The organism is Methylobacterium sp. HJ2, assembly GCF_056431005.1.
Map to the genome: position 1 here is coordinate 1 of NZ_JBWJYM010000011.1, position 208,344 is coordinate 208,344.

The following is a 208,344-nucleotide window of genomic DNA, read 5'->3' on the forward strand; positions in this document are numbered from 1 at the left end:
CGTCGGCCTGACGGAGGTGGTGCCCTTCCTCGTCGAGGACGAACTCAGGCGGCAGGGCGGCGTGTTCTCCAAGGCGGCCGACTGGCAGCCCTACGTGGTCGCCGACGGCCTGCTGATCACCGGTCAGAACCCCGCCTCCTCCGGACCAACCGCCGAGCGTCTGCTCCGCCATCTCGCGGGCGCCTGACGCCGGCGCGACGGGGGCGTCAGGCCGGGATCCCGGCCCGCCGTCGTCCGGCGACCTTGCGCAGGATGCGCGAGACCTGATCGGCCGAGTAGGGCTTCTGGAGGAGCTCGAACCCGTGCGCGCCCTCCTGGGCGAGGACGTGGCTGTAACCGGAGGCCAGCACCACCGGCAGGTCCGGCAGCCGGCGCTTGAGCAGGCGCGCGAGCTCGATCCCGCCCATGCCCGGCATCACCACGTCCGAGAACACGACGTCGAAGCCGGCCCCGTCGGCGCCGAGCCTGTCGAGGGCCTCCTCGGCATTGGCCGCCCAGGTCGTCGCGTAGCCGAGATCCTCCAGGATCTGCGTGGCGAAGTGCCCGACCTCGACGTTGTCCTCGACCACCAGCACCCGCTGGCCCGCCCCGCCGGGGTCGACAGGGAGCGCCGCGCCCGCGTCGTCGCCGACGGCGAACTCCGCCTCGGCCTCCGGCAGGTAGAGGGTGAAGGTCGTGCCCCGTCCCGGCTCGCTCTCGACCGCCACGTCGCCGCCGGACTGCTTGGCGAAGCCGAAGACCTGGCTGAGCCCGAGGCCCGTGCCCTTGCCCACCTCCTTGGTGGTGAAGAACGGCTCGAAGACGCGGGCCTGGAGCTCCGGCGGGATGCCCGAGCCGGTGTCGCTGAGCGAGACCGCCGCGAAGGGCCCGGCCGCACCGGCATGGCCGCGGATGGCCGGCAGCGGCGCGCCGCAGCGCAGGGCCAGCGTCAGGGTGCCCGCCCCGTCCATGGCGTCGCGGGCGTTCACCGCCATGTTGACGAGCGCCGTCTCGAACTGGCTCGCGTCCACCCGGACGAAGCACGGGTGCTCCGGCAGTTCGGTGACCACCTTGATGCGCGCGCCCGTGACCGTGTCGAGCAGGTCGCCCACCACGCGCAGGCGGGCCCCGACATCAATGGTCTCCGGCTTCAGCGTCTGGCGCCGGGCGAAGGCGAGGAGCTGGCCGGTCAGCTTGGCGGCGCGGTCCACCGTATCCGAGACGGCGTTGAGGTAGCGGCCCTTGCGCTCCTCCGGCAGGTCGGGCCGGCGGAGGAAGTCGACGGAGGAGCGGATGATGGTGAGCAGGTTGTTGAAGTCGTGCGCCACACCTCCCGTGAGCTGGCCCACGGCCTCAAGCTTCTGCGATTGGCGCAGCGCCTCCTCGGCCTGGCGCAGCGCCTCGCCCTGAGCCTTCTCCGCGGTGACGTCGCGCCCATAGGCGTAGACCGCCTCGCCCTCGATGGAGGTGCGCCAGGAGATCCAGCGCGCGGTGCCGTCCCGGTGGGTGTAGCGGTTCTCGAAATCGGTCAGGGGCTCGAATGCGACGGCGCGCTCCAGGGCCGCCTGGGTCATCCCGGCGTCCTCCGGCCAGATGAACGCACCGAAATGGCGGCCCACCACCTCGGAGGGCGGGTGCCCCAGGATGGCTTCCCAGGCGGGGTTCACCGCCCGGAAGACGCCGTCGGCGCCGATCACCACCAACAGGTCGCGCGAGTTGCGCCAGACCCGGTCGCGCTCGGCCGTGCGCTCGGCGACGCTCTGCTCCAGGGTCTCGTTGAAGCGCACGAGCTCCGCCATCACGCGCTTCTGGTCGTCGATGTCGGTGCTGGTGCCGACCCAGCGCACCGCCGCTCCGTCGCCGGCAAGGACCGGTTGCGCCCGGGCCAGGAACCAGCGGTAGGCTCCGTCGGCCCGTCGCAGGCGATACTCGGACTGGTAGCTCGCCACCGCACGGACCGCGGCCCGCCATTCCCCGGCCACGCGCGCGCGGTCGTCGGGGTGGACGATCTCCTGCCAGCTCTCCGCGTCGAGCGCACCCGGCCCGACGCCGGTATAGGCGTAGACGCGCTCGTTGAACCACGTGGCGCCCCCGTGCACGTCGGTGGCCCAGACGAAGTTCGGCAAGACCTGCGAGAGGACGCGGAACTGCTCCTCGCTGTCGCGCAGCGCCACCTCGGCCTGCTTGCGCGCCGTGACGTCGATGGCGGTGCCGAGCACGCGCACGCAACGCCCGCCCTCGAACAGGGCGCGGCCCCTGGCGGCGACCCAGCGGACGAGGCCGTCCTCCTTGCCGACCGTGCGGTACTCGACGTCGTAGGCCGCGCGCCGGTCCGGGTCCGCCGCGGCGGCGTAGGCGTCCATGATGGCGTCCCGGTCGTCGGGATGGAGCCCGGCGTAGAAGTCGGCCATCGAGACCGGCGCGTCGGGGGAGATCCCGAACATCGCCTTCACCCGTGGCGGCCAGAACAGGGTGCCGTCGAGCGCGTCGACGTCCCAGAGCCCGACCTCGGCGGCCTCGGTGGCGAGCCGCAGCCGCCGCTCGCTCTCGCGCAACTGCTCCTCGGCCTGCCGGCGGGCGGTGTCGTCGAGGTGCAGGCCGTCCCAGACCACCTGATCGTCCACGAGGCGCGGCGCCGATATGATGCGTGTCCAGACGAGCGTGCCGTCGGGCCGGCGCATCGGCGCCTCCACGTCGAAATGCTTCAGCTCGCGGACGGCCTCGGCCTCGGCCGCGGCGATGCGCGCCCGGTGCTCGGGCAGGATCAGATCGTAGGCCGCGGCCGGGTCGGCGAGCACGGCCTCGGCCGGCAGCCCGGTCATGCGCTCGAAGCCCTGTGAGACGTACAGGAAGCGCCGGCTGCAGCCGTCCCGCGGTGTCGCGATCTGGTAGACGTAGCCGCCCGGGAGATGGTCGGTCACCGCCCTCAGGCGGGCCTCCGCCTCCCGCAGCCCCGTCTCGGCTCTCACCCGCCCGGTGGTTTCCGTGCAGGCGCAGAACATGCCGGCCACCCGGCCGTCCTCGTCGCGCACGGGCGAGTAGGAGAAGGTGAACCACGTCAGCTCGTCGTAGCCGCGCCGGTTCATGGTCAGCGGCATGTTCTCCGCCCAGGTCGCCTCGCCGGACATCGCCGTGTCGATCAGGGGCGCGATATCGGGCCAGATCTCCGACCAGATGTCGTGGAACCGGCGGCCGAGCGCGGCCGGGTGCTTGCCGCCCAGAATCTCCGCATAGGCATCGTTGTAGAGGAAGCCGAGCTCGGGCCCGAAGGCGACGAACATCGGGAAGCGCGAGCCGAGCAGCAGGCTCACGGTCGAGCACAGGCAGGCCGGCCAGGTCTCGGGATGCCCGAGCGGCGAGTCCGACCAGTCGTGGGCGCGCATCATCGCGCCCAACCGTCCGCCTCCGGTGAGGAAGGGCGGGAACTCGGTCGTGGCAACGTCAGGTACGGGCAAGGACGGGCTCGGCGGCGGGGCACCGGCTGGGACGGACATCGCCGGGCGCGTGTAAGCTTTCCTCCACCCGATGCGGCTTGTCCACGCCGTCCCGCGCGCATCCCCGTCAATCCTTCGGCAAGGCCGCACTCCCGCGGGCGCCCCGGGCGATCCCGGTTCTGCCGGCGTCGAACGGACCGCGCGCCCGAACGCGGCGGGTGATCCGCGGCCCCGGTGCCGCGGGAGGAAACACGACGGGCCGCCTGTGCTAGGAGGTTCGCACGGAACGCCGGCCCCGCCGGCGTGCGCGGCGGGAGGGTCTTGGTCATCGGGACTTTGGCGACGGATTGCAGATGGGCAGCAGGCTCGGTGCGGGACAGGCTCGGTAGACACGGCCCCGACAGCGATCCGCCCGGATCCTCGGCCGCCTGGATCGCGCGCGCCGCCGCCGACAGAGCGCAGGCCGGCGCCGGCCACCAGGTCGGCGGCCCGGCCCGGCCGCCCGGCCGTTCCGGATCGCGGGCTGGTCTGTGCCGATGAGCCAGAACGCTGCGTTCTTCGCGGGTGGCGGGACCATGGGCGCGCGCGTGGACGCTCATGATTGGTCGACGACCTCCCTCGGCGCACGGGAGCACTGGTCGCAAGCCCTGGTGACCCTGATGCGGGTCATGCTCAACTCGCGCCAGCCCATGTTCATCGCCTGGGGTGCGGACCGAACCCTGGTCTACAACGACACCTACACTCCCATGCTGGGCGCCCGGCATCCCGCAGCCCTCGGGCGCCCGTTCTTCGAAACCTGGCCCGAGATCCGGGACGAAGTGGGCGCGCTGATGGACCGCGTCTTCGCGGGCGAGCCCGTGCACATGGACGACCTGCAGCTCACCCTGCAGCGGAACGGGTATCCGGAAGAGGCGCATTTCGCGTTCTCCTACACGCCGGTGCCGGGGGATGACGGGCTGGTCCTCGGCCTGTTCTGCGCCTGTACGGAGACGACGCGGCAGGTGCTGTCCGAGCGCGCGACGGCGTCCGAACGGCAGCGGCAGCAGGCGCTGCTCCAGCAGATGCCCGGGTTCGTCGCCGTGCTGCGCGACGCGGAGCACACCTTCGAGTACGTCAACGACGCCTATATCGCCGTCGCGGGCCGGCGGGACTACATCGGTCGCACGGTCCGCGACGTGTTCCCGGAACTGGGCGATCAGGATTTCTTCGGTCTTCTCGACCGGGTCTACGCGACCGGCGAAGCCTTCGCGGCCCGCACCGTTCCGATCCGCTTTGCGGGCGAGGACGCCCGCTATCTCGACTTCCTGTACCAGCCCGTCCGCAATGCGGCCGGGTCGGTCACAGGCATCTTCGTGGGCGGCTACGAGGTCACCGATCAGGTTCGCTCGCGCGCCGCGCTCGCGGAAAGCGAGAGCCGCTACCGCACTCTGTTCGAAACCATCGATGTCGGCTTCTGCATCCTCGCGATGACGTTCGATGCCGCGGGCCGCGCCATCGACTACTGCGTCACGGAGGCGAACCCGGCGTTCGAGCGGCAGACCGGCGCCGACGTGACCGGGCGCTGGGTCAGCGAGTTCGCGCCCAACCTCGAAGCGCATTGGCTCGAGACCTACGGACGCGTCGCCCTGACCGGGGAGCCCGCGCATCTCGAGAACTGGGCCGAGGTGTTCGGGCGCTGGTTCGACGTGCGCGCGTTGCGCGTGGGCGATCCCGCCTCTCGTCGGGTCGCGGTGTTCTTCACCGACATCTCCGAGCGCAAGCGCATGGAGGAGGAACTGCGCGTCCTGAACGCCCGGCTGGAGCGGCAGGTCTCCGAGCGGACGGCGGAACGCGATCTTCTCGCCACCATCGTGGAGCGCACCGACGTCATGGTAATGGCGGCGGACCTCGACTATAACATTCTGGCGATCAACAGAGCCAACGCCGACGAGTTCGAGCGCATCTACGGTGTTCGTCCCAAGGTCGGCGACAACATGCTCGATCTGCTCGACGACCAGCCGGAGCATCGGGCTCAGGTCCGTGCCGGCTGGGGCCGGGGCTTGGCGGGCGAGGAAGGCACGATCATCGAGGATTACGGCGACCCCGGCCGCGTCCGCCCGCATTACGAGATCAGCTTTCGAACCCTGCGCAACGAACGGGGCGAGCGCGTCGGCTGCTACCAGTTCGTGACCGACGTCACCGAGAGGCTGCGCAACCAGGCTGCGCTCGCCCACGCCCAGGAAGCCCTGCGCCAATCGCAGAAACTCGAGGCCGTGGGCCAGCTCACGGGAGGGGTGGCGCACGACTTCAACAACCTGCTCACCATCATCCGCTCCTCCGTCGACTTCCTGCGTCGGCCCGACCTGCCGGAGGAGCGCAAGGGCCGCTACCTCGACGCCGTCTCGGATACGGTGGACCGCGCCGCCAAGCTGACCGGCCAGCTCCTCGCCTTCGCCCGGCGCCAAGCACTCAAGCCCGAGGTGTTCGATGTCGGCCGACGGATGCGCGGCATCGCCGACATGCTCGACACCATCACGGGCGCACGGGTGCGGGTCGTGACGCAGGTTCCGGACGAGCCCTGCTTCATCCGCGCGGACCTGAGCCAGTTCGAGACCGCGCTCGTCAACATCGCGGTCAACGCCCGTGACGCCATGAACGGCGAGGGCAGGCTGACCCTGCGCCTGACGCGCGGCGTGCCGTTGCCCGCGATCCGGGGCCATGCCGGCTCGAACCAAGCCTTCGCGGCCGTGGCGCTGACCGACACCGGTGCGGGTATTCCGACCGATCAGCTCGGGCGGATCTTCGAGCCGTTCTTCACGACGAAGGAGGTCGGCAAGGGCACCGGCCTCGGGCTCAGCCAAGTCTTCGGCTTCGCCAAGCAATCCGGCGGCGACGTCGACGTGCGCAGCACGGTCGGTGCGGGCACCACCTTCACCCTCTACCTGCCGGAAGCCGGCCCGGAGGAGCGGCCGGCGGGCGATCCGGACACGCAGGACGAGCCGGCTCCCCTCGGGGCCGGCCAGTGCATCCTGGTGGTGGAGGACAATATCGGGGTCGGCCAGTTCGCCACGCAGATCCTGGAGGACCTGGGCTACAGGACGACCTGGGCGGCCAATGCCGAGGAGGCGTTGGACCGGCTCGGTCGGAGCGGCAACGGCTTCGACCTGGTGTTCTCGGACGTGGTCATGCCGGGCATGGGTGGCCTCGCCCTCGCCAAGGAATTGGAGCGCCGGTTGCCGCGCCTGCCGATCGTGCTGGCCTCGGGCTACAGCCACGTGCTGGCGCAGGAGGGCGCGCACGGGTTCGAACTCCTGCACAAGCCGTACTCGGCCGAGCAGCTCGGCCGCATCCTGCACCAAGTCCTGGGGCTTCGGTCCGCCCGGTGACCGGTGGCCGCGGCGCGGCGGATGTCCTGGATCCGGCATCCGGTGCCGGGGTCGGGCTTTAAATCCAAAAGCGATCGACCCCGCCGGCCCCGAATACCGCATTGCCAGCGATGCCGGCTGCGGCCCATCCTCGTCCGGATGCGCCCGCCGGTCCCGCTCTCCGCCGTCCGAATCTTCGAGGCCGCCGCGCGGCGGCGCTCCTTCAAGGCCGCCGCGGGCGAGCTGAACCTGTCGCCGAGCGCCGTCAGCCATGCGCTCCGCAAGATGGAGGAGACGCTCGGGGTGGCGCTGTTCGAGCGCGTCGGACAGGGGATCGCGCCGACGCCGGCCGGCGAGGCGCTGTACGACCATGTCGGCCGGGCCTTCTCGGAGCTTGACCGGGGCTTCGATCTCGTGGGGCGCCGCGGCCCGCAGGTGCTGCGCCTTCACTGCGCGCCGAGCTTCGCCGCCCAATGGCTCTCCCCGCGGCTCGCCCGCTTCCTCAACGAGCATCCGGGCTTCGAGGTGCGCTTGGCCGCCGGCATGGACTACGCCCGCTTCATCACCGACGAGTTCGACGCCGACATCGTCTACGGGCCGCCCAGGGGCGAGGGCTTGGTCCGCATGCCGCTCGGATCTGAGACGGTGACGCCCCTGTGCAATCCCGAGCGCGCCGCCCGGATCGCTACCCCCGGGGACCTCCTCGCCCAAACCCTGATCCAGAGCGACAACAAGCAGGTACGCTGGACGCATTGGTTCGAGCGCAACCGGGTCGCAGCGCCACCGGTCGCGGGCATCCGCTTCGACCGCAGCTTTCTCGCCCTGGCCGCCGCGGTCGACGGGCTCGGCATCGCGCTGGAATCGACGCGGCTCGCCGAGCGGGAGATCGCGTCCGGCCGCCTCGTCGCGCCGCTCGCCGGGAGGGCCGTGGACATCCGCTACATCGGGCACCATTTCGTCTGCCCGGCCGATGCCCGCCGCCGCGCACCGTTGCGCGTCTTCGCCCGCTGGCTCGCCGCCGAACTCGCCATCGACCTGATCCCCGACCTCGCCTGAACCCCCGAAAAGGTGAATCCGATTCACTCCGGCGTGCAGGATTCGCGTTTGTCGCGGGCCGATCCCAGCGCCACTCTGCGGCCAACGAGACGAACGGGAGGGGACGACGCCGCAGGCCGGACGATTCCGGGAACCGCGGTCGCCGGCTCGCCACACCTCCCGCCGCGATGATGCTGTCGACCGCGCGAGCCGCGCGGTCCGCCGGGAGGATTCCATGCTTCTGAACGAACAGGTCTGCGTGATCACCGGGGCCGCCTCGGCCCGCGGCATCGGCAAGGCGACCGCCCGGCTCTTCGCGGCCCACGGCGCCCGGATCGCGGTCCTCGACCTCGAAGGCGGACAGGCCGAGTCCGCCGCGCGCGACATCGGCACCGGCCATATCGGGCTCGCCTGCGACGTGACCGACCGGGCCGCCTGCACGGCGGCGGCCGACGAGATCGTGGCGCGCCTCGGGCGCATCGACGTGCTCGTCAACAACGCCGGCATCACCCAGTCGCTCAGGATCATGGAGATCGGCCCTGAGCATTACGACGCGGTCACCGACGTCAACCTGCGCGGCACGCTCTACATGAGCCAAGCCGTGATCCCGGGCATGCGGGCCCTCGGCGCCGGCGCGATCGTGTGCATGTCGTCGGTCTCCGCCCAGCGCGGCGGCGGCATCTTCGGCGGCCCGCATTACAGCGCGGCCAAGGGCGGCGTTCTCGGCCTCTCCAAGGCGATGGCGCGCGAACTCGGACCCGACGGGATCCGTGTGAACGCCGTGACGCCCGGCCTGATCCAGACCGACATCACGGGCGGCAAGCTGACGCCCGAGTTGAAGGCCGAGATCGGCAAGGGCATCCCGCTCGCTCGCCTCGGCGTCGCCGACGACGTCGCCAAGGCCTGCCTGTTCCTCGCCAGCGACCTGTCCGCGTACATCACCGGCGCGGTGATCGACGTGAACGGCGGCATGCTGATCCACTGAGGAGCGCCGCCATGCAGACTGAGATGCCCCGCGCGGGCTCCAACGTGCCGCTCGCCGAGCGCGCCTACCGCATCCGCCGCAACGCCCTGCGTATGGGCGAGGTCCAGGGCCAGGGCTACATCGCCCAGGCGCTCGGCATCAGCGACGTGCTGGCGGTGAGCTACTTCCACGCGATGACCTACCGGCCCGAGGATCCCGAATGGGAGGGCCGCGACCGCTTCCTGCTCTCGATCGGCCATTACGCCATCGCCCTCTACGCGGCGCTGATCGAGGCGGAGATCCTCCCGGAGGACGAACTGACGAGCTACGGCGGCGACGACAGCCGCCTGCCGATGTCCGGCATGGCCGCCTACACCCCCGGGATGGAGATCACCGGCGGCTCGCTCGGGCACGGGCTCGGCATCGCCGTCGGCATGTGCCTCGGGCTGAAGCGCAAGGGTTCGCGCAGCGTCGTCTACAACCTGATCTCCGACGGCGAGCTCGACGAGGGCTCGACCTGGGAGGCGGCGATGTCGGCGGGCTCGTTCAAGCTCGACAACCTGATCGGCCTCGTCGACGTCAACGGCATGCAGGCGGACGGCGCCTCCCGCGCGGTGCTGAACTTCGAGCCGCTCGCACCGAAATTCGCGGCCTTCGGCTGGCACGTGCAGCGGGTCGACGGCAACGACATCGACGCGCTGGTCGCGGCCTTCGACGCGGCGCGCGCCCATGCCGGACCGGAACCCCGCGTGATCCTCTGCGACACGCGGATGGCCAAGGGCGTGCCGTTCCTGGAGGAGCGCGAGCGCAACCACTTCCTGCGCGTCGAACCCGCGGAATGGGCGCAGGCGCTGGCTATCCTGGACGAAGGACGGGCGAGATGAGGCGTTCCAAGTACGAGAAGCCCGCTCCGCGGATCGGCGGCGGCGCGAAGACCTCGGCGATGATCGCGTCGCTGGCCGCACCCGGCCAGCGGACCAAGCCGGCGCCCTTCGGCAACGCGCTCGTGGCGCTCGCCGAGACGCGACCCGACCTCGTCGGTCTGTCGGCCGATCTCGCCAAGTACACGGACCTGCACATCTTCGCCCAGGCCTATCCCGAGCGGTTCTACCAGATGGGCATGGCCGAGCAGCTCCTGATGAGCGCCGCGGCCGGGCTCGCCCGGGAAGGCTTCATGCCCGTCGCGACGACCTACGCGGTCTTCGCCGCGCGCCGCGCCTACGACTTCATCTGCCTCGCGATCGCCGAGGAGAATCTCGACGTGAAGATCGCCTGCGCACTGCCGGGGCTGACGACCGGGTACGGGCCGAGCCATCAGGCGACCGAGGACCTGGCGATCTTTCGCGGGATGCCGAACCTCACGATCCTCGATCCCTGCGACGCGCAAGAGATCGAGCAGGTCGTGCCCGCGATGGCGGCCCACAAGGGGCCGGTCTACCTGCGGCTGCTGCGCGGCAACGTCCCCCTGGTGCTCGACGAGTACGGCTACACATTCGCCTGGGGCAAGGCCCAGACGATCCGCGACGGGCGCGACGTCCTCGTCATCGCCTCCGGGCTGATGACCATGCGCGCCCTCGAGGCGGCGCAGGCCCTGGCCGACGACCGGGTGGACGTGGCGGTCCTGCACGTACCCACCATCAAGCCCCTCGATGAGGAGACCATCCTGAGGGAGGTCGGCCGAGGCGGTCGTCTCGTCGTGGTGGCCGAGAACCATTCGATCGTCGGCGGCCTCGGTGAAGCGGTCGCGGCGGTGCTCATGCGCAACGGCGTCCTGCCGGAGCGCGGCTTCCGCCAGATCGGCCTGCCGGACGCGTTCCTCGACGCGGGCGCCCTGCCGACGCTGCACGATCGCTACGGGATCTCGACCGGGGCGATGGAACGGAGCATCCGCGGATGGCTCTGACGCCCGCCACCACGACGATCGGCTTCGTCGGCCTCGGATCGATGGGGCTCCCCATGGCCCGCCATCTCGTGCGGGCCGGCTTCCCGACCCGCGGATACGACCTGCGACCCGAGCGGCGCGCGGGCCTGGTCGCGGCGGGCGGCCTGGAGGCCGAGACCGTCGCGGAGGCAGCGGCCAAGGCGGACGTCCTCGTGCTGATGGTCGTCAACGCGGCCCAGGCCGAGGCGGTGCTGTTCGATCACGGCGCCCTCGAACGCCTCGCGCCCGACGCGATTGTCGCGCTGATGGCGACCTGCCCGCCGCAGGCCGTCGCGGCCCTGGCGGGCCGGGTCGCGGCGGCGGGCCGACGCTTCGTCGATGCCCCCGTCTCGGGCGGCCTGGCGGGTGCCGAGGCCGCGACGCTCACGATCATGGCGGCGGCGCCCCCCGAGGTCCTCGCGGCCGTGCGTCCGGTGCTGGAGGCGTTCGGCGACCGGATCTTCGCGGTCGGGACGAAGGCCGGCCAGGGCGCGACCGTGAAGGCGGTCAACCAGCTCCTCTGCGGGGTCCACATCGCCGCCGCCGCCGAGGCTTTGACGCTCGCGGAGCGGGTCGGCATCGACCGCGCCGTTGTCCTGGAGATCGTCTCGGGCTCGGCTGCGGCGAGCTGGATGCTGCGCGATCGCGGGCCCCGGATGCTGGACGAGGCGCCGCCGGTCACGAGCGCGGTGGACATCTTCGTCAAGGATCTCGGCATCGTGCTGGAGGCGGGCCGCGGCGCCAAGGCGGCGCTGCCGCTGGCGGAGCGGGCCCATCGGCTCTTCGTCGCGACCTCGGCACGCGGCGACGGGGCGGCCGACGACAGCCAGGTGGTGCGGGCCTATCGCGCCCTCGCAGAGGGCGGCCCCCTCGCAGAGGACGATCCGTAGGGTTTGCGCTGCTCTGTCGCTCGTCCGCGCCCCGCGGGGCACGGATCGTCCGCCCGAGCGAGCCCGCGCGGCCGACCCAGGGTGCGGCGGACCGGATCAACTGGAACGAACGGGCGGTTCTGGGCCGCGGGACGGACCCGCCGCCGATGGCATGAGGGACGCCGGATCCACCGACGATCAACGTCGGGGACCGCGCGGCTCGGACGACCCAGGGAGAGAAACCAGATGCGCGACACGCGTTTGAGCCGCCGCAGCCTCCTCGCAGGCGCCGCCGCGGTGCCGGTCTTCGGCATCCTCACCCGGCGGGGACAGGCCGCCGAATTCACCTACAAGCTCGCGACCGGACAGGATCCGACACATCCGGTCAACGTCCGGGCGCAGGAGGCTCTCGATCGGATCCGCGAGGCCACCGGCGGCCGCCTGAAGATCAAGCTATTCCCGGCCAACCAGCTCGGCTCGGACACCGACTTGCTGGCGCAGGTCCGCAACGGCAGCGTCGAGTTCTTCAACCTAGCGACCTCCATCCTGGCGACCTTCGTGCCGGCCGCGAGCCTGCCGAACACAGGGTTCGCCTTCCGCGATTACGACGCCGTCTGGCAGGCCATGGACGGCGGCCTCGGCGATTACGTGCGCGCCGAGATCGCCAGGACGCCGATCCTCACGGTCTCTAAGGTGTGGGACAACGGCTTCCGGCAGATCACCTCCTCCACCCGGACGATCAGGACGCCGGAGGACCTCAAGGGATTCAAGATCCGGGTGCCCCCCGCGCCGATGCTGACGTCGCTGTTCAAGGCGCTCGAGGCCGGCGCAGCGCCGATCAATTTCAACGAGCTGTATTCCGCGCTGCAGACCAAGGTCGTCGAAGGCCAGGAGAACCCCCTCGCCATCACCGCCACGACGCGGCTCTACGAGGTGCAGAGATCCTGCAGCATGACCGGTCACGTCTGGGACGGCTACTGGATCCTCGGCAACAAGCGGGCCTGGATGCGCCTGTCGGAAGACCTGCGCCAGACGGTCTCGCGGGAACTCGATCGCTCTGGAAGCGAGCAGCGCCGGGATATCGCCGCGCTCAGCCAATCCCTACGCGAGAGCCTCAGCGCGAAGGGCATCACCTTCGTCGACGTGGATCGGGCGGAATTCCGGGCGGCGCTCGGCCGGACGAGCTTCTACAAGGACTGGAAGGCCAAGTATGGCGATGCAGCCTGGTCGCATCTCGAGGACGTCTCGGGCAAGCTGACCTGAGGAGGAGCGCCATGCAGATCGACATCGCCACCGTTGAAAGCGCGGGAGGCCTGGAGCTGGCCGGTCCGCCCCTGCGGGGACGGACCTGGCTGCGCCGATTGGATGCCGGGCTCGGCATCCTCGTGGAGATCCCGGCGGCGTTGCTGGTGCTGGCCGAGATCGGCGTGCTGCTCGGCGGGGTGGTGAGCCGCTACGTCTTCCACGAGCCCCTGGTCTGGTCGGACGAGCTCGCCTCGATCCTGTTCCTGTGGCTCGCCATGCTGGGCTCCGTCGTCGCCTTCCGGCGTGCCGAGCACATGCGGATGACCGCCCTCGTCGCGATGAGCGGCCCGCGCCTGCGTGCTTTCCTGGAAACGGTCGCGGTGGTTGCCGGACTGATCTTCGTGGCGCTGGTTCTCGAGCCGGCCTGGGAGTTCGCCGGCGAGGAGAGCTTCGTCCAGACGCCGGCGCTGGAGCTGAACAACGCGTGGCGGGCCGCCGCCCTGCCGGTCGGTTTCGGCCTGATGCTGGTCTTCGCGGTCCTCCGCCTGCTCGAGACCGCCGACTGGCGCCTGACCGTCGGCGCCCTGGCGCTCGGCGGGGCGCTCGCGGCCGGGCTCGTGGCGCTGCAACCCTGGCTCGCGGATCTCGGGAACCTCAACCTGCTGCTGTTCTTCGTCCTGGGCGTGGGGGCCCTCGTCTTCTCGGGCGTTCCGATCGCCTTCGCGTTCGGCCTGTCGACCTTCGCCTACATCACGCTCACCACCGGGGCGCCGTCGATGGTGGTCGTCGGCCGGATGGACGAGGGGATGAGCCACCTCATCCTGCTGGCGGTGCCGCTGTTCGTCTTCCTCGGCCTCCTGATCGAGATGACCGGGATGGCCCGCGCGATGGTCGGGTTCCTGGCAGCGCTCCTCGGCCATGTCCGGGGCGGCCTGCACTACGTGCTGGTCGGCGCCATGTACCTCGTGTCCGGCATCTCCGGATCGAAGGCCGCCGACATGGCCGCCGTGGCTCCGGTCCTGTTCCCCGAGATGAAGGCCCGCGGCGCCAAGGACGGGGACCTCGTGGCCCTCCTGGCGACCACCGGCGCGCAGACCGAGACGATCCCCCCGTCGATCGTGCTGATCACCATCGGCTCGGTCACGGGCGTGTCGATCACCGCGCTGTTCACCGGCGGCCTGCTGCCCGGCCTGGTGCTGGCGGCGACGCTCTGCGCCCTCGTCTGGTGGCGCTATCGCGGCGAGGATCTCAGCCACGTCGCCCGCCCCTCGCGGCGGGTCATCGGCCGGTCCCTGGTGATCGCCCTCCCCGCGCTGGCCCTGCCCTTCGTGATCCGCTTCGCGGTGGTGGAAGGCATCGCCACGGCGACCGAGGTCTCGACAATCGGCATCGTCTACGCCGCGCTGGCGGGCCTGCTCCTCTACCGGCAGTTCGACTGGCGGCGGGTCTACCCGATGCTCGTGACGACCGCGACGTTGTCGGGCGCGATCCTGCTGATCATCGGGGCGGCGACCGGCATGGCCTGGGCCCTGACGCAGTCGGGCTTCTCGCAGACCCTGGCGCTCGCGATGAAGAGCCTGCCGGGCGGTCCGGTCGGCTTCCTGTTCGTGTCCGCCGCCGCCTTCATCGTGCTGGGTTCGGTGCTGGAGGGCATCCCGGCGATCGTGCTGTTCGGGCCGCTGCTGTTTCCGATCGCGCGGCAGGTCGGCGTGCACGAGGTCCACTACGCGATGGTGGTGATCCTCGCGATGGGCATCGGCCTCTTCGCCCCGCCCTTCGGGGTGGGCTACTACGCCGCCTGCGCCATCAGCCGGATTCATCCCGATGCCGGCATGCGCCCGATCATCGGCTACATCGTCGCCCTGCTCGTGGGCCTGCTCGCCATCATCCTGGTCCCCTGGTTCTCGATCGGGTTCCTCTGAGGCCATCCGGCCGGATCCCGACGCCCCGCACCGCTTCAAATTGAGCCGACCGGACGGAGCCCCTTCGTCCGGGCAGAGCGCCCGCGCGCCCACGAACCGCCGAGACAGAGCCATGCCAGACGTCCAGGGCCCCACGCTCACCGACCGGATGGCGGACGCGATCCGCTTCCTCGCCCTCGACGCGATCGAGCGGGCCGGGGACGGGCATCCGGGCGCGCCCCTCGGCTGCGCGGAGATCGCCGTCGCGCTGTTCACCCGCCATCTCAAGTGCAATCCGGCCGATCCGGAATGGCCCGACCGCGACCGGTTCGTGCTCTCGAACGGCCACGGCTCCATGCTGCTCTACGCGGCGCTGCACTGCGCCGGCTATGCCGGGTTGTCGATGGATCAGATCCGCCGCTTCCGCGAACTCGGCTCCCACACCCACGGCCATCCCGAGATCGCGCCGGCCCACGGCATCGAGGCGACGACCGGTCCCCTCGGGCAGGGCATCGCCAATGCGGTCGGCATGGCGGTGGCCGAGGCCAAGCTCGCGGACATGTTCGGGCCGGATCTGGTCGATCACCGCACCTACGCCCTCGTGGGCGACGGCTGCCTGCAGGAGGGCATCGCCCACGAGGTGATCTCGCTGGCCGGGCACCTGCGTCTGTCCAAGCTGACCTTCCTATGGGACGACAACCGGATCACCGACGACGGCGCCACCGACCTCTCGATCTCCGAGGACGTGCGCGCGCGGTTCCGCGCCGCCGACTGGCAGGTGATCGACGTCGACGGGCACGACGTCGAGGCCGTCTCGGCCGCGCTCCTGCTCGTGCGGGCCGATCCGCGCCCGAGCCTGATCGCCTGCCGAACCGTGATCGGTCGCGGATTGCCGCGCCTGGAAGGGCAGCGGGGCGCCCATGGGGGCCGCGTCCTCGCGAGCGACCTCGCCGAAGCCCGGGAGGCGCGCAGCTGGCACCACCCGCCCTTCACGGTGCCGGACGACGTGGCTGAGGCCTGGCGGACGAGTGTCCTGGACCGCAACCGGGCGGCCTACGCCGCGTGGCAGGGTCGCCGCGACGCCCGGCCGCCGCGGACGCGCGCGGCGTTCGACCGGGTGAGCGGGGCGCATCTGCCGGAGGGCTGGCGCGAGACCCTCGGGACGCTGCGCGCTCACTTGGCGGACGCGGCCGAGCCGCGCCCGAGCATCGCGGTCTCGGCCGAGATCGTCGCCGCGCTGTCGGACGCGATCCCAGAGCTGTTCTGCGGCGCGCCGGACCTCGAGGGACCGACGCAGCACAAGGGCGCCCTCGGCGCCTTCACGGCGCGGGACCGCTCCGGGCGCTACCTGCATTACGGGATCCGCGAGCACGCGATGGGCTCGATGATGAACGGCATCGCGGCCCATCGCGGCCTGCTGCCGGTCGGCGCCACCTACCTCGTCTTCTCGGACTATATGCGACCGTCGCTCCGCATGGCGGCGCTGATGAACCTGCCGGTCGTCACGGTCTACAGCCACGATTCCATCGGGATCGGCCGCAACGGCCCAACCCATCAGCCAGTCGAGTACCTCGCCGCGCTTCGGGCGATCCCGAACATGCTCGTGCTGCGCCCCGCCGACGCGGTCGAGACGGCCGAGTGCTGGGAGATGGCGCTCGCCCATCGGCACGGCCCGACGTCGCTGATCTGCTCGCGGCAGGCCCTGCCGGCGCTAAGGCGGGGAGGCGATGGCGAGAACCACAGCGCACGCGGCGCCTACGTGCTGGCCGATTCGCAAGGGCCCCGGCGCGTGACGCTCATCGGCACGGGGTCGGAGGTCGCGCTGGCCCTGGCCGCGCGCGACGCGCTCCAGGCGGAGGGCGTGCCGACCGCGGTCGTCTCGATGCCGTCCTGGGAGGCCTTCGCGGCGCAGGACGCGGATTACCGGGACCAGGTGATCGCGCGCGGCACCGTCCGGGTCGCCATCGAGGCGGCCCTGCGCTTCGGCTGGGACCGCTGGATCGGCGAGGACGGCGGCTTCGTCGGCATGAGCGGCTTCGGCGCCTCGGGCGCGCCGGAGGACCTCTTCCGCCATTTCGGCATCACGGCCGAGGCGGTGGTGGAGGCGGTCCGCGCGCGCCTGCGGTGATCGCCGGGATCGCGGCGGCGGCGCCTCAAATCATTCCGGAGGTTCCGGTCTGGGCAATCCGCTCGCGCTGCTCGGTATAGCGGACCTCGGCGACCCGACGGACCACGGTGCCGATGCGGCCGGCGATCTGGGCGAGCAGCGGTGCGCGGCGCGGCGCGCGGAGTCCGACGAGATAGGCGAGCGTGGCCATCGTGCACGGTCCTGATGGATGACCGGGCCCGGCGCCCGGCATGTTGCAACGCAATATCCATCAGTGCCGCGCTTGCCGTTAGGCCGCAGATCCGGTCCCTGCCATGCAGTGGCGGCATGCGCCGGTAACCCGTCATCAACCGAATTGCTGCAATGCAGCGTCCGCGCCGGGCCCGGCGAGTCCGGTCTCGCGCCGCGCACCCGCACGATGCACGGCGCGGCCTCGGGCCCCGGCGCGCGGAAACCCGGGCTCCCGCCTCAGGCGAGCTTGCCGCAGGCTTTCTCGAGGAGCGACCAGCCCTCCTCGCCGTAGCGCCCCTTCCACTCGGCGTAGAAGCCGGCCTTGCGCAGCTTTTCGCGGAAGGGCTCCGGATCCGGCTTGTTGAAGACCATGCCGCTGGCCGAGAGTTCGGCCTGCAGGTTGGCGTTCAGCGTCGCGACGTCCGCGCGCTCCTTCAGGCCGGCCGCATTGATGTGGCGGGCCACCATCGTGCGCAGATCCTCGGGAATGCGCTCCCAGGCGCGGCGATTGGCCAGGAACCAGTACCCGTCCCACATGTGGTTGGTCAGGGAGCAGTATTTCTGCACTTCGTAGAACTTCGTCGTGGAGATCACGGCGAGCGGGTTCTCCTGACCCTCGACGACTTTCGTCTGCAGGGCGGAATAGGTTTCGTTGAGGTTGATCGAGGTCGGCGAGGCATCGAAGGCGCGGAACATCGAGGTCCAGAGCGGCGAGACCGGAACCCGGATCCGGAAACCCTTGAAATCCTCCGGGGTCGCGATCGGCCGCGTGGACGTGGTGGTCTGGCGGTAGCCGTTGTCCCAGATCTTCTCCAGGGCCACGAGATTCGCCTTGGCGATCTGCTGGCGGACCCAGGCGCCGAGCTCGCCATCCATCGCGTTCCAGACCGCCTCGTAGTTCGGGAAGGCGTAGCCGATGCCGTTGATCGAGGCGTTGGGCACCAGTGTCGATAGGATCAGCGGGGACATCGTGAAGAATTCGACACTGCCCGAGCGGAGCTGACTGAGCGTGTCGGTGTCCGAGCCGAGTTGGCTCGAGGGAAAGACCTTCAGGTCGAACCGGCCGCCGCTCTCAGTGCGCAATGCATCCGCCATCTCCCGGGCGCGGACGTTCATCGGGTGGGTGTCGGGCAGGTTGTTCGCGTATTTGTAGGTGAAGTCCGCCCGCTGCGCCCGCGCGACGTGCGGCGCGGCCACGGCGCCGCCGATCGTCGCCGTCAGGCTGGTGCAGAGGAAGCGGCGTCTGGAGATTGACATGGCGGCCCTCCTGGTGCGGGCACTCCGGCCCTGCCTATTCTTGGAGCCGCACGCCCGTGCGGTCTCACAGGGATGCCTGGGTAGAGATTAGCCGAGCATAGTCAACGGCCCGCCGCGAGAGCCGGTCCCGGCGTCCCCGGCTAGGTTCGGGGAGATCCGGGCGCTCACGCGGCCCCGTCGTTCAGGGCCGGCCTCCGTCTCGGTCCGAACAGGGTGTTGAGCCGCCGCCGGACAGGGGCGTCGTAGAAACGATCCAGCACCCATCCGAACACCAGCAGCACGATCAACACCGCGAACCCGATAGCCGGAGCGGCCGCCTCCACTGGGAGATGCCCGATCTTGTTGTTGACCGCGAGGAGGATCTGCAAGGTCGGAACGTGCATCACGTAGATCGCGTAGGAGGCGAGCCCCAGGACGGTGGAAGCCGGCACCAGCCCGACAGGCGGTTCGACGCGCATCGCGCAGAACACGATGAGGGGAAGCAGGACGACCACGCTCAGGAACTGAGCGCCGGGCCGCAGCGCCGGGCTCCAGGGCGCGCAGAGGAGGACGAGCGTCGCGACGAGAATCCCGATGAAGTATCCGAGATGTCGTACCGGCGCGGGCCGCACCATCCGGACCAAGATCACGCCCAGGAAGAATCCGAACACCGTCCGGATCAATCCGATCCAGATTTCCGAAAATTCCGAGCCGCGATTGATGTCCCCGTAGTGATAGATCGCGATGCCCAGGACCGGGATGCAGGCCGCGCAGACGGCGACCAGTCTCTTGAGACTGAGAAATCTCCAGGTCAGGACGAAAACGAAATTGACGATGATCTCGAAGAACAACGACCACGTCGGTGGATTGAGGGGGTACATCCCATCCTTCCCGGTCGCCGACGGGCCGGGGAGCATGAACAGGGCCAGGACCAGGACACCGAGAAACAGGGATGGGGTGTACCCGAGCGTACCGTTCCCCAGCAGGCTCAGGACGACGACGGCGCAAGCCGGAACGAGACTGAGCAGGTAGAGGGGATAGAGCCGGATGGCGCGGATGCGCATGAAGGTCGAACCCGCCATGCCCGCGGCCAGCCGGCGATCGTAGGCGTTCGCCAGGACCGCGCCGCTCATGAGGAAGAACAGGTCGACGGCCAGGCCGCCGTTGCGCGCCGTCAGAGATCCGAACAGGGCCTCGTAATGCATGCTGACGACGGCCAGGGCGGCAACGCCCCTGAGTGCGTCCAGCGTATGGAACTTGCGCGCCTCGGACGCGCGCGCTTGAGCCGTCTCGACCGCGTCCCTCGTCTCGCCGATGTGCATCCGCGTCTCCCGTGAGCCCGTCTGAGGAGCTAGGCCGCGTCCGGACATCGAAAAGGCGTGCCACCCGGAGGCAGAGGACAGCGCCGGCAAACGCGGGCCGAGGCCGGATGGGAAGACGAGGGATGGGCCGAGTGATCCGATCCCATCGCCCACGGGTGGCGATCGCTGGGAGATGCGTCCGGTCGGAGCGCGGATCGGCGCCGCCGGCTCACTGCGCCAAGTCGCCGACGCTCAGGATCGCGCCCACCAAACGAGCAGGCTGTCGATCCGCTCGCGGGTCCGGGCCTCGTGCATCTCGGCGGCCTGGAGCGGCACGGGTCCGGGGGGTTCACCTGCTCGCCACGAGGTTGAGCGTCGAGGCCGCGTAGAGCCGCAGCCCATCGCATCCCGAGGAGGCTGCGGACCTCCGTCAGGCGGCGGGAGGCGTGGGCGAGGGGCTCGCGGACGATCTGGTTGCGCAGCAGCGGATGAACGGCGACGGCCTCCGGGATTGGACCCCGGCCACGAGGAGCGTGCCCGGCAGGCGGCAGACCCGGCCAAGCTCCGCACCGATCACGATGTCCCGCCCCGCCGGCGGCGGCAGGGCGAGCCGGGAGCGCGCGGCGGAGAAGCGCCGCCCCGGCCAGAGCCGGACCCGCAGGGCGTTGCCCAGCCCGAAGCCGCCGAGGATCTGCGGCCAGCAGGCCGCCAGCCCGGCGCGGAGCCCGGCCGCTGCCCTCGAACGGCGGCGCTCGGGCCGGTGCGCCTCACGCGAGGAGGTCGCGATGGACCGGGTGGAGCGCAAGCCAGCGCCGCGCGTAGCCGCAGAGCGCGAGGATACGGCGATCCTCCGCGCGGGCGAGGCCGGCGACCGCCTCCATCAGCCGCCCGGCCGCTCCTGTCCCCCGGAGTTCCGGCGGCGCGCAGACGTAACGGATGACGAGACGGCCCGGACGGCGCTCGTAATCGGCGAAGACGGTGCGGCCGCCGGTCGTCCGCTCGAAGCGCTGCGCCGCGACGTTATCGTGAAGGCCGTCGGGCGGGGTCTCGCGCGACTCCTCCGGCATGGCGCGGCCGGTCACCACGTCGTCGGCTTGGGGTTGCGATCGTCGAAACCCGTCTGGTGCCAGTAGGGATAGATCGGGGTCTCGCGGCTCGCCGCGTCGAGCCGGGCGATCTGATCCGGGCTCAGGGACCATCCGACCGCGCCGAGGTTCTGGCGCAGCTGCTCTTCGGTGCGCGCGCCGACCACGATGTTGCAGACGGTGGGACGGCCGAGCAGCCAGTTCAGCGCCACCTGGGCCACGCTCCGGCCGGTCTCAGCCGCGACGGCATCGAGAGCATCGACCACGCCGTAGAGATACGCGTCGGCGACGGGCGGCCCGCCCTCCGCGCCGCCCGCGGCGATGCGCCCGCCCTGGGCCGGCTGGCCGCGGCGGATCTTGCCGGTGAGGCGGCCCCAGCCCAGCGGGCTCCAGACCATCAGGCCGACGCCCTGGTCGAGACCCAGCGGCATCAGCTCCCACTCGTAGTGCCGGCCGATCAGCGAGTAGTAGCCCTGGTAGGCGACGTAGCGCGCGAGGCCGTAGCGCTCCGAGGTCGCCAGCGCCTTCATCAGCTGCCAGCCCGAGAAGTTCGAGGCACCGATATAGCCGATCTTGCCCGAGCGGGTCAGGTCGTCGAGGGCGTGCAGCGTCTCCTCCACCGGGGTGAGCGCGTCGAAGCCGTGCATGAAGTAGATGTCGATATGGTTGGTGCCGAGCCGCCGCAGGCTCGCCTCGCAGGCGCGGATCAGGTGATAGCGGGAGGACCCGGTCTCGTTGGCCCCCTGCCCCGTCGGGAAGGTCGCCTTGGTGGAGATCAGCGCCCGCTCGCGCCGCCCCTTGAGAGCTTGGCCGAGGATCTCCTCTGACGCGCCGCCCGAGTAGATGTCGGCGGTGTCGAACAGGGTGACGCCGGCGTCGAGACAGAGATCGACCATGCGGGTCGCCTCGGCGACGTCGGTCCGGCCCCAGCGCTCGAAGAACGCGTCGGTGCCGCCGAAGGTGCCGGTGCCGAAGCTGAGCACCGGCACCTTGAGGCCGGAGCGGCCGAATTGCCTGTATTCCATCGGGTCCTCGCATCGGATCGGTGAGGCGGGCGCGCCCGCATGCCCAAGGATGTAACGCCGCGGCAGCCGATCGGCTTCCCCGAACGGGACGCGACGCGCCTGCGCCGCGCCGGATAGACGGAACGCCGCGGCCGGCAAACGCCCAAGCCGGTTGCCCGCGGGGCACGCGACCTCTACATCGGCCTTCCCCGTGGCCGATGCGCCTGAAGGTTTCGCGAGCCCGCTCGGGCCTGCATGGTAGCGGGGTCGGCAGTGACGGGACGGCCCGGACCAGTTCTCTGGGCCGTTCCTGTGAGACCCAGTGGGCCGGGCCGCTGCAGGAGTGTCGGAGGCGCGGGGAACAGGAACCGCGGATTCGGCGCATGGCCCACCACGTTCCCGCCGATGCGGGCCCGCCTCCGCGCGATCGCCCTGCCCCCTGCCCTCTGCCCCGTTCCGGGACGCGGGGCCCCGCGCGCGTTTCCGGTTCGTTCACGCTCATCGACAAAGATCAAGGTGGGCCGGGGATCCGGCCGCGTGCCACCGCGTTCTCTCGGGCCTGACACCATGCGACGCCTGCTCACCGGGAGCATCAAGGCCATTCTTGCGCTCGCCGTCCTCTCCACGGCCGCCCATTGGGTGCTGCGCATGCATCGCGAGCCCGCGGCGGATACCCCCGCCCAGGTCGCGAGCCAGATCGGGGGATACCCCGATCCCGTGACCACCGGCTCGATCACGCCGCGCACTCCCGAGCGGCCGGCCGCATCGGCCGAGAACCCGACGCTCGGCCTCGACCAGCAGCATCTCTCGGCCCTGATCGCGACGCACAGCGAGAAGGCCCGGACCCAGAAGGCCTCGGCGAAGCGCTGACCGGGGTCGGGCACCGCCCCGGTCCACGAGCGGCCGATCCGCCCCACGGAGACCGCGATTGGGTCTCATCAGGCGGGTCTCCGATTCTGCCCGGGAAGATCCCGTGACCCCGAAAGCCGACCTGCCGGCGCCCGCCCTTACGCCGGACGCCCCCGCCCTGCCGGACCGCCGGCGCCTCGCCGGCATCGCGCTGATGTGCGGGGCGGTGGCGTTCTTCGCGAGCCTCGACGCCTGCGGCAAGACGCTCGCCCGGCTCGGCGTCGATCCCCTCGTCGCCACCTTCATGCGCTACGCCGTCAACGTGGCGCTGATCACGCTGGTGCTGAACCCGGTGCGGAAGCCCGAGGTGGTCCGCAGCCGGCGGCTGCTGCTCCAGATCCTGCGCTCGCTCCTGCTCTTCGGCACGACGGCGCTGAATTTCCTGGCGCTCCGCTACCTGCAACTCGCCGAGACGGTCTCGATCCAGTTCGCGGCGCCGCTCACCGTGGCGCTGCTCGCCGGACCGCTGCTCGGCGAATGGTCCTCGCCCCGGCGCCTCGGGGCGATCGCGGTCGGCTTCCTCGGCGTGCTGGTGATCGTGCGGCCCGGGGTCGGCGACGTGCACCCGGCCGTGCTGCTCAGCCTCGGCAACATGGTCTGCTACGCCTTCTACGTCATCCTCACCCGCAAGCTCGCGGCCTACGACTCGACGGCAACCACGATGTTCTATTCGGGTCTGGCGGGGCTCGCCGTGATGGCGCCGCTGATGCCGGGGCTCTGGACCAGCCCGGGCTCGTGGACGGTCTGGGCGCTGCTCGTGGGGATAGGCCTGCTCGGCACCTTCGGCCACTGGCTGCTGATCCTCGCCCACGCGCGGGCGCCGGCCAACGTGCTGGCGCCGTTCATCTACACGCAGCTGATCTGGTCCGTGACGCTGGGCTTCCTGGTCTTCGGCGACGTGCCGAACGGCTGGACGCTCGCGGGCGCGATGATCGTGATCGGCTCGGGCCTCTACCTGCTGTCGCAGGAGCGACGGCGTCCCGCGCCCGCCGAATAGCGGGCGCGGGGATCGGGTCAGCCGCCGAACAGGCCGCGGAGCCGCGCGAGGAAGCCGCCGGCGCGGACCGGTGTCGCCGCATCGGCCTCAGCCTCGCTGCCCGGCGCGTCCGGAGCCTGGACGAGCCCGAGCGCGGCCGTGTCGGTGGTCTCGCGGTCGATCAGGATCAGGCCGCCGGTCTCGCGGTTCTCCGCGTAGGCGTCGAAGGCCACGGGCCGGTCGAGGGTCAGCGTCACGTCGGCGATGTCGTTGGCCACCAGCGTCTCGGCGGGGCCGGGCTGGCCGGTCTCCGGGTCGATCCGGCTGCGGATCGCTGCGACCGTGGCGTTCGTCGTCACCGTGCCGATCTTGGCGAGCAGCGCCGCGCCGGGGGCGAGCGGACTCTCCGCGGCCCAGAACAGGCGGACCTGGAGCGTGTCGGAGACCCGCATCGGCCGGTCCGCCGCCACGATGACGGTGCCGCGCGAGGCGTCGACCTGATCGGCAAGGACGAGCGTCACGGACTGGTCCTCGCCCGCCACCGCGAGGTCGCCATCGGCGGTGTAGATGCGGGCGACGGTGGAGGTCCGTCCGTTCGGCGCGATGCTGACGCGGTCGCCCGGACGGACCTGCCCGCTGGCGATACGGCCGCTGTAGCCGCGGAACTCGGAATCGGGCCGGTTCACCCACTGCACCGCCATGCGGAATGGGGCGGCGGCGGCCTCCTCGCGCACCGGCACGGTCTCAAGATAGTGCAGCAGCGTGGTGCCGGTGTACCAGGTCGCGGCGGCCCCCGGCAGCACGACGTTGTCGCCGTTCTTGGCCGAGAGCGGGATCGCCCGCACCTCCGCGAAGCCGAAGCTGCGGCTGAACTCCGTGAAGCCCGCGAGGATCTGGTCGAACTTGTCCTGCGACCAGCCCACCAGATCCATCTTGTTCACGGCGAGCGCCACCCGCCGGATGCCGAGCATCGAGACCAGGAGGGCGTGGCGCCGGGTCTGGCGGGTGAGGCCCTGCCGGGCGTCGACCAGGATCACCGCCACGTCCGCCGTCGAGGCGCCGGTCGCCATGTTGCGGGTATATTGCTCGTGGCCGGGGGTGTCGGCCACGATGAAGGAGCGCTTCTCGGTCGAGAAGAAGCGGTAGGCGACGTCGATGGTGATGCCCTGCTCGCGCTCGGCCTGAAGGCCGTCGACGAGGAGCGCGAGATCGACCTCCTGCCCCTGGGTGCCGTGCTTGCGGGAATCGCGCTGGAGGGCGCTGATCTGGTCGTCGAAGATCTGCTTGGTGTCGTGCAGCAGGCGCCCGATCAGGGTCGACTTGCCGTCGTCCACCGAGCCGCAGGCGATGAAGCGCAGCACTTCCTTGCGCTGGTGGGCGGCCAGGAAGGCCTCGTAGCCGAAGGCCTCCGGTGACTGGTGGATGGTCATCAGAAATAGCCCTCCTGCTTCTTGCGCTCCATTGCGCCCGCGCCGTCCTTGTCGATCACCCGGCCCTGACGCTCCGAGGTGCGGGCGGCGAGGGTCTCGCCGATGATCTCGGGCAGCGTCGCCGCGTCGCTCTCGACCGCGCCGGTGAGGGGGTAGTCGCCCAGCGTCCGGAAGCGAACCGAGACCTCGCGCGGGGTCTCGCCGGGCGCGAGCGGCAGGCGCGCGTCGTCGACCATGATGAGCTGGCCGTCGCGCTCCACCACGGGCCGCGGCTTGGCGAAGTAGAGCGGCACGATGGGGATCCGCTCCTGCTCGATGTAGAGCCAGATATCGAGCTCGGTCCAGTTGGAGAGCGGGAACACGCGCAGCGACTCGCCGCGCTTCTTGCGCAGGTTGTAAAGGTGCCAGGGCTCGGCGCGCTGGCGCTTCGGATCCCAGCGGTGCTGCGCCGTGCGGAGCGAGACGATGCGCTCCTTGGCACGCGAGGCCTCCTCGTCGCGGCGAGCGCCGCCGAAGGCGGCGTCGAACTTGTGCTTGTCGAGCGCCTGCCGCAGGGCCTGCGTCTTCATCACGTCGGTGTGGACCTCCGAGCCATGGCTGATCGGGCCGATGCCGCGGGCGAGCCCGTCCTGGTTGGTGTGCACCAGGAGATCGACGCCGAGTTCCTGCGCGCGCCGGTCCCGGAAGGCGATCATCTCGCGGAACTTCCAGGTGGTGTCGATGTGCAGCAGCGGGAACGGCAGCTTGCCCGGCGCGAAGGCCTTCAGCGCCAGGTGCAGCAGGACGCTGGAATCCTTGCCGATCGAGTAGAGCATCACCGGGTTCTCGGTCTCGGCGACCGCCTCCCGGAAGATGTGGATGCTCTCGGCCTCAAGGCGCTGCAAGTGCGTCAGGCGGTCGGGGGTCAGCGCGGCTGTGGCCGCGGAAGTGGCGCTCATCGGGCCATCTCCAGAGGGTTCGAGGATGTCACGGGTTCGAAGATCGCGGCCTCGCGGCCCGGCTGCACGGCGGCCTCGGGGCGGCCGACATGCAGGCCGCACTCCTTCTTCTCCTCCTGCTCCCACCACCAGCGGCCGGCCCGCTCGGGCTCGCCGACGCGCACGGCGCGGGTGCAGGGCGCGCAGCCGATCGACGGGAAGCCGCGGTCGTGCAGGACGTTGTAGGGCACGTAGTTCTCGCGCACGAAGGCGTCGATGTCGGCCCGCGTCCAGTCGGCCAGCGGGTTGAGCTTGATCAGCCCGCGGGCGGGATCGAACTCCGCGAGCGGGGTCGCGGCGCGGTTGGCCGATTGCCCGGCGCGCAGGCCGGTGAGCCATCCGCTGGCGCCCGACAGCGCACGGGCCAGCGGCTCGACCTTGCGGAAGCCGCAGCAGGCCTGGCGCGCGGCGACCGAATGGCGGAAGCCGTTGATGCCCTCCTCGCGCACGAAGCGCTCCTCGGCCTCGCGCTCCGGGGCGTAGGCCCGGATGCGGATGCCATAGGCGGCCTCGGTCTCGGCCCAGACGTCGTAGGTCTCAGGGAACAGGCGGCCGGTATCGAGGGTGACGATCTCGGTGCGTCCCTTCGCCAGGGCAAGGGCATGGGTCAGCACCTGATCCTCGATGCCGAGGCTCGTGGTGAAGACGAGGCGCCCGGGCATCTCGGCCTCGATCAGGGCGATTCGTCCGGGAAGGTCGTGCGCCTTCAGGGCTGCGGCGAACGCGTCGGCAGCCTGTGGGTCCAGAGAGATCATGGGGTACGGCGCGGGATCGAGAGGTTGTGCGAGGCCTGAAATGTTCGCTATAACGAACGAAGTCAAGGCAAGCCGGCGTTGCAGCCGGCGCATTCGGCACCGCGCCCGGGGATATCGGTACACCACTCCGTGAGGCGGGCCATCGCCCCGAAACGGGAAGATCCTTCTCGAAGGAGCCTTTCTCTCGGGACGCCCGCCCAGGATCGTGCGACACTGATGAGCCGGCGCGGGATCCCCGGAGGTCCCATGGATTCGATCGACCTGAAGATTCTGGCCCTGCTCCAGACCGACGCCACGCTCTCCATCGCGGCGATCGGCGAGCGCGTGGGACTGTCGCAGACGCCGTGCTGGAAGCGGATCCAGCGGCTCGAGGCCGACGGGGTGATCGATCGGCGCGTCGCCGTGCTCGACCCGGTCAAGCTCGGCCTCGGCCTCACCGTCTTCGTCTCGATCGAGACGGCGGATCACTCCAAGGAGTGGCTGGAGCGCTTCGCCGGCACGGTCTCGGACATGCCCGAGGTGCTGGAATTCTACCGCATGGCGGGCGACGTCGATTACATGCTGCGCGTGGTTGTGGCGGACATGCAGGCCTACGACGCCTTCTACAAGCGCCTGATCGCCACCCTCCCGCTCAAGAACGTCACCTCCCGCTTCGCCATGGAGAAGGTGAAATCCACCACCGCCCTGCCGCTCCCCGCCCCGCCGACGCAGGGGCGCCATCTCCCGGCAATTCCCACGCTCTCCGTCGTCGGGGAATAATCGTCTCTTTCGCACCGCAACAACGACGGGCTTCTTCTCCGGGGGACGGGTTCTATAAAAAGAACGTTCCCCGTTGACAGAAGCCTCTTCGACGACGACATGGTCCGATTATGTCACGCCAAGCCCTCCTCCCCCGCACAGCCCCGTTCGGCGATACCGAGCGCGCCAGTCTCGACGCCGTCCTGGGGACGGCGACGCCGGTCCAGCGCGCCTGGCTCGCGGGCTTCCTGGCGGGCCTCGACGCCGCGGGCGGCCAGCCCGCCGCGGTCCCGGCCGCGCCGCCGAAGGCCGCCGAGCCGCTCACCATCCTGTTCGCCAGCGAGTCGGGGAACTCGGAGGCGCTCGCCGGCAGCATGGCCAAGCTCGCGCGCAAGCAGGGCTTCAAGCCGAAGATCGTCGATTTCGCCGATCTCGACCTCGCGACCCTGCCGAAGGCCGGCAAGCTCGTCGCCATCGCGGCGACCTGGGGCGAGGGCGAGCCGCCGGCCCGCGCCGTGCGGGCCTACGGCGAGCTGATGGGCGACGGCGCCCCCCGGCTCGACGGCGTCCAGTTCGCGGTCTTGGCGCTCGGCGACACCAGCTACGCGGAGTTCTGCGCCATCGGCAAGGCGCTCGATGCCCGCTTCGAGGCGCTGGGGGCGACCCGGGCCGCCGAGCGGGCCGACCTCGACCTCGATTTCGAGACGCCCGCCGCCGAGTGGATCAAGGGCACCCTGAAGGCGCTGGCGCCGGCCCCCGCCGACAACGTCGTGGCGGTGGACTTCGCCCGCGCAGCGAGCGCCGAGGACGAGGATGCGGAGCCCAGCCGCGAGCCCGTGGTCGCCGAGGTGGTCGAGCACGTGAACCTGAACTCCTCGCGCTCGGACAAGGAAACCATCCATCTCGCCCTCGCCTTCGAGGACGGCGCGCCGGCCTACGAGCCGGGGGATTCGCTGGAGCTCTATCCCGAGAACGACCCGCAGCTCGTGGACGAGATCCTGCGGGCGGCGGGTCTCGCGGACGACGAGGCCCTGCGCAAGGCCCTGCTCGCCGAGCGGGACGTCACCACCCTGTCGGCGGCGACCGTCGAGCGCTTCGTCAAGGCGACCGGCCACGCCGAGGCGCGCACGCTCGTCGAGAGCGGCGAGGTCCGCGCCTGGATCGAGGGCCGCCACCTCATTGACCTGCTCGAGAGCTTCCCAGCGACGCTCACCGCCGAGCATCTCGGCAGCATCACCCGGCCCCTGCCCCCGCGGGCCTACTCGATCGCCTCCTCGCGCAAGGAAGTCGGCGACGAGGTCCATCTCGCCATCGCGGCGGTGCGCTACGAGACGCATGGCCGGGCGCGCTCGGGCGTCGCCTCGGTCCACGTGGCGGACCGGATCCGCGACGGCGCCAAGCTCCGGGTGCGGCTGAAGCCGAACCGGCATTTCCGCCTGCCGGCGGATCCCGCCACCGACATCATCATGGTCGGTCCCGGCACCGGCGTCGCGCCGTTCCGGGGGTTCGTGCAGGAGCGGCGGGCCGTGGAGGCCCCCGGGCGCTCGTGGCTGTTCTTCGGCGACAGGCACTTCACCCACGACTTTCTGTACCAACTCGAATGGCAGGACGCGCTGGAGGATGGCTCGCTCACGAAGATCGACGTGGCTTTCTCGCGCGACCAGCCCGAGAAGATCTACGTGCAGGACCGCATCGACCAGCATGCGGGCGAGCTGGTGGACTGGCTCGAGGGCGGCGCCCATCTCTACGTCTGCGGCGACGCCAAGAACATGGCCAAGGACGTGCGGGCGGCCGTGGTCCGCGCCTACGAGCGCGCCCGGAGCCTGAGCCCGGCCGAGGCCGAGGCGCAGGTCGCGGCGCTGGAGCGCAGCCACCGCTACCAGCAGGACGTGTACTGAGATCGGGCAACCCGCCCCTCTGCGCGAACCAGGCGGTTGAGAGGGGGGAGCGCCCTCCGCGATAGCGGCGCTCCCCTCGCCCGACCCGCGGCGCGGGCCACCCTTTCCCGCAGGGGCTCGCTCTCCCGCAGGGAGACGAGGGATCGGCGCCGAAGTCGAGACTTTGAATCGGATTCTTCCCATGGACGAGCACAAGCCCCGCGACGCCGCCGAGACCGAGACCCCGGCCGCGCGCGTCTACGAGACCCCGCCCGGCGACCGGCCGATCACCGAGGCCGAGGCCGCCCGCGCCGCGGGGCTGGCCGCCAACGAGCACATCAAGATCGCCAGCGGCTACCTGCGCGGCACCCTGGCCGACGGCCTGCTCAAGCACGCCACCGGCGCGATCTCCGAGGATGACGGTCAGCTCGTGAAGTTCCACGGGATGTACCTGCAGGACGACCGCGACATCCGCGCCGAGCGCACCAAGAAGAAGCTCGAGAAGGCCTACAGCTTCATGATCCGCCTGCGCATCGCGGGCGGCGTGGTGAGCCCGAAGCAATGGCTCGTCCTCGACGACATCGCTCGCACCTATGCGGGCAACGCGCTGCGGGCGACGACGCGCCAGACCTTCCAGTACCACGGCGTGATCAAGTCGAACCTCAAGCGCACCATGGCGGCGATCGACTCGGCGCTGCTCGACACCATCGCGGCCTGCGGCGACGTCAACCGCAACGTGATGGCGGCGACGAACCCGGCTCAGGTCGGCGCCCACAAGGCGGCCTACCAGCTCGGCAAGGACATCTCCGACTCGCTCCTGCCCAAGACGAGCGCGTGGCGCGAGATCTGGCTCGACGGCGAGCGCGTGGTCGGCAGCGAGGAGGCGGCCGAGGTCGAGCCGGTCTACGGCCGCACCTACCTGCCGCGGAAGTTCAAGATCGTGGTCGCGGTGCCACCCTCGAACGAGGTCGACGTGTTCGCCCACGACCTCGGCTTCATCGCGATCCTCGACGCGGCGAACACGGTCACGGGCTGGAACGTCACCGTCGGCGGCGGCATGGGCATGACCCACGGCGAGCCCGACACCTTCCCGCGCACCGCTGACGTGATGTGCTTCTGCGCACCCGAGGACGCCGTGAAGGTGGCCGAGGCGGTGATGACCGTCCAGCGCGACTGGGGCAACCGCAAGAACCGCAAGAACGCCCGGCTCAAGTACACGATCGAGCGCTACGGCCTCGCCGCCTTCCGGGCCGAGGTCGAGAAGCGGGTCGGCAAGGCCCTGCCCGACGCCAAGCCCTTCACCTTCACCGACAACGGCGACCGCTACGGCTGGGTCGAGGGCGACGACGGGCGCCACCACCTCACGCTCTACGTGCCCTCGGGCCGGATCAAGGACATCCCGGACGGCGCGCAGTTCCTCAGCGGTCTGCGCCGCATCGCCGAGGTGCACCAGGGCGATTTCCGCCTCACCGGCAACCAGAACGTGATCATCGCCAACGTGCCGGCGGAGAAGCGCGCCGAGATCGAGGCGCTCGTCGACGAATACGCCCTGACCAAGGGCGCGGGGGCGCTGCGGCGCAATTCCATCGCCTGCGTCGCGCTGCCGACCTGCGGCCTCGCGCTGGCCGAGAGCGAGCGCTACCTGCCCGACCTGATGACGGAACTCGAGGAGAGCCTCGCCCGCCACGGGCTGCAGGACGAGCCGATCACCATCCGCTCGACCGGCTGCCCGAACGGCTGCGCCCGGCCCTTCATCGCCGAGATCGGCCTCGTCGGCCGCGGCCCCGAGCGCTACCACCTCTATCTCGGCGCGGCCCATGACGGCTCGCGCCTGAGCAAGCTCTACCGCGAGGACGTCGCGGCGTCCGAGATCCGCGACACCCTCGATCCGCTCTTCGCCGATTATGCCAAGGGCCGCGAGCCGGGCGAGCATTTCGGCGACTACCTGATCCGCGCGGGCCACGTGGCGCGCACGGTCAACGGGCCGGACTTCCACGAGCGGACCGGGGCGCTGAAGCCCGCGGCCTGAGCGGCACACCGGAAACATCGCCGCCCCCTCGCGTTCCCCAGACCTCACGGAGGTTCTGGATGAACGCGAGACGGGCGACGGGCGGCAAGGTGCGCTACGCGGTGGTGGGCGGGGGCTGGATCTCCCAGGCCGCCTTCATGCCGGCGGTGGCGCAGACGGGCAATTCCGAGATCTCGGCCCTCGTCACGGGCGATCCCGAGAAGGGCCGCGCCCTCGCGGAGCGCTACGGCCTGACGGCCTTCCCCGACGCGGAATTTCGCGCGGCGCTCGACACGAACCTGTTCGAGGCCGTCTATCTCGCCCTGCCGAACGGGATGCACCGGGACTTCGCGGTGCCCGCCCTCGAGGCCGGTTGCCACCTGCTCCTCGAGAAGCCGATGGCGACGAGCGTGGCCGACTGCGAGGCCATCATCGCGGCGGCGCGGGGCAGCGGCGCCAAGCTGATGATCGCCTACCGGCTGCATTTCGAGCCCGGGACGCTCGACGCCATCGCGCGGGTGCGCCGGGGCGAGATCGGCGAGCCCCTGATGTTCACCGCGAGCTTCGGCCAGCCCGTCGCGCCGGAGAACCATCGGGCCCGGCAAGGCTACTGGGCCGGCCCCGTGCCCGATATGGGCACCTACCCGATCAACGCCGCGCGCAACCTGTTCGGCGGCGAGCCGGTGGAGGTGATGGCCCACGGCGCCCGCCGGGCCGGCGGCCCGTTCGATTTCGACGCCACGGTCGCCGTCACCCTGCGCTTCCCCGGCGACCGGCTGGCGCAGTTCACGGTGTCCTACGAGACCGCCTCGGTCGGGGCCTACCGGATCGTCGGCACCGAGGGCGACATCCTGATGGCACCGGGCTTCACCTTCGGCGCGGCGCTGGCGGGCCGCATCACCCGCGACGGCGAGACCCGGGACCTGACGTTTCCGAGCGTCGACCAGTTCGGCGCCGAGACGCGCGCCTTCTCCGCCTGCATCCTGGAGGACCGGCTGCCGGAGCCCGACGGCGAGGAGGGGCTTGCCGACGTCCGCGTCCTCGCCGCCATCGAGCGGGCGCTGGAGACGGGACAGGTCCAGCGCCTGGCCCCGATGGAGCGGCGCACCCGGCCGGATCCCGCCCAGGCGATGAGCCTGCCGGAGATCACGCCGCCCGATCTCGTGAACGCCGCGCCGCCCGGCGGTTGAACGCCAAAGCTTGACCGTATGCTGCGCCGCAGCGGTCGAATTCAGTTGAACCAAGGAACGCCGAAGCCGTTACCGCTTCAGATTCGGATCCGGTGACCATCATGGCCAAGCACGAAATCCTCGGTTACTTCGAGCATCGCAGGGACGGCGCCTGGGTCTGCGTGCGCCCGTTCACGCTCACCACCCGCGACGCCAGCGTCGATATCCGCCAGGGCATGCGCTTCGATTACGGCAAGCGCGTGGGCGGCCTCGACCTCGCCGAATATCTGGAGCAGCTCGGCTCGCAATTCGGCTCCTGACGAGCGGACGCTCCGTTCAAACCCCGAGGCGCCCGGCGCATCGGGGTTTTTCGTGCGGGGCGTGGACCTCTGCCGAGCGTCACTCGCGTCGTCGTCGCGTCGGAGAGGCCGGCGCCCCAGGGGCGCCGGCCTCTTCCGTGTCGGGCCCCTCAGGCGCCGCCCCATTGCATGGTCAGGCCGCCATCCACCACCAGCGTGTGGCCGGTGACGTAATCCGCCTCGTCGGAGGCGAGGTAGAGGATCGCGCCCGCGATGTCCTCGGGCTGACCGGCGCGGTGCCACGGGATCCGCTCCAGGGATGCCTCGAGCTTCTTCGGGTCCTCGAACCGGTCCGCCGTCATCGGCGTCTCGATCAGGCCGGGGGCGACGTTGTTGACGTTGATCCGGTCCTCCGCAAGCTCCCGCGAGAGGCTGCGGCAGAGGGAGCCGAGGCCGGCCTTCGACATGCCGTAGGGCGCGCTCTCGGGGGTGGGCAGGTGCTGGGCCACCGAGGAGACGAACACGATCTTGCCCCGCCCGCCCACGTCGCGGCGCAGGTGGATGAAGGGCCGGGCGGTGAAGAGCGGGCCCATCAGGTTCACGCGCAGGATCTGCTCCAGCCGCGCATCCTCCATGTCGGCCACCGGCATGCCGCTCATCGCCTGACCGGCATTGGCGATCAGGATGTCGAGGGTGCCGAGCCCGCGCGCCACGGTGTCGTAGGCCGCGCGCACGGAGGCCGGGTCGCCGACATCGACCTGGACGACCAGGGCCTTGCGTCCCGCGGCCTCGACCCGGCGCGCCGTCTCGGCGATGCCCTCCGCATCGGTGTGATAGGTGATCGCCACGTCGGCCCCCTCGCGGGCGAAGCGCTCGGCGGTGGCGCGGCCGATCCCCGAATCCGCCCCCGTGATCAGGGCGCGCTTGTTCTGCAGCTTCATGGCCAGTCTCGTCTCGCTCGATCGTGGTTTGGGCACGGCCCGGGCCCCGGCCATCGGCACGCGGGCGCTCGGATCGGCACGTCAGCGGGCCAATCGGGTGTGGTGGGCGGAGTTCCGGGGGGCGGCGCGATGCCTCGGCTCGGGGCGACCGCACGCGCGCGGGACGCCGACCGGAGGCGGGCGCATCGCGTCGACGGGCGGGACTGACTTTGACGGCCCGGCCCCGGCTGCCTAAGCAGAACCGAGGTCCTCGGCCCGTCCGCCGGGCATCCCGCGTCCCGGACGAGAGCCGCGACGCGCCTCGAGACGATGAAGCGTACCCCCGAATGACCGCCCCGGCCCATCCGGCACCCGCGCAAGACCCGGCCGCGCACGAGGATTCCTCGGAGGAGAGCGCCCCGACCACGCGCTGCCGCATCATCGCGGTGGCCGAGCGCTCGTTCCGCGAGATCGGCTACCAGAAGACCACGGTCGCCGACATCGCCAAGTCGCTGAAGATGAGCCCGGCCAACGTCTACCGCTTCTTCGACTCGAAGAAGGCGATCAACGAGGCCGTGGTCGAGCGGGTGACGGGGGAGATCGAGGCGCTGATCGCGGCGATCGTCGATCGGCCCGGCCTCAGCGCCGAGGCGCGCCTCGTCGCGGCCATCGTCGCGCTGCATCGCGACACCACGGAGCGCTGGACCGGCTACCCGCGCATCCACGAGATGATCCAGGCGGCCATGAGCGAGAGCTGGGAGGTCTGCCGCCACCATGTCGACCGGATCGGCGCCGTGTTCGAGCGCCTGGTGGTCGCCGGGCTGCGGAGCGGCGAGTTCGAGGCGACCGACCCGGCCGTCTCGGCCCGCTGCATCCAGATGGCGATCCTGCGCTACACCCACCCCCTGCTGGTGAGCCAGCTCCCGCAGGTGATCGAGCCGACCCTCGACGACATGATCGGCTTCGTGCTGCGCAGCCTGCGCCCGGCGCGCTGAGCGCCCCGCGCCGGGGCTTGGCGCGCTGAGGCCGCGCTCGGACTCGGTGCGCTGAGGGCGCGCCCAGACTTGGCGCGCCCGCCTCAGGCGGCTCGGACCGAGGCCAGGAAGCGGCGCACCTCGCTGTTGAGGGTGTCGGATTGGCCGGCGAGCTTCACCGCCGCGCCGAGCACCTGGGAGGCTGCAGCCCCCGTCTCCTCGGCGGCGCCGGCGACGCCCGCGATGTTGCTGGTCACCTCGGTGGTGCCGGTCGAGGCCTGGGCCACGTTGCGCACGATCTCCTGGGTCGCCGCGCCCTGCTCCTCCACCGCCGCCGCGATCGCGGTCGCAACCGCGTCGATCTCGCGGATGCGGGCGCCGATCGAGCCGATCGCCTGCACGGCCTGGCCGGTCGCACCCTGGATCTGCCCGATCTGGGCCGAGATCTCCTCGGTCGCCCGCGCGGTCTGAGTGGCGAGTTCCTTGACCTCGGAGGCCACCACCGCGAAGCCGCGACCGGCCTCTCCGGCGCGCGCCGCCTCGATGGTGGCGTTGAGCGCCAGCAGGTTGGTCTGGCCGGCGATGGAGGAGATCAGGCTCACCACGTCGCCGATCTTGGCGACCGCGCCGCTGAGCTGCTGCACCAGCTCCGCGGTCCGGCCGGACTCGCCGACGGCGGCTTGCGCGAGGCCGGCCGAATTCGAGACCTGACGGCCGATCTCGGAGACCGAGGATCCGAGCTGCTCGGCCGCCGCCGCCACGGTATTGACGTTGACGGCGGCTTCCTCGGCCGCCGCGGCGACGGTGATCGACTGGCTCGCGGTCTCGCTGGCGGTCGCGGTCATCGCCCGGGCGGTCGCCTGCAACTCGGCGGCGGAGGCGGTGACGAGGGCGAGGACGCCGCCCACCGCCTGCTCGAAGCCGTCGGCGAGCCCCGTCATCGCCGCCTGTCGCTGGGCCGCCATGCCGGCCCGGGCAAGCGCGGCCTCCTCCTCCAGGGACCGCATCCGCACCAGACCGGTCTTGAACACCTGAACCGCGTCCGCGATCGTGCCGATCTCGGTGCGCGCGCCCTGCTGCGGGATGGTCGCGGTGAGGTCGCCGGCGGCCAGCGCCTGCATCGGCCCCACCACCGACTCGATGCCGCGGGTGATGCCCCGGATGATCAGGACGGCGGAGGCCGCCGAGAGCACGAGCCCGAGCACGATGGCCACGATGCCGAGCGTGCGCGTGGTCTCGAACACGCTGCGGCTGCGGCTCTCGGCCTGGACCGCGCCCTCGTTGTTGAAGGCGATGAGCTTCTCCAGGGCCTGCGACATGACCCGGCGCGGGCCGATCGCGTTGGTCTCGTAATAGCTGAAGGCCTCGGCCTTCCGGCCCTCGCGCGACAGGCTCAGGACCTTCTGGCGCGGCACCTCGAAGTCCTGGGCGGCGCGCAGGTACGCGTCGTAGAGGGCGCGCTCCTCGGGCGAGCCGATCAGGGTCTCATAGCGGGTCTTGGCCTCGTTGACCCATTGCTCGAAGCGCACGAGATCCTTCTCGATGCCGGCCAGCATCTGCGGATCCGTCGCCTGCGTCTGGCGGAGCAGCACGCCGTTCAGGCGCGCGCTGCGGGTATCGATCTCGCCGAGCGCGCGGACACTGGGCAGCCAGTTCGTCTCGATCTCGAGCGCCTGATCGCGCATGCGCTGCGTTCCCATCAGGCCGAGCAGGCCGACGCCCACGATGACGAAGGTGAGGGCCGAGAAGGCGATGATCAGCTTGAGGCGGATCGAGACAGGGTGCAGCGACACGAGGCGCCTCGGGAGTGGATAGCAGCGGACGGAACGTCGAGGTTCCAGCCGCCGAGTCTCGCGGCTTAACGTTAAGAATCCGCTGCAACTTCCACGCGTAGACGCCCGCCCTCTGCCGATGCGGGTCCGATCGTTCGGACGGCCGACCTGCTTGCTGCTGCACGGGATGCCGCCTCGGCGCAGGACCGGCGACCCGGTCGTCGGACCGGGCTCTAGCGCGCCGGCTTCTTGGCCTTGCCCGGATCCGGGTTGTGCTCGGGCTTCGTCGTGGCGCCCGGGCTTCCCTTGCCGGGATGGCCCCGCTCGGCGTCGATATCGCCGAGCGCTCCCCCCTCGCGGGATTTGCTGGCGGCGGATCCGGGCTTCTCTGGCTTGCGCACGACGACCTCCCTCGGCGAATGAAGGTACTATAGTGCATCGCTCTGACGCTTCGAGCACGGGGCGGCCAAAAACGCGCAGTATCGTTCCGAACTTTCTCTGCCTCCGGAAATCGGACGGCGGCCTCTGCCCGGCGCTAACGGTCGGAAGCCGGAGCGCGAGACACCGAGAGCCCGAAGCTCGGATCCCGGTGGTGCGGGCCGGGCATCATGGCTTCGAGCTCGTGCGCGGTGGCGCCCAGTGCGAGGCGGAGGACCCGGGCGGCGGCCCAGCTGGTCACGGCGTTCAGGACGGTTCGGGTCATGGCAGGTCTCCGGTGCGGTCGACCTGGATTTCGGCCGCAATCGGGCGCCGTTACCCGGTGCCGGCCGCGCGCGTGCCATCGCGCACGGCGCGCCGCCTCACATGTAGTGCCGGAACACGACCTCGGCCGGGGCCTCCGGCTTGGCGCCGTCGACGGGCGTCCTGGCCACGACGGCGGCCGGCATGATCACGGCGAGGAGGGACAGGAACCAGCGGAACGGACGGGCAGCGATCATGCGGGCCTCCTGAGCGCGGTCTACGGTGCACGGACCCTGCCGATAGCGGGTCGACATTGCCAAGCTCTTGCCTCGCCCGTCGGCGGATCCGGCGCGGTGCTCCAGCGCACATGCGCCGAACGCGACGATCGGGCCGCCACGGCACCGGGATGCATTCTCCCCCGGAAAACCGACCCCATATCCCGGTGCGGTGGCGGGATCGGAGATGTCGGGATGTTCAGGGTGACAGGGGTCGATCCGTCCGGGCGCGTCATGGTCTTCGCGTGCGGCACCGACGAGCAGGCGATGGAGAAGACCTGGGAGCTGCAGCGGCGCGGCTTCCGCGACGTCGTGGTCATCGATCCGAAAGGTCAGGAGAAGCCCGCCGCTGTGTTCGAGCGCTCGCTCGGCATCGACTGGGAGTGATCCCTGCGCGACCCGCGGGCGGGTGCCGCTCCGCGCGCGTCGGCCGCCCGATCAGGCCGGCCGGATGAGCCCGCCGGTCGGGGCGCCGCCGGTCGGCGCCGGCCGCGGCGGTTTCGCGTCGCGCCGTTGGGCGATCACGGAGCCGGTTCTTGCAGCGGCTTGCCCTTGTCGATCACGTAGACCGACAGGATCTTGATCGTCCTGTCTCCGACCACCGTGTAGCCCGCATGCGGAACGCCGCGTCGGTTGATGCCCTGCTCGCCGGCCAAGCGCTCCCGCGGCTCCTTCCCGGGCGTCTGCACAAGGCCGCCTTCGAGGACGTAGAAGCTCTCCTCGCCGTTGTGGAAGTGCCGGGGCGAGGTTGCGCCGGGCGGAAACTCAACGAGCTGCATGATGATCTCGCGGGCGTCGTCGCCCGAGACCGGTGAGCGGCTGAGTTCCGTCCGCCGGATCTCCTGAGCCATGGTTCTGGTCCCGATCAGAGCCGCACAAGCTAGGAAGAGCCCAAGCGTCACGAGCCGTCGCATCATTGCACCCGTCCTCCCGGTCGCCCGAGGATGGCATGGTTGGGACCGCGCCGGAAACAGCCCATTCCGACATCCCCTCCCCCGTCGGAGGTTCGAGTCGCGGACGAGGCGAGCCATCGCGCCCCTGCGCGTGGCCGGGCGCTCGTGCCGATCCGGACGCGTGGCGGAGCGACGCCCGGATCCGCTTGATGTCGGTTGCGAACTCAATGACTATGCCTCAGTGGCGTCGCATATCGGGAGCGGACATTCTCTTCGCGCGGCCCCGAGGCCGCGGATCTTATCGAAGCCAACCCGGGAACGCGGAACGACCTTGTCGAGATCGTGATGTGGGCAGGGCGCACGATGGACGATGCAAAGTATTACTCTATCCTCAGACAGATCGCGGAGCATGGAGCCGCGGGCTATCGCCGCTCGGTCGCCGCGATGGGCTACGATCCAACCCGGCTGTCGGATCACGACATCGCCCGGATCTTGAGCCAGGATAGCGCGACCCAATACGTGGAAGCACGCGACGATCTCAGCCCATTCGTGGTCGAGCAGTTCGCGCGCCTGACCGGCAATACGGTCGCCGGTGCGGAGAACATGATCCGGACCGACAAGACGTTTCGCACGCATACCTTCGTCAGAGCCAAGGCCTTCTTCGGCCCCCTGCCGGACGAGGCGCCCGGAGCCGTGATCCAGCGCGCCCGCAACGCCGGGCATACGCCCAAGCCGAAATGGGCGGCCTCGATCAAATCGGATCCCGCCACCGGATTGCTGCGCGTGCGATCGCAATTGACGGCGGCGACGGATATCGAGATCCTGTCGCGGATCGAGGCCGGCAAATGCGCGATCCAGGACGATCTCCTCATCGATCTGGAGGAGTTTCACAGTCCGGGGCGAAAGAATCCGGGCTTCGGCAAGGCCTTCGTCTCCGACGTGGATCTGTGCGCCGTCATCGACGCGAAGACGAATTACCTCGTCAACGAGACCGTGCTCGAAACGATCGTCAAGGCGAATGCCTGGGACCGCGATCCGCAATTCTCGGTCATGCACGGGGCGATCGAGCACTGGAAACCCATCACGGCGCAGGAGATGGACTTGCGCGATCGGACCCGCGCCAAGCACTTCGCGGATGCGACCCTGTTCGAGGCCGGCGGGACGACACCCCGCCTCGGCGACATCATCTGGACGAATTCTCTCCTGCGCGACAAACTGCGCCGCCTGAAGGCGTTCAAGTTCGACCCTTCGGAACTGACGTTCAAGGCCGTCGAGGCGGATCCCGTGATCGCCGTCGTCGATGGCAAGATCTGTCGGACGTACCTCGACTTTCTGCAGGTCGATGTCCTGAAGGCCAAGAACATCCTCCAATAGCGCCGCGACACCTGCCGGATCGGCATCCGCTTCGCCAGCCCGTGCGCTGTTCCCTCGCAGGCGACCCGGATCGGCGGTGGGCAGTCTCACCACGAGGGTCGAGCGCCGGGCCCTGGCGCGAAGCGATCGGGGACGCCTCTAGAAGAACGTCAGCGTCGCACCCACCATGGCCTGCCCGCTGAATTGCGGCGATTCGATATGGCCCCGGTTCAAGTCCATGTTCATCACCGCCTGACCGTTGAAGAAGAGGCTCAGCGTGTCCTGATCGTCCGTCGAGCCGTTCAGCTTCCTCTGGATGAGCTTGTAGGAGATCTGATTGCCGGCAGCGGCGCCGGCCTGGGTGCCGAGATTGCTGCCCAGATTCGCGCTGAGATTGGTCGAGATCATCGCCTGGATGAACGGGTTGAGCAGATCGAGATCGTGGCCCAGCACCTTCGGCGCGACGTTGAGGCCGAGCCCGAGCTGCAGGAAGCCTTGCCCGGACCAGCGCGTGAGCGACGGGTTCCGGTCGTCGTTGAGCGCGACCTGCACGCCGCCGGTGACCAGCACGTCCGGGAGGCCCGCGTTCTTGGCCAGGAGGACCCCCTGCAGCGTCAGGGAGAACGGCGAGAACGACCAGGGTGCCACGCTGACCGCCGTTCCGGTCTGAACCTGGACCAGACCGAAATTGCGCTGCGAGGCTCCCGGTTTGGGCGATGGCTGCGGATCGGCCTGGGGATCGGGCGGGTCTCCGACGCGCTGGCCGGGGCCGATCCCGAATCTGCGCGCGGACGCCGCGTTGGGGCCGATGGCCGGCGCAGCCTCCGGGGTGAAGGACGACGGATCGCCGGTCTGGAAGGACCGGAAATCGAGCAACACGTGCAGGGTGTGCTGGCCGACGATTCCGTCGTCGGCCAGCGGCTTCCTGAACTCGGCCGGGTAGTCGGCCGGATACGGCAGCTTGGTCGGAAGCGTCCGGTTCAGGCGCTGGAATTCCAGTACCCGGGCGAGCGTCATGCTGCCGAAGAAGCCCGTCGGCGGTATCGGGGTGCGCGGCAAGCCGAGGTGATAATTCAGGAGCCGCTGCAGGGCCACGACGTCTTGGCCCTGCATTCCCATTCTGAGAATCCGGCTCATGGCGCGCGCTGCCGAATCTGATGATCAGGACAACCGTGTTAATCGAACTCTGTTCTCGAATCCATCTGTCGACGCGCGTCTCGCGGCGACGGCGCGCGTCCGCTCAAGCCTCGCGGGCCGGAGAGCGGCGGCTCACCCGCCCTCTGGATCCGCCCGCGCCCAAGCGGGCCGGTCTCGTCCACGGCGCCGGGCTCGGCTTATTCGGCTTCCCCCGCCGCCTCGTCGGCGTCCGCGTCCTCGTTCGCGGGCGCGGTATCGGCCGCGCCGGGTGCGGCCGTGTAGAAATCGCCCTGGCGCTCCGCCTCTCCGCTCGACACCAGCAGGCTGAGATAGGAGTTGAGCGTGCCGGCCGCGACGTCGGGCAGGCGGCGGGAGATCTCTGCCTGCGACAGGCCCTTCGGCCCCGTCTCGCGCAGGAGGGCCTTCAGGCGCCCCTTGGCCGAGTTCGCGCGCGGACCGCGCGGACCGCGGCTGCCCGCCCGCTGAGCCGGCCTCGTGCCGTCACCGCTCCCGACGAGATCGGAGCCCGACGTCAAGGCGCTGGCATCGAGCGAGGCACCCTCGACGATCGCCGCGAGGGAGGCCTCGGCGAGGCGCAGCTTGCCCAATTCGGCTGAGATGCGGTCGAAGTCCGCCTGAAGATCAGCGCGCCGCTGGCGAACATCGGCCAACGCCTTCGAGAGGGTATCACTGTCCATAGATCTGAATCCGCATGCTGCGCGCCACCCCGGCGTTCAGTCACAGCCGCTCGGACACGTCAATTGCCATCCTGACGATCCTTACCGCGGCCCGCGGCGAAATGGGCAAGCGGATGGCGCCGCGGCAGCGTCGATCCCGGCTCGGGACCCACGCATGAGGCGACGGAGCCTGGGATCACGCCGGACGCGCCGAGGCCGGGCGGACGGAGACCCCAGGCGGGCGTGACTTCGAGACCGGCAGCAGGAGATGCCCGGGCAGACGCGGCGGGCGCGAGCCTCGCCTCAGAAGCCCGGCTTCTGGTCTCGCTCGACGGCTTTCTGAGCGTTGGCGAACGCTTCCGCTTCGGTCCTGAAGGCCCGGTCGGATCGCTCGACCAGCTTGCCGGACTTGCGGAGCGCCCAGCCGAATTGGCCCTCAGGCTTCTTCAGCGGCTCGACCGTGATGGAGTAGGGATGCGGCACGTCGGTGGTCATGTGCGCCATATGCCATGCCGACCCCCCTGTCGCCAATGCCGCTCAAGCTTTCCGGACAACCTGTCGCCGATCCTCACGGCTGCCGCTTGTCTCAGAGCGGCTGCGCCACCGCATTGCGTCGCTCGGGCGGGACGTTCGGAACCCGCGGGCCTTTCGGCTGTGCGGCCTGCCCGCGGAGCATGACACTCCGCAGTTCCTCATGGCTGAACTCGGCCACGTTGGCCGAGAGGTCGGCTCGGACGCGTTCGATCAGGGTATCGTCGTCGGCGCCGCCGATCATGGCTTCGATCAGGACATCCGCGTAGGCATCGCCAGACTGACCGTCGAAGCCGATCTTGCGCACGGCGAAATCCGCCAATGCGCGGAGGCCATCGCGTCGGGCGAGGAAGCGGCGCTCCTCGGACAACGCGAAGAACAGCTCCTCGGCACGCACCCGTTCCTCGAAAGACCTCAGCATCTGGTGCTCCTCCTCGGGCTGGAGAATGCCGGCGCTCAGGATGCTGGGGCCGGTCGCGAACCGCACCGCGACGGGGAGTGGCTCCAGACCCTCGGCGTGACGGACCGTCCCTGATTGAACCGTTCTGCACGGCGGCCGACTTTAACACAGGCTTGGTCGAACAGGACAAAAATCGAAAGCTTCACCGCACGGAGAACCGTTATTCGACACGTTCCGTCACTCTCCGTTGGCGTGATCGGCTGAGCTTCGGCCGGGCCGAAGCTTTGCCCAACGCCGTCCTTCGGCGCCGAAGCGGCCTTTTTATTGTCAAGCCGCTCGGATCGCGTCGGCGCAATGCTCGTCTCGATCGTGCCGGGCCGATCGGGCAGTCGCCCCGGCGCGGCGTGGCGGGCTCCGGCGGTCCGTACAGCCCCGGCGACCTCGACCCGTCGGCCCGAGCCCTCAGGCCGCCGGTTCCGCCGCGACAGCCGGCAGCGGGCGGTCGGGGATCCGGGTCCGGTCGTGCCCGCGTCCTGCCCGCAATAGCGGCCGTGACGCGATCTTGTGGCTCTTCAGTCACGGCCGAGTCTGAACCGCCCTACTCTTACCTAAATCAGTTTTCTTTTCGTTGTCGCCGAGTAAACAGGACTCGGTCTTCGAAGGGCCGAGACTGACTTTGGTGCGCCGTTCCGCCCGGTCCGGCGCACCGCCTTGCTCCCTGCCCGACGCGGGATCGACCTTGCCGCTGCTTCTGAGCCTCGCAACGGGATTGCTGACGACGATCACCGCGGTCGGTTGGGCCTCCTGGGTCGCCGGAAGCGTCGAACGGCAACCCGACAGGGGCACCATCCAAGGCCACGACGATATCCGGACTTGGTGAACTCGGTTCCGCCGGATCGGTCCCGGCCGAAGCGCTCCAATCCCGTCGCCTGCCGCGTCGTAGGTGACGACGCTTCCGGCGAATCCTACGCCGTCGGCGCACATCCTCGACGGACATAATCCACGACGCAGCGGACCGAGGCGTCCTTGCTCCTCCTCGGGCCCTCGCCCCGAAGGGGCGGCGGGACGACCGCGCCGCGCTGCCCTGGACCGTGATCACGGGGCAGGCTCGCGTCGATGGCCCCGGTTCGCCCGCAGAGCGGTTTGGGCAGCGCTCCCGCGCGACAGGTCCCGGACGCGCAGTGTCCCGAGAGGGGGCCATCACAGTCGAGGAACCGGGACCTCCCTCGCCCCGCTCCGTCGAGAGTGGCGACCCAGCCTTCTGATCTGCTCGCGTCCTGTGCTAGTGTCGGTCTCGGCCCCGCGAATATTGCCGCGCTGATGGAGGAGGACTCCATGCGACTGACCCTCGGGCATCTGGGCGATTGGATCGTCGATCCGCACGAATTGGCTGATCGGCTCGGCGTCAGCGCGGCCTACCTCAAGCGGGTCGAGCGACTGGGCCAGGTCGACGCCCGGATCAAAGACGCCGACGATGAGAATACGGGTCAGACACGAGTGACGGTCCGCCTGCAGGACCGGGGATGGCGGGGCCTGTTCAACCGGGATGGCGACCTCATCAGCGAGGAGGCGTGGTGACGTCGTCGCCCTGTCCCCAGGCTCGGTCGGTGACGAATCCCTTCCCCCGGTGAGATCCGCCCCGTTCTCGGGGCCGAGCACGCGTGGCCCGCCTCGCAGCCGGCCCATCCTCCGGTCTCGGCCGGTCGCGCCCGGGCTCACGGCCACGGATGCCGCACCCGACGAGGGCGCCCTTTACGGAGCTCCGCCCGCGCGGCCCAGACCGCTCGTCGATCACGCTGCCCATCAAGCCGGGGCATGCTGCCCGAACCAGTTTCCGGTCCGCGACTGATCTTGCAGAACGTTCGATCCCGCATTGATGGCGCAATACCACCAGCGAGGAGCCCAGTAGACCGCCGGCCAAGGCAAGATCTTGTCGTCTCCGTTTGCATAGGCCTTGATGACGTTGAACACGGCATCGGCGCAATTGTTGCCATGCAGACCGTAGCCGTTCTGGCGAATGCTGGCGACGCGATCGAGCGCTTTCTTGAGATTGACCTGATTGACCGTGATCATCTTGTACTCATGATAAGGATACCCGCCGCCGCTACAGCCCGGCCGGTTGGTGCCTTTCATGTTCTTGATCATCTCGTCGAAGGTGCCGAGACAGTTGTTGGTGTTGTTCGGCCTGCCTTTGCCGATGATGATACCTGCCGTTTCCAGGCCGCCATAGTACCAGAGATCGCGACTGTGCTTGAACCCCCAGCCAACATGACCCATGCCGACCGGTATCATCCAATTGATGAAGATCGCGGCATTCTCGTTCATAGGTCAGGCTCCGATTCGGTCGGCGATCCTAGCGCGTATTCTGAATACGTGTCGAAGAAAAAATCTACGCAGGAGGCGAAAATTGATAGTTTAAGATCGTCCGATCCATGAAGGCAAAACATCAAGCATTCAATTTTTAAGATCGGTCGATCTAACCGTAATTATTCTCAAGCCCGACGCCTGAGACAGCTCATCGGTTTAAAGCTTGGCTTTTCCGCGGCCGCGCAGGCACGTGTGGAGAAGCTTGTCGCGACGCTCGACGATGGGAGCTCCGCTCTCGTCTCCAAGCTGCTCGGCGACTGCGACACGTGGTGGCCGCGGGAAGCGCTCGGCAGCCCTGACGCGCGTCTGCTGCCGAGCGTCAGATCTGAAACCCGGTCGGGATCAGGTTACAGCGCCGGATCATCGACCACGGCGACGGTAAAGAACGTGAACGGATTCTCGACCGGCCCGCTCTGCTCGTCCATGGCGTCCGCGCAGTGCTGGCTCTCCACCGGTGTCGACACCCGATGCGTGAAGGTCGCCCCCGGCTCCTGCGCCCTGGCCGCCGCGATCCGGTTCTCGACTTCGCCCGCGTGGGTGGAGTGGCAGAGCATCCAAGGCTCGCCGTTCTTCTCGATCGTCACGTAGGCCATGGGCATCTCCTCGTCGCTGCTCGAGACAACGCGGCAGAGCCCGCATCGGCTATCATAGCGGCGGGCATTTGAGAGCGTCCCAGCCCAGAGACCCTCTCAGAATGCCACTGAAGCGGCCTTTGCTTCTCTCGCTCGGCCGGTTTTGGGCGCAAAGGCATCCTGCTTCCAGCGCTTCTCTTTCACAAGTACGCCGTCCGAACCAAAGATGGCCTCCCAATATATCTGACCCGCAATAATGACCACACGCGAGCGGCCTTGCTCTCTGCCGTAGCCTTTATGCAACTCAGCCGAAAGAAGCCCTCGCTTACCCAGCATACATAATTCAGCCGCGCTGATTTTGAGGTGGGATGCAAGTTCCGTCGCCGTCACAAGCCAGCTCCCATCATCGTCCAGCTCTAGATGCACGCGTCCTCCGGACATATCCAAATCGATTGCCTATGATTAACTGCAGAAAGGGGCAGAAGTTTCAGGTGGCGCGCTCAGCCCGAACCCAGATGCCCGACGGCAGCGGGGAACTCATGCGGGTGGGCTCGGACGGCGAGAGGACGTAACGGACGGTTAACCATAGCCCCATAGCTCGAGCCCACAGGCTGCCGGTTCCGTCTCAACACCGGGGCAGCGTGCACTTGGCGATCCGAGCCTTCTCGCTCGGGTCGCCTTTCTTGTTTCAGGCCTCGAAATGGTCACGACAGGACAAATCAACCTCTTCATGACAAAACATATCACCCTCAAATCAGCCACGTCTGTATAGACCGGAAAACATTCCGAACCGTGCCGTTTCTCCCGATAGGGCTTTCATTTCGCCGTCGGCACGCCACCTGGGTGCGCACTAAGCAGGGCCGAGCGCATGCTCGAGATATTTGGCGTCGAGGACTTGATCGTCGACTCGCAGCAGCCGGGCTCGGACAGCCTGTTCGGCCATAAGCGATCGAAGATCCAGGCCATGTACGGAGTGTCGGCCGGCCTCCCGAGCGTTCGGCACGCGATGCGGGCGGAGATAGCGCGGGACCGGAAGGGCGCAGCGTTCCGCACCGACAGGGAGGCGCAGGCGATCGACTCGGTCCTGCTACGGGTCGCATGGACCTACAAGGGCTGACGCAAGCCGGACGGCAGGGTGAAGGAGTTGACGGACCGGATGACGGTGACGTCGCCGGCCGGGCTCCCGACCAAGGGCGGCGAGATGCGGCTCTGGCTCCAGGGCTACACCGACAGTCAGAGCGAGATCGGCGCAGTGACGGCGATCGACATCGTCAAGAAAGCCGCGTTCGAGATCGCGTTCTCGAATGCCACAGCAAACAACGGCTGCTTCAGCGGTAGGGCAACACCAGCAAAGCCAGTGGCGAGGAGGTGAAGCGCCGACTATGCCTCAGGTGGCAGCAGCCATGTCTCGTGCTCCGCAGATCCCGCGAGACCGAATCTCTACCTCGATACGCCCGGCTCGGCCGCGGTGGGCTCCTTTTCTATTCTGAAGGCCGGCCGGCGCCGATCCAACTTCAGCTCTGGAACACCCAACAACGTATAACTGCAGGTTGTGACATAAGCGCTACAGACATCGCGGGACGGAAAAAACATTGTGTTACAAGCGCTGCTCATGACCTTAGATCATGCGGTGACCGCGCACTTAAATATTGTGCTCGTTTAATTCGGGAGAAAACTTGATGTCGTCCGGTCCGTCCTTATCTACATCAAGATTTTACGTCGTCCAACAAACGCCGGGGACGCCGAATTACACTGTCGTTGATGGATTTAGTTTCGCATATAACATAACAGATATTTCCGATGGGCCGACTGATAATACTTCAATTCTCACCGCGAGCGGCAGAGACACGATACAGCTGACCGGCCCAACCCCAGCAAGCAGTGGCCAAGCCACCTATCTGGGTCGGACGGCGTCCGAAGGTGACATATTCACTTTTTCAGGCGGCCAGATCTCACTGTTATCGAATAACACTTACGCTAACGGCACGCAGCTCACCCTGCTCACGGGCGACACAGTCCTCTGCTTTTGTGCCGGTACGATGATCCGCACGACCCGAGGCGAGGTCCGCGTAGAAGATCTGGAACTCAGTGACCTCGCAGTGACGGCCGCCGGCGAGCTCCGTCCGATCCGCTGGATTGGTCATCGCACCATTGATTGCCGCCGCCACCTCGACCCGGCCGCCGTCCTGCCCGTGCGCATCCGCGCCCACGCCCTCGGCGAAAACAGGCCTGTCCGCGACCTGATGGTCTCGCCCGGCCACGCCATCGCCCTCGACGTGGTGGGCGAGGTGCTGATCCCGGCCATCGCGCTCGTGAACGGGGCCACCATCGTGCAGGAGGACGTGGACAGCGTCACCTACTGGCACGTCGAACTCGACGGCCACGACATCCTCCTCGCCGAGGGCCAGCCCGCCGAGAGCTACCTCGACATGGGCCACCGCGACTTCTTCGCGGAGGGCGCGGTGGTCGATCTTGCTGCCACGCCCGATGCCGATGCGAGCCTGCGCACGCATGCCGATTTCTGCCGCCCGTACCATGCGGACGGGGTTGTGGTGGAGGCCGTGCGCGCCCAGCTGCGCCGCCGCGCCGAGACGCTGGGCTGGCGGATCGTCACGCCCGAGACCTGGGCCGCGGTGCACCTGGAGGTCGACGGGCAGATCGTGCGGCCCAAGGCGCGGGGCCTCTCCGCCTGCTTCCTGCTGCCGGCCGAGGCGCAGGACATCCATCTGGTGTCGCCGGCCAGCGTGCCGTGGGAGGTCGGGGAGAGCGCGGATCGGCGCGCGCTCGGCCTCTGCGTATCACGACTGACGCTCAACGACGGTCTCGGCGAAGAGAAGGTCGTGGCGATGGACGATCCGATGTTCGGCTCCGACTTCCACAGCCTCTCGGGAGGCAACCGTTGGACAGCTGCGCGAACCCGTCTGCCGGTCGAGTTGCTGACAGGGCTGGAGGGCACCGTGTTCCTGCGGCTCGATCTTGCGTGCCCGGCTCTGCCACGCTGGGTCGAGCCGGAAACCGCTACCGCGGACGGTGAGACCGAGACCGGCCCCCACCTGCGATTGGTTGATGCCGCCTGACCTCTCGGACCTTCGCAGATCCAGATGATCGGAAGCCCGCCCGGCAGCCGCCGCGGCGGGCGTTTTATCGCCCCGCACCATCACCATCGAGGCGGTCAAGGAGCTTGCCTTCGGCGACCGGGCCGAGAATGCCAAGACCGATGTCGGGTTCTAGAATCCAGGCTTCTGACCGGCTCAGCCGGCGCCGGCGACTTGAGCGATACGCGATAGGATCCCTCGGCAAGTCGCCGAGGAGGCCAGCCGAGCGATCGATCAGGCCAACGCCATGGACCTGAGGAACGAGCAGACCGCGATCCAGCAAGCGGCAGGCAATCGACGGTTCCGCCTCCTCAGCCAGATTTGAAAAGATCTCAAGCAACTTAGGGTAATTACCAGCTACAGACGGGCGGGAGCTTCGTAAGGAACTCGACAGTTGCAGAATTGTCACATTATACTCAATATTGTTGCCTCGTCGCTTATCTGGTATAGCCTTACTCTAGTTTTTAGGTACCTCTTAAACTTTAGAAGCGGTCCAGGCTTTTGGTAGATACAGAGCCCTACTCCGCTCCACGCAAACTACGATGCCGAGGGAGGCACGAGTGGAGCCTGCAAAAACATCTTCGCTATTCTACAACCTCGCCAAAAGCCTGGACAATGTAACCCCCATTGCCTCGCATCCTGCGTCCAATACCGGCGCCGATGCGGTACGCCCCTTCCCCTCCTACGTCGGCTCTGGCGAAGGCGGCGCAAAATCACCGACCTCGCCTCAGCAGTGGTCAGAACTGATCGATCGTGTGCGCGCAGCGGCACAGCATGTGCGCCAGACCGAAGCCGATGCTCACGAGCAGGAGGGGCGCGTTCAGGAGCTTCTGAACAGGGTTCGTCAGGACATCGCGCAAGCGGGTGAGCGGGTCAAAGCTGCCGAGGCGCGCGCGCAAGAGGCACAAACGCGCGCGGAGGCGGCGATCAAGGCGGCCGAGGCGCGGGCGGAAGCGGCCGAGAGGCGCGCTGCATCCGCAGAGGAGTGGCTGGTGCGCGTCCAAGACGCCATCACGCGCGAATTCACTCTGCCGTCTGATCCGCAGCTTTAGGTTCTGTCATGCCTCCGGTCATCAAGGCATCTCTCCGCCCGTTGGCACCCAACGCCCTCTCCTCCCTCCCGGATCGCGGCTTGCGTCTCGATGAATTGCTGCAGGCTGCGATGCGAGCCGACGCGGCGGAGGCCGCCGATGAGGCCAACGTCATTCCTCTGATCGCTCCTGCCGCTCCGGTGAGCGGCCAGGAAGAGCCAGACCCCGGCGCGGGCGAGTGGCCTCAGTTGGTTGAGCGCGTGCACGATTTCGGTGCCAGAGTCCGGCGCGCGAGCGAACTGGCGCGGGATCTGTCACATCGGGCGCAGGAGATGATCCAGCGCAGTGTCGCGGAAACGGAAGCCGCCGAAGAACGAGCGCGTCGCGCCGAGACATCGGCCCGGGAAGCCGGCCAGCTCGTTGAGCGGGCGCAAGCGCAGGTGCGCGCTGCGGAAGAACGGGCTCGCGTGGCGGAAGGCAAGGTCGAAGCCGCGCAAGCGAGCGAGGCCGACGCGCGCCTCTGGCTGAAACGGGTCTATCACGCCCTCCGGACCGAGTGCGCGAGCTTAGAGTTCGATAGCCTCGTCGATAGCGCGTCAAGCAATCCAGCTTGAGCCTCCGTGTTCGCAGGCATCTGCGGCCACAAGCTGCGGCCCGTCGCGTTCGCCGGGCCATCGCAGAGACCAACCCAGCGAGCTTGCGCAACGCTCGGAGCGCGATCCGATCAAGCTCAGCGTCCGCCGTGGCGATCGGTGTCGATCACCACAACTTGGCCGGTGACTGGATTGAGGATGGTGAGGAGAGCCATGATACGCTCCGAAGCGTTCGGCCCCTTGTGCAAACTTACCATCGTATCGGCTGAACCGGTTGGCGGTGCTACGGCGCACTCGGTCAACGGGTCTCCCAAAGCGGCCCAACCTGCTCAGGCGACAGCTTCGATAACCCGGGCTTCCTGCGGGCTCGGCCGGAGGCGGTGACGTGAGGACAATTCGGCGCTGTTCGCGTGCATGAGCCCACGAGCGGCAATTTATAACGCCTCCCTCGCTGCATTTTGATTTCGACAGCGGCAATTCGTTTGACATGCGTTGGGTCAACCGAAAGCGCAGGTTGCAATCGGTCAGTCCCGACGCTCCAGATATCTGCTCTGACGCCGTCCTCCAGCAAGCAATATGGTCGCCTCGGGTTGATCGTTGTTACGGGTGAACCACCAAATTCTTTCTTACGAGGGACAGACAATCGCGTCCGCCAATCAGGATAAATTATATGTCTTCTGTCCTACGAAATCTCTGTGTAGGGCCCTGCGCTAACAGCTCCTATTGTTGTTGATCGCAGCTCATGCTCCGTGCGTGCCGCTGGTGATCCGGTAGCGGATCGGCCTGCCAGCGATGGCACCTCCCAGGCCATCGCTGATCGGCAGAGGAAAGCAGCGCGCGATCGCCCCAAGGGCTGCCGCAACGAACGCTCTCTGGCTGCCCTCGTCACCGACCAGACGGGAATGGGTGATGCGCGGCTGGCCCTGCAGGCTGCCGTCGCGCTTCATCGTGAACAGCACCGTGACCTCGGACCCTGCGGCCTCGGACGGCAGCTTCGCCTTGCCGGTACAGGCTCCGATGGCGGCCCACATGCCCTGCAGCGTCTCGGCCGGCTCGGCGTGACCGGCGGAGCACGAAGCCAGCAGGAGCAGTGCCGTCAACCCGCGCATCAGCCCTCCGCGAAGCCGGGTTGTTAGAGGCCGGCATGACATCTGTCCGGTCATCACGACCGACCCGCACGCTCGATCTAGGGCGGTCATGCGCGGTCCGCCCCCCCGCTCGGTCCTCCCAGGCATCCGGACCAGCGTCGGCGGCGTCGATGATATCGCGGGGCGAGCCGACGGGGATTTCTACCCGGATCGGCTCGACCAGCCGCGCCAGAACGGCCAGCGCCACCTCGAACTGGATCGGAGCCGCGGCTGGCCGGATCGGCGACCCCGAAGAGCGAAGCCTTCGGGGTCGCGCAGTGGCTCTCCACCGACCGGCTCAAGGCTCGCGGGCACGCGCTGCGCCTGTCCTGTGTGCTAAAGCATCTGTGGTGTTGCGGCGGCTCGCAGTCGCCTGAGCCGACAGCGATCTCGCCCGACGCGGTGACGGCGCCGGCGGATCTCCTCCGCGCCTACTTCGTGCCGATGGCCGAGCGCGTGTTCGGCGACGCCTCGATCCCAGGTGCTGGGCACCAAAGGCGACACGGTGTCGTATTTGCCGCCCGCGACCCTCTATAAGCTCGCCGCCCCAGCCTCCCCCAAGTCGGTTCGGGATGAGATCGTCGGCCGACTGAAAGCCGCGCGCAGATCACCTCGCTCGACATCCGGTACCGGCTCAGGAAGCTAAGCGCGCGGTGGCCCAGGCCAAGATCTCGCCAGAGGAACGGAAGCGGCAGGCCAAAGCCAAGCGAGCGACCGACACCCGGCGCAGACGTGAACACGAGTCTTGAAAGTAGGAGCAGGATGCTCTCCGATCAATCGTTGAGGACGTAAGAGAATTTCAGCACAGAATGCGGGCTGCGCTCCGAATAACCGACAACATCACATCCTCGACGAATGGGTCCTGGCCCACTCAGCGTCAGCGTATACATGTGATTGGAATAGTGTCCTTTAACTCGATATGGCGCAGGAGGACAGCCATCCTTGAAGGCATATGCAATGCCTTGAACTTTACCAGAAAGCAGATTTCCTTTGAAAAGCACAGCGCCCGGCTTCACAGCGGATCGGATGGACGCTTTCGGCCTATTATAGATCAGTGCATCTTCGACTTGAACGACCTCACTGCCGTTGTGCATCCACGGGCGGCCACTCACTTCTCCAGCTCTGATAACCTGCTGATTGTCTGTGGCAGTGACAGCAACTGTGCGGACATTTGCATTTAGCGCTCTGGCTGCAGTCGGGGTGACACCAGGGCAGAGAGCTCTCCAGTTCTGATCTAGCGGATAGCCTTCGCTTGCCATTGCAAGCTCAACGATCCGCCGGTCGTCGGCTCGCCATTTGGAAATTTTATTCCCGTCGGAGGTTTCAGACCACTCTCCGATATATTCATATCGACCACCGCCCGCAAAGAAGAGAACGCCTGCTTTGCAGTCGGCGCTAGCGGTCACGACCTTCGGCAGGGTCTTGCTCCAATCCGCTACGCAGGATTCAACTTCTTTGATCTCAGTATGATACCCTTCGCACTGTTCACGCTTGGAGCTTGGAGTGAACTCTCCAATTGCTCTGGCGTCGTTCGTGCCGAGGCCCGACGATGTTGTCACCATTGCAAATGGTGTTCGAGTGGCTATTGCAAGTTCCAGCGCAGCGGCCTGAGCGCCGCCTGAGAGAGCAGAGATTGTGATCAGGATTACGGTGGCTTGCTTCATGAGGCGAAGATAACAAACGGCTATCGCGGCTATATGACCTCGATAGCTAAAATTGCGCAGATCTGCGTTCAAGCCAGCAGGGCGCGATCGCTTGGCCTTTACAAATGCTTTCTCGACCGAGGTGCCTCCTCCCGCCGCGAGTTGATCAATCAACCAAGCTGGCGGTGGCGCGACAGGACAGTGTACGAATAGTGCAACAAAACATAGCAAAGCACAGCAGTGAACGTCTGTGTGTGCCCATGGGAAAGACCGCCCCAACGCGCACCAAGAATTGCTCTATTTCTTTGAAATCGACGTAGGCACACCGTTTTGTTCATACAATGGGCGGGACAAGACAATGTCTGACGGACTTCGCCGAGATGCACTGCTGCGGGTGAAGGTTGAGACAGACCTCGCCTGCGCTGCAGAGACTGCAGCTCGCCGCCGCGGTCAGACCGTCTCCGAGTTCGTCCGCCATCCCCGCCGACACAGGGCGCTGAGCTTGACCATCGACCGACAGAGCACCTTCAAGAAAGTCGCCTTCTGGCGTCGGGTGCTCAACAAGCCAGAGCCGGATGCGGCAGAGAGCAAACTGACTTCGGCCGAGCGAGCCGCTGCTTGATCTGCTCGTGACCGCGAGGCTGAGGCCACCGGCACACCGACACGCTCGGCCGTCGAGCAGACCCGGCGCGATCTCGCCACGTCCGGCTCAGCCTTCACGGTGGGGGCCGAGCGCTATACCGCCGACGGCAGCCGCTGGCAGCGTGTGGCCTGACGACATGTGGAATGCGCGTTTCTCGCGGGGCGCGTGTTGAGAGCGATCCGGTCAGCCCGATAGCGAAAGGCCGCTGCGGGATGACGCCAGGGACCGTGGTACGGGTCACGTGCTGCGGTCCCCCTCAACCACGAGGGAGCCAGTATGTCTAATACGACGACCACCCTGACCGATGAGCCCGCGGCACCCGTCGTCGTCATCGTACCGGCCGATCCAGCCGATGCTCGTGGGATCGATGCGTCCATCTTTAGCAAGATCGATCCGCGCGAACTGCACGAGACAGCCGCCGAGGCAGAGGCCATCGGATCAGCGTGGCGGCCTAACCCGCAGGCAGCGCCGCCCCGTGACATCGCGATTAGAGCTCAATCGTCGTCGTCATCGTCCTCTTCATCGGGTCGCCGTATCTCACGACGTTCACGGCGGATCTCCCGACGCTCGATGCCAGGACGCACGTCGTCCCGTTCGATTACCTCTCGACCTCGTGGGCGCACTTCGACAGCGGGACCATCAGGACCGACGTCAATGCGCTGTGCAGATGCAGGCATTGCGGCAAGCAAGCCGAGCCCGAGCAGGGATGATGCCAGGATGGCTTTCATGGTCGTCTCCTCTGGCGGTTGCGAGGTCAACCGAGCCCAGAGAGCGACGTTCCTGCCTGCCAGCCGCTGCGAGACGGGCAGCCCCAGGGAGACGGGCAGCCGCGCGCCAAGCAGCCTGCAATGTTCAGCCGGGGTCCTGTCTAGGAATGCCGGCAGCCTCGGGTCCGTGCGAGTCCGAGACCTGTCCAGGTGCAGCCTTTCACAACCGCTTAATCGCACCTTTATGTATGCGACCCATGGCCATAACAACCAAAGCTGCATCGGCACACGAGCTAGGAATTACTCGGGCACGCGTATCGCAATACGTGAAAATGGAGCTACCAATATGTGCGGACGGTAAACTCAACCGGGATGCTGCGCTTAGCTGGATCTCGCGGACTCAGAGCAGCCAGACTTTCGAGGACGAGGGCGCTCACCGCGCGCAGGCTGTCCCAGCGCGAGAGGCTGAAGCCCAAGGCCGTCACCCGTCCCGCGCGGAAGCCGGAGACTGAGGCCGGCAGCGACACCCCTTTCGGCGAGAGCCCGTTCGCCCCGATCTCGCGGCTGTGTAGTCAGCGCGGTCTCTGGCTGCGGGCAGATGAGGACGGCACGTTGGTAGGCGGCACGCGACCGGGTGGCAATGCCATCATCTTCACGGAAGGCGACAACATCCTTGCGGCCAACAGCCTGCTTGAGATGCCGGGCGTCGAGGCGCTGATCATCAATTCGCAGCAGCCCGGCTCGGGCAGCCCGTTCGGGCGCAGGGCATCCGAGGCCCAGGCCAAGAGCACGCTGTCGGCCGGCATCCCGGGCGTCCAGCGCAAGGTGCTGGACGCCCGGGATGCCGCTGGATCAGAAGGGCACAGAGCTGAGCACGAACATGGAGGCGCAGGCGATCGAGTCAGCGCTGCTATGGCTCACACTGACCGACAAAGGCTGGCTCAAGCCGGACGGCAAGCTATGGGAGCTGACGGACCGGGTGACGGTGAAGAGCCCAGCTCTGTTCCCGACGAAAAGCGGCCAGATGAAGGTCCGGCTCTGGGGCTACACCGACAGCCAGAGTGAGGCTGGCACGGTGACGACGCTCGAGAGGGTCAACGAAGCCGCATTCGAGATCAAGTTTCCGGATGCCAAGGCCAACGACGGCTTCTTCAGCGGTGGGGCGACGCCCCCAAAGCTAGAGGCGGCGACGTGAAGGCTGCGCGATAGGACCTCGTGGCACATCGCTAAAAAAATCCAGCGCGTAGACGCTCAAGCCAATGGCATGAGCCCAGGAACGCCAATGTGTGGCCCGGCGAGGGTATGCGTGGGACGGCCACCCTTGTGGCGAGAGCCCGAGCCGCGCTCTGATCAGAGACATAAGCGCGGCTTCCCGATGGAGGCGATGCTGTCGCCTGTGCTCAGCCGACGATTCTGTAGTTGCCGGCATCGCCGATGAAGGCGCCAGCGGTGACCTGGGCGTTCCGGACCGTCCAGTCCACCAGCGTGGAGCCGCTCTGCAGCGCCAGATCCGCCGTGCCGTCCCCGTTGTAATCGCCTACCGCCGCCACCTTGTAGCCGCCCGCATCGCCCAGGATGGCTCCGTACGCGACCGCACCCGCGCCCGCACCCGCGCCGAGGATCCAGTCCACGACCATGGACCCGCTCTGCAGCACGACGTCCGACCTCCCGTCCCCGTTGAGATCGCCCACGCCCGCCACGGTGTAGCTGCCGGCATCGCCCAGGATGCGGCCCGCTGAAATCTGGCCTCCAGCCATCAGCCACTCGACGACGGTCGAGCCGCTCTGCAGCAGGATGTCGGCAGTGCCGTCGCCGTTGAAGTCACCGGTGCCCACCACCTTGTAGCTGCCGCTGTTGCCGATCAGCGCGCCGGTTTGGAGCTGGCTGTTCTGCATCGTCCAGTCGACGAGGTTGCCCGACGCATCCTGCAGCAGGACGTCAGATGTGCCATCGCCATTGAAGTCGCCGGCGCCGACGATGCCGTAGCCGCTAGCTGCGCCGATGAGCGCGCCGGCGGCGACCTGACCGTTCTGCATCCGCCAAGTGGCGACGTAGCCGTTGCTCGGGTCCTGGAACAGGATGTCGGCGGTGCCGTCGCCGTCGAAGTCGCCCGATGCCAAGGCCGTATAGCTGCTGCTGTTGCCGATTAGTGCACCGGCCGAGAGATGCCCGTTCTGCATCGTCCAGTCGACAACGCCACTACCAGACTGAAGCAGGATGTCGGAAGTTCTATCGTCGTTAAAATCGTTATAATCGTATGACTGCTTAGTAACGAGTGCAGTAAAAGAGTTAGTAATATTAGAGCCGTTATAGTAGGAGCCGCCAATAACTTCGCTATTAGTGATCCCAGATATCCAAGTAACTCCGGAGTTAGGAAAATCAACGGTTGTAAATTTTCCATTTTTAACTACAAATCCATGACGCCTTCCTTTTGTGTCGTCGTATTCGCCTACAATATCTCCCTGATCATTGACGCCCTTCAAGTAAGTATTAGTTGCATTGGGAAAATCGATTGATGCGTATATTCCTGACTGAAATGTGAAACCATGCGTAGTGGTTCCATTGGAATAATACCCAACCACTTCATTTGAAATGTTTACCCCAGTAGCAACGGTGGTCTTAGTTCCTGAGGCAGGATAGGCAAAAGTCGAGTAAGTACCATCCTGCTGATATAAAAATCCATAACTCGAACCGGCAGAGCTTGTTGTTCCGACGATGCTCCCATTGTCGTTTATGTCAACAACATCAAGTCCAATACCTTTTTCGAAGGTCTTAAGAACTGAGAAAACACCAGAACTTGTCTTGGTAACCAGTTTTAGCAACCCATCTTCACCATAGGATACACTTGCGGTAGTCAATGTGTCATTTATAGTGGTAAAATTTATTGGATAAGATTCGGTGACATCTGAAAATATTCCGCCGCTATATAACAATGATCTGTAAATTGAACGTTGTGACGATTTTATAACAACAATGCCTTGAGCTGTCACGTCGGTAGCAACTGCAGACTGCTCTCCTCCAAGAGTTATATTCGTAAATATCAAGGCCATCGATATTTCTCCCCACCTGTGAAAATAGGTCCGCTTGGCAGAAATTGCATGGAACTTAGGTCGCTTCAAAGCTTCGACTGTGGTTGCCCTGCGCCGTTTATATAACCATCTGAAGTGACATTTTGTGTGCTCATGGACACACTATGAGAACATTAGCGATTCCTGATACCATGGAGATTCCGTCATAGGGTCTGGCAACGTGTCACCACTGCTGCTCTGTCAGGATAATAGTCAATCGTCCCACTGTTGCGTTGCGAACGCCGGCGCACCTTCTACCAGCCCAGGCTTCTCACCGGCTCGGCCGGTGCCGTAAGCTTATCAAGGCAAAAGCAGATCAAAATTCGATCCGCTCAGCTGCCTTCCTGAACGCGGGCGATGGATGACCAATCCATGTCGTGGTGCCATTTTCATATAGACGATCCCACACTTGTTCGCCATTCGGTGGGAATATGGCTTACAACTTGTAGTCTAGACAGTCGTTGGTCTTGCGAATATCAGCCGAGTGGTAATTTTCGTCGTCCGCCTTGATATTCCTAGAAAGTTGAGAGGGCCCATCAAGTGTGCAGCTATACGCGATGACCCATTTTGGTATTGCCGGACTGTTTATGAGCATCGCATTGTAGACGCGCTTATGATCCGGTCGACGCAGCAAATCGAATCGGTAGAGATCCGTGGCGGACGCCTGTCCGGCAGTAGCGACAAAAACGAGGGCGGCCAGGGCTTTGCGCATCCTGCCAGGATAGCCTCTGGGAAAGCGAGGTCGAGGCACGGCTTGTTCCCGCCTGCAACGCACCGACGTTCCTGTATCGATCTGTGACGGGCGGCCATATCCGCGCAGAGATCGGCAGACCCCGGTTTCGACCGAAGATAGCTCCGGGTACTCCTGTTTGCGGTAAGGGCCTCCCCGTTTTTCGGCGAGGCATCTCGGCAGCCCACGATCAATGTGAATCTGTTGTTGGAGACCTTACCATGTCGAAGTAGCCGATTCTGATCTCGTCGTTCTACGAGTCCGCAATAGGCGGCCACGCTCTAGGAGATCTCCGCGACGCGCTCCTGGCGGCTATGGAGGACTTGAGATTCCGGCGGCCTGGGGTGCCTAAGCCACCTGCCGAGGTGCGGGATCGCGTCCAGCAGGAGGCGGCGGCGCGGGCACCTGTCGTGCTCAGCACGGTTGGCTGCGAATGGCGGGAGACGCGCCGATGAGCGCGCCCGCCAGTCGTCGAGGGCTCCTCCTCGGCCTCGCCGCGCTCCCGGTCACGCTCGGCGCTGCAGCCCCGTCAGCGCCGTCGCCCAAGCTGCTCCGGCTGATTGCCAAGCACGACGCTATGAACGCTCGTCTGAACGCGGACGATGGTGTCGGAGGCTACGACGCCGACTTGATGCGTGCCTGCGCTGCGCCGTGGGCGCGCGTAGCGGCATCCCCGTCGGCCGGGCTGCCCGACATCCTGGCCAAGGCGGCCTGCCTCTCACGGCTCTTCCCCTCGGAGGATCTTGAGACGGAGGTGCAGGGGAAGATTGCGACCGGCTACGTCTATCTGGACGACATGCTGGCAGCGATGGCCGTCGAGCTGATGCGGTATGGGGAGGGCTCGCCATGCGCCTGCTTCGTGCCCTGCATCAGCTCTGGCTGATCCGAGCCGCCCGGCTGGATCTGCGCCGCGCCAACCGCCTGATGCGGCGTGCCGCGGATCGGGTGGCGAGGATACCCTTATCGGTAAACCGTGCAGCCGTTGGCGTCGCCGAGTGGCAGGAACTCACAGCTGGTGATTGGCCCAACAGCGCCGGCTTCCATGACCGCAGCCTTACTGACCGGCGGTGACGTCAGCATGGTCATACCGAACGCCACGGCAGCGACGGTGAAGGCCATCGCGAACCGGGTGAGACTGCGCCGGAGGGCGGGGACCAAGACTGCGGACATTCTGTCCTCCCTTATGGCGCAGGTGATGCGCCGGGGCTGACGCTACGTCCGGCCGATGCGCCCCCGCATCTTCTGAATGGAGGACCACCACGCACCTTGTGGAGCGGCAAATCTGCACTTCGGGCGTGCTGGCCGCCAAGAGAGGCCAAGGACGCAGAAATTCTCCGTGCTGAAATATTGAGCAAAGCCGTCTTTGCTGACTGGAGGACGAGCCGCAAACCCAAGCGCAACCTCTGGTGCTGTTACCCCGAGCGTTACCCCGGCGGTTACGCTCGTTCCCCTGAAAACCTGCTCAGTGCTGGTGCGGACGGCGGGACTCGAACCCGCACGGCCTTGCGGCCGCAAGATTTTAAGTCTGGCGGAAACAGGTGCTCAGACATGCACGGGGTTGCCCGCCGTTGCACAAGACCCTGAGCTAACACCGAATTTCGATCCGCGGCTTGCATCGGCTGTCGCCAAGTTGCAGCTTCGGTGCCGACACGGTGCCGACATGGATGCTGTGTCGGCACGAGGCGGGGCTGACGCGATGGCGAGGATCACGAAGCGTTTCGTGGATGCTCTCGGCGAAGAGGACGCCGGGCGGATCCAACGTGACGACGATCTCCACGGCTTCGCGGTACGGAGGAACGCGGACGGCTCTCGGACCTATCTGGTGGAGTACCGCGCAGGCCGGGGGCGGTCCTACCCAACTCGCAGGATCTCACTCGGACGGCATGGAGCGCTCACTGCAGACGACGCTCGTCGGAACGCGAAGCAGATCCTAGCTCGGGTTGCGAGCGGCGAAGACCCGGCGGCGGCCCGCTCCCTTCACCGGAAGGAGCCGACCGTCCGGGATGCCCTGATCACTGCTCTCGATCAGCACTGGCGCCCCAAGCGGCGCGCGAGCACCGCCAAGGTGTTCGAAGAGATGATCAACCGGACTTTGATCCCGCAGTTTGGCGCGACCCGACTGAGCGACCTCACCCGAACAGAGATCCGCAGTTGGCACGCCCAGCAGCGGCATCGTCCGCGAGCGGCGAACCACGAGCTGGCCGTGTTGCGCAAGGCGCTCTCACTGGCGGTGTCGGACGAGCTGATCTCCGACAATCCTGCGCGCGGTATCCCGCTCCATCATGAAGAGGAACGTGACCGCGTGCCGACCGACGCGGAGTTGAGGGCAATCTGGAATGAGTTGTCTGCGCCTAAGATCCGCTTAGAGGCGGCGACGCTAATCAAGATGTTGATCCTCACCGGCTGTCGCGTCGGCGAGTGGCAGAACGCGCGCTGGTCTGACGTTGATCTTTCCGCTGGCCTATTGAGCCTGCGGGCGTTGTCCACGAAGGCTGGAGCAAGGCACGTCCACCTCTCGGGTCCAGCGGTCCAATTGCTGGCGGTCCTCCCTCGCCGATCCGACTTCATCCTGTGTAATGACCTCGGGAACGGCCCGATCACGAAGGACGTCATCCGCCGGACCTGGGAAGGCGTTCGCGAGCGCGCCGGCGCGCCTGACCTACGCCTTCATGACCTGCGGCATGGCTTTGCTACGCGCGGCGCGGCGCTTGGGGCCAATGCTCTAGTTCTCCGGGACGCGCTCGGTCACAAGACGCTCGCGATGACGGGCCGGTATGTATCGCGGCAGAATGCGCCGGTACGACTTCTGTCGGAGCAGATCAGCCAAGAACTCTTCGCGATGCTCGCGTTAAGTGGGACAAAGTCGTGACTTCGGATGAAGAAGCTTCCCGTTGTGTGGAGTCTATTTCAGACGATGCGCCTGCTGCGATAGTGATTTTGCAGCTAGGCATTCCGAAACTGCCGGACGACAAGCTAATATTTGAGGCTGCGTCACAACATCGAGATATTAGGCATAGGCAGGTAACAAGCCTTCTGCAGAGTATAAATCGCGCGGGATTGGATGAAGACCACTTAATTCGACTTAGCTCACTCGTTCATCTGTCTTGTGAATGGGCGTGGCACTATCGTCAAAGCCGAAAGACCAGCATTGTAAAGACAAAATCAGGCAGGCTCATCCGTTCGCGTTATCGTAGCTCATCATCTGGTCGCGACCTCAGACGCCTTGCTGAAGTAAGTCGCAGACATGACAAATTAGCCCTCGCAAGGGCAATAGTGGATCTTAGTCCGCATACATTTAGCGAACTTCGGCTTGCAGCTAAAAAACTGGGAATTTCGTTCGTAGGTCCTGCTTCCCTATTGTGCCGCGAGTGCATCTTAAGAGCTTCGACTCTCGCTCTCGCAGAGCTTAATACTGGACGGCCTCAACTGAGAGAGATGAATAGGGCTGCCCGTGCGGTGAAGCTCGCGTATCAGACCGTCACGGGCAGGACCGGATCAGGACGAGGCACGACGTCAACCGCTACCGCTGCGTCGGGCAGACCGACCGGAGAACTTCATAGCCTCTTACTGCGCGTCAGTTCGCTCTACGACATTAGGCTTGTGACGCTGGCATCTGACGACCGGCTGCGAAAGCCGCGAAAAGGGTGAAATCGGCAGTAAATCCCATGTTTAGATAAACTGCGACAAGGCTGAACATGCTGGAGCACCTCAACGGGAGCCCGAGCAAATGTCAGCAAAAAGCGTGGAAGAGGCGGCGCTGTACCTACGCGTCAGCCAGTCTTTCCTGAACCATTCGCGCGTTCGCGGTGACGGACCAACTTTTTATAAGATTGGCCGACGCGTTCTATACGAGACTTCCGACCTTGACCTCTGGAAGACGGCTCGACGCTGCCGCTCCACCTCCGAATACAATCGGGAGGCTGCATAAGCCATGAACCAAGAAACCCGCGCACAGCGCGGGCTGCGGCGGGTTCCGAATGATGTCGTCTTGGCGGTCGACACATACGGAAATACGCCAGCCCATGCGCTTCGACAAGACCTGATTGCTCGCCGGTTCGGCCTCTCACCGCTTCACGCGGCGCTGGTTGCCGAGTTGGCCTACCCAGTCACGGATAGCTGGCGGGGGCGCCTATGAGTGCCTCCCACAACGTCGCGCCAACTTATCCAGCATGCCAAATAAAACGGTTTCGCCGGACCAAGGCCGCCATCGGCGACCTCAAGGCGGCCGTCTACCGGATCGTCGAGGCCGAGCGGCCGATGACGGTTCGGCAGGTCTTCTACCAACTCGTCAACCGTGACCTCATCGAGAAGAGCGAGGTCGAGTATCAGCAGACGGTAGTTCGCCTGCTGACCTCCATGCGCATGGCCGGCGAACTGCCGTTCGGCTGGATCGTGGATCACAGCCGCGCGCGCCGGGTGACGCGGACCTACACCACGATGGCCGAGGCGGTGCAGGACACCGCCACGTTCTACCGCAAGAGCGCGTTGCGCGAGTCAGCCGCCTACATTGAGATCTGGGTCGAGAAGGACGCGCTGTCGGGCATCATGTGGGATGTCACGTCAGAGTACGACGTGCCGCTGCTGTCCTCGAAGGGCATGCCCTCTCTCACCTTCCTACACTCGACGGCCGAGCAGATGCGGTTCGAGTGGAGGATCCGGGATCGCCCGAGCTACATCTACCAGTTCGGCGACCACGACCCGACCGGCGCTCTGATCCCGCGCACCATTGAGGCGCGGCTGAGGGAGTTCTGCCCCGAGATCCCGTTCACGGTCGAGCGGGTTTCCCTCACCGAAGATCAGATCGCGCAGTACCGCTTGCCGACGCGGCCGACCAAGCGCGAGGGCAACCGGCACGCCCAGGGTTTCGCAGGCGAGAGCGTCGAGTTGGACGCCCTCGCGCCTCGAACCCTCAAGGCGATGGTTCGGGAAGCCATTGAGCGGCACATCACGCCGGAAACACTTACGGCGCTCAGGGCCGCAGAGGAGTCGGAGCGCGACCTGCTGCGGGCCTGGGGCGAACAGTTCAATGGGGGAGATGCCGAATGAGCACTCCCGACAAGGATCTGCCGGCCTACGGCACGCCGCAGGTCTACCGCGACGAGATCGGCGACATCCTGGCCCGAGCCGAAGTCTATGCCCGCCTGAGTCAGGGCTACGTCGACGTATCCGACGACGCCGGCCTTGATCACGCCTGCCGCTGCCTTGCTGCCTGCGTGCGCTCGGCCCTGTCGCTCCTTGGCGACCTCAAACAGATGAAACGCGATCAGGCTGCCCGCCAAGCAGCCTCGTCACCCCGCCCTGCATCAGAATTCGCGGAGGTGCGCCGATGAGAGCCGACCCATTTGCAGTCGAGCTAGACCGCCTCGGTCCACCTGATGCCGACGACGATCGCTGGGGTGGCGATCATCACCGTGACGACCAGGAGGCGCAGCATCAGACCGGGCCGGAGCGCTTGCCGCTCTTCCCGCCGCTGCCGCCAGCCGCGCCGTATCCGATCAGTGCCCTTGGCCCGATCCTCGGCGAGGCCGCGTGTGCCATCGCCCGAAAGGTTCAGGCGCCGCCCGCGATGGCCGCGCAGTCGGTCCTGGCCGCCGCAAGCCTCGCGGCCCAGGCCCACGCTGATGTCAGAATGCCCTACGGCCAGCGCCGGCCGCTAAGCCTGTACTTCGTCAGCAGCGCGTCCTCCGGCGACCGGAAGAGCACGACGGACAACGAGGCGTTGTGGCCGGTCTCGCGTCGCGAGGACGCGCTTCAGGAGATGCATGGTCACGATCACCACGAATGGCTGATCACCTACGCGGCGTGGTCGGCGGAGAAGAAGAAGATCGAGGGCGACCGCAAGCTCGGGTTCGAGGATCGCAAGGTGCAACTCACCACGCTCGGGCCGGAGCCGCAGGCGCCAATCAGACCGGTGCTCACCTCCGCCGAGCCGACGTTCGAGGGGCTGGTGAAAAGCTGGCCCAGCATGCCGCCCGCGCTCGGCGTATTCACGGCCGAGGGCGGCCAATTCACGGGCGGACACGGTATGGCGCAGGAGAACCGCCTGCGCACCGCCGCCGGGTTCTCCGTTCTTTGGGACGGCAAGCCGGTAACACGGGTGCGGGCGCTCGACGGCGTGTCGATCCTGAAAGGACGCCGCCTCGCCATGCACCTGATGGTGCAGCCCGAGGCGGCGGCAGCGTTTCTGTCCGATCCGGTGTTGCGGGATCAGGGATTGCTCTCGCGGATCCTTGTGGCCGCGCCGGACAGCATCGCTGGCACGCGCTTATTCCGGGTCGCGACCGCTGCCGACGCCGAGCAGATCCGCCGCTACCACGCTCGGATGCTGACTCTTCTGGAGGGCTGGCCGCAGATCGCTGACCGTATGCAGGGCCTGCAACCTCGTGAGATGCCTATCGGCGCAGCCGCCGAGCAGCGCTGGCGAGATTTCTACAATTGGATCGAGGAGCGCTGCAGCCCGGATGGCGATCTGCGGCCGATCCGGGATTTCGCGGCCAAGGCCGCCGAACATGCGGCCCGGATCGCGGGTGTCCTAGCCATCGTCGAGGACGAGCACGCTGCGGAGATTTCGGCGGCGGTGATGACCTCGGCCATCCTGTTGACGACGTGGTACGTCGACGAGGCCCTCCGTCTACACGGTGCAAGCCGTACCGATCCGAAGCTGCTCCAGGCTCAAGCGCTGCTGACTTGGATGCGCAGTCAGCCCGACGGCACCTGTCAGCTTCGCGACGTTCTGCGCCTCGGACCGAGCGCGACCCGGACCAAGAAGGACGCGGAGGCCGTTCTCGAGATTTTGAAGGCTCACGGCTGGGTTGAGGAGATCAGTGCGCGTCCGCGGACCTTCCGAGCCCATCCTGAGGAGATGGGGCATGGCTGAACCCAAAAGCGTAGATTTCACGGTGCCCGTTGCGACAGTTGCGACATCCGCGACAATTCCCGGTCTGATCGGCCGAACCGTCGCAAATGTCGCGAGTGTCGCAAGGGAGGACTGGATTTTCGGATTTTCGGAGGAGCAGGTCGCCCTCAGGACAAACTAGCCGGGCGCTGAGCGTATCGCATTGAGGAAGTCGAGACCTTTGTCTGTCAATCCTCCAATAGTGTAGACAGCCGATCCAGGCTCGGACTCTACTTTGATCAGCTCGTTTCTGTTGAAAAGATCAAGATAGTAGTACGATATCCGTGCTCGCTCAAGTTTGATCTCAGTTTCTTGGTCCATACGCTGCCCGGTGTCGGGCCAATCTGGCAACTTCCCGGCCTCAATCATCAGCAACAGCTCACGGATGAAGTCCATGTCCATGCGCCGTGTCCCCCGCGAACGACCGTGCTTACCATAGACAGACGTTGGCGTGACCTGCTGCATAGTTCGGCACTTCCTCGGCGATGTTCGAGACACGCAATAGCGGCCTCGAATGGCGGGACGGACATCCGGATAGGCGACGGATGGGATCACTGCGGGCCGCAGGCATCGTCGGTCGCTTTCACCGGCAATGTTGTGGGGATCCTCTAGCTGACCCTTCTGCGCAGTTGATGCAGCTGCCGTGATATGACCTAAGCAGTTTGTACCGAGGTGGGGGTGCCGCAGTCCTGTTGATTGAGGGACGACGATGAGAGCTGCCGCGATAGCATTCGTAATTTTGGGTGCCAGCCCTCTGCATGCTCAATCGCGCCGCCCCATGCTGTGCGTCGAGGATATCTCCTTCGGCTTGGAGGTTGCACCGGATGCGAACGGTGCAAAACCAAAGACTTACCGAGGGCAGTCGTTCACGATCACCGCTAGCGGCGGTTTCCTGACGATGATATCCGCCGGACGATCAGATTATTACGAGTGCTCAGCCGCTAATCCTCGGTTGAATGAAGGACGGCCGCGAAATTCAATCAAGTGTCAAAATGGGATTTATTTTTTTACGCTGGACCTAAATCAGCATCATTTCGTCCGGGCACAATTGAACCCTGAAGATCAGGCCGAGGTTCGCGTGAGCGCCGGAGCGTGCAAGCCCATTTAATCTGCTGACTGATCTTCTGAAGCGATCAATCTAGAACAACGAGCCAAGTGGCATAACCGGCAATGGTTATCAGCGTCGCCACCAGTAGCAGGCGGTAGCATCCGGCGCTTTGACCTTGTGGGTCTATTTCAGAGTTGTTGCTCATGTCGGACTCCTCTGCGAAAATATCACGCCAGAGACATTGATCATCCCCCAAATTAACTCCTGGCAGATCCAGGGCCGATTTATTGTGCTTGGGCTATAATAGGCCCTCCTCCGATTAACGATGTGTTAATTCTCACGGCGTGCACAAAGTATCATTTGCAATGAAATCCAAGCCGGCAGACGAGCCAGACGATCATCACGCAATGACCGCGGCTATTCCTGAACAAGCTTCACAACTGCGGCAGAACAACGCAGCCTAGACGTAACAGAGCATAACAATGAACAACAGAGCACTCCTGTGCATGCCCATAGACAATCGGTCGTCATCCGCGCCTTGTATCCCGCTATTGCTTTAGATCTGATGTAGGCACATCGTCTTGTTTATCCACTGAGCGGGACAAGACGATGCCTGATCTACTCCGCCGAGACGCACTGCTGCAGGTGAAGGTCGAGACCAACCTCGCCCGCGCTGCCGAGACTGCCGCGCGCCGGCGCGGTCAGACCGTCTCCGAGTTCGTCCGCCAGAGTGTGCGAGCGCAGATCGCCGCCGAGGGCGTGACGCTCGGCAACGACGACGGTCGTGGTCCGCATCCTTCCGCGCCCGCGCTTCGGCCGGCGGCTTGAGGGAGAACTGCGATGAGCCTCCCCACCATCAACCTCGGCGACATGCGCACCGTTGCCCCGCATGTCAGCCTCGGCAGGACACGGCAGGAACCGGTTGCGCCTCGCTTGGCCCCGCGCACCTCGACCGAGATTGCGGCCGACCGCGAGGCGGCTGTTGCCGAGCGCCAAGCGCTGGAAGCCTCGCGCGCCGACATGCTGCTGCGGGGCACGGCCGAGGACGTGGCCAACCTCGACCACCGCATCGCCGTCGCCAAGATCCGCGCCGATCAGGGTGAAGTTCAGCACGCCGCCGCCTTGAAGGCCGAGGCTGTCCAGCGCGCCGCGCACGAGGCCGAGCAGGCCCGTCGCAAGGATCTCTACCGCAAGGCCGTGAAGGCCAGCGCCGAGGTCGCCAAGCTCGCTGAAGAGTACGACACGGAGGCACGGCGCCTAGTGCCGCTGCTCAGCAAGATCCGCGAGCGGGCCGCGCTGATCGCCACGGCCAACGCTGCGCTCCCGGACGGCGCCGAGCCTGTCTCACCCGGAGAGCCCCGCTGCAGCTGGAATGGCAGGCCCGACCAGCCGCACAGCTCGATTGCCGCCCGCGTCAGACTGCCCGCGCTGGGCACCGACGCCGGCTTCATCTGGGGCGAGACCGTCCCGCTATCCGGGAGGATCGTCCATGACCCGCACTGAGATCGAGGAAGGCCGCGCCTGGGCGCGTCATGTCCTTCGCAAGCCCGAGCCTGCCGCAGCCGAGGCCAAGCCCACGCAGGCCGAGCGCTTCGCGGCTTGGTCGGCTCGGGCTCGCCAGGACGAGGCCAAGGGCACCCCGACACGCTCGGCTGTCGAGCAGACCCGGCGCGATCTCGCCAAGCCCGGCTCAGCCTTCACGGTGGGTGCCGAACGCTACGCCGCGGATGGGTCGCTCTGGCGACGCACAGCTTGAGGGAATGCGCGCTTCTCGCGGGGCGCGTGTTGAGGGCGAACCGGTCAGCCCGATAGCCAAAGCCAGCCTGTCTCAGCGCCTGCCCTTGTCGGCCCGGGCGCATCACGGATCTCAAGGCTGGCACGACCGCTCCCGAGCCTCTGCGGGATGACGCCAGGGACCGCGGTACGGGTCACGTGCTGCGGTCCCACTCAGCAGCGGCAAGCGCCGCAACAGGAGTTCGAGCGATGGCCCTCACCGGCATCCACGTGACCTGCACCTTCGTCAGCATCACCAACGGCGCCTCCCTTGCGGAAGGCAGTCCGGCTTGGTCGCAGACGATGAGCGCCCCTGGCACGACCACGAACGCGGCTCCCGAGAGGCCCGCCTACCGCACCGATCTCACCAGCTCGATGATGGAGGTTGCCGCAGCCGTGGACGCCTTCGTTGCGATCGGCTCGTCGCCCGACGCGACCAACGGCCCCCGCTACTTCGTCCGCGCTGGCGAGACCCGCAACCTTGTCACGCATCCCGGCGACCGCCTCGCCTGGATCGCAGCTTGAGCGAGACCGCCATGACGAAGCCGGGCACTGCCGCCACGCCTGCAGAGGTAGAGACCATCCCGCCTGTGGTGGTCATCGTGCCGGCCGATCCAGCGGACGCGCATGGGGCCGGTGCAACTGTCTTCCGCAAGATCGATCCGCGCGAACTGCACGAGACAGCTGAGGAAGCAGAGGCCAACGGATCAGCGTGGCGGCCTAAGCTCGCAGGCAGGGCCGCCCCGTGACATCGCGATTAGGACTCAATCGTCGTCGTCATCGTACTCTACATCGGGACGCCGCATCTCACGGCGTTCACGGCGGATCTCCCGACGCTCGATGCCAGGACGCACGTCGTCCCGTTCGATTACCTCCCGACCTCGCGGGCGCACATCGACAGCCGGACCATCAGGACCGACTTCAATGCGCTGCGCAGATGCAGGCGCGGCAGCAAGCAAGCCGAGCCCGACCAGGGATGATGCCAGGATGGCCTTCATGGTCGCCTCCTCTCATGGTTGCGAGATCAACCGAACCCAGAGAGCGACGTTCCGGCCGGGCAGCCCCGGCGAGACGGGCAGCCTCTCAGCGTGAGGCTCGGCAACGAGTTCCCGGGTCCTTCCAAGGGCTGCCGGCATACGCGGGTCCGCGCGAGTCCGACAGTTCCGCAGGTGCAGAGTTTCCATAGGGGCTTCAGCAGCAGAATGGCGACCATTGCCGAGACAGCCGCTCACCTCGATCTGAGCGAGCGCCGGATCTATGAGCTTCAGGACAAGGGTGTGCTTGCGAGAGCGTCGCGCGGCGCTCTCAACCTCGATGAGGCGCGCGTCGCCTACATCCGGCACCTGCGCGAGAATGCATCGGGGCGCCTGCCGGCTGGCGATCTCGACCCAGCTCAGGAGCGCGCCCGCAAGGACCGTGCTCTCGCCATCGCGGCCGAGCTGAAGAATGACGTTACCCGCGGCAGCGTCGTGCCGGTCGACGTAGCGGTCACGGCCCGCGTCATCCAACTGCGCAAGCTCCAGAACAAGCTTCTGGCCCTGCCGACCCGCATCGCTGGCCGGATGCCGAGCACGGTGCGCTCGCAGGTGCTCGCCCTGGCTGAGAGCGAGATCCGCGCCGCACTGGTCGAGATGTCGGGCGGGTCGGAGATGCACGTCGCCCTGGATGAGGTGCAGGCTGAGATCGGCGCCTCTCCGAACTTGATGGAGGCCACCCATGGCTGATCCCGAACTCACCTGCGAGGTACGCACCGAGGGCGGCACCTACCGCGACTGGCTCGCCGTGAAGATCGGGCAGTCCTACGATCAAGGCTGGTCGCGCTCGTTCCAGCTCGTCTGCGCCGAGCCGAACACCGCCACGGCCTTTCGCCTGCGGCCGGGCGCGCGGGTCGACATTGCGCTCGCCGGTCAGGTTGTGATCCGTGAGGGCTACATTCGGAACCGGCAGGCCGCCTACGACGCCAACCGGCACGCCGTGCAAGTGACAGGCTTCTCCAAGGCGGGCCTGACGGAGATCGGCTCGGTCAACGGCGGAACGGGTCAGTATCGTGGCTACACGGTCGACGCCATCGCCAACTCCGTCCTGAAGCCGCTCGGGCTGAAGTTCCGGGTCGAGTCGGCGCCGCAAGGCTGGGACACACCTTTCCCGCAGGTGATGGTTCGCTTCGGCGAGAGCCACTTCGCCCTGATCTCGCGCCTCTGCAACCAGCGTGGGCTGTGGCTGCGGGCGGACGCGGACGGCACACTGGTGGCGGGAACGCGTCCGGGCGGCAATGCCATCACCTTCACGGAGGGCGACAACATCCTCGCGGCCAACTGCACGCTAGAGATGCCGGGCGTCGAGGAACTGATCGTCAACGCGCAGCAGCCCGGCTCCGACAGCCTGTTCGGTCGCAGGGCATCCGAGGTCCAGGCCAAGAGCACGCTTTCGGCCGGCATCCCGGGCGTTCAGCGCAAGGTGCTGGCGGAGATGCCGCTGGATCAGAAGGGCGCGGAGCTGCGCACGAACATGGAGGCCCAGGCGATCGAGTCGGCGCTGCTCCGGGTCACGCTCACCTACAAGGGTTGGCTCAAGCCCGACGGCAAGCTGTGGGAGCTGACGGACCGGGTGACGGTGAAGTCGCCAGCCTTGTTCCCGACGAAGAGCGGGCAGATGCAGCTCCGGCTCTGGGGCTACGCCTACAGCCAGCGCGAGGCGGGCACGACGACGACCATCGAGATGGTCAACGAGGCCGCGTTCGAGATCAAGTTTCCGGATGCCAAGGCCAACGACGGCTTCTTCAGCGGTGGGGCGACGCCCGCGAAGCCGGACGCGGCGACGTGAAGCGTGGCATTGTCCGGTAGCCCTGGCGCTTTAGCACTCTCTGCGGATCCCTGCGGTCCCCACAGCCCTACCTCAACCCGCCCGGCTATATCGCGGCAGGATTTGTCATGTCCGGGCCCGCTTGGCCTTCCATTGCTGCCACGTCGCGATCAGGGCCTCAATCACCTCTTCGATTAGACCGCCGGTCGACTCTGCCCACTCACAAACGTCCTGATAGGTCTCGCGCACGTCTCCGGCATTCATGTTGAGCCCGAAGGCGAAGCGCAGCAACTCACGCAGCTCGTGGTTGGTTTGGAGCAGCCCCTCGGCCAAGGCTTGGCCAGTCATTTGGTATAGCCATGGCACCCACAAAGGAGCGGATCAGGCGAATGGCAGTCGCCTCATATTTTGCAACGACTTGCCCTGCCATCAAGCGAGTTGCGCCAGCCGGGCATGGGCTTCGGCTAGAGCCTGTTCGACTGTGGCATAAGTGGTCTCGGACGCCTCATAGAACAGGGTCTCCGTGCCGGTTATCGCCCAGGTGTACAGGGAGCGTCGACCAAAAACTGGGCTGATTTTGATAAGATATGCGGATCTGGGTGGCAACATTATTGAACTCCAGCCGATCAATTATCGCCCGGCCACGTCCTTATCACTTAGCTAATTGATAGAAATCTGAAACAACATATGATTTGCACAATATTTCGCACGCACGTGGCTCACACCTTCTCGGGCCTCGCCAGAAAAATCACGGCCCGCGCCATCGTGCACTCGAATTTTTCGGTCCGGTCAGGATCTGCCAGAGCGACCGCAGAGGGCCCATGCGCCTTCACGGGTGCCGCCAAGTCGAGCAGGTAGCCGCCGCCGATAGAATAGGGGTCGGTGTCGGGCTTGGCGATCAGCGCGTCGATCGCGGCCTCAACCTCGTCGGAGGTGATCGCCGTGGCCTGCACAAAGGCGCCAACCGTCGAGCCTTGGCTCACTTCAGATAGCCCTTCTCATTCGGATGCTCGAAAGCGCGGATCGAGGCGATCACTGTGTCGTGCGAGACCGAAGCTCGTACCTAGCCTGCTCAAGGTACTCTTGCCGCTCTGCCTCGGTCAGACACATCACCTGGTGGCCCTGACGACATTCGCGTTGCGCAAAGGCGGCATCCCACGCTCGATCATCGTGATTTTTCTTGATGAAGGTCCGTTTGGCGTGAGATAGCACGTCGGCTTCGGTCGGTTCGCTCATCAGTGCGGCTCCCGTCAGGGTCTGCCACCCTAGACCAGAAAAGGCCGGTGGCCGCCTTCATTCCGAAGCGAGCCGGTGGACTCTCGCTTCAGATAGCCTGCTACCTTAGATCCGGCTACAGCATCTGCCCTAGTCCTAGAATAGATCCAAGATTTCTCGCCTATCTGCCCTACTTACTCCGTAAGTGAAGTGGAGGATGGCAGATGGTTGATCAGCCGAAATTTATCAGCGAACAAGCGCTTATCAGAGCCACACGAGAAGCCACGCGACTAGCTGATCTCGAACGTGCACCTCGGGCTGCACGTCGTGAAGCCGAAGAAAGTCGATGTGCGCAAGACGAAAAACTGATCCGCTTGAAGGCATTGCGACTTGCTAAGGAGGCTGAGGTTAGACGCTCAGCCACCGTTGCTAAATCCTCTTGACCTCCGGAGTAGCTTCTTTGTGGCATCCCTTTGGTCAAGTTGTAATGTGCTTGGAAAGCCGATCAATTTCGTCCAGCGCAACACGAATATGCTCAGCTTGGGCAAGGATCGCTTCGGCATCAAACTTCGCGACGCCTCCTGAACCCCACCATATTCCTCCGTCGATGCCGCGTAGGATGTCGTTAAAGCGCCGGTTCTGCATAACCAGGGCGTCGATCGCTGTCTGGGATGTCATGGATCTACACTCCTAGCCAGTCTCGAACTTACACCCTCGAAGGCGACCACGCGAGCGAATAGGCCGAGCGTGCCAGCAGGCTCGGCCGATATGCAACTTGAGACCGCTTCGTCAGATCTGCCAGGGGGCCACCTACGTCGGTCCAAGTGCTATGGACCACAGACAATCCGACTATGGGCTCAACAGCCTCGGCACACGCCATCCATCGTCTTTTTCGTTCTCGCATCCCAGGCTTTGTTTCGAGCCTCAGATGCCTCCTGCGCCTTCCGTATCGTCTTCTGCTGCGTCGCAGACAGCCCTCCGATCGATGGAACTGCCTTACCCGAGGCGTCACCGTTTGGCTGAACGGAGCTAGAGATAGGATCTGGTCGGCGAGCGGGTGCGGCGGCTGCTAAGAAAAGCAGAGCGGATAGGACGATAAGGACGCGTAGCATACGAGCGCTCCAGAGCGGGCCCAGGTGCACGCTTCCGAGATCAACTCTCCGAACGTCTCAATCGCTACAGCCCAACCCAGAATGCGCCGCCGATGATGAGCACCGCGACCACGATGAAGCCAGTGAATGCCGGCATGATCCAATCGCGCTGCCCGTGCGGATCGGCCATCTTCTTGGCAGATCGCGTCGCCGCCTCCGTCTTGCGGGCGAGCGCGATACGTTCAGGCGTTGGAGGTGTGCCGCCGGCCTCATCGCAGGTACCCAACTGCGCCATGCCGGGATCGTAGTGGGCAACCTTGTCACCCGTGGACCCACTGTCGATATCCGCCTTCAGCATAGCGGAGGTCGGGTTATCTGAGGCCGGCGGTGCCGCGACGCGCAGGTTGCCGGGCGGCGGCGGATCTTCGGATCGGAAAACCATTGCAACTCTCCTTGGTCAAAAGGAGAGCAATGGTTGGCAGCCGAGACAGTTCAGACTGCCGCCCGCGGCAGCTTCGCCCCTGTCGAGAGGTCTGCGACGTGGCACCTTCTCACTTCAGATAGGCCATCCCTATCAGGTGCTCGGCCCCTGCCTCATCCCGCCCGGCTCATCCGCGGCGGGCTTTTTCTAGCGCCGCACGATCACCATCGAGGCGGTCAACGAGTTGGCCTTCAATGACCGGGCCGAGAATGCCAAGAGCGATGACGGGTTCTACAACCCGGGCTTCTCGCCGGCTCAGCCGGAGCCGGTGACGTGAGCCAACAAGGTGGCTACTAACCCACGTTGGCGCGGTTTTGCCGGCTGGTGAGGCAAATTTAGTAAGCGGAGCATTTGATGGTCGGTATGCCTGAGTCGGGCGCCTCTGATTGAACCCGCTCAGCAATCCCAGTTGCCGACTCGGGTCGTCTAGAATTTTTCCAGCCAGTCAAACTTCAGGTCGCGGATCACGGAGGAGGAGAAAAAATGGGCGGCACGTTCGAACCGGTCCATGCAGCGCATGCCATCGAACGAGTCAGCGCGGCAATTGTTTTTCAAGAGCCTATAAAAGGTAATGCTTGGCTAAAAGTAGTCCAAGCACTGAAAGAAAGTGCAAATAAAATTAAATTAACGGAATACGAAGATGTGACGGCCTTTTTGCCCCAGGCGTCTCCCGAGATGAGTGCGCTCCCAGCATTCAGCATGAATATCTTGAATGGTGCCCGCTTTGTCCGAAAAGATGAAAACGGGCAAGATGTCGTGAGCGTTGGAGCAAACAGATCTGGAATTGAAATTGAAAGTCGGCAGTATATACGCTGGTCAGGCTTTGAAGAGATTCTTTCAGAAGTCGTACATAATGTCTGTGGGGCATTTCCAGATAATAGCGTTATTTCTCAAATAAGACTAGATTACCTTGATAGATTTGTCGAGCAATCAAGTGATACCCCGCGGGCTAGCTGGCGAGAGGTTTTGCGCGAAGGAGATCATATCTCACCCAGCCACTTGGCGCGCGATGCTGCTTGGCATACTCACGTTGGATGGTTTGAAGATCACGATGATATTGGCCGACTGCTACTGAACTTGAACGTGAATGCGATCGCTGAGACTGCTGACCCAATGCCCGTGCTCCGGTCGATTTTAATCTACTGCATGGTTGGTTGCATCGTTCCTGCTGCGACAGCAAGAGAGACGGAAGCGATCATGAACCGGTTCGATCGGCTCCACACCCGATCGAAGGTTGCGGTGCGATCCATCTTGACGCCAGCCATGCAGAGTCGCATTTCCATCGACGTGGATGAGAGATCAGAATGAGCCCGCCCGCCCTCCCTCTGTCGTCCGATATGAGCGAGTTGGTTCGCGAAGCGGCTTCTCAAAATCGTTCCGCCATAAGTTTGTCGTTGCCTGCGCTTGGACGGAGCGGGACGGAAGCGCTGAGCTTCCCAAAATTCCGTGAGTACAGCCGTCAAACGCGCCCCGTAGAGAAAACGATCGCTGCTGTCCGAAAGCTTCGCCGGTATGGCCCGGGTTGGAACGGCTACGACGCAGACGCCCCCCGCGAGGCGTCAATCCGCGATTGTGTAGACTTTCTGAGTCGAACGGCTTCTAGTGCCATTTTCCATACGGATCTCGACAGCGACGGCACCGTTAGCTTGGCGATTGATAGAGATAGTGTGCGTATTTTGTTGACGTTTGAGGGCAACGGCCAGGTCTCAGTTTCAGAAAAACGCGGAAGAACGTGGGCTGAAATTGGCGAATTCCCCATAAGAGAAGCATTGGGACGTACTTCACCGGCGGTTGAACAGATTGTCGCAATGACTTAACGCGCGATTTTCCAATGAAGGAAGATCTGCCGCCTTGCGAGTCTCTTAGCCAATTCTTCGATGCAGAGCGCCGTCCAAACGATTTTGCCGAGACTGTAGATCAACCCCCTGGCTCATTCCGCTGTGAACTGCAGCGGGTTAGCGCGCGCTCAAAAGACAATCCCGTCAAGGACGAAGAAGTATTGATACGAATTATTATAGGCCCGCGAGACTTAAAGTCCAGCGGTCCATTAGGTCTGGCCGATACTGCAGTAAGTGAGATGTGCAGACTCGGTCTTTCAACACTGCGTGCAAGCGACGAAAACATTTCTGACAAAATTGAGCAGCTAGCCAAGTCGCTTATTGAGAAAGCGGCCGATGCCACACCAGTTGACGAGGAAGTCTTCTGTCCAGGCGTTTTAGAATTTACATGTGGAGCTGCTCGCGATTTTCGCGAACCCAATGTTGATGGAAGAATAATCGGCGCTTACGAGTCGCCGGAGAATGATTACCCCAATCACTGCGATGTACTTCAGGCTGTTAATATGTTTAGCAGCAAAACTAAATCACGCAATGCTGCTCGGAATTTTTTGTCAAGCGGTAGAGTAAATTTTATAGTCGCAGACGACTATACCCGTGCTAATATCAAAGGACTACGCATAGCGGGCCGCAAAGTTGTGCCTTGAGAATTAGATCAGTTTAATGCTTAAGCCGCAGCGCCGATCATGACTCCGACAAGTGAGACACAGAGTGTGGCTGGCTAGGACACTGCGTCCGGATGCGGCGACGCCTCGCCGGTGAACCCCTTCGGCAGGAGCGGGCATCCACTGTGCGCCTTGCGATGTGCGAGCGCCAGTTTCACAGGCTTAGTGTAGGTGCCCAGCACATACACGGCGCCATGACAGGCGGGACACCGCTTAGGCGCCTTCCTAAAGGTGCTATGGGCTTCAGCAAGAGAGGCGGCCTGCCAGCCCTCAGAAGCTTTCACCTCGCACGTCTGCGGTGATCGTGCCTTCATCCGGGCCGACCGGTCATTGAGCTGCTGCTCACTTCAGATAGCCCTTCGCGTTCATGATCGCTTCGCAGCGTCCCTAGCTTGCGTCAGGAACCGCACGATATTGTCGCCCTCGGAGCCGCCATCAGGCACTGATGGAGGCGGCTTCTGCTGCTCAAGCCGTTTGGCAACCTCCATCACGAGATGCTCCACCGAGGGCGGCCATGGCACGTCATTGTCTAGGAGAACTCGAGCAGCTCGGACGAACGTGGTGAATTGCTCCGGCGAGATCGACACACCCGCAGCGTGCTGGTCAAGGATGTGATCGGCAATTGCCGTCGCGAGCTTGGCGACCTCAGCCATCCTGTCGGACTGATCGCCGGAACCCGTCACTTCAGATAGCCCTTCGCCTTCAGGTGCTCGGTGAGGATCTGACGGATGGCCTCAGCACGCGAAGGCTTAGGGTCGGACTGATCCTCCCGCCATTCTTCGACGGCTGCCAAGAGGTCCGCGGACATGCGGACGCCCTGCTGTGGCGTGACGCCGGTTGCCGGCCTGCCACGCCTTTTCTGCTCATCAGGAATTGACATCCACATGATTTCCTGAGTATCAGAAAAGCGAGCCGAGAGGAAGGTGGACTCTTCGTTCTCGGCTCTGACCACCCTACGGCTGGAGTACCCGCTTCATGGCTATCCACGATCCTACACCGCCCCGTCGCGGCGGTGAACGCTCCCGCTTGCCCAAAGCACAGCAAGGGCCTGTCACACAGGCCATCAAGGCTATGCGAGCAGCCGAACCGCAGGAGCTTCGCGCCCTACCGCTCTACGACGCCCTGCCGCCCGGCTGCATCGCCTTCCCGGTCCGCAGCAACAGCACCGATCCGCACCTGCGCCTCGGCGAGTTCGCGGTCATCGACACTACCGACTGCGAGCCCGTCCACGGCGAGCTGTTCGTGATCCGCTACAACAGCGTCGTCTGCCCGTCCGGCTACTCGGACAGCATCGTTGAGACCCGCAGTATAGCCTACACCGGCCTAGACGGACCGGATGGCCATCGCTGGTGGGCTGCCCCCTACGTCCGGCCGCGCTCGCGTGGCGAGTTCGAGGACTGGATCGAGCGCGGCCGCCCGTTGGTCATGATGGACGGGCCCTACGCACTTGGCGCCATCGAACGCAAGCTTGTTGGGCGTGTCGTCGGCGTGCTCGCCTCGACCTACGAGGAGCCAAAGCGCCTGCCCTCCCAGAACGGAGGTGCAGCATGAACGCGCCCGCCTCCCGCCGTGGCTTCCTGCGCGGCCTGACCACGCTCCCGCTGATCGGCGGCGGCGTCACCCTGATCGGCAACCCGACCCGGGCAGCTGAGCCGCCCTCAGAGGCGTGCCTGCACACCTACCTGGCGTGGCTGCACTACGAATTCGGCGCGGTCCACGACTACACGTTCCCCGGCCATCGGGAGCGAGCGAACGGTGATATCGTTCCGCTGACCAATCCGGGCGCCCGCTTCCACTTCCATGACCGCTTTGGCCATGCGGGATGGTGGGATCGTGTTCAGCAGGAGGCGGCTGCACGAGCGCCTGTCGTGCTCAGCACGGTTGGCTGCGATTGGCGGGAGACGCGTCGATGAGCACGCCTGCCAGCCGCCGAGGGCTCATCCTCGGCCTCGCCGCGCTCCCTGTCACGCTCGGCGCTGCGGCGCCAGCAGCGCCGTCGCCCAAGTTGCTCCGGCTGATCGCTCAGCACGACGCCATGAACGCGCGTCTGAACGCACACGATGGCGTTGGGGGGTATGATGCCCGGCTGATGCGCGCCTGCGGTGCGCTGCGGGCGCGCGTAGCAGCCTACCCATCCGCTGGCCTGCCCGACATCCTGGCCAAGGCGGCCTGTGTCTCACGGATGTACCCAGCAGAGGATCTTGAGCAGGAGGTTCGGCACACGATAGCGACCGGCTACGTCTATCTGGACGACATGCTGGCAGCGATGGCCGTCGAGCTGATGCGCTATGGGGAGGGCTCGCTATGCGCCTGATCCGTGCCTTGCATCAACTCTGGCTGATCCGAGCCGCCCGGCTGGATTTGCTCCGCGCCAACCGCCTGATGCGGCGAGCGGCGGATCGGATGGAGGCGTCGGGGCTGCACAAGCTGGCAACACCCTCAGGATTGCCAGCCTGCGTTCGGGCGCAGTGGAACGCATCGTCACACCTGCACAAAAAATCAGCATGAGGATCGGCGGCAGGCTCGGCGGTAGCCTGCCGCAACAGCACAATCTTGCGCGCCGTGCCGACACGGTGCCGACACCGCTTACAGGATCCGGGCTGCTATGCGCTTCAGAAACCGAAAAACGGCAATAAAATCAATGGTGCGGACGGCGGGACTCGAACCCGCACGGCCTTGCGGCCGCAAGATTTTAAGTCTCGTGCGTCTACCGGTTCCGCCACGTCCGCCTGCCCGGGAGCAGGCTGCGAGCGGTAGCGGCGCGGCGGGCGCAGATCAAGCGGCGTCCGGGGTCCAGCCGTAGAGCCAGGCGTAGCGCTCGCGCATCCCGTCCGGGCCGAGGCGGCGCATGACGAGGTCGCGGGCGAAGGCCGTCAGCGCGCCCGCGTGGTAGGTCCGGCCATTGGCGCGCGCGGCGCGCTGGACGCGGCGGACGCGGGCGCGCCGGGCCGCCGCGTAGGCCGCCAGCGCCTCCGGCACCGGCGCGCCGGCGAGGGCGCGGGCGAGCACCGCCGCGTCCTCGATCGCCAGCGCCGCGCCCTGCGCCAGGAAGGGCAGGACCGGGTGCGCCGCGTCGCCGAGGAGCGCCACCCGGCCCCGGGCCATCGGCCGCGCCACCGGGCGCTCGGCCAGCGACCAGACCAGCCAGGAATCGGGCAGCGCCAGGAGATCGCGCAACGCCGGGGCGCAGCCGCGGAAATGGGCACGCAGCACCGCGGGCTCGCCCAGGCGGCCCCAATCCTCGTCGCCCTGCCGCTCCGGCACGACCGCCACGATGTTGAGGGCCCGGCCGTCCCGGATCGGATAGTGCACGAGGTGCCGGCCGCGGCCGAGCCAGAGCCCGGTCTCCGCGCCCGCGAGGCCCTCGGGCACCGCCTCGATCGGCAGCACGGCCCGCCAAGCGGCAGCGCGCCCGGCGCGCATCGGGGCCGGGTCGAGATGGAGGCGGATGCGCGAGCGCAGGCCGTCCGCTCCGATCACGAGGTCGGCCGCGAGCGTCTCGGTGCGCGCGTCGCCCGCGCAGGTGAGGGTCACGCCCGCCTGCGTCTCGGCGAGGCCCGCGATGTCGCGCCCGACGAGGAGGCGGATGCCCGGCCGCGAGCGCAGCGCATCGAGAAGCAGCGTCTGAAGATCGGCCCGGTGGATGACGTAGTAGGGCGCGCCGAATCGGGCGCGCGCCGCCGCGCCGAGGGCCACCGCGCCGATCTCGCGGCCCGATTCGAGGGCGCGCACCCGCACCCCAGGCGGCTCGGAGGCGGCCCGGCGCAGGGCCGCGGCGAGGCCCAGATCGGCGAGCACCCGGCTCGCGTTCGGCGAGAGCTGGAGCCCGGCCCCGACCTCGCTGAAGCCGGTGCGGCGCTCGATCACGCTGACCCGGTGCCCGGCATCGTGCAGGGCGAGGGCCGCCGTCAGGCCGCCGATCCCGGCGCCGACGATGGCGATGTCGAGCCCGGCCACGGCGGCGCGGGGCCTACTCCGCCGCCACGCGCGCCCGATCGTCCCAGAGGCAGGAGGCCGGGTCCGATTCGGTGGCCCTCAGGCCGGCCCGGTGCCGGTAGAGCGTCGAGCAGTACTGGCAGATGATCTCGTTGTCGGCGCCCATGTCGAGGAAGACGTGCGGGTGGTCGAAGGGCGGCAGCGCCCCGATGCACATGAATTCCCGCGCGCCCACATGGATGACCGCCACGCCGAGATCGTTGTGGAAATGCGGAACCGCCCTGTCAGCCATCTCGCGTCCTGCTCCTACGCCGGGGCCCGAACCTCATGGGCCAGACGGCTCATGGACCCCGAGCCTCCACGGGCTCCGGGCCCGCCGCGGCGGCGGCCGAGCCCGGCGCTGCTTATGCCGCCAGCCCCTCGCCGGGCGCAAGCCTCGTGCGCGACCGCCGGCCGCGCGGCCCGGCGCACGCTTGCCCGCGCTTGGCGGAACCGGCCCGCACGCCGTACATAGCGCTGAAGACAGGGCGCGACCGCAGAACCTCCCGATGACCCAGCAAGACCAAGCCAGCGCGCAGGGTGCGCGCCGCGCCCCCGAGGCGCCGATCCACGGACCCGAGGCCTTCGCGGGCATGCGCCGGGCCGGGCGCCTCACCGCCGAGGCCCTCGACCTGCTGATGGAGGCGACGCAGCCCGGCGTCACCACGGAGGAGCTCGACCGGCTCGCCTACGAGTTCGCCATGGACAACGGCGCCTACCCGGCCTCGCTGCTCTATCGCGGCTACCCGAAATCGATCTGCACCTCGATCAACCACGTGGTCTGCCACGGCATCCCCAACGACAAGCCGCTGCGCGAGGGCGACATCGTCAATCTCGACATCTGCCTGATCCTCGACGGCTGGCACGGCGATTCGAGCCGGATGGCCTTCGTGGGCGAGGTGCCGCGCAAGGCCGCGCGCCTGTGCGAGATCACCTACGAGGCGCTGATGCGCGGGGTCGCCGCGGTGCGGCCGGGCGGCTCGACCAACGACATCGGCCGGGCGATCCAGACCTTCGCGGAGGGCGAGCGCTGCTCGGTGGTGCGCGACTTCTGCGGCCACGGACTCGGGCGCACCTACCACGACGCGCCGACGATCCTGCACTACGTCGAGGCGAGCTACGACGTGCCGCTGCGTCCGGGCCAGTTCTTCACGGTCGAGCCGATGATCAATCTCGGGCGCCCCGCCGTGAAGGTGCTCTCCGACGGCTGGACCGCGGTCACGCGCGATCGCTCGCTCTCGGCCCAGTTCGAGCACACGGTGGGCGTCACCGAGACCGGCGTCGAGATCTTCACGGTCTCGCCCAAGGGTCTGCACCAGCCCGTCAATCCCGGCGCCTGAGCCGCCGCGATGGCCCCGCGCCGCGGCGACCCGCCGCCGGGCTCCCCGCCGCAAGGGCCGCCGACGGCGATCCCGCCCGGCGGCGAGGCCGGCGCGCCCGTGCCGGAGCCGCATTATCTCGGCCACCGCGACCGCCTGCGCGCCCGCTTCGCGCAAGGGGGCGCCGACGCGCTGCCCGATTACGAGCTGCTCGAGCTCGTCCTGTTCCGGGCGATCCCCCGCCGCGACGTGAAGCCCCTGGCCAAGGCGCTGATCCGGCGCTTCGGCAGCTTCGCCGAGGTGCTGAGCGCCGAGCCCGCGCGCCTCGCCGAGATCGAGGGCGTCAGCGCGGGCGTCGTCACCGACCTCAAGCTGATCGAGGCGGCAGGCCGGCGCCTCGCCCGCGGGGCGGTCGTCGATCGGCCGCTGCTCGCCTCGTGGAGCGCGGTGCTGGATTACTGCCGGGCCACCATGGCCTTCGCCCCGCGCGAGGAGTTCCGCGTGCTCTTCCTCGACAAGCGCAACCACCTGATCGCCGACGAGGTTCAGGGACGCGGCACGGTCGACCACACGCCGGTCTATCCCCGCGAGGTGGCGCGTCGGGCGCTCGAGCTCTCGGCCACCGCGATCATCCTCGCCCACAACCACCCCTCGGGCGATCCCGCGCCCTCCGGAGCCGACCTGCGCATGACGCGCGAGGTGATCTCCGTCCTCGACCCCCTTGGAATCGTCGTCCACGACCACATCATCCTCGGACGCGCTGGCCACGCCAGTCTCAAGGGGCTTAAGTTGATCTGAGGCTGTATCGCGTTGCCTGCCGGGAGGGGTTCGGGCGCCTTTGCGTGGCGCGCCTCTTGCCTCTAGCGTGAAGGTTTGAGGAGGCACCGAATGGCGGGCGTGGCGTTCGACGAGATGACCGGACACGGAGGGCCGGCCGCGAGCGCCGCCGACATCCGCGATGCCTACGGTCAGTTGAAGGCCTGGCTCGACACCACTCCCTCGGAGCATTTCAACACCCGCCGCAGCCAGGCCGAGCTGCTGTTCCGACGCATCGGCATCACCTTCGCGGTCTACGGCGACAACGAATCGACCGAGCGGCTGATCCCCTTCGACATCATCCCGCGCGTCATCACCAAGCCCGAGTGGAACTTCCTCGAGCGCGGGCTCAAGCAGCGCGTCACCGCCATCAACGCCTTCCTGGCCGACGTCTACGGGCCGCAGGAATGCATCAAGGCCGGGATCATCCCGCCCGACCTCGTCTACCGCAACGCCCATTACCGCATGGAGATGCGGGGCTTCAAGGTTCCGCACAACCTATACGTGCATATTGCCGGGATCGACATCGTCCGCACCGGCGAGAACGACTTCTTCGTGCTGGAGGACAACGCCCGCATCCCCTCGGGCGTGTCCTACATGCTGGAGAACCGGGAGGTGATGCTGCGCCTGTTCCCGGACCTGTTCTCGCGCCACCGCGTGGCCCCGGTCGAGAACTACCCGGACGCGCTGCTCGCCACCCTGCGCAGCCTCGCGCCCGCCACCGCGACGCGCGACCCCACCGTGGTCCTGCTGACGCCGGGACGCTACAACTCAGCCTTCTACGAGCACTCGTTCCTGGCCGACAAGCTCGGCGTCGAGCTGGTCGAGGCCTCCGACCTCTTCACCCGCGACGACGTCGTCTACATGCGCACCACCGAGGGGCCGCGCCGGGTCGACGTGATCTACCGCCGCCTCGACGACGACTTCCTCGATCCGCTGGTGTTCAAGCCGGATTCGGTGCTGGGCGTGCCCGGCATCATGAACGCCTACGAGCGCGGGTCCGTGACGCTCGCCAACGCGGTGGGCACGGGCGTCGCCGACGACAAGGCGGTCTACAGCTACATGCCGGAGATCGTGCGCTTCTTCACCGGCGAGGAGCCGATCCTGCACAACGTGCCGACCTATCGCTGCCGCGAGAAGGACGCCTTCGCCTACGTGATGGACAATCTGAAGGACCTCGTGGTGAAGGAGGTCAACGGCTCGGGCGGCTACGGCATGCTGGTCGGCCCCCACGCCACGAAGCGCGAGATCGAGGAGTTCGCCCGGCGCCTGCGCCACGCGCCGGACGGCTTCATCGCGCAGCCGACGCTCTCGCTCTCCACCTGCCCGACCTTCGTGGCCTCCGGCGTCGCACCCCGCCACGTCGATCTGCGGCCCTTCGTGCTCTGCGGCGCCGACGAGATCCGGATCGTGCCGGGCGGCCTCACCCGGGTCGCCCTGAAGGAAGGCTCGCTCGTGGTGAATTCGAGCCAGGGCGGGGGTACGAAGGACACCTGGGTGCTGGACGCCTGAGGGCCCCGCACACCTCACGATTCCACGCGGGCCAGAAGCCCTCGGGCCCTCGGCCCGTGGCGAACTCAGCGAAGATCCCATGCTGTCCAGGACTGCCGACAACCTTTACTGGCTCTCCCGCTACGTGGAGCGCGCCGAGTTCGTGGCCCGCATCCTCGATGCGGCGCACCGGCTCGCCTCGCTGCCTACCAGCTACGGTGGCGGCGAGACCAACGAATGGGCCTCCGCCCTCGCCTCGGCGGGCGACCCGGAGACGTTCAAGCTCCATTACGACGGGGTGAACAGCCACACGGTCTGCGACTTCCTGGCCTTCAGCCCGAAGAACGTCTCGTCGATCCGCTCCTGCATCGAGACGGCGCGCGAGAACGCCCGCTCGGTCCGGACCGCCCTCACCACCGAGATGTGGGACGCGATCAACGGCGCGTGGCTGGAGCTGCGCTCCTACGAGGGCCGCGACCTTACCCGCGACGAGTTCTCGCGCTTCCTCGACTGGGTGAAGGGCATCTCGCTGACCTTCGACGGCTCGGCCTACCGGACGATGCTGCGCAACGACGCCTACTGGTTCACCCGGCTCGGCACCGCGACCGAGCGGGCCGACAACACCGCCCGCATCCTCGACGTGAAGTACCAGATCCTGCTTCCGGCGAGCGAGAAGGTCGGCGGCAGCCTCGACTACTTCCAGTGGACCACGATCCTGCGCGAGGTCTCGGCCTTCAACGCCTATCACTGGGTCTACCGCGAGAGCATCAAGCCCCTGCTGGTGGCCGACCTGCTGATCCTCAACCGGCAGATGCCGCGCTCCTTCGCCCATTGCTACGCCATGCTGGTCGAGCATCTCGACCTCATCGCCGACGCCTACGGGCGGCGCGGCCCGAGCCAGCGGCTCGCCAGCAACATGCTGGCCAAGCTCGAGGGCGACGACATCGATCGCATCTTCGCCTCCGGCCTCCACGAGTTCGTCACCGCCTTCATCGGGGAGAACAACCGGGTCGGCGCCGCGATCGCCGAGCAGTATCTGGTCTGACGCGGCCGAACGGATAGAACACGTCCCATGCGAATCTGCGTCGTCCACGAGACCCACTACACCTACGAGCAGCCCGCGCGCGGGCTGATCCAGGTCCTGCGCATGACCCCGCGCGACCATGACGGGCAATATGTCCGGCGCTGGCGCATCGACACCTCGATCGACGGGCGGCTGACCGAGCGCGAGGACGGCTTCGGCAACGTCGTGCACTGGTTCACCCCGGACGAGCCGGCCGAGGCCCTCACCATCCGGGTCACCGGCGAGGTCGACACCCTGGAGACGCACGGCATCGTGCGCGGCGCCGTCGAGCGCCTGCCGGACGTGTTCTACCTGCGCGAGACCGATCTCTGCGTGCCGAGCCCGGAGATCCGGGCCTTCGCCGACGCGGTCGCGGGCGCGGGCGACCGGGCCGCCCTCCCGACGCTGCACCGGCTGCTCGCGGGCGTTCATCAGCGCCTCCGCTTCGCGCGGGGGCCGGCGAGCGCGGCGGTCACCGCCGCCAAGGCCTTCGAGGCGGAGGCCGGCGTCTGCCAGGACCTCGCCCACGTCTTCATCGCGGCCGCACGCCATCTCGAGATCCCGGCCCGCTACGTCTCGGGCTACCGGCAGCGCGAGGACGAGGCCGAGGACGGGGAGACGCCGCATGGCTGGGCCGAGGCCCTGGTGCCCGATCTCGGCTGGGTCGCCTTCGATCCGGCCCACGGCGCCGGGACGTCGGAGGCCTATATCCGCGTCGCCTGCGGGCTCGATTACCTGGGCGCCGCGCCGATCCGCGGCAGCCGGACCGGCGGCGGCACGGAAACGCTGGACGTGACGCTCAAGGTGGCGCAAGCCCAATCCGCCAAGCAATCCTGATCCCGGACCGGCCTGACATCAGGTCATCCGGGCCCATCCCGTCCCAGACACCCGCCAACGGCAGGCGGGCGAGAGCCGAGTTCCCATGACCTACTGCGTCGGCGTCCTCGTCGAGGACGGGCTCGTGATGGTGGCCGATACCCGCACCAATGCGGGCCTCGACGACATCTCGACCTACCGCAAGCTGCACCATTTCAGCGTGCCGGGCGAGCGCGTGATGATGCTTGCCTCGGCGGGCAACCTCTCGGTGACCCAATCGGTGCTGAGCCTGCTCTCGGAGGGCGTACCGGGCGAGGACGGCGAGCCGGCGATGCGCCTCGTCGAGACCGGGACGATGTTCCAGGCGGCGCAGCTCGTCGGCCGGGCGATCCGCCGGGTGCGCGCCATCGAGAAGGCGGGCTTCGAGGCGGCCAACCTCCGCTTCTCGATCTCGCTGCTGTTCGGCGGCCAGATCGGCACCGAGCCGATGCGGCTGTACCTGATCTACTCGGCCGGCAATTTCATCGAGTGCAGCACCGACGCGCCCTTCCTGCAGATCGGCGAGCACAAATACGGCAAGCCGATCCTCGACCGCGCGGTGAAGTTCGAGACCGACCTCTACGACGCCCTGAAGGTCAGCCTCGTCTCGATGGATTCGACCATGCGCTCGAATCTCGGCGTCGGCCTGCCGATCGACATCGCGCTCGCCCGCCGCGGCGCCCTCGACCTCGAGGTGAACCACCGGATCGAGGCGGGCGAGGGCTATTTCCACGACCTGCGCGAGCGCTGGTCGGCGGCGCTCCGGGCCGCGCACCGGGCGATCCCCCGGCCGCCCTACGGACCGGCGGCGCCGTAGCTCAGGCGCCCCACGCTGCGAGGCAGAGGCGGATCGCAGCGGCCGGATCCTGCGCCCGCATCGGCAGCCCCATGATCGCGGCGCCCGCGGCCCCCATGGCGCGGCAGGCGGCGAGTTCGGCGGGGCCGATCCCGCCGAGGGCGAGGACGGGCAGACCGTGGCGGGCCGCGCGCGCCAGCGCCTCCGGCCCGAGGGCGGGGCCGTAGCCCGGCTTGCTCGCGCTCGGACAGATCGGGCTCAAGGTCGCGTAATCGGCCCCGGCCCGGGCCGCCGCCGCGACCTCCGCCTCCGTATGGGCCGAGACCCCGACCAATCCGTCGCGCGTACGCGCCGCCGCGATCGCCTCGGGCCCGCTGCCGCCCCCGAGATGCACCCCGTCCGCACCGAGCGCGGCGGCGAGATCCGGGTTCCCGCCGACCACCATCCGGCCGCCCGCGTCGCGGATCAGCCGCAGCAGCGCGCTGCCGAGGCACAGGCGCTCGTCCGGTGCGAGGTCCCGGTCGCGGAACCAGAACCAGCGGGCGCCGCCGTCGAGACAGGCCGCGACGGTCTCGGCGAGGGGGCGGGTCGAGCCGTGCCGGTCGGTGACGACGAGGAGCGGCGCCGGCAGGTCACAAGCCGGCACGCCCGTCAGGAGCCCACGAGGCCGAGTTGCGGACTCGACGGCTCGGCCCGGCCGCGCCGGGGGATGCGCCCGGCCCGGTAGGCGTCGCGGCCCGCCTCGACGGCGCGGCGCATGGCGCGGGCCATCCGCACCGGATCGTCGGCCTTGGCCACAGCGGTGTTGATGAGGCAGGCGTCGGCGCCGAGCTCCATCGCGATCACCGCGTCGGAGGCCGTGCCGATGCCCGCATCGACGATCACCGGGACGCCGGCCCGGCGGCAGATCAGTTCGAGGTTGGCCGGGTTGGCCACCCCCATTCCGGAGCCGATCAGCGAGCCCATCGGCATCACCGCGGCGCAGCCGAGATCCTCCAGGCGGCGGCAGACGATGGGGTCGTCGTTGCAATAGGGCAGCACCGTGAAGCCGTCGTCCACGAGGTGGCGGCAGGCCTCGATCAGCTCGGCGACGTCCGGGTAGAGCGTCTCGCGGTCGCCGATCACCTCGACCTTGATCCAGTCGGTGCCGAGCGCCTCGCGGGCGAGCTCGGCCGTCATGATCGCGTCGCGCGCGGTCTCGCAGCCCGCGGTGTTGGGCAGGAAGCGGTGCCCTTTCAGGATCCGCACCGTGTCCGAGCCGTGGCCCTGGAGCGAGACGCGACGGATCGAGGCGGTGACCACCTCGGCCCCGCTCGCCTCCACCGCGTCGCGCATGACGGTCTGGCTCGGATAGCCCGCGGTGCCGATGAACAGGCGCGAGGCCAGCGGCACGCCCGCGATGACCAGCGCGTCCTCGCTGTCCCCGCGCGGCGGGGTGACGGTCTCGTTCATGCTCAGCCTCCCTGCATGGCGCGGACGATCTCGACGCGGTCGCCCTCGCGCACCGGCGTCTCCGCCCAGTCCCTGCGGCGCACCACGCGCCCGTTCAGCGCGATGGCGATGCCCTCCGGGCTCTCGATCCCGGTCTCCTCGGCCTCCGCCCGGAACAGGGCCTCGACGGTGTCGGCCTCGAGGCTGCGGGGCGTGCCGTTGATCAGACAATTCATGCGGAGGCCCTCGCGGCGTCCGGCCGGCGGAACCGCCCCAGGGTGAAGGGGCGGGCGATCTCGGGCAGCGCGCCGGTCGTGAGCAGCGCCGCGACCGCGTCGGCGGTCACGGGCGCGAGCAGGTAGCCGTTGCGGTGGTGCCCGGTCGCCGCCACGAGGCCGGGGGCCAGGGTGTCGATGATCGGAGCGTCGTCGTCCGAGGTCGGGCGGTAGCCGCTCCAGACGGCCTCGACCTCCATCTCCTCGATGCCGGGCAGCACCCGGCGCGCGCCCTCGAGGAGGGCGTAGAGCCCGCCCGCGGTGACGCCGGGCCGGAAGCCGCAATCCTCCACGGTGGCGCCGACGATGAGGTGCCCGTCGCCCTTGGGCGCCATGTGGACCTGCTCGGTCCAGACCATGTGGCCGAGCGTCCCGGTCCGGCGCGTGGTGCGCAGGGCGAGGGATTGCCCCTTCAGCGGCCGCACCGGCAGGGCGAGGTGTTCGGGCAGCAGGCCGCTCTCGCCGCTCCACGCCCCGCTCGCCAGCACCACCGTGCCGGCCGCGAGCGTGCCGCGCGCGGTGTGCAGGCCGGCGACGCGGCCGGCGGTCCAGTCGAGTCCGGTCGCGGCGCAATCCTCCACCACGACGACGCCGGCCGCGCGGCAGGCGAGCGTCAGCGCCGCCATCACCCGGCGCGGGTCGACCTGATGGTCGAGGGGGCAGAGCACGCCCGCGGTGACGGAGGGGCGCAGGGTCGGCTCCCGCCGCCGCACCTCGGTGCCGGCCAGCCACTCGGCGGCGACGCCCGAGCGGCGCTGCAGATCGTAACGGAAGCGCAGGCGCTCGACCTCGTCGCGCCCGATGGCGAGCACCAGGGTGCCCTCGGTGCGGTAGTCGATGGCGATCCCGGAGGCGGCCTGCAGCGCGTCGCGGAACCCGGGCCAGCGGGCGAGGGAGTCGAGGGCGAGGGGCAGGAGCAGGTCCGAGCCCGGCTCGTGCTCGGCGGCGGGCGCCAGCATGCCGGTCGCCGCGAGGCTCGCCCCGGCGCCGATGCGCGCGCGCTCGACCACGACGACGCTGCGGCCAGCCTGCGCGAGGCGCCACGCGCTCGCGAGGCCGATCAGCCCGCCGCCGACGATCGCCACGTCGGCGCGGATCGGGAGATCCGTGCGGATCGGCAGATCCGTGCGGATCGGGAAATCCGTGCGGATCGAGGGATCCAGACGGATCCCCGGATCCGTGCCGGCGGCGTGTTCGTTCGGCGCCGGATCGCGCCGCTGTCCGATGGGTGAGGCGGGCCAGTCTGCCACGCACGATCTCCGCGTCTGCCCGCAGGGATCGGTGGCCTTCGCCTCGCTGCCGAAGCGTGTGGGTTCGTCGAGGAACCCGCGGTCCAATCCCTACGCCGGTATGAGCCGGATCAGGTTCGAAGGATTTCCGCGCCGCAGGCCCTCGTCGGGCGTGCCAGCGGTGTCTCAGCCCCTTGCCGGGGATCTCCCTGGAACAGGGGGAGATTTGGACCCGGATCGGCGTCGGGTCAATCCCCGGTGGATGAGGGAGGTCGCGGTCACCGGGCGTACACCGTGTCGGGCGAAAGCCCGGGCGCGGGGCGCGGGCGAAGCGGCCGGCGCAAGCCTTCGTTCACGCCGGCACGCGCCTGATTGCCGGCGTGGGGGCCGGCCGGAGGGCGCCGTGCGGACGATTGTGACGGTCGGCGTGATAGCGGTCGCCGCGGTGGGGGCGGTCCATCGCCTGCGCGACAGGGTCGCGGCGCCGCGCGCGCTCGCCGCCCCGGCGGTTCCCGCGCCCGCCGTCCCGGCGCCCGTCGGCCCGGTGGCGATCGCGCTCCAGGCGGACCGCGGCGGCCATTTCACGGCGCAGGCGGTGGTCGACGGCCGCTCCGTGCAGATGATGGTGGATACCGGCGCGACGCTCTGCGCCTTCGCCGAGGAGGATGCCGCGCGGATCGGGCTCCGGGTCGGCCCCGGCGATTTCACTCAGCGGATCATGACGGCGAACGGGCCGGCGCGCGTCGCGCCCGTGCGGATCGGCCTGCTCCGGATCGGCCCCGTCGCGGTGCGCGACGTCGAGGCGGTGGTGGTGCCCCGCGGGCTCCTCGGGGTGAACCTGCTCGGCATGTCCTTCCTGAAGCGGGTGCGCGACTTCAGCATCGCGGGCGGCAGCCTGACGCTCCGGGGCTGAGCCTATCCCTCTCGGCGGCGCGCCAGGGCGCGCAGGGTGCCCCGCAGGGTGCGGACGTCCTGCTCGGTCATCGCCATGCGGTGGAGCATGTCGCGCATGTTGCGCGCGATGATCTCGCGTTTCTCGGGCGGGTAGAACCCGGCCGCGCCGAGGGCCTCCTCCAGGCCGCCGAACAGGGAGAGCAGGGCCTCGCGGGTGGCGGGCGGCGACAGCATCTCGCCCGAGAAGGGCAGCCGGGCCCGGCCGCTCGCCCGGCGCCATTCGTAGGCCATCAGCAGCACGCCCTGTGCGAGGTTGAGCGACGGAAAGTCCGGCGAGACCGGGAAGGTGACGATGGCGTCGGCGTAGGAGACCTCGTCGTTGGTGAGCCCGACACGCTCGCGCCCGAACAGGATGCCGACGCGCTGCCCCGCGCGGGCCGCGACGTCCGCCATGGCCGCGTCCGGCCCCAGCACGCGCTTCATCTGGCCGCGCTCGCGCGCGGTGGTGGCCAGGACGTGGTTCAGGTCGGCGATCGCCGCGGGCACGCTGTCGTAGATCCGGGCGGCGTCGAGGACGTGGGTGGCGCCCGAGGCCGCCTCGCGCACGCCCTTCTTGGGCCAGCCGTTCTTCGGGTTGACGAGGCGCAGCTCCGACAGGCCGAAATTCGCCATGGCGCGGGCCGTCATGCCGATGTTCTCGGCCAGTTGCGGCTCGACGAGGATGATGGCCGGGGCGATTCCCGGCGGGATCTCAAGGGTGGTCATGGGGGCTTCGCGTCGGAACTCGCGCCTCCCTAGCTCCCAAAGCCGCCCGGGCGAAAGCCTTCCGCGGTGCACGGCCCGCCGGAAGGGGCTGCGCGGGTGCCGCCGCACGCTTACAGAGGCGCGTGCAGAGACGCGGACCGGGCGCAGGGCCGGGTGCGGGAAGGCGATCATGGCGCATTGGCTGTTCAAGTCCGAGCCCTCGACCTGGTCCTGGGACCAGCAGGTCGCCGCGGGCGAAGAGGGCACGCACTGGAACGGCGTGCGCAACCACCTCGCCAAGAAGCACCTGATGGCGATGCAGGTCGGTGAGGAGGGGCTGTTCTACCACTCGAACGAGGGCAAGGCGGTGGTCGGGATCGTGGCGGTGATCCGGCCCTATTATCCCGACCCCACCGACGAGACCGGCCGCTTCGGCATGGTCGACGTCCGGGCCGTCGCGGCGCTGCCCAAGCCCGTGACCCTGGACGCGATCAAGGCCGAGCCTGCGCTCGCCGGGATGGTGCTCGTCACCAATTCCCGCCTCTCGGTGCAGCCGGTGAGCGCGGCCGAATGGGCGCGGATCCGGGCGATGGGCGGCCTCGCCTGAGAGCGGGGTCGCGCCGCGACCCGGACGGACGCGGCCGGCTCAGCCCGCCAGCGTCAGCAGCGGCCGGCCCGCGACGGGGCTGCCCGCCGGGCCGCCGCGGGCGGCGAGCTGCTCGGCGATGGCCTGGGCGATATGGTCGGCATCCCGCCCGACCGCGCCGAACCGGCCCGAGCCCCAGCTGTGCAGCCAGGGCAGTCCGACGAAGTAGACGCCGCGCTCCAGGGTGATCCCGCGGCGATGCCGCGGCCGGCCCGCGCCGTCGAAGACGGAGGCGTCGAGCCAGCGGAAATCCGGCGTGAAGCCGATGCACCAGAGGATCGTGGCGATGCCCGATCCCGCGAGGTCGAGGCGCGTCACGGGCTCGCCCGGCTCCCAGACGGGGCGGTAGGGCTCCTGGGCCGGGGCGTCGATTCCGGCCTCGGCGATGTGGCGGTCGATCGCGGCGTTGATGCCGTTGTAGGTCCGGTCGGCCTGATCCAGGGAGCGCGCGAGGGAATCGCGGAAGCGGAGCTGCCCGGCGGTGTAATCCTCCAGCACGCCGTAGAGGTGCATGCCCTCCCGGGCGAAGCGGCGCAGGTCGATGTCGCGCCCGCCGTCGCGGCCCGTCACGTAGTGGTTGGTGTTGTCGCGGACGCCGTCGCGCAGGGGATGCTCGTCGACGCTCATGGCGTAGTAGCCCATGTCGGCGAGCCAGGCGACGACGTCGCGGCCGCGGTAGAACCGGGCGCAGCGCGGCGCGTCGCCCACCGCCAGATGGACCTCGCGGCCGGCGAGGTGGAGATCCTCGGCGATCTGCGCGCCCGACTGGCCCGAGCCCACCACCAGCACCGCGCCCGGCGGCAGCTGGTCCGGGTTGCGGTACCGGCTCGCCTCGATCTGGTGGATCTCCGGCGGCAGGCGCTCGGCCATGCGCGGGATGATCGGGGTGTGATAGCCGCCCGCCGCGGCGACCACCGCGTCCGCGGTCACGCTGCCCGCCGAGGTCTCGACCGTGAATCCCCCCTCCCCGCGCCGCGCCACCCGCGTGACCGCCACACCCTCGCGGATCGGCGGGTCGACCTTGGCGATGAAGGCTCTCAGATAGGCGACGATCTCATCCTTCCGCATGAACCCGTCGGGGTCCGGCCCGTCATAGGGGTGGCCGGGCAGGTCGCATTGCCAGTTCGGGGTGACGAGGCAGAAGCTGTCCCAGCGCTGCGTGCTCCAGACATGGGCCGCGGTGCGGGCCTCGAAGACGAGGTGGTCGATCCCGCGCCGCTTGAGATGGTAGCTCACGGACAGGCCGGCCTGCCCGCCGCCGACGACGACGACCGGGACGTGCGGGGCTGGCGGCGTGGTGGCGCTCATCGCGGGGCTCCTTGCTGGGCGGATCGGAGATTCAGGGCTCGAAGGCTTCGACCGTGACCCGGCCGCCCGGCTCCTGGCGGCCGGCGGCGCCCTCGATCCGCGCGAGCTGATCCAGCGCGGCCGAGCAGGCGAAGCCGTACTTCTCGCGCACCCGCTCGCTCGCGATGGTGAGCGCGGTGCGGGTGCGCCCGAGGAAATCGTCGAGGGCGTAGCTCTCCCCCGCCGCGAGGAAGTCCTTCACCACGAGCGAGGGCGAGTAGCAGGCCTCGCGGCGCCCATCGGGCCAGCGGACATGGAAGCGCATCTCGGGCATCGGGCTCGCTCCGGCTCGGCGCGGCCGCGACCCTCTCGGGCCGGGCCGCCACCGGTTCGGAATGGCAAGCGCTGTGCCAGGGCGCCTGCCGCGCGAATGTCGGCAATCGAGCGCCCTTGTATGCATACAATGTTGCGATCAAGCCGGTTCCTCGGAACCGGGGCCGAACCTGCCGCCGCATCGAAACGAGGCAGCTTTGACGGTATCGAATAAGCAGTTCCTGCGCTTTCACGCGCCAGAGATTGATCGTCTTGTATGGATCGTCCTGCGCCGTGCCGCGCAGAGCCATCCGGTACGACGATTGCAAGGCATACAATCGCGTATTGATCGGATCTTGCGGCGGGGCAGATGGCTGGCGTACGGATCGATGGCGGGCGGGCGTGGGAGGCGGGGGACCGGCCGGCCGCGCCGAGGGGCTGGGCGCCCGACCTCGAGCGTTGGGGCAAGCCCTATTACCTCGCGATCGCGGACGCGCTCGCCGAGGACATCCGGGCGGGGCGCCTGCTGCCCGGAACGCGGCTGCCGACGCAGCGGGCGCTGGCCGAGCGGCTCGACCTGAACTTCACCACCGTCTCCCGCGGCTACGTGGAGGCCCACAAGCGCGGCCTGATCGAGGGCCGGGTCGGCCAGGGCACCTTCGTGGTCGATCCGGCCCGGGCGGACCGGGCCGCCGAGCCGGCGCGGCGCGGGCCGGTGGACTTCACCATGAACCTGCCGCCCGAGCCCGACGACCCGGCGCTCCTCGCCAGGATGCAGGCCGGCTTCTCGGCGCTCGCCGGCAACCTGCCCAACCTGCTGCGCTACCAGGGCTTCGGCGGCACCGAGGCGGACAAGGAGGCGGCGACCCGCTGGCTCGCCGGGCGCGGCATCGCGGTGTCGGGCGAGCGCCTGCTGATCTGCCCCGGCGCCCACAGCGCGCTCGTGGGCGTGCTGAGCCAGGTGGCGCGGCCCGGCGACGCGATCTGCACCGAGCGGATCACCTATCCGGGCATCCGGGCGCTCGCAGCCCATCTCGGCCTGCGCCTCGTGGACCTGCCGATGGACCGGCACGGGGTCGATCCGGACGCCTTCGCGGCGGCCTGCACGCGGGTCGCCCCGAAGGCGATCTACCTCAACCCGCTGCTGCAGAACCCCACCACCGCGACGGTGCCCCGCGCCCGGCGCGAGGCGATCGTGGCGGTGGCCCACCGCTACGCCGTGGCGATCATCGAGGACGACGCCTACGCGCGGATCTGCCCGAACCCGCCGCCGAGCTTCGCCGCACTCGCGCCGGAGCTGACCTATTACGTGGCGGGCCTCGCCAAGTGCCTCGGCGCGGGGCTGCGCCTCGCCTTCCTGGTCGCCCCGAGCGCGCGGGCCGCGCTGCCCCTGGGGGCGGCTCTGCGCACCGCCACCGTGATGGCCTCGCCGATCGCGACGGCGCTCGCCACGCGCTGGATCTGCGACGGCACGGCGGAGGCGCTGCTGGACTTCGTCCGCGCGGAATCGGCCGCACGCCAACGGATCGCCGCGGCGCTGCTGCCCCCCGGCACCTACACGGCCGATCCGCACGGCTTCCATGCCTGGATCACGCTGCCCGACGGCTGGACCCGCTCCGCCTTCGCCAGCCAGGGCCGCTCGGCCGGGCTCGGCGTCGTCGCCAGCGACGCCTTCTGCGTGGCGGGCACGCCGCCCGAGGCGGCGCGTCTCTGCCTCGGCGGCCCCTCGACCCGGGCGCAGATCACGCAGGGGCTGGAGATCCTGGCCCACGCGCTGGACGGCTCCCCCGCCCTCGCGTCCACCTACATCTGAGGAAGCGTCGCACCCGCTCCGCGCGGGGCGCAATTCTCCGCCCGCCGTGGCAGGATGGGGCATGGACGCAAGGTCCCGATCCTCCGCGCGCGGCCTCCTGGCCGCCCCGTTCCCGGCCGCGCTCCTCCTGGCCGCGCTCCTGCTCGGCACGGGGGCGCCCGCCACGCCCCGCGAGGCCGCTGGAGCCCGCGAGGCCGCTGGAGCGCGCTTCCCGGCCGCCTACCGGATCTCGTTCCTGGGCCTGCCGGTGGGCGAGGCGACGCTCGCCGTCGAGCAGGCGGGCGGGCGCTACGCCCTCGATCTCGGCGCGGGTCTGCGCGGGGTGGCGGGGTTCTTCGTCGACGGGACCGGCACGGCGACGGTCACGGGCACGCGCGGCCGGACCGGAGCGGTGAGCGCGACCTTCCGGATCGACAGCCGATACGCCGGCAAGCCGATCCGGGTATTCCTGCCGATCGACGCGGGCCGCGCCGGCGCGGCGACGCTGGAGCCGGAGCCGACCCCGCGGCCCGATCGCGTCCCGGTGACGGCGCAGGACCGGGTCGGTGTGGTCGATCCGCTGAGCATGCTGGTGGTCCCGCTCGCCCCCGCGGCGCTGGAGCCCGGCCTGTGCGAGCGCCGGATCCCGGTCTTCGACGGGGCGTCGCGCGCCGATCTCGTGCTGTCGCAGGGCCGGGTGGAGGCCGTGGAGGACGGGCCCTATCGCGGCCCGGCGCTGGTGTGCCGGGTGCGCTGGGTGCCGATCGCGGGCCACCGCGCCAACGGGCCGAACGTCCGGCGCATGGCCCGCAACGAGGAGATGGAGGTGCGCCTCGCGCCCGCCCTCGACGGCGCCATCCTGCTCCCGCTCGCGATCTCGGTGGCGACCGGGTGGGGCACGGTCCGGATCGAGGCGACGCGCTGGGGAACGCAGGACCCATCCGGGACGCAAAACCCGTCCGAGACGCAGGACCCGTCCGGATCGGAGGCCGCCGCGGGCCGCGCCTCCGTGCGGGTCAGCCTTCCGCGCGCGCGCTGAGCCGCGGCGCCGGGCTCACGGCCCCGCGATGCTCGCGAGGGCGGGGGACGGATCACCCCGGAGGAAGAGCGCGCGCACCTGGGCGGCCGCCTCGCGGACCGGGCGCTGAAGCGCGCGCCGCGCAGCCTCGATCCCCGCGCCGCAGGATCGGCGCGGAGCCGGCGCGGCCTCGCGGGTCGGAGCCGGCTCGGAATTGCCCACGCCCGCCGCGCGGCGCACCCGTCCGGCGAGCGCGGCCAGATCCTCGGACGGCGCCCCGGACGCGCGCAGGACCGCGTCGGCGGCGACGAGATCGCCCCCGGCGATGGCCGCGCAGGGGCCGCCCGCGTCGCGGGCCGCCCGCAGCGCGCCGAGCAGGGCCGCGCCGAGATCGCGCAGGGTGGCGTCGTCGGCGGCCCGGAAGCCGCGCCGCAGCAGGGCGTTGCCCCTCAGCCGCAGCCCCTCGACCGCCTCCGCCTCGGAGCGGCCGGCGGCGTAGCCGTCGCGGTACCACGCCGCGAGCCGGTCGATCGCGGGATCGTCGAGCCCGGCCAGGATCGGCAGGTTGCGCAGGATCTGGCGGCGGGCCGCGGCGGGGCTCGGATCGTCGTCGAGGGTGGAATCGGGGAAGCGGTCGGTGCCGACGATCTCGGTGATCACGCCCGCCGCTTTCAGGCGCGCCGCGTCCGGGATCCAGATCTCCGCGGAGGCGACCGCCAGGGCCTCGGCGGTGAAATCGGCCGCGATCCCGGCCTGCAGGTAGGCGGCGCGCTCGAACGCCGCATCGACGGCGATCAGGCGTCCCTCGGCGTCGGTCTCGTAGGGTGCGTGGAAGCCGAGCCGCCCGCCCGCGGCGAGGTAGCGCGCCCGGCCGCGCACGAAGATCAGGGTGCAGGCCGAGGCGCAGGCATCCGGCACGTAGGTGGCGAGGCCGCGCCGGGCCACGAGGGCCCCGATCGCCACGCCCTCCTCGACGAGGCCGCCGTCGCTGGTGAGATGGAGGCGCTCGACCTCCGGGTGATCGGCGAGCAAAGCCGCAACCCGGGCCGCCACGCCCTCGGTCAGGTCGCCGGAGAGCCGCAGGTCGTGCCCGCCCGGCCCGAGCGCGATCCGCGCCGCGACCTCGCTGTCCGGACCGGTCGCGGGCAGTGGCGCGGCACCGGATCGGGCACCGGCCTGAGGCGGCGCGCGAACCGGCGTGTCGGTCGAAGGGAGGATGGTCCGGATCGCCGCGAGGCCTGCATCGGGGCGCCCGATGCGCACCGCGGAGAGGCCGGCGCTGCTCGCGCCGGCCAAGACCAGCAATCCGAGCGCCACCCGCTTCGGCCAGCCGCGTCCGATCGTTGAGAGACGCATGTCGGATCACTCCCGCCCGCGCCGATCCGCCCTCGGTGACCCGCGCACGCCCGCACCCGGTTGCGGGCCGAGCAATTCTCGGACCCCGGCACCGGCCGGGGTCCGGCTCATCGGAGGTAGGCCACCATCATCTCGGCCACCGCGCGCGCCGCGTAATGCGGCGGGCTCTCGCCGCGCCGGACCGGAAAGGCCTCGACGATCCGGCGGCCCGCCAGGATCCCCGCGACCTCGTCGGCCATCAGGCCGTCCTCGAGGGCCGTGGCGAAGGCGGCCCGGCCGTGGCGGCAGAGCGGGCCGCGGGGACGAACGGCGTCGGTCTCTCGGTCGAGCGCCTCGGCCGGGATAGCCCCCGCAGGGGCGAGGATTCCTTCGTTACTCCGTTCGTGACGCACCGCTCATCTCCCGTATCCGAGCCTCCGCAATCCAGTCCTGCCGCGTCGAGCGACAGAACAGGCGCGATCCGGCGGTCGGGGCGAGCATTCGGTTCCGGGCGATCATGAGTATCTCGGTGCGGATCTGCGGATGCCGATCGTTGAGCGGCGAATCGTATCCTAGGGGCGACCGCGAGAAATGTGCTCCCAAACTCCGCAGGATCGGGAGCGCGACCGCGCCGTCAGGGCCGCGCCGGGCAGAGCAATCGTTCGGGGCCGCCCGATGCGGCCCCGGCGCCGTCCCGGCGGCGCGACCTCGGCGGCCGGCACGGCCCCCGCGAGGGGCCGTGGTCCGTCAGACCGGGTAGGCCACGCCGGTCAGCGCCTCCGAGACGGCCCAGAGCCGCTCGGCCGCGGCGGGGTCCCGCGCCTGCGGGGCGATGCCGGCGACGGTCGGATGGCCGCGCGCCTCCCAGAACCCGTCCGGTCCGTAATAGATCCCGCCACACGCCTCGGGCGAGGTCGCGGCGAAGAGGAGCGGCAGCGCGCCCCGTGCGGCCGGCTGGCCGATCAGCCCGAAGAGGAGCCGGCCGGCGAGCCGCGCCGCCGGGCCGGCCCGGTCGCCGCGCCGGGTCACGGCGGTGCGGGCGATGCCCGGATGGACCGGGATCGACCGGACCGGCGAGCCGATGGTGCGCAGGCGCCGGTCGAGGTCGAGGCCGAACATCAGCATCGCGAGCTTCGATTGCCGGTAGGCGCCCTGAGCCGTGTAGGCGTGGGCGAGCTGGAGATCGTCGAACCGGATCCGGCCGGACCTGTGGGCGAGGCTCGCGACCGGCACGATGCGCGAGGCCGGTCGCGGCCGGATCCAGTCGAGGAGCAGGCCGGTCAGGGCGAAATGGCCGAGATAGTTCGTGGCGAACTGGCGCTCGAGGCCGTCGACGCTCTCCTCGCGCCGCGGCACCGAGGCGATGCCGGCATTGAGGACGAGGCTGTCGATCGGCCGGTCGTCGGCGCGCCACGCCGTCGCGAAGGCGCGAACCGAGGCGAGGCTCGCGGTGTCGAGGATCCGGGATTCCACGGCGGCTCGCGGATGGATCCGCCGGATCGCCGCCATCGCGCGCTCGGCCTTCGCTGGGTCGCGCGCGGCCAGCACCACCTCGGCGCCGGCTCCGGCGAGCGCGAGCGCGGCCGCGTAGCCGATTCCGCTCGTCGCCCCGGTCACGATGGCGAGCCGGCCCACCTGCGCCGGCATGTCGCCGACGCCCCACCTGTTCCGGACCATCGCTGCTCCTGCCCTCATCCCGGCAATCGGCCGCGGCGCCCCGGAGTTCGCTCGCGACCGAAGGTTCCGGGGATCGGCAGGTTCCGCGAAGCGGTCAAGCGGCGTCGCGCAATCCCCGGCTGCGCACGGGCTCGGACGTTGCCGCCGCCTCGGGCCTGCGCGTCGCCAGCGCGCGGATCGCGGCGGCGTGGCCCGGATGCAGGCGGGCGAGATGGGCGAGGTAGCGCGCGAGCACGGCTTCGTCGTCGTGGATCACGTCGTGGTGCAGCCCGGGCTCGCCCCGCAGGCGCGTGCCGGCGGGATCGCGCATCAGCTCGCGCGGGAACAGCGCGATGGGCCCGGCGCCTTCGGCGAGACCGTCCGGGACGGCGACCGGCCGGCCCGCGAGGTCGTCGAGATAGGCCCGGCAGAGATCGTGGCCGTAGCGGGCTCCGAGATGGGTCGAGCCGATCGGGCGCGGATTGAGCTCGATCAGGAAGGCGCGCCCCTGCGCGTCGAGCAGGAAGTCGAAGCTGACGAAGCCCGACAGGCGCAGCAGGCCGACCATGATGCGCGCGGCGCTCTCCATCTCGTCCTGCGCGATCGCGGACACGATGGTGCTCGCCCCGACCGGCACCGGGTGCTGCGCCTCGGCCACGAGGCTGATCCCGTCGAGCACGCGGCCCTCCCGGCAGGCGACCGTCCGCATGGCGAGGCGCCCCGGCACGAAGGCCTGGAGGCCGATCATCTCGGCGGGTCCGCGCGCGGCCGCGCGGTCCTCGCCGCCGAACAGGCTCGCGACCCGGCCGAGCGACCATTTCAGCTGGGCCCGCCGCCGCGCCGCCGCGAAGGCGTCGGCGAGTTCGGAGGGGCCGTGCACCAGCGTGACGCCGCTGCCGCCGCAGGTCTCCTCGCGCTTCAGCATGAGCGGGAAGCCGAGGGTCTCCGCGACGCTCCTGGCGGCGGACAGATCCGGGGCGGGCCGCGTCTCCGGCACGCGCAGACCGTGGGCCGCGGCCGCGGTCAGCAGGCCCTCCCGGCTGAGGGAGAGCGCGTAGGCGGCGGGATCGCCCACCGAGGCGACGATCAGCGCGCGCAGGGCCGGGCTCGTGCGCGCGCCGGTGGCGAGGCGGCGCAGCACGCGGGCGGCGAGGTCGTCGAGCGGGATGACCCGGTCGGGCGCCCACTCGGCCGTGAGCCGCTCGAGGCGTCCGCGCACCAGGAGCCGGGCGAGTGCCGGACCGCCGAGGCGCGGCAGAGCCAGCCGGCGCTGGACGAAGCGCGAGGCGAAGGCGTAGCCGTCCGGCGCGCCGATCACCGCGCAGGCCGCGCCCTCGCGGCCCATCTGCGCCACGATGCGGTCGGAGCCGATGTCGTTGGTGAGGCTCAGAAAGGCGAGGCGCGGGGTGCCGACCGTCGGCGCGGGCTGCGGCGCCCGCAGGCGGCGGAACGCGCCGGTGAGGCGGCGGGCCGCGAACTCGGCGCCGCAGACGAAGCGCAGCAGCGGGCCGAAGGTCGGGGCCGAGGCGGTGCCGACGATGTGGAGGCCCGGAGCGCTCGACTCGAACCGGTCGGAGAGGAGGGGCGCGCCCTCGAAGCAGTCGATCTCCGCGCGCAGGCCCGGATCGAGATAGGCGAGGCGGGCGAGGTCGATGCGGTAGCCGGTGGCGGCCACGACGTGCTGGGCCTCGACGACATGGCGCGCGCCGTTCGCGCTCACGGTCAGGCGCACGCCCGCGCCGCCGGCCGCGACGGACTCGATCGCCGCACCGGTCATCAGGCGGACATGGGCCTCGATCGTCTCCTTCACCGAATAGGCCGGCGCCGGCCCGAGGTGGTTGCGCACGAGGTCGGTGCGCAGCCGAACCGGCAATTGCCGGAACAGAAGCGGCGCCTTGGTGCACAGGAGCTTCTTCCAGCCCGGGCCGAGGGGGCTGCGCGGCGCGCGCAGGCTCTCGAAGCGCCGCGGCGCGGCGGGCGGGAAGAAGCGGAGCTCCGCCCGCCGCGCGATCACCGTGGCCCGCGCCCCGGCGCGGTGCAGGCTCGCGGCGACGTCGAGGGCCGAGGCGCCGCCGCCGATCACCGCGACGTCCTGTCCGGCGAGATGGCGGAGATCGGCCGCGTCCCGGCTGTGGCTGACGAGCCCCGCGGGCAGGTCGGCGAATTCCGGCGGCAGGCTGGCGAAGGGATGCAGGCCCGTGGCGATCACCACCCGGCCGGCGGAGAGGTGGCTGCCGTCGGCCAAGCGCAGTTCGAATCCGCCCGCCGCGCGCCGCAGGCTCGTGACCATGCGGGTGTCGAGATGGGGCACGAACCGGCGCTGGAATGCCTCGCCGTAGGCGGCGAAGACCTCGACCGGCACGCCCCATTCGGTGTCGGCGTAGGGGATGCCTTGCTCGGCGCAATAGGCGGAGAGCGGGTAGAGGCCGCCGGGATCCGAGAGGCTGGAGGCGAAGCCATCGGACTTGAGCAGCATCCCGGCCGGCATGCCCTTGCGCCAGGTGCGCATCGGGGCCCCGAAGATCCGGTGCGGGATGCCGGCGGCGGACAGGTGCGCGGCGATCGACAGCCCATAAGGGCCGGCCCCGACGATCACGACCGGGGCGGAAACGGCTTCGTACATGGACCCTCACCGTCGGAAGCCGGCATCCCCCACCCGGCGCGTCGCGGTGTTTGTGGCGGGAAATCTGTTATGGTCTCCTCAAATAAGAGGGTTAACAGTCCGCAGACATCATCTTTACATTCGCTCGACCATAGGGTCTTCATCCGAACCATCCGCGATCTCGCCGGATGTGCCGCTCACGGCTGTCTCAGCATGAAGAGCTTGCCCATCAGCGCCGCGAGTTCGCTCTGGCGCGAGACGCCCATCTTATCGAACACGCGCTTGAGCACCGTGCGGGCCGTCGCCTCGGCGATGCCCAGAGCCGCGGCGGCCTCCGAGGGCGGCGCGCCGGCCCCGATCAGCGCGGCGAGCCGCGCCTCCCCCACGGTGAGCTTGAACGCATCGCGCACCACCGCCGGATCGAAGGGCCGGTCCCGGGCCGGATCTTGGACCAGGACGATCGCGCTCGCGGCCTGCAGCGCCGAGATGCCCATCGATGCGGTGAGCGGCAGGACCTGGACGATGAGGCCGCGCGCGTCGTTCGGCACGATCAGCGCCTCGCCGGCGCCGATCTGCGCCGGCCCCGCCGCCGAGACGGCCTCGAGCCGGGCCCGCAGGGCCTGCTGGGCCGTGCGGTCGGCGGCGCACAGGCGCCCGGACGAGATCAGCAGCCCGGACCCGAGGAGATCCGCGGCCGTCCGGTTGGTGAACAGCACCACCCCGTCCGCGTCCACGATCAGGGCTCCGCACCGGATCCGGTCGAGCGCCTCCGACAACCCGACGCGCTCGGCCTCGGCGTCCATCAGGCGGATCGACAGGCTGAGGGCCCGCTCCACGTGGCGGCTGAGCGCCAGCAGGCGCTCCCGGGCCGCCTCGTCGTAGCCGGGCTCGTCCCGCGCGCGCAGGATGCTCAGCGCCACCGTGACGTCCGGGATGGGCGAGACGGAGACGCCCATGCCCCAGCCCAACCCGTGCGGCCAGAGGAAGTCGCGGTAGATCGGCAGGCTGGCGGCCTCGTCGCTGAAGACCTCGTGGTCGGTCGCCACGTCGCGCTGCCCGCTCGCGATCACCTTGAAGACGTGATCGGCGCGCACGTCGAGGTGCTGCCAGCGCGCATCGTATTCGGCCACCATGCCGGCCAGCGTCGGCGAGACGACGACGCCGATCCGGCCGGTCCCGTGGCGGAAGAGCAGCGTGGCGCCGCGGCCCCCGAGCAGATCGGCGATCGCCTGTATTGTCTCCGGCCAGCGGTTCGGCTCGGCGGCAGAGGCGTAGATCGTCTCCACGACCGCGTCCCAGGCTGAAAGATCCATCACAGTGTTCCGCATCGATACCAACCGAACGCGATAAGATGATGACCGCCGTTGGGCGATGACATCAGAGACACAGATCGTTCAAACCTCGGCGAAGTCGGAATCGCGATCGACCGCCTTGAACTCGTTCGATCGCGATTCAGACATCGCGTTTTCGGTTGTCTCCTCTCTTCTGAATCGGGACCGTGCCGAACCGCACGCCGTCGCCGCCGGAGGCGGGCCGATCCGCCGGCCGGAGGCGGACGCGGCGCCGGCGCGCGTCGAGGCCGGACGACGGCCGTCGGGCCGGACGCGCTGAACCGTCCGGCCCGACCCGGCGTTTCCTGCCCCCGTAACGGGCCAACCGGAGACACGCTGATGCGTATGCGCAACCTGCTGCCGCTCGTCGGACTGCTCGCGCTCGCCGCCTGCAAGGACGAGAAGAAGGCGGACGCTCCCCCGCCGCCGCCGCCGAGCAGCACGGCCACCCCTGCCCCGCCGGCCGCCCCGCCGCCCGCCGCTCCGGCGAACCCGGCGCCGGCCAACAAGCCGAACCCGTAGCCGAGGCCGGCCCTGCGGGACGGCATCCCGCAGGGCCGTCCACCGCACCGGCTTCCGGTGCGGCGAGAGGCAGACCTGTCGCGCCGCGCGCGTGGTAACCGGCAGCGGGCGCGCGACGAAGCGTCGGTCGTGCGGGCGGATACGGCGCGCGACCGAATGCGGCCCGTCTTCTCCGTCGGCGCGGGCCGCGCAGGGGATCGACAGGGCGATGGCCGTGCACACCCAGCCTCCGCGGACGAACCGGCTCCGTCCGGGGCGCGCCAAACGAGCACGGCGGCCGGGACCGATCGGCCGGGTCGCCGCGCCGGTGGCTGGCGCGGCGAGGCCTGAGGCGTGAGCGCTCCCCTCGGCGCCCGCCCCGCCCCGACCTGCGCCGTCGGCATCATGGCCAAGGCCCCGCAGGCCGGCCGCTCGAAGACCCGGCTCTGCCCGCCGCTGACCCCCGACGAGGCCGCCGCGCTGAGCGGCGCCTTCCTGCGCGACACCGCCGAGAATGTCGGGGCGGCGGCGCGGCGCGCACCGATCGCCGCCTACGCGGCCTACGCGCCGGCCGGGACCGAGGCCCTGGTCGCCGCCCATGTCGGGCCCGCGACCGGGCTCGTCCTCGCCGATGGATCGCCGCCGATGCCGGCCGGGGTCGAGGGGTTCGGACAATGCCTGCTGCACGCGGTCCAGGGCCTGCTCGCGCGCGGCCACGCGGCGGCCTGCGTGATCAGCTCCGATGTCCCCACGCTGCCGACGCGCCTCCTCGTCGAGGCCGCGGGCCATCTCCTGGCGCCGGGGGACCGGGCCGTGCTCGGTGCCTCGGACGACGGCGGCTACTACCTTCTCGGCCTCAAGGCGGCGCACGCCCGGATGTTCGCCGACATCGCCTGGAGCACGGATGCGGTCGCCGCGCAGACGCGGGCCCGCGCCGCGGAGATCGGCCTCGACCTCGTCGAGCTCGACCCCTGGTCCGACGTGGACGACGCCGCGGCCCTCGCGGCGCTGCTGCGCGAGAGCGCGGGCTACCCGGCCCCGGCGACGCGGGCGGTGATCGAGGGCCTGGGCCTCTGCGCGCGCCTCTCGGCCGCGCCGGGCCCGGCATGAGGACGATGCGGCCGGGAACGGCCCTCGGACGGCTCGTCGCGCTCGGCATCCTGCTCGCCCTGATCATGCTGGCCGCGCTGGCGCTGCACGTGCCGGGCGCCGATACGGTCGGCTCGCCCCAGCGCGCCACCGTCTTCGTCGGGGTGCTGGCGCTCGGCGTCGCGGTCTATCTCGGCGCCGTCGCGCAGGTGCTGCGCGAACCCCTGCCCCCGCGGGCGATCTGGATCGTCCTCGCCGTCGCCGTCGCGATGCGGGCGCTGCTGCTGCCGTCGCTGCCCTTCCTGTCGAGCGACATCTACCGCTACGTCTGGGACGGGCGCGTGCAGGCCGCCGGCATCAATCCCTACCGCTACCTGCCCGTCGATCCGGCGCTGGCGGACCTGCGCGATCCTGCGGTGTTCCCGTGGATCAACCGGGCGACCTACGCGCGCACGATCTACCCGCCCGCCGCGCAGGTGGTCTTCGCCCTCGTGGGATTCCTCTCCCCGACGGTGCTCGCGATGAAGCTCGCCATGATGGCCTTCGAGGCCGTGGCGGTGCTCTGCCTCCTGGGCCTCCTCGCCCTGGCGCGGCTGCCGCGGGAGCGCATCCTGCTCTATGCCTGGAACCCCCTCGTCCTGTGGTCCTTCGCCTGCGACGGGCATGTGGACGCGATCGCGATCGGCCTCCTCGCCCTGGCGCTGCTGCTGCGGGCGCGGGCGCGCGAGGGCCTCGCCGGCGCCGCGCTGGCCGCCGCCGTCCTCGTCAAGTTCCTGCCGATCGCCGCAGCCCCCGCCTTCCTGCGCGGCGGCGGCTTCTGGAAGCCGGCGCTGGCGGGGCTCGCGGTGATCGCGCTGCTCTACGCCCCCTACCTCTCGGTCGGATCCGAGGTCCTGGGCTTCCTGCCGGCCTACGGCGACGAGGAGGGCTACCGCTCGGGCCAGGGCTTCTGGCTGCTCGCCGGCCTCGCCCACGGGCTCGTCCTGCCGGAGGGCGCGGGCCGGCTCTACCTCGCGGGCGCCGCGCTCCTGCTCGGGCTCCTGGCCGTCCGCATCGCCCGGGGCGCGCGGCTGCGCGGCCCCGCCGCCACGGTGGCCCTGTGCCGGGACACCGCCATCCTCGCGGCCTGCACCACGGCCGCGGCGAACCCGCATTACGCGTGGTACTACGCCTGGCTCGCCCTGCCGACGGCGGTCGCGCCCGTCCCGGCGGTGATCTGGCTCTCGGCCGCGCCGGTCCTGTTCTACGTCGATCCGTTCAACGAGCGCTTCTTCTGGCCCGGCCTCGTCTTCGGGCCGGCAGTCGCGCTCGCGCTCGCCGATCGGGTCCGGGGCCGCCGGCGCGCCGCCGGTCCCGGGCCGCAGGCCGCCGGGGCCGACGGCGCGGACGGGGCCTGACGCGCCGCAACGCCAGTGACCGGGGCCGATCGCATGCAGGGCTTCGATCGCCGCGCGGCCTCAGCAGCCCGTGCAGATCGCCGTCCGGATCGACCGGCCGAGGCGGGCGCCGGCCGCGTCGAGGGCCGCCGAGGTCCCGAGCCGGCCGTCGAGGGCGGCGCCCTCCGGCTTGGTCGTCCCGGTGGCGGCCACGTGCCGGAACGGCGTCGGTGCGGATCGCGGAAGGGCCGCTCGCGTCTCGGGCGCGGCCGGGCTCGCGGCGGAGCTTATGGCCGGGCTCATGGCCGGGCTCATGGCCGAGCTCATGGCCAAGCCCCGGGACGCCGGGGCCGCCAGGACCAGGGCGGCGGCGAGGACGAGGAATCTGGGGGTCATGGCGGGTCTCCTGGCATCGATGCCCGGATTTCGCGGTCCGCGGCGGCGCGTTACGGAGCGGGCGCCCTGCCGGTGCCGTGGCGCACGGCGGCCTCGGCCGCAGGGGCCGGCGCGATCGGCAAGCCCGGCACGATCGTCGAGCCCGGCACGATCGGCGAGGCCGGCGCGGCCGCGGGGTCCGCCCAGGCGGCGAGCCGGCCCGACGCGAGGGCCTCGCGGGCGCAGGCATAGCCGAGGGCGGCGGTGCTCTCGAAGCTCGACCAGGCCCGCAGATCGACGCCGGCGAGCGCGGGCTTCAGCACCGCGGTCGCCCGGCGGACGGCCATCAGGGTCTGGGCGTCGCTCGACACCGTGGCGGCCCGGAGCAGCAGGGGAGCGATGGCCGGCATCGCGTCCGGGGCCCCGAGCCAGCGCCGGAGGGCGCGACCCCGCCAGGACCGGATCGGCATGGACTGGAAGGCGAGGTCGCTGCCCACGTCGACCGCGAGCACCGGGCCGCGCTCCGCGCCCGCCATCACGTCGGCCGGCAGATTGTTCATCATGCCGCCGTCGACCAGGACGCCGTCCGCCGTGCAGACCGGCGGGAGCAGGCCCGGGATGGCGATACTCGCCCGCAGCGCCCCCGCGAGTCCGCCGCGTCGATGGATCATCGCGCGGCCCGTGGTGAGGTTCGAGGAGACGCAGAAGAACGGCAGCCAGAGGTTCTCGATCGTGGCGTCGCCGAAGCGGTCGGCCAGCCCCGCATCGACCTTGGCGCCCCGCGTGAGCGCGAGATACGGCAGGGTGTAGTCGTTGAGCGGGTTGCGGCCGACGAAGGACTCGATCGTGTAGGCGCGGATCGTCTCGATGTCCCAGTCCATGGCGAGGCTCGCCGCGATGATCGCCCCCATGCTGGTCCCGCCCACCATGTCGATCGGTGGCCCGTCCTCGGCGAGCGCCCGCAGCACGCCGAGATGGGCGAGGCCGCGCGCGCCCCCGCCGCCCAGGACCACGCCGCGGGCGCAGCCGCTGACGAGCCGCGCCAGCCGGGCGAAATCGGCCGCGCGGCCGCGGCGGGCATGGATCGCCAGGGCGACCGGCAGGGCGGCGACCTCGGGATGGAGCGGGCGCGGCCGGACGGCGTCCGCCTCCTGCGCGACGACCGTGTCCATCCGCACCCAGTCGGAGGCGACCCGTGCGAGGTAGGCGGCCGCCCCCGGACGCGGCGGCCGTCCGGGCTCGGCGAGCAGCAGGACGTGGTCGGCGTAACGCAGGCAGAGCTGGCACCACGGGCAGTCGATCTGGTGCGCGACGAAGATCGTGCGGGCGTGGCCCGCCTCGAAGGCGTGGAACCACGCCTCGTCCGCCTCCGCCGGCCATTCGGTGAGGCAGCCGGTGGCACCCGGCAGGATCGCGTCGAGGGCCTCGGCGAGGCGGTGGCCGAACTCGGCGGTGCCCAGGCCTTCCGTCACCGCGAGCACGGCGAAGCTGCGCGGCCGGTCGTCGAGGGGCTTGCCCTCGTAGACGGTGCGGAGGCGCTCGGCGAGCAGCCGGCCGAAATACAGGAGCGTCGCGGGATGCCGCTCGATCGTCGCCTCGAAGGCGGCGCGCGTCAGGCGCAGGACGCAGCTGTCGCGCAGCGCGGTCGCCGTCGCCGAGCGCGGGGCGTCCGAGAGCAGCGCCATCTCGCCGATGGTCTCGGGCGGGCGCAGCCGCGCGATCCGGTGCGCCGCGCCGGTACGGGGATCGCGCGTCGCGATGCCGACGCTGCCCGAGACCAGCGTGTAGAGCGCGTCGGCCGCCTCGCCCTGCTCGAACAGCGGCCGCCCGCCGGGGATCGCGAGCGGGACCATGCCGGCCGCGATCATCTCCGCCGCCGCGGCGTCGAGCCCGGCGAGGAACGGGATGTCGCGCGGGTTCACGCCGGCACGGCCTTCAATTGCAGGGCGGCCCGCGCGTAGCCCCCGTCCGCCCCGTCGACGAAATGGACGTGGTCGCCGCGCGTCACCGAGGGGCTGATGCAGGTCACCACCGCGGAATCCTGGCGGGTCAGCCCGAAGCGCAGGAGGCCCGCGGCCCGCGCCGCGGAGAGGCGCGCCTCGATCGCGTCCGCGGTGGCTATGGGGCATGCGACGGTGACGCGAAGGCCATCGTCGTACTTGCGGAAATCGGCGTCGGCCGCGACGTGGCGCCGGTAGGTCCGGGGCGAGAACCGCCCGAGCGGCAGGCCGAGCCGGAACAGGGCGTAGACGGCGCAGAAGCGCGCCAGCACGACCAGGCGCCGGAGCGCGCGCGATCCCGCGAGGGGGCCGGCGACGGCGACCTCCGCCTCGATCCCGGACCAGGGCGGGCGCAGCGAGGGACCCTGCGGCGGCAGTGGCCGGCCCATGGCCGGGCTCGCGTCGATCTCCGCGAGCACCGCCGCGAGCGCGGCGCGCAGGGCGGCGCGGTCGGCACTCGGGCTCGGCACGACGATGAGCGACAGCACCACGCCGTCGCGCACCGCCACCGGCTCGAAGCGGCAGGTCAGGCCGGTGAGATCCGGTTGCGCCCCGTCCGGAGCCGAAGGCAGGGCGAAGGCGCCGCGCTTCGTCATCGCGTCGGCGAGGGCGAGGCCGCCGCCGGTGAACATCGCGTAGTCGGCGTGCTCCGAGGCGGCGAAGCGGGCGACCCGCAGGTCGGCCCCGCCTGCGCGCAGGGCTGACACGGGGATCATCGCCGCGCGCAGTTCGAGCCGCAGCTCCGTGCGGACCCAGGCCACCGTCGCGGCGAGCGCGGCGCCCACGGCCGCACGGTCGGCGGGCGCCACCAGCAGGCTCGCGCCGTCGCCCCCGAACGCGAAGCCGAAGGGCGCGCCCCTGAGCGCGTTGCGGGCCGCCGCGATGACGGCCGCGCCGGCGAAATTCACCGCCCGGTAGCGCCCCTGGGCGATGGCCTTCGTCGAGTCGACCACGTCGCACAGGCCGATCGCCCAATCGTCCGGCACGGGTGCGTAGCGGGCGTCGTCCAGGACGTCTCCGAAGCGCCGGAGGCGCGGCAACGTCCCGTAGGCGAACGGCTCCCCGGCCGGCGCGACGGCCTCGAGGCCCTCCTCTGAGCGCATGACCGTCATCTCCCCGCAGCGCCGGGCGCCTCCCGGGCGCGCCACCATACACCCGAACGGGCGCGGCGGGCGGCCCCGCGCCTCAGGTCTCGGCCAGCGCGCGGGCCCGCGGCGCAGGCCGCTCGGCGCGCCCGTCGATCAGGGCGAGGATCTCCCGCGCGGTGTCGTGGCGGGCGAAGGCGCTGGCCAGGGCGGCGGCCCGGGCGGCGAAGCGGGGCTCCGCCAGCACGGTGTCGACGGCCGCCCGCACGGCCGCGCTGTCGGGCGCGTTGCTGGCGAGGTTCAGCCCGACGCCGGACCAGCCGATCCGCGCGCCGATCTCGCCCTTGTCCTCGGTGAGGCCCGCGGAGACGATCGGCACCCCCGCCCGCAGGGCCATCGAGACGCTGCCGTAGCCGCCGTTGGTGACGAAGAGATCGACGCCGCCGAGCATCTCGGCGAAGGGCAGGAACGTCGCGACCCGGGCGTTGGCCGGCACGGCGATGCCGAGCGCGTCGACGGGGCGCCCGCCCGTCGTGGCGACGACGAGGAGGTCGTCGCGGTCGGCGAGGCCGAGGAGGGTCGGGACGACGAGCTCGCCGAAATCGTGGTTCGCCAGGGTGCCCTGGGTGACGAGGACGACGCGGCGGCGGGGGTCGCGCGCCAGCCACCATTCCGGAAGGGTCGGGTCCGCCGCCGGGGACGGGAGCGTCCCGACGAAGTGCAAACTCTCCGGGATGACCCCGTAATCGTACTCGAACTCCGGCACCGTGGCCTGGACGAACGCGTCGGGCAGCGTCACGATCGACTGAGTGAGGGAGGCCGGAAGGCCGGGCAGGCCCTCGCGCGCCAGGAGCGCGTCGGTGTAGCGCCGGACCGGATCGGTGAAGGCCGCGTCGACCTGCGCGCCCAGCGCGGCGTAGCGGGCGGCCTCGGCGGCATCGCGCGCTGGCGGCAGGCCGAAGCCGAGCGGGGCGCCGTCCGGCCGGTCGTGGAACAGGAAGCTGACGTTGAGCGTCACGATGCGCGGTCGCGGCGCGGGCGAGAGGAGCAGGGGCAGGATGCCGAGCACCATGCTGCCGGCGACGATGGCGTCGGGCGCCTCCTCGGCGATCAGGGCGCGCAGGCGCGCCGCCTGGCCCGGCATCGCGTCGATGAAGCGGCGCTCGAACTCGCGGCGCGAGCGCTCGGCCCCCGCAGGCAGCTCGGTCGCCCGGTACTCCGGCTCGCCCTCGGCGACGAGCGGCGCGAAGCGGAAGCCCGCGGCCGCCACCTTGGCGGCGAAGGCGGCACCCGTCACGATGACGGCCTCGTCGCCGCGGGCGGCCGCGAGGCGGGCGAGGGCGAGGAGCGGGTTCACGTGCCCGGTCAGCGGGCTGGCAACGAACAGGATCTTCATCGCGATCTCCTGCGACGGGGGCCGGACGGCGTCCGGCGGGGCCGATCGTGTCGGTCGGTCGCCCTCCAGATCGTCCTGCTTCGGCCCTACGTTACGCCCAGCCCCGCGGCGGCGTGAGAAACCGCACCCGCCGCCGTAACCCGGCGGCGGCAGCATCGAATGGAGGGGGCCCGCACCGCCGCGGTGGGGGCCGACCTTGGGCAAACCGTTGGGCCCGGAGGAGGTATCCCGTGCGCGTCGTCGTCGATCTCAACCGCTGCCAGGGCTACGCGCAGTGCTGCTACGCGGCGCCCGGGCGCTTCACCCTGCGCGGGCACGAGATCCTGTTCTACGACCCGGCCCCGCCCGACCGGGAGCGCGGCGAGATCGAGCGCGCGGTCCAGGCCTGCCCGGTCCGCGCCATCAGCGTCGCCTTCGCCGACATCGACCCGGCGGCCGAGCCGGCGCAACGATGAGCGCGACGCCCGAAGCGGCCGGGATCCTCGTCGTCGGCGCCTCGCTGGCGGGGCTGCGCGCGGCCGAGGCCCTGCGCGAGGCCGGCTACGACGGCCCCCTCACCCTCGTGGGCGACGAGCCGCATCTCCCCTACGACCGGCCGCCGCTGTCGAAGCACGTGCTCGCGGGCGAGATCGGGGCCGGCGACACCGTGCTGCCGAACCTAGTGCCGCTCGACGCGCGCTGGCGTCTCGGCGCGGCGGCGGTCGGGCTCGACCGGCACGCCCGCACGGTCGCGCTCGCGGACGGCACGCGGCTCGGCTTCAATCGCCTGCTCGTCGCCACCGGGGCGACGGCGCGGCCCTGGCCCGATCCGGAGGGCGCGCGGCTCGCCGGCGTCTACACCCTGCGCGGGCGCGACGATGCGGCCCGCCTCCGCGCGGCCCTGGTCCGCGGGCCGGAGCGCGTGGTGATCATCGGCGCGGGCCTGATCGGCTGCGAGGCCGCCTCCTGCTGCCGCGATCTCGGCCTGCCGGTCACGTTGCTCGACCCCAACCCGGCACCGCTCGCGCGCGCCCTCGGCACGGCGGTCGGCGGCGTGATCGCCGAGTGCGTGCGCGACGCGGGCGTCGATCTGCGGCTCGGCGCCCGGGTCAAGGCGCTGGAGGGCGACGGGGCCGTGCGACGGGTCGTCCTTGCCGATGGCGGCACGATCCCGGCCGACATCGTCATCGTCGCGCTCGGCGCCGTGCGCGCGACCGGGTGGCTCGCCGCCGCCGGCCTGATGGCCGATGCGGCCGGCCTCACCTGCGACGGCGCCTGCCGGGCGCTGGCCGCCGACGGCACGCCGGTGCCGGAGATCTACGCGGCCGGCGACGTCGCGCGCTGGCCGAATCCGACCTACGACGGGCGTCTCATCAGCGTCGAGCACTGGGGCAACGCGGTCGAGCAGGGCCGGCACGCGGCCCGCAACATGGTGGCCGGGCCCGGGGATCAGCGCATCTACGCGCATCTCCCCGCCTTCTGGTCGAGCCAGTTCGGGATCAACATCAAGGCGGCGGGCCTCACCGAGGGGGCCGACAGCCTCGCCGTGGTGCAGGGCTCACTCAAGGCGCGCCGGTTCCTGGCCGTGTACGGCCGGGCCGGCCGCACCATCGCCGCCGTCTCCTTCGACGAGGCGCGCTGGCTGCCGGCCTATGCCGAGCGCATCGCCGCAAGGCGGCCGTTCCCGCCGATCACCGACGCGGGCGATCAGCCGCGGATCACGCCGCTGCCGCCCGGCTTCCCGGCGCCGCGCGGGCCCGCGCCCGGGAGTGCGCAGAGGGCACAGGCGGGGAGCGCGGCATGACGGCTTCGGGGCAGGCAGGAGGCCGGCATGGCTGACGACACGCTGTTTTCACAGGTCATGGATCCGGGCAACCGCGCGAATCCCTACCCGCTCTACGCCCGCCTGCGCGAGAATCCGGTCGCGCGCCAGCACGACGGAAGCTGGGTGGTGAGCAGCCACGCGGCGATCCGCAGCCTGCTGTTCGACCCCCGCCTCAGCTCGGAGGATCTGCCGCCGTCGCGGCGTCCGCGCACCGGCAACCCGCTCAAGGACTGGATCCTGAACCGGCTGAAGGACCGGGTCACCAACGCCCATAGACCCCTGATCTTCCGCGATCCCCCGGACCACGACACCCTCCGGAGCTTCGTGATGGCGGAGTTCGGCGTGCCCCGGGTGCGGGCGATGCACGGGCGCGTCGCCGCCCTGGTGGATGCGCTGATCGAGGGCTGCCAGGGGCGCGACGAGGTCTGCCTCGTCGAGGATCTGTCCTATCCGCTGCCGGTGGCGGTGATCTGCGACCTCCTCGGCGTGCCCGAGGAAGACGAGCCGCGCTTCCAGGCCTGGGCGACGCAGCTCGCCACCGCGCTCGAGCCCGACGCCCGCGGCGACGAGGCGACGCGCCGAGCCAACGCCGCCACCTTCGACGCGATCGCGGCCTACATGCGCGGCCTGATCAAGGAGAAGCGGAAGAACCCCACCGACGACATGCTGAGCGGGCTCGCCGCCAAGGGCGCGCCCGGCGAGCCCCGGATGGGCGAGATCGACCTGATCGCGACGGCGATCCTGCTCCTCGTCGCCGGCCACGAGACCACGGTGAACCTGATCACCAACGGCATGCTCACGCTGCTGCGCCATCCCGACGAGCTGGAGCGCCTGAAGGCCGATCCGACCCGGGCGCCGCGGGTCATCGAGGAGCTGCTGCGCTACGAGCCGCCGGTGCATTTCCGGACCCGCAAGGCCCTCGGCGACATCGACATCGGCGGCACCGTGATCCCGAAGGGCACGGCGATCATCCTGCTCTTCGCCGCGGGCAACCGCGACCCGGCCCGGTTCGCCGATCCGGACCGGTTCGACCCGGACAGGCCCGACATCCAGCATTTCGGCTTCGGCGGCGGGCTGCATTACTGCGTGGGAGCGCCGCTCGCGCGGATCGAGGCCGAGATCGCCCTGGTCGCCCTGACACGCCGCCTGATCGCGCCCCGCCTGCTGCAGGACCCGCCGCCCTACCGGCCGGGCGCGTCGCTGCGCGGCCCGGAGCGCCTTGGCATCGGCATCGCGGGGCTCGCCCCCGCCGCGTGACCGGCCCGCCGAGGGGCGAGGCCGGCCGCGATTTCGATTAGAACTTTTCTTCCTCCTGCTCTACGCTCCGCCCGCAACGGGCGGGAAGGCCTGAACAATCGTTCGCGCGAGGCGCGGCCGGGGAGGAACCATGAACGAGATCGTCAAGCCGGACTCCCTGATCGTCGCCGAGGCCGAGAGCCTGACGGAAACCTTCTTCGGCGGCTGCCCGCACGATTGCCCCGACACCTGTTCGATGCTGTTCGACGTCAAGGACGGCCAGCTCCAGGGCGTGCGCGGCAACCCGGACCACCCGATGACCCGCGGCGGCCTCTGCGTGAAGCTGAAGGACTACGAGAAGCGCCATTATCATCCGGACCGGCTGCTCTACCCGATGAAGCGGGTCGGCCCGAAGGGCTCCAAGCAGTTCGAGCGCATCACCTGGGACGAGGCGCTCGACACCATCGTCGCCCGCTGGAAGGCGATCATCGACAGTCACGGCCCGCAGGCCATCGCGCCCTACAGCTACCTCGGCAATCAGGGCCTCGTGCACGGGCTGAACGGCGGCGACGCCTTCTTCAACCGCATGGGCGCCACCGTGACCGAGCGGACCTTCTGCGGCGAGGGTTCCTGCACGGCGTGGCTCCTGACCGTCGGGCCGACCGCGGGCCTCGACCCCGACAGCTACATCCACTCCAAATACATCGTGATCTGGGCCTGCAACTCGGTCAGCACGAACCTCCACCACTGGGCCATCGTGAAGGACGCCCAGAAGAAGGGCGCCAAGGTCGTCGTCATCGACACCTACGCCTCGCGCACCGCCAAGGCCGCCGACTGGCACATCGCGCCGAAGCCCGGCACGGACGGCGCGCTCGCCATGGCGCTGATCAACTCCATCATCGCGCAGGGCCTCGTGGATCAGGACTACGTCGACAATTACACGGTCGGCTACGAGGAGCTGAAGGAGCGCGCCGCCGAGCGCACGCCCGAATGGGCTGCCGAGATCACTGGCGTCTCCGCCGACGACATCCGCAAGTTGGCCCGGGAGATGGCGACCGAGCAGCCCGTGGGCATCCGCATCGGCGTGGCGCTGGAGCGGCACTACGGCGGCGGCCAGACCATCCGGGCGGTCGCCTGCATCCCGGCGCTCACCGGCGCGTGGCGCCATGTCGGCGGCGGCATCACGCAGTTCGGCGTGTGGGAGCACCCGTACAAGTTCGACGTCATCTGCCGCCCGGACCTGATCCCGGAGGGCACCCGGGTCGTCTCGAACCTGCAGATCGGCCGGGCGCTGACCGGCGAGATGAAGCTCGACCCGCCGATCCTGTCGATGATGTGCTGGAACTCGAATCCGGTGACGCAGGCGCCCGAGACCGACAAGATCGTCGAGGGCCTGATGCGCGAGGACCTGTTCATGGTCTCGGCCGAGCACTTCATCTCGGACACGGCCTCCTACGCCGACATCCTGCTGCCGGCCACGATGGGCGCCGAGATGGAGGACATGATCCTGTCCTGGGGCCATCTCTACCTGACCTACAACACCAAATGCGCCGAGGCGCCGGGCGAGGCGATCCCCAACAACGAGATCTTCCGGCGGCTGGCCGCCCGGCTCGGCTTCGAGGAGGAGAACTTCAAGTGGACCGACAGCGAGTGCCTTGAGCACTACGTCGACTGGAACGCGCCGGCCTGCGAGGGCATCGATCTCGCCTACATGCGCGAGCACGGCTTCGCCCGCCTCAAGGTCGGCACGCCGGACGACCGGGCTCCCCACCGGGAGGGCAACTTCCCGACGCCGACCGGCAAGTGCATGCTGAAGGTGGAGGGTGCCACGAACTTCGTCGCCCCCCCGTTCCGGCAGATGTACGAGGGCTTCCAGCCCGGCGAGGCGCTCGATCCGCTGCCGGATTACCTCGGCCCGCGCGAGTCCCACACGAACGACCCCGAGCTGGCCAAGCGCTACCCGCTCAACATCGTCTCGCCCAAGAGCCACTACTTCCTGAACTCCTGCTACGCGAACATGGAGGACAAGCAGAAGGGCCAGGGCGAGCAGTTCGTGATGATCAGCCAGCACGATGCCGATGCGCGCGGCATCCGGGACGGCGACCGGGTGAAGGTCGGCAACGACCGCGGGGCCTTCAAGGGCGTGGCCCGCATCACCGACGACGTGAAGGCCGGCATCGTGGTGGCGACGCTGGGCTACTGGCGCCAGCTCAACGAGGGCACGGTCAACAGCATCTCGTCCGGCGCCTTCACCGACATGGGCCACGCCCCGTCCTTCTCGGACAATCTCGTGGAGGTCTCGCGGGCGAACTGACGGCCGCTCGGGCGACGCGATCCCGCCCTGTCGGCGAGCGGGCCGAGAGGGCCCCGCGATCGCCCCGGTCAGGGACCGGGATCGCCGGAAGCGGGCCGCCTCCGGGCGGCCCGCTCGATCTTGGCGAGCAGCCGGTCGAAATCCACCGGCTTGGTGTCGAAGTCGTCGCAGCCGGCGGCGAGCGCCTGCTCGCGGTCGCCCGTCATCGCGTGCGCCGTCAGGGCGATGACCGGGATGGGGGCGGTGACGGGATCCGCCTTCAGGCGGCGCGTCGCCTCCCAGCCGTCGATACCCGGCAGGTTCATGTCCATCAGGATCACGTCCGGCCGCTCGGCGCCGGCCATCGCGATGCCGGTCAGGCCGTCCTCGGCGACCAGCAGCGCGTAGCCGTCCAGCATGTCGAGCCACATCCGCAGGAGGAAGACGTTGTCGTCGTTGTCCTCGACGTACAGGATCCTGGTCACGGGGCGGGCTCCAGTTCCCGTTCGGCGGCGGGGGCGTGCGGGACGAGGGCGCGGATCTGGGCGGCGAGCTCGCCCGGGCTGACGCTCGCCTTGCTGAAGATGCGCTCCGCGCCGAGGTTCAGCCGCTGGCGGTCGTTCTCGGTGAGATCGAGCGCGCTCACCACGACGACCGGAATGTCCCGCCAATCCGGGTTCGCCTGCAGGGCGGCCATGAACTCGAACCCGTCCATCTCCGGCATGGTGATGTCGAGGATGATCAGGTCGGCGCCCGCGCGCGTGAGCTTGTCCAGCCCGTCTCGGCCGTTGACCGCCTCGGCCACCTGCCAGCCATGGGCGGGCAGCGCCGCCGCCAGCACGGCGCGCTGGTCGGGATCGTCCTCCACCACGAGGACCCGCGAGGGCCCGTCGGTGCGCCAGCGCCCGAGGAGATCGAGGAGCTGGAGGCGGTTGATCGGCTTGGTGAGATGGCCGGCCGCGCCCCGCACCATGCCGTGCGGCGTGGCGTCGAGGATCGTCACCAGGATCACCGGGATGTCGCAGAGGTCCGGATTGCCCTTGAGCGCGGCGAGCACGGTCCAGCCGTCGAGGTCGGGCATCAGCACATCGAGGGTGATGGCGACCGGCTTCAGCTCCATGGCGCGGCGCAGGCCCTCGAGCCCGTTCGCGGCGGTCGCCACCTGGAAGCCGTCCTTCTCCAGATAGTCGGTGAGCAGCTCGCGCGAGGTGGCGTCGTCGTCGATCAGCAGGACGGTGTTCGAGCGGGGCTTGGCCGCCTGGGCCGCAAGGGCGGGCGGGGGCGGCCGGGAGGGCGGCTCGCGTCGGGCCGGCACCGTCTCCGCCGGAAGCCGGACGGTGAAGACGGAGCCCTGGCCGGGCTCGCTCGTCACCGTGATGTCGCCGCCCATCAGGCGGCACAGGCGCTGGCTGATCGCGAGGCCGAGGCCGGTGCCGCCGAATTGCCGCGAGGTGCCGGAATCGGCCTGGCTGAACTCCTGGAACAGGCGTCCGATCTGGTCGGGCGTCATGCCGATGCCCGTATCCGCCACCGCGATCGCGATCCAGCGGCGGCCCTCGGCCTCGGTCTCGGCACAGCGGACGCGGACCTCGCCGTCCTTCGTGAACTTGCAGGCATTCCCGATCAGGTTGAGCAGGCACTGGCGCAGACGCATCGCGTCGGCGCGGACCGGGCCGAGTCCCTCTGCGTAGGCGACGTCGAGCCGGTTGTTGTTCTGCTCGGCCAGCGGGCGCGCCGTGGCCAGCACGTCGTCGACGAGGGCCGGGAGCGCAACCTGCTCGATCGTCAGCTCGAGCTTGCCGGCCTCGATCTTCGAGAGGTCGAGGATCTCGTTGATCAGGCCGAGGAGATGGCGGCCGGCGCGGAGCACCCGGCGCAGGGGCTCGACGGCCTTCTCGGTCCCGAAGCGCGGCGCGTTCTCGGCCAGCATCTCGGTGATGCCGATGATCGCGTTCAGCGGCGTCCGCAGCTCGTGGCTCATGCTGGCGAGGAAGCGCGACTTCGTCTGGCTCGCCTCCTCGGCGGCCTCCTTGGCCTTCTGCAGCTCGGCCTCCGCCTGCTTCCGGTCGCTGATGTCGGCGAGGCCCGCGATATGGCCGAGCTCGCCGTCGTAGGCGATCACCTCGCTCGACACGAGGCCCCAGAACACCGACCCGTCGCGGCGGCGATAGACCACCTCGCGGTTGGACGAGCGCCCGTGCCGCGTCAGGTCGGAGAGCAGCACCGCGCGCTGCTGCGGGTCGACGTAGAGCTCGAAGGCGCTGCGGCCCACGACCGCCTCGTCCTCGGCGAAACGGAACAGCGCGTGGAAGCTGCGGTTCGCGTGCCGGATCCGGCCGTCCTCGCCCACGATCACGAGGGCGATCGGCGCCGCCTCCACGATGGCGCGCAGGCGGCGCTCGCTGTCCTGGATCACCCGCTCCGCGGTCCGGCGCGCCGTCACGTCGGTGTACATCGTCACCACGCCGCCGCTCGGCATCGGGTTGCGGTGGGCCTCGATCACGCGGCCGTCCGCAAGGGTGCGTTCGCCGCTGCCCGGCTCGGCCAGCCCGGACGGATCGGCCGCCGCGGTGCCGCCCGGGATCGACGGGCCGTAATCGCCGCGCGCGGCGCAGAAGGCGACGAACTCCGCGAAGCGGGTGCCCTCCACGAGCAGGTGCGGCGGGAGCTGCAGCAGCGTCTCGAAATGGCGGTTCCAGGTGGCGAGGCGGCCGTCCCGGTCGAACATGCAGACGCCCTGCGCCATGGTGTCGAACACCGCCTGGGAGATCGCGCCGCGCCGGGCGAGCTCGGCTGTGCGCTCCTCGACGATGCGCTCGAGATTGGCGGCGGCCTCCCGGCGCTCGGCCAGCAGGCGATCGAGCTCGATCGCGTTGCGCTGGAACACCCGCAGGGCTTGTCCCATCTCGGTGATCTCGTCGCGGCCCCGGATCGGGATCGCGACGTCGCGCTGGCCCGAGGCGATCGCCCGCATGCCGCTCGACAGGGTGGCCAGCCGGGCGATCACGTCGCGCTGGATGTAGAGCCAGACGATCGCGACCGAGGTGAGCAGGCTCAGGATCACCAGCCCGACCAGGGCATCGCGGCCCCGGTCCCGGGTGGTGGCCGCCGCCGCGAGAGCCGCGCGGCTGTTGTCCTCGGCCCGCCGCACGAGGCGGGCGACCACGGTGCCGAGCTGCCCGGTCAGATCGGCGTTGGCGTGGATCAGGCGGTTCGCCTCGGCCGTGGCCGCGATCTCGGCCGCCCGGGTCGCCGGGATGCTGAGCCGGCCGACGGCCTTCACGCGCAGGCGGCTGGTGAGGCTCGAGAGGGCGGTCGCGATATCGGGATCGAGCTGCGCGCCGTAGCGCTCGAGATCCTGGATCGCCCGGCGCGCGCCCTCGCCGAGCCCCGTCAGGGTAGAGCCCTCCGCGTTGAGCGAGAGGGCGATGGCGTTGAAGGCCGCGCTCGCCTGCTGCTGAACCAGCTCGACCGGCGCCAGATCGGCGACCGCCTGGTCGAGATCGCCGACGAGGCGCCGCTGCCGCTCGCCATCGGCCTCGGAGAGGGCGCGTTTCAACTCGGAGATGCGCGTGCGCAAGGCATCGAAGGCCGGCTGCGCGAGCGACCAGAACCGGCCGTAGGCCTCGAACGCGTCCCGGAAATCGCTCGCCTTGCGGTCGGTCGCGGCCACGCGCCGCCGGGCGACGACGGCCAGCGCGTCGAGGTTGGAGACCAGCGCGTCGAGCACGGCGCCGATCTCGCGCAGGGCCTCGTCCGCCATCGCGGTGCCGGAGAGCTGCCGATGCAGGGCGCGCAGCCGGACGAGATCGGTGCGGAGCGAGCCCGCGAGGGCGTCGATGTCGGTGGCTGTCGTGACGTTGAGCAGGATCGGCCCCGCCGAGGCGATGCGCTCGGCCTGCCGCGAGAATTCCAGGCTCGCGATCGCGGGCGCGGTGCCGGCCGTCACGTCGTCGAGCGCCCGGCCCATGCGCCCGAAGGCGATGATCCCCACGAGCGCGGCGGCCACCGCGAAGCTGCAGACCGCCACGTAGGACAGCAGCAGCTTGCCCGGCAGCCCCTGCCCCAGACCGAGCCGCGTCAGTACCCCTGGCATCCGATGGCACTCCAGCGCTTGCAAGATCCGCTGCACGTCCCGCCGCGGATCCGGTCTACCCCGTCCGCGACGCCCGGTCCCGTCCCGCCCCTCACGCCCGGGTCACGAAGAAGGCCTCGATGGACCGCTGATCCTTGGTCGCCACCCGGTGCGGCCCCTCGAGCGCGAAGGCGCCGCCGAGCCCCTCGGCCGTGGCCGCGGAGATCAGCACCCCGTTCGGCCGTCCCTGCGATTCGAGCCGCGCGGCGAGGTTCACGGTGTCGCCCCAGACGTCGTAGGCAAATTTTCGCGTCCCGATGACGCCGGCCATCACCGGCCCGGAATGGACGCCGACGCGCATGGAGAACGGGAAGGGCAGCCGCACCCGCTCGGCCACCGCGACGATGTCGAGGGCGAGGTCCACGGCGACGCGCCTGTGGTCGCGGCGGCGCGTGGGCACGCCGGCCACGGCCATGTAGCAATCCCCGACGGTCTTGATCTTCTCGACCACCGCCGCCTCGGCCAGGGTGTCGAACTCGCTGAACAGCCGGTTGAGGCAGGCGACGATCTCGTAGGGCCGCATCCGGGCCGTGATCTGGGAGAACCCCACGAGGTCCGCGAACAGGACGGTCGCCTCCTCGAAATGGTCGGCGATGTTGCTCTCGCCGGCGAGCAGCCGGCTCGCGATCTCGGGCGGCAGAATGTTGTGCAGGAGCGTGCGCGAGCGGCGCTGCTCGGCCTCGAGCTTGACGGTATAGTCGGTCTCGAGGGCCCGGAAGGCGCGCTTCTGCAGAATCGAGCCGATGCGCGCGCGCAGGATCACCGGATCGAAGGGTTTCGGCAAGTAATCGTCGGCGCCGAGGCCGATGCAGCGCGAGATGTTGGCCGCGTCGGTGTCGGCGCTGATCATCACCACACCGATCTCCCGCGTGTCGGGATCGCTCTTGATGCGGCGCAGGACCTCGTCTCCGTTGATATCCGGCATCATCATGTCAAGAAGAATGACATCAAATTTCTGTACAGACAGCCGCTCCAAAGCTTCTTTCCCGCCGGATGCGACGGATATATACTCAAAACCATCCAGCTCCAACATCAACGTCAGGGTATAGCGATTGTCATCATTGTCATCTACAACGAGGATGCTGGCACCGCGCAGGTCTGCAAGTGCGCCGTGATTGAGATCCACCATAGGTTTGTGACACCTGGGGTTGCGACGATGACGAGGAAACGCTTTTCGCCGGTCGTTGTCGAGCATGGAATGCAGTCCTGCCGCGCACGGCGACTCCGGAAGTCGACGTTCCGCGCAGCCGCGGTTTTCGCCCGCGCACCGGCGTCGTGGCTCCGCGTGATCGTGCTGGCGCTGCTGATCCTCGGGGGGGCCGGCCCGGCCTCGGCGCAGACCGAGATCCGCTGGTGGCACGCGATGACGGGCGGCAACAACGACACGATCCTGAAGATCGCCGAGCAGTTCAACGGCGCGCAGAGCGAGTATCGGATCGTCCCGACCTACAAGGGCTCCTACGCCGACACGATGAACGCCGGGCTCGCGGCCTACCGGGCCGGCAACGCGCCCCACATCCTGCAGGTCTTCGAGGTCGGGACCGCGACGATGATGGCGGCGGGCGACGCCGTGAAGCCGGTCTACCGGGTGATGCGCGAGGCGGGCGAGGCCTTCGATCCGGGCGCCTACCTGCCGGCCATCGCGAGCTACTACTCGACGCCGGAGAGCGAGATGCTGTCCTTCCCCTTCAACAGCTCGTCGATGGTGATGTGGATCAACCGGGACGCCTTCCGGCGGGCGGGCCTCGACCCGGACCGGCCGCCCCGGACCTGGCCCGAGGTGTTCGCCGCGGCCGCGACCCTGCGGGCGGCCGGCTCCGTCACCTGCGGCTTCTCCACCGCGTGGCCGACCTGGGCGCATATCGAGCAGTTCTCGGCCTGGCACAACCTGCCGCTCGCGACCCGTGCGAACGGGCTCGACGGGCCGGACGCGGTGCTGACCTTCAACGGCGACGCCCAGGTCCGGCACCTCGAGAACCTCGTGGCCCTGCAGAAGGACCGGACCTTCGACTATTCGGGCCGCACGAACACGGACGAGGACCGCTTTCCCTCGGGCGAGTGTCCGATCTATCTCGATTCGTCGAGCCTCTACGGCACGCTGCGCCGGCGGGCGCGCTTCGCCTGGGCGGCGGCGGCCATGCCGTACTACCCCGATCTGCCGGGCGCGCCGCAGAACTCGATCATCGGTGGCGCCTCCCTCTGGGCGATGGGGGGCAAGACGGCGGACGAGTACCGCGGCGTGGCGAAATTCTTCGCCTTCCTGTCGCGCACGGAACTGCAATCGCGGCTGCACCGGGAATCCGGTTACATGCCGATCACGCGCGCGGCCTACGCGGAGATCCAGGCGTCCGGCTTCTACGACCGAAATCCCGACCTGAAGGTGCCCGTCGTCGAGCTGACCGGCAAGGCGCCGACCGAGAACTCCCGCGGCTTGCGCCTCGGCAACATGGTCGAGCTGCGCGACATCTGGGCCGAGGAGATCGAGGCGGCGCTCGCGGGTGAGAAGAGCGCGCGCGCCGCCCTCGACAGCGCGGTGGCGCGCGGCAACCTGCTGCTGCGCCGGTTCGAGCGGCGCCTTGCGGGCTCCTCCCGCTGAGGCGGGAGCCCGCGAGGCGCCCCGGGGCCCGTCAGGCGAGGGCGGCGAGGCGCGTCATCAGGATCATGAGCTCGGCCTGGCGCCGCGTATGCGTCTTGGCGAAGATCGCGCTTAGCTGCGTGCGGACGGTGCCGACGCTGACCCCGTGCGCCTCGGCCGCCTCGGTGAGAGTCGCGCCGCGGGCCAGGCAGATCGCCAGGCGGGACTCGGCCGCGGTTAGGCCGAAGATGCGCTTGAGGGCCGCGTGGTTGGGCAGCGGCGCGGCCTGGAGATCGATCAGCATCAGGATGGCCCGCATCCCGCTCTCGCCGAGCACCGGGACCGGCATCACGCTGATGACGAGGGGTCGCCGATCCGCCCGCTCGATCAGGATCCAGTCCTCGGCATCCAGCCGCGCGCGCGCACGGCCACGCCCGAGAAGCTGGTTGAGGATGGCGCGGCCGTCCGCGCCCGCCGTGCGGGGCTCCGGTGCGTCGGGGCAGCCCAGTTCCGAGAGGATTCGCGCCGCCTCGGCGTTGCGGGCCAGGATCTGCCCGGCGGCGGACAGGATCACGCCGCCGCTGCCCATCCGATCGAGCATCCGCAGCAGCGGCGCGCCCATGAGCGCCAGCGCCGGATCGTGGCCCTCCGCCTGCGCCGGGCCCGCCCCCGTGCCTGGACCTGCACCTGGACCCGTACCGGGATAGGTGCGGGGCCAGGGGAACGGGGCCGCCCGGGCTTCGCCGCGGAATGAGTCGAGACTGGTCGCACGCACGCTGGCCTCCTGTCGTTCGGGTTGCGGCGAGACGATGCGGGAGCCTGGGACACGGCTGGCGGCGCGGGCCGGCGAAGGCCCGGGCGATGCCCCGGCATCGCGCCGTTCCGCAGCCTCCGTCTCCCCGGCGGGCGGCTGCATCGGCTGTGATGTCCAGACGGTGCGGATGATCGTTGCGCACATTGTGGCGACCTCCTGCCGTTCGGTAGACAAGATGCTAGCCATCGCAGACCCGAAATCTGTGCCGCACAGCACAAGCGCAAAAGATACGATCCGATCGCCCGCGCGCAATTGATCTGCGCCGGGGCCGGTCGGGAGGAAGTTCTGGGGAGGTCTTGGAGTCGGGAGCTGACTCGCGGTGCGGTGAGAGGACTCCGCGCGGCCCGAGGGCTCAGCCGCCGACGGCGCCTGTGCGGGCCCCGCTCACCGGGGGTCGCGCCGCGCCGCGGTCAGGGCCCGCGTCCACAGGCGGGCCTGCAGGAGCAGCGCCTTCAGGCACGGGCGCAGGGATCGGATGTAGACCGCGACGATGCGGCCCCGCAGACGGGTCGGGACGACGACGTCCTGCACAGTCACGGCCATGTTCGCCCATTCGGCCTTGTGCCGGGTCGCGGGCGCCAGGAAGTCGAAGAGCGTGATCCCGAGGCTCGGCGCCTGCTCGATCAGATGCCAGAACAGCAGCCGGCCCGGCCCGTGCGCGGCGTAGCGCTCGTCGTAGGACTGCACCAGGGACCAGTAGCGGCCGTCCCGCAGCAGGCCCGCCTCCAGGGCGGCCGTCTCCGGCCCGACCATCAGCCGATAGGCGACGAAATCCGGCTCGCGGGCGAGGCGGGGCAGGAAATGGCCGTTGGCGGGATGGGCGTAGCCGGCGCTGACCTGCGCGGTGCGCACGAGCCAGGCGTGCTTGAGGTCGAGAAGCCGGCGCATCGCCGCCGCCCGCTCCTCGGGATCGGTCAGCACCGTCAGCGAGACCGGCCCGTGCTCGGCGAGGTTGCGCTGGTGCCGCTGCAGGGCGTTGCGCGTCCGCCCCGAGCGGCGCCGGACCGGGACAACCGCCCCGGGGCTGAAATCGGCGCAGGGCGCGGCACCGCTCCCGATCGCGATCGCCTCCCCACGGGTCGCGAGGAAGGCGGCGAGCGCGGAATCCTGCCGGACGCCCTTGAGCAGGACCGCGTCGACCCCCCGGCAGCGGCGCAGCTGGTCCCAGGCCGCCTCGATCCAGCGGAGCCTGGCGCCGTCCCGCTCGACCAGGACGTCGGCGGTCTGGGTCGCCGGAGCGCCGAAGCTCTGCAGCACGCGCAGCGGACCGAGGCGGTGCAGGACGAGCGGCCAAACAAGGACGAGGCGACCGCTGCGCCAGACCGTGACGATGTGGGGCACCTCGCGCAGGCCCGCCGCCCGCGTCGCCTCGGCCCAGGCGCGGCACCATGCGAAGCTCTGGAAGGCGGTGGCCTCGGCGCGCATCTCGAGATCGGTCCAGGCCTCGGCGAGCGCCGCGATGTCGTGGCTGACGACGACGTGGTCGGATTGCGAGAGCCGAGAGGCCGGGATCTCGCCGAAGTCGAGTCCCGCGAGAACCTCTTGCATGGCGGCTCCCCTCTCGCTCGCTCGGCGGACCCGCCCCGGGTTGCCGGGGCCGCCGAGCCGGGCTCGATCTTGGAAGTACAGACTCGCTCGGACACTAATCTAAGATCTGTATGAGACGGTACGCGATTTCGTATTACCTCGCGGCGCCCGCCCGGATCCGGCCGGGACGGCGCCGGGATCAGCCGCGGGTCGATCGGAGCATCGGGGCCGGGCTCACGGACGGGCGCCCCTATCCCCCCAAAATTCCATTCCGGGATCAGCGGGATAGCGGCGGCGGAAGGCTGCGGCAAAGTGTCCGGGCCAGCGCTAACCCCGGCCGATACGTCCGTTGCCGGCTTCCTCAGCGCATCGCGGCCGGAGGCTACGGAGAGGCTCGCTTGACGCCACCTGTACGCAGGCCGGCCAAAGGACTTCGCGCCTAAATCAGCCCGATCACGGCGCGCGGTTGCGCCGAAGCTTGAATTCGAGCGGACCCGTGAGCCGCCGCGACGGCACTATGCCGGCGCCAATACATACTTGACAAGATTTCTTATCGCTCTTTACTTCTCATCGTCCGGCCCGACGAAGCGTTCCGTGCCGGACGCACAGAGTGCCGGTAGTGATCGGGCGGCCGTCGAGTCCGGACGGATCGATCCCGCCGCGCGCCCATAGGTCGAGAGCCGAGAGACAAGCCCGTCGCCGATACGATCCCGGAGGATCCCGTCATGGATCACGATACGATGCGTCGCACCGTGGCCGAGTTCTTCGGCACCTTCTGGCTCACCTTCGGCGGCTGCGGCGCGGCCGTCCTGTCGGCGGCCTATCCGGGCCTGGGCATCGGCTTCCTCGGCGTGGCCTTCGCGTTCGGCCTCACCGTGCTCACCATGGCCTACGCGGTCGGCCACGTCTCGGGCGGACATTTCAACCCGGCCGTGACCCTGGGGCTGTGGTCGGCCGGCCGCTGCGCGACCCGGCACGTCGCCCCCTACGTGGCCGCCCAGGTCGTCGGCGCCGTGGTGGGCGCGGGCCTCCTCTACGCCATCGCATCCGGCAAGGCCGGCTGGGTGCCGAACGGCTTCGCCTCGAACGGCTACGGCGACCTCAGCCCGGGCCAGTACGGCGTCGTGGCCTGCCTCGTGACCGAGGTGCTGACGACGTTCTTCTTCCTCATGATCATCATCGGCACGACCTCGAAGGGGGCGGCCGTGGGGTTTGCCGGCATCCCGATCGGCCTCGCCCTCGTGCTCATCCACCTGATCTCGATCCCGGTGACGAACACCTCGGTCAATCCGGCCCGGTCCACGGGGCCGGCCCTCATGGTCGGCGGCGATTACGTGGGCCAGCTCTGGCTGTTCTGGCTCGCCCCCGTCGCGGGCGCGATGATGGCCGGCGCCTTCTGCCGCTGGATGTACGAGCCGGCGGACGCGGTCGACACCAAGATCATGGAGAAGCGGGCCGCGATCTGACCGGGGTCCTGACGCGGCTTCACGCCCGGAACCATTGCCGGCACGCCGGACGCGCCAATGTATGAGGCATGTCGCGCACGCAGCAGACCTCCTCCGGCCGCGCTTCCATCGACGAGGACGGCCCCCGTCTCGACGATCTGACCCGCGAGCGCCTCGGCCGCCATCTCCAGGCGCTCTACGAGCCCGTGATCGACGAGCCGCTCGACCCGCGCCTCGCCGAGCTCCTGAAACAGCTCGACGCCGACCGCGGCTCCGGGCACCGCTGATCGCGACCGAGCCGGTGCCGGTCCGCCTGCGCCCAGGGCGGGCAGGCCGCAGATCCTGCCCGCGTCGACGTGCGCGCGCCGGACTCCCGGCCCGGCCTTTACGCCGGCGCCGATCTGTCGCCGGGCGACCGCTTTACACGCGCCCGCGCGCCCTATTCATTCACTGAATAACGCATGCAAAGCGCCCCGGACGATCGATCCGGCCGCATCGGGAGAGACATCCATGACGCCAGCCCTGTCCCGCGGTCTCGCCACGGCGGTCGCCTGTCTCGGCCTCGCGGCACCCGGCCTGTCGCCGGCCCGGGCGCAGGAGACCCAGGCCACCGCAGCGCCCCCGGCCAACGTCCAGATCGATCGCGGCTCGGCCCTCTACGGGCGCCCGGAGGGCGGCGCGGCGGCCAAGCTCGCCCCCGTGGCCGGCCCGCCGCTGCCGACGCCCGTGGCGAAGCTGCCCCTCGACAAGCTCACCGTGCCGGACGGCTTCAAGGTCGAGGTCTACGCGAGCGGCCTCGCCAATGCCCGCTCGATGACGCAGGCGCCGGACGGCACCCTCTTCGTCGGCACCCGCACCGTCGGCCGGGTCTACGCGGTGCTGCCCGAGGCCGACGCACAGGGCAAGCGCGTGGTGAAGACCCTCGCCTCGGGGCTGCACCGCCCGAACGGCGTCGCGTTCCACGACGGTGCGCTCTACGTGGCCGAGCTGTCGAAGATCTGGCGCTACGACGACATCCTCCGGCACCTCGACGATCCGGGCAAGGCCGCCCTCGTCTACGACGACCTGCCGAAGGACGAGGCGCATGGCTGGAAGTTCATCGCCATCGGGCCCGACGACAAGCTCTACGTGCCGATCGGAGCCCCCGGCAACATCGTGATGCCGCCCGAGACCCACGCGCAGATCCGCCGGATGGACCTCGACGGCAAGAACGTCGAGGTGATCGCCCGCGGCGTGCGCAACACGGTGGGGTTCGACTGGAACCCCGCCACCAAGCAGCTCTGGTTCACCGATAACGGCCGCGACTGGGTGTCCGAGGACATTCCGAACGACGAGCTGAACGTGATCTCCGAGCCGGGCAAGCAGCATTTCGGCTACCCGTTCTGCCACCAGGGCACCTTCACCGACCCGGAATACGGCTGGGGCCATTCCTGCGCGGAATTCACCGCGCCGGTCGCGCTGCTCGGCGCGCACACCGCCTCGCTCGGGATGCGCTTCTACACCGGCGCGCAGTTCCCGGCGGCCTACAAGGACGCGGTCTTCATCGCCCAGCACGGCTCGTGGAACCGCACGACCAAGCTCGGCGGCGCCGTGATGGTGGCGCGGCCCGGCCCCGACGGCAAGGTCGGCGCGCTCGAGCCGTTCCTGACGGGCTTCATCCAGAACAACGCCTATCTGGGCCGTCCGGTGGACGTGCTGGTGGCCAAGGACGGCGCGCTCCTCGTGTCGGACGACTACAACGGCGCGATCTACCGGGTGAGTTACGCCAAGTGAGCGCGCTCTACCGAGGGATGGCGCGGCTTCGCCTGCGAGCGGGGGCTTTCCGCCGGGGGGCCCGAAGGGGCGGGGCCGCCCTCGCGGCGGGCGCGCTCGTCTGGGCCGCCGCGGCCGCGGCCGCTCCGATGCAGGACAAGATCGCGCCCTGCCTCGGCTGCCACGGGGAGAGCGGGCGTTCCGAGACGGAGGGCGTGCCCTCCCTCGGCGGCCAGAAGGCGGATTACATCGTCACGCAGCTCTTCCAGTTCCGCGAGAACCAGCGGCAGGCTCCGCCGATGAACGCGATGGCCGCCGGCCTGTCCGACGACGACCTGCGCAGCTACGCCGACGCCCTCGCGGCTCTGCCCGCGCCCGCCGCCGCGCAGCCGCCCGACCCGGCGCTGGCGGCCCGCGCGCAAGGCCTCGTCGCCAAGCACCAATGCGCCTCCTGCCACGGCCCGGACCTGGCGGGCCAGGACGCCATCCCGCGCATCCGCGGCCAGCGCGAGGATTATCTCGCGGCGGCGCTGACCGGCTACAAGTCGAACACGCGTCCGGGCTACGACCCGGCCATGAACGAGGTCGCCCAGGATCTCAAGGACGACGAGATCCGCGACCTCGCCGCCTACGTCTCGCGGCTCTGAGGAGCCGCGGCGACGGAGGAGCGGCCCGTGCGGCGCCGCTTCCCGCCTCCTGAACCGGTCGCCGCCACCCCGGACCGACATCCTGCGTCGGGGTTTCTCGCTGCCGCCACGCCGATCGAGATCGTGCGTCGAGAAGCCGGGGGCTGCCTCATGGGCAGGCCGCCTGTGCGGGCGCAACTCCGTACGCCATCCCACGCAGACGCCGCCGACCGTGGGCAAGCGGCGCGGATGCATTAGATCCCGCCCCATCGAGGCACACAATCGTAGGTAGAGAGGCATGCAGGACGACGCTCAGCTCGAGAGGGCCGGTGCCACATCGCGGCCGGAGCCCGGATCCAATCCGCTGATCCGCAAGCTGGAGAGCCTGGCGCCCCTGTCGGATGCGGACAGGACCATCTTGGAGCAGGTCTGTGCGAGCAGCCGGTCCGTTGCGGCCGGCACGGACCTGATCCGCGAGGGCGATGCCCCCGCGGGGGTCTTCCTCATCCTGGACGGCATGGCCTGCCGCTACAAGTTCACGGCGGAGGGCGCGCGCCAGATCATGGCCTTCCTGATCGCAGGCGATTTCTGCGACCTCGACGTCGCCCTGCTGAAGGCCATGGATCATTCGATCCGCACGATGTCCGAGTGCCGGGTCGTGCAGATCCCGCTGGACACCGTCGTAGACCTGCTGCGTCACCATCCGGCGATCGCCCACGCCCTGCGGCTGGCCACGCTCGTGGACGAGGCGACGCTGCGGGAGTGGCTGCTGAATATCGGGCGCCGCTCCGCCGAGGAACGCGTCGCGCATCTCCTGTGCGAGCTCCTCCTGCGGCTCCAGGCCGTCGGGCACGCCGATGCCGACAGCTACGCCTTCCCGCTGAGCCCGGAGGAGCTGGCCGACACGACCGGCATCTCGAGCGTCCACGTGAACCGGTCCCTGCGCGGCCTTCGGGACCGGGGCCTGATCACGCTCGTCGGCACCCGGCTCAGGATCCTCGATCTCGCGCAGTTGCAGGCGCTCGCGGGGTTCAAGCCGAACTATCTGCACCTCGTCGGGAGGGCGGCATGAGCCTGCGCTTCCAGCCGGTGCAGGTTGCGACCGGCAGCGACGATCAGGAGAGCCAGCTGGTCTTCGCGGACGGCTACCTCGTGGCCGTGCTCGTGCGCCTGTCGAAGATCCACGATGGGGATGTCGGCAAATGGTTCCTGGAGGCGGGTTTCGGTCCGGTCGACGATCCCCAGGCCCCCGTCTTCGACGATCTCGCGGCAGCCCAGGCCTGGATCGCGCGGCGCCTGTCCGCGGTGCCGTAGGCGGGACCGGCGGCCGGAGGATCCGCCCGTCCCTGTCCCATCCGGCGCTCGGCTGGCGGCATCGGGGGATCGGCTCGAGAGGGCGACCGGCCTCGCCCTCGACGAGATCGGCGGGTCCCAAATGACTAGGCATTAAAACCTGTCATATAAAAGACAGAGAAACCTTTACGCCGCCTGGGGCCCTTGATAAGCTCGGCCCGGGCGGCGACGGGCCCTTCCCCGATCCGGCTCGCGATGGCGCGCACGCCAAGCGTCGTCGCGGATGGCCGGTCCGGGGATCCTTCCCGAACGGCCGATGGCGGCTTCCGGCGCCGCCGAAGCGCCGGTAAGAATTCGGGGACGGGACATCCCGCCGCGACGCGGACCGAACGCCACGGTCCGCGCGGGCTCCAGAGACCGGAATGCACGGCCGGAGCCCGGAACGAGACAAGATCGCGGCCCGAGCCGCGACGCGTGGGAGGAGCCGATGGAACGAGAGAGGCCGCTGCTGGAGGTCGATGGTGTCACGCTCCAGTACAAGACGCCGCACCATCTGATCACGGCGACCTACCGGGTCAGCTTCGACGTGCTGCTGGGCGACCGGTTCGTCCTGCTCGGGCCCTCCGGCTGCGGGAAGTCGACCCTGCTGAAAGCCGTCGGCGGCTACATGCCGCCGACCGAGGGCGAGATCCGCCTCAAGGGCCGCGTCGTCAAGGATCCGGGCCCGGACCGGATGATGGTGTTCCAGGAATTCGATCAGCTCCTGCCCTGGAAGACCGTCCGGCAGAACGTCGTCTTCGCCCTCGAGGCCTCGAAGCGGCTCACCGGCCGCGCCGCCGAGGAGCGGGCGATGCACTACATCGACAAGGTCAATCTCACGGCCTTCGCCGACAGCTTCCCGCACATGCTGTCGGGCGGCATGAAGCAACGCGTGGCCATCGCGCGCGGCATGGCGATGGAGCCGGACATCCTGCTGATGGACGAGCCCTTCGCGGCCCTCGACGCGCTGACGCGGCGCCGCATGCAGGACGAACTGCTCGCTCTCTGGGACGAGACCCGCTTCACCGTGCTCTTCGTCACCCACTCGATCCCGGAGGCGATCAAGATCGGCTCGCGGATCCTGCTGCTCTCGCCCCATCCCGGCGAGGTCAAGGCCGAGCTGAACAGCTCCGGCACGGGCCCGGAGCAGCACCAGCTCGAGCAGCGCATCCAGCAGATGCTGTTCTCGGAAGAGATCAAGGAGGCGGAGAATGTCTAGGGCTCTCCTTGCCGAAGCGGATGGAGGCCCGACCCAGCGCGGCGCAATTCAGCAGGGTACGGCAGCCGTGCCGGGCGACGGGACGGCAGGGCATCCCGCGGCGGGCGCGCCCGCGTTCGCGGCGAACAGGCCGGAGATCGTCCGGGACCGGGACAAGGCCCGCGGCGGCACCGTCGTGGAGAAGCCGCTCTCGACGGTCGAGCTGCTCTACAACCAGTCCTGGCTGCGCAAGATCCTGATCCTGGCCGTGCTGGCCGCGATCTGGGAGATCTACGGCCGCTACCTCGACAACGACCTCCTGTTCCCGACCTTCACCGCCACGATCGCCGCCTTCGGGCGCGGGGTCGCCGACGGAACCCTGCCCCTGCGGGCCTGGGGCTCGGTGAAGGTGCTGCTCGTCGGCTACGGGCTCGGCATCGCCCTGGCGACGCTGCTCACGGGCATCGCCATCGCCTCGCGGATCGGCACCGACTTCCTCGAGACCATGACCTCGATGCTGAACCCGCTGCCGGCCATCGCCCTCTTGCCCCTCGCCCTGATCTGGTTCGGCCTCGGCAACGGCAGCCTGATCTTCGTGCTGGTGCATTCGGTGACCTGGGCCATCGCGCTCAACACCCATTCGGGCTTCCTCTCGGTGAGCCGCACCCTGAAGATGGTCGGGCGCAACTACGGGCTGGGCGGCGCGCGCCTGATCCGCCAGATCCTGATCCCGGCGGCCTTCCCGAGCATTCTCACCGGCCTCAAGGTCGGCTGGGCCTTCGCGTGGCGCACCCTGATCGCGGCCGAGCTCGTCTTCGGCGTGAGTTCGGGCTCCGGCGGCCTCGGATGGTTCATCTTCGAGAACAAGAACATGCTCGACATCCCGAACGTGTTCGCGGGCCTCCTCACGGTGATCCTGATCGGCCTCGTGGTCGAGAACCTGATCTTCCAGACCATCGAGCGCCGCACCGTCCGACGCTGGGGCATGCAGACCTGACCGGACCGGCGCCGGCCCTCGAGCCGGCGCCGGTCCGCCGCCGAGTCATGTATATGACATAGAACCGTTGACAGGGGCGGCACCGGGTCTATCCTCGGCGCCCAAGTCGAACGCCACAATCGACGCTACGGGTGAGGAACGCATGTCGGCACGGAGCATCATCCGGGGGCTCGGCGCGGCCGCGATGCTGTGGTCGGCCGCGACCGCCGCCCAGGCCGAGGTCGCGACCGTCCGCCTCGCCAAGCAGTTCGGCATCTCCTACCTGCCGCTCACGCTGATGGAGGAGGAGAAATTCCTCGAGACGCGCGCCAAGGAGCAGGGCCTCGACGTCGCCACGGAATGGCTGCGCTTCACCGGCGGCTCGGGCATGAACGACGCCCTGCTCTCGGGGAACCTCGACTTCGCGGCCGGCGGCGTCGGCCCGATGCTGACGATCTGGAGTCGGACCACCGGCAACCTCAAGATCAAGGGCGTGGCCGCCCTCAACGCGATGCCGCTCTGGCTGGTGACGGTCAATCCGGCGGTCACCTCGATCAAGGATTTCGGGCCGAGCGACAAGATCGCCCTGCCGACGGTGAAGACCTCGATCCAGGCGCTCACTCTCCAGATGGCGGCCGAGCGCGTCTTCGGCCCCGGCCAGCAGGGCAAGCTCGACTCGCAGACCGTCTCGATGGGCCACCCCGACGCGCAGACCGCGCTGCTCGGCGGGCGCTCCGAGATCACCGCCCATTTCGGCTCCTCGCCGTTCCAGGAGATGGAGCTGAAGGATCCCCGTGCCCGCAAGGTGCTGGACAGCTACGACGTCATGGGCGGGCCCCACACCTTCAACCTGGTCTGGGCCTCGACCCGCTTCGTCACCCAGAACCCGAAGGTCACCGCGGCCTTCCTGGCGGCCCTCGAGGACAGCCTGAAGCTGATCCGCGACGACCCGGCCCGCGCCGCCGCGCTCTGGATCAAGGCCGAGAACGCCAAGCTCAGCCAGGCCGAGGCCGAGGCGATCATCCGCTCGCCCCAGAACGAGTGGACGACGCGGCCCAAGCGCATGATCGCCTATCTCGAATACATGAACCGCGTCGGGCTGGTCTCGACCAAGGCGAGTTCCGAGAGCGAGCTGTTCTTCCCCTCGGCCGCCGTCACGGCGGAGCGCTGAGATGGCGGCCGTGCCTCAGCGGGCGCCGTCCGGGGCGGGTCCGATGCTGTCGGTCCGCGTCCGGCGCGACGCGGGCTTCCAGAGCTACGCCGTGCCGCGCCGGGCCAGCCAGACGGTGCTCGACGTGGTGAGCGAGATCCAGCGGGAGCAGGATCCGACGCTGGCCTACCGCTTCGCCTGTCGCGTCGGCATGTGCGGCTCCTGCGGGATGACGGTGAACGGGCGCCCGCGCTGGACCTGCCGGACCCGCGTCGCCGCGGTCGAGGAGAACGGCACGCTCACCCTCGAGCCCCTGCGCAACCTGCCGGTGGTCAAGGACCTGGCGGTCGACATGGAGCCGTTCTTCGAGAAATGGCGCCGGGCTCACGGGTATTTCGAGCCCGGCGAGAACCCGCCCGACGACTTCGTGCCCGTGCTGCCGGATTCCGCCGAGCGCCGCGAGGTCGATGCCGGGATCGAGTGCATCAATTGCGGGATCTGCTACGCCGCCTGCGACGTGGTCTCGTGGAATCCCGACTATCTCGGGCCCGCCGCCCTCAACCGGGCCTGGACGCTCGTCAACGACGCGCGCGACCGCGGGCAGGAGGCCCGCCTCGCGGCGGTCGCCGGGGATGCCGGCTGCCATTCCTGCCACAGCCACATGAGCTGCACCGAGCATTGCCCGAAGGCGCTGGCGCCGACCTTCGCCATCGCCGGCCTCAAGCGCGAGACCGGCCGGGCCGCGCTGCGCCGCTTCCGGAGGCCGCGATGAGCCCGTTGCTCTATCTGGCCCAGCGCGGGACCGCGGCGATCCTGGCGCTCACCGTCGCGGTCCATCTCGCCACCATCGTGTACGCCGTGCGCGGCGGCCTCAGCGCCGGGGAGATCCTGGCGCGGACCCAGGGCAACGCCGCCTTCCTCGCCTTCTACGGCGTCTTCGTGCTCGCCGCCGCGATCCACGCGCCGATCGGGCTGCGCAGCGTCCTGCGCGAATGGATGGGCTGGCGCGGGCGCTCCCTCGACGGGGCGATGATCGCCCTCTCGGCGCTGATCGCCGTGCTCGGCCTCAGGGCGGCCCTCGCCGTGTACCTCGCATGATCGCCGCCCGGATCGCCCGGACCCGGCGCCGGCCGGGCTTCGCCGCGGCGCTGATCCACCGCCTGTCGGGCGTCGCCCTCGCGCTGTTCCTGCCGATGCACTTCATCGCGCTGGGCACCGCGCTCCAGGGCGCCGACCGGCTCGAAAGCTTCCTCGGGCTGACCCACAACCTCGCGGTACGCGTGGCCGAGTGGGGCCTCGTCTGCGCCCTCTCCGTCCATATGGCGCTGGGCCTGCGCATCCTGGCGATCGAGTGGCTCTCCTACCGGGAGCGCACTGCCCTCGTCGTCTCGGGCTGCGTCGCGACCTCCTTCGCGGTGGGCCTGCTGTTCCTTCTGAGCGCGGCCTGATCCGCCGCGCGGCACCCCGGGGAGAGTCCCGCATGGACCTCGATCTGACCGAATTCGAAGAGGTCTGCCGCGACCTCTACGTCCGCGCCCTCAAGATCCTGCCGCCCGACATCAAGGCCGGGTTCGAGGACCTGCGCCGGGGCGAGACCAGCGCCACCGGGCGGGCGATCCTCGACACCATGGTGGAGAACGTCGCGGTCGCCGAGCGCACGCGGAACATCCTCTGCCAGGATACCGGCATCCCGATCTACAACGTCACGATCGGGCGCGGCGTGCGCTTCGACGGCGCCGAGCTCAAGGCCGCGATCCGGCGGGGCTGCGAGCGGGCGACGCGGGAATACTCCCTGCGCTCCTCGGTGGTCCACCCGATCACCCGGCAGAACGAGCAGACCTCCTGCGGCATCCGCGTGCCGATCATCCACGTCGACTTCGACGCGCGGGAGGAAACCGTCGCGGTCGAGATGATCCCGAAGGGCTCGGGTTCGGAGAACGGCTCCTTCCTGCAGATGCTGCTGCCCTCCGACGGGATCGGCGCGGTCAAGCGCTTCGTCATCGACCGGGTGATCGAGCTCGGCGGCCGGGTCTGCCCGCCCACCATCGTGGGCGTCGGGATCGGCGGCACCTCCGATCTCTGCATGCATCTGGCCAAGATCGCGGCGACGCGCCCGCTGCGCACCCCCTGCCCGGACGCCGAGGGCGCGCGGATCGAGGCGGAGCTGTCCCGCGCGGTCAACGAGCTCGGCATCGGCCCGCAGGGGCTCGGCGGGCGCTCCACGAGCTTCGCCGTCCATGTCGAGGTGGCGGCGACCCACATCACCCAGAACCCCGTCGCCGTGAACATCCAGTGCCACTCGGCCCGCCGCGCCCGCGCGACGATCACGCCGGGCGGGATCGCCTTCGCCTGAGGGGCCGCCGATGACCCACCACGTCCTCGACATGCCGGTGGACGCCGAGCGCGTGCGCACCCTGCGCATCGGCGACACCGTGACCCTGCGCCGGACCCTGTTCGGCATCCGCGACGCGACGCTGATCCACATGTTCGACCGCGACCGGCGCACCCGCCTCGACCTCGCGGGCCACGCGGTGATCCACACCGCGCCCAACGTCCACCGGGTCGCCCCCTCCCCCGAGGCGCCGGTCGGCTACGCGCCGTTCTGCATCGGCACCACCACCTCGATGCGGATGGAGCGCTTCACCGACGTCCTGATGCGGCGCGAGGGCGTCCGTCTCATCGTCGGCAAGGGCGGCATGGGTCCGCAGACCCTCGCGGCCTTCGCCGAGCAGGGTGGCGCCTACCTCGCCATCGTGGGGGGCGCGGCGGCCCTGGAGACCACCTGGATCGAGCGGATCGAGGACGTCGATCTCGACGACCTCCACCCCGAGAGCCTGTGGAAATTCGCGATCCGGGATTTCGGACCGCTCCTCGTCGGCATGGACGCGCATGGCGGCTCGCTCTTCGCCGACGTGCAGCGCGACGTCGCGAGCCGGCGCGACGCGGTGATCGCGAGCCTGGAGGCCGCCCGATGATCCCGCGCCCGAGCGAGGCCGAGACCGACATCCTGATCCTCGGCTCCGGGGGCGCCGGCCTGTTCGCGGCGCTGCACGCCAAGAAGGCGGCGCCCGACCTCACGGTCACGGTCGCCGTGAAGGGCCTGCTCGGCAAGTGCGGCTGCACCCGCATGGTCCAGGGCGGCTACAACGTCGCGCTGGCGCCGGGCGATTCCGTCGAGCGCCACTTCATGGACACGATCGAGGGCGGCAAGTGGCTGAACGACCAAGCGCTCGCCTGGGCGCTCGTCACCGGGGCGCAGGTGCGGATCCGCGAGCTTGAGACGGAGCTCGGCTGCTTCTTCGACCGCAACCCGGACGGGAGCGTCCACCAGAAGGCCTTCGCCGGGCAGAGCTTCGACCGCACCGTGCACAAGGGCGATCTCACCGGCATCGAGATCATCAACCGCCTGTCCGAGCAGGTCTGGCGCCGGGACGTGCGCCGGCTCGAGGACCACCGCGCCCTGGAGCTGATCCCCGCCGCCGACGGCTCGGGGCTCGCGGGCGTGCTGATGCTCGACATGCGCACCGGCCTGCCGGTCCTCGTCCGCGCCAAGGCGGTGCTGCTCGCCACCGGCGGCGGCCCGACCATGTACAAGTACCACACCCCCTCGGGCGACAAATCCTGCGACGGGCTCGCCATGGCGCTGCGCGCCGGGCTGCCGCTGCGCGACATGGAAATGGTGCAGTTCCACCCCACCGGCCTGCTGGCGGGCGCCGGCACGCGGATGACCGGCACGGTGCTGGAGGAGGGCCTGCGCGGCGCGGGCGGCTGGCTCCTCGACGCCACGGGCGAGCGCTTCATGCAGGCCTACGATCCGCGCGGCGAGCGGGCGACCCGCGACGTGGTCAGCCGCTCGATCATGCGGCGCATCCGCGAAGGCCACGCCACTCCGAACGGGGGCGTCCACATCCAGATGAGCCATCTCGGGCCCGAGACGGTGCGCACATCCTTCAAGGGCATGGTCGAGCGCTGCGCCGATTGCGGCTTCGACCTCGCGGGCGGTCGCGTCGAGGTGATCCCGACCGCCCATTACATGATGGGCGGCATCAGTTTCGGCCTCGATTGCGGCACCGAGCTGCCCCGCCTCTACGCCGCGGGCGAGGATACCGGCGGCGTCCACGGCGCCAACCGCCTCGGCGGCAACGGCGTGGCGAATTCCACGGTGTTCGGTGGGCTCGCCGGCACCGCGATGGCCCGCGCCGTCCTGCGGGAGGGACGCCTCAGCGATCCGGATCCGCGCGCGGTCGAGGCCGGGCTCGCCCGCGCCTTCGCGCCGCTCGGTCGGCCCGCCGGGGACCTCCCGGCGATCCGCGAGGCGCTCTACGAGACGATGTGGGACGATGCCGGCATCCTGCGCGACGCCGCCGGCCTGGAGCGCGCGATGGCGGCCCTCGACGGGCTCGCCGGCGCCGTGGCGCGGGCCGGCGCCCCGGCGGGCGACCATCGCTACGACCTGACCTGGATGGACCGTCTCAACCTCGAGAACCTCGTTCTGGTCTCGCGGGCGATCTGCCGGTCGGCGCTGGCGCGCACCGACAGCCGCGGCGCCCATTTCCGCGAGGACCATCCCGAGACCTCCGACCTCGCCACCTCGCACTACACGGTGGTGCGCCAGGTGGAGGCCGCGGGCGCGGGGAACCAGGCGGGCGAGGATCTCGGCGTCGCCCTGCAGCCCGTCCGCTTCACCCATGTGCGGCCGGGCCTCTCCCTCCTCGACGCGGCGGCCTGAGCCGCCCACACGCAACCGGGAGCACCCATGGACAGCCTGGCGACGGAGACCCTGCGGGGCGCCGACATCGTCGCGCGGACGCTGGAGGCGCTGGGCGTCACCCGGATCTTCACGCTGTCCGGCAACCACATCATGCCGGTCTTCGATGCCCTGCTGGAGACCGGGATCGCGGTGGTGCATGTCCGCCAGGAGGCGGCCTGCGTGCACATGGCCGATGCCTGGGGCCGCCTCACCGGGGAGCCCGGCGTCGCCCTGGTGACGGGGGGCCAGGGCCAGAGCAACGGCGCGGCGGCTCTGTTCACGGCGCTCGCCGCCGAGTCGCCCGTCCTGCTCCTGTCCGGCCATGCCGGCCTGTCCGAGCTCGGGCGCGGCGCCTTCCAGGAACTGGCGCAGGCGGAGATCGCCCGCCCCATGACCAAGGCGTCCTGGACCGCGGCCTCGGTCGCGACCCTCGGCTGCGACATCGCCGAGGCCCTGCGCCTCACCCGCGCGGGCCGGCCCGGCCCGGTCCATCTCGGCCTGCCGGTCGATCTCCTGGAGCAGCGGGTTCCGGCCGCCGCGATCCGCCTGCCGGGCCCGGACGCCGCGCAGATCCGCCCCCGCGCGCCGGAGCCTGCCCTCGTCGCGGACACGCTGCGGGCGCTGGGCGAGGCCGAGCGCCCGCTTGTCCTGTGCGGGCCGGCGCTCTGCGACGCGACCGGCCGCGCCGCGATGGCGAATCTCGCGGAATGCCTCGGCATCCCGGTGATCGGCATGGAGAGCCCGCGCGGGATCAACGATCCGAGCCTCGGCGCCTTCGCGCAGGTGCTGGCCCGGGCCGACCTCATCGTGCTGGCCGGCAAGCCCCTCGATTTCACCCTGAAGTTCGGGGACGCGCCGGCGGTCGCGGCCGGGTGCCGTTTCGTGGCGATCGATCCCGACCCGGCCCTGGTCGCCCGGGTGCCGGCGGAGCGCCTGCGCGCCTCGGGCCTCGCCGACCCGCGCCCCGTCCTGGCGGCGCTGGAAGCGTCCTGCCCGGGCCGCCACCCGGGCGCCGCCTGGCAGGCCCAAGTGCGGGACGCGCTGGCCTACCGCCCGCCGGCCTGGGCCGGGTTGCGGGGCGCGGCCGGCCGCCTCCATCCGGTGGAGCTCTGCCGCGCGGTCGACGGATTCCTCGAACGCCACCCGGAGGCGACCCTGGTCTGCGACGGCGGCGAGATCGGGCAGTGGCCGCAGGCGCTGGTCCGCGCCGGCCGGCGCCTGGTGAACGGCGTCTCGGGCACGATCGGCGCGTCGATCCCCTTCGCCATCGCGGGCCGGGCCCGGAACCCGGACGCGCCCGTCGTCGCCGTGCTGGGGGACGGCACCTTCGGCTTCCACATGGCGGAGTTCGACACGGCCGTCCGCTATCGCCTGCCCTTCATCGCGGTGGTCGGAAACGACGCCCGCTGGAACGCCGAGCACCAGATCCAGCTGCGCAGCTACGGCCCCGAGCGGACGCGCCACTGCGACCTGCTGCCGAGCCGCTACGACCGGGTCGCCGAGGCGCTGGGCGGCTTCGGGGCGCTCGTCACCGAGGCGGCCGACCTGCCGGGGGCGATCGAGGCCGCCCATGCCAGCGGGAAGCCGGCCTGCCTCAACGTGATGATCGAGAGCGTGCCCGCGCCGATGATCCGGATGCCGGGGTAGCGCCGGGCGAGAGACGCCGAACGACAGACGCCGAGCAAACGACGCACGGGCCCGTCCGGGGCCGCTTCCAGGGAGGTGGGCATGCTGAGACGGGACGTTCTGGCCGGGGCCGCCTGCACGCTGCTGCCGGGGATCGGCGCCGCGCGGGCGGAGACCGGCACGGTGAGCGTCGCCCGCCAGCCGAGCCTCGGCCACCTGCCGCTGATGATCATGGAGGAGCGCGGCCTCTTGCAGAAGGCCGCCGCCGCGCGCGGTCTCCCCGGCCTGGAGGCCCGCTACCTGACTCTCGCGGGCGGGGCGGCCATGAACGATGCGCTCCTCTCCGGGCAGATCCAGTTCGCCGCGGGCGGCGTGCCGCCCCTGGTGCTGCTCTGGTCGAAGACGGACGGGACGAGCCTCGCCGTCCGGGGCGTGGCGGCCATGAACGCGATGCCGCTCCTGATGAACACCAGCAACCCGCGCATCCGCACGCTCGCGGACTTCACCGACCGGGACAAGATCGCCCTGCCGGCCGTGAAGGTCTCGGTGCAGGCGATGTTCCTGCAGATGGCGGCGGAGAAGGAACTCGGGGAGGACCGTCGCAACGCCCTCGACCGCCTCACGGTGACGCTCTCCCACCCGGACGGGATGGCGGCCCTGCTGGGCGGCAGCGAGATCACGGCGCATTTCACGGCCGCGCCGATCCAGGAGCTGGAATTGCGCCGGCCCGGGATCCGCACGGTGCTCAACACCTACGACGTCCTGGGCGAGCCCTCGACCTTCAACGTGGTCTGGGCTTCGGCCGCCTTCGTCGACGGCAATCCGGGCGTCTACGGCGCCTTCACGGCGGCCCTCGACGAGGCGGTGGGCCTCATCAACGGCGACCCGAAGGCGGCGGCGGAATCCTATACCCGGCTTGCCCGCGACGCGAGCGACGTCGGCCTGATCCGCGAGATCCTGAGCAGCCCGCAGGTCGCCTTCTCCACGACGCCGCGGGCGATCGGCCGGTACGCGCAGTTCATGGCCCGCACGAAGACGATCCGCCGCGAGCCCGGGAGCTGGAAGGACCTGTTCTTCGCCAATGTCCACGACAAGGCGGGCAGCTAAAGGACCGCCGTCCGCCACGGGGGATGCGGGTTCGGCGCGAACGGGCGCGGGACGCCTCAGCGCAGAAGGCCGGGCAGCGCCAGCGCGGTGGTGGTGAGCCCGATGATGGCGAGCAGCGCCAGGACGAGGCTGCGGAAGCGGCGCTGATCGATCCGGGTGAACAGCGAGATCCCGATGAGCACGCTCACCAGCACCACCGGCAGGGCGAGCGCGAGGTCCTGCAACAGGTCGGCCGGGAACGGGTCGACGACCATCAGGATCGCCAGCGCCCAGACCTGCATCACCAGGGTGAAGGACTGGTAGACGGCCCGCTGCGTCCGCGGCTCCCAGCCCCGGACGAGGCTCCAGGCGGTGGGGAGCGCTCCCGACAGGCCGGCGATCCCGCCGAGCACCCCGCCCAGGAAGCCGATCGCCCCGTCGCTCCAGACATTGCCGAAGCCGATCCGGAAATCCGGCCGCAGGCAGGCGACGACGAGGCTGTAGAGGATCAGGAAGGCCCCGATGGCGACCTTGACCACCTGCGGGTCGAGATCGTGCAGGAGGTAGATCCCGATCGGCGCCCCGAACAGGCCCGGCAGGATCATCGCGAAGGCGGTCCCGCGCGGCGGCCAGGCCCGGAGCCGCAGGATCGAGATCACCTGCGAGAGCGTGCTGCAGACGAGGACCAGGGCCGTCGCCTCCACCGGGGAGCGGATCGACAGCAGCGTCCCGGAGGCGACGAGGGCGAAGGCGAAACCGGTGAGGCCGGAGACCAGACCCGCGCAGGCGATGCACAGGACGAGGAGCAGCGTCTCGTTCACCCGCCGGCACTCCCCGGCGCGACCCCTGCGGCTCCTGTCCTCACGACGCTCTCCCCCGGTTTCCCGGGCTCTCGCGACCCGGCGTGACAAGCCATTCCGATAGTCTTATATAAGAGCTCGGCGACGATGCAATCGCCGTCGCGCCGCGTCAGAGCCCGGCGCTGCGCGAGCGTAGGAGCCCGTCCGAATTTTCCGGCCCGGGCGCGTTGACAAGGCTTATATTTTACATCTTATATAAGACTAGTCGCCACAGAACGACGACCGACAGCAGGAGGACCGTTCATGAGCAGCCACGCCGCGCCCGGCGAGGGGCGCCGCAACCCGCACCTTCTCGCCCACAGCCCGCAGGACAACGTCGCGGTCGCGGTGATCGAGGGCCTCTCCGCCGACACCGCCGCCTTCGGCGTGGTCACCGAGGACAACTCGACCTTCGAGGTGCATGTGCGCCACGACATCCCGATCGGCCACAAGGTGGCCCTCACCGACCTGAAGGCCGGCGACACGGCCATCAAGTACGGCCAGGACATCGGCAAGGTGATCAAGGACGTCGCCAAGGGCGAGCACGTCCACGTCCACAACGTCAAGACGAAGCGCTGGTGAGGTGACGATGTTCAAGGATTCCGCTCCGCTCAAGCACGAGATCGCCACGCCCTTCGTCGGCGGCGCTCCCGACCAGCTCGCCACCAAGGCGCTGCCCACCGCGCGCGCCTCCCAGAATTACGCGTTGGCGACCTTCATGGGCTGGCGCCGCGAGAACGGCCGCGTCGGCGTGCGCAACCACGTCGTGCTGCTGCCCCTCGACGACCTCTCGAACGCCGCCTGCGAGGCGGTGGCCAACAACGTGAAGGGCACGATGGCGCTGCCCCACGCCTACGGCCGCCTCCAGTTCGGCGAGGATCTCGAGCTGCATTTCCGCACCCTCATCGGCATCGGCTCGAACCCGAACGTCGCCGCCGTGGTGGTGATCGGCATCGAGGACCAGTGGACGAACCGGGTGGTCGAAGGCATCGCCCGGACCGGCAAGCCGGTGATCGGCTTCGGCATCGAGGGCCACGGCGACATCGCCACGGTCGCCAAGGCCAGCTACCAGGCCAAGCGCTTCGTGCAATGGGCGACCGAGCTTCAGCGCGAGGAATGCCCGATCACCGACCTCTGGGTCTCGACGAAGTGCGGCGAGTCCGACACCACCACGGGCCTCGCCTCCTGCCCGACGGTCGGCAACATGTACGACAAGCTGATCCCGCACGGGATCTACGGCGTGTTCGGCGAGACCTCCGAGATCACCGGTGCCGAGCACCTCTGCCGCGAGCGGGCCGCCACGCCCGAAATCGCCGACAAGTGGTTCACCATGTGGAAGGCCTACCAGGACGACGTGATCGAGGCCCACAAGACCGACGATCTCTCGGATTCGCAGCCGACCAAGGGGAACATCGCGGGCGGCCTCACCACGATCGAGGAGAAGGCGCTGGGCAACCTCGAGAAGATCGGCCACGAGTGCCGGTTCATCGACGCGCTGCAGCCGGCGGAGGCCCCGGCCAAGGGCCCCGGCCTCTACTTCATGGACACCTCCTCGGCCGCGGCCGAGTGCGTGACCCTGATGGCGGCGGCGGGCTACGTGGTGCACACCTTCCCCACCGGCCAGGGCAACGTGATCGGCAACCCCGTGGTCCCGGTGATCAAGATCACCGGCAACCCGCGCACGGTGCGCACCATGGGCGAGCACATCGACGTGGACGTCTCGGGCGTGCTCTCGCGCGAGATGACGATCCCGCAGGCGGGCGACGCGCTGATCGACATGGTGGTGCGCACCGCCAACGGCCGGCTCACGGCGGCCGAGTCCCTCGGGCACCGCGAGTTCGTGATGACGAAGCTCTACCGCAGCGCCTGAGCGGAAGCGCTCGCGCGACCGCGGATCCCGAGACGGGTCCGCGGTCGCCGCCCCGACGCCACGGGGCGGGACGAGGCGGAGCGCGACCGGGCATCAAGCGCGGCGCCTCCCGCCAGGACACCGGTTCGGAGGAACGCCATGAGGCTGCTGCGGTCGATCTACGGCCAGGTTCTGCTCGGCATCGCGCTCGGCATCGTCGTCGGGGTGCTCGCCCCGAACTTCGCCGTCGGGTGCAAGGTGCTCGGCGACATGTTCATCAACCTGATCAAGATGATCGTCGCCCCGGTGATCTTCTGCACCGTGGTCGTCGGCATCGCCCATGTCGGCGACATGAAGAGCGTCGGCCGGATGGGCCTGAAGACCATCGTGTATTTCGAGCTCGCCACCACGGTCGCGCTCGGGGCCGGGCTGCTGTTCGTCAACCTGCTGCGGCCGGGCGACGGCATCAACGCCAGCGTCGAGAGCCTCGACGCCAAGCTCGTCGCGGGTATCGCCGGCAAGGCACACGCCCAGTCGCCGATGGAGATCATCGCCAACATCATCCCGCACAGCGCCGTCGACGCCTTCGCCAAGGGCGACCTGATCCAGGTGATGTTCTTCTCGGTGCTCGTCGGGATGGGCCTCGCCACGCTCGGCAAGAAGGGCGAGTTCCCGCTCCGGGTCGTCCACGCCTTCGGCGACGTGCTGATGAAGGTCGTCGGCCTGATCATGCATTTCGCGCCGGTCGGCGCCTTCGGGGCGATGGCCTTCACCATCGGCAAGTTCGGGCTCGGCATCCTCGCCCAGTACGGGCTGCTGATCCTCTCGCTCTACCTGACCTTCTTCCTGTTCATCGCGGTCTTCCTCGGCGGCGTGATGCGCTTCTACGTCGGCCTCAGCCTGTGGAAGCTGTTCCGCTACACGCGCGAGGAGATGTTCATCCTGCTCGGCACCACCAGCACGGAATCGGTGCTGCCGCGGCTGATGGCCAAGCTCGGCGGGCTCGGCATCGACCGCGCCGTCACGGGCCTCGTGATGCCCGCGGGCCTGTCCTTCAACATGGACGGGTCGTGCATCTACCTGACCATGGCGATCGGCTTCATCGCGCAGGCGCTCAACATCCCGCTCACCTGGGAACAGGAACTCGGCATCCTGGCGATCGCGCTCGTCACCTCGAAGGGCGTGGCGGGGGTGGCGGGGGCCATCCTGTTCGTGCTGGCGGCGACGCTCCAGGCCTCGCAGCTCCTGCCGGTGGCCGGCATCGCCCTGATCATCGGGGTCGACCGGATCCTGAACGAGCTGCGCTGCATCACCAACGCCATCGGCAACATGGTGGCCACCCTGGTGATCGCCCGCTGGGAGGGCAAGATCGACCTCGCCCAGGCCCGCGCCGTCCTCGACGGTCGGATGGAGCCCGACCTCGACAGCCTCGACGAGCCGGACGAGGCGGCAGACGGCATCCCCGCCGCCCCAGCGCGGGGGCCGGCCACGCTCCTGCGCCGCCAAGCGCCGGGCGCCGTGCCGGCAACCTGAGGCGGTCCTACCCGGAACGACCCCTTCGCCGAACCGACACACGAGAGATCAGCCCAGAGATGCCAAAGGTCGTCATCAGCGAGTTCATGGACGAGGCCGCGATCGCGGCGGAACTCGGCGGCTTCGAGACCCTCTACGATCCGGGCCTCGTCGACCGGCCCGAGGCGCTCCTGGCCGCGCTCCGCGACGCGGACGCCCTGATCGTGCGCAACCGGACGCAGGTACGGGGCGGCCTGCTCGCCGCAGCCCCCGGCCTGAAGGTCGTCGGCCGCCTCGGCGTTGGCCTCGACAATATCGACGTGGCGGCCTGTCGCGACCGCGGGATCGCGGTCTACCCGGCCACCGGCGCCAATGACGGGGCGGTGGCCGAGTACGTGATCGGCACCGCGATGCTGCTGCTGCGGGGCGCCTACGGGGCGAGCGCGGCGGTCGCGGCCGGGACCTGGCCGCGCAACGCCCTGATGGGCCGCGAGATCGCCGGCAAGCGCCTCGGCCTCGTGGGCTTCGGCGCCATCGCCCGCGAGACCGCCCGGCGCGCGGGCGCGCTCGGGATGGAGCTTGCCGCCTACGACCCCTTCCTCGACGACAGCGATCCGGCCTGGAGCGCCGATTACGGTCCGATCGCGCGCTGCGACCTCGACGCGCTGATCGCCCGGAGCGACGTGCTCTCCCTGCACGTGCCCCTGACCGACGCGACGCGAGGGATGATCGGCGCGGACGCGCTGGCCCGGATGCCCAGGGGCGCGATCCTGATCAACGCGGCCCGGGGCGGGATCGTGGACGAGGCGGCAGTGGCGGCGGCGCTCCGCGACGGCCGTCTCGGCGGCGCGGCCCTCGACGTGTTCGAGACGGAACCCGTCGCTGCCGGGGCCGGTGCGGTCTTCGCCGACGTGCCAAATCTCATTCTGACCCCGCACATCGCGGGCGTGACCCAGGAATCCAACGTGCGCGTCTCGGGCGTCACCGCCCAGGCCGTGCGCCGCCACCTGACGGAGGCCTGATCCCCGATGGCGACACGCTCGCTCCCCGACGCTATCCGCCTCGCGTCCGACGCCCTCGTCCGCGCCGGCACCGCGCCCGGCGCCGCCGACAGCGTGGCCCGCGCCCTCGTCGGCGCCGAGGCCGACGGACTGAAGGGTCACGGCCTCTCCCGCGTCGCCCCCTACGCGGCCCAGGTGCGGGCCGGCAAGGTCGTGGGCGACGCCGTTCCGGTTCTAACCCGGCCGCGGCCGGGCCTGCTGGCGGTCGATGCCGCCCACGGCTTCGCCTACCCAGCGATCGACGCCGCGCTCGGCGAATTGCCCGGGATCGTCCGGGCGCAGGGCGTTGCCGCCGCGGGCATCCGGCGCTCGCACCATTGCGGCGCAGCCGGCCGGCCCGTGGAGGCTCTGGCCGAGCAGGGCCTCGTGGCGTTGCTCTTCGCCAACACGCCCGCCGCGATGGCGCCCTGGGGCGGCAGCCGGGCGGTGTTCGGCACCAACCCGCTGGCCTTCGCCTGCCCGCTGCCGGGCCGGGCGCCAATCGTGATCGACCTCGCCCTGTCGAAGGTCGCCCGCGCCAACATCGTCGGGGCCAAGCAGCGGGGCGAAGCGATCCCGGAGGGCTGGGCGCTCGACGCCTCCGGCGCGCCCACGACCGACGCGGCGGCGGCGCTCGCCGGCACGATGGTGCCGCTGGGCGACGCCAAGGGCACGGCCCTCGCCCTGATGGTGGAGCTGCTCGCCGCCGGGCTGACCGGGGCGCGCTTCGCCGCCGAGGCGAGTTCCTTCCTCGACGCGGCGGGCGATCCGCCGGGCACCGGCCAGATGATCCTCGCCCTCGACGCCGCCGCCTTCGACGCGGCGGCGCTCGAGCGCTGCGCCCTGCTCGCCAGGGCGATCGAGGCACAGGACGGCGCGCGGCTTCCCGGTGCGCGGCGGCTGGCGCTGCGGGAGCGGGCGGCCCGCGACGGGCTCGCCCTGCCCGACGCCCTCGTCGCCGAGATCGAGGCGCTCTGAGATGCACCCTGCCTCGCGAATCCGCTGTGCGCCGGCAAAACCCATGATTGCCCGCAGCCATGCGGCGCCGTAATCCGATGGAGGGAGCGTTGCTGGACACGGGCTTCGACGCGGCTCCCGCGGCCGGGAGGCAGCGTCTTCACGACATGGAACGCGCGAGCGCAGGGCACCGGGCCGGGGAGCGTGGCGACGGGGTCGGCTTCCGGCCGCTCTACCGGCAGGTCTACGACACGCTGCTGAAGCGTCTCGCCGACGCGGTCTGGCATCCCGGGCAGATCCTGCCCAGCGAGGGGCAGCTCGCGGCCGAGCTCGGCGTCAGCCAGGGCACCGTGCGCAAGGCCCTCGACGCGCTCACCGCCGACAGCCTGCTGGTGCGCCGCCAGGGCCGCGGCACCTTCGTGGCCGACCACGACGACAAGCAGAGCGTGTTCCGCTTCTTCAAGCTGCGGCCGGACGCCGAGGGCGCCGGCACGCCGCTGAGCCGCGTGCTCGCGATCAGCGAGGCGCCGGCCAGCGTCGACGAGCGCGACCGGCTCGACCTCGTGCGCGGCGCCCGGGTCGTGCGGATCGAGCGGATCCGCTCGGTCGACGCGCGGCCCGCCCTGATCGAGACGATCAGCGTGCCGGCCGGGCTGTTCCCGGGCATCGCCGAGATGGAATTGCCCAATACCCTCTACAGCCTCTACGCCGCCCGCTTCGGCATCACCATCGCCACCGCGCAGGAGCGCCTGAAGGCGGTGCTGCTGACCGCCCGCTCGGCCGGCCTGCTCGAAGTCGCGGCGGGGCTGCCGGCCCTGGAGATCGACCGGGTGGCGATCGACCTCGAGGAGCGCCCGGTGGAGTGGCGCCTCTCGACCTGCCTGACGCAGGACCTGCATTACCTCTCGGTCCTGCGCTGACCGATCGAGAGCGCGGCTCCTCGCTGCGCGCCAACCGGATGGGAGGACCACGATGACCGCGCACCTGCGACGGGACGTTCTCAAGCTCGTCGGCCTCGGCGCCCTCGCGGCCGGGTCCGGGGCCCTGCGCCTGCCCGCGGCGCGCGCCGCCGAGGCCGCGTCCCTGCCCTTCGGCAACGGCGAGCGGCCCCTGGTCGCCTATCCGGGCAAGCGCCCGCTCCTGCAGATGACGGCGCGCCCGCCGCAGCTCGAGACCCCGTTCGGGGTCTTCGACGAGGGCGTGATTACCCCCAACGACGCCTTCTTCGTGCGCTACCACCTCGCCGACATCCCGACGAGCATCGACCCGGACGGCTACCGGGTCGCGGTGGGGGGCCATGTCGAGCGGCCGGTCTCGCTCGCCCTCGCCGACCTCAAGGCGATGGCCGGCAGCGAGGTCGTCGCCGTCAACCAGTGCTCGGGCAATTCGCGCGGCTTCTTCGAGCCGCGGGTCGCGGGCGGCCAGCTCGCCAACGGCGCGATGGGCAACGCCCGCTGGGCCGGCGTGCCGCTGAAGGCCGTGCTCGACCGGGCCGGGGTGAAGGCCGGGGCGGTGCAGGTGGCCTTCGAGGGCCTCGACGGGCCGGTGCTGCCGGAGACGCCCGACTTCGCCAAGTCGCTGCCGATCGACCACGCCCGCGACGGCACGGTGATGCTGGCCTTCGCCATGAACGGCGCGGAGCTGCCCTGGCTCAACGGCTATCCGCTCCGCCTCGTGGTGCCGGGCTATTACGGCACCTACTGGGTCAAGCATCTCAGCGCGATCACGGTGCTCGACAAGCCCTTCGACGGGTTCTGGATGGAGAAGGCCTACCGCATCCCGGACAATGCCTGCGCCTGCACCGAGCCGGGCCAAGCGCCGAAATCCACGGTGCCGATCGGCCGCTTCACGGTGCGCTCGTTCCTCACGAACCTCCAGGACGGCGCCTCCCTGCGGGCGGGGCGGACGGAGCTGCGCGGCATCGCCTTCGACGGCGGCTCGGGCATCCGGGCGGTCGCGGTCTCGACCGACGACGGCCGGACCTGGAGCGAGGCGACGCTCGGGCAGGATCTCGGGCGCTTCTCCTTCCGGCCCTGGACGCTCTCCGTCGACCTGCCGGCCGGCGCCCACGCGATCCGGGTGCGGGCCACGGGCAACGACGGCGCGACCCAGCCGATGGAGCCGCTCTGGAACCCGGCCGGCTACCTGCGCAACGTCGTCGAGACCACCCGCGTCCGCGCGGCCTGAACGGAGAACGCAAGCGATGCGATACCTGATTCTCGCCGCGGCCCTCCTCGCTGGCGCCGCCGCCCACGCCGCGCCGCGGAGCTACGCGCCGCCCGAACCGACCGCCGAGCTCCGCCCGGCCCCGGCGGACCATGCCGCCGGGTTCGAGGCCGCGCAGGCCAATTGCCTCACCTGCCACTCGGTGGACTACATCGCGATGCAGCCGCCCCGGAAGGGCAAGGCCTTCTGGGAGAGCGAGGTGACCAAGATGATCAAGGTCTACCGCGCACCGATCGGCGAGGCCGACGGCCGGGCGATCGCGGCCTACCTCGCCGAGGCCTATTGAGCGCGGCGCGTTCCCTGCACACGATCGGGGCCCATTCCCGTTCGGTCCGAGAGGCTATCGGATCTACACATCGTCCTCGGGCCCATATCCGTGGCATTCCGAGGCGCCGGTTCGTCCCTCCCCCCTCTGCGGGGGAGGGTGGCGCCCGAAGGGCGACGGTCGGGACGAAGTCCCGCAGAGAGGGGAACCCGGCTTCAGGGGGTGACGCAGCGTCGATGCCGAGCGCCGTCCTGAACCGTCGCTCCCCTCTCCCGCCTCACCGCGTTCGGCACCCTCCCCCGCAGAGGGGGGAGGGAGACGGCGCGGGTGGCATTCGCGATGCGTGACCCTCGTCACCCCTCTGCGGGGGACGAAGACCGCGCGGGCTGCATCCACGATGGCAGCCTATCGGAGCCCGAAAGGAGGGCTGCATGACGGCCAAGGCACCCGCGAAGGCGACGACGAGGCACCCGCTGGCGGGTCTCGTCGCGCGCACCGGCGAGGCCCCGGGGCTCCTGCCCGGCATCGTGCTCTGTCTCGGCATCACCGCCGTGGCGGTGGGCGTCCAGGCGATCGAGGAGCGGCTGCTCGACCACCCCTACATCGAGGCCCTCGTCGTCGCGATCCTGCTCGGCATCGCCGTGCGCACCGTCTGGTCGCCGGGCGACCGCTTCCGCGCCGGCATCGCCTTCTCGGCCAAGCAGGTGCTCGAGGTCGCCGTGACGCTGCTCGGGGCCTCGCTCAGCCTCGGCGCCATCCTGGCCTCGGGCCCCGCGCTGCTGACCGGCATCGTCGGGACCGTGGCGCTCGCCATCACCGCGAGCTACGCCATCTGCCGCAGCCTCGGCCTCCCCGCCCGGATGGCGATCCTGGTCGCCTGCGGCAACGCGATCTGCGGCAATTCCGCGATCGCCGCCGTGGCGCCGGTGATCGGGGCCGACAGCCGGGACGTCGCCGCCGCCATCGCCTTCACGGCCGTGCTCGGCGTGCTGATGGTGCTGGGCCTGCCGCTCTTCGTGCCGCTGGCCCACCTCTCCGAGCACCAGTACGGCGTGCTCGCGGGGCTGACCGTCTACGCCGTCCCGCAGGTGCTCGCCGCCACCGTGCCGGTCGGGCTGATGGCGACGCAGGTGGGCACCCTGGTCAAGCTGGTGCGGGTGCTGATGCTCGGCCCCGTCGTGGTGGCCTGCTCGCTGCTCGCCGCCCGCCTGCCCGCCGCGGACAGGTCGCGCCCGGCGACGCCGCGCCGGCTCGGCTTCGCCAAGCTGGTGCCGTGGTTCATCCTCGGCTTCCTGGCGCTCGCCACCGCGCGCTCCCTCGGGCTGGTGCCGGACGCCGCCGCCCAGCCGCTGACCCGGCTCGCGGGCTTCCTGACCGTGGTGTCGATGGCCGCCCTCGGGCTCGGCGTCGACGTGCGGGTGCTCGCCCGCGTCGGCGCCCGGGTGACGCTGGCCGTCTCCGGATCGCTCGCCGTCCTCCTGGTGATCAGCCTGCTGCTGATCCACGCCCTCGGCCTCGCCTGACGGCCGGACTCATTCCCCGGGACGGGAGGCCAGCGGCAGCGCGGTCGAGCGCTTGACCTGTCCGAGGGCGAAGCTCGACTCGATCGAGGCGACGCCGTCGAGGCGGGTGAGCTTGTCCTTCAGGAAGCGCTCGTAGGCCGCGAGATCCTCGACCACAATGCGCAGCAGGTAGTCGCGCTGCCCGGTCATCAGGTAGCAATCCACCACCTCGGGCCAGCGCGCCACCGCGTCCGCGAAGCGGTCGAGCTGCTCCTCGCGCTGCCGCTCGAGCCGGATCGAGGCGAAGACGCTCACCGGCAGGCCCGCCGCGACCTGATCCACCACCGCCACATAGCCCGTGATGATGCCCGCCGCCTCGAGCATCCGGATGCGGCGGGCACACGGGGAGGCCGTCAGGCCGACCCGCTCGGCGAGCTGGAGCGCGGTGAGGCGCGCATCCTCCTGCAGGGCGGCCAGGATCTTCCGGTCGATCACGTCGATCGCGACTCTTGGCATGAAATCGGCTCCCGGCAGCGCTCGGCGATTGATTGCAGCCAATTCGGTGCCGCGCAATGCCGCAGATTGGGCGCCGTTGCCCGGATGGCGGCGCTACACTCCGGGTCATGAGCGATTCGCGACTGCCCTACCTCTCGGCGCTGGCCCGGAAGGCCCTCTGGCTCTCCACCTGGACCATCCACAACGCCAACCACCTGCGGCCCTCGGCCGACGGGATGAAGGTGGGCGGCCACCAGGCCTCCTCGGCCTCCCTCTGCGCGATCATGACGGCGCTCTACGGCGCGGTGCTGCGCCCCGAGGACCGGGTCGCGGTCAAGCCGCATGCGAGCCCGGTCTTCCACGCGCTGCAATATCTGTTCGGGCACCAGACCCGGGAGAAGCTGGAGAATTTCCGGGCTTTCGGCGGGGCGCAATCCTACCCGTCGCGCACCAAGGACGTGGACGACGTCGACTTCTCGACGGGCTCCGTCGGCCTCGGCGTCGCCCAGACCCTCTTCGCCGGCCTGGTGCAGGATTACGTGCGCGCCAAGGGCTGGGGGACCGGACGTCCGGAGGGCAAGATGGTCGCCCTGATCGGCGATGCCGAGATGGACGAGGGCAACATCTTCGAGGCCCTGCTGGAGGGCTGGAAGCACGGCCTGCGCAACACGTGGTGGATCGTCGACTACAACCGCCAGAGCCTCGACGCCGTGGTGCGCGAGGGCCTCTGGGCCAAGTTCGAGTCGATGTTCCGCAATTTCGGCTGGGACGTGGTGGTGCTCCGGCACGGCTCGCTCCAGCAGGCGGCCTTCGCCGAGCCCGGCGGCGCCGCGCTGCGGGACTGGATCGAGGCCTGCCCGAACCAGATCTACTCGGCGCTGGCCTTCCAGGGCGGGGCGGCGTGGCGCAAGCGCCTCACGGACGAGCTCGGCGACCAGGGCGCGGTCTCGGCCCTGATCGAGCGGCGCTCCGACGCGGAGCTCGCCGCGCTGATGGGCAATCTCGGCGGGCACGACCTGCCGATGCTGGTCGAGGCCTTCGAGGCGGCCCGCGCCCATGACCGGCCGGTCTGCTTCATCGCCTACACCATCAAGGGCCACGGCCTGCCGCTCGCCGGGCACAAGGACAACCATGCGGGCCTGATGACGCCCGCGCAGCTCGAGGGCTTCCGCGCCGAGATGGGCGTGCGTCCGGGTCACGAATGGGAGCCCTACGAGGGCCTCGACGTGGCGCCCGACGCGATGGCCCGCTTCCTCGACGCCGTGCCCTTCGTCCAGGCCGGGCGGCGGCGCTACGCGGCGCCCGAGATCGCGGTGCCGGAGCGCCTCGAGACGCCCCGTCAGGCGAGCCTGTCGACGCAGGCCGGCTTCGGCCTCCTGATGCACGCGATCGCCAAGAGCGACGAAGCCTTCGCCAGCCGGATCGTCACCACCTCGCCGGACGTCACCGTCTCGACCAATCTCGGCGCCTGGGTGAACCGCCGCGGCCTCTTCGCCAAGGAGGAGATGGCCGACATCTTCCGCAAGGAGCGCATCCCCTCGACCTACAACTGGACCTTCTCGCCGGGCGGCCAGCACCTCGAGCTGGGCATCGCGGAATCGAACCTGTTCACCGCGCTCTCGGCCCTCGGGCTGTCCCACTCGATCTTCGGCGAGCGCCTGCTGCCGGTCGGCACGCTCTACGACCCCTTCATCGAGCGCGGCCTCGATGCGCTGAACTACGCCTGCTACCAGGATGCCCGCTTCATCCTGGTGGCGACGCCGGCCGGCGTGACGCTCGCCCCCGAGGGCGGCGCGCACCAGTCGATCAAGACGCCGCTGATCGGCATGGCCCAGGACGGGCTCGCATCCTTCGAGCCGGCCTTCGTGGACGAGCTCGCGATCCTGCTGCGCTTCGCCTTCGCCCACATGCAGCGCAGCGGCGCGGCCGAGCCCGACCCCGCGACGGGGCTTGCGGACGCGTCCGGCGGATCGAGCTATTTCCGCCTCTCGACGCGCACCCTGGAGCAGCCCTCGCGCCAGATCGGGCCGGAGCTCGCCGACGACATGATCGCGGGCGCCTACTGGCTGCGCAGGCCCGGGCCGAACGCCGAGGTCGTGGTGGCCTACCAGGGCGCCCTCGCCCCGGAGGCGATCGAGGCGGTCGGGATGATGGCCGAGGACCGGCGCGACGTCGGACTTCTCGCGATCACCTCGGCCGACCGGCTCCATGCCGGTTGGAGCGCCGCCCAGGCCCTGCGCGAGGCCGGCAATCCGGGCGCGGAGAGCCATGTCGAGCGCCTGCTCGCCGACCTGCCCCCGCATTGCGGCCTCGTCAGCGTCCTCGACGGGCACCCGGCGACGCTCGCTTGGCTCGGCTCCGTCCACGGCCACCGGCAGCGGGCGCTCGGCGTCTCCCGCTTCGGCCAGACCGGCACCGTCGCGGATCTCTACCGCCATTTCGGCATCGACGCGCGCGGCATTGCGGCCGCCGCCCAGGCCATCGCGCCCGGGCGCGCGATCCGGCATCTCAGGCGGGCGTGAGCGATGTCCGCCGTCCGCGCGCGGCAGGACGGCGGCTTGCGCGACCGGGCCGGCCGCGGAGGGCCCGGACGGCCGGTCCGCCGCCGATCGCGCTTCGTTGCTTAATCCAAAGGTGACAGTCCCATCGAAGGCAAGTCACCGGAGCCGGCGCGGTGCCGATCGGCCGGACACACTGTAATCGCGGCGTGATCCGCTCCGCCCGCCCCGTGAGACTTGAGAAGCCGTCGGCCAGTCATCCCCGTGTCACTGGAATCCGGTCAAACGCCCCGACCGGAATCAATCCAGAACCATTCGGGGATTCAGCATGGCTGCGAACCAGATCGGCCCGTCGACCACACAGACGTCCTACCTCGCTCCTCTCGATCCCGCCGTCAGCTTCACCTCGATCCTGAGCGCCGGCGATCAGGTGCCCGGCTCGCTGAAGGCGGACGGCACCCCGTGGCGTTTCGTCGGCACCCCGGACGGCATCGGTGCCTTCGACAACGGCAACGGCACCTTCACCGTGCTCCTGAACCATGAGATCGGGCCGACATCCGGGACATTGCGCGCGCACGGCTCGATCGGCGCCTTCGTCGACCGTCTCGTCATCGACAAGAACACCCTCGCGGTGGTCTCGGCCGGCGATCTCGGCCAGAAGGTCTTCACCTTCAATACGACCTCGGGAACCTACGTCCCGAGCACGACGGCCTTCAACCGCCTGTGCTCGGCGGATCTTCCCGCCGTATCCGCTTTCTACGACGCCGCCACGGGCCTCGGCACCCAGGCGCGGATCTTCATGAACGGTGAGGAAGCGGGCGCCGAAGGCCGGGCCTTCGCCTGGGTCGCGACCGGAGCCGCGGCGGGGACCGTCTACGAACTGCCGCGCCTCGGCAAGCTCTCGTTCGAGAACTCCGTCGCCAACCCCGCCACGGGTACCAAGACGATCACGATCGGCCTCGACGATTCGACGCCCGGTCAGCTCTACCTCTATGCGGGCGACAAGCAGGCGACCGGCACCGACATCGACAGGGCCGGCCTGACCAACGGCAAGCTCTACGGCATCAAGGTGCCGGCCTTCACCCAGGAAACGACGGCGCTCGCCCTGGGCGCCGCCGGCACGCCGTTCACGATCCAGGAGATCGGCCCGAACGGCGACGCCTCGCAGATGACGGGCGCGCAGATCCAGGCCGAGAGTACGGCCGAGGGGGTGACCGAGTTCCTGCGGCCGGAAGACGGCGCCTGGGATCCGTCGAACCCCAACCGCTTCTACTTCAACACCACCGACGCGATCACGGCGCCGTCGCGCCTCTGGGCGCTCGACTTCGTCGATGTGAAGCGCCCGGAACTCGGCGGCAGCATCAAGATGCTGCTGGACGGGACCGAAGGTCAGGTCATGCTCGACAACTTGACCGTCACCGCCGACGGCAAGGTCGTCACCCTCGAGGACGTCGGGAACAACGCCCGGCTCGGCAAGATCTGGCAGTACGACCCGGCGACCGACGCGCTGACCCAGTTGGCCGAGCACGATCCCGCGCGCTTCTCCGGGATCACGCCGCCGTTCAACCAGGATGAGGAAAGCTCGGGCGTCATCGATGTGACGTCGATCCTGGGCAAGCCAGGCAAGCAGGCCTTCCTGATCGACGTGCAGGCGCATTACGCGTTCGGCACCCCGGAGATCGTCGAGGGCGGTCAGCTGCAGGTGATGTATATCGATCGCACGATCGACGGGACGTCCGGCAACGACACCCTGACCGGCAGCGTCATCGACGATCTGATCCGGGGTCGCGACGGCAACGACATCCTCATCGGCGGCCGAGGCAACGATATCCTCGACGGCGGCGTCGGTCTCGACACGGCCGTCTTCACGACCCGCTTCGCCGACACGCTGCTGGTCCAGGGCGGCGGCACGACGATCTTCAGCGGTGCCGACGGCGTCGACACGCTGACCAATATCGAGCAGTTCCGCTTTACCGACGTCACCGTCGGCCTCAAGCCCGATCTCTACGGCAGCCCGCAGACCGGCACCGCGAGCGCCGGCGTCCAGGTCGCGGGCCTGTACGACGGCCTTCTCGGCCGCAGCGCGGACGATTCCGGCCTCGTCGCCTTCACCGACCTGCTGAAGAGCGGTGGCACGGTGGCGCAGGTGGCCGATGCCATCCTGCACTCGGCGGAGTACACGACCCGTTTCGGGGATGTGACCCAGAAGTCCAATTCGGCTTTCGTCACCGCGTTGTACCGGACGGCGCTGGGACGGACGCCGGATCAGGGCGGATTCGACGCGTACCTGACTGCGCTCAACACGGGCACGTCACGCGCGGTGGTCGCCGCGAGCATCGCCCTCTCGGCGGAGAACTTCACCGGCCTGACGGTCGACGAGACGGGGATCTTCGTGCCCGACACCGAGGCGTCGGTGGCCGGGCGGCTCTATTTCGGGCTCCTCGACCGTCCGGGGGAGGCTGCCGGCCTGCATGACAATGCGGCCTTCCTGGAGCGCGGCGGCACCGCCAAGCAACTGGCCCAGCTCTTCCTCGACTCCGCCGAGTACAGGTCCCGCTTCGCAGGCCTGAGCGATGCCGCCTTCGTCGAGGGCCTCTATCAGAACGCGCTCGGACGGGCGTCCGACGCGACCGGGTTCAGCGACTTCACGACCTTCCTGGCGAAGGGCGGGTCGCGCGCCGACGTCGCGTTGGCCTTCACGCAGAGCACGGAGGGGCAGGCGCATTTCGCGCCGGTGCTGCAGCAGGGCTGGGTCGCCGTCTGAACCCCGTTGCAGAGGCCGAATGCGTCCGGCTCGGACGATGGCGGATCCGGGTCGGCGACCGAGGTTCAGCGGGCGCCCGAGGCCCGGCGCGTGCGGCGCTCGGCCTTCCGGGTCGCGGTCTCGCGCAGGTGCTGCTCGATCGCTCCGTTGGCCCGGCCGCGCATGAGGCGCACCGCCTCGACGTCGTCGAAGGTGTCGGGGAAGCGCCGCGACAGCCAGAGATAGGCGCTGGCGAGCTTCACCGTCCGCTCCTGGTAATCGAGCTGGCCGGCGAGGTTGGCGCGCAACGCCGGCACCCCGGCGCCCGCGGCACGGGCCTGGGTCCAGCGCTCCAGCACCGCCATCGACGCCTCGTCGCGTCGGTCGACCGGGCAGACCGAGAAGGCGAATTTCTCCTCGATCGGCAGCCGCGCCCGGTCGACGACCCGGGCGACGTCGAGGATCTCCTCCAGCGCCGAGGGCTGGAACGGCGAGCCTGCGTAGAAGGTGGCGCGGGCGAAATGCGTCAGGACCTCGTGGAGGCTTGCGGTCTGCATCTCCTCGGCGACCGAGCGGATCGCGATGAGATCGGGCCGGACGTAGAAGCGGGTGTCGGCGGCGGGCGCCGTCGGGGCGCCGCCCAGCGCCGTGCGGATCGGCGCGAGGGCCGTCTCCTCGGTCGCCGCGACGTAGCCGACCTCCTGATGGCCGTAGCGGCCGGCCCGGCCGGCGATCTGGCGGATCTCGGAATGGGTCAGTGCGCGCTCGCCCGTGCCGTCCCACTTGCGCACCGCCGAGAACACGATCCGCTTCAGCGGCCCGAGGTTGAGGCCCATGCCGATCGCGTCGGTGGTGACGAGGACGCCCGCCTCGCCCGAGCGGAACCGGGCGGCCTCGGCGCGCCGGACCTCCGGCGAGAGCGCGCCGTAGATCGTCGCGACGCTGTGCCCGCGCGCCACCAGGATCTCGCGGTTCTCGTGCACGGCCCGGCGCGAGAAGGCCACCACGGCGTCGCCCGCCTCGACCTTCTCGAGGGGCACCGGATCGTCCAGCAGCACGAGGGGCGACTTGCGCAGGAAGGGGATCACCTCGAGCGACTCGTTGGCGGCCTCGGCCGCGCGGCGGACATAGGCCAGCGCGTCGTCGGAGCCGCAGACGATGACGGTGCGGGCCGGGATGCCGAACAGGGCGTTGGTCCAGGCCCAGCCCCGGTCGGGATCGGACAGCATCTGGATCTCGTCGATCACCGCCACGTCGACGGGCCGCGTCAGGTCCGCGGTCTCGATGGTGCGCGCCGTGTGGGTCGAGTCGGCCTCGCCCAGAACCTCCTCGCCCGTCACCATGCCGGCGCGCAGGCCGCGCTCCAGCAGGGCCTCGTAATTCTCCAGCGCCAGCAGGCGCAGGGGCGCGAGGTAGGTGCCGGTCGGGGCCTGCGTCAGCTGCGTCAACGCCGCGTAGGTCTTGCCGGAATTCGTCGGCCCCATGTGGAAGACGATGCGCCGGCCGAGGCGGCGCGCGGCCGCGAACTTCTCGATATAGGCACCGAAGCCGACCTGATCGCGCAGGCGGCGCAGGCGCGAATCCTGGCGCGCCACCATCTTGGCGCGCCGCCGCACCGGCGTCAGCGTGTCGTTGAGCGAGCGCGCGAGGTTCGGGCCGACCCGGAACTGGCGCGAGCGCAGCGAGCGGTCGAGGGCGTCCACGTAGGTGCCCGCATCGGCTCCGACCTCGCGCAGGTCCGCGACGATCTGGGCGCGCAGGCGCTCCACGGGCTTGCGCAGGTCGCGCACGATCCGGTCAGACGTGGTCCGCACGGCGCCGCGCAGCTCGTCGAGGCGCCGCGCGGGATCGTTCCCCTCGGCCATCTCCCGCAGGATCTCGGACGCGAGGCCTTCGGGCGGTCCTTCGAGCCGCAGCGCAAGGCGACCGTCGTCGAGGAGCGGGATCGCGGTGCGCAGGCTCCAGGAGATCGCGAGCGCCTGGGTGACGATCGGCTTGAGGGCGGGGATCGCCCGGGCGATCGCGGCCGTGCCGGTCTCCGCGAAGGCCCGCCGCGCCGCCATCGACCGCAGGGCCGCGGCGACGCGGGCATCGGCGACATGGCCGCCGAACTCGGGCAGATCGAGCTGCTCGCGCAGGGCCTCGAGATCGACCGATCGCAACGGGATACCGAGACGGCCGAGCGCCTCGATCAGGATCTCGATCGTCGGTTGGACGCGCTTGCGTGCCATGCTTGCCCCTGGCGGCCCGGCGCCGCGCCCCGAGAGGAGAGTGGGCCGACGGACAGCCCTGTCAATGGACGGCGCAGGGCGATCTCGACCGGAGACGGGCCTACGGCTGGGCGCCGGCCGGCCGGCCCGACTCCGTCGCCGGCTCGTCGGCGGGCGGTGCGGTCGCCTGATTGCGGCGGGCCGCCTCCTCGGCCTCGCGGGCGCGGGCCTGGCGCGCGGCCTCCTCGGCCGCGGCCTGCTGCGCCTTGAGCCGGGCCTGACGGGCGGCCTCCTCGGCTTCGGCCTGCTGCGCCTTGAGGCGGGCTAGGCGGGCGGCCTCTTCGGCTTCCGCCGCCGCCTTGAGCGCCGCGGCACGGATCCGGTCCATCTCGATCCGCGCGCGGCGGCGCTGGCGCTCCACCTGATCGGCCTCGAACAGCTCGATCCGCTCTAGCTCGCGCTGCAGCACCACCGCGGCGAGGCCGGTGCCCAGCGCGCCGGTGTCAAGGCCGCGGTCGGGGGCCGCGACCGGACCCGAGAGGTTCAGCTGCACGGTCGGCACACCGCCCGTCCAGCCGCGGGGCACGCCGCTGCCGGCCAGGGTTCCGCGTGCGTCGAGCCGGTTGCTCCGCAGATCGAAGGCGAGGCTGCCCGTCCAGCGCCCGGCGCCGAGATCGAGGTCGAGGGGCCCGGCCCGCAGCACCCCGCCGACGACGGTCGCGGGCGCCGTGACCGATCCGCGGACCTGGGCGCCGGCCCGGCCGAGTTCCTCGCCGACGATCTGGGCGAGACGGCCCTCGCGCAGGGGGTCGTCGACCTCGAGAGCCCGCCCGATCGCGCGGTTGAGCGCGTCCGGATCGATGGCCCGCACGGCGAGATCGGTCAGGCGGATCTCGCCGCTGCCCGCGAGGTTGCCGGCGAGCGCCGCCGCCGGGCCGCCGGTGCCGAAGCGCAGGCTCGCCGAGAGACGGCCGGTGACGGCGCCCCCCCCGGAGAGCGCGGCGATCGAGGCATCCGCCAGCCGGCCCTCCCCCGACAGCGTGAGGCCACTGCCGCGCGGCGCGAGGCTCACGGACCCGGTGAGCCGGCCGTCGCCGAGCCGGCCCGAGAGGTCGCGCAGGGCGAGCGTCCCGTCGGTGCGGTCGAGCTTGAGCGTGGCGTCCGTCGCCACGAGGCCGCGGCCGAGGTCCAGGCTGCCCGCGTGCAGGTCGAGCGCCGCGGATCCGAGCCACGGGCGCGGGCCGCCGGTCGCCTCGTCGGGTCCGACCAGGGCGGCTGCCAGCTGCGGCACGGACAGGCGCCCGAACGCGGCGCTGCCGGTGAGCCCACCGTCCGGAGCGAGGACGAGCTGCGCCTCGGCGGCCTCGCCGGACAGGCGCCCGGAGACCCGGGCCCGGGTGCCGCTGCCCGCGCCCTCCAGCCCGATCGTCAGGGCCGCCGGCCACGGGCCCGGCGCCAGGGCGGCGGCGCCGGCGAGCGTCAGGAAGGGCGCGAGATCGGCGGTCTCGGCCCGGATCTCGCCGGCCTCCGGCATCCCGTCCCCGGCGCCGAGGCGGATCGGCCGGGTGGTGGAGAGGCTCAGACCCGCGACGGTGCCGCTCGCCTCGAGCGCCAGCCCCTCGCGCCCGCGGGTCGCCAGGAGCTTCAGGCTCCCGGGCTGCTGCAGGCCCGCGATGTCGCCGCGACCGAACCAGAGCCCGGCGCGCGGGCTCGCGATCTCCGTCTCGGCCCGCTCGACGATCCCGGCGCGGCTGGTGAGCGCGAGGGAGAGGCTGGCGCCCGCGGCCTTGCCCGAAGCCTTCACCTGCAGCGCGGGCGCACCCGGCATCCGCTCCACCGTCACCCCGAGATCGAGGCTGCCGGCGCGCAGGAAGGCGGGCACCGCACGGATCTCGTCGAGCCAGAAGCGCTCGAGCAGGCCGAGGAGCGGCGCGGCCACCGGCGCGGCCAGCCGCCCGCTGATCCGCCCGGTCCCGTCGAGGCCGATCCGCCCGGACAGCGCCGCGCTCGCGCCCGCGAGGTTGCTCACGTCGAGACTGTCGACGACGAGGCTCGCGCCGTCGGTCTGGATCCGGGCCGCGATCGTGCCCTCTCCCGAGCCCGCCGTCCCGTAGCGCACGTCGCGAGCCTCGAGCGTCAGCCCGAGATCGGTGTCGCGCAGGCTCGCGATCGTGCCGCCGAGCGTTGGCAGCGCCGCGATGTCGATCCCGCGCGCCGCGATCTGCGCCGCGAGACGCGCGCGCACGGCCCCGTCGGCGGCGGTGTAGCGGGCGTTGCCGGTGATCGTGGCGGGGCCCAGGCCGAGGCGGAGGTTGCGCAGCGAGAGAGCGGCGGCCGCCGCCGAGACCTCGGCGCTCGCCTCCACCGGGCGGCCGTCGAGGATCGCCAGGGCGGGTCCGTCGAGGCCGATCCGGCGCAGGTAGCGCCCGAGCCCGTCGGATCGGCGCGCGGCGAGCGAGGCGGAGCCGGTGAAGCTCAGGGCCGGCGCCGTGTCGAGGGAGCCGCTCAGCGCGAGCGCGGCCTCGCCCGGCGCCGTCACGCCGAGCCGGCGCAGCACGAGGCCGCCGGTCCGGTCGAGGGTGCCCACGAGGGCGAGGTCGGACCATTCCGCCGCGCCGAGCACGGCGCTCTCCACCGCGAGGTCGAGATCGAGCATCACCGGCAGGCCGCTGCCCTCCCGCGGGAAGCCGCGGGCGATCAAGCCCTGGCCGCCGCCCGAGCCCAGGAAGGCGTCGAGGTCGAGGCGGCGGGCCGCGAGCGTCAGGCCCGCCCGCCATTGCCGCAGGTCGAGCCGGCCGCTGCCGGCGAGGCGCAGCGGCCGGCCGCCGGGATCGATCTCCGCGCTCACCGTCTCGAACCGCACCTGCGGCCCCTCGGCCTTGAAGCTGCCGGAGAGCGAGAACGGCAGGTACTCGCCGGCGGCCTGGGTCGGAGGGCCGACCACGAGCCGCGCCGAGCCCTCGGCCCGGACGGCGAGCGCCGCATCCTCGCCGCGCCCGGCTCCAGGGACGGGCGCGAGGCTGAGGCGGGCGTCGGCCTCAAAGCGTGGGCGGGTGTCGCCGCCGCCCGAGAGCTTCAGCGTCACCGCGCCGTCGTCGCCGATCGTCCCGGTGGCGAGGCGGAACGGCAGGCCGCCGCTCGATCCCTCGACCCGCCAGGGCCCGGCAAGGGCCGGCGCCTGGAGGCTGAGATCCTGGGCGTAGAGCTGGTCGGTGCGGCCGGTGGCGGGCACGACCGTGGTGAGGAGCAGGTGCTCGATCCGCAGATCCTCGACCGCGAGGTCGCGGCCGCGCAGGCTGTCGCCGAGGCCCGCCGGGACGAGGAGCGCGTCGCCGTCGCTCACCGGCATCCGGACCTCGGCTCGGCCGACGCGCGTCTCGGTGAAGCGGAACTCCCCCTTCAGCAGGGGCGCGAGGGCCACCTCGGCCTCGACGCCGCGGGCGTCGAGGGCCGGCGCGCTCCCCTCCCCGCCGAGATGCAGCCGGTCGAGCCGCAGGTGCGGCGAGGGCAGCAGCCGGATCGCGATCCGGCCCTCGCTGCGGGCCGGAAGGCCGAGCGAGCGGGCGATGCCGCGGTCGACGAGGGCGCGATGGGCCTGCCAATCGATGAACGGCGGCGCGGCGAGCGCCGCGACGAGGATCAGGATGACGGCGCCCGCGAGCGCGGTCAGAAGGTCACGCACCGTTCTCGTTCCGCCTGCAGCCCACCCGCACCGGCCGGTCCGGGGTCACGTTCGGGGACATGGCTGCGGAACCCGCCCGGCGCGGCCGCCCTGCCCTCTCCCGCGCGGGACATAGCATGCCGCGCCGCCCTCTGCGCCAGGGGGGCTGCCCGCGGAAACGACGCCTGCCTGCCGCCGACTGTCGGGGTCTGCGCGCCGCGGCGGTCAGCGGCGGGGGGCGACCGTCGGGGCCGTGTTGATCGGGGGCTGCGAGATCTGGTTGCGCTGGATCTCCATGCGGTTCGCGTTGGTCTGCGCGTTGAGGTCCTGCTGGACGCCGCGGATCTGGTTCTGCTGCATCATCGTCGAGTTGGCGGCGTTGGGGTTGGTCTGGCCGATCTGGGCGAGGGCGGGCCCCGCCGAGAGGACCGCCACGAGGGCGGCGAGCGTGATCGGTGCGGTGCGGAGGGTGCGGCTCATGGAGCGACTCATCGGTTCCGTGGGGTTCAGGGCGCCGATCGGCGCCGAGTTCGAGGCGCCTGTCGGCGCCGGTCTCGGGATGTCGACGCGGCCGGGCCGCGGCGGGTTCCACCGGGCGCGCGGTCGCGGACCGGCCCGGGCCTCGACGCCGTTCGTGTTTTGGTCCAGGGAGAGACGATGCAGGACCATGAGAATTCCGCATCCGCAGACCCGGAGCAAGGTGCCGCCGGCGCGGCGCGCGGCTCGATCGCCGCGCGCGCCATGGGCGGCTTGCGGCCGAGCGCCGCGTCCTACCTCGAGGGCCTGAACCCCGAGCAGCGCCGCGCGGTGGAGACCACCGAGGGACCGGTCCTGGTGCTGGCGGGCGCCGGCACCGGCAAGACCCGGGTTCTGACGACGCGCATCGCGCACCTGATCGCGACCGGGCGGGCGCGGCCCTACGACATCCTGTCGGTGACCTTCACCAACAAGGCCGCCCGCGAGATGAAGCACCGCATCGGCGCGCTCGTCGGGCCGGCGGGCGAGGGCATGCCCTGGCTCGGAACCTTCCACGCCATCGGCACCAAGATCCTGCGCCGCCACGCCGAGCTCGTCGGCCTCAAATCCGACTTCACCATCCTCGGCACCGACGACCAGATCCGCCTGATGAAGCAGGTGATCGCCGACCAGAACGTCGACGAGAAGCGCTGGCCCGCCCGCGCGCTCGGCCACGCCATCGACGGCTGGAAGAACCGCGGCCTGGGCCCCGAGCAGGTGCCGCCGGGGGAAGCCTCGGCCTTCGCCTTCGGCAAGGGGGGCGCCCTCTACACCGCCTACCAGGCCCGGCTCGCGACCCTGAACGCCGTGGATTTCGGCGACCTGCTGCTCCTGTGCCTCAAGCTCTGGCGCGAGAACCCGGACGTGCTGCAGACCTACCAGAGCCGGTTCCGCTACATTCTCGTGGACGAGTACCAGGACACCAACGTCGCCCAGTATCTCTGGCTGCGGCTCCTGGCCCAGGGCCACCGCAACGTCGCCTGCGTCGGCGACGACGACCAGTCGATCTACGGCTGGCGCGGCGCCGAGGTCGACAACATCCTGCGCTTCGAGCACGACTTTCCGGGCGCGACCGTGGTGCGGCTGGAGCGCAACTACCGCTCCACCGGCCACATCCTCGCCGCCGCCTCCGGGCTGATCGCGAAGAACGAGGGCCGGCTCGGCAAGACGCTGCGCACCGAGGACGCCCTGGGCGAGCGCGTCACCGTCACGGGCGCCTGGGATTCGGAGGAGGAGGCGCGCCACGTCGGCGAGGCGATCGAGTCGCTGCAGGCGAAGAAGCATCCGCTCTCCGAGATCGCCGTGCTGGTGCGGATCTCCGCCCAGATGCGCGAGATCGAGGACCGCTTCGTCCAGCTCGGCCTGCCCTACCGGGTGATCGGCGGCCCGCGCTTCTACGAGCGGGCCGAGATCCGCGACGCGCTGGCGTATCTGCGCGTCACCGCCAACCCGTCCGACGACCTCGCCTTCGAGCGCATCGTCAACACCCCGAAGCGGGGCCTGGGCGACGCGACGCTGCAGCAGCTCCACACCTACGCCCGGGCCGAGCGGGTGCCGCTGCTGCTCGCCGCCCGCCGCCTGTGCGAGACGGACGAGCTGAAGCCCCGCGTCCGCGCCACGCTGCGCGCGCTGACCGAGAGCTTCTCGCGCTGGGCGCGGGCCGTGGAGACACAGCCGCATTCCGAGGTGGCCCAGACCATCCTGGAGGAATCCGGCTACACCGAGATGTGGCAGAAGGACCGCTCGGCCGACGCCGCCGGCCGCCTGGAGAACCTGAAGGAATTCGTCCGCTCGATGGAGGAGTTCCCCGATCTCGCGGGCTTCCTCGAGCACGTCTCGCTGGTGATGGAAGCCTCCGAAGCCGAGGGCGCCGAGCGCGTCTCGCTGATGACGCTGCACGCCGCCAAGGGGCTCGAGTTCGACACCGTGTTCCTGCCGGGCTGGGAGGACGGGCTGTTCCCGAACCAGCGGGCGCTCGACGAGAGCGGCCGGGCCGGGCTGGAGGAGGAGCGGCGCCTCGCCCATGTGGGCCTGACCCGCGCCCGCAAGCGCGCCAAGCTCTCCTTCGCGGTCAACCGCCGGATCCACGGCCTGTGGTCCTCGACGATCCCGAGCCGCTTCATCGACGAGCTGCCGGAGGCGGCCGTGGACGTCGTCGAGGCGCCCGCCCATTTCGCGGCCGGCGCCTCGCGCTTCGACCGCAACCCCGCGCCGTTCGGCGCCTCCTCCTACGGCACGCCCGGCTGGCAGCGGGCCCAGGCCGCCACCGGCGGCCGCGGCTTCGCCGGCTCCGCGCCGGGCGGACGCGCCGGCGGGCGCCCCGGCGGCCCGCGCGAGATCGAGGGCGAGCTGATCGCCAAGTCGACGGGGACGCCCTCGGCCTTCCAGGGCGGGCAGCGGGTCTTCCACACCAAGTTCGGCCCCGGGACGGTCGCGGGCGTCGACGGCAACAAGCTCACCGTTGACTTCGACAAGGCCGGCCGGAAGATGGTTCTCGACAGCTTCATCCAGCCAGGCTGAGCTGTCCCGCCGGCCAAGCCCGGACTTCGAGGGCGGCAAGGCCGGCCGGAACCGCCCCACGGGGCGAGCGAGGATCGCGGGCGTGCCGGATGCCGTGCTGTCCCGGATGGCGTTCCGAGTGTCTTCCGCGCAACGGTCGCGTGCGATCCGCCCGCCCCAGCCCGCCCCCCGGCCGAACCGTCTCCGGATTGCAACATCGCGGGTGCAAGGCTGCGTCGGCGCCGGCGTGTGGTGCGGGCGTTGCTTGTGCCGTCGAGGCCCGTTCGGGCCGCTTGGCGCAGGTGTGCACAGGCAGTTTTCGGCGCGATGGAACCCGGACAATCGCGTCGGAATTTGTTTGTTGAATGTGACAAAAGGTGTGACGCAGAACGGTACTACTGAAGCGCAGTGACATATCCAGATTGGCAAGTCCGAGTGGAGTGTTGATCGATGAAAAGACGGCGCGCACGACTTGAACTGGTTGAAGATCGCGGAGGCAGACTGCATCGAACCCGGTTCGACGAGGAACGTCACTTAAGTCCGATCCAGCCACTGACCGATCGACAGGGCGAATATCTCGAAGCTCTTTCCCGCCACGCGCAAGTGATCGTGCTCGGGCCCGCCGGCACCGGCAAGACCTTCATCGCCGGAACCCGCGCCGCCGACCAGCTCCGCCAGCGCCGCATCGCCAAGGTGGTGATCACCCGGCCCAACGTCCCCTCCGGCCGCTCCCTCGGCTTCTTTCCCGGCACCCTCGAGGACAAGATCGCGCCCTGGGTCGCGCCGCTCACCGAGGCGATGAAGGAGCGCATGGGCCAGGCCGCCTTCGAGATCGCCCTGAAGACGGGCGACATCGAGATCGTCCCCTTCGAGGTGATGCGCGGGCGCACCTTCAAGAACTGCCTCGTGATCCTCGACGAGGCGCAGAACACCACCACCGCCGAGATCAAGATGTTCCTCACCCGCATCGGCGACGATTGCCAGGTGATCATCAACGGCGACGTGTCGCAGACCGATCTGCGCGAGACCTCGGGCCTGCGCACGGTGATCCATCTGATCAAGAGCCGCATGATGCCGGTGCCCGTGGTGGAGTTCACCCGCGACGACATCGTGCGCTCCGGCATTTGCGCGGAGTGGGTGAAGGCTTTCGAGGAAACCAATCTCTGAGTTGAACTGTTAGGCTCGGCGGGTCGGTTGCGGAGACCCGCCGTGCCTCTCCGGCACGAGAAGTCGCTTCGAACCTCTCTCCCGAGAGGATGATCCGGGTGCCGCGCCCGGGACTTTGAGAACTGGAGTCTCTCTGTGAGGAAACTGACCTTCGCCGTCGCCGTGCTCGCGTCTCTGGGCGCTGCGGCCGTCGTCTCCGCTCCGGCTTCCGCCGCTCCCGGCGCACCGGTCGGCGTCTCCGCGCCCGAGGGCGTCACCCAGGTCCGTATGGACGGGATGGAGCGCCGCATGATGCATCGCCGCATGGAGCGCCGCATGATGCATCGGCACATGGAGCGCCGCATGATGCGCCGCCACATGATGCGTCGTCATATGATGCGCCACCACATGTGATCGTCCGCCGCGATGGCGTGGGCTCCCGCGGGACCCGCGCCGTTGCGTGCCGGTGGGGCCGCTTCGATCGCGCGCCCGGCGCACATTGCCGCGGACCGGCGGGATTCCCATCTCGAGCCTTCGCGTGAGATCCCGTGCAGACGCCCGGGACGGCTCGCGCCGCGGCTCGGGCCGCCATCCTCGGAGACCAGACATGCCCCCCTCCAATCGCCTGTTCGACGATTTCGCCCGCCTGATGACCGATGCGGCCGGCGCCGCTCAGGGCGTGCGCCGGGAGGCCGGGACGGTGGTGCGGGCCCAGGCCGAGCGCCTGATCCGCGACATGGACATCGCCTCGCGCGAGGAGGTCGACGTTCTGCGCGACCTCGTGACGACGCTGCGCACCCAGAACGAGGCCCTGTCCGCGCGTGTCGCGGCCCTCGAGGCCAAGGTCGGCGGTTCGGCCGGCGCTGCCACGGCGGGGGTCAGCGAGGTCGTCTGAGCACCGATTCGGGGGCTTCGGGCTTTTGCACAGGAAGCGGAGTCGGCAGAGCCGTTTCCTGTTCACTGCGCGGGATCGGCGCTTTGTGTCGCGACTCCCGGCCGGTCTATAGTCGGTCAGGTACTGATTCGCCCGAGCCCGCCGATGACCGTCAGACCGTGATGCTTCGCTAGAAAGCCTTCGATCGTATTGGATCAAGCTTTACTGTGACGTGACGCGCGTAGACGCTTCGGTTGCTATCCCACCGTTATGCCGCTGCGCCGCTTGCCGGTCGACAGCTTGGATCGTCATGCCCCAGCTTCGCGTCGATATCGAAGACTACGACCGTATCGAGCACCCGCTCGACGTCGTTGAGCGTCTGGCCTCCCTACGCGACTGGATCTTCGACCGGGCCGAGACCGACGAGATGTCGGTCACGAGCCCTGGTCGCTGGACGGATTACAACATCGCCTTCACCTGGATCGAGGACGTCGAGGCGCTGCACGTCGCCTGCGCCTTCGACCTGAAGGTGCCCGAGCGCCAGCGCGTCGAGGTGCTGCGCCTGGTCTCCCTCGTCAACGAGCAGCTCTGGATCGGGCATTTCGACCTGTGGTCGAGCGACAACGTGGTGATGTTCCGCCACGCGCTGGTGCTGACGGGCGGGGTGATCCCGACGCACCCGCAATGCGCGACCCTGATGAAGAGCGCGGTCGAGGCCTGCGAGCGCTACTATCAGGCCTTCCAGTTCGTGCTCTGGGCCGGCAAGAGCGCCCGGGAGGCCCTCGACGCCGTGCTGTTCGAGACCGAGGGCGAGGCCTGAGCGGCGCCGCCCGAGACGAGCCTGGAATGTCCTCCGCGATGGCGACGCGTTCGGGCGGGATGCCCGCCTCCCTCCTCCTCGTCGGGGCCGGCAAGATGGGCGCCGCCATGCTGGCGGGCTGGCTTGAGGCCGGCCTCGAGCCGGGCGCGACCGCGATCCTCGATCCGGCCCCGTCGCCCGAGCTGGCACGGCTCTGCGCCGCGCGCGGCCTCGCCCTGAACTCGGCCGCGACGGCGCCGCCCGAGATCTGCGTGCTCGCGATCAAGCCGCAAGGCCTCGACGCGGCTGCGGCGCCGCTCGCCGACCGGATCGGCCCCGGGACGCTGCTGATCTCGATCCTGGCGGGCAAGACCATCGCGGACCTGACCCAGCGCCTGCCCGGCGTTCTAGCAATCGTGCGGGCGATGCCGAACCTTCCGGCTAGCATCGGCCGGGGCGCGACCGGCGCGGTGGCGAGCCCGGCGGTCACACCCGGGCAGCGGGCGCTGGCCGAGGCGCTTCTCGGCGCCACCGGCCACGTCGAGTGGCTCGGCTCCGAGGGCGAGATCGACGCGGTGACCGCCCTGTCCGGCTCCGGGCCGGCCTACGTATTCCATCTGGTCGAGGCGCTGGCCGAGGCCGGGATCGCGGCGGGACTCGAAGCCGGGACAGCGGCCCGGCTCGCCCGCGCCACGGTCTCGGGTGCCGGGGCGCTCCTCGATGCCGACCCCGCCGAGGCGGCGGAGCTGCGCCGAAACGTCACCTCGCCCGGCGGCACGACGGCGGCGGCCCTCGAGGTTCTCATGCGCCCCGATGGGCTCGCCGCCCTGATGCGCGAGGCGGTCGCCGCCGCCAAGCGTCGGGCGGGCGAGCTCGCGGGCTGAGCGCGGCCTAGCTGCTGCCCGGATCGGTCTCGTCGGCCTGGGTGTCGCCCCCGGCCGGCCCCTTGCCGGGCAGGCCGCCGGTCTTCTCGTTCGGGTCCTTCACGGCGTCGGGCGCGACGTTGGCGGGCTTCGTCTCGGGGACGCCCTCCCCGGTTCCGGCGTCCTTGGCCCCGGCGTCCTTGTCAGCGCTCATCGGCCCGTCTCGCGTTCCGCCTTGGAATGGCCCGCGGCCACGGTCTCGCCGGCATCGGACCCGCGCGAGGCCTTCTGGTCGGAATGTCCGCCGGACGAGCCCCCGAGGGCGGGCGGTGCGCGCCCCGCCTCGCCGGCCTCGGTCCAGCCGGCGTTTCGGGCGCCGTCCGTCTCGCCCCCGCTCCCCATGTCGGTGATCGCGGCCTGGGCGGGCGTGTGATGGCCGCCGCCGGCCGGCGGATCTCCGGGCGTGCCGACGGCGTCGTCGGGCTTACGGGTTACGGTCTCGGGCTCGCGCGGGCTCATCAGCGCTTCCCATCGTCGGCGCCGACCGGCGCGGTGGCGCGGTCGATGGCCTCCTGGGCGGCGCCGTCCGGCTGGGCGCTGTCCGTCCCGGCGATCCGGCGCAGGTTCTCGGGCGGGGTCTCGGCCTCGGTCGCGTCGGTCGCGTCCGAGCCGGGCTTGCCCGATGCGATCCGCGCGGTCTCGGCCTCGCCGCCGGGGTCGCGGGTCAGGTCGTCCTGGGTGCGCTGGGGCAGGCCGATGTCGCGGGCGGAATCCTGGCCGAGATCCTGGCCGTTCCGGTCGGCATAGGCGTCGAAGTCCTTGAGCGACGGGCGCTCGCGGTTCTGTTCGGTCATGGCGGTTCCCTGTCTCTTGGCCGGGTCAACCGCCGCCGCGCCCCGAGGTTGCGCCCCGGGCACGCGGTCGCGCGCGGCGCGGCCGGATGCGACCGGCCGCGCCGAGGGGATTCCGCTCAGCCGATGCCGTCGAACAGGGCGGAGGAGATGTAGCGCTCGGCGAACGAGCACGCGATGGTGACGATGCGCTTGCCCTTGAACTCGGGCCGGCTCGCCAGCTCGAGCGCCGCCGCGACGTTGCCCCCGGTCGAGATGCCGCCGGGGATGCCCTCCAGCCGGCCGAGGGCCCGGGCGGTGTCGAACGCGGTCTGGTTCGAGACCTTGAGCACGCCGTCGAGGATGTCGGTGTGCAGATTGCCCGGGATGAAGCCGGCGCCGATGCCCTGGATCTTGTGGGGGCCGGGCTGGCCGCCGGAGATCACCGGGGAGTCCTCGGGCTCGACCGCGAAGACCTTGAGGTTCGGGAGCCGCGGCTTCAGCACCTCGCCGACGCCCGTCACCGTGCCGCCGGTGCCCACGCCCGCGACGAAGGCGTCGAGTTCCCCGTCGGTATCGGCCCAGATCTCCTCCGCGGTGGTCTTGCGGTGGATGTCGGGATTGGCGGGGTTCGAGAATTGCTGCGGCATCACCGCGCCCGGGATCTCGGTGAGAAGCTCCTCGGCCTTGGCGATCGCACCCTTCATGCCCTGCGCGCCCGGCGTCAGCGCCAGTTCGGCACCCAGGAAGGCCAGCATCTTGCGCCGCTCCAGCGACATGGTCTCGGGCATCACCAAGATCAGGCGGTAGCCGCGGGCCGCCGCGACGAAGGCCAGGGCGATGCCGGTGTTGCCGGAGGTGGGCTCCACAAGGGTGCCGCCGGGCTTGAGCTGGCCGGAGGCCTCCAGCGCGTCGATCATGTTGACGCCGATGCGGTCCTTCACGCTGGAGATCGGGTTGAAGAACTCGAGCTTCAGCAGGATCTCGGCGTCGATGCCCCGCTCCCGCGGCAGGCGGTTCAGGCGCACCAGCGGCGTGTTGCCGATCGTCTCGGTGATCGAGCCGTAGACGCGGCCGTGCCCGATCCTGCGTGCTCCCGTGCTGGTCTCTGCGCTGCCGGCCATCGTGGTCTCCTCTCAGGCGTATCTCGGGACCGGGGCGCCGCACGCGGGCGGCCGCCCGTTTCGGGTTCGACGCGATATCGCTTCGCACCCCTCGGGGCAATCGACCTAACCGACGGAAGCAACAAATCTTTTCACGATCGCGGCGCGGGGCGAGGCGGGCCGGAAGAATGTTCTCCTTTGGCCTGCTCGCCCGACATGTTCCGTCTCTCGGCGACGCGCCTGTCCGCGCCGTGGCCGGCCGCGGAGGCGCGGCCATCGGGCGCGCCGCCGGACCGGGTTTCGGACACCGATCGACGGCCCTGCGCAACAGATGATTAAGGTTACTGGCCTAAGAATCGGGAAGACTTTCGTATTCCGGCGGTGCGACCGCCCCGAGGACGACCCCGATGCGTACCGTGTCCCTCGCAATGCTGGCGATCCTCGGCCTGACGGCGCCCGGCGCGCGCGCGGCCGACATGGCCGAAGATTTCCTGCGCGGCTCCGATTACAGCGAGCCGCTGATGCCGGTGACGACCAATATCGATTGGAGCGGCGCCTATGTCGGCGGCCACGGCGGCTACACCAACTCCGCGCTGGGCTTCAAGAACGTGTTCCAGGCGATGGTGTACCGGCAATCGCACGACACCAGCGGGGAATCGGTCTTCAACGCCTCGACGCAGCTGAGCGCCCGCTCGCAGCGGATCGACGGCGGCAGCTACGGCGCCTATGCGGGCTACAACGTCCAGTACGGCGACGTGGTGTTCGGTTTCGAGGGCGACTACACGTGGTTCGGGAAGACCGGCATCAGCTCGGATCAGGTCGGCTTGGTGTCTTCGAATGCCAACGGCAATCTCGATCACCTGGGTCTCTACGGTAAGTCCTCGACCCGGATCGAGGATTACGGCACCGTTCGCGGTCGCCTCGGCTACGCCTTCGGAAACCTGCTGCCGTATGTCACCGGCGGTCTCGCACTCGGGCGCATGCAGGTCACCGACCAGATCCGATATCAGAACTACGGCTACAATCTCACCACCTACAACGCCAATCAGGCGCTCGCTCCCGGTGCGAGCCCGGCCTACGTCACCAATTACGGCTACGCGGGCTTCAGCCAATCCGCTCCTGATTCCAGCGTGCCCGGCACGGGAACTGATTTCCAGAAGCGCAGCAAGGTCGTCGCCGGCCTCGCCCTCGGCGCCGGCCTCGAATTCGCCGTGACGCAGAACGTCATCCTGCGCGGCGAGTACCAGTACGTGCTCTTCGACGATTTCGGCGGCCACAAGAGCAACCTGAGCACGCTCCGCGGCGGCGCCGCCGTCAAGTTCTGAGCCGACCGCCCCCCGCGCCCGGAGCCCGCCCATGTCCGCCCGTTCCACCCTCGAACGACCCGAATCCGCGCATCTCGGATCCGCCCGTCACACGGGGGCACCCGCCGTGGCCGGCCTCCTCGCGGTCCTCGCCGGCGTCCTGACGCTCGCCGCGCCGGCGCGGGCGCAGCCCTACGATCCGGGCTTCGGGCCCGCGCCCTGCGCCCGGTCCGCGCCGTGCCGTCATCGCGCGCCGCCCTATCCCGGCCGCCGCTTCGGACCGCCGCCGGCCCTCATCAGCGGCTACCTGCCCCGCCCTCACAGCCTGCCGATGTACAACGAGCCGCCGGCCCGCCTGCCGCGGTACTGAGCGCCCTCAGCTCTCCAGCTCGCTGTCCCAGTAGAGGTAGTCGAGCCAGGTGTGGTGGTATTGCCGGTGGTCGAATTCCGGCTGGCGGTGGTGCAGCTCGTAGCGGGTCGGGCGGCGCGGCTCGGTGAGGAGGGGCATCGCCGCCTCGTCGGGCGTGCGGTTGGCCTTGCGCAGGTTGCACGGGCTGCAGGCCGCCACGACGTTCTCCCAGCTCGACAGGCCGCCGCGGGACCGGGGCACCACGTGGTCGAAGGTGAGCCCGCCGGAGGGCAGACGCAGGCCGCAATACTGGCAGCTGAAGGCGTCGCGCAGGTAGATGTTGTAGCGGGTGAAGGCCGGGCTGCGCGCCAGCGTGACGTAGTTCTTGAGCGCCACCACGCTCGGCACCCGTAGCGCCCGGCTCGGCGAGCGCGCCTCCACATCGTAGCTCGCCACCAGGGTGACGCGGTCGAGGAACAGGGCGGTGAAGGCGTCCTTCCAGGACCACAACGACAACGGGTTGTAGGAGAGCGGCCGGTAATCCGCGTTCAGTACGAGCGTTTGCAGGTCCATCATCGGCACGACTCTTCGAACGGCGGCCCGACGGGACAACGCGCGAACCGGGTTCTGCGCGCCGCCTGGGGGCGAAGATCGACGGGAAGGGGTGGGTCGCGGGTGAGGCCGGGCGCGCCCAGGCAGGCGCGGAGCGGGCGCGGCGCCGGCGATCGATGGACGAAGCGATGGGGGAACGGGCGGAGCGCGCGGCGCCCGGAGCGGCCCGAAAAGGCGGTACGTTGCGGCGCGTGGCGGGGCTCCGGCGGCGAACCGCCCGGCCGCGCCCCTTCGCCCGGTGACGAAAAGGCCCTGTCCATCGGGGCTTAGTCTAATATCAGGGTGACAGCCTTGTGAAGCCGCGCGCGCCGGCCGCGCGGACGCACCCACAGCCGCGCGTGTCCTGCGCGCCCGGCATGCGTCTTGGCCTACGCATTGCTCCGCTGCGGACGGGGCTCGACGGGGCTGCCGGGTGGGCAGAGGCACGCTTTCGCCCTATTGCTCCGGCACACCCCTCGGCAAACCCCGCCGCTGCCGCGCCGCTCGGCCCGCCCGCCGCCGCCCCCCGCCGCGGTCCGGGCAGCGGCCCGATATCGGCCCGCGCCGACGGCGCCCGGTGCCACCCGCACCGCCCGACGAGAAGGATGCCCATGATCAGAGCCCCGTGGCGCCCCACGAGCCGCCGACGCCTGGGAGAGAGCCTCCGCCCGGGCACGCGATCGCGCGGCCCCGCGCTGCTGGCCCTGCTCGCCGGGCTCGCCCTCGCGCCGGTCGCCCGCGCCGAGACGGCGGCCCCGAGCGCGCCTGCCCAGACCGCCCCTGCCCAGACAGGTCCGGTCACCGCCAAGCCAGCTGACGGCAAGCCCCCCGAGGCCAAGCCTGCCGATTCCAAGCCGGCGGCGACCGCACCGGCGGAGGCCAAGCCCGTCCCGAAGAAGCCGGAAATGTCGGAGCAGGGCAAGGAGGTCCGGGCCAAGCTCGACGCGGCCAAGGCCGAGCTCGACCGGCGCGAGAAGGAGCTCGCCAAGCCCGACCTGACGGCGGCCGACCTCGCGGCCGTGCGCGACGGCGTCGGCCCCGTCACCGACGAGATCCGCACCCTGATCAGCCGCCTGGACAGCCCGCTCGAATCCGCCCGCGAGCGCCTGACCCAGCTCGGACCGAAGCCAAAGGAGGGCGAGGAGAGCCCGGAGGTCGCCCAGGAGCGGCTGGAGCGCGAGACCGCGGTGGCGCGCATCGACGAGTCCCAGCGCCTCGCCCGCTCGCTTCTCGTCCAGGGCGACCAGATCGTCGACCGCGTCTCGAACCGGCGGCGCGAATCCTTCACCCGCGGCCTGTTCGAGCGCTCGCAGCCCCTGCTCAGCCCCGGCCTGTGGACGCGGGTCGCGGCCGACGTGCCGCGGGACACACGCTCGCTCCAGAGCGCGCTCTCCGATATCGGGCTCTTGTTCTCGCGCAACGGCACCCTCGGGAACCTGCTGCTGCTCGGCCTCGCCTTCGGCGTCTCGGCCGCGCTCTATCTCGGGCGGCGCAACATCGCCCCCAAGCTCGGCCGCCGGGACGAGGCCAAGACCGAGCCGTCGCGGCGCGCGACGCTCATGGGCGCGTGGCGGGTCATCCTGGTCGGCACGCTGCCGGCCCTGGCGGGCAGCTACGCGGTCTACTACGCCCTCGACGCCACCGACCTGCTGCCCTCCCGGCTCCTGCCCTTCGCGGGCGCCGTCCTCGGGGGCCTCGCCTTCATCGCCTTCGTCGAGGCGCTCTGCGACGGGCTGCTCTCGCCCGACAAGCCGGCCTGGCGCCCGGCCCCGGTGAGCGACAGCGCGGCCTCGCGGGTGAAGCGGCTCGCCGTCGGCATCGCCACGGTGATCACCGTGGTGAAGGCGATCGAGGCCCTGAATTCCGGGATCTCGGCGGCGCTGCCGATCTCGATCGCCACCCGGGGCATCGGCGCGCTGGCGATGGCCGCCATGCTGGCCGTGGGGCTGCACCGCTTCGCCGACACCGAGGACGAGGAGGAGGCCTGCTTCGGCCCCTACGTGCCGACCAGGACCACGACGGGCATCGGCGGCCCGGCCCGCCTCCTCGGCTGGGCCGCGGTCGGGATCATCGTGGTCGCGGCCTGCGGCGGCTACGTCGCCTTCGCGACCTTCCTGATCGACCAGCTGGTCTGGGCCGTCTCGGTCCTGGTGCTGCTCTACCTGCTGGTGCAGAGCATCGACACCTTCGTGGCCGGCTCGCTCAGCGAGGGCGCGCGCTTCGCCACCACGCTGCAGGCCAATACCGGGCTGCGCAAGCGCTCCCTCAACCAGATCGCGGTGCTCGCCACCGGCGCGGCGCGCGTGGTGCTGTTCCTGCTCGCGGCCCTGCTGGTGCTGGCGCCCTGGGGGCTCGACTCCACCGACATCGTCTCGTCGGTCCGCTCGGCCTTCTTCGGCTTCAAGGTCGGCGACGTCACGATCTCGCTCTCCACCATCAGCATCGCCATCGCCATCATGGTGCTGGGCGTCGCGATCACCCGGGCGGTCCAGCGCTGGCTCGACAACACCTACCTGCCGGCCACCGACCTCGACGCGGGCCTGCGCAACTCGATCTCGACGATCACCGGCTATTGCGGCTTCCTGATCGCGCTCGCCATCGCCTTCTCGTATCTCGGCCTCAGCCTGGAGAAGCTGACCATCGTGGCCGGCGCGCTCTCGGTCGGTATCGGCTTCGGCCTGCAATCGATCGTCAACAACTTCGTCTCCGGCCTGCTCCTGCTCTGGGAGCGCCCGATCCGCGTCGGCGACCAGGTGCTGATCGGCGACAGCGAGGGCATCGTGAAGCGCATCTCGGTGCGCTCGACCGAGATCCAGACCTTCGACCGCTCGGCCGTGATCGTGCCGAACTCCAACCTGATCTCGGGGGTCGTCAAGAACCGGGTCCGCGGCGACCGCACCGGCCGGGTCTCGATCACCGTCAGCGTCCTGCGCAACCAGGACCCGGTGCGGGCGGCCGAGATGCTGAAGGCCTGCGCCCACGACCATCCCGACGTGCTGCGCGAGCCCGCGCCCTCGGTGGCCTTCCGCAAGATCGGCGACCCCTTCCTCGAATTCGAGCTGATCGCCATGGTGGTCGACGTCTCGATGTCGATGCGCGTCCAGACGGACTTGAACTTTGCCGTGTTCAGGACCTTATCGGAGGCGGGATTCATCCCGGCGCTCGGCCCGGGCTCCAGCGTCGTGACGGTGCAGGGGCTCGACGGGATGCAGAGCGCGATGGCCGAGATCGCCAGCCGGTTCGGCCAGGCCGGCCGGCCCAGCCGCGAGGCGGCCGAGTAGGCGCCGGGCCCAGGTCCCGGAACGGTGGGGAGGTCAGGGTGAGGACGGTCGGTCTGCCTTTGGGTCTTGCGGGCCTCTGCGCGCTCCTGCTCGGGGGCTGCGCCGCCGATACCGGGACGACCGGCGCGATCCCGAGCCTCTACCTGCCGCTCGCCAACAGCGCCGCGCAGATCGATGCGCAGGCCGCGCGCGACATGATCTCGGCCTATCGGCGCGGGCGCGGCGAGTCCGCGCTGACGATCGACCCGGATCTGCAGCGCCTCGCCGAGGCCGAGGCCGCCGCGATGGCGGTGGCCGATCGCCCGAGCAAGGCCCAGACCGTGAAGGTCGCGGTGGAGCGCCTCGGCTACGCCTCCGCCAACGCCAACCTCTCGGCCGGCTACCACACCCTCGCCGAGGCGTTCTCGGGCTGGCGCGACAGCCCGCCCCACAACGCCGTGATGCTCGACCCGGCCGCGACCCGCATGGGCATCGCCACCGCCTACGCGCCGGGCTCGAAGTACAAGGTCTACTGGGCCCTCCTCACCGCGAAGTAGCGCCGGGACCGGATCGATGCGCTGCGCCACGCTGCTCGCCCTCGTGATCCTCGCGGCCTGCATCCCCGCGGCCGGCCTGCCGGCGCGCGCCGCCGCTTTGCGCGCCAGCCTCGGCACCGCGACGCCGGGAGGCGGCTTTCCGGCCTATGCCGAGGCGCTCGTCGCCGCGCTCCGGACCGTCGATCCCGACCTCGTTCTGGAGACGCGCCCGACCGGCGGCTCGGCGGAGAATCTCGGCCTGCTGCGATCCGGCCAGCTCGATCTCGCGCTCGTCCAGGGCGAGTTCGCCTACGAGGCGCTCGCATCGGAGGCGGCGCCGCGCCTCACCGTCGCCGCGCCGATGTACCCGACGCCCGGCCTGTTCGTGGTGCCGGCCGACAGCCCCGTCCGCGCCGTCGCCGACCTGCGCGGCCGGGCCGTCGCCCTCGGCACCCGCAATTCCGGGCTGACCGTGATGGGGCGTGCCGTGCTGGAGGCCTCGGGGCTCGATCCCGCCCGCGACGTCACCCCGCTGCTCCTCGACCATGCGGGCGACGGGCCCGACCTCGTCCGGAGCGGGCGCGCCGCCGCGCTCTGGGGCGGCGGCATCGGCTGGCCGGGCTTCACCGCGGTCGCGGAGGCGCCGGGGGGCGCCCGCTTCTTCGGGGCCGCCCCGGAAGCGATTCCCCGGCTCCTCGAGAGCCGGACCTCCCTGCGGCGAATCACCGTCCCGGCGGCCAGCTTCCGCGGGCAGGCCGAGCCGATCGAGACGGTCGGGTCGTGGAGCCTGATCCTGGCCCGGCCGGGCCTCGATCCCGCCATCGCCGAGCGGCTGGTCCGGGCGATGGACGCGGCGCGCGCCGATCTCGCGCGCCGGCTGGTCCAGGGCACGGGCAGCGATCCGCGCAATCTGCGCGCGGCGGTGCCGGCGGCGTGGCTGAATCCCGGCACGGCGCGGGCGCTCGATGCGCTCCCGGACCGCCCCTGATACCAGCAGTGGTAGTTCACCAAATCTGAAACCTCTCGTGATTGCATCATCGCCAACGTCGCGCGTCGTCCGCGCGGCGGTTCGAACTCTGGCCGGGTGCAATCCATGCGGTTATCCATCAAGGCGAAGCTCGCGGCGCTGTTCGGGGCGGTCGCCCTCCTGTCGGTCGGTCAGGCCGTCCTCGGCATCGCCGACCTGACGACGGTCCGCGGCTCGATCCAGGAGGTCTCCGGGACGTGGCTGCCCGCGGTCGACGTGATCAATCGCCTCAACACGGCCACGCGGGAGAACCGCGTGCGGATCTACCGCCTCGTGATGGGGTCCGAGACCGCGCAGGCCCTCGCCGAGAACCGGAAGACCCTGGCCGAGGCCGATGCCGAGCTGGACCGCCTCGCCACGGCCTACGCGGGCGTGATCCGGACCGAGCCGGAGCGGGCGCTCCTCGGGCGCTTCACCCGGATCTGGGGCACCTACCGGGTGCAGCAATCCGAGATCCTGGACGACATGGCGTCCGGCCGGAAGGCGGAGGCGCTGGCCCGGCTGCTCAAGCCCGAGATGGCGGGCTTGGCGCGGGACGCGATGGCCGCGCTGAAGGAGGGCGTGCTGCTCGCCAAGACCGGCGCGGAGACGGCCGGCGCGCAGGGCCTCGAGAGTGCGGCCGCCGCGATCCGGAACGCCGTGATCGCCGCAACCCTCGCGGTGATCACCTCGATCGGCGCGGCCCTGTTCGTCCTGTTCGCGATCTCCCGCCCGATCGGGCGGATCACCGACTCGATGGGCCGGCTCGCCGGCGGGGACGCGGGGGTGTCGATCGCGGGCACCGGGCGCAGCGACGAGATCGGGGCGATGGCGGTCGCCGTGCAGGTGTTCAAGGACAACCTGATCCGCACCCGCGCGCTGGAGGCCGAGACGGCGCAGGCGCGCGCCGGCGCCGAGGCGCAGCGCAAGGCCGGGATGACGGCGATGGCCGACGGCTTCGAGCGCGCGGTGGGCGGCATCGTCCGGACCGTGGCGGCGGCGGCGACCGAGTTGCAGGCGACCTCGCAGAGCATGGCCGGGACCGCCAGCCGCGCGGCCGACCGGTCGAATTCCGTCGCCCGCGCGGCCGGGGAAGCGGCCCAGAACGTCGGCATGGTGGCGGCGGCGGCCGAGGAGCTGGGCTCGTCGGTCGATGAGATCGGCCGGCAGGTCTCGGGCTCGACCACGATCGCCCAGACGGCCGTCACCGAGGCGGACCAGGCCGCGCGCCTCGTCCAGACGCTGAGCGCGTCCGTCACCCGCGTCGGCGACGTCGTCACCCTGATTTCCTCCATCGCGAGCCAGACCAACCTGCTGGCGCTGAATGCCACCATCGAGGCGGCGCGGGCCGGCGAGGCGGGCCGCGGCTTCGCGGTGGTCGCCGCCGAGGTCAAGGAACTCGCCAATCAGACCGCCCGCGCCACGGGCGAGATCGGCGGCCATATCGGCGAGATCCAGGATTCCACCGGTCAGGCCGTCGCCGCGATCGGCGCCATCGCCGCGCGGATCCGCGAGATCAGCACCGTGGCGACGACGATCGCGGCGGCGGTGGAGGAGCAGGGAGCGGCCACCCAGGAGATCGTGCGCAACGTCTCCCAAGCCGCCGACGGCACGGGCGCCGTGACCGTGAACATCGCGGGCGTGGCGGCCGATACCGGCGAGACCGGGGCGGCCGCGGCGCAGGTGCTCGCCTCCGCCAGCGATCTCTCGCGCCAGTCCGAGCAGCTCCAGGCGGAGGTCGGCCGCTTCCTCGCCTCCGTTCGGGCGGCCTGACCCGAGGGCGGGGCGCGGGCGCCGATCGGGGCCCGCAATCCCGCCGGAAACGATGGCCCCCGGCCCGCATCCCGGGTCCGCGCAGGCGCCAGGGCCGACAGAGACCCGGCACCCCGGTTCGTGGCGATCGGCGCCTCGGGCGGCGAGGGTCTCGGCGCGATCCAGGCCGTGCGCGCGGCGTGTCCGGGCTCGCTCGACGCCGTCGTGCCGATCGTCCTGCACCGCCTCTGGGCCCAGCCGAGCCACCTCGCGGAGATCCTCGGGCACGCGACCCCCCTGCAGGTCCGCGTCGCCGTGGACGGCGGCCGACGCAGCATCGGCGTCGTGCTCTCCGGCTCCCTCGACGACGGCGCGCGCGGCCTGGCCGCGATCAAGCGGGCCGGTGGTTGTCGATGGTGCTGAGGCCCGCGCGACCGCCCCGGATCGGCAGGCCCGAGAACGCCATCGCGCATGACGGCCCGGTCGATCTCGTCGACACGCCCGCGAACACCGCCCGGGCGATCCGCGCCACAATGCGGTGACGGGGCCGCGGCGCGTCCGCTCGGTTCCGGGCCGCGGCCGACCCGACAGGTCTTCGACCCTGCGACATCCGCTACCGAGCCGGTGACAGGTCTAAAAATGACGTGCCTGTATAGTGTCGATATGTCTAAATGGCAGGAATCGACTTCGCGATTAGAATCGCGGTGGCGGTTTTCTACCGGGCCCTTCGACGGGTAGTGCAACCTCTACGATGTTCGACCGTCTGGTTACCAGGCTGAGCAGCGCGGCTTCCTTCTCGCCGGAGGAGGAAGCGGCTCTGCGCGCCCTCACGCGGTCGACGCGCGGGGTCGATGCGGGCGCGGATCTCAAGTCGGACGGCGGATGTCCGAGCCTGCAGATCATCGTCGGCGGCGTGGCGTGCCGCTACAAGATCCTATCCGAGGGCACCCGTCGCATCTCGTCGCTGCTGATCGCCGGGGATCTGTGCGATGGGCACACGCCGCTCAATCACGCCCTGGGCAGCAGGGTCGGCGCTCTGACGGATTGCGAGGTCGCCGACCTCGCCCTGTCGGAGATCGACCGCCTGATCGTGCGCTATCCCCGCATCGCCCGCGCGCTGTGGTGGACGACGCTCGTCAAGACCAGCATCGCCCATACCTGGCTGGAGAATGTCGGGCGGCGCGCGGACAAACGCCTCGCCCACCTCATCTGCGAATTGTACGTCCGCTTCGATGCGGTGGGCCTCGTGACCGATCACAGCTTCAGGCTCGCGATCACCCAGGTGGATCTGGCCGATATCGTCGGGCAGTCCGCCGTCCATATCAACAGAACGCTGCAAATTCTTCGCGCGAAGAACCTGATTGTCTACAGGAACCACGTCATGCGGGTGCCTGATTTCGCCAAGCTTGCCGATTACGCCGGGTTCGAGGCCCAATACCTGCTCAGGGTCGAGCCCGGACGCCGAACGGCGTCCTAGGGCGCATCCCGACGGCTCAGGCCCCGAGGCGGCCCGGGCCGACGCGCCCCGAACGCATCGCGCCGGGACGGAGCCCGGCGCGGCGACAGGTCTGGCCTTGGGCGGCCCTCCGCGACCCGAACGGGACGCCGGCCGGGCTCAGCGCGCGGCGGCGGCGCCCTGGTTCTGCATCTGCACGTCCTGGCGGGCACGGCTGTTGGCGCGGTGGCGGCCGATGGCGCACCCCGCCGCGGCGCCCATGAGGCCGTGGTGACCGGCGTAATGGCCGGCGACGCCGCCGACGATCGCGCCCTTGATGCAGCCCTTGGCCTCCGCGGCGCCGGTCGCCGCGAGCGTGCCGAGGGCGAGAGCCGTGCCGAGCAGGATCCGCGTCATGATGGTGTGTCCTCCGTTCCGACGCTTGAAACGGATCACGGCCCCGCGCGTTCCGGCGTCACGCAAGCGTGACCGCGATGCCCGGCCAGGCAGGCCTCGGACCGCCGACCCGTCGTCGCGCTGGCGAAGCGGGCGGCGGCGCGCCATGTTCGGGGCAGCATGGACACAGCCCTGTTCGACACGGCGCTCGCCCGCCGCCGCCTCGCCCGCGCGCGCGGGGCCGGCTACGCCGATTTCCTGCTCGCCCGCGCCGTCGAGGATCTCGACGACCGGCTGGCCGCGATCCTGCGCCGCTTCGCCCGCGCGGTCGACCTCGGCACGCCGACGCCCGCGGCGGCGCGCATCCTGGCCGAACGCCTGCCGGAGGCCGCGCTCCTGCGGCTGGCCCCGCTGCCCGAGCGCGCCGAGGCCGGCCGGGTGGTCGCCGTGGCCGATCCCGAAGCGCTGCCCCTCGCGCCCGGCAGCATCGACCTCGCCGTCTCGCTCCTGGCGCTGCAAGGCGTGAACGACCTGCCCGGCACGCTGGTCCAGCTCCGCCGGGCGCTCCGGCCTGACGGGTTGTTCCTCGGCTGCCTGTTCGGGGGCGCCACCCTGACCGAGCTGCGCCAGAGCTTCGCCCAGGCGGAGAGCGAGATCGAGGGCGGGGTCAGCCCGCGCGTGGCGCCCTTCGCGGCGGTGCGCGAGGTCGGCGCGCTGCTCCAGCGCGCGGGCTTCGCGCTGCCCGTGGTCGACACCGAGACCGTCACGGTCCGCTACGCCGATCCGTTCGGCCTGATGCGGGACCTGCGCGCGATGGGGCTGACCAACGCGCTGACCGAGCGGCGCCGGCGGCCGCTGCGGCGGGAGACCCTGCTGCGCGCCGCCGCCGTCTATGCGGAGCGCTTCGCCGATCCGGACGGGCGGGTGCGGGCGAGCTTCGAGCTGCTCTGGGTCTCGGGCTGGGCCCCGCACGAGAGCCAGCAGAAGCCGCTGCGGCCGGGCAGCGCGCAGGCGCGCCTCGCCGACGCGCTGGGCACCACCGAGTTCACGGACCGGGATCCTCCCGGAACCGCGCAGGACGGAGGCGAATCATGAAGCAGCCCGGCCCCGACCATCCGATCGCGATCGTGCCGCAGCCCGGCCTGATCCGCGTGAGCCTCGACGGCACCGTGCTGGCCGAGACCCGGGCGGCGCTCAGCCTGCAGGAGGCCGGCTACCTGCCGGTGCTCTACATTCCCCGCGCGGATGCGCGCCTGGAGCATTTCGCACCGTCCGCCCGGCGAAGCCACTGCCCGTACAAGGGCGACGCCCGCTACTTCGACCTGCAGGTCGCGGGCGCGGAGCGGCGCGACGCCGTGTGGAGCTACGAGGAACCGTTCCCGGCGGTCGCCGCGATCCGCGGCCACCTCGCCTTCTATCTCGACAAGATCGACGCGATCGAGGCGCTGGCGTGAGGCGACCTTGAATCCGGGCCGTCGGCCGGGCGCGCCGCCCGGCGCCCCGCCGGTTCGGGCCGATCAGTCCCTGTCGACATGGCTCCAGAACCCGTACTTGCGCCCGTGCGCCTTCCTGAGCTGGGCACGGTAGGCATCCGGCGCGGGGTCGAGGCTCGCGGGGTCGAGCTCGTCCGAGATCCGGTCGAGCTCGCGCAGGTAGGCCGCCGCGTGGGCATAGGCCGCGCTGCGGCCATGGCTCAGGATGTCGTCGAGGAGGCAGCGATACAGCAGGGCGGCGGCGCCCGGATGGCTCTCGCTCAGAGCCTCGGCCGCGGGCGCCAGGATCGTGTAGCGCTGGCCGTCCCAGGCGGTGCGCCGGTCGAGGACGAGGCGGGCCGCCCGGTCGAGGTCCGGCCATCCGACCAGGAAGGCCAGGGCCCGGTGCGGATCGGGGAAGGCCTCGGCCAGGACCAGGGCCCGGGCCAGCGCCTCGTCGTCCTCGAAATCCGGCAGCTTGTCGAGGTAGGCGCGCAGCATGTCGCGGTCGAGCGCCGCCGCGAAGCGGTGCCAGCGCGCGGCCTGCGCCTCGGCGGGCCGACCGAGCGCCTCGAGCGCCGCGATCTCCAGGACCACGCGCGCCCGCTCCGGCAGGTTCGGCTCCACGGCGCCGGCGATCAGGTCGGCGCGGGTGACGGGGCGCGGCCCGGGCTTGGCCGGCCGCCGCAGCCAGTCCAGGGCCTCGGCGGGCCGGTCCACCGCGAGCAGGCGCTCGGCGATGGCGAGGGTGTCGGGATGATCCGGCGCGATCCGCGTCTCCAGCGCGATGAAGGCGTCGGCGTCGCGCCGCCGCTCGGCCAGATCCTGGGCGATGCGCAGCAGAGCCGTGCGGCGGAGCTTGGCGGTCCAGTCGTCGCTCTTCGCGGCGGCCCGCTCGGCTTCCGCCAGGACGGGGACGAGCGCCGCGTCGAGTTCGGGCAGCGCTGCGTCCGGCAGGCGCCCGATCAGATCGCGTGCCAACCCGGTGAAGAGGCTGAACGGCGCCGCGGCGACGCGGGGCATCAGGCTGGCGCAGAAGCGCCCGGCCGCCTCGGGTGGCAGCGCGGCGGCGAGGTCGATCGCGGCCTCGCTCGCCCGCTCGTAGAGGCCCCCGACCGATCCGGTGGCGTCGTCGACGCGGTTCAGTACCGCATCCGAGCCGGCGAGGAAGCGCACCAGCCGGTCGAGGGCTGCCCCCGGGTCGAGGGGCCGCAATTCCTTCAGGATCACCGAGACCGTGGCGTCGAGGTCGGCCGCGAAGGCGCGGCGCTTCTGCCAGTCGATGTAGCCGCGCGCGCCTTCGAGGGCGGTGAGCCGCCGGTCGACGATCGCCGCGACGGCGTCCGGCCCCTGGAGCGCGGCGAGGGAGGCGCTGACGATCTTGCGGAAGGCCGGGTTGCGGGCCGTCTCGCCGAGGATCAGCGCGATCAGCCGGTCCTTGTCGAGCCGGGCCAGGGTCTCGGGCGAGGGCGTGGTGCGCCGGGCGCCCTTGGGAAGCGGCGCCGGCGCCGCCCCGGCCGCAGCCGCCTCGGCGGGCGGCGATGCCGGCCCGGGAGCGGCGCCGGCCCTGCCCGCGACGGGGGCCGTCTCGGAGGCCGCCTTGGGAGCCTTCCTGCGTGCCATCTCAACCCGGATCCCGCTCCGCCCGCCGGGATCCTGTCCGGCAGGCGGACGCGGAGCAAGCGCCGTCGGTGCTCAATCCTCGACCTTGGCGGTCGGGCGGTCGTCGCCGCGGGCGGTCTCGTCGTGCCACGCGCCGGCCTGATCCTGGTAGCGGATCCCCACGGTCGAGCCCGGGACCTGCTGCTCGGCCGCCGCGGCCTGGGCCGCCTGCAGCGCGTCCTCGCGGCTCGGGAAGGTCTCGGAGAAGACGTCGCCCACCTTGTAGGCGAAGCCGCCGTCGTGCTCGACGATATGGTAGGTGACCTCGGACATGGGCGCTCCTCGCTGCGGGGACGGATCGTTGAGCGCGAACCCCTCAGGCGCGGGCCGGGTTCCTCGGGCGCGGGCTCAATGCCGGGTCGGGGCCGGGCGCGACATCTCGGCGACCGCCGCCTCGCAGCCCGCAATAAGCGATCCGCGCGGGTCGTCCGCCGCGTAGCCGACGCCGTCCGCGAAGGCGACGCGCAGGCTCGCGCCGTCGCCGAGGCGCCGGACATGGGCGACCCAGCCCGTCTCCGCCCGCTCGAACCGGGCCTCGAACGCCTCGCCGTCCTGCTCGAACACGTGCGGTTCCACGGAGACGCTCCTATCTGACGCTGCCACCCTCGCGAGGACTGATGACACCCACATGCCCGACCCTGCGCGCGATCAAGCCCGCGTTCCTGGCCGTCGCCGTCCTGGCGGCGACCGCCCTGCCCGCCTCGGCCCAGTATCAGGCTCCCGGGACGACGCCGCCGAACCCCTTCGCCTCGAACTACCCCTCGGCCGCGCCGCCGCCCGCACGGGTCGAGCGGCGCCGGCGCACGCGGGCGCCGCGGCCCGGGCGTGCGCCGGTCCTACGGCCGCCGGGGCGCATCCCCGAGTGAGGCGCATCCCCGGGTGAGATGCGGGCCGCCCGTCAGACGTCGCCGACGACGCCCGCCTCGTCCTGGGCCTGGAGCACGTCGGGACGCGGCATCGAGATGATGTTGTAGCCCGAATCGACGAAATGGACCTCGCCGGTCACGCCGCCCGAAAGGTCGGAGAGCAGGTAGAGGGCCGAGCCGCCGACGTCGTCGAGGGTCACCGTGCGCCGGAGCGGGGCGTGCGCCTTCTGGTGGTTGAACATCAGCCGGGCGTCGGCGATGCCCGCGCCCGCCAGCGTGCGCATCGGCCCGGCCGAGAGGGCGTTCACCCGGATGCCGTCGGGGCCGAGATCGGTGGCGAGGTAGCGCACGGAGGCCTCAAGCGCCGCCTTGGCCACGCCCATCACGTTGTAGTTCGGCATCACCCGGGTCGAGCCGCCATAGGTCAGCGTCAGCAGCGAGCCGCCGTGGGGCATGCGCCGGGCCGCGCGCTGGGCGATCTCGGTGAAGGAGAAGCACGAGATCGTCATCGTGCGGGTGAAGTTCTCGCGCGTGGTCACGTCGACGTAGCGGCCCTTGAGCTGCGCCTTGTCGGAGAACCCGATCGCGTGGACGACGAAGTCGAGGGCGCCGTCGAAGGCCGTGTCGAGCCGGTCGAAGGCCGCGTCGAGGGAGGCGAGATCCTCCACGTCGCAGGGGATCACGGTCTCCGAGCCGAGCCGGGCGGCGAGCGGGGCGACGCGGCGCCCGAGGGCCTCGCCCTGATAGGTGAAGGCGAGGCTGGCGCCGTGCTGGTGCAGCATCCGGGCGATGCCCCAGGCGATCGAGTGATCGTTGGCAACGCCCATGATCAGGCCACGCTTGCCCGCCATCAATCCTGTCATTCGAGCGCCTGTCCCAGTGTCACGGGATCCCTCTGACGGGGATCACCCAGCAAGGCGACGAGCCATAGCGCGCCCGTCGCGAGCCTGTCCAATCCGGTCCGGTCTCGACCGCCGCCCGCGCGCCGGCCGCCCCCGGAACGCGAGAAGCCCCGCACGCGGGCGGGGCGTCTTGCACATCGACGGTCTGGGGCACGGGTCCGGGGACAGAACCGGCGGGCCGGAGGCGGGTCAGAAATATCCGCCGGTGCGGTCCCGCGCGTCCTCGATGAGAGCCTGCTTGGCGAAGATCGCGGCACCGCCCGCGATGGCGAGCCCGGTCAGGGTTCCGACGATGAAGGGGAACATCGAACGCGTCCTCGTGCCGTCCTGCGGCACGAGCTGTGGCTCGCGCGCATCACACAAGCACAATCTTTGCGCATCCGCGAAGTTCCGCAAGCCGGCGGATCGCCGCGTCCAAACCCAGGGACGGGCCCCGGGGATGGGCCAACGGATCGCCGGCGTCCTCGCCGGCCGTCTCGTGGGACCTGGAGCCCGCCATCGAGGACGCCGCGCGGCCGCTCGGGCCGCGGTCGCGCGTCGGGATGGCCCGACGATCGCCGGTCGGGATCGCGATCAGGCGTCGACGTGCTTGAGCACCAGCGTCGCGTTGGTGCCGCCGAAGCCGAAGGAGTTCGACAGGACGTGGCCGAGGCTGAGATTCTCGCGCCGCTCGCGCAGGATCGGCATGTCGGCGAAGGCCGGGTCGATCGTGTCGATATGCGCGCTCTCGCAGAGGAAGCCGTTGTTCATCATCAGGAGGGAATAGATCGCCTCCTGCACGCCGGTGGCGCCGAGCGAGTGGCCGGTGAGCGACTTGGTGGCCGAGATCGGCGGACAGGCCTCGCCGCGGCCGAAGACCTCGCGGATCGCCTCGATCTCCTTGTCGTCGCCGACCGGCGTCGAGGTGGCGTGCGGGTTGATGTAGTCGATCCGCGCACCCTTCAGGCCCTCGATCGCCTGGCGCATGCAGCGCACCGCGCCCTCGCCGGAGGGCGCGACCATGTCGTGCCCGTCGGAGGTGGCGCCGTAGCCGGCGATCTCGCCGTAGATGCGGGCGCCGCGCGCCTTGGCGTGTGCGTATTCCTCGAGCACCAGGACGCCGGCGCCGCCCGCGATCACGAATCCGTCGCGGCCGGCATCGTAGGCGCGCGAGGCCCGAGCCGGGGTGTCGTTGTACTTCGAGGACATGGCCCCCATCGCGTCGAACAGGACGGAGAGCGTCCAGTCGAGCTCCTCGCAGCCGCCCGCGAAGATGATGTCCTGGCGCCCGCCCTGGATGATCTCGGCGGCGTTGCCGATGCAGTGGTTCGAGGTCGCGCAGGCCGACGAGATCGAGTAGTTCACGCCGCGGATCTTGAACCAAGTGGCGAGCGTCGCCGAGGCCGTCGAGGACATCGCCTTCGGCACCGCGAACGGCCCGACGCGCTTGGGCCCCTTCTCGGTGGCGATCGCCGCCGATTCGACGATGGTGCGGGTCGAGGGTCCGCCCGAGCCCATGATGATGCCGGTGCGGGGGTTCGAGATGTCGCCGGCCTCGAGGCCGGCGTCCCGGATCGCCTGATCCATCGCCACGTGGTTCCAGGCGGTGCCGCCGCCGTGGAAGCGCATGGCGCGGCGGTCGACCACGCCCTCGGGATCGAGGCCCGGCGCCCCGGAGACCTGGCTACGGAAGCCGTGCGCGGCCTGGGACTCGTCTCGGGCGATCCCGGAGCGGGCCTCGTAGAGCGAGGCCAGCACTTCCTGCGTGTTGTTGCCGATGGACGAGACGATGCCCATCCCGGTGATGACGACACGGCGCATGAACGAACTTGTCTCCGCCACGGCGCTCGAAACCGTTCGCCGCGTTCCGGTCAGCTAGGACGTTGCCGACACAATCTCAACTGCCAATCGCGCGGCGGCCGGTCCCGAAGCCCTGTCCGGCACGCCGCCCGGCGCCAGAGCGCTCGGGTCCAGGGCGCTCAGCTCTGGAACAGGGCGACGCGCAGGTCCTGGGCCTCGTAGATGCGCTTGCCGTCGGCCTCCAGCCAGCCGTCGGCGATGCCGAGCACGAGCTTGCCCTGGCGCACCCGCTTCAGTTCGACGCCGTAGACGACCTTCTTGACCGTCGGCAGCACCTGATCGGTGAACTTCACCTCGCCGACGCCGAGCGCCCGCCCGCGACCGGGCGAGCCGAGCCAGCCGAGATAGAAGCCGACGAGCTGCCAGAGCGCGTCCAGGCCGAGGCAGCCCGGCATCACCGGGTCGCCCTTGAAGTGGCAGGGGAAGAACCAGAGGTCCGGCCGGATGTCGAACTCGGCCCGGATGGAACCCTTGCCGTGCGCGCCGCCCTCGCTGCTGATCTCGGTGATGCGGTCGAACATCAGCATCGGCGGCAGCGGCAGCTGCGCGTTGCCGGCGCCGAACAGCTCTCCGCGACCGCAGGCCAGCAGGTCCTCGTAGCTGAAGCTCGTCTGGCGGGCCGGAGCCTGCGGGGCGGTATTCTCGGCGTCGGACGACATGAAGGCGGTTCGGCTCCCTGCGGATCGGCTTGCGCGACAGGCGCGCAGCCCGGATTTCGGCGCCTCGTTAGCACGCCCCCCCGCGCCTTCAAAGCGCGGACGGCGCTTCGGAATCGGAGCCCGCCCCGTCGGGTTGCGGCGCACGGGGCGCTCCAATATACTAAGCCGCAAGTCCCGTATCCGTCCGAGAGCGTTCAATCCTCAGATGTCCGATCTGGTGTCCATGCAGGCCGCGCTGAACGGCCGGATCTCGCCTCTCTCCGCGGAGGCGTCCGGAGCCGGTCGCCGCGGCTGCCCGCTATCGGACCTCCGGGACCGCCTGCGCCGGGCCGGCCTGCGCCCCACGCGCCAGCGGCTGTCGCTCGGCTGGCTGCTCTTCGGCCGCGGCGACCGCCACCTGACGGCCGAGATGCTCTACGACGAGGCGATGCGCGCCAAGGTGCCGGTCTCGCTGGCCACCGTCTACAACACCCTGCACCAGTTCACCGAGGCCGGCCTGCTGCGCCAGCTCGCGCTCGACGGGTCGAAGGCCTATTTCGACACCAACCCGACCGAGCACCACCACTTCTACCTCGAGGACGAGGGCCAGGTGCTCGACATGCCCGATTGCGGCATCACCGTGGATTCGCTGCCCGAAGCCCCCGAGGGCATGGAGATCGCGGGCGTCGAGGTCATCGTCCGCCTGCGCCGCCGCCCGGCCAACCGCCGCGCGAGCTGAGCCGCCTTCGCTTCCGCCCATCGAGGCTCGGACCGCCGGTCCGGGCCTTTTTCATGGGTCGGACCGGCCCCTACTCCACCTTCTCGTTCGGGTAGACGCCCCAGAGGCTGTTCTGGCGGATGTAGCCGTCGACGTCGCCGCGCTTGCCCGGCAGCGGGACGATGAGGCGGCACCACGTGCCCGAGCAGGTCTTGACGCTGCCGATCACGCCCGGCTCCAGCCGCGCCTCGTCCTGCGCGCCGTCGTCGGCGCGCGCCCTGAGCGGCACGGCCGGGGCGCCCGAGCTGGTCGACCCGGTGGTCCGCGGCGTGTTGACGATCGCCGTGCGCCGGCCCGACAGCAGCGAGTGCAGCACCCAGCCCTCGGTGCCCTCCGAATCCCGGATCCGCCGCCAGGTCTCGAACTCGGCCACGATCTCCACCGGCAGGCCCGCGCGCTGGAACACCCACAGGGTGCGATGGTCCTTGGACGGCCCCTCGCGCAGGTTGACCCGGTCGGTCTTCAGGCTGGCGTAGCGCGGGAGCGGCAGCTTGGTGACGGGGCCGACCCCGGTCTCGGGCGCCGAAGGGGCCGCCAACGCGGGGCGTGCCATCGTCTGCCCCACGAGGAGCAGGGCCGCGCCAGCCAGTGCCGTCCACGCCACACGCATCGATCCTCGCTCCCATTCCGCGGCGGCGCGCCGCTGCACGCCCCGTGCATCGAAATTCAGGCGGCCCGGGGACGGGGCCGCCGGATTGTGTTCCGCCCTCGCTCTGGTAGAGAGGCCGGAGGCCCGGAGCCTGCGGCGCCGCGACGGCTCCGGATCACGCCGATCCTGTCTGGCGGAGTTCGGTTAATGGACGCTTGCCGCCGCGGCGAGAGCGGGTCCACGCGCCGGATCGGGCTCGTGCACCGGGACGGGTTCGTGCGCCAGATCTGAGGGCGCGAGGGAGGAGAGATGTCGAAGCGCAAGCCGCTCGTGGTGGTGACGCGGCGCCTGCCGGATGCGGTGGAGACGCGCATGCGCGAGCTGTTCGACGTCCGCCTCAACCCCGACGACAAGCCGATGTCCCCGGAGGCCATCGCGGCGGCTCTGCGCGAAGCCGACGTGCTGGTGCCGACGGTGACCGACGAGATCGATTCCGGTCTCCTCGCCCAGGCCGGCCCCGAGCTGCGGCTGATCGCGAATTTCGGCAACGGCGTCGACCATATCGACGTGGCGGCGGCGCTGGAGCGCGGCATCACCGTCACCAACACGCCGGGCGTGCTGACCGAGGACACGGCCGACATGACGATGGCCCTGATCCTCGCGGTCGCCCGCCGCGTCACCGAGGGCGCGCGCATCATCCCGGACGACGATTGGGACAACGGCTGGTCCCCGACCTGGATGCTCGGTCGCCGCATCACCGGCAAGCGCCTCGGCATCGTCGGCATGGGCCGGATCGGCCAAGCGCTCGCCCGCCGCGCCCGGGCCTTCGGCCTGCAGATCCACTACCACAACCGCCGCCGGGTGCCCGCCGCCACCGAGAGCGCCCTCGACGCGACCTACTGGGAATCGCTCGACCAGATGCTCGCTCGGGTCGACATCGTCTCGGTCAATTGCCCCCACACCCCGGCCACCTACCATCTGCTCTCGGCCCGCCGCCTCAAGCTCCTCAAGCGCGAGGCCATCGTGGTCAACACCGCCCGCGGCGAGGTGATCGACGAGAACGCGCTCGCCCGCCTGATCGAGGGCGGCGACATCTCGGCGGCCGGCCTCGACGTGTTCGAGCAGGAGCCCGCGGTGAGCCCGCGCCTCGTCAAGCTCGCGCGCACCGGCAAGGTGGTGCTGCTGCCCCACATGGGCTCGGCCACGCACGAGAGCCGCATGGACATGGGCGAGAAGGTCATCATCAACATCAAGACCTTCATGGACGGCCACCGGCCGCCGGACCGGATCCTGCCGAGCATGCTCTGAGGCGGGGCGGCCCTGCCGCCCCGGGGGGTGACCCTCAGCCGCCCGCGGACCCGCGCGCCGTCCAGGCCTCCAGGGTCGGCGTCGCCATGTCGAAGCGGTCGCGGATGGTGCTGCAGGTCGAGCCGCCCAGGCGCGCGATCGCGTCGAGCTTCTCCGGATCCACCCGCAAGCGCTCCACGTCGACGAGATCGGCGTGGTAATGCGCGTAGACGATCTCGCCCAGGATGATCTGCCGCGAGCGCCCGATCTCCAGGGTGGTGTGGCGCCGGCACTCGAAGGCGGCCGGGGCCTCGGCGATGTAGGGGGCCGCGATCACGCTGCCCGGCACGGCGGTGAGGCCCGCCTCCGCCAGTTCGTCCGTCCCGAGGGGGAAGCCGATGGCGCAGACATGCATCGCCTCGGCGATCGCCCGGCTGACGATGTTGACGGTGAAGACTTCCGTCAGCCGGATGTTGCCCGCCGTGTCCTTGAACGACATGTCGGGCTTGTTCTCGACGCCGAGCGCCAGGATCGGCGGGTCATGCGACAGGCAGTTGAAGAACGAGAACGGCGCCGCGTTGATCCGGCCGAGGGGATCGACCGTGGTGACGAGGGCGATCGGCCGGGGCACGACGGTGCCGATCATCAGCTTGTAGCGGTCCCGCTCCGACAGGGCGCGGAAATCGAAGGCCACCGTCGCGGGGCGGGTTTCGTCGAGACGCATCGGCACGGGCCCCCGGCATGCTGGGCGGCGCGCCGCCTCTGCCGCGGACGCTCATCCAAGTTCCGGGCCGCAGCCCTGTAGCCCCGCACCCCTGTGCCAGCTGCCGGTCCGGCCGGACGTGCCCCCCAGCCCCGGTCCGGATCATCCCGTCGGGATGGCGGATCCGGAGTCTCGCTCACGGGGCGCGCGGACTGAGCGACCCGGTCCGCGCTTTCATCGCGCGGACACCCGGATCATTCGGCCGGAACCTGCGCGGCGGCGGGCATCAGCGGCGCGGGAGCCTGCGCCCGGGCCGCGGCGTAGAGCAGGAGCGCCACCAGCATGTAGGCCAGGGCCAGCGCGGGGGAGACCGCGATGCCGACGGCCGGGCCGTGCATGAAACCGAAGAAGGTGAGCACGCCGCCGGCCGCCGCGAAGGCGGAGGCGCGGGGGAAGTCGCGGTCGATGATGAAGGCGGCGACCGCCCCGAGGATCAGCCCGCCCAGGATCGAGCCCTCGCCCAGCACGCCGAGCCCCTCGTACAGCACGCCGGCCTGACCCAGCTTGGCCATGCCGATCGCCGAGGCGCTGGTGCCGGCGGCGCCGAGCGCGCCGTCGATCAGGGTCTTGGCCCAGGCGGCGAGGTGGGGTGCGAAGGACAGGATGATCGCCGGAGCGTGCCGGTGCGGCGTCTCCTGGAAGGCCTGGGCCCCCATCAGCATGCCGATGTAGAGCAGGATCGGCGAGATCGCGACGACGGGCACGAGGCTGGACAGCAGCGAGATCAGGTTCAGCCAGCTCAGCAGCAGCACGGCGATCCCGGTGGCGAAGGAATAGCCGATGCGCCCGCCCATCGCCTTCCAGCCCGGGTGGCCGATATAGACCGCGTTGATGAAGGGGTTGCCCATCAGGCAGCCGATCAGGCTGATGACCCCGTCCGCGGTGAGCACGCGCGTGGTCGGGTAGGCGTCGCCCGCCGCCTCGGCGCTCTCGACGTTGTCCATCGCTTCGACGAGATCGTAGATCCCGAACGGGATGGCGGTGACGAGGATCACGCCGATGAATTCGAAGCCGCCGAAGACGTGGCCGATGGCCGGCAGCGGCACCGAGAATCCGATGCCCTGCAGCGCGGCCCCGAGGCCGGGACCGCTGACGCCGCCGAGATCGAGGCCGAGGAGCTTCGCGCCCCAGGCCACCACCATGCCGAACAGGATCGCCACGAGGCCGGCGGGCAGTCGGCCCGGATAGCGCACGCCCCCGAACCACGCGAGCAGGATGATGGCGAAGGCGACGACGCCGATCACCGGCGTGGTGATCAGCTCGAGCGCGGGGCGCATGGCGATGAAGGTGACCGAGACGCCGGCGAGCGTGCCGAGCAGCGCCGCCCGCGGGGTGATGCGGCGGATGACGGGGGCGATGAAGCCGCCGATCATCAGGATGAAGCTCTGGATGAAGACCCAGGCGAGCCCCGCCTCCCAGCCCCTCACCGGATCGCCCGTGGCGAGCTTGATCGGCAGCATGATCACGAAGACCACGATGAACATGTGCGGCACGCTGATGCCGGAGGGCAGCGCGCAGACGTCGTCGCGGCCGGTCTCGCGGGCGAGCCGGTAGCCGAGCCAGCCGTAATAGGCGGTGGAGAGGCAGAGCATCAGGCCGATCGCCGGCAGGATGCGCCCGAAGGTGATGGCGTCGGGCATGCCGAGGACGAAGCGCAGCAGGCCCGTCAGCACCAGCATGTTCACCAGGATGTTGGTGCCGAAGCCGAAGAAGGCGTTCCAGTCGCCGGGCGCCCAGAGGGCCGGTTGACGGGGCGGGGCCGCTGCCATGTCGATCTCCTCACTCAGGCCGACGGCGGGATTCGGACCGCGCCTCGGGATTGCTCGCGGATCGGCCGCGCCCCTCCGGGCCTCGGCCCAACTGGGGCCTCAGCCCGCCCGGAGGGCGGCGGCGACGCGCGCCGAGTCCGAGACCCAGCCGAAGATGCCGCCCTGCGCGACGATCATCGCCAGGCCGGCGGCGTGGAATTCGGGGATGTACGAGGCGCAGGCATCCGAGACGACGACGCAGCGGTAGCCGCGGTCGTTGGCCTCGCGCACCGTGGTGTGGACGCAGACCTCCGTGGTGACGCCGCAGACGAGGAGCGTCTCGATCCCGCGCGCCGCGAGGATTGGGCCGAGGTCGGTCGCGTAGAAGGCGCCCTTGCCGGGCTTGTCGATGACGATCTCGCCGGGCGCCGGCGCCAGGGCCGGGACGATGTCGTGGCCCGGCTCGCCGCGGATCAGGATGCGGCCCATCGGCCCCGGATCGCCGATCCGCGCGGTCGGCACGCCGCGCTCGCGCTTGGCCGGCGGGGCGTCGGAGAGGTCGGGCCGGTGGCCCTCGCGGGTGTGGACCACGAGGATCCCGGCCTCGCGCGCGGCGGCGAGCAGCCGGCGGCAGGGTTCCACCGCGGCGGAGAGCAGCGAGACGTCGTTGCCCAGCGTCTCGCCGAAGCCGCCCGGCTCCAGGAAATCCCGCTGCATGTCGATGATGACGAGGGCGGTGGCCGCGCTCCGGACCGGCAGCGGCGACGGCTCCGCATCGAGGATGGGCATGCGCGGGCGCCTCGTCCCGGAGCGGTGGGCCTGCCGAGGGTTCGCCGCCGCTCCGGCCCGCGAACCGTCAGGATCATGGTCCGGCGTCTCCCGGGATGCACGCCCAAAGATTTCGCTCGCCTGCGGCTTGAATTGGCGCCTGTGCCACGCAGACGAGCAGAGCACGAAGCCTGAGATCGCCCCGCGCCGCGCTCGCCCCGTCGCGGACGGAGGCCGCGACGATTGATGTCGCGCGCCTGTTCGTCCCGCCCGGACACGAGAACACCCCGGGAGTCGCCTCCCGGGGTGTGGCTTGGGCTCAAGCGGCCTTTGCTGATCGGGGCTGGGGCCTTGGCCGAAGCGTCCGTGATCGGGTCTTAGTACGAGCCGAACTTGTAGTTGATGCCGGCGCGGACGACGGCGAACTCGGTGTCGTTGCGGCGGTTGCCGCCCTGGACGAGGGTGACGCCGGTGCTGCCGATGCCGACCGGGATGCCGCTGGCGCCGACCGCGAAGAGGCCGTTGTTGCGGTTGCCCTGGTCGAGGTTGACGTAGAGGCCTTCGACCTTGAGCGTCACGGCCGAGGAGCGGAAGAAGTTCAGGAAGGAGTCGGTGGGCAGCGCGTACTCGACGCCGCCGCCGGCGGCCCAGCCGGTCTGGAAGCTGTCGGTGCTGGCGTTCGGCAGGCCGAACTGGCGCCCGCCGCCCGAGCCGTAGGCGAAGCCGCCGGTGGCGTAGACCAGGGTGCGGTCGAAGGCGTAGCCGAGGCGCCCGCGCACGGTGCCGAAGTAGTCCAGGCTCGACAGGCCGTTGGGGTTGAACACCAGGGCGTTGAAGGCGATCGGGTTGGTGGCCGAGAAGCGGTTCCGGTTGCGCCCGAAATCGGCGTACTGGGCGTCGGCCTCGATGCCCACCACCACGCCCGAGCCCGGGGTGAACTGGTAGTTGTAGCCGACCTGACCACCGCCGACGAAGCCGTCGCTCGAGCTGGTGCCCGGGAAGGCGATCACGCCGTTATAGGCGGCCGGGGCCTGGAACACGGCGTAGCGGTTGGGCACGGCCACCACGGTGGCGGTGTTGTTGTCGTTGGCGCCGAAGCCGTAGCCCGCGTTGAAACCGGCGTAGAAGCCCGTCCACGTGAACACCGGAACCGGCTGGAACACCGGCGGAGGCGCGCGGCGCGGCAGATCGGCGGCGGCGGCGGCGGCGGTGAGGCCGGCGAGGACGGTGGCGGAGAGGAGGAGGCGCTTCATCGTCGGAACCCTTCGTTTCGCCCCGCTGGCAGGGCGGCTGAGCGCACAAAAACCCCAAGCGGCCCGGCGGCGATAGTGCATCCGCGCCACAGCCCCGTCGGGCGCCGGAAAACCACCCCCTCCTCAAGTGCGTCCGCGCACAGACCGGCCCCGGGGCCTGTGAACACCGGTCATTCGAGCGGTTTTGTTAGGATTTCATCAACCGGAATGTTGGGTCAGCCCGGCTGGGAGCGCCGAAGGTCTGGATATGCTGCCCGATCGCGGCGGAGAACCTTACCAAATCATTGAAGCCGATCGGCCGCAAGGGGCGTGCGCCCCTCCGAGCCCGCGCTTCGAGCCGGCTTGGCCTGCCGTCGATCTCCCGAGCGGGCTGGGAAAGTGCAACCTGCGGTCTATTTCCTCGCGCGCAGCCGTCCATCCGGTGCCGTGCCGTCGTTCGGAGCGGCACGCGTCCGGGGCGGTCACAGGGAGAGTAAGACGTGCGGATCAGCATCATCGCAGCCGGCCTGCTGGCCGGAATCGGCGCCGCGGCCCTCGCCGGCCCGGCCGCCGCCCTTCCGGCGGGGCCTGGGGCCGCCCTGGCGGCGCCGTCGCCGATCGTCCAGGACGTCCGCATGGTCCGCCGCCACATGCGGCACCACCGCCACCATCGCCGCGGCATGATGCCGGGCCGGCGCTTCAACAACGTGACGCGCGGCGCGCCCGCGGGCGACAACAGCGGCAACGCGGCCACCGGCAGCACGGCCGCCCCGAGCGGTCGCTGAGCGAGCCCCCTGCTGGGCCCGGGGCCCGGCGGGGGATCCCCGCCTCTCAGAGCAGGTCGCCCTCGACCGCGACCGCGTCGGCGACCTCCGGAGCCCGCCCGGGCCCGGCCCTGTGGAACAGGCGCTCGCTCGTCAGCTTCAGGAAGTAGAACCCGAATTCCGGGTTCTGGTAATAGAGCTGCTTCACCTCGGAATAGGAGATGCAGAGCGCCCGTCCCCCCTCGACGCAGACCAGGGAGGCCGTGCGGGTGTTGCCGGGCGAGAGCAGGCCGAGCTCGCCCACGATCCCGCCCGCGCCCACCGTGAGGTCGTATTCGGGGATCCGGAAGCGCCCGCTCTCGACGTAGTACATCTCCTCGGCCGGATCGCCCTGGCGGAACAGCACCGCGCCGGCGCGGAAGGCGCGCTCGGTGCCGAACGGACGCAGCCAGTCGAGGGAGAGATCGCCGCCGGCCGCGGTCCCGACGTCGCGCACGAGGCGCCACATCTGCCAGAGCCGGTAGGCGTTGAACGGGATCTGGATCATCTCGGTCAGCACCACCGGCATGCTGCCGATCAGGGTCCCGTAGGTGATCACCACCGCGCTCGCGAGAAGCGCCACGATCCGCAGCGGGATCATCGTGCTCATCGCGGACGCCGCGACGGTCAGGGCCGTGCCGAGATAGCCGATCGCCTCGACCCAGTTCGCTTCGACCCAGTTCATGCGGAGCTCCGACGCGTCGTCGCGCGCACAGCCGATGCATGCCGGCGGCCCGGCGGCAAGCGGGCGGCACGCCGGCGGAAGACGGGCGCGACTACCCTGTGCCCGCGCGGACACGCTCCGCCACCGCGGCGGCGGCGCGCTCGCCCTCCGCGTAGGCGCCCCCCGCCGTGCCCCATTGCAGGCGCGACAGGGCCTCCCCCGCGAACCAGATCCGGTCGGCGACGGGGGCCTGAAGGGCGCCCCGCGCCCCCGCATGGCCCGGCGGCACCACCGCCCAGGATCCCCGCGACCAGGGATCGTCGCGCCACGCGCTGACCGCCGGGATCGCGAGATCGCGCAGCCGCCCCGGTCCGAAATGGGCGGCGAGCACCGTCCGGACGTGGCGCCGGACCCGGTCGGCGCCCCCGCCGGCCGCGTCGATCGCGGCGGCCTCGGCCCCGTCGATCTCGTAATAGTGGAACGGCGTGCCGTCGATGCGCGCGAGCAGGCCCGGCGGCGACAGGCGGCTGCCCGCCATGCTGACGAGGCGGTCGGCGCCCCGGAACGGGCTCGACGGCCAGTGCAGCACGGCGTGCTCGTAGATGCCGCGGCTGAAGCCGTCGATGGCCTGCCGGACCGGCCCCGGCAGGGCCGGGCTGAAGGCGATGTCGGCGCGCAGCACCATCATGGGCGCGGTGACGATCACCGCGCGCGCCGCGAGCGGGCCCGCCGCCGTCTCGACCCGCACGCCCTCGCCCGACCAGTCGATGCGCGTCACCGGGCGCGCGAGCGCGATCGGCAGGCCGCGCGCCAGCCGGGCGAGATAGCCGCCGTATCCGCCCGCGAGGAAGAAGTTGTCGCCGTACTCCAGGCTGGGGAAATCCTGCACGGAGACCTCGGTGAGCGGCCGGCCGGAGACGAGGCCGTGCACCTGCGCCACTCGGCGGCCCCAGGGGCCGAGCGTCGGCGGCAGAACGCTCGCGGCCGGGCGGTCCGGCCCCGGCGCGGCGGCGGCCCGCGTCATCGCCCGGTCGGCGACGTCGAAGGCGCGGGCGTTGGCGCGCCGCTCGGCGGCCGTTCCCCGCCGCCGCCCGACCCAGACATGCCCTTCCTGCGGCGCCCGGCGCAGGGGCTCGCCCCGGGCCTTGCCGAGGGCGACCAGGGGGTTGATCGGGCCGGCATGCAGCCAATGGGCGCCGAGGTCGACGTCGTGGCCGCGCAGGCTGGTGGTGAAGGTGCGCCCCCCGACGCGGTCGCGCGCCTCCAGCACCGCGACGGAGAGGCCCGCCGCGACGAGGTGGCGCGCGGCGCCGATCCCGGCGGCGCCCGCCCCGATCACGATCACCGCCGGATCGGCGGGCAGCGCCGCCAGCGGCGGCACGAGGCTGGGGCGGTGCTGGGAATGGGCGGGGCGGCTCATGCGGGTCCTGCGGCTCTCGATCGCGTCGGGGCGGCCGGGCGACGCTCCAGGTCAGGGGACTGTCGCCCGGCCGGCCCGATCGCCGCCGATCCCGGCCTGCACGGAGTCGGCGCCCGACGCCTTGCAGCGGCCGCGACGCGACCCCACACCTGCCGGGCGCCGGCTTGGCGGCGCGAAGGACCCGGTTCCCGCATGCTGATCCAGTCCGCATTCGCGGCCCTGCGCCAGACCCTCTCGCCGCCGCTGCGGGCGATCCTGTGGAAGTCGCTCGGGCTCACCCTCGGCCTCCTCGTGCTGGTCTGGTTCGGGCTGACGCGCCTGATCCAGTGGTTCCAGGCCAGCCACCACATCTCGGAACAGTACCCGCTGCTCGATACCCTGGCCTTCTTCCTGGCGGGCTTCGGGCTGTTCGTGGCGCTCGCCTACGTGATGCCCGCGGTCTCGATCCTGGTGGCGGGCTTCTTCCTCGACGACGCCGCCGAGATCGTGGAGCGCACCGACTTTCCCGACGATCCGCCGGGCCAGGCGATGCCCTACGGCCGGGCGATGCTCTACGCCGTGCGCTTCGCCGGCCTCACGCTCCTGGTGAACCTGGGCGCCCTGATCATCTTCTTCGTGCCGGTGATCGGCATCGCCGCCTTCTTCGCGGCCAACGCCTACCTCCTGTCGCGGGAATATTTCGAGATGGCCGCCGCCCGCTTCCGGCCGCTCCCCGCCGCCGCCACGATGCGCCGGGAGCACAGCGGGACGACGCTCGCCGCCGGCTGCCTGCTTGCCGGCATGATGGTGGTGCCGGTTCTCAATCTCGTGACACCGCTCTTCGGCATCGCCCTGATGGTGCACGTGCACAAGCGGCTCGCCGGGCGCCTGCCGGCCCCGGCGCGCCAGGCGCGCCTGCGCTGAGGGCCCGACCGGGGACCCGGACAGGGCCCGGAGCGCTACTTCCGCGAGCCCCAGCGGGCGCCCTGCCGGCCCGGCGCGCCGCCGGGATCGGCCGCCAGCGCCGGGCCGGAGGCGCGCTCGGGCCGGTGCTGCGACCCGGCCTCCATCGGGGAGGCGGCGAGCATGTCCGGCACCTCGGCGAGCGCCGGGCTGCCGCGGCCGGTGGCGAACTGGCCGGCCTTGCGGAAGCGCCAGAGATAGCCCGGCACCACCGCCTCGGCGGCGGTGGGCTGGATGCCGAGGGCCTCGATGGTGCGCCCCTCGGCCTTGGCGGCCTCCGAGACCACGTTGTCCTGCTGCAGCAGCACGACCTGATCGCGGGTGAGCTTCAGGTCGGCGGGGAGCAGGCCCAGCGTCAGGGTGTCGGCGATCTCCATGACGCGCGCCTGGATCCGGGCGAGCGGCAGCGGCAGGTCGACCACGAGGCGGCGGCGATGCGTCGTCTCCAGCATGTAGCGCACGAGGTGCTCCAGGGTCGCGATCTCGGGCCCGCCGAGTTCGTAGACCTTGCCGCCGGGCACCCGGCCCTCGACGGCGCGGGCGATCGCCTCGGCCACGTCGCCGACGAAGACCGGCTGGAAGCGCGACTGGGCGCCCGCGAGGGGCAGCACCGGCAGGGCGCGGGCGAGGTTGGCGAAGCGGTTGAAGAAGCTGTCGCCGGGCCCGAACACCAGGGAGGGCCGGAACACCACGGCGTCCGGGCGGGCCTGGAACACCGCGGCCTCGCCCTCGGCCTTGGTGCGGGCATAGGCGGAGTCCGAGCGCGCGTCGGCGCCGATCGCCGAGACGTGGACCAGGCTCGCACCCTCCTTGGCCGCTGCCCGCGCGATGAGCCCGGCCCCCTCGGCCTGGAGCCGCGCGAAGCTCTGGCTCCCCGTCTCCTGCAGGATGCCCACGAGGTTGACCACGACGTCGGAACCCGCGGCGGCGCGGACCACCGAATCGGGGTAGCGCAGGTTCGCCTGCACGGCCACGATCTGCCCGACCTTGCCGAGCGGCTGCAGGAACAGGGCGAGGTCGGGCCGGCGCACGGCGACGCGGATGCGGTAGCCGCGCTTGGCCAGGGCCCGGACCACGTGGCGCCCGAGGAAGCCCGAGCCGCCGAAGATGGTCACGAGCTGCGAGGCCGGCCGGATCAGGCCGGCATTGGCGGTCGGGGAACTGGTACCGGTCATCGCCTGAAGTCTCGTCATCCGAGTCGCAGGGCCGCCCCGAGGCGCGGCCCCTGTCGGAGCGCTACTTACCCCAAATCCCCGCGCTGTGGAGCCGGGCGAAGCGCGCAATCGTGACGGGCGGCGGTGGCCGTGCGGACGCCCTACTCCGCGGCCTGCCGGGTGCCGTAGCCCAGGCGCCCGTTCAGCTCCTCGATGAGCTTCACGGCGGCGTCCGCGATCACGGTCCCGGGCGGGAAGATCGCGGAGGCGCCGGCCGCGTAGAGGGCGTCGTAATCGCCCGGCGGGATGACGCCGCCGATCACGATCATCACGTCGCCGCGGCCCTGCTCGGTGAGCGCCGCCTTCAGCTCCGGCACCAGGGTGAGGTGGCCGGCGGCCAGCGAGGAGACGCCGACGATGTGCACGTCGTTCTCCACCGCCTGCCGGGCGGCCTCCGCGGGCGTGGCGAAGAGCGGCCCGATATCGACGTCGAAGCCGAGATCGGCGAAGGCCGAGGCGATCACCTTCTGGCCGCGGTCGTGGCCGTCCTGGCCCATCTTGGCGACGAGGATGCGCGGGCGGCGCCCGTCGTTCTCCTCGAACGCCTCGACCAGGGCGCGCACCGTCTCAACCACAGGCGACATGCCGCCGACCTCCCGCTTGTACACCCCCGAGATCGAGCGGATCTCGGCGCGGTGCCGGCCCCAGGCCTTCTCCAGCGCCTCGGAGATCTCGCCGACCGTGGCCTTGGCCCGCGCCGCGTTCACCGCGAGCTCGAGCAGGTTCTCGCTCCCCTCGGCGGCCTGCGTCAGCGCGGCGAGCGCCGCGTCGACATCCGCCTGGCTGCGCTCCGAGCGCAGGCGCTTGAGCTTGTCGATCTGCAGGGTGCGGACGTTGCCGTTGTCGACGCGCAGGAGCTCGATGGCCATGTCGTCGTCGGCCTTGAACTTGTTGATGCCCACGATCGTCTGGCGCCCGGAATCGATCCGGGCCTGGGCGCGCGCCGCCGCCTCCTCGATCCTGAGCTTCGGGATGCCGGCCTCGATCGCCTTGGCCATGCCCCCGAGGCTCTCGACCTCGCGGATGTGCTCCCAGGCGCGGGCCACGATGTCGGCGGTGAGGCGCTCGACGTAGTAGGAGCCGCCCCACGGATCGACGATGCGGGTGGTGCCCGATTCCTGCTGCAGGAACAACTGGGTGTTGCGCGCGATCCGGGCCGAGAAGTCGGTGGGCAGCGCCAGCGCCTCGTCGAGGGCGTTGGTGTGCAGGGACTGCGTGCCCCCTTGCGTCGCCGCCATCGCCTCGATGCAGGTGCGGGTGACGTTGTTGAACACGTCCTGGGCGGTGAGGGACCAGCCGCTCGTCTGCGAATGGGTGCGCAGCGGCAGGGACTTGTCGGATTTCGGCTCGAACTGCTTGACGAGCTTGGCCCAGATCAGGCGCGCGGCCCGCATCTTGGCGATTTCCATGAAGAAGTTCGTCGAGATCGCCCAGAAGAACGACAGGCGCGGGGCGAACTGGTCGATGGTCAGACCAGCAGCCAGCCCCGCCTTGATGTACTCGACGCCGTCGGCCAGCGTGTAGGCCAGCTCGAGGTCGTTCGTCGCCCCGGCCTCCTGCATATGGTAGCCGGAGATCGAGATCGAATTGAACTTCGGCATGTTCTTCGACGTGTAGGCGAAGATGTCCGAGATGATCCGCATCGATCCCTTCGGGGGATAGATGTAGGTGTTGCGGACCATGAACTCCTTGAGGATGTCGTTCTGGATCGTGCCGGCGAGCTTCGAGGGCGGCACGCCCTGCTCCTCGGCGGCCACGATGTAGAGGGCGAGGATCGGCAGCACCGCGCCGTTCATCGTCATCGACACGGTCATCTCGTCGAGGGGGATGCCGGAGAACAGCGTCCGCATGTCGTAGATCGAGTCGATCGCGACGCCCGCCATGCCGACGTCGCCCGAGACGCGCGGGTGGTCGGAATCGTAGCCGCGATGGGTGGCGAGGTCGAAGGCCACCGACAGGCCCTTCTGCCCGGCCGCGAGGTTGCGCCGGTAGAAGGCGTTCGAATCCTCGGCCGTGGAGAAGCCGGCATATTGCCGGATCGTCCAGGGCTGGGTCACGTACATCGTCGGATAGGGCCCGCGCAGGTAGGGCGCCAGCCCCGGATAGGTGTGCAGGAACTCCAGCCCCTCGCGGTCCTCCGGCCCGTAGGCGCCCTTCACCGGGATGCCCTCGGGGCTCATCCACGGCTCGGCCGTCGGCAGCGGGGCGACGGGCAGCGGCTCGCCCGCGAACGGGATCTCGGCGAAGTTCGGGATGCGGGACGTCATGCGGGGCTCGATCGAACGCACCCCGCGGCCGGGGCGAACAGGCCTGCATTATAAGGGAGGTTGGGGGCGGTGCTACTCCCCCGTGCGGCGGAAGCCGCGGGCCCGGGCGGGCCAGCCGTCATCGCGCCGTCACGCTCGCGCCGGAAAGCCAGTCGATGCACCCTGCGGCCCGGGATCCCGGGCCGCCCGCGACAGGACCCCGCGCATGGATTTCCACCGCCGCTTCACCGTGCTGATGTGCACGCCCACCTTCGAGCCCGGCGACCTCGAGGGCGCGCGGGTCGACCAGATCGTGGCGGCGGTCGAGGGACGCGGCTTCGAGGTGGTGCGGGCGCGCCGCGTCGAGGACGCGGCGATCGCCGTGCAGACCGACGCCGCCATCGGCTGCATGGTGGTGGATTGGGGCAAGCGCGGGCTCGACGGCAAGGCCGCCGCGCTCATCGACATGATGCGCCGCCGCGGCCTCGAGATGCCGATCGTCATCATGGTCCGCCGCAAGCGCCTGGAGGACATCCCGGTCGAGCTGCTCGACTTCATCGACGGCTACATCTTCCTCGCCGAGGAGACGCCGGAATTCATCGCCCGCGGCCTCGTCTCCCGCGTCACCCAGTATGCCGAGACCCTGAAGACGCCGTTCTTCGGGGCGCTCGTCGACTACGCCGAGAAGGGCAACCAGCTCTGGACCTGCCCGGGCCACAACGGCGGCATCTTCTACAACCGCTCGCCGATCGGCCGCATCTTCGTCGAGCACTTAGGGGAAGCGATCTTCCGCGACGACCTCGACAACTCGGTCCTCGATCTCGGCGATTTGCTGACCCACGAAGGCCCGGCGCTCAAGGCGCAGAAGGAGGCCGCCCAGATCTTCGGGGCGGAAAAAACCTATTTCGTCCTCAACGGCACCTCGGCCTCGAACAAGATCGTGCTGTCCTCGCTGGTGGCCGAGGGCGACCTCGTCCTGTTCGACCGCAACAACCACAAGGCCGCCCATCACGGCGCGCTCTTCCTCGGCGGCGGCATCCCGATCTTCCTCGAGACCGACCGCAACGCCTACGGGCTGATCGGGCCGATCTACCACGAGGCCCTCGACGAGGCCCGGATCCGCGAGAAGATCCGCGCCAACCCGCTGGTGGCGGACAGGGAGGCGTGGCGCAAGGAGCGCCCGTTCCGCGTCGCCGTCATCGAGCAATGCACCTACGACGGCACGATCTACGACGCGCGCGAGATCCTCGCCCGGATCGGGCACCTCTGCGACTACATCCTGTTCGACGAGGCCTGGGCGGGCTTCATGAAGTTCCATCCCCTCTATGCCGGCCGCTTCGCCATGGGGCTCACCGGCCTCGACGAGACCTCGCCCGGCATCATCGCGACGCAATCGACCCACAAGCAGCTCGCGAGCTTCAGCCAGGCCTCGCAGATCCACACCAAGGACGGCCACATCCGCGGCCAGACCCGGCGCGTCGAGCACCGGCGCCTCAACGAGAGCTTCCTCGTCCACGCCTCGACCTCGCCGTTCTACCCGCTCTTCGCCTCCCTCGACGTCGGCGCCCAGATGATGAAGGGCCGCTCCGGCATGATCCTGTGGGACGACACGATCCGCCTCGGGATCGAGTGGCGCAAGAAGGTGCGGGCCATCCGCCGCGAGTTCGAGGAGCGCGAGGGCGATCCGCGCCGGCGCTGGTTCTTCGATCCCTTCGTGCCGGACGTGACGACCACGACCGACGGCGCCGAGATCGCCTGGGAGAGCGTGCCGACGGACGAGCTCGCGAGCGATCCCCGCCACTGGGAGCTGAAGCCCGGCGCCGGCTGGCACGGCTTCACCCATGTGGGGCCGGGCTATGCCATCACCGACCCGAACAAGCTCACCGTGCTCACCCCGGGCTTCGACCGGCGCACCGGCGCCTACAGCGAGCACGGCATCCCGGCCCCGATCGTCGCGCAGTACCTGCGCGAGAACCGGATCGTGCCAGAGAAGAACGATCTCAACTCGCTGCTCTTCCTGCTGACGCCGGGCGTCGAATCCTCCAAGGCCGGCACGCTGATCTCGGGCCTCGTCGCCTTCAAGCGCCTGCACGACGACAACGTCCCCCTGGAGGAGGCCATGCCGGAATTCGTCCGGCGCCGCCCGAACCGCTACGCGGGCGTGCGCCTGCGCGATCTTTGCGCCGATTACCACGCCTTCCACCGCGAGGCCGGAACCTCGGCCCTGCAGCGCAAGCAATTCGCTCCCGAGCACCTGCCTGAGATGGTGATGCCGCCCAAGGACGCGGCCCAGATGCTCACGCGCAACCACGTGGATTTCGTTCCGATCGCGGAGGCCGAGGGCCGGGTGGCGACGACCTTGCTTCTGGTCTACCCGCCCGGGATCGGCACGATCCTGCCGGGCGAGCGGATCGACGGGCGGGCCAAGCCGATGCTGGACTATTTCAAGATGTTCGAGGCTGCCGCGAACCTGTTCCCGGGCTTCGAGGCCGAGATCCAGGGCGTCTACCGCCAGGTCGAGCCGGACGGGCGCATCCGCTTCCACACCTACGTGCTGCGCGAGAGCCGCTGATGGAGGCGGAGACGCCGGTCGTCGCCTGCCCGGGCGTGGTCATCCGCCCCTCGTCCGACGCGGACGTGCCGGCGATGATCGCGATCTACGAGCACCACATCCGGCGGGGCGTCGGGGACACCGGCGATTTCGACGAGGAGCGCCTGCTCCCCGACGATCTCAAGCGCCGCCGCAAGACCATGCGCAAGAAGCGCCTGCCCCATCTCGTCGCCGAGCGCGACGGGGCGGTGGCGGCCTACGCCTACGCCGTGCCCTTCCGCAAGCGCCCGGCCTACCGCTACACCCTGAAGCACTCGATCTACGTGCATCCCGAGCATCTCCATGCGGGAATCGGCCGGCGCCTGCTGCCCGCGCTGATCGAGGCCTGCGCGGCCGGCGGCTACCGCCAGATGATCGGCTACATCGACGCGCGCAACGAGGCCTCGCTCCGCCTGCACGAAGCCTGCGGCTTCGCCCGCGTCGGCTTCCTGCCGGCGGTGGGCTACAAGTACGGCCGCTGGAGCGACAGCGTGATGGTCCAGTGCGCGCTCGGCACCGGCGCCGCGGATCAGCCCGGAACTTGGCGCCCGGCCGAGGAGCCCTCTCCCGAGATCGTGGTGGCGAACCACGAATGGGGCGTGGTCTGAGCTTGGATCAGGGAAGCGCCGCCCAGTAGCGGTCCGGCAGGTGGTCCGCCAGCGGTTGCGGCAGCAGGGTCCGCGTGGCGAGGCCGAGAAGATCCCGCCGACCGCCGACGCTCATCCGGAACAGGAAGCGGCGCAGGGCGCCGAAGTGGAAACCGTCGTTTAGGGCGAGCACGGGATCGTCGTCGGCGGATCCGGCGACGGACCCGACGTCGAACCCCGCGCCGGAGGCGCACGCAACCCGGCGCCCCACGTGCCGGTACCCCATGTTCGGCAGCGGGAGGCGGGCGACGATGTCGGCGCCGTGCACGAACCGGTAGGTGCGCGATCCGAGTACGGCCTCGTAATCCGCCGCGAACCGGCTCCCGCCCACCCGGGGCATCCCGAACCCGTAAACGGCGGCCGGCAGGTCGCAGGCCTGGGCGGCGTCGCGGGCCCGGAGCACGGCGAGCGCGGCGCCCAGGCTGTGCCCGACGATCCAGGCCGGATCACCACCTCCCGTCCAGACCCGCCCAAGCGTCTTGCTCGCCGCGATCAGGCCATCGGCGAAGCCGGAATGCAGGTCGTCGGTATTCAGTGCGACGCCGAGATCCGTCCGCCAATCGGCAAGCACGAGCGGATCGGTGCCGGAGAACGCGAGGATGCGACGCCCCTGCCCCGCGAGTGCGAGCCAGCGGATCCCCTCCGACAGGAGCGGCCCCAACGCGCCCGTCGCGTTTCGGTCGACGAGCGTGAGGTTCCACGCCGCGGCGATCTCTCGGATCTTGTCCGGGTCATCCTCGTAGGCGAGTTGCGCCAGCCACATCGCCGCCCGCGCCGATCGCGCCGTCAGCGCGGTGTCCGCCCAGCCGTCGAGAGTTCGAGGATAGAGGTTCAGCGGCAGCGTGACCAACCGGCTCATGGTGCGGAGCTCCGGTCGCGGGCGGCCACAGCCGTTCCTGGCCGGGATGGGCTCGCGCATTCGCGGGTAGGATCACCGGTGACGGGACGATGTGCAAGCGTGACGGACCACCCCATCCGGACGAGGCCAGGCGGACCGAGCCCCCTCCCCTCTCGGCCTGATGGCCGAGAAGCAGACCGAGGGACCGGCCTGACGTCGGACCCAGCATCCTGGGGTACGGTCCATGGCCCCGCGAGGAGGCGAGCCAAGTCTTGGCAGAGTCCTGGCAGAACTCCAGACAGCCAAAAGCCCGCCCCGGTGTGATCCGGGGCGGGCTTGTGTGGTTGGTTGCGGGGACAGGATTTGAACCTGTGACCTTCAGGTTATGAGCCTGACGAGCTACCGGGCTGCTCCACCCCGCGCCAGGGTTGTGAGCATCGTGTCGAGGGAATGAGTTGGCATCCTGGGGATGCATGCCTGCGCTGTGCGGGTCTGGCGGCGACCGACTCTCCCGTGTCTTGAGACACAGTACCATGGGCGCTGGTGCGTTTAACGGCCGAGTTCGAGATGGGATCGGG

The 208,344-nt window shown here is 70.1% G+C and carries 202 protein-coding genes, 2 tRNA genes, 1 rRNA gene, 1 pseudogene and 1 riboswitch; of the genes and pseudogenes, 117 read left to right on the forward strand and 89 right to left on the reverse strand.

Annotated features, from left to right (window positions below; genetic code table 11):
• Window positions 1–187 (forward strand): annotated as a pseudogene (locus tag ACS5RC_RS22420) (type 1 glutamine amidotransferase domain-containing protein); the annotation flags it as partial.
• A gap of 19 nt (window positions 188–206) precedes the next feature.
• Here ACS5RC_RS22420 and ACS5RC_RS22425 read toward each other — a convergent pair.
• Window positions 207–3,362: a PAS domain-containing protein gene (locus ACS5RC_RS22425; RefSeq protein ID WP_478346337.1), complete on the reverse strand. Its 3,156-nt coding sequence runs from the start codon at window positions 3,360–3,362 to the stop codon at window positions 207–209.
• Between the two features lie 587 nt (window positions 3,363–3,949).
• On the opposite strand from ACS5RC_RS22425, the gene ACS5RC_RS22430 reads away from it, so the two are divergent.
• The 9 genes from ACS5RC_RS22430 (at window position 3,950) to tkt (ending at window position 16,820) form a co-directional block, all read left to right on the forward strand.
• The gene (locus ACS5RC_RS22430) at window positions 3,950–6,778 is read left to right on the forward strand and encodes a PAS domain-containing protein (RefSeq protein ID WP_478346139.1); all 2,829 of its coding nucleotides are present in this window, start codon (window positions 3,950–3,952) and stop codon (window positions 6,776–6,778) included.
• Window positions 6,779–6,916: 138 nt separating this feature from the next.
• Window positions 6,917–7,813 (forward strand): LysR substrate-binding domain-containing protein, encoded by an 897-nt coding sequence (locus tag ACS5RC_RS22435; RefSeq protein WP_478346140.1) that lies wholly within the window; start codon window positions 6,917–6,919, stop codon window positions 7,811–7,813.
• A 214-nt stretch (window positions 7,814–8,027) separates the two neighbouring features.
• On the forward strand, window positions 8,028–8,777 hold the full coding sequence (locus ACS5RC_RS22440) for an SDR family NAD(P)-dependent oxidoreductase (RefSeq protein WP_478346141.1): 750 nt from the start codon (window positions 8,028–8,030) through the stop codon (window positions 8,775–8,777).
• A gap of 11 nt (window positions 8,778–8,788) precedes the next feature.
• Window positions 8,789–9,640 carry a transketolase gene (locus tag ACS5RC_RS22445; RefSeq protein ID WP_478346142.1) on the forward strand — a complete coding sequence of 284 codons (852 nt, stop codon included), beginning with the start codon at window positions 8,789–8,791 and terminating at the stop codon, window positions 9,638–9,640.
• Complete coding sequence (locus ACS5RC_RS22450) at window positions 9,637–10,659, forward strand: transketolase family protein (protein ID WP_478346143.1); 1,023 nt, start codon at window positions 9,637–9,639, stop codon at window positions 10,657–10,659. The genes ACS5RC_RS22445 and ACS5RC_RS22450 overlap by 4 nt, the downstream gene beginning before the upstream one ends.
• A complete protein-coding gene (locus tag ACS5RC_RS22455; RefSeq protein WP_478346144.1) occupies window positions 10,650–11,567 on the forward strand; it encodes an NAD(P)-dependent oxidoreductase in 918 nt (305 codons plus the stop codon). Before ACS5RC_RS22450 ends, ACS5RC_RS22455 begins: the two co-directional genes overlap by 10 nt.
• 225 nt (window positions 11,568–11,792) lie before the next feature.
• The gene (locus ACS5RC_RS22460; protein ID WP_478346145.1) at window positions 11,793–12,809 is read left to right on the forward strand and encodes a TRAP transporter substrate-binding protein; all 1,017 of its coding nucleotides are present in this window, start codon (window positions 11,793–11,795) and stop codon (window positions 12,807–12,809) included.
• 11 nt (window positions 12,810–12,820) lie between these two features.
• Window positions 12,821–14,713 carry a TRAP transporter large permease gene (locus ACS5RC_RS22465; RefSeq protein WP_478346146.1) on the forward strand — a complete coding sequence of 631 codons (1,893 nt, stop codon included), beginning with the start codon at window positions 12,821–12,823 and terminating at the stop codon, window positions 14,711–14,713.
• Between the two features lie 112 nt (window positions 14,714–14,825).
• Window positions 14,826–16,820 (forward strand): transketolase, encoded by a 1,995-nt coding sequence (tkt, locus tag ACS5RC_RS22470; RefSeq protein WP_478346147.1) that lies wholly within the window; start codon window positions 14,826–14,828, stop codon window positions 16,818–16,820.
• 25 nt (window positions 16,821–16,845) lie between these two features.
• On the opposite strand, the gene ACS5RC_RS22475 is transcribed toward tkt, so the two are convergent.
• From ACS5RC_RS22475 to ACS5RC_RS22495, 5 genes are all read right to left on the reverse strand, one after another.
• On the reverse strand, window positions 16,846–17,010 hold the full coding sequence (locus ACS5RC_RS22475; RefSeq protein ID WP_478346148.1) for a hypothetical protein: 165 nt from the start codon (window positions 17,008–17,010) through the stop codon (window positions 16,846–16,848).
• A gap of 257 nt (window positions 17,011–17,267) precedes the next feature.
• Window positions 17,268–18,287: a TRAP transporter substrate-binding protein gene (locus ACS5RC_RS22480; protein WP_478346149.1), complete on the reverse strand. Its 1,020-nt coding sequence runs from the start codon at window positions 18,285–18,287 to the stop codon at window positions 17,268–17,270.
• Between the two features lie 164 nt (window positions 18,288–18,451).
• Window positions 18,452–19,588, reverse strand: a complete 1,137-nt coding sequence (locus ACS5RC_RS22485) for an acyltransferase family protein (RefSeq protein WP_478346150.1) — start codon at window positions 19,586–19,588, stop codon at window positions 18,452–18,454.
• A gap of 746 nt (window positions 19,589–20,334) precedes the next feature.
• Entirely contained in the window at window positions 20,335–20,649 is a 315-nt protein-coding gene (locus ACS5RC_RS22490; protein ID WP_478346151.1) for a GNAT family N-acetyltransferase, read from the reverse strand.
• Window positions 20,646–21,677, reverse strand: a complete 1,032-nt coding sequence (locus ACS5RC_RS22495) for an aldo/keto reductase (RefSeq protein WP_478346152.1) — start codon at window positions 21,675–21,677, stop codon at window positions 20,646–20,648. Before ACS5RC_RS22495 ends, ACS5RC_RS22490 begins: the two co-directional genes overlap by 4 nt.
• A gap of 516 nt (window positions 21,678–22,193) precedes the next feature.
• Between ACS5RC_RS22495 and ACS5RC_RS22500 the strand changes: the two genes are divergently transcribed.
• Window positions 22,194–22,526 carry a hypothetical protein gene (locus tag ACS5RC_RS22500; protein ID WP_478346153.1) on the forward strand — a complete coding sequence of 111 codons (333 nt, stop codon included), beginning with the start codon at window positions 22,194–22,196 and terminating at the stop codon, window positions 22,524–22,526.
• 103 nt (window positions 22,527–22,629) lie between these two features.
• Entirely contained in the window at window positions 22,630–23,562 is a 933-nt protein-coding gene (locus ACS5RC_RS22505; RefSeq protein ID WP_478346154.1) for a DMT family transporter, read from the forward strand.
• Window positions 23,563–23,579: 17 nt separating this feature from the next.
• Here the strand turns inward: ACS5RC_RS22505 and cysN are convergent, their stop codons facing one another.
• The 3 genes from cysN to ACS5RC_RS22520 are packed head-to-tail and all read right to left on the reverse strand — an operon-like array spanning window position 23,580 to window position 26,703.
• The gene (cysN, locus tag ACS5RC_RS22510) at window positions 23,580–24,971 is read right to left on the reverse strand and encodes a sulfate adenylyltransferase subunit CysN (RefSeq protein ID WP_478346155.1); all 1,392 of its coding nucleotides are present in this window, start codon (window positions 24,969–24,971) and stop codon (window positions 23,580–23,582) included.
• Entirely contained in the window at window positions 24,971–25,909 is a 939-nt protein-coding gene (cysD, locus tag ACS5RC_RS22515) for a sulfate adenylyltransferase subunit CysD (protein WP_478346156.1), read from the reverse strand. The genes cysN and cysD overlap by 1 nt, the downstream gene beginning before the upstream one ends.
• Window positions 25,906–26,703 (reverse strand): phosphoadenylyl-sulfate reductase, encoded by a 798-nt coding sequence (locus tag ACS5RC_RS22520; protein ID WP_478346157.1) that lies wholly within the window; start codon window positions 26,701–26,703, stop codon window positions 25,906–25,908. Before ACS5RC_RS22520 ends, cysD begins: the two co-directional genes overlap by 4 nt.
• Window positions 26,704–26,949: 246 nt before the next feature.
• On the opposite strand from ACS5RC_RS22520, the gene ACS5RC_RS22525 reads away from it, so the two are divergent.
• The 5 genes from ACS5RC_RS22525 to ACS5RC_RS22545 all read left to right on the forward strand — a co-directional run bounded on the left by ACS5RC_RS22525 (window position 26,950) and on the right by ACS5RC_RS22545 (window position 32,815).
• On the forward strand, window positions 26,950–27,462 hold the full coding sequence (locus ACS5RC_RS22525) for an Lrp/AsnC family transcriptional regulator (protein ID WP_478346158.1): 513 nt from the start codon (window positions 26,950–26,952) through the stop codon (window positions 27,460–27,462).
• 110 nt (window positions 27,463–27,572) lie between these two features.
• On the forward strand, window positions 27,573–29,339 hold the full coding sequence (locus tag ACS5RC_RS22530) for a diflavin oxidoreductase (RefSeq protein WP_478346159.1): 1,767 nt from the start codon (window positions 27,573–27,575) through the stop codon (window positions 29,337–29,339).
• Window positions 29,340–29,520: 181 nt separating this feature from the next.
• On the forward strand, window positions 29,521–31,347 hold the full coding sequence (locus ACS5RC_RS22535) for an NADPH-dependent assimilatory sulfite reductase hemoprotein subunit (protein ID WP_478346160.1): 1,827 nt from the start codon (window positions 29,521–29,523) through the stop codon (window positions 31,345–31,347).
• Window positions 31,348–31,406: 59 nt separating this feature from the next.
• A complete protein-coding gene (locus ACS5RC_RS22540; protein WP_478346161.1) occupies window positions 31,407–32,516 on the forward strand; it encodes a Gfo/Idh/MocA family protein in 1,110 nt (369 codons plus the stop codon).
• Window positions 32,517–32,617: 101 nt separating this feature from the next.
• Window positions 32,618–32,815, forward strand: a complete 198-nt coding sequence (locus tag ACS5RC_RS22545; protein WP_007563351.1) for a hypothetical protein — start codon at window positions 32,618–32,620, stop codon at window positions 32,813–32,815.
• A gap of 149 nt (window positions 32,816–32,964) precedes the next feature.
• Here the strand turns inward: ACS5RC_RS22545 and ACS5RC_RS22550 are convergent, their stop codons facing one another.
• Window positions 32,965–33,735 (reverse strand): SDR family NAD(P)-dependent oxidoreductase, encoded by a 771-nt coding sequence (locus ACS5RC_RS22550; protein ID WP_478346162.1) that lies wholly within the window; start codon window positions 33,733–33,735, stop codon window positions 32,965–32,967.
• A gap of 326 nt (window positions 33,736–34,061) precedes the next feature.
• Here ACS5RC_RS22550 and ACS5RC_RS22555 point away from each other — a divergent pair, with 326 nt between their 5' ends.
• A complete protein-coding gene (locus ACS5RC_RS22555) occupies window positions 34,062–34,709 on the forward strand; it encodes a TetR/AcrR family transcriptional regulator (RefSeq protein WP_478346163.1) in 648 nt (215 codons plus the stop codon).
• An 83-nt stretch (window positions 34,710–34,792) separates the two neighbouring features.
• On the opposite strand, the gene ACS5RC_RS22560 is transcribed toward ACS5RC_RS22555, so the two are convergent.
• From ACS5RC_RS22560 to ACS5RC_RS22575, 4 genes are all read right to left on the reverse strand, one after another.
• A complete protein-coding gene (locus ACS5RC_RS22560) occupies window positions 34,793–36,481 on the reverse strand; it encodes a methyl-accepting chemotaxis protein (protein WP_478346164.1) in 1,689 nt (562 codons plus the stop codon).
• Window positions 36,482–36,693: 212 nt separating this feature from the next.
• Window positions 36,694–36,861, reverse strand: coding sequence for a hypothetical protein (locus ACS5RC_RS22565; RefSeq protein ID WP_478346165.1), 168 nt, complete (start codon window positions 36,859–36,861; stop codon window positions 36,694–36,696).
• 134 nt (window positions 36,862–36,995) lie between these two features.
• Complete coding sequence (locus ACS5RC_RS22570; RefSeq protein ID WP_478346166.1) at window positions 36,996–37,163, reverse strand: hypothetical protein; 168 nt, start codon at window positions 37,161–37,163, stop codon at window positions 36,996–36,998.
• A gap of 97 nt (window positions 37,164–37,260) precedes the next feature.
• Window positions 37,261–37,398, reverse strand: coding sequence for a hypothetical protein (locus ACS5RC_RS22575; protein WP_478346167.1), 138 nt, complete (start codon window positions 37,396–37,398; stop codon window positions 37,261–37,263).
• A gap of 213 nt (window positions 37,399–37,611) precedes the next feature.
• Here ACS5RC_RS22575 and ACS5RC_RS22580 point away from each other — a divergent pair, with 213 nt between their 5' ends.
• The gene (locus ACS5RC_RS22580) at window positions 37,612–37,803 is read left to right on the forward strand and encodes a hypothetical protein (protein ID WP_478346168.1); all 192 of its coding nucleotides are present in this window, start codon (window positions 37,612–37,614) and stop codon (window positions 37,801–37,803) included.
• A 134-nt stretch (window positions 37,804–37,937) separates the two neighbouring features.
• On the opposite strand, the gene ACS5RC_RS22585 is transcribed toward ACS5RC_RS22580, so the two are convergent.
• The gene (locus tag ACS5RC_RS22585) at window positions 37,938–38,267 is read right to left on the reverse strand and encodes a cupin domain-containing protein (protein ID WP_478346169.1); all 330 of its coding nucleotides are present in this window, start codon (window positions 38,265–38,267) and stop codon (window positions 37,938–37,940) included.
• 405 nt (window positions 38,268–38,672) lie between these two features.
• On the opposite strand from ACS5RC_RS22585, the gene ACS5RC_RS22590 reads away from it, so the two are divergent.
• On the forward strand, window positions 38,673–39,683 hold the full coding sequence (locus tag ACS5RC_RS22590; RefSeq protein WP_478346170.1) for a hypothetical protein: 1,011 nt from the start codon (window positions 38,673–38,675) through the stop codon (window positions 39,681–39,683).
• 138 nt (window positions 39,684–39,821) lie between these two features.
• Here the strand turns inward: ACS5RC_RS22590 and ACS5RC_RS22595 are convergent, their stop codons facing one another.
• Window positions 39,822–40,799: a peptidoglycan-binding domain-containing protein gene (locus ACS5RC_RS22595; RefSeq protein ID WP_478346171.1), complete on the reverse strand. Its 978-nt coding sequence runs from the start codon at window positions 40,797–40,799 to the stop codon at window positions 39,822–39,824.
• 197 nt (window positions 40,800–40,996) lie between these two features.
• Window positions 40,997–41,497 carry a hypothetical protein gene (locus tag ACS5RC_RS22600; protein ID WP_478346172.1) on the reverse strand — a complete coding sequence of 167 codons (501 nt, stop codon included), beginning with the start codon at window positions 41,495–41,497 and terminating at the stop codon, window positions 40,997–40,999.
• Between the two features lie 14 nt (window positions 41,498–41,511).
• Between ACS5RC_RS22600 and ACS5RC_RS22605 the strand changes: the two genes are divergently transcribed.
• Window positions 41,512–41,655, forward strand: a complete 144-nt coding sequence (locus ACS5RC_RS22605) for a hypothetical protein (protein WP_478346173.1) — start codon at window positions 41,512–41,514, stop codon at window positions 41,653–41,655.
• Between the two features lie 124 nt (window positions 41,656–41,779).
• On the opposite strand, the gene ACS5RC_RS22610 is transcribed toward ACS5RC_RS22605, so the two are convergent.
• Together ACS5RC_RS22610 and ACS5RC_RS22615 are read right to left on the reverse strand one after the other, a co-directional pair.
• The gene (locus ACS5RC_RS22610; protein WP_478346174.1) at window positions 41,780–41,971 is read right to left on the reverse strand and encodes a hypothetical protein; all 192 of its coding nucleotides are present in this window, start codon (window positions 41,969–41,971) and stop codon (window positions 41,780–41,782) included.
• 91 nt (window positions 41,972–42,062) lie between these two features.
• Window positions 42,063–42,494, reverse strand: a complete 432-nt coding sequence (locus ACS5RC_RS22615; protein WP_478346175.1) for an ATPase inhibitor subunit zeta — start codon at window positions 42,492–42,494, stop codon at window positions 42,063–42,065.
• A gap of 1,248 nt (window positions 42,495–43,742) precedes the next feature.
• On the opposite strand from ACS5RC_RS22615, the gene ACS5RC_RS22620 reads away from it, so the two are divergent.
• Complete coding sequence (locus tag ACS5RC_RS22620) at window positions 43,743–43,985, forward strand: DUF6522 family protein (RefSeq protein ID WP_478346176.1); 243 nt, start codon at window positions 43,743–43,745, stop codon at window positions 43,983–43,985.
• Between the two features lie 225 nt (window positions 43,986–44,210).
• On the opposite strand, the gene ACS5RC_RS22625 is transcribed toward ACS5RC_RS22620, so the two are convergent.
• From ACS5RC_RS22625 to ACS5RC_RS22635, 3 genes are all read right to left on the reverse strand, one after another.
• Window positions 44,211–44,732 (reverse strand): hypothetical protein, encoded by a 522-nt coding sequence (locus ACS5RC_RS22625; protein WP_478346177.1) that lies wholly within the window; start codon window positions 44,730–44,732, stop codon window positions 44,211–44,213.
• Between the two features lie 389 nt (window positions 44,733–45,121).
• Complete coding sequence (locus ACS5RC_RS22630) at window positions 45,122–45,367, reverse strand: hypothetical protein (protein WP_478346178.1); 246 nt, start codon at window positions 45,365–45,367, stop codon at window positions 45,122–45,124.
• 96 nt (window positions 45,368–45,463) lie between these two features.
• Window positions 45,464–45,772 carry a hypothetical protein gene (locus ACS5RC_RS22635; protein WP_478346179.1) on the reverse strand — a complete coding sequence of 103 codons (309 nt, stop codon included), beginning with the start codon at window positions 45,770–45,772 and terminating at the stop codon, window positions 45,464–45,466.
• Window positions 45,773–46,214: 442 nt separating this feature from the next.
• On the opposite strand from ACS5RC_RS22635, the gene ACS5RC_RS22640 reads away from it, so the two are divergent.
• The 5 genes from ACS5RC_RS22640 (at window position 46,215) to ACS5RC_RS22660 (ending at window position 50,086) form a co-directional block, all read left to right on the forward strand.
• Window positions 46,215–46,463 (forward strand): hypothetical protein, encoded by a 249-nt coding sequence (locus tag ACS5RC_RS22640; RefSeq protein ID WP_478346180.1) that lies wholly within the window; start codon window positions 46,215–46,217, stop codon window positions 46,461–46,463.
• 18 nt (window positions 46,464–46,481) lie between these two features.
• Window positions 46,482–46,718 carry a hypothetical protein gene (locus ACS5RC_RS22645; RefSeq protein WP_478346181.1) on the forward strand — a complete coding sequence of 79 codons (237 nt, stop codon included), beginning with the start codon at window positions 46,482–46,484 and terminating at the stop codon, window positions 46,716–46,718.
• Between the two features lie 583 nt (window positions 46,719–47,301).
• Entirely contained in the window at window positions 47,302–48,423 is a 1,122-nt protein-coding gene (locus ACS5RC_RS22650) for a Hint domain-containing protein (RefSeq protein ID WP_478346338.1), read from the forward strand.
• A gap of 578 nt (window positions 48,424–49,001) precedes the next feature.
• Window positions 49,002–49,493 (forward strand): hypothetical protein, encoded by a 492-nt coding sequence (locus ACS5RC_RS22655; protein ID WP_478346182.1) that lies wholly within the window; start codon window positions 49,002–49,004, stop codon window positions 49,491–49,493.
• A gap of 80 nt (window positions 49,494–49,573) precedes the next feature.
• Entirely contained in the window at window positions 49,574–50,086 is a 513-nt protein-coding gene (locus ACS5RC_RS22660) for a hypothetical protein (RefSeq protein ID WP_478346183.1), read from the forward strand.
• Window positions 50,087–50,805: 719 nt separating this feature from the next.
• On the opposite strand, the gene ACS5RC_RS22665 is transcribed toward ACS5RC_RS22660, so the two are convergent.
• The 3 genes from ACS5RC_RS22665 to ACS5RC_RS22675 form a co-directional block, all read right to left on the reverse strand.
• On the reverse strand, window positions 50,806–51,174 hold the full coding sequence (locus tag ACS5RC_RS22665; protein ID WP_478346184.1) for a hypothetical protein: 369 nt from the start codon (window positions 51,172–51,174) through the stop codon (window positions 50,806–50,808).
• 791 nt (window positions 51,175–51,965) lie between these two features.
• Complete coding sequence (locus tag ACS5RC_RS22670) at window positions 51,966–53,009, reverse strand: hypothetical protein (protein WP_478346185.1); 1,044 nt, start codon at window positions 53,007–53,009, stop codon at window positions 51,966–51,968.
• A gap of 963 nt (window positions 53,010–53,972) precedes the next feature.
• A complete protein-coding gene (locus ACS5RC_RS22675; RefSeq protein WP_478346186.1) occupies window positions 53,973–54,206 on the reverse strand; it encodes a hypothetical protein in 234 nt (77 codons plus the stop codon).
• An 820-nt stretch (window positions 54,207–55,026) separates the two neighbouring features.
• Between ACS5RC_RS22675 and ACS5RC_RS22680 the strand changes: the two genes are divergently transcribed.
• Window positions 55,027–55,380 carry a hypothetical protein gene (locus ACS5RC_RS22680; RefSeq protein ID WP_478346187.1) on the forward strand — a complete coding sequence of 118 codons (354 nt, stop codon included), beginning with the start codon at window positions 55,027–55,029 and terminating at the stop codon, window positions 55,378–55,380.
• 205 nt (window positions 55,381–55,585) lie between these two features.
• On the opposite strand, the gene ACS5RC_RS22685 is transcribed toward ACS5RC_RS22680, so the two are convergent.
• Window positions 55,586–57,235 carry an FG-GAP-like repeat-containing protein gene (locus ACS5RC_RS22685; protein WP_478346188.1) on the reverse strand — a complete coding sequence of 550 codons (1,650 nt, stop codon included), beginning with the start codon at window positions 57,233–57,235 and terminating at the stop codon, window positions 55,586–55,588.
• A gap of 1,199 nt (window positions 57,236–58,434) precedes the next feature.
• Between ACS5RC_RS22685 and ACS5RC_RS22690 the strand changes: the two genes are divergently transcribed.
• The 6 genes from ACS5RC_RS22690 (at window position 58,435) to ACS5RC_RS22715 (ending at window position 64,860) form a co-directional block, all read left to right on the forward strand.
• Window positions 58,435–58,866 carry a hypothetical protein gene (locus tag ACS5RC_RS22690; protein WP_478346189.1) on the forward strand — a complete coding sequence of 144 codons (432 nt, stop codon included), beginning with the start codon at window positions 58,435–58,437 and terminating at the stop codon, window positions 58,864–58,866.
• 813 nt (window positions 58,867–59,679) lie between these two features.
• The gene (locus ACS5RC_RS22695; protein ID WP_478346190.1) at window positions 59,680–60,852 is read left to right on the forward strand and encodes a tyrosine-type recombinase/integrase; all 1,173 of its coding nucleotides are present in this window, start codon (window positions 59,680–59,682) and stop codon (window positions 60,850–60,852) included.
• Window positions 60,853–61,710: 858 nt separating this feature from the next.
• Window positions 61,711–61,911 (forward strand): helix-turn-helix domain-containing protein, encoded by a 201-nt coding sequence (locus ACS5RC_RS22700; RefSeq protein ID WP_478346191.1) that lies wholly within the window; start codon window positions 61,711–61,713, stop codon window positions 61,909–61,911.
• Window positions 61,912–62,114: 203 nt separating this feature from the next.
• Window positions 62,115–63,029, forward strand: a complete 915-nt coding sequence (locus tag ACS5RC_RS22705) for a hypothetical protein (protein WP_478346192.1) — start codon at window positions 62,115–62,117, stop codon at window positions 63,027–63,029.
• The gene (locus ACS5RC_RS22710) at window positions 63,026–63,313 is read left to right on the forward strand and encodes a hypothetical protein (protein ID WP_478346193.1); all 288 of its coding nucleotides are present in this window, start codon (window positions 63,026–63,028) and stop codon (window positions 63,311–63,313) included. Before ACS5RC_RS22705 ends, ACS5RC_RS22710 begins: the two co-directional genes overlap by 4 nt.
• Window positions 63,310–64,860, forward strand: coding sequence for a YfjI family protein (locus ACS5RC_RS22715; protein WP_478346194.1), 1,551 nt, complete (start codon window positions 63,310–63,312; stop codon window positions 64,858–64,860). The genes ACS5RC_RS22710 and ACS5RC_RS22715 overlap by 4 nt, the downstream gene beginning before the upstream one ends.
• A 156-nt stretch (window positions 64,861–65,016) precedes the next feature.
• Here the strand turns inward: ACS5RC_RS22715 and ACS5RC_RS22720 are convergent, their stop codons facing one another.
• On the reverse strand, window positions 65,017–65,280 hold the full coding sequence (locus ACS5RC_RS22720; RefSeq protein ID WP_478346195.1) for a DUF2513 domain-containing protein: 264 nt from the start codon (window positions 65,278–65,280) through the stop codon (window positions 65,017–65,019).
• 1,264 nt (window positions 65,281–66,544) lie between these two features.
• Entirely contained in the window at window positions 66,545–66,721 is a 177-nt protein-coding gene (locus tag ACS5RC_RS22725; protein WP_478346196.1) for a hypothetical protein, read from the reverse strand.
• A gap of 45 nt (window positions 66,722–66,766) precedes the next feature.
• Here ACS5RC_RS22725 and ACS5RC_RS22730 point away from each other — a divergent pair, with 45 nt between their 5' ends.
• From ACS5RC_RS22730 to ACS5RC_RS22745, 4 genes are all read left to right on the forward strand, one after another.
• A complete protein-coding gene (locus ACS5RC_RS22730; protein WP_478346197.1) occupies window positions 66,767–67,429 on the forward strand; it encodes a hypothetical protein in 663 nt (220 codons plus the stop codon).
• On the forward strand, window positions 67,416–67,682 hold the full coding sequence (locus ACS5RC_RS22735; protein ID WP_478346198.1) for a hypothetical protein: 267 nt from the start codon (window positions 67,416–67,418) through the stop codon (window positions 67,680–67,682). Before ACS5RC_RS22730 ends, ACS5RC_RS22735 begins: the two co-directional genes overlap by 14 nt.
• Before the next feature lie 227 nt (window positions 67,683–67,909).
• The gene (locus tag ACS5RC_RS22740) at window positions 67,910–68,224 is read left to right on the forward strand and encodes a hypothetical protein (protein WP_478346199.1); all 315 of its coding nucleotides are present in this window, start codon (window positions 67,910–67,912) and stop codon (window positions 68,222–68,224) included.
• Window positions 68,221–68,448: a hypothetical protein gene (locus ACS5RC_RS22745; protein WP_478346200.1), complete on the forward strand. Its 228-nt coding sequence runs from the start codon at window positions 68,221–68,223 to the stop codon at window positions 68,446–68,448. The genes ACS5RC_RS22740 and ACS5RC_RS22745 overlap by 4 nt, the downstream gene beginning before the upstream one ends.
• Before the next feature lie 15 nt (window positions 68,449–68,463).
• Here ACS5RC_RS22745 and ACS5RC_RS22750 read toward each other — a convergent pair whose 3' ends face one another.
• Entirely contained in the window at window positions 68,464–68,697 is a 234-nt protein-coding gene (locus ACS5RC_RS22750) for a hypothetical protein (protein ID WP_478346201.1), read from the reverse strand.
• A 204-nt stretch (window positions 68,698–68,901) separates the two neighbouring features.
• Between ACS5RC_RS22750 and ACS5RC_RS22755 the strand changes: the two genes are divergently transcribed.
• Complete coding sequence (locus ACS5RC_RS22755; protein ID WP_478346202.1) at window positions 68,902–69,423, forward strand: hypothetical protein; 522 nt, start codon at window positions 68,902–68,904, stop codon at window positions 69,421–69,423.
• A complete protein-coding gene (locus tag ACS5RC_RS22760) occupies window positions 69,416–70,522 on the forward strand; it encodes a phage baseplate assembly protein (protein ID WP_478346203.1) in 1,107 nt (368 codons plus the stop codon). Before ACS5RC_RS22755 ends, ACS5RC_RS22760 begins: the two co-directional genes overlap by 8 nt.
• 105 nt (window positions 70,523–70,627) lie before the next feature.
• Here ACS5RC_RS22760 and ACS5RC_RS22765 read toward each other — a convergent pair whose 3' ends face one another.
• From ACS5RC_RS22765 to ACS5RC_RS22785, 5 genes are all read right to left on the reverse strand, one after another.
• Window positions 70,628–70,849, reverse strand: a complete 222-nt coding sequence (locus tag ACS5RC_RS22765; protein ID WP_478346204.1) for a hypothetical protein — start codon at window positions 70,847–70,849, stop codon at window positions 70,628–70,630.
• A 371-nt stretch (window positions 70,850–71,220) separates the two neighbouring features.
• Entirely contained in the window at window positions 71,221–71,484 is a 264-nt protein-coding gene (locus tag ACS5RC_RS22770) for a hypothetical protein (RefSeq protein WP_478346205.1), read from the reverse strand.
• A 49-nt stretch (window positions 71,485–71,533) separates the two neighbouring features.
• Window positions 71,534–71,737, reverse strand: a complete 204-nt coding sequence (locus ACS5RC_RS22775) for a hypothetical protein (protein ID WP_478346206.1) — start codon at window positions 71,735–71,737, stop codon at window positions 71,534–71,536.
• A gap of 456 nt (window positions 71,738–72,193) precedes the next feature.
• Window positions 72,194–72,394 carry a hypothetical protein gene (locus ACS5RC_RS22780; protein ID WP_478346207.1) on the reverse strand — a complete coding sequence of 67 codons (201 nt, stop codon included), beginning with the start codon at window positions 72,392–72,394 and terminating at the stop codon, window positions 72,194–72,196.
• Window positions 72,395–72,892: 498 nt separating this feature from the next.
• Window positions 72,893–73,249, reverse strand: coding sequence for a hypothetical protein (locus tag ACS5RC_RS22785; RefSeq protein ID WP_478346208.1), 357 nt, complete (start codon window positions 73,247–73,249; stop codon window positions 72,893–72,895).
• A gap of 522 nt (window positions 73,250–73,771) precedes the next feature.
• On the opposite strand from ACS5RC_RS22785, the gene ACS5RC_RS22790 reads away from it, so the two are divergent.
• Genes ACS5RC_RS22790 through ACS5RC_RS22800 form a run of 3 tightly spaced genes read left to right on the forward strand, consistent with a single transcriptional unit; the run spans window position 73,772 to window position 75,770 of the window.
• Window positions 73,772–74,596: a TIGR04255 family protein gene (locus tag ACS5RC_RS22790; RefSeq protein ID WP_478346209.1), complete on the forward strand. Its 825-nt coding sequence runs from the start codon at window positions 73,772–73,774 to the stop codon at window positions 74,594–74,596.
• Complete coding sequence (locus ACS5RC_RS22795) at window positions 74,593–75,105, forward strand: hypothetical protein (protein ID WP_478346210.1); 513 nt, start codon at window positions 74,593–74,595, stop codon at window positions 75,103–75,105. The genes ACS5RC_RS22790 and ACS5RC_RS22795 overlap by 4 nt, the downstream gene beginning before the upstream one ends.
• A 14-nt stretch (window positions 75,106–75,119) precedes the next feature.
• Window positions 75,120–75,770: a hypothetical protein gene (locus ACS5RC_RS22800; RefSeq protein ID WP_478346211.1), complete on the forward strand. Its 651-nt coding sequence runs from the start codon at window positions 75,120–75,122 to the stop codon at window positions 75,768–75,770.
• Between the two features lie 383 nt (window positions 75,771–76,153).
• Here the strand turns inward: ACS5RC_RS22800 and ACS5RC_RS22805 are convergent, their stop codons facing one another.
• On the reverse strand, window positions 76,154–76,441 hold the full coding sequence (locus tag ACS5RC_RS22805; RefSeq protein WP_478346212.1) for a hypothetical protein: 288 nt from the start codon (window positions 76,439–76,441) through the stop codon (window positions 76,154–76,156).
• Window positions 76,442–76,467: 26 nt separating this feature from the next.
• A complete protein-coding gene (locus ACS5RC_RS22810) occupies window positions 76,468–76,668 on the reverse strand; it encodes a hypothetical protein (protein ID WP_478346213.1) in 201 nt (66 codons plus the stop codon).
• 191 nt (window positions 76,669–76,859) lie between these two features.
• On the opposite strand from ACS5RC_RS22810, the gene ACS5RC_RS22815 reads away from it, so the two are divergent.
• Genes ACS5RC_RS22815 through ACS5RC_RS22830 form a run of 4 tightly spaced genes read left to right on the forward strand, consistent with a single transcriptional unit; the run spans window position 76,860 to window position 78,296 of the window.
• Window positions 76,860–77,339: a hypothetical protein gene (locus ACS5RC_RS22815; RefSeq protein ID WP_478346214.1), complete on the forward strand. Its 480-nt coding sequence runs from the start codon at window positions 76,860–76,862 to the stop codon at window positions 77,337–77,339.
• Window positions 77,336–77,701, forward strand: a complete 366-nt coding sequence (locus tag ACS5RC_RS22820) for a hypothetical protein (protein ID WP_478346215.1) — start codon at window positions 77,336–77,338, stop codon at window positions 77,699–77,701. Before ACS5RC_RS22815 ends, ACS5RC_RS22820 begins: the two co-directional genes overlap by 4 nt.
• On the forward strand, window positions 77,698–78,102 hold the full coding sequence (locus tag ACS5RC_RS22825) for a hypothetical protein (protein ID WP_478346216.1): 405 nt from the start codon (window positions 77,698–77,700) through the stop codon (window positions 78,100–78,102). The genes ACS5RC_RS22820 and ACS5RC_RS22825 overlap by 4 nt, the downstream gene beginning before the upstream one ends.
• The gene (locus ACS5RC_RS22830) at window positions 78,093–78,296 is read left to right on the forward strand and encodes a hypothetical protein (RefSeq protein ID WP_478346217.1); all 204 of its coding nucleotides are present in this window, start codon (window positions 78,093–78,095) and stop codon (window positions 78,294–78,296) included. The genes ACS5RC_RS22825 and ACS5RC_RS22830 overlap by 10 nt, the downstream gene beginning before the upstream one ends.
• Before the next feature lie 134 nt (window positions 78,297–78,430).
• Here the strand turns inward: ACS5RC_RS22830 and ACS5RC_RS22835 are convergent.
• The 3 genes from ACS5RC_RS22835 to ACS5RC_RS22845 all read right to left on the reverse strand — a co-directional run bounded on the left by ACS5RC_RS22835 (window position 78,431) and on the right by ACS5RC_RS22845 (window position 80,016).
• A tRNA-Leu gene (locus ACS5RC_RS22835) sits at window positions 78,431–78,517 on the reverse strand.
• Window positions 78,518–78,563: 46 nt separating this feature from the next.
• The gene (locus tag ACS5RC_RS22840; RefSeq protein WP_478346218.1) at window positions 78,564–79,745 is read right to left on the reverse strand and encodes an FAD-dependent monooxygenase; all 1,182 of its coding nucleotides are present in this window, start codon (window positions 79,743–79,745) and stop codon (window positions 78,564–78,566) included.
• Between the two features lie 13 nt (window positions 79,746–79,758).
• Entirely contained in the window at window positions 79,759–80,016 is a 258-nt protein-coding gene (locus ACS5RC_RS22845; RefSeq protein WP_478346219.1) for a zinc-finger domain-containing protein, read from the reverse strand.
• Window positions 80,017–80,272: 256 nt separating this feature from the next.
• On the opposite strand from ACS5RC_RS22845, the gene map reads away from it, so the two are divergent.
• From map to ACS5RC_RS22875, 6 genes are all read left to right on the forward strand, one after another.
• Window positions 80,273–81,103: a type I methionyl aminopeptidase gene (gene map, locus ACS5RC_RS22850; RefSeq protein WP_478346220.1), complete on the forward strand. Its 831-nt coding sequence runs from the start codon at window positions 80,273–80,275 to the stop codon at window positions 81,101–81,103.
• A gap of 9 nt (window positions 81,104–81,112) precedes the next feature.
• Entirely contained in the window at window positions 81,113–81,880 is a 768-nt protein-coding gene (gene radC / locus ACS5RC_RS22855) for a RadC family protein (RefSeq protein ID WP_478346221.1), read from the forward strand.
• Window positions 81,881–81,970: 90 nt separating this feature from the next.
• Window positions 81,971–83,410 (forward strand): circularly permuted type 2 ATP-grasp protein, encoded by a 1,440-nt coding sequence (locus ACS5RC_RS22860; RefSeq protein WP_478346222.1) that lies wholly within the window; start codon window positions 81,971–81,973, stop codon window positions 83,408–83,410.
• A gap of 79 nt (window positions 83,411–83,489) precedes the next feature.
• A complete protein-coding gene (locus ACS5RC_RS22865) occupies window positions 83,490–84,434 on the forward strand; it encodes an alpha-E domain-containing protein (protein WP_478346223.1) in 945 nt (314 codons plus the stop codon).
• 27 nt (window positions 84,435–84,461) lie between these two features.
• The gene (locus ACS5RC_RS22870; RefSeq protein ID WP_478346224.1) at window positions 84,462–85,289 is read left to right on the forward strand and encodes a transglutaminase family protein; all 828 of its coding nucleotides are present in this window, start codon (window positions 84,462–84,464) and stop codon (window positions 85,287–85,289) included.
• Between the two features lie 85 nt (window positions 85,290–85,374).
• Window positions 85,375–86,124 carry a proteasome-type protease gene (locus ACS5RC_RS22875; RefSeq protein WP_478346225.1) on the forward strand — a complete coding sequence of 250 codons (750 nt, stop codon included), beginning with the start codon at window positions 85,375–85,377 and terminating at the stop codon, window positions 86,122–86,124.
• A gap of 1 nt (window position 86,125) precedes the next feature.
• Here ACS5RC_RS22875 and ACS5RC_RS22880 read toward each other — a convergent pair whose 3' ends face one another.
• The 4 genes from ACS5RC_RS22880 to thiO are packed head-to-tail and all read right to left on the reverse strand — an operon-like array spanning window position 86,126 to window position 88,972.
• Window positions 86,126–86,749: a thiamine phosphate synthase gene (locus ACS5RC_RS22880; protein WP_478346226.1), complete on the reverse strand. Its 624-nt coding sequence runs from the start codon at window positions 86,747–86,749 to the stop codon at window positions 86,126–86,128.
• A gap of 5 nt (window positions 86,750–86,754) precedes the next feature.
• Window positions 86,755–87,555, reverse strand: coding sequence for a thiazole synthase (gene thiG / locus ACS5RC_RS22885; RefSeq protein ID WP_478346227.1), 801 nt, complete (start codon window positions 87,553–87,555; stop codon window positions 86,755–86,757).
• A 2-nt stretch (window positions 87,556–87,557) separates the two neighbouring features.
• The gene (gene thiS / locus ACS5RC_RS22890) at window positions 87,558–87,770 is read right to left on the reverse strand and encodes a sulfur carrier protein ThiS (RefSeq protein ID WP_478346228.1); all 213 of its coding nucleotides are present in this window, start codon (window positions 87,768–87,770) and stop codon (window positions 87,558–87,560) included.
• The gene (gene thiO, locus ACS5RC_RS22895; RefSeq protein ID WP_478346339.1) at window positions 87,767–88,972 is read right to left on the reverse strand and encodes a glycine oxidase ThiO; all 1,206 of its coding nucleotides are present in this window, start codon (window positions 88,970–88,972) and stop codon (window positions 87,767–87,769) included. Before thiO ends, thiS begins: the two co-directional genes overlap by 4 nt.
• Window positions 88,973–89,128: 156 nt before the next feature.
• Window positions 89,129–89,258: riboswitch (TPP riboswitch) on the reverse strand.
• A 183-nt stretch (window positions 89,259–89,441) separates the two neighbouring features.
• Between thiO and ACS5RC_RS22900 the strand changes: the two genes are divergently transcribed.
• A complete protein-coding gene (locus tag ACS5RC_RS22900) occupies window positions 89,442–89,951 on the forward strand; it encodes a retropepsin-like aspartic protease family protein (RefSeq protein WP_478346229.1) in 510 nt (169 codons plus the stop codon).
• A gap of 2 nt (window positions 89,952–89,953) precedes the next feature.
• On the opposite strand, the gene ACS5RC_RS22905 is transcribed toward ACS5RC_RS22900, so the two are convergent.
• On the reverse strand, window positions 89,954–90,697 hold the full coding sequence (locus ACS5RC_RS22905; protein ID WP_478346230.1) for an RNA methyltransferase: 744 nt from the start codon (window positions 90,695–90,697) through the stop codon (window positions 89,954–89,956).
• 169 nt (window positions 90,698–90,866) lie between these two features.
• Here ACS5RC_RS22905 and ACS5RC_RS22910 point away from each other — a divergent pair, with 169 nt between their 5' ends.
• Window positions 90,867–91,283, forward strand: a complete 417-nt coding sequence (locus ACS5RC_RS22910; RefSeq protein WP_478346231.1) for an EVE domain-containing protein — start codon at window positions 90,867–90,869, stop codon at window positions 91,281–91,283.
• A gap of 39 nt (window positions 91,284–91,322) precedes the next feature.
• On the opposite strand, the gene ACS5RC_RS22915 is transcribed toward ACS5RC_RS22910, so the two are convergent.
• Entirely contained in the window at window positions 91,323–92,630 is a 1,308-nt protein-coding gene (locus ACS5RC_RS22915; protein WP_478346232.1) for an MSMEG_0569 family flavin-dependent oxidoreductase, read from the reverse strand.
• A 31-nt stretch (window positions 92,631–92,661) separates the two neighbouring features.
• Window positions 92,662–92,943, reverse strand: coding sequence for an MSMEG_0570 family nitrogen starvation response protein (locus tag ACS5RC_RS22920; RefSeq protein WP_478346233.1), 282 nt, complete (start codon window positions 92,941–92,943; stop codon window positions 92,662–92,664).
• 348 nt (window positions 92,944–93,291) lie between these two features.
• On the opposite strand from ACS5RC_RS22920, the gene ACS5RC_RS22925 reads away from it, so the two are divergent.
• Window positions 93,292–94,734, forward strand: coding sequence for an aminotransferase-like domain-containing protein (locus tag ACS5RC_RS22925; protein ID WP_478346234.1), 1,443 nt, complete (start codon window positions 93,292–93,294; stop codon window positions 94,732–94,734).
• A gap of 61 nt (window positions 94,735–94,795) precedes the next feature.
• On the forward strand, window positions 94,796–95,752 hold the full coding sequence (locus ACS5RC_RS22930; protein WP_478346235.1) for a DUF3108 domain-containing protein: 957 nt from the start codon (window positions 94,796–94,798) through the stop codon (window positions 95,750–95,752).
• Window positions 95,753–95,767: 15 nt separating this feature from the next.
• Here ACS5RC_RS22930 and ACS5RC_RS22935 read toward each other — a convergent pair whose 3' ends face one another.
• The 5 genes from ACS5RC_RS22935 to ACS5RC_RS22955 all read right to left on the reverse strand — a co-directional run bounded on the left by ACS5RC_RS22935 (window position 95,768) and on the right by ACS5RC_RS22955 (window position 102,637).
• On the reverse strand, window positions 95,768–97,087 hold the full coding sequence (locus tag ACS5RC_RS22935) for a hypothetical protein (protein ID WP_478346236.1): 1,320 nt from the start codon (window positions 97,085–97,087) through the stop codon (window positions 95,768–95,770).
• A 107-nt stretch (window positions 97,088–97,194) separates the two neighbouring features.
• Complete coding sequence (locus tag ACS5RC_RS22940) at window positions 97,195–97,479, reverse strand: hypothetical protein (RefSeq protein ID WP_478346237.1); 285 nt, start codon at window positions 97,477–97,479, stop codon at window positions 97,195–97,197.
• 334 nt (window positions 97,480–97,813) lie between these two features.
• Window positions 97,814–98,743 carry an oxidoreductase gene (locus tag ACS5RC_RS22945; RefSeq protein ID WP_478346238.1) on the reverse strand — a complete coding sequence of 310 codons (930 nt, stop codon included), beginning with the start codon at window positions 98,741–98,743 and terminating at the stop codon, window positions 97,814–97,816.
• A 94-nt stretch (window positions 98,744–98,837) separates the two neighbouring features.
• Window positions 98,838–101,345 (reverse strand): FAD-dependent oxidoreductase, encoded by a 2,508-nt coding sequence (locus ACS5RC_RS22950; protein ID WP_478346239.1) that lies wholly within the window; start codon window positions 101,343–101,345, stop codon window positions 98,838–98,840.
• A gap of 176 nt (window positions 101,346–101,521) precedes the next feature.
• Window positions 101,522–102,637, reverse strand: coding sequence for a helix-turn-helix transcriptional regulator (locus tag ACS5RC_RS22955; protein WP_478346240.1), 1,116 nt, complete (start codon window positions 102,635–102,637; stop codon window positions 101,522–101,524).
• A 357-nt stretch (window positions 102,638–102,994) separates the two neighbouring features.
• Here ACS5RC_RS22955 and ACS5RC_RS22960 point away from each other — a divergent pair, with 357 nt between their 5' ends.
• The 3 genes from ACS5RC_RS22960 to ACS5RC_RS22970 all read left to right on the forward strand — a co-directional run bounded on the left by ACS5RC_RS22960 (window position 102,995) and on the right by ACS5RC_RS22970 (window position 105,642).
• Window positions 102,995–103,177 (forward strand): hypothetical protein, encoded by a 183-nt coding sequence (locus tag ACS5RC_RS22960; RefSeq protein ID WP_478346241.1) that lies wholly within the window; start codon window positions 102,995–102,997, stop codon window positions 103,175–103,177.
• A gap of 333 nt (window positions 103,178–103,510) precedes the next feature.
• Window positions 103,511–104,266, forward strand: a complete 756-nt coding sequence (locus tag ACS5RC_RS22965; RefSeq protein ID WP_478346242.1) for a TIGR04282 family arsenosugar biosynthesis glycosyltransferase — start codon at window positions 103,511–103,513, stop codon at window positions 104,264–104,266.
• Between the two features lie 5 nt (window positions 104,267–104,271).
• A complete protein-coding gene (locus ACS5RC_RS22970) occupies window positions 104,272–105,642 on the forward strand; it encodes an MptA/MptB family glycosyltransferase (RefSeq protein ID WP_478346243.1) in 1,371 nt (456 codons plus the stop codon).
• A 60-nt stretch (window positions 105,643–105,702) separates the two neighbouring features.
• On the opposite strand, the gene ACS5RC_RS22975 is transcribed toward ACS5RC_RS22970, so the two are convergent.
• The 4 genes from ACS5RC_RS22975 to ACS5RC_RS22990 all read right to left on the reverse strand — a co-directional run bounded on the left by ACS5RC_RS22975 (window position 105,703) and on the right by ACS5RC_RS22990 (window position 110,477).
• Window positions 105,703–106,017: a hypothetical protein gene (locus ACS5RC_RS22975; RefSeq protein WP_478346244.1), complete on the reverse strand. Its 315-nt coding sequence runs from the start codon at window positions 106,015–106,017 to the stop codon at window positions 105,703–105,705.
• Window positions 106,018–106,067: 50 nt separating this feature from the next.
• A complete protein-coding gene (locus ACS5RC_RS22980; protein ID WP_478346245.1) occupies window positions 106,068–107,918 on the reverse strand; it encodes a patatin-like phospholipase family protein in 1,851 nt (616 codons plus the stop codon).
• On the reverse strand, window positions 107,915–109,099 hold the full coding sequence (locus ACS5RC_RS22985) for a DUF3095 domain-containing protein (protein ID WP_478346246.1): 1,185 nt from the start codon (window positions 109,097–109,099) through the stop codon (window positions 107,915–107,917). The genes ACS5RC_RS22980 and ACS5RC_RS22985 overlap by 4 nt, the downstream gene beginning before the upstream one ends.
• Before the next feature lie 82 nt (window positions 109,100–109,181).
• Window positions 109,182–110,477, reverse strand: a complete 1,296-nt coding sequence (locus tag ACS5RC_RS22990) for a nucleotide disphospho-sugar-binding domain-containing protein (RefSeq protein WP_478346247.1) — start codon at window positions 110,475–110,477, stop codon at window positions 109,182–109,184.
• Between the two features lie 230 nt (window positions 110,478–110,707).
• Between ACS5RC_RS22990 and ACS5RC_RS22995 the strand changes: the two genes are divergently transcribed.
• The 4 genes from ACS5RC_RS22995 (at window position 110,708) to ACS5RC_RS23010 (ending at window position 115,831) form a co-directional block, all read left to right on the forward strand.
• Window positions 110,708–110,932 carry a ferredoxin gene (locus tag ACS5RC_RS22995; RefSeq protein WP_478346248.1) on the forward strand — a complete coding sequence of 75 codons (225 nt, stop codon included), beginning with the start codon at window positions 110,708–110,710 and terminating at the stop codon, window positions 110,930–110,932.
• On the forward strand, window positions 110,929–112,260 hold the full coding sequence (locus tag ACS5RC_RS23000; RefSeq protein ID WP_478346249.1) for an NAD(P)/FAD-dependent oxidoreductase: 1,332 nt from the start codon (window positions 110,929–110,931) through the stop codon (window positions 112,258–112,260). The genes ACS5RC_RS22995 and ACS5RC_RS23000 overlap by 4 nt, the downstream gene beginning before the upstream one ends.
• Window positions 112,261–112,287: 27 nt before the next feature.
• Window positions 112,288–113,538 carry a cytochrome P450 gene (locus ACS5RC_RS23005; RefSeq protein ID WP_478346250.1) on the forward strand — a complete coding sequence of 417 codons (1,251 nt, stop codon included), beginning with the start codon at window positions 112,288–112,290 and terminating at the stop codon, window positions 113,536–113,538.
• 130 nt (window positions 113,539–113,668) lie between these two features.
• On the forward strand, window positions 113,669–115,831 hold the full coding sequence (locus ACS5RC_RS23010) for a molybdopterin-containing oxidoreductase family protein (protein WP_478346251.1): 2,163 nt from the start codon (window positions 113,669–113,671) through the stop codon (window positions 115,829–115,831).
• A 68-nt stretch (window positions 115,832–115,899) separates the two neighbouring features.
• Here the strand turns inward: ACS5RC_RS23010 and ACS5RC_RS23015 are convergent, their stop codons facing one another.
• From ACS5RC_RS23015 to ACS5RC_RS23025, 3 genes are all read right to left on the reverse strand, one after another.
• The gene (locus ACS5RC_RS23015) at window positions 115,900–116,295 is read right to left on the reverse strand and encodes a response regulator (RefSeq protein ID WP_478346252.1); all 396 of its coding nucleotides are present in this window, start codon (window positions 116,293–116,295) and stop codon (window positions 115,900–115,902) included.
• Complete coding sequence (locus ACS5RC_RS23020; protein WP_478346253.1) at window positions 116,292–119,906, reverse strand: response regulator; 3,615 nt, start codon at window positions 119,904–119,906, stop codon at window positions 116,292–116,294. Before ACS5RC_RS23020 ends, ACS5RC_RS23015 begins: the two co-directional genes overlap by 4 nt.
• A 91-nt stretch (window positions 119,907–119,997) precedes the next feature.
• The gene (locus ACS5RC_RS23025) at window positions 119,998–121,140 is read right to left on the reverse strand and encodes an adenylate/guanylate cyclase domain-containing protein (protein ID WP_478346254.1); all 1,143 of its coding nucleotides are present in this window, start codon (window positions 121,138–121,140) and stop codon (window positions 119,998–120,000) included.
• Between the two features lie 90 nt (window positions 121,141–121,230).
• On the opposite strand from ACS5RC_RS23025, the gene ugpB reads away from it, so the two are divergent.
• Entirely contained in the window at window positions 121,231–122,541 is a 1,311-nt protein-coding gene (gene ugpB / locus ACS5RC_RS23030) for a sn-glycerol-3-phosphate ABC transporter substrate-binding protein UgpB (RefSeq protein ID WP_478346255.1), read from the forward strand.
• Window positions 122,542–122,572: 31 nt separating this feature from the next.
• Here the strand turns inward: ugpB and ACS5RC_RS23035 are convergent, their stop codons facing one another.
• Together ACS5RC_RS23035 and ACS5RC_RS23040 are read right to left on the reverse strand one after the other, a co-directional pair.
• Complete coding sequence (locus ACS5RC_RS23035; RefSeq protein WP_478346256.1) at window positions 122,573–123,295, reverse strand: helix-turn-helix transcriptional regulator; 723 nt, start codon at window positions 123,293–123,295, stop codon at window positions 122,573–122,575.
• Between the two features lie 423 nt (window positions 123,296–123,718).
• On the reverse strand, window positions 123,719–124,882 hold the full coding sequence (locus ACS5RC_RS23040) for a GNAT family N-acetyltransferase (protein ID WP_478346257.1): 1,164 nt from the start codon (window positions 124,880–124,882) through the stop codon (window positions 123,719–123,721).
• A 704-nt stretch (window positions 124,883–125,586) separates the two neighbouring features.
• Here ACS5RC_RS23040 and aqpZ point away from each other — a divergent pair.
• The 17 genes from aqpZ to ACS5RC_RS23125 all read left to right on the forward strand — a co-directional run bounded on the left by aqpZ (window position 125,587) and on the right by ACS5RC_RS23125 (window position 140,823).
• Complete coding sequence (gene aqpZ, locus ACS5RC_RS23045; protein WP_478346258.1) at window positions 125,587–126,327, forward strand: aquaporin Z; 741 nt, start codon at window positions 125,587–125,589, stop codon at window positions 126,325–126,327.
• A 68-nt stretch (window positions 126,328–126,395) separates the two neighbouring features.
• Window positions 126,396–126,593 (forward strand): NepR family anti-sigma factor, encoded by a 198-nt coding sequence (locus tag ACS5RC_RS23050; protein ID WP_478346259.1) that lies wholly within the window; start codon window positions 126,396–126,398, stop codon window positions 126,591–126,593.
• 223 nt (window positions 126,594–126,816) lie between these two features.
• Complete coding sequence (locus tag ACS5RC_RS23055) at window positions 126,817–128,079, forward strand: PQQ-dependent sugar dehydrogenase (RefSeq protein WP_478346260.1); 1,263 nt, start codon at window positions 126,817–126,819, stop codon at window positions 128,077–128,079.
• A 128-nt stretch (window positions 128,080–128,207) separates the two neighbouring features.
• The gene (locus ACS5RC_RS23060; RefSeq protein WP_478346261.1) at window positions 128,208–128,705 is read left to right on the forward strand and encodes a c-type cytochrome; all 498 of its coding nucleotides are present in this window, start codon (window positions 128,208–128,210) and stop codon (window positions 128,703–128,705) included.
• Window positions 128,706–128,982: 277 nt separating this feature from the next.
• Entirely contained in the window at window positions 128,983–129,756 is a 774-nt protein-coding gene (locus ACS5RC_RS23065; RefSeq protein WP_478346262.1) for a Crp/Fnr family transcriptional regulator, read from the forward strand.
• Window positions 129,753–129,998, forward strand: a complete 246-nt coding sequence (locus tag ACS5RC_RS23070; protein ID WP_478346263.1) for a hypothetical protein — start codon at window positions 129,753–129,755, stop codon at window positions 129,996–129,998. The genes ACS5RC_RS23065 and ACS5RC_RS23070 overlap by 4 nt, the downstream gene beginning before the upstream one ends.
• 466 nt (window positions 129,999–130,464) lie before the next feature.
• Window positions 130,465–131,235, forward strand: coding sequence for an ABC transporter ATP-binding protein (locus ACS5RC_RS23075; protein ID WP_478346264.1), 771 nt, complete (start codon window positions 130,465–130,467; stop codon window positions 131,233–131,235).
• Complete coding sequence (locus tag ACS5RC_RS23080) at window positions 131,228–132,211, forward strand: ABC transporter permease (protein WP_478346265.1); 984 nt, start codon at window positions 131,228–131,230, stop codon at window positions 132,209–132,211. Before ACS5RC_RS23075 ends, ACS5RC_RS23080 begins: the two co-directional genes overlap by 8 nt.
• 142 nt (window positions 132,212–132,353) lie before the next feature.
• Window positions 132,354–133,361, forward strand: coding sequence for an ABC transporter substrate-binding protein (locus ACS5RC_RS23085; RefSeq protein WP_478346266.1), 1,008 nt, complete (start codon window positions 132,354–132,356; stop codon window positions 133,359–133,361).
• Window position 133,362: 1 nt separating this feature from the next.
• The gene (locus ACS5RC_RS23090; protein ID WP_478346267.1) at window positions 133,363–134,112 is read left to right on the forward strand and encodes a succinate dehydrogenase/fumarate reductase iron-sulfur subunit; all 750 of its coding nucleotides are present in this window, start codon (window positions 133,363–133,365) and stop codon (window positions 134,110–134,112) included.
• Window positions 134,109–134,438, forward strand: coding sequence for a succinate dehydrogenase (locus ACS5RC_RS23095; RefSeq protein ID WP_478346268.1), 330 nt, complete (start codon window positions 134,109–134,111; stop codon window positions 134,436–134,438). The genes ACS5RC_RS23090 and ACS5RC_RS23095 overlap by 4 nt, the downstream gene beginning before the upstream one ends.
• Window positions 134,435–134,788, forward strand: coding sequence for a succinate dehydrogenase, cytochrome b556 subunit (locus tag ACS5RC_RS23100; RefSeq protein WP_478346269.1), 354 nt, complete (start codon window positions 134,435–134,437; stop codon window positions 134,786–134,788). The genes ACS5RC_RS23095 and ACS5RC_RS23100 overlap by 4 nt, the downstream gene beginning before the upstream one ends.
• Window positions 134,789–134,820: 32 nt before the next feature.
• The gene (locus ACS5RC_RS23105; RefSeq protein WP_478346270.1) at window positions 134,821–135,693 is read left to right on the forward strand and encodes a fumarate hydratase; all 873 of its coding nucleotides are present in this window, start codon (window positions 134,821–134,823) and stop codon (window positions 135,691–135,693) included.
• Window positions 135,694–135,703: 10 nt separating this feature from the next.
• Entirely contained in the window at window positions 135,704–136,315 is a 612-nt protein-coding gene (locus tag ACS5RC_RS23110) for a fumarate hydratase C-terminal domain-containing protein (RefSeq protein WP_478346271.1), read from the forward strand.
• Entirely contained in the window at window positions 136,312–138,069 is a 1,758-nt protein-coding gene (locus ACS5RC_RS23115; protein ID WP_478346272.1) for an L-aspartate oxidase, read from the forward strand. The genes ACS5RC_RS23110 and ACS5RC_RS23115 overlap by 4 nt, the downstream gene beginning before the upstream one ends.
• Window positions 138,070–138,096: 27 nt before the next feature.
• Window positions 138,097–139,737 carry a thiamine pyrophosphate-binding protein gene (locus tag ACS5RC_RS23120; protein ID WP_478346273.1) on the forward strand — a complete coding sequence of 547 codons (1,641 nt, stop codon included), beginning with the start codon at window positions 138,097–138,099 and terminating at the stop codon, window positions 139,735–139,737.
• An 81-nt stretch (window positions 139,738–139,818) separates the two neighbouring features.
• Entirely contained in the window at window positions 139,819–140,823 is a 1,005-nt protein-coding gene (locus tag ACS5RC_RS23125; protein ID WP_478346274.1) for an ABC transporter substrate-binding protein, read from the forward strand.
• 56 nt (window positions 140,824–140,879) lie between these two features.
• Here the strand turns inward: ACS5RC_RS23125 and ACS5RC_RS23130 are convergent, their stop codons facing one another.
• Window positions 140,880–141,623 (reverse strand): sulfite exporter TauE/SafE family protein, encoded by a 744-nt coding sequence (locus ACS5RC_RS23130; protein ID WP_478346275.1) that lies wholly within the window; start codon window positions 141,621–141,623, stop codon window positions 140,880–140,882.
• Window positions 141,624–141,905: 282 nt separating this feature from the next.
• Between ACS5RC_RS23130 and ACS5RC_RS23135 the strand changes: the two genes are divergently transcribed.
• The 9 genes from ACS5RC_RS23135 (at window position 141,906) to ACS5RC_RS23175 (ending at window position 151,013) form a co-directional block, all read left to right on the forward strand.
• Window positions 141,906–142,223, forward strand: a complete 318-nt coding sequence (locus ACS5RC_RS23135) for a UxaA family hydrolase (RefSeq protein ID WP_478346276.1) — start codon at window positions 141,906–141,908, stop codon at window positions 142,221–142,223.
• 7 nt (window positions 142,224–142,230) lie between these two features.
• Window positions 142,231–143,511, forward strand: a complete 1,281-nt coding sequence (locus tag ACS5RC_RS23140) for a UxaA family hydrolase (protein ID WP_478346277.1) — start codon at window positions 142,231–142,233, stop codon at window positions 143,509–143,511.
• Window positions 143,512–143,649: 138 nt separating this feature from the next.
• Window positions 143,650–145,023, forward strand: a complete 1,374-nt coding sequence (locus ACS5RC_RS23145) for a cation:dicarboxylate symporter family transporter (protein WP_478346278.1) — start codon at window positions 143,650–143,652, stop codon at window positions 145,021–145,023.
• Between the two features lie 59 nt (window positions 145,024–145,082).
• Window positions 145,083–146,024 (forward strand): hydroxyacid dehydrogenase, encoded by a 942-nt coding sequence (locus ACS5RC_RS23150; protein WP_478346279.1) that lies wholly within the window; start codon window positions 145,083–145,085, stop codon window positions 146,022–146,024.
• 6 nt (window positions 146,025–146,030) lie between these two features.
• Window positions 146,031–147,020, forward strand: a complete 990-nt coding sequence (locus ACS5RC_RS23155) for an Ldh family oxidoreductase (RefSeq protein ID WP_478346280.1) — start codon at window positions 146,031–146,033, stop codon at window positions 147,018–147,020.
• A 146-nt stretch (window positions 147,021–147,166) separates the two neighbouring features.
• Window positions 147,167–147,919 (forward strand): GntR family transcriptional regulator, encoded by a 753-nt coding sequence (locus ACS5RC_RS23160; protein ID WP_478346281.1) that lies wholly within the window; start codon window positions 147,167–147,169, stop codon window positions 147,917–147,919.
• Between the two features lie 52 nt (window positions 147,920–147,971).
• Window positions 147,972–149,186 (forward strand): SorA family sulfite dehydrogenase catalytic subunit, encoded by a 1,215-nt coding sequence (gene sorA, locus ACS5RC_RS23165; RefSeq protein ID WP_478346282.1) that lies wholly within the window; start codon window positions 147,972–147,974, stop codon window positions 149,184–149,186.
• Between the two features lie 16 nt (window positions 149,187–149,202).
• Window positions 149,203–149,511: a SorB family sulfite dehydrogenase c-type cytochrome subunit gene (gene sorB, locus ACS5RC_RS23170; RefSeq protein WP_478346283.1), complete on the forward strand. Its 309-nt coding sequence runs from the start codon at window positions 149,203–149,205 to the stop codon at window positions 149,509–149,511.
• Window positions 149,512–149,921: 410 nt separating this feature from the next.
• Window positions 149,922–151,013 carry a YeiH family protein gene (locus ACS5RC_RS23175; RefSeq protein WP_478346284.1) on the forward strand — a complete coding sequence of 364 codons (1,092 nt, stop codon included), beginning with the start codon at window positions 149,922–149,924 and terminating at the stop codon, window positions 151,011–151,013.
• 9 nt (window positions 151,014–151,022) lie between these two features.
• On the opposite strand, the gene ACS5RC_RS23180 is transcribed toward ACS5RC_RS23175, so the two are convergent.
• On the reverse strand, window positions 151,023–151,508 hold the full coding sequence (locus ACS5RC_RS23180) for an Lrp/AsnC family transcriptional regulator (protein WP_478346285.1): 486 nt from the start codon (window positions 151,506–151,508) through the stop codon (window positions 151,023–151,025).
• Between the two features lie 107 nt (window positions 151,509–151,615).
• Here ACS5RC_RS23180 and ACS5RC_RS23185 point away from each other — a divergent pair, with 107 nt between their 5' ends.
• On the forward strand, window positions 151,616–154,009 hold the full coding sequence (locus tag ACS5RC_RS23185) for a transketolase (protein ID WP_478346286.1): 2,394 nt from the start codon (window positions 151,616–151,618) through the stop codon (window positions 154,007–154,009).
• Window positions 154,010–154,313: 304 nt separating this feature from the next.
• Window positions 154,314–156,749, forward strand: a complete 2,436-nt coding sequence (locus ACS5RC_RS23190) for a DUF4214 domain-containing protein (protein ID WP_478346287.1) — start codon at window positions 154,314–154,316, stop codon at window positions 156,747–156,749.
• Window positions 156,750–156,814: 65 nt separating this feature from the next.
• On the opposite strand, the gene ACS5RC_RS23195 is transcribed toward ACS5RC_RS23190, so the two are convergent.
• The 3 genes from ACS5RC_RS23195 to ACS5RC_RS23205 all read right to left on the reverse strand — a co-directional run bounded on the left by ACS5RC_RS23195 (window position 156,815) and on the right by ACS5RC_RS23205 (window position 163,079).
• A complete protein-coding gene (locus ACS5RC_RS23195; protein ID WP_478346288.1) occupies window positions 156,815–158,959 on the reverse strand; it encodes a helicase-related protein in 2,145 nt (714 codons plus the stop codon).
• A gap of 100 nt (window positions 158,960–159,059) precedes the next feature.
• Entirely contained in the window at window positions 159,060–162,620 is a 3,561-nt protein-coding gene (locus tag ACS5RC_RS23200; protein WP_478346289.1) for an AsmA family protein, read from the reverse strand.
• A gap of 204 nt (window positions 162,621–162,824) precedes the next feature.
• Complete coding sequence (locus ACS5RC_RS23205; protein ID WP_478346290.1) at window positions 162,825–163,079, reverse strand: hypothetical protein; 255 nt, start codon at window positions 163,077–163,079, stop codon at window positions 162,825–162,827.
• A gap of 177 nt (window positions 163,080–163,256) precedes the next feature.
• Here ACS5RC_RS23205 and ACS5RC_RS23210 point away from each other — a divergent pair, with 177 nt between their 5' ends.
• The 6 genes from ACS5RC_RS23210 (at window position 163,257) to proC (ending at window position 169,317) form a co-directional block, all read left to right on the forward strand.
• Window positions 163,257–165,635 (forward strand): ATP-dependent helicase, encoded by a 2,379-nt coding sequence (locus ACS5RC_RS23210; RefSeq protein ID WP_478346291.1) that lies wholly within the window; start codon window positions 163,257–163,259, stop codon window positions 165,633–165,635.
• A 429-nt stretch (window positions 165,636–166,064) separates the two neighbouring features.
• Entirely contained in the window at window positions 166,065–166,781 is a 717-nt protein-coding gene (locus tag ACS5RC_RS23215; RefSeq protein ID WP_478346292.1) for a PhoH family protein, read from the forward strand.
• A 135-nt stretch (window positions 166,782–166,916) separates the two neighbouring features.
• On the forward strand, window positions 166,917–167,174 hold the full coding sequence (locus ACS5RC_RS23220; RefSeq protein WP_478346293.1) for a hypothetical protein: 258 nt from the start codon (window positions 166,917–166,919) through the stop codon (window positions 167,172–167,174).
• Between the two features lie 193 nt (window positions 167,175–167,367).
• On the forward strand, window positions 167,368–167,655 hold the full coding sequence (locus ACS5RC_RS23225; protein WP_478346294.1) for an accessory factor UbiK family protein: 288 nt from the start codon (window positions 167,368–167,370) through the stop codon (window positions 167,653–167,655).
• A gap of 289 nt (window positions 167,656–167,944) precedes the next feature.
• Entirely contained in the window at window positions 167,945–168,454 is a 510-nt protein-coding gene (locus ACS5RC_RS23230; RefSeq protein WP_478346295.1) for a type III secretion system chaperone family protein, read from the forward strand.
• Between the two features lie 38 nt (window positions 168,455–168,492).
• Entirely contained in the window at window positions 168,493–169,317 is an 825-nt protein-coding gene (gene proC, locus ACS5RC_RS23235; RefSeq protein ID WP_478346296.1) for a pyrroline-5-carboxylate reductase, read from the forward strand.
• A 7-nt stretch (window positions 169,318–169,324) separates the two neighbouring features.
• Here the strand turns inward: proC and ACS5RC_RS23240 are convergent, their stop codons facing one another.
• The 4 genes from ACS5RC_RS23240 to cysK all read right to left on the reverse strand — a co-directional run bounded on the left by ACS5RC_RS23240 (window position 169,325) and on the right by cysK (window position 171,250).
• Complete coding sequence (locus ACS5RC_RS23240; RefSeq protein WP_478346297.1) at window positions 169,325–169,510, reverse strand: hypothetical protein; 186 nt, start codon at window positions 169,508–169,510, stop codon at window positions 169,325–169,327.
• Window positions 169,507–169,815 carry a hypothetical protein gene (locus ACS5RC_RS23245; protein WP_478346298.1) on the reverse strand — a complete coding sequence of 103 codons (309 nt, stop codon included), beginning with the start codon at window positions 169,813–169,815 and terminating at the stop codon, window positions 169,507–169,509. Before ACS5RC_RS23245 ends, ACS5RC_RS23240 begins: the two co-directional genes overlap by 4 nt.
• Window positions 169,815–170,150 carry a hypothetical protein gene (locus tag ACS5RC_RS23250; protein WP_478346299.1) on the reverse strand — a complete coding sequence of 112 codons (336 nt, stop codon included), beginning with the start codon at window positions 170,148–170,150 and terminating at the stop codon, window positions 169,815–169,817. The genes ACS5RC_RS23245 and ACS5RC_RS23250 overlap by 1 nt, the downstream gene beginning before the upstream one ends.
• 116 nt (window positions 170,151–170,266) lie before the next feature.
• Window positions 170,267–171,250: a cysteine synthase A gene (gene cysK, locus ACS5RC_RS23255; RefSeq protein WP_478346300.1), complete on the reverse strand. Its 984-nt coding sequence runs from the start codon at window positions 171,248–171,250 to the stop codon at window positions 170,267–170,269.
• 386 nt (window positions 171,251–171,636) lie between these two features.
• On the opposite strand from cysK, the gene ACS5RC_RS23260 reads away from it, so the two are divergent.
• Together ACS5RC_RS23260 and ACS5RC_RS23265 are read left to right on the forward strand one after the other, a co-directional pair.
• Window positions 171,637–172,554: an outer membrane protein gene (locus ACS5RC_RS23260; protein ID WP_478346301.1), complete on the forward strand. Its 918-nt coding sequence runs from the start codon at window positions 171,637–171,639 to the stop codon at window positions 172,552–172,554.
• A gap of 31 nt (window positions 172,555–172,585) precedes the next feature.
• Entirely contained in the window at window positions 172,586–172,903 is a 318-nt protein-coding gene (locus tag ACS5RC_RS23265) for a hypothetical protein (protein WP_478346302.1), read from the forward strand.
• A gap of 6 nt (window positions 172,904–172,909) precedes the next feature.
• Here ACS5RC_RS23265 and ACS5RC_RS23270 read toward each other — a convergent pair whose 3' ends face one another.
• Entirely contained in the window at window positions 172,910–173,458 is a 549-nt protein-coding gene (locus ACS5RC_RS23270; RefSeq protein ID WP_478346303.1) for an HNH endonuclease, read from the reverse strand.
• A gap of 626 nt (window positions 173,459–174,084) precedes the next feature.
• Here ACS5RC_RS23270 and ACS5RC_RS23275 point away from each other — a divergent pair.
• The 7 genes from ACS5RC_RS23275 to ACS5RC_RS23305 all read left to right on the forward strand — a co-directional run bounded on the left by ACS5RC_RS23275 (window position 174,085) and on the right by ACS5RC_RS23305 (window position 181,504).
• The gene (locus ACS5RC_RS23275) at window positions 174,085–176,754 is read left to right on the forward strand and encodes a DUF3772 domain-containing protein (protein ID WP_478346304.1); all 2,670 of its coding nucleotides are present in this window, start codon (window positions 174,085–174,087) and stop codon (window positions 176,752–176,754) included.
• 38 nt (window positions 176,755–176,792) lie between these two features.
• Complete coding sequence (locus ACS5RC_RS23280) at window positions 176,793–177,290, forward strand: CAP domain-containing protein (protein WP_478346305.1); 498 nt, start codon at window positions 176,793–176,795, stop codon at window positions 177,288–177,290.
• A 16-nt stretch (window positions 177,291–177,306) separates the two neighbouring features.
• A complete protein-coding gene (locus ACS5RC_RS23285) occupies window positions 177,307–178,257 on the forward strand; it encodes a TAXI family TRAP transporter solute-binding subunit (protein ID WP_478346306.1) in 951 nt (316 codons plus the stop codon).
• A 105-nt stretch (window positions 178,258–178,362) separates the two neighbouring features.
• Window positions 178,363–180,048 carry a methyl-accepting chemotaxis protein gene (locus ACS5RC_RS23290; protein WP_478346307.1) on the forward strand — a complete coding sequence of 562 codons (1,686 nt, stop codon included), beginning with the start codon at window positions 178,363–178,365 and terminating at the stop codon, window positions 180,046–180,048.
• A 120-nt stretch (window positions 180,049–180,168) separates the two neighbouring features.
• Window positions 180,169–180,450, forward strand: a complete 282-nt coding sequence (locus ACS5RC_RS23295) for a chemotaxis protein CheB (protein ID WP_478346308.1) — start codon at window positions 180,169–180,171, stop codon at window positions 180,448–180,450.
• Window positions 180,441–180,569: a hypothetical protein gene (locus ACS5RC_RS23300; RefSeq protein ID WP_478346309.1), complete on the forward strand. Its 129-nt coding sequence runs from the start codon at window positions 180,441–180,443 to the stop codon at window positions 180,567–180,569. The genes ACS5RC_RS23295 and ACS5RC_RS23300 overlap by 10 nt, the downstream gene beginning before the upstream one ends.
• Before the next feature lie 209 nt (window positions 180,570–180,778).
• Window positions 180,779–181,504, forward strand: coding sequence for a Crp/Fnr family transcriptional regulator (locus tag ACS5RC_RS23305; protein ID WP_478346310.1), 726 nt, complete (start codon window positions 180,779–180,781; stop codon window positions 181,502–181,504).
• A 138-nt stretch (window positions 181,505–181,642) separates the two neighbouring features.
• On the opposite strand, the gene ACS5RC_RS23310 is transcribed toward ACS5RC_RS23305, so the two are convergent.
• Window positions 181,643–181,879 carry a hypothetical protein gene (locus ACS5RC_RS23310; protein WP_478346311.1) on the reverse strand — a complete coding sequence of 79 codons (237 nt, stop codon included), beginning with the start codon at window positions 181,877–181,879 and terminating at the stop codon, window positions 181,643–181,645.
• 159 nt (window positions 181,880–182,038) lie between these two features.
• Between ACS5RC_RS23310 and ACS5RC_RS23315 the strand changes: the two genes are divergently transcribed.
• Entirely contained in the window at window positions 182,039–182,953 is a 915-nt protein-coding gene (locus tag ACS5RC_RS23315) for a methyltransferase domain-containing protein (protein ID WP_478346312.1), read from the forward strand.
• Window positions 182,950–183,312, forward strand: a complete 363-nt coding sequence (locus tag ACS5RC_RS23320; RefSeq protein ID WP_478346313.1) for a DUF427 domain-containing protein — start codon at window positions 182,950–182,952, stop codon at window positions 183,310–183,312. Before ACS5RC_RS23315 ends, ACS5RC_RS23320 begins: the two co-directional genes overlap by 4 nt.
• Window positions 183,313–183,375: 63 nt before the next feature.
• On the opposite strand, the gene ACS5RC_RS23325 is transcribed toward ACS5RC_RS23320, so the two are convergent.
• The 3 genes from ACS5RC_RS23325 to ACS5RC_RS23335 all read right to left on the reverse strand — a co-directional run bounded on the left by ACS5RC_RS23325 (window position 183,376) and on the right by ACS5RC_RS23335 (window position 185,568).
• Entirely contained in the window at window positions 183,376–184,953 is a 1,578-nt protein-coding gene (locus ACS5RC_RS23325) for a DUF6880 family protein (protein ID WP_478346314.1), read from the reverse strand.
• A gap of 72 nt (window positions 184,954–185,025) precedes the next feature.
• Complete coding sequence (locus ACS5RC_RS23330) at window positions 185,026–185,265, reverse strand: DUF2188 domain-containing protein (protein WP_478346315.1); 240 nt, start codon at window positions 185,263–185,265, stop codon at window positions 185,026–185,028.
• Window positions 185,266–185,340: 75 nt separating this feature from the next.
• Window positions 185,341–185,568, reverse strand: a complete 228-nt coding sequence (locus ACS5RC_RS23335; RefSeq protein ID WP_478346316.1) for a hypothetical protein — start codon at window positions 185,566–185,568, stop codon at window positions 185,341–185,343.
• A 41-nt stretch (window positions 185,569–185,609) separates the two neighbouring features.
• Between ACS5RC_RS23335 and ACS5RC_RS23340 the strand changes: the two genes are divergently transcribed.
• Window positions 185,610–185,858: a hypothetical protein gene (locus ACS5RC_RS23340; RefSeq protein ID WP_478346317.1), complete on the forward strand. Its 249-nt coding sequence runs from the start codon at window positions 185,610–185,612 to the stop codon at window positions 185,856–185,858.
• A gap of 32 nt (window positions 185,859–185,890) precedes the next feature.
• Here the strand turns inward: ACS5RC_RS23340 and fabI are convergent, their stop codons facing one another.
• The 3 genes from fabI to fabA form a co-directional block, all read right to left on the reverse strand.
• Window positions 185,891–186,721, reverse strand: coding sequence for an enoyl-ACP reductase FabI (gene fabI / locus ACS5RC_RS23345; protein ID WP_478346318.1), 831 nt, complete (start codon window positions 186,719–186,721; stop codon window positions 185,891–185,893).
• Window positions 186,722–187,333: 612 nt separating this feature from the next.
• Window positions 187,334–188,560 carry a beta-ketoacyl-ACP synthase I gene (fabB, locus tag ACS5RC_RS23350; RefSeq protein ID WP_478346319.1) on the reverse strand — a complete coding sequence of 409 codons (1,227 nt, stop codon included), beginning with the start codon at window positions 188,558–188,560 and terminating at the stop codon, window positions 187,334–187,336.
• Window positions 188,561–188,718: 158 nt separating this feature from the next.
• Window positions 188,719–189,258, reverse strand: a complete 540-nt coding sequence (fabA, locus tag ACS5RC_RS23355; RefSeq protein ID WP_478346320.1) for a 3-hydroxyacyl-[acyl-carrier-protein] dehydratase FabA — start codon at window positions 189,256–189,258, stop codon at window positions 188,719–188,721.
• Window positions 189,259–189,463: 205 nt separating this feature from the next.
• On the opposite strand from fabA, the gene irr reads away from it, so the two are divergent.
• A complete protein-coding gene (irr, locus tag ACS5RC_RS23360; RefSeq protein WP_478346321.1) occupies window positions 189,464–189,976 on the forward strand; it encodes a Fur family transcriptional regulator Irr in 513 nt (170 codons plus the stop codon).
• 70 nt (window positions 189,977–190,046) lie between these two features.
• On the opposite strand, the gene ACS5RC_RS23365 is transcribed toward irr, so the two are convergent.
• Entirely contained in the window at window positions 190,047–190,625 is a 579-nt protein-coding gene (locus ACS5RC_RS23365) for an SH3 domain-containing protein (protein ID WP_478346322.1), read from the reverse strand.
• Window positions 190,626–190,913: 288 nt separating this feature from the next.
• Between ACS5RC_RS23365 and ACS5RC_RS23370 the strand changes: the two genes are divergently transcribed.
• Window positions 190,914–191,912 carry a 2-hydroxyacid dehydrogenase gene (locus tag ACS5RC_RS23370; protein ID WP_478346323.1) on the forward strand — a complete coding sequence of 333 codons (999 nt, stop codon included), beginning with the start codon at window positions 190,914–190,916 and terminating at the stop codon, window positions 191,910–191,912.
• A 34-nt stretch (window positions 191,913–191,946) separates the two neighbouring features.
• On the opposite strand, the gene ACS5RC_RS23375 is transcribed toward ACS5RC_RS23370, so the two are convergent.
• The 4 genes from ACS5RC_RS23375 to ACS5RC_RS23390 all read right to left on the reverse strand — a co-directional run bounded on the left by ACS5RC_RS23375 (window position 191,947) and on the right by ACS5RC_RS23390 (window position 196,423).
• Complete coding sequence (locus ACS5RC_RS23375; protein WP_478346324.1) at window positions 191,947–192,615, reverse strand: flavin reductase family protein; 669 nt, start codon at window positions 192,613–192,615, stop codon at window positions 191,947–191,949.
• Window positions 192,616–192,848: 233 nt separating this feature from the next.
• A complete protein-coding gene (locus ACS5RC_RS23380) occupies window positions 192,849–194,423 on the reverse strand; it encodes a regulator (protein ID WP_478346325.1) in 1,575 nt (524 codons plus the stop codon).
• Between the two features lie 99 nt (window positions 194,424–194,522).
• Complete coding sequence (locus tag ACS5RC_RS23385) at window positions 194,523–195,191, reverse strand: cysteine hydrolase family protein (protein ID WP_478346326.1); 669 nt, start codon at window positions 195,189–195,191, stop codon at window positions 194,523–194,525.
• A gap of 356 nt (window positions 195,192–195,547) precedes the next feature.
• Window positions 195,548–196,423 carry an outer membrane protein gene (locus ACS5RC_RS23390; RefSeq protein WP_478346327.1) on the reverse strand — a complete coding sequence of 292 codons (876 nt, stop codon included), beginning with the start codon at window positions 196,421–196,423 and terminating at the stop codon, window positions 195,548–195,550.
• A 479-nt stretch (window positions 196,424–196,902) separates the two neighbouring features.
• On the opposite strand from ACS5RC_RS23390, the gene ACS5RC_RS23395 reads away from it, so the two are divergent.
• Window positions 196,903–197,187 carry a hypothetical protein gene (locus tag ACS5RC_RS23395; protein ID WP_478346328.1) on the forward strand — a complete coding sequence of 95 codons (285 nt, stop codon included), beginning with the start codon at window positions 196,903–196,905 and terminating at the stop codon, window positions 197,185–197,187.
• A 46-nt stretch (window positions 197,188–197,233) separates the two neighbouring features.
• Here the strand turns inward: ACS5RC_RS23395 and ACS5RC_RS23400 are convergent, their stop codons facing one another.
• Together ACS5RC_RS23400 and ACS5RC_RS23405 are read right to left on the reverse strand one after the other, a co-directional pair.
• The gene (locus ACS5RC_RS23400; protein ID WP_478346329.1) at window positions 197,234–197,890 is read right to left on the reverse strand and encodes a Crp/Fnr family transcriptional regulator; all 657 of its coding nucleotides are present in this window, start codon (window positions 197,888–197,890) and stop codon (window positions 197,234–197,236) included.
• Window positions 197,891–197,981: 91 nt separating this feature from the next.
• Window positions 197,982–199,289 carry a flavin monoamine oxidase family protein gene (locus ACS5RC_RS23405; RefSeq protein WP_478346330.1) on the reverse strand — a complete coding sequence of 436 codons (1,308 nt, stop codon included), beginning with the start codon at window positions 199,287–199,289 and terminating at the stop codon, window positions 197,982–197,984.
• Window positions 199,290–199,481: 192 nt separating this feature from the next.
• Here ACS5RC_RS23405 and ACS5RC_RS23410 point away from each other — a divergent pair, with 192 nt between their 5' ends.
• Window positions 199,482–200,192 (forward strand): sulfate transporter family protein, encoded by a 711-nt coding sequence (locus ACS5RC_RS23410; RefSeq protein WP_478346331.1) that lies wholly within the window; start codon window positions 199,482–199,484, stop codon window positions 200,190–200,192.
• A 35-nt stretch (window positions 200,193–200,227) separates the two neighbouring features.
• On the opposite strand, the gene ACS5RC_RS23415 is transcribed toward ACS5RC_RS23410, so the two are convergent.
• Both ACS5RC_RS23415 and scpA read right to left on the reverse strand, forming a co-directional pair.
• Window positions 200,228–201,406: a complex I NDUFA9 subunit family protein gene (locus tag ACS5RC_RS23415; protein ID WP_478346332.1), complete on the reverse strand. Its 1,179-nt coding sequence runs from the start codon at window positions 201,404–201,406 to the stop codon at window positions 200,228–200,230.
• Between the two features lie 140 nt (window positions 201,407–201,546).
• Window positions 201,547–203,712: a methylmalonyl-CoA mutase gene (scpA, locus tag ACS5RC_RS23420; RefSeq protein WP_478346333.1), complete on the reverse strand. Its 2,166-nt coding sequence runs from the start codon at window positions 203,710–203,712 to the stop codon at window positions 201,547–201,549.
• Window positions 203,713–203,917: 205 nt separating this feature from the next.
• Here scpA and ACS5RC_RS23425 point away from each other — a divergent pair, with 205 nt between their 5' ends.
• Window positions 203,918–206,263: an Orn/Lys/Arg family decarboxylase gene (locus ACS5RC_RS23425; protein ID WP_478346334.1), complete on the forward strand. Its 2,346-nt coding sequence runs from the start codon at window positions 203,918–203,920 to the stop codon at window positions 206,261–206,263.
• Window positions 206,263–206,889 carry an N-acetyltransferase family protein gene (locus ACS5RC_RS23430; protein ID WP_478346335.1) on the forward strand — a complete coding sequence of 209 codons (627 nt, stop codon included), beginning with the start codon at window positions 206,263–206,265 and terminating at the stop codon, window positions 206,887–206,889. The genes ACS5RC_RS23425 and ACS5RC_RS23430 overlap by 1 nt, the downstream gene beginning before the upstream one ends.
• Before the next feature lie 7 nt (window positions 206,890–206,896).
• Here the strand turns inward: ACS5RC_RS23430 and ACS5RC_RS23435 are convergent, their stop codons facing one another.
• The 3 genes from ACS5RC_RS23435 to rrf all read right to left on the reverse strand — a co-directional run.
• Window positions 206,897–207,787: a lipase family protein gene (locus tag ACS5RC_RS23435; RefSeq protein WP_478346336.1), complete on the reverse strand. Its 891-nt coding sequence runs from the start codon at window positions 207,785–207,787 to the stop codon at window positions 206,897–206,899.
• Window positions 207,788–208,111: 324 nt separating this feature from the next.
• Window positions 208,112–208,188, reverse strand: a tRNA-Met gene (locus ACS5RC_RS23440).
• A 68-nt stretch (window positions 208,189–208,256) separates the two neighbouring features.
• Window positions 208,257–208,344: ribosomal RNA gene (rrf, locus tag ACS5RC_RS23445) — 5S ribosomal RNA — on the reverse strand; the annotation flags it as partial.

Bases quoted from the DNA above. Each gene is read 5' to 3' on its own strand.
- ACS5RC_RS22735 (WP_478346198.1), top strand. From the start codon at position 67,416: ATGACCCGCACTGAGATCGAGGAAGGCCGCGCCTGGGCGCGTCATGTC.
- ACS5RC_RS23050 (WP_478346259.1), top strand. From the start codon at position 126,396: ATGTCGCGCACGCAGCAGACCTCCTCCGGCCGCGCTTCCATCGACGAG.
- ACS5RC_RS22730 (WP_478346197.1), top strand. From the start codon at position 66,767: ATGAGCCTCCCCACCATCAACCTCGGCGACATGCGCACCGTTGCCCCG.
- ACS5RC_RS22920 (WP_478346233.1), bottom strand. From the start codon at position 92,943: ATGCCCGAGATGCGCTTCCATGTCCGCTGGCCCGATGGGCGCCGCGAG.
- ACS5RC_RS22865 (WP_478346223.1), top strand. From the start codon at position 83,490: ATGCTGTCCAGGACTGCCGACAACCTTTACTGGCTCTCCCGCTACGTG.
- ACS5RC_RS23145 (WP_478346278.1), top strand. From the start codon at position 143,650: ATGAGGCTGCTGCGGTCGATCTACGGCCAGGTTCTGCTCGGCATCGCG.
- thiG (WP_478346227.1), bottom strand. From the start codon at position 87,555: ATGAACGAGACCGTCACCCCGCCGCGCGGGGACAGCGAGGACGCGCTG.
- ACS5RC_RS23025 (WP_478346254.1), bottom strand. From the start codon at position 121,140: ATGCTCGACAACGACCGGCGAAAAGCGTTTCCTCGTCATCGTCGCAAC.
- ACS5RC_RS22445 (WP_478346142.1), top strand. From the start codon at position 8,789: ATGCAGACTGAGATGCCCCGCGCGGGCTCCAACGTGCCGCTCGCCGAG.
- ACS5RC_RS23225 (WP_478346294.1), top strand. From the start codon at position 167,368: ATGCCCCCCTCCAATCGCCTGTTCGACGATTTCGCCCGCCTGATGACC.
- ACS5RC_RS22815 (WP_478346214.1), top strand. From the start codon at position 76,860: ATGCGAGCAGCCGAACCGCAGGAGCTTCGCGCCCTACCGCTCTACGAC.
- proC (WP_478346296.1), top strand. From the start codon at position 168,493: ATGGCGACGCGTTCGGGCGGGATGCCCGCCTCCCTCCTCCTCGTCGGG.
- ACS5RC_RS22715 (WP_478346194.1), top strand. From the start codon at position 63,310: ATGAGAGCCGACCCATTTGCAGTCGAGCTAGACCGCCTCGGTCCACCT.
- ACS5RC_RS23150 (WP_478346279.1), top strand. From the start codon at position 145,083: ATGCCAAAGGTCGTCATCAGCGAGTTCATGGACGAGGCCGCGATCGCG.
- ACS5RC_RS22950 (WP_478346239.1), bottom strand. From the start codon at position 101,345: ATGTACGAAGCCGTTTCCGCCCCGGTCGTGATCGTCGGGGCCGGCCCT.
- ACS5RC_RS22685 (WP_478346188.1), bottom strand. From the start codon at position 57,235: ATGGCCTTGATATTTACGAATATAACTCTTGGAGGAGAGCAGTCTGCA.
- ACS5RC_RS23260 (WP_478346301.1), top strand. From the start codon at position 171,637: ATGCGTACCGTGTCCCTCGCAATGCTGGCGATCCTCGGCCTGACGGCG.
- ACS5RC_RS23010 (WP_478346251.1), top strand. From the start codon at position 113,669: ATGAACGAGATCGTCAAGCCGGACTCCCTGATCGTCGCCGAGGCCGAG.
- ACS5RC_RS23250 (WP_478346299.1), bottom strand. From the start codon at position 170,150: ATGACCGAACAGAACCGCGAGCGCCCGTCGCTCAAGGACTTCGACGCC.
- ACS5RC_RS23190 (WP_478346287.1), top strand. From the start codon at position 154,314: ATGGCTGCGAACCAGATCGGCCCGTCGACCACACAGACGTCCTACCTC.
- cysD (WP_478346156.1), bottom strand. From the start codon at position 25,909: ATGAGCGCCACTTCCGCGGCCACAGCCGCGCTGACCCCCGACCGCCTG.
- ACS5RC_RS22600 (WP_478346172.1), bottom strand. From the start codon at position 41,497: ATGGACAGTGATACCCTCTCGAAGGCGTTGGCCGATGTTCGCCAGCGG.
- ACS5RC_RS23330 (WP_478346315.1), bottom strand. From the start codon at position 185,265: ATGTCCGAGGTCACCTACCATATCGTCGAGCACGACGGCGGCTTCGCC.
- ACS5RC_RS23115 (WP_478346272.1), top strand. From the start codon at position 136,312: ATGATCCCGCGCCCGAGCGAGGCCGAGACCGACATCCTGATCCTCGGC.
- ACS5RC_RS22675 (WP_478346186.1), bottom strand. From the start codon at position 54,206: ATGAAAGCCATCCTGGCATCATCCCTGCTCGGGCTCGGCTTGCTTGCC.
- aqpZ (WP_478346258.1), top strand. From the start codon at position 125,587: ATGGATCACGATACGATGCGTCGCACCGTGGCCGAGTTCTTCGGCACC.
- ACS5RC_RS22780 (WP_478346207.1), bottom strand. From the start codon at position 72,394: ATGACATCCCAGACAGCGATCGACGCCCTGGTTATGCAGAACCGGCGC.
- fabI (WP_478346318.1), bottom strand. From the start codon at position 186,721: ATGACAGGATTGATGGCGGGCAAGCGTGGCCTGATCATGGGCGTTGCC.
- ACS5RC_RS22985 (WP_478346246.1), bottom strand. From the start codon at position 109,099: ATGCGCTCAGAGGAGGGCCTCGAGGCCGTCGCGCCGGCCGGGGAGCCG.
- ACS5RC_RS23410 (WP_478346331.1), top strand. From the start codon at position 199,482: ATGCTGATCCAGTCCGCATTCGCGGCCCTGCGCCAGACCCTCTCGCCG.
- ACS5RC_RS22740 (WP_478346199.1), top strand. From the start codon at position 67,910: ATGGCCCTCACCGGCATCCACGTGACCTGCACCTTCGTCAGCATCACC.
- ACS5RC_RS22450 (WP_478346143.1), top strand. From the start codon at position 9,637: ATGAGGCGTTCCAAGTACGAGAAGCCCGCTCCGCGGATCGGCGGCGGC.
- ACS5RC_RS22605 (WP_478346173.1), top strand. From the start codon at position 41,512: ATGCTGCGCGCCACCCCGGCGTTCAGTCACAGCCGCTCGGACACGTCA.
- ACS5RC_RS23265 (WP_478346302.1), top strand. From the start codon at position 172,586: ATGTCCGCCCGTTCCACCCTCGAACGACCCGAATCCGCGCATCTCGGA.
- ACS5RC_RS22625 (WP_478346177.1), bottom strand. From the start codon at position 44,732: ATGAACGAGAATGCCGCGATCTTCATCAATTGGATGATACCGGTCGGC.
- ACS5RC_RS22955 (WP_478346240.1), bottom strand. From the start codon at position 102,637: ATGGATCTTTCAGCCTGGGACGCGGTCGTGGAGACGATCTACGCCTCT.
- ACS5RC_RS23070 (WP_478346263.1), top strand. From the start codon at position 129,753: ATGAGCCTGCGCTTCCAGCCGGTGCAGGTTGCGACCGGCAGCGACGAT.
- ACS5RC_RS22520 (WP_478346157.1), bottom strand. From the start codon at position 26,703: ATGATCTCTCTGGACCCACAGGCTGCCGACGCGTTCGCCGCAGCCCTG.
- ACS5RC_RS22830 (WP_478346217.1), top strand. From the start codon at position 78,093: ATGCGCCTGATCCGTGCCTTGCATCAACTCTGGCTGATCCGAGCCGCC.
- ACS5RC_RS22425 (WP_478346337.1), bottom strand. From the start codon at position 3,362: ATGCGCGCCCACGACTGGTCGGACTCGCCGCTCGGGCATCCCGAGACC.
- ACS5RC_RS22430 (WP_478346139.1), top strand. From the start codon at position 3,950: ATGAGCCAGAACGCTGCGTTCTTCGCGGGTGGCGGGACCATGGGCGCG.
- ACS5RC_RS23380 (WP_478346325.1), bottom strand. From the start codon at position 194,423: ATGGCAGCGGCCCCGCCCCGTCAACCGGCCCTCTGGGCGCCCGGCGAC.
- ACS5RC_RS23125 (WP_478346274.1), top strand. From the start codon at position 139,819: ATGCTGAGACGGGACGTTCTGGCCGGGGCCGCCTGCACGCTGCTGCCG.
- ACS5RC_RS23095 (WP_478346268.1), top strand. From the start codon at position 134,109: ATGAGCCCGTTGCTCTATCTGGCCCAGCGCGGGACCGCGGCGATCCTG.
- ACS5RC_RS22525 (WP_478346158.1), top strand. From the start codon at position 26,950: ATGGATTCGATCGACCTGAAGATTCTGGCCCTGCTCCAGACCGACGCC.
- ACS5RC_RS23310 (WP_478346311.1), bottom strand. From the start codon at position 181,879: ATGACGCGGATCCTGCTCGGCACGGCTCTCGCCCTCGGCACGCTCGCG.
- ACS5RC_RS23210 (WP_478346291.1), top strand. From the start codon at position 163,257: ATGCAGGACCATGAGAATTCCGCATCCGCAGACCCGGAGCAAGGTGCC.
- ACS5RC_RS23390 (WP_478346327.1), bottom strand. From the start codon at position 196,423: ATGAAGCGCCTCCTCCTCTCCGCCACCGTCCTCGCCGGCCTCACCGCC.
- ACS5RC_RS22590 (WP_478346170.1), top strand. From the start codon at position 38,673: ATGGACGATGCAAAGTATTACTCTATCCTCAGACAGATCGCGGAGCAT.
- ACS5RC_RS22480 (WP_478346149.1), bottom strand. From the start codon at position 18,287: ATGTCAATCTCCAGACGCCGCTTCCTCTGCACCAGCCTGACGGCGACG.
- ACS5RC_RS22905 (WP_478346230.1), bottom strand. From the start codon at position 90,697: ATGACCACCCTTGAGATCCCGCCGGGAATCGCCCCGGCCATCATCCTC.
- ACS5RC_RS23085 (WP_478346266.1), top strand. From the start codon at position 132,354: ATGTCGGCACGGAGCATCATCCGGGGGCTCGGCGCGGCCGCGATGCTG.
- ACS5RC_RS23400 (WP_478346329.1), bottom strand. From the start codon at position 197,890: ATGAACTGGGTCGAAGCGAACTGGGTCGAGGCGATCGGCTATCTCGGC.
- ACS5RC_RS22800 (WP_478346211.1), top strand. From the start codon at position 75,120: ATGAAGGAAGATCTGCCGCCTTGCGAGTCTCTTAGCCAATTCTTCGAT.
- ACS5RC_RS23155 (WP_478346280.1), top strand. From the start codon at position 146,031: ATGGCGACACGCTCGCTCCCCGACGCTATCCGCCTCGCGTCCGACGCC.
- ACS5RC_RS23270 (WP_478346303.1), bottom strand. From the start codon at position 173,458: ATGATGGACCTGCAAACGCTCGTACTGAACGCGGATTACCGGCCGCTC.
- ACS5RC_RS23090 (WP_478346267.1), top strand. From the start codon at position 133,363: ATGGCGGCCGTGCCTCAGCGGGCGCCGTCCGGGGCGGGTCCGATGCTG.
- ACS5RC_RS23140 (WP_478346277.1), top strand. From the start codon at position 142,231: ATGTTCAAGGATTCCGCTCCGCTCAAGCACGAGATCGCCACGCCCTTC.
- ACS5RC_RS22875 (WP_478346225.1), top strand. From the start codon at position 85,375: ATGACCTACTGCGTCGGCGTCCTCGTCGAGGACGGGCTCGTGATGGTG.
- ACS5RC_RS22755 (WP_478346202.1), top strand. From the start codon at position 68,902: ATGGCGACCATTGCCGAGACAGCCGCTCACCTCGATCTGAGCGAGCGC.
- ACS5RC_RS22790 (WP_478346209.1), top strand. From the start codon at position 73,772: ATGGGCGGCACGTTCGAACCGGTCCATGCAGCGCATGCCATCGAACGA.
- ACS5RC_RS23205 (WP_478346290.1), bottom strand. From the start codon at position 163,079: ATGAGCCGCACCCTCCGCACCGCACCGATCACGCTCGCCGCCCTCGTG.
- ACS5RC_RS23320 (WP_478346313.1), top strand. From the start codon at position 182,950: ATGAAGCAGCCCGGCCCCGACCATCCGATCGCGATCGTGCCGCAGCCC.
- ACS5RC_RS23415 (WP_478346332.1), bottom strand. From the start codon at position 201,406: ATGACCGGTACCAGTTCCCCGACCGCCAATGCCGGCCTGATCCGGCCG.
- sorA (WP_478346282.1), top strand. From the start codon at position 147,972: ATGACCGCGCACCTGCGACGGGACGTTCTCAAGCTCGTCGGCCTCGGC.
- ACS5RC_RS23195 (WP_478346288.1), bottom strand. From the start codon at position 158,959: ATGGCACGCAAGCGCGTCCAACCGACGATCGAGATCCTGATCGAGGCG.
- ACS5RC_RS23275 (WP_478346304.1), top strand. From the start codon at position 174,085: ATGATCAGAGCCCCGTGGCGCCCCACGAGCCGCCGACGCCTGGGAGAG.
- ACS5RC_RS23435 (WP_478346336.1), bottom strand. From the start codon at position 207,787: ATGAGCCGGTTGGTCACGCTGCCGCTGAACCTCTATCCTCGAACTCTC.
- ACS5RC_RS23180 (WP_478346285.1), bottom strand. From the start codon at position 151,508: ATGCCAAGAGTCGCGATCGACGTGATCGACCGGAAGATCCTGGCCGCC.
- ACS5RC_RS22725 (WP_478346196.1), bottom strand. From the start codon at position 66,721: ATGCGGACCACGACCGTCGTCGTTGCCGAGCGTCACGCCCTCGGCGGC.
- ACS5RC_RS23080 (WP_478346265.1), top strand. From the start codon at position 131,228: ATGTCTAGGGCTCTCCTTGCCGAAGCGGATGGAGGCCCGACCCAGCGC.
- ACS5RC_RS22945 (WP_478346238.1), bottom strand. From the start codon at position 98,743: ATGGTCCGGAACAGGTGGGGCGTCGGCGACATGCCGGCGCAGGTGGGC.
- ACS5RC_RS23315 (WP_478346312.1), top strand. From the start codon at position 182,039: ATGGACACAGCCCTGTTCGACACGGCGCTCGCCCGCCGCCGCCTCGCC.
- ACS5RC_RS22595 (WP_478346171.1), bottom strand. From the start codon at position 40,799: ATGAGCCGGATTCTCAGAATGGGAATGCAGGGCCAAGACGTCGTGGCC.
- ACS5RC_RS23040 (WP_478346257.1), bottom strand. From the start codon at position 124,882: ATGCAAGAGGTTCTCGCGGGACTCGACTTCGGCGAGATCCCGGCCTCT.
- ACS5RC_RS22925 (WP_478346234.1), top strand. From the start codon at position 93,292: ATGGCTGGCGTACGGATCGATGGCGGGCGGGCGTGGGAGGCGGGGGAC.
- tkt (WP_478346147.1), top strand. From the start codon at position 14,826: ATGCCAGACGTCCAGGGCCCCACGCTCACCGACCGGATGGCGGACGCG.
- ACS5RC_RS22620 (WP_478346176.1), top strand. From the start codon at position 43,743: ATGCGACTGACCCTCGGGCATCTGGGCGATTGGATCGTCGATCCGCAC.
- ACS5RC_RS22750 (WP_478346201.1), bottom strand. From the start codon at position 68,697: ATGAAGGCCATCCTGGCATCATCCCTGGTCGGGCTCGGCTTGCTTGCT.
- ACS5RC_RS22915 (WP_478346232.1), bottom strand. From the start codon at position 92,630: ATGAGCGCCACCACGCCGCCAGCCCCGCACGTCCCGGTCGTCGTCGTC.
- ACS5RC_RS23300 (WP_478346309.1), top strand. From the start codon at position 180,441: ATGGTGCTGAGGCCCGCGCGACCGCCCCGGATCGGCAGGCCCGAGAAC.
- scpA (WP_478346333.1), bottom strand. From the start codon at position 203,712: ATGACGTCCCGCATCCCGAACTTCGCCGAGATCCCGTTCGCGGGCGAG.
- ACS5RC_RS23060 (WP_478346261.1), top strand. From the start codon at position 128,208: ATGCAGGACAAGATCGCGCCCTGCCTCGGCTGCCACGGGGAGAGCGGG.
- ACS5RC_RS23105 (WP_478346270.1), top strand. From the start codon at position 134,821: ATGGACCTCGATCTGACCGAATTCGAAGAGGTCTGCCGCGACCTCTAC.
- ACS5RC_RS22580 (WP_478346168.1), top strand. From the start codon at position 37,612: ATGTTCAGGGTGACAGGGGTCGATCCGTCCGGGCGCGTCATGGTCTTC.
- ACS5RC_RS23020 (WP_478346253.1), bottom strand. From the start codon at position 119,906: ATGCCAGGGGTACTGACGCGGCTCGGTCTGGGGCAGGGGCTGCCGGGC.
- ACS5RC_RS23185 (WP_478346286.1), top strand. From the start codon at position 151,616: ATGAGCGATTCGCGACTGCCCTACCTCTCGGCGCTGGCCCGGAAGGCC.
- ACS5RC_RS23385 (WP_478346326.1), bottom strand. From the start codon at position 195,191: ATGCCCATCCTCGATGCGGAGCCGTCGCCGCTGCCGGTCCGGAGCGCG.
- ACS5RC_RS22665 (WP_478346184.1), bottom strand. From the start codon at position 51,174: ATGCGCGGGTTGACGGCACTGCTCCTGCTGGCTTCGTGCTCCGCCGGT.
- ACS5RC_RS23430 (WP_478346335.1), top strand. From the start codon at position 206,263: ATGGAGGCGGAGACGCCGGTCGTCGCCTGCCCGGGCGTGGTCATCCGC.
- ACS5RC_RS22820 (WP_478346215.1), top strand. From the start codon at position 77,336: ATGAACGCGCCCGCCTCCCGCCGTGGCTTCCTGCGCGGCCTGACCACG.
- radC (WP_478346221.1), top strand. From the start codon at position 81,113: ATGGCCCCGCGCCGCGGCGACCCGCCGCCGGGCTCCCCGCCGCAAGGG.
- ACS5RC_RS22610 (WP_478346174.1), bottom strand. From the start codon at position 41,971: ATGACCACCGACGTGCCGCATCCCTACTCCATCACGGTCGAGCCGCTG.
- ACS5RC_RS22585 (WP_478346169.1), bottom strand. From the start codon at position 38,267: ATGGCTCAGGAGATCCGGCGGACGGAACTCAGCCGCTCACCGGTCTCG.
- ACS5RC_RS23370 (WP_478346323.1), top strand. From the start codon at position 190,914: ATGTCGAAGCGCAAGCCGCTCGTGGTGGTGACGCGGCGCCTGCCGGAT.
- cysN (WP_478346155.1), bottom strand. From the start codon at position 24,971: ATGACCATCCACCAGTCACCGGAGGCCTTCGGCTACGAGGCCTTCCTG.
- ACS5RC_RS23175 (WP_478346284.1), top strand. From the start codon at position 149,922: ATGACGGCCAAGGCACCCGCGAAGGCGACGACGAGGCACCCGCTGGCG.
- ACS5RC_RS22535 (WP_478346160.1), top strand. From the start codon at position 29,521: ATGGACGAGCACAAGCCCCGCGACGCCGCCGAGACCGAGACCCCGGCC.
- ACS5RC_RS22935 (WP_478346236.1), bottom strand. From the start codon at position 97,087: ATGCGTCTCTCAACGATCGGACGCGGCTGGCCGAAGCGGGTGGCGCTC.
- ACS5RC_RS22720 (WP_478346195.1), bottom strand. From the start codon at position 65,280: ATGGACATGGACTTCATCCGTGAGCTGTTGCTGATGATTGAGGCCGGG.
- ACS5RC_RS22695 (WP_478346190.1), top strand. From the start codon at position 59,680: ATGGCGAGGATCACGAAGCGTTTCGTGGATGCTCTCGGCGAAGAGGAC.
- ACS5RC_RS23100 (WP_478346269.1), top strand. From the start codon at position 134,435: ATGATCGCCGCCCGGATCGCCCGGACCCGGCGCCGGCCGGGCTTCGCC.
- ACS5RC_RS22825 (WP_478346216.1), top strand. From the start codon at position 77,698: ATGAGCACGCCTGCCAGCCGCCGAGGGCTCATCCTCGGCCTCGCCGCG.
- ACS5RC_RS22710 (WP_478346193.1), top strand. From the start codon at position 63,026: ATGAGCACTCCCGACAAGGATCTGCCGGCCTACGGCACGCCGCAGGTC.
- ACS5RC_RS23340 (WP_478346317.1), top strand. From the start codon at position 185,610: ATGACACCCACATGCCCGACCCTGCGCGCGATCAAGCCCGCGTTCCTG.
- ACS5RC_RS23215 (WP_478346292.1), top strand. From the start codon at position 166,065: ATGAAAAGACGGCGCGCACGACTTGAACTGGTTGAAGATCGCGGAGGC.
- ACS5RC_RS23245 (WP_478346298.1), bottom strand. From the start codon at position 169,815: ATGAGCCCGCGCGAGCCCGAGACCGTAACCCGTAAGCCCGACGACGCC.
- ACS5RC_RS22960 (WP_478346241.1), top strand. From the start codon at position 102,995: ATGCGTATGCGCAACCTGCTGCCGCTCGTCGGACTGCTCGCGCTCGCC.
- ACS5RC_RS22760 (WP_478346203.1), top strand. From the start codon at position 69,416: ATGGCTGATCCCGAACTCACCTGCGAGGTACGCACCGAGGGCGGCACC.
- ACS5RC_RS23425 (WP_478346334.1), top strand. From the start codon at position 203,918: ATGGATTTCCACCGCCGCTTCACCGTGCTGATGTGCACGCCCACCTTC.
- ACS5RC_RS22810 (WP_478346213.1), bottom strand. From the start codon at position 76,668: ATGTCAATTCCTGATGAGCAGAAAAGGCGTGGCAGGCCGGCAACCGGC.
- ACS5RC_RS23290 (WP_478346307.1), top strand. From the start codon at position 178,363: ATGCGGTTATCCATCAAGGCGAAGCTCGCGGCGCTGTTCGGGGCGGTC.
- ACS5RC_RS22435 (WP_478346140.1), top strand. From the start codon at position 6,917: ATGCGCCCGCCGGTCCCGCTCTCCGCCGTCCGAATCTTCGAGGCCGCC.
- ACS5RC_RS22465 (WP_478346146.1), top strand. From the start codon at position 12,821: ATGCAGATCGACATCGCCACCGTTGAAAGCGCGGGAGGCCTGGAGCTG.
- ACS5RC_RS23110 (WP_478346271.1), top strand. From the start codon at position 135,704: ATGACCCACCACGTCCTCGACATGCCGGTGGACGCCGAGCGCGTGCGC.
- ACS5RC_RS22455 (WP_478346144.1), top strand. From the start codon at position 10,650: ATGGCTCTGACGCCCGCCACCACGACGATCGGCTTCGTCGGCCTCGGA.
- ACS5RC_RS23135 (WP_478346276.1), top strand. From the start codon at position 141,906: ATGAGCAGCCACGCCGCGCCCGGCGAGGGGCGCCGCAACCCGCACCTT.
- irr (WP_478346321.1), top strand. From the start codon at position 189,464: ATGTCCGATCTGGTGTCCATGCAGGCCGCGCTGAACGGCCGGATCTCG.
- ACS5RC_RS23285 (WP_478346306.1), top strand. From the start codon at position 177,307: ATGCGCTGCGCCACGCTGCTCGCCCTCGTGATCCTCGCGGCCTGCATC.
- ACS5RC_RS22870 (WP_478346224.1), top strand. From the start codon at position 84,462: ATGCGAATCTGCGTCGTCCACGAGACCCACTACACCTACGAGCAGCCC.
- ACS5RC_RS22910 (WP_478346231.1), top strand. From the start codon at position 90,867: ATGGCGCATTGGCTGTTCAAGTCCGAGCCCTCGACCTGGTCCTGGGAC.
- fabA (WP_478346320.1), bottom strand. From the start codon at position 189,258: ATGTCGTCCGACGCCGAGAATACCGCCCCGCAGGCTCCGGCCCGCCAG.
- ACS5RC_RS23005 (WP_478346250.1), top strand. From the start codon at position 112,288: ATGGCTGACGACACGCTGTTTTCACAGGTCATGGATCCGGGCAACCGC.
- ACS5RC_RS22970 (WP_478346243.1), top strand. From the start codon at position 104,272: ATGCGGCCGGGAACGGCCCTCGGACGGCTCGTCGCGCTCGGCATCCTG.
- ACS5RC_RS22550 (WP_478346162.1), bottom strand. From the start codon at position 33,735: ATGAAGCTGCAGAACAAGCGCGCCCTGATCACGGGGGCGGATTCGGGG.
- ACS5RC_RS23365 (WP_478346322.1), bottom strand. From the start codon at position 190,625: ATGCGTGTGGCGTGGACGGCACTGGCTGGCGCGGCCCTGCTCCTCGTG.
- ACS5RC_RS22775 (WP_478346206.1), bottom strand. From the start codon at position 71,737: ATGAGCGAACCGACCGAAGCCGACGTGCTATCTCACGCCAAACGGACC.
- ACS5RC_RS23065 (WP_478346262.1), top strand. From the start codon at position 128,983: ATGCAGGACGACGCTCAGCTCGAGAGGGCCGGTGCCACATCGCGGCCG.
- ACS5RC_RS22495 (WP_478346152.1), bottom strand. From the start codon at position 21,677: ATGGAATACAGGCAATTCGGCCGCTCCGGCCTCAAGGTGCCGGTGCTC.
- ACS5RC_RS23305 (WP_478346310.1), top strand. From the start codon at position 180,779: ATGTTCGACCGTCTGGTTACCAGGCTGAGCAGCGCGGCTTCCTTCTCG.
- ACS5RC_RS22930 (WP_478346235.1), top strand. From the start codon at position 94,796: ATGGACGCAAGGTCCCGATCCTCCGCGCGCGGCCTCCTGGCCGCCCCG.
- ACS5RC_RS23325 (WP_478346314.1), bottom strand. From the start codon at position 184,953: ATGGCACGCAGGAAGGCTCCCAAGGCGGCCTCCGAGACGGCCCCCGTC.
- ACS5RC_RS23160 (WP_478346281.1), top strand. From the start codon at position 147,167: ATGGAACGCGCGAGCGCAGGGCACCGGGCCGGGGAGCGTGGCGACGGG.
- ACS5RC_RS23230 (WP_478346295.1), top strand. From the start codon at position 167,945: ATGCCCCAGCTTCGCGTCGATATCGAAGACTACGACCGTATCGAGCAC.
- ACS5RC_RS22705 (WP_478346192.1), top strand. From the start codon at position 62,115: ATGAGTGCCTCCCACAACGTCGCGCCAACTTATCCAGCATGCCAAATA.
- fabB (WP_478346319.1), bottom strand. From the start codon at position 188,560: ATGCGCCGTGTCGTCATCACCGGGATGGGCATCGTCTCGTCCATCGGC.
- ACS5RC_RS22860 (WP_478346222.1), top strand. From the start codon at position 81,971: ATGGCGGGCGTGGCGTTCGACGAGATGACCGGACACGGAGGGCCGGCC.
- ACS5RC_RS22690 (WP_478346189.1), top strand. From the start codon at position 58,435: ATGAGCGCGCCCGCCAGTCGTCGAGGGCTCCTCCTCGGCCTCGCCGCG.
- ACS5RC_RS22540 (WP_478346161.1), top strand. From the start codon at position 31,407: ATGAACGCGAGACGGGCGACGGGCGGCAAGGTGCGCTACGCGGTGGTG.
- ACS5RC_RS22570 (WP_478346166.1), bottom strand. From the start codon at position 37,163: ATGACCCGAACCGTCCTGAACGCCGTGACCAGCTGGGCCGCCGCCCGG.
- ACS5RC_RS22460 (WP_478346145.1), top strand. From the start codon at position 11,793: ATGCGCGACACGCGTTTGAGCCGCCGCAGCCTCCTCGCAGGCGCCGCC.
- ACS5RC_RS22575 (WP_478346167.1), bottom strand. From the start codon at position 37,398: ATGATCGCTGCCCGTCCGTTCCGCTGGTTCCTGTCCCTCCTCGCCGTG.
- ACS5RC_RS22805 (WP_478346212.1), bottom strand. From the start codon at position 76,441: ATGGCTGAGGTCGCCAAGCTCGCGACGGCAATTGCCGATCACATCCTT.
- ACS5RC_RS23055 (WP_478346260.1), top strand. From the start codon at position 126,817: ATGACGCCAGCCCTGTCCCGCGGTCTCGCCACGGCGGTCGCCTGTCTC.
- ACS5RC_RS22530 (WP_478346159.1), top strand. From the start codon at position 27,573: ATGTCACGCCAAGCCCTCCTCCCCCGCACAGCCCCGTTCGGCGATACC.
- ACS5RC_RS23405 (WP_478346330.1), bottom strand. From the start codon at position 199,289: ATGAGCCGCCCCGCCCATTCCCAGCACCGCCCCAGCCTCGTGCCGCCG.
- ACS5RC_RS22795 (WP_478346210.1), top strand. From the start codon at position 74,593: ATGAGCCCGCCCGCCCTCCCTCTGTCGTCCGATATGAGCGAGTTGGTT.
- ACS5RC_RS23120 (WP_478346273.1), top strand. From the start codon at position 138,097: ATGGACAGCCTGGCGACGGAGACCCTGCGGGGCGCCGACATCGTCGCG.
- ACS5RC_RS22640 (WP_478346180.1), top strand. From the start codon at position 46,215: ATGCTCGAGATATTTGGCGTCGAGGACTTGATCGTCGACTCGCAGCAG.
- ACS5RC_RS23000 (WP_478346249.1), top strand. From the start codon at position 110,929: ATGAGCGCGACGCCCGAAGCGGCCGGGATCCTCGTCGTCGGCGCCTCG.
- ACS5RC_RS22845 (WP_478346219.1), bottom strand. From the start codon at position 80,016: ATGGCTGACAGGGCGGTTCCGCATTTCCACAACGATCTCGGCGTGGCG.
- ACS5RC_RS22700 (WP_478346191.1), top strand. From the start codon at position 61,711: ATGTCAGCAAAAAGCGTGGAAGAGGCGGCGCTGTACCTACGCGTCAGC.
- ACS5RC_RS22440 (WP_478346141.1), top strand. From the start codon at position 8,028: ATGCTTCTGAACGAACAGGTCTGCGTGATCACCGGGGCCGCCTCGGCC.
- ACS5RC_RS22680 (WP_478346187.1), top strand. From the start codon at position 55,027: ATGCCGCTGGATCAGAAGGGCACAGAGCTGAGCACGAACATGGAGGCG.
- cysK (WP_478346300.1), bottom strand. From the start codon at position 171,250: ATGGCCGGCAGCGCAGAGACCAGCACGGGAGCACGCAGGATCGGGCAC.
- ACS5RC_RS23075 (WP_478346264.1), top strand. From the start codon at position 130,465: ATGGAACGAGAGAGGCCGCTGCTGGAGGTCGATGGTGTCACGCTCCAG.
- ACS5RC_RS23375 (WP_478346324.1), bottom strand. From the start codon at position 192,615: ATGCGTCTCGACGAAACCCGCCCCGCGACGGTGGCCTTCGATTTCCGC.
- ACS5RC_RS22555 (WP_478346163.1), top strand. From the start codon at position 34,062: ATGACCGCCCCGGCCCATCCGGCACCCGCGCAAGACCCGGCCGCGCAC.
- ACS5RC_RS22630 (WP_478346178.1), bottom strand. From the start codon at position 45,367: ATGGCCTACGTGACGATCGAGAAGAACGGCGAGCCTTGGATGCTCTGC.
- ACS5RC_RS22785 (WP_478346208.1), bottom strand. From the start codon at position 73,249: ATGGTTTTCCGATCCGAAGATCCGCCGCCGCCCGGCAACCTGCGCGTC.
- ACS5RC_RS22545 (WP_007563351.1), top strand. From the start codon at position 32,618: ATGGCCAAGCACGAAATCCTCGGTTACTTCGAGCATCGCAGGGACGGC.
- sorB (WP_478346283.1), top strand. From the start codon at position 149,203: ATGCGATACCTGATTCTCGCCGCGGCCCTCCTCGCTGGCGCCGCCGCC.
- map (WP_478346220.1), top strand. From the start codon at position 80,273: ATGACCCAGCAAGACCAAGCCAGCGCGCAGGGTGCGCGCCGCGCCCCC.
- thiS (WP_478346228.1), bottom strand. From the start codon at position 87,770: ATGAATTGTCTGATCAACGGCACGCCCCGCAGCCTCGAGGCCGACACC.
- ACS5RC_RS23240 (WP_478346297.1), bottom strand. From the start codon at position 169,510: ATGAGCGCTGACAAGGACGCCGGGGCCAAGGACGCCGGAACCGGGGAG.
- ACS5RC_RS22475 (WP_478346148.1), bottom strand. From the start codon at position 17,010: ATGGCCACGCTCGCCTATCTCGTCGGACTCCGCGCGCCGCGCCGCGCA.
- ACS5RC_RS22975 (WP_478346244.1), bottom strand. From the start codon at position 106,017: ATGACCCCCAGATTCCTCGTCCTCGCCGCCGCCCTGGTCCTGGCGGCC.
- ACS5RC_RS22485 (WP_478346150.1), bottom strand. From the start codon at position 19,588: ATGCACATCGGCGAGACGAGGGACGCGGTCGAGACGGCTCAAGCGCGC.
- ACS5RC_RS22765 (WP_478346204.1), bottom strand. From the start codon at position 70,849: ATGACTGGCCAAGCCTTGGCCGAGGGGCTGCTCCAAACCAACCACGAG.
- ACS5RC_RS22990 (WP_478346247.1), bottom strand. From the start codon at position 110,477: ATGAAGATCCTGTTCGTTGCCAGCCCGCTGACCGGGCACGTGAACCCG.